General features: G+C 69.4%; 209 protein-coding genes, 1 tRNA gene and 2 riboswitches (2 of these 212 running past the window's edge). Of the genes, 113 read left to right on the forward strand and 97 right to left on the reverse strand.

Annotated elements, in window-relative coordinates; genetic code table 11:
- Nucleotides 1-482, forward strand: the final stretch of a protein-coding gene (gene torT / locus PFX98_RS08150) for a TMAO reductase system periplasmic protein TorT (protein WP_285234694.1). Its footprint begins 589 nt before the window's first position; 482 of the gene's 1071 nt are visible here — the last part of the coding sequence; its start codon lies beyond the left edge, outside the window; the stop codon is at nucleotides 480-482.
- A gap of 25 nt (nucleotides 483-507) precedes the next feature.
- On the opposite strand, the gene PFX98_RS08155 is transcribed toward torT, so the two are convergent.
- Nucleotides 508-582, reverse strand: a tRNA-Arg gene (locus PFX98_RS08155).
- Between the two features lie 158 nt (nucleotides 583-740).
- Between PFX98_RS08155 and PFX98_RS08160 the strand changes: the two genes are divergently transcribed.
- A complete protein-coding gene (locus PFX98_RS08160; protein ID WP_285234695.1) occupies nucleotides 741-1277 on the forward strand; it encodes a c-type cytochrome in 537 nt (178 codons plus the stop codon).
- A 55-nt stretch (nucleotides 1278-1332) separates the two neighbouring features.
- On the opposite strand, the gene PFX98_RS08165 is transcribed toward PFX98_RS08160, so the two are convergent.
- The 5 genes from PFX98_RS08165 to PFX98_RS08185 are packed head-to-tail and all read right to left on the reverse strand — an operon-like array spanning nucleotide 1333 to nucleotide 4543.
- Nucleotides 1333-1860: a DUF2946 family protein gene (locus PFX98_RS08165; RefSeq protein WP_285234696.1), complete on the reverse strand. Its 528-nt coding sequence runs from the start codon at nucleotides 1858-1860 to the stop codon at nucleotides 1333-1335.
- A gap of 13 nt (nucleotides 1861-1873) precedes the next feature.
- A complete protein-coding gene (locus PFX98_RS08170; protein ID WP_285234697.1) occupies nucleotides 1874-2920 on the reverse strand; it encodes a YheT family hydrolase in 1047 nt (348 codons plus the stop codon).
- Between the two features lie 10 nt (nucleotides 2921-2930).
- Complete coding sequence (locus PFX98_RS08175) at nucleotides 2931-3380, reverse strand: YybH family protein (RefSeq protein ID WP_285234698.1); 450 nt, start codon at nucleotides 3378-3380, stop codon at nucleotides 2931-2933.
- Between the two features lie 8 nt (nucleotides 3381-3388).
- Complete coding sequence (locus tag PFX98_RS08180) at nucleotides 3389-3601, reverse strand: zinc-finger domain-containing protein (RefSeq protein WP_285234699.1); 213 nt, start codon at nucleotides 3599-3601, stop codon at nucleotides 3389-3391.
- Nucleotides 3602-3619: 18 nt separating this feature from the next.
- A complete protein-coding gene (locus tag PFX98_RS08185; RefSeq protein WP_285234700.1) occupies nucleotides 3620-4543 on the reverse strand; it encodes a branched-chain amino acid transaminase in 924 nt (307 codons plus the stop codon).
- Between the two features lie 257 nt (nucleotides 4544-4800).
- Between PFX98_RS08185 and PFX98_RS08190 the strand changes: the two genes are divergently transcribed.
- Both PFX98_RS08190 and PFX98_RS08195 read left to right on the forward strand, forming a co-directional pair.
- On the forward strand, nucleotides 4801-5331 hold the full coding sequence (locus PFX98_RS08190; RefSeq protein ID WP_285234701.1) for a PEP-CTERM sorting domain-containing protein: 531 nt from the start codon (nucleotides 4801-4803) through the stop codon (nucleotides 5329-5331).
- A 22-nt stretch (nucleotides 5332-5353) separates the two neighbouring features.
- Complete coding sequence (locus PFX98_RS08195; RefSeq protein ID WP_285234702.1) at nucleotides 5354-5947, forward strand: PEP-CTERM sorting domain-containing protein; 594 nt, start codon at nucleotides 5354-5356, stop codon at nucleotides 5945-5947.
- Here the strand turns inward: PFX98_RS08195 and PFX98_RS08200 are convergent.
- A complete protein-coding gene (locus PFX98_RS08200) occupies nucleotides 5916-6332 on the reverse strand; it encodes a hypothetical protein (protein WP_285234703.1) in 417 nt (138 codons plus the stop codon). The two genes, PFX98_RS08195 and PFX98_RS08200, sit on opposite strands and share 32 nt — an antisense overlap.
- 98 nt (nucleotides 6333-6430) lie before the next feature.
- Between PFX98_RS08200 and PFX98_RS08205 the strand changes: the two genes are divergently transcribed.
- Both PFX98_RS08205 and PFX98_RS08210 read left to right on the forward strand, forming a co-directional pair.
- The gene (locus PFX98_RS08205; RefSeq protein ID WP_425334677.1) at nucleotides 6431-7228 is read left to right on the forward strand and encodes a substrate-binding periplasmic protein; all 798 of its coding nucleotides are present in this window, start codon (nucleotides 6431-6433) and stop codon (nucleotides 7226-7228) included.
- An 8-nt stretch (nucleotides 7229-7236) separates the two neighbouring features.
- Nucleotides 7237-9114 (forward strand): sensor domain-containing diguanylate cyclase, encoded by a 1878-nt coding sequence (locus PFX98_RS08210; protein WP_285234704.1) that lies wholly within the window; start codon nucleotides 7237-7239, stop codon nucleotides 9112-9114.
- Here PFX98_RS08210 and radA read toward each other — a convergent pair.
- The 3 genes from radA to PFX98_RS08225 are packed head-to-tail and all read right to left on the reverse strand — an operon-like array spanning nucleotide 9101 to nucleotide 12483.
- On the reverse strand, nucleotides 9101-10462 hold the full coding sequence (gene radA / locus PFX98_RS08215; RefSeq protein ID WP_285234705.1) for a DNA repair protein RadA: 1362 nt from the start codon (nucleotides 10460-10462) through the stop codon (nucleotides 9101-9103). The genes PFX98_RS08210 and radA overlap by 14 nt on opposite strands.
- Before the next feature lie 31 nt (nucleotides 10463-10493).
- Entirely contained in the window at nucleotides 10494-11003 is a 510-nt protein-coding gene (locus tag PFX98_RS08220; protein ID WP_285234706.1) for a DUF2505 domain-containing protein, read from the reverse strand.
- Between the two features lie 7 nt (nucleotides 11004-11010).
- Complete coding sequence (locus tag PFX98_RS08225) at nucleotides 11011-12483, reverse strand: sodium:solute symporter (RefSeq protein ID WP_285234707.1); 1473 nt, start codon at nucleotides 12481-12483, stop codon at nucleotides 11011-11013.
- 167 nt (nucleotides 12484-12650) lie between these two features.
- Here PFX98_RS08225 and PFX98_RS08230 point away from each other — a divergent pair, with 167 nt between their 5' ends.
- The 3 genes from PFX98_RS08230 to PFX98_RS08240 all read left to right on the forward strand — a co-directional run bounded on the left by PFX98_RS08230 (nucleotide 12651) and on the right by PFX98_RS08240 (nucleotide 15694).
- Complete coding sequence (locus tag PFX98_RS08230) at nucleotides 12651-13280, forward strand: LysE family transporter (protein ID WP_285234708.1); 630 nt, start codon at nucleotides 12651-12653, stop codon at nucleotides 13278-13280.
- 67 nt (nucleotides 13281-13347) lie between these two features.
- Nucleotides 13348-14232, forward strand: a complete 885-nt coding sequence (locus PFX98_RS08235; RefSeq protein ID WP_285234709.1) for a DMT family transporter — start codon at nucleotides 13348-13350, stop codon at nucleotides 14230-14232.
- Nucleotides 14233-14335: 103 nt separating this feature from the next.
- On the forward strand, nucleotides 14336-15694 hold the full coding sequence (locus tag PFX98_RS08240; protein WP_285234710.1) for a hypothetical protein: 1359 nt from the start codon (nucleotides 14336-14338) through the stop codon (nucleotides 15692-15694).
- Nucleotides 15695-15707: 13 nt separating this feature from the next.
- Here PFX98_RS08240 and PFX98_RS08245 read toward each other — a convergent pair whose 3' ends face one another.
- The 3 genes from PFX98_RS08245 to PFX98_RS08255 all read right to left on the reverse strand — a co-directional run bounded on the left by PFX98_RS08245 (nucleotide 15708) and on the right by PFX98_RS08255 (nucleotide 20246).
- Nucleotides 15708-17855, reverse strand: coding sequence for a M3 family metallopeptidase (locus tag PFX98_RS08245; protein ID WP_285234711.1), 2148 nt, complete (start codon nucleotides 17853-17855; stop codon nucleotides 15708-15710).
- Nucleotides 17852-19738: an oligoendopeptidase F gene (pepF, locus tag PFX98_RS08250; protein ID WP_285234712.1), complete on the reverse strand. Its 1887-nt coding sequence runs from the start codon at nucleotides 19736-19738 to the stop codon at nucleotides 17852-17854. Before pepF ends, PFX98_RS08245 begins: the two co-directional genes overlap by 4 nt.
- 151 nt (nucleotides 19739-19889) lie before the next feature.
- The gene (locus PFX98_RS08255; protein WP_285234713.1) at nucleotides 19890-20246 is read right to left on the reverse strand and encodes a hypothetical protein; all 357 of its coding nucleotides are present in this window, start codon (nucleotides 20244-20246) and stop codon (nucleotides 19890-19892) included.
- 244 nt (nucleotides 20247-20490) lie between these two features.
- Between PFX98_RS08255 and PFX98_RS08260 the strand changes: the two genes are divergently transcribed.
- Entirely contained in the window at nucleotides 20491-21207 is a 717-nt protein-coding gene (locus PFX98_RS08260; protein ID WP_285234714.1) for a helix-turn-helix transcriptional regulator, read from the forward strand.
- 198 nt (nucleotides 21208-21405) lie between these two features.
- Here the strand turns inward: PFX98_RS08260 and PFX98_RS08265 are convergent, their stop codons facing one another.
- The 3 genes from PFX98_RS08265 to alr form a co-directional block, all read right to left on the reverse strand.
- Nucleotides 21406-21741 (reverse strand): PspC domain-containing protein, encoded by a 336-nt coding sequence (locus tag PFX98_RS08265; RefSeq protein WP_285234715.1) that lies wholly within the window; start codon nucleotides 21739-21741, stop codon nucleotides 21406-21408.
- A 139-nt stretch (nucleotides 21742-21880) separates the two neighbouring features.
- Entirely contained in the window at nucleotides 21881-22285 is a 405-nt protein-coding gene (gene arfB, locus PFX98_RS08270) for an alternative ribosome rescue aminoacyl-tRNA hydrolase ArfB (protein ID WP_285234716.1), read from the reverse strand.
- Nucleotides 22282-23397, reverse strand: coding sequence for an alanine racemase (gene alr, locus PFX98_RS08275; RefSeq protein WP_285234717.1), 1116 nt, complete (start codon nucleotides 23395-23397; stop codon nucleotides 22282-22284). The genes arfB and alr overlap by 4 nt, the downstream gene beginning before the upstream one ends.
- A 164-nt stretch (nucleotides 23398-23561) precedes the next feature.
- Here alr and lplT point away from each other — a divergent pair, with 164 nt between their 5' ends.
- The gene (gene lplT, locus PFX98_RS08280) at nucleotides 23562-24839 is read left to right on the forward strand and encodes a lysophospholipid transporter LplT (protein WP_285234718.1); all 1278 of its coding nucleotides are present in this window, start codon (nucleotides 23562-23564) and stop codon (nucleotides 24837-24839) included.
- Between the two features lie 37 nt (nucleotides 24840-24876).
- On the opposite strand, the gene PFX98_RS08285 is transcribed toward lplT, so the two are convergent.
- Nucleotides 24877-25770: a hypothetical protein gene (locus PFX98_RS08285; protein WP_285234719.1), complete on the reverse strand. Its 894-nt coding sequence runs from the start codon at nucleotides 25768-25770 to the stop codon at nucleotides 24877-24879.
- Between the two features lie 232 nt (nucleotides 25771-26002).
- Between PFX98_RS08285 and PFX98_RS08290 the strand changes: the two genes are divergently transcribed.
- Both PFX98_RS08290 and PFX98_RS08295 read left to right on the forward strand, forming a co-directional pair.
- On the forward strand, nucleotides 26003-26863 hold the full coding sequence (locus PFX98_RS08290) for a DMT family transporter (protein ID WP_285234720.1): 861 nt from the start codon (nucleotides 26003-26005) through the stop codon (nucleotides 26861-26863).
- A gap of 29 nt (nucleotides 26864-26892) precedes the next feature.
- Nucleotides 26893-27393 (forward strand): glutathione peroxidase, encoded by a 501-nt coding sequence (locus tag PFX98_RS08295; RefSeq protein WP_285234721.1) that lies wholly within the window; start codon nucleotides 26893-26895, stop codon nucleotides 27391-27393.
- Here the strand turns inward: PFX98_RS08295 and PFX98_RS08300 are convergent.
- Nucleotides 27383-27955 (reverse strand): Crp/Fnr family transcriptional regulator, encoded by a 573-nt coding sequence (locus PFX98_RS08300; RefSeq protein WP_285234722.1) that lies wholly within the window; start codon nucleotides 27953-27955, stop codon nucleotides 27383-27385. The two genes, PFX98_RS08295 and PFX98_RS08300, sit on opposite strands and share 11 nt — an antisense overlap.
- Before the next feature lie 49 nt (nucleotides 27956-28004).
- Here PFX98_RS08300 and PFX98_RS08305 point away from each other — a divergent pair, with 49 nt between their 5' ends.
- From PFX98_RS08305 to PFX98_RS08315, 3 genes are all read left to right on the forward strand, one after another.
- Complete coding sequence (locus tag PFX98_RS08305) at nucleotides 28005-28856, forward strand: sterol desaturase family protein (protein ID WP_285234723.1); 852 nt, start codon at nucleotides 28005-28007, stop codon at nucleotides 28854-28856.
- 119 nt (nucleotides 28857-28975) lie between these two features.
- A complete protein-coding gene (locus PFX98_RS08310; RefSeq protein WP_285234724.1) occupies nucleotides 28976-30616 on the forward strand; it encodes a hypothetical protein in 1641 nt (546 codons plus the stop codon).
- A 24-nt stretch (nucleotides 30617-30640) separates the two neighbouring features.
- Nucleotides 30641-32419, forward strand: coding sequence for a di-heme-cytochrome C peroxidase (locus PFX98_RS08315; protein ID WP_285234725.1), 1779 nt, complete (start codon nucleotides 30641-30643; stop codon nucleotides 32417-32419).
- Here the strand turns inward: PFX98_RS08315 and PFX98_RS08320 are convergent.
- Both PFX98_RS08320 and PFX98_RS08325 read right to left on the reverse strand, forming a co-directional pair.
- On the reverse strand, nucleotides 32370-33086 hold the full coding sequence (locus PFX98_RS08320; RefSeq protein ID WP_285234726.1) for a Crp/Fnr family transcriptional regulator: 717 nt from the start codon (nucleotides 33084-33086) through the stop codon (nucleotides 32370-32372). The two genes, PFX98_RS08315 and PFX98_RS08320, sit on opposite strands and share 50 nt — an antisense overlap.
- Nucleotides 33087-33836: a substrate-binding periplasmic protein gene (locus tag PFX98_RS08325; RefSeq protein WP_285234727.1), complete on the reverse strand. Its 750-nt coding sequence runs from the start codon at nucleotides 33834-33836 to the stop codon at nucleotides 33087-33089.
- A gap of 72 nt (nucleotides 33837-33908) precedes the next feature.
- On the opposite strand from PFX98_RS08325, the gene PFX98_RS08330 reads away from it, so the two are divergent.
- Nucleotides 33909-35039: a DUF2332 domain-containing protein gene (locus tag PFX98_RS08330; protein WP_285234728.1), complete on the forward strand. Its 1131-nt coding sequence runs from the start codon at nucleotides 33909-33911 to the stop codon at nucleotides 35037-35039.
- A 6-nt stretch (nucleotides 35040-35045) separates the two neighbouring features.
- On the opposite strand, the gene PFX98_RS08335 is transcribed toward PFX98_RS08330, so the two are convergent.
- Nucleotides 35046-35504 (reverse strand): nuclear transport factor 2 family protein, encoded by a 459-nt coding sequence (locus PFX98_RS08335; RefSeq protein WP_285234729.1) that lies wholly within the window; start codon nucleotides 35502-35504, stop codon nucleotides 35046-35048.
- Nucleotides 35501-36046, reverse strand: a complete 546-nt coding sequence (locus PFX98_RS08340) for a GNAT family N-acetyltransferase (RefSeq protein WP_285234730.1) — start codon at nucleotides 36044-36046, stop codon at nucleotides 35501-35503. Before PFX98_RS08340 ends, PFX98_RS08335 begins: the two co-directional genes overlap by 4 nt.
- Before the next feature lie 113 nt (nucleotides 36047-36159).
- Here PFX98_RS08340 and PFX98_RS08345 point away from each other — a divergent pair, with 113 nt between their 5' ends.
- The 5 genes from PFX98_RS08345 (at nucleotide 36160) to PFX98_RS08365 (ending at nucleotide 41696) form a co-directional block, all read left to right on the forward strand.
- A complete protein-coding gene (locus PFX98_RS08345) occupies nucleotides 36160-37353 on the forward strand; it encodes an amino acid aminotransferase (protein WP_285234731.1) in 1194 nt (397 codons plus the stop codon).
- Nucleotides 37350-38333 carry an alpha/beta hydrolase gene (locus PFX98_RS08350; protein WP_285234732.1) on the forward strand — a complete coding sequence of 328 codons (984 nt, stop codon included), beginning with the start codon at nucleotides 37350-37352 and terminating at the stop codon, nucleotides 38331-38333. The genes PFX98_RS08345 and PFX98_RS08350 overlap by 4 nt, the downstream gene beginning before the upstream one ends.
- 81 nt (nucleotides 38334-38414) lie before the next feature.
- Nucleotides 38415-39689 (forward strand): D-amino acid dehydrogenase, encoded by a 1275-nt coding sequence (locus PFX98_RS08355; protein ID WP_285234733.1) that lies wholly within the window; start codon nucleotides 38415-38417, stop codon nucleotides 39687-39689.
- A 7-nt stretch (nucleotides 39690-39696) separates the two neighbouring features.
- Nucleotides 39697-40791 carry a serine hydrolase gene (locus tag PFX98_RS08360; RefSeq protein WP_285234734.1) on the forward strand — a complete coding sequence of 365 codons (1095 nt, stop codon included), beginning with the start codon at nucleotides 39697-39699 and terminating at the stop codon, nucleotides 40789-40791.
- Nucleotides 40788-41696 carry a S66 peptidase family protein gene (locus PFX98_RS08365; protein ID WP_285234735.1) on the forward strand — a complete coding sequence of 303 codons (909 nt, stop codon included), beginning with the start codon at nucleotides 40788-40790 and terminating at the stop codon, nucleotides 41694-41696. Before PFX98_RS08360 ends, PFX98_RS08365 begins: the two co-directional genes overlap by 4 nt.
- 42 nt (nucleotides 41697-41738) lie before the next feature.
- Here the strand turns inward: PFX98_RS08365 and PFX98_RS08370 are convergent, their stop codons facing one another.
- The 9 genes from PFX98_RS08370 to PFX98_RS08410 form a co-directional block, all read right to left on the reverse strand.
- The gene (locus PFX98_RS08370) at nucleotides 41739-42110 is read right to left on the reverse strand and encodes a hypothetical protein (RefSeq protein WP_285234736.1); all 372 of its coding nucleotides are present in this window, start codon (nucleotides 42108-42110) and stop codon (nucleotides 41739-41741) included.
- Between the two features lie 135 nt (nucleotides 42111-42245).
- A complete protein-coding gene (locus PFX98_RS08375; RefSeq protein ID WP_285234737.1) occupies nucleotides 42246-42650 on the reverse strand; it encodes a hypothetical protein in 405 nt (134 codons plus the stop codon).
- A gap of 104 nt (nucleotides 42651-42754) precedes the next feature.
- Entirely contained in the window at nucleotides 42755-43234 is a 480-nt protein-coding gene (locus PFX98_RS08380; protein WP_285234738.1) for a low molecular weight protein tyrosine phosphatase family protein, read from the reverse strand.
- The gene (locus tag PFX98_RS08385; protein ID WP_285234739.1) at nucleotides 43224-43715 is read right to left on the reverse strand and encodes a P-loop NTPase family protein; all 492 of its coding nucleotides are present in this window, start codon (nucleotides 43713-43715) and stop codon (nucleotides 43224-43226) included. The genes PFX98_RS08380 and PFX98_RS08385 overlap by 11 nt, the downstream gene beginning before the upstream one ends.
- A gap of 514 nt (nucleotides 43716-44229) precedes the next feature.
- Nucleotides 44230-44709, reverse strand: a complete 480-nt coding sequence (locus tag PFX98_RS08390; protein WP_285234740.1) for a hypothetical protein — start codon at nucleotides 44707-44709, stop codon at nucleotides 44230-44232.
- Between the two features lie 91 nt (nucleotides 44710-44800).
- On the reverse strand, nucleotides 44801-45235 hold the full coding sequence (locus PFX98_RS08395; RefSeq protein ID WP_285234741.1) for a hypothetical protein: 435 nt from the start codon (nucleotides 45233-45235) through the stop codon (nucleotides 44801-44803).
- Nucleotides 45236-45400: 165 nt separating this feature from the next.
- A complete protein-coding gene (locus tag PFX98_RS08400; RefSeq protein WP_285234742.1) occupies nucleotides 45401-45643 on the reverse strand; it encodes a hypothetical protein in 243 nt (80 codons plus the stop codon).
- 9 nt (nucleotides 45644-45652) lie between these two features.
- Entirely contained in the window at nucleotides 45653-46243 is a 591-nt protein-coding gene (locus PFX98_RS08405) for an NUDIX domain-containing protein (protein WP_285234743.1), read from the reverse strand.
- 335 nt (nucleotides 46244-46578) lie between these two features.
- Nucleotides 46579-49437 carry a TonB-dependent receptor domain-containing protein gene (locus PFX98_RS08410; RefSeq protein ID WP_285235557.1) on the reverse strand — a complete coding sequence of 953 codons (2859 nt, stop codon included), beginning with the start codon at nucleotides 49435-49437 and terminating at the stop codon, nucleotides 46579-46581.
- A 255-nt stretch (nucleotides 49438-49692) separates the two neighbouring features.
- Between PFX98_RS08410 and dacB the strand changes: the two genes are divergently transcribed.
- Together dacB and PFX98_RS08420 are read left to right on the forward strand one after the other, a co-directional pair.
- On the forward strand, nucleotides 49693-51144 hold the full coding sequence (dacB, locus tag PFX98_RS08415) for a D-alanyl-D-alanine carboxypeptidase/D-alanyl-D-alanine endopeptidase (protein WP_285234744.1): 1452 nt from the start codon (nucleotides 49693-49695) through the stop codon (nucleotides 51142-51144).
- Nucleotides 51145-51498: 354 nt separating this feature from the next.
- Nucleotides 51499-52269 carry a substrate-binding periplasmic protein gene (locus PFX98_RS08420; protein ID WP_285234745.1) on the forward strand — a complete coding sequence of 257 codons (771 nt, stop codon included), beginning with the start codon at nucleotides 51499-51501 and terminating at the stop codon, nucleotides 52267-52269.
- Between the two features lie 33 nt (nucleotides 52270-52302).
- On the opposite strand, the gene PFX98_RS08425 is transcribed toward PFX98_RS08420, so the two are convergent.
- On the reverse strand, nucleotides 52303-52683 hold the full coding sequence (locus tag PFX98_RS08425) for a cupin domain-containing protein (RefSeq protein WP_285234746.1): 381 nt from the start codon (nucleotides 52681-52683) through the stop codon (nucleotides 52303-52305).
- 156 nt (nucleotides 52684-52839) lie between these two features.
- Between PFX98_RS08425 and PFX98_RS08430 the strand changes: the two genes are divergently transcribed.
- Nucleotides 52840-53733, forward strand: a complete 894-nt coding sequence (locus tag PFX98_RS08430) for a LysR family transcriptional regulator (RefSeq protein WP_285234748.1) — start codon at nucleotides 52840-52842, stop codon at nucleotides 53731-53733.
- A 12-nt stretch (nucleotides 53734-53745) separates the two neighbouring features.
- Here PFX98_RS08430 and PFX98_RS08435 read toward each other — a convergent pair whose 3' ends face one another.
- Entirely contained in the window at nucleotides 53746-54792 is a 1047-nt protein-coding gene (locus PFX98_RS08435; protein ID WP_285234749.1) for a S66 peptidase family protein, read from the reverse strand.
- Nucleotides 54793-54796: 4 nt separating this feature from the next.
- Between PFX98_RS08435 and PFX98_RS08440 the strand changes: the two genes are divergently transcribed.
- Nucleotides 54797-55639 (forward strand): hypothetical protein, encoded by an 843-nt coding sequence (locus tag PFX98_RS08440; protein WP_285234750.1) that lies wholly within the window; start codon nucleotides 54797-54799, stop codon nucleotides 55637-55639.
- An 11-nt stretch (nucleotides 55640-55650) separates the two neighbouring features.
- On the opposite strand, the gene PFX98_RS08445 is transcribed toward PFX98_RS08440, so the two are convergent.
- The 6 genes from PFX98_RS08445 to PFX98_RS08470 all read right to left on the reverse strand — a co-directional run bounded on the left by PFX98_RS08445 (nucleotide 55651) and on the right by PFX98_RS08470 (nucleotide 63587).
- Nucleotides 55651-56253 carry a M15 family metallopeptidase gene (locus tag PFX98_RS08445; RefSeq protein ID WP_285234752.1) on the reverse strand — a complete coding sequence of 201 codons (603 nt, stop codon included), beginning with the start codon at nucleotides 56251-56253 and terminating at the stop codon, nucleotides 55651-55653.
- The gene (locus tag PFX98_RS08450) at nucleotides 56253-57158 is read right to left on the reverse strand and encodes a LysR family transcriptional regulator (protein WP_285234753.1); all 906 of its coding nucleotides are present in this window, start codon (nucleotides 57156-57158) and stop codon (nucleotides 56253-56255) included. The genes PFX98_RS08445 and PFX98_RS08450 overlap by 1 nt, the downstream gene beginning before the upstream one ends.
- Nucleotides 57155-58732 (reverse strand): ABC transporter substrate-binding protein, encoded by a 1578-nt coding sequence (locus PFX98_RS08455; protein ID WP_285234754.1) that lies wholly within the window; start codon nucleotides 58730-58732, stop codon nucleotides 57155-57157. The genes PFX98_RS08450 and PFX98_RS08455 overlap by 4 nt, the downstream gene beginning before the upstream one ends.
- 76 nt (nucleotides 58733-58808) lie before the next feature.
- A complete protein-coding gene (speB, locus tag PFX98_RS08460; protein ID WP_285234755.1) occupies nucleotides 58809-59762 on the reverse strand; it encodes an agmatinase in 954 nt (317 codons plus the stop codon).
- Nucleotides 59763-59766: 4 nt separating this feature from the next.
- A complete protein-coding gene (locus PFX98_RS08465; RefSeq protein WP_285234756.1) occupies nucleotides 59767-61062 on the reverse strand; it encodes a serine hydrolase domain-containing protein in 1296 nt (431 codons plus the stop codon).
- Nucleotides 61059-63587, reverse strand: coding sequence for a TonB-dependent receptor (locus PFX98_RS08470; protein ID WP_285234757.1), 2529 nt, complete (start codon nucleotides 63585-63587; stop codon nucleotides 61059-61061). Before PFX98_RS08470 ends, PFX98_RS08465 begins: the two co-directional genes overlap by 4 nt.
- A 181-nt stretch (nucleotides 63588-63768) precedes the next feature.
- Here PFX98_RS08470 and PFX98_RS08475 point away from each other — a divergent pair, with 181 nt between their 5' ends.
- Together PFX98_RS08475 and PFX98_RS08480 are read left to right on the forward strand one after the other, a co-directional pair.
- The gene (locus PFX98_RS08475; protein ID WP_285234758.1) at nucleotides 63769-64683 is read left to right on the forward strand and encodes a LysR family transcriptional regulator; all 915 of its coding nucleotides are present in this window, start codon (nucleotides 63769-63771) and stop codon (nucleotides 64681-64683) included.
- 137 nt (nucleotides 64684-64820) lie between these two features.
- Nucleotides 64821-66191: a tryptophanase gene (locus tag PFX98_RS08480; RefSeq protein ID WP_285234759.1), complete on the forward strand. Its 1371-nt coding sequence runs from the start codon at nucleotides 64821-64823 to the stop codon at nucleotides 66189-66191.
- 10 nt (nucleotides 66192-66201) lie between these two features.
- Here PFX98_RS08480 and PFX98_RS08485 read toward each other — a convergent pair whose 3' ends face one another.
- The 6 genes from PFX98_RS08485 to PFX98_RS08510 are packed head-to-tail and all read right to left on the reverse strand — an operon-like array spanning nucleotide 66202 to nucleotide 71826.
- The gene (locus PFX98_RS08485; protein ID WP_285234760.1) at nucleotides 66202-67164 is read right to left on the reverse strand and encodes a peptide ABC transporter ATP-binding protein; all 963 of its coding nucleotides are present in this window, start codon (nucleotides 67162-67164) and stop codon (nucleotides 66202-66204) included.
- Entirely contained in the window at nucleotides 67157-68116 is a 960-nt protein-coding gene (locus PFX98_RS08490) for an ABC transporter ATP-binding protein (protein ID WP_285234761.1), read from the reverse strand. The genes PFX98_RS08485 and PFX98_RS08490 overlap by 8 nt, the downstream gene beginning before the upstream one ends.
- On the reverse strand, nucleotides 68116-69009 hold the full coding sequence (locus PFX98_RS08495; RefSeq protein ID WP_285234762.1) for an ABC transporter permease subunit: 894 nt from the start codon (nucleotides 69007-69009) through the stop codon (nucleotides 68116-68118). Before PFX98_RS08495 ends, PFX98_RS08490 begins: the two co-directional genes overlap by 1 nt.
- Entirely contained in the window at nucleotides 69006-70016 is a 1011-nt protein-coding gene (locus PFX98_RS08500; protein ID WP_285235558.1) for an ABC transporter permease subunit, read from the reverse strand. The genes PFX98_RS08495 and PFX98_RS08500 overlap by 4 nt, the downstream gene beginning before the upstream one ends.
- Entirely contained in the window at nucleotides 70016-70870 is an 855-nt protein-coding gene (locus PFX98_RS08505) for an N-acetylmuramoyl-L-alanine amidase (RefSeq protein ID WP_285234763.1), read from the reverse strand. Before PFX98_RS08505 ends, PFX98_RS08500 begins: the two co-directional genes overlap by 1 nt.
- Complete coding sequence (locus PFX98_RS08510) at nucleotides 70867-71826, reverse strand: N-acetylglucosamine kinase (RefSeq protein ID WP_285234764.1); 960 nt, start codon at nucleotides 71824-71826, stop codon at nucleotides 70867-70869. The genes PFX98_RS08505 and PFX98_RS08510 overlap by 4 nt, the downstream gene beginning before the upstream one ends.
- 190 nt (nucleotides 71827-72016) lie before the next feature.
- Here PFX98_RS08510 and PFX98_RS08515 point away from each other — a divergent pair, with 190 nt between their 5' ends.
- Genes PFX98_RS08515 through PFX98_RS08525 form a run of 3 tightly spaced genes read left to right on the forward strand, consistent with a single transcriptional unit; the run spans nucleotide 72017 to nucleotide 75100 of the window.
- Entirely contained in the window at nucleotides 72017-73096 is a 1080-nt protein-coding gene (locus tag PFX98_RS08515; RefSeq protein WP_285234765.1) for a PEP-CTERM sorting domain-containing protein, read from the forward strand.
- A gap of 50 nt (nucleotides 73097-73146) precedes the next feature.
- Nucleotides 73147-73791 carry a response regulator transcription factor gene (locus PFX98_RS08520; RefSeq protein WP_285234766.1) on the forward strand — a complete coding sequence of 215 codons (645 nt, stop codon included), beginning with the start codon at nucleotides 73147-73149 and terminating at the stop codon, nucleotides 73789-73791.
- Nucleotides 73781-75100, forward strand: a complete 1320-nt coding sequence (locus PFX98_RS08525) for a sensor histidine kinase (RefSeq protein ID WP_285234767.1) — start codon at nucleotides 73781-73783, stop codon at nucleotides 75098-75100. The genes PFX98_RS08520 and PFX98_RS08525 overlap by 11 nt, the downstream gene beginning before the upstream one ends.
- 55 nt (nucleotides 75101-75155) lie before the next feature.
- Here the strand turns inward: PFX98_RS08525 and PFX98_RS08530 are convergent, their stop codons facing one another.
- Nucleotides 75156-78401, reverse strand: coding sequence for a TonB-dependent receptor (locus PFX98_RS08530; RefSeq protein WP_342399177.1), 3246 nt, complete (start codon nucleotides 78399-78401; stop codon nucleotides 75156-75158).
- A 644-nt stretch (nucleotides 78402-79045) separates the two neighbouring features.
- Here PFX98_RS08530 and PFX98_RS08535 point away from each other — a divergent pair.
- Nucleotides 79046-80101, forward strand: coding sequence for a patatin-like phospholipase family protein (locus PFX98_RS08535; protein ID WP_285234769.1), 1056 nt, complete (start codon nucleotides 79046-79048; stop codon nucleotides 80099-80101).
- A gap of 7 nt (nucleotides 80102-80108) precedes the next feature.
- Here PFX98_RS08535 and PFX98_RS08540 read toward each other — a convergent pair whose 3' ends face one another.
- From PFX98_RS08540 to PFX98_RS08555, 4 genes are read right to left on the reverse strand one after another with little or no spacing between them, the layout of a single operon-like run.
- Nucleotides 80109-81380, reverse strand: coding sequence for a glycoside hydrolase family 10-like protein (locus tag PFX98_RS08540; protein ID WP_285234770.1), 1272 nt, complete (start codon nucleotides 81378-81380; stop codon nucleotides 80109-80111).
- A gap of 6 nt (nucleotides 81381-81386) precedes the next feature.
- Nucleotides 81387-82541 (reverse strand): acyltransferase family protein, encoded by a 1155-nt coding sequence (locus tag PFX98_RS08545; RefSeq protein ID WP_285234771.1) that lies wholly within the window; start codon nucleotides 82539-82541, stop codon nucleotides 81387-81389.
- Entirely contained in the window at nucleotides 82538-83812 is a 1275-nt protein-coding gene (locus tag PFX98_RS08550; protein WP_285234772.1) for an MFS transporter, read from the reverse strand. The genes PFX98_RS08545 and PFX98_RS08550 overlap by 4 nt, the downstream gene beginning before the upstream one ends.
- Nucleotides 83812-84690, reverse strand: a complete 879-nt coding sequence (locus tag PFX98_RS08555) for an N-acetylmuramic acid 6-phosphate etherase (RefSeq protein ID WP_285234773.1) — start codon at nucleotides 84688-84690, stop codon at nucleotides 83812-83814. Before PFX98_RS08555 ends, PFX98_RS08550 begins: the two co-directional genes overlap by 1 nt.
- 218 nt (nucleotides 84691-84908) lie before the next feature.
- Between PFX98_RS08555 and bufA2 the strand changes: the two genes are divergently transcribed.
- From bufA2 to PFX98_RS08575, 4 genes are all read left to right on the forward strand, one after another.
- Nucleotides 84909-85169: a BufA2 family periplasmic bufferin-type metallophore gene (bufA2, locus tag PFX98_RS08560; protein WP_285234774.1), complete on the forward strand. Its 261-nt coding sequence runs from the start codon at nucleotides 84909-84911 to the stop codon at nucleotides 85167-85169.
- Nucleotides 85170-85194: 25 nt separating this feature from the next.
- Complete coding sequence (gene bufB, locus PFX98_RS08565; protein WP_285234775.1) at nucleotides 85195-86064, forward strand: MNIO family bufferin maturase; 870 nt, start codon at nucleotides 85195-85197, stop codon at nucleotides 86062-86064.
- Nucleotides 86061-86855, forward strand: a complete 795-nt coding sequence (locus tag PFX98_RS08570) for an HvfC/BufC N-terminal domain-containing protein (protein ID WP_285234776.1) — start codon at nucleotides 86061-86063, stop codon at nucleotides 86853-86855. The genes bufB and PFX98_RS08570 overlap by 4 nt, the downstream gene beginning before the upstream one ends.
- 64 nt (nucleotides 86856-86919) lie before the next feature.
- Nucleotides 86920-88257: an MATE family efflux transporter gene (locus PFX98_RS08575; protein ID WP_285234777.1), complete on the forward strand. Its 1338-nt coding sequence runs from the start codon at nucleotides 86920-86922 to the stop codon at nucleotides 88255-88257.
- An 84-nt stretch (nucleotides 88258-88341) separates the two neighbouring features.
- On the opposite strand, the gene PFX98_RS08580 is transcribed toward PFX98_RS08575, so the two are convergent.
- On the reverse strand, nucleotides 88342-89127 hold the full coding sequence (locus PFX98_RS08580) for a PEP-CTERM sorting domain-containing protein (protein WP_285234778.1): 786 nt from the start codon (nucleotides 89125-89127) through the stop codon (nucleotides 88342-88344).
- Nucleotides 89128-89373: 246 nt separating this feature from the next.
- On the opposite strand from PFX98_RS08580, the gene PFX98_RS08585 reads away from it, so the two are divergent.
- The 16 genes from PFX98_RS08585 (at nucleotide 89374) to PFX98_RS08655 (ending at nucleotide 101046) form a co-directional block, all read left to right on the forward strand.
- Nucleotides 89374-89922, forward strand: coding sequence for a peroxiredoxin (locus PFX98_RS08585; RefSeq protein WP_285234779.1), 549 nt, complete (start codon nucleotides 89374-89376; stop codon nucleotides 89920-89922).
- 75 nt (nucleotides 89923-89997) lie between these two features.
- Nucleotides 89998-90966 (forward strand): ABC transporter permease, encoded by a 969-nt coding sequence (locus PFX98_RS08590; protein WP_285234780.1) that lies wholly within the window; start codon nucleotides 89998-90000, stop codon nucleotides 90964-90966.
- Nucleotides 90967-91163: 197 nt separating this feature from the next.
- A complete protein-coding gene (locus PFX98_RS08595) occupies nucleotides 91164-92000 on the forward strand; it encodes an ABC transporter permease (RefSeq protein ID WP_285234781.1) in 837 nt (278 codons plus the stop codon).
- A gap of 37 nt (nucleotides 92001-92037) precedes the next feature.
- A complete protein-coding gene (locus PFX98_RS08600) occupies nucleotides 92038-93546 on the forward strand; it encodes an ABC transporter substrate-binding protein (protein WP_285234782.1) in 1509 nt (502 codons plus the stop codon).
- Nucleotides 93543-94985, forward strand: a complete 1443-nt coding sequence (locus tag PFX98_RS08605; protein ID WP_285234783.1) for an amidase — start codon at nucleotides 93543-93545, stop codon at nucleotides 94983-94985. Before PFX98_RS08600 ends, PFX98_RS08605 begins: the two co-directional genes overlap by 4 nt.
- Nucleotides 94986-95486: 501 nt before the next feature.
- Nucleotides 95487-95741 carry a putative quinol monooxygenase gene (locus PFX98_RS24715; RefSeq protein WP_425334694.1) on the forward strand — a complete coding sequence of 85 codons (255 nt, stop codon included), beginning with the start codon at nucleotides 95487-95489 and terminating at the stop codon, nucleotides 95739-95741.
- A 138-nt stretch (nucleotides 95742-95879) separates the two neighbouring features.
- Nucleotides 95880-96302: an MAPEG family protein gene (locus tag PFX98_RS08610; RefSeq protein ID WP_285234784.1), complete on the forward strand. Its 423-nt coding sequence runs from the start codon at nucleotides 95880-95882 to the stop codon at nucleotides 96300-96302.
- A gap of 64 nt (nucleotides 96303-96366) precedes the next feature.
- On the forward strand, nucleotides 96367-96873 hold the full coding sequence (locus PFX98_RS08615) for a cupin domain-containing protein (RefSeq protein WP_285234785.1): 507 nt from the start codon (nucleotides 96367-96369) through the stop codon (nucleotides 96871-96873).
- Between the two features lie 71 nt (nucleotides 96874-96944).
- Nucleotides 96945-97391 carry a hypothetical protein gene (locus PFX98_RS08620; RefSeq protein ID WP_285234786.1) on the forward strand — a complete coding sequence of 149 codons (447 nt, stop codon included), beginning with the start codon at nucleotides 96945-96947 and terminating at the stop codon, nucleotides 97389-97391.
- Nucleotides 97392-97515: 124 nt separating this feature from the next.
- Entirely contained in the window at nucleotides 97516-98013 is a 498-nt protein-coding gene (locus PFX98_RS08625; protein WP_285234787.1) for a nuclear transport factor 2 family protein, read from the forward strand.
- A gap of 34 nt (nucleotides 98014-98047) precedes the next feature.
- A complete protein-coding gene (locus tag PFX98_RS08630; RefSeq protein WP_285234788.1) occupies nucleotides 98048-98389 on the forward strand; it encodes a hypothetical protein in 342 nt (113 codons plus the stop codon).
- Nucleotides 98390-98411: 22 nt separating this feature from the next.
- Nucleotides 98412-98873, forward strand: coding sequence for a hypothetical protein (locus PFX98_RS08635; protein WP_285234789.1), 462 nt, complete (start codon nucleotides 98412-98414; stop codon nucleotides 98871-98873).
- A gap of 30 nt (nucleotides 98874-98903) precedes the next feature.
- Entirely contained in the window at nucleotides 98904-99428 is a 525-nt protein-coding gene (locus PFX98_RS08640) for an O-acetyl-ADP-ribose deacetylase (RefSeq protein WP_285234790.1), read from the forward strand.
- 23 nt (nucleotides 99429-99451) lie between these two features.
- The gene (locus tag PFX98_RS08645) at nucleotides 99452-99847 is read left to right on the forward strand and encodes a GFA family protein (protein WP_285234791.1); all 396 of its coding nucleotides are present in this window, start codon (nucleotides 99452-99454) and stop codon (nucleotides 99845-99847) included.
- A 35-nt stretch (nucleotides 99848-99882) separates the two neighbouring features.
- Complete coding sequence (locus PFX98_RS08650; RefSeq protein WP_285234792.1) at nucleotides 99883-100521, forward strand: hypothetical protein; 639 nt, start codon at nucleotides 99883-99885, stop codon at nucleotides 100519-100521.
- Between the two features lie 114 nt (nucleotides 100522-100635).
- Nucleotides 100636-101046 (forward strand): PaaI family thioesterase, encoded by a 411-nt coding sequence (locus PFX98_RS08655; RefSeq protein ID WP_285234793.1) that lies wholly within the window; start codon nucleotides 100636-100638, stop codon nucleotides 101044-101046.
- A gap of 35 nt (nucleotides 101047-101081) precedes the next feature.
- On the opposite strand, the gene PFX98_RS08660 is transcribed toward PFX98_RS08655, so the two are convergent.
- Nucleotides 101082-101462 (reverse strand): VOC family protein, encoded by a 381-nt coding sequence (locus PFX98_RS08660; protein ID WP_285234794.1) that lies wholly within the window; start codon nucleotides 101460-101462, stop codon nucleotides 101082-101084.
- A 142-nt stretch (nucleotides 101463-101604) separates the two neighbouring features.
- Here PFX98_RS08660 and PFX98_RS08665 point away from each other — a divergent pair, with 142 nt between their 5' ends.
- From PFX98_RS08665 to PFX98_RS08675, 3 genes are read left to right on the forward strand one after another with little or no spacing between them, the layout of a single operon-like run.
- Nucleotides 101605-102033, forward strand: a complete 429-nt coding sequence (locus PFX98_RS08665) for an SRPBCC family protein (RefSeq protein ID WP_285234795.1) — start codon at nucleotides 101605-101607, stop codon at nucleotides 102031-102033.
- A complete protein-coding gene (locus PFX98_RS08670) occupies nucleotides 102030-102548 on the forward strand; it encodes a GNAT family N-acetyltransferase (protein ID WP_285234796.1) in 519 nt (172 codons plus the stop codon). The genes PFX98_RS08665 and PFX98_RS08670 overlap by 4 nt, the downstream gene beginning before the upstream one ends.
- Nucleotides 102549-102559: 11 nt before the next feature.
- Nucleotides 102560-103348, forward strand: a complete 789-nt coding sequence (locus PFX98_RS08675) for a glutaminyl-peptide cyclotransferase (RefSeq protein WP_285234797.1) — start codon at nucleotides 102560-102562, stop codon at nucleotides 103346-103348.
- Here PFX98_RS08675 and PFX98_RS08680 read toward each other — a convergent pair whose 3' ends face one another.
- The gene (locus PFX98_RS08680) at nucleotides 103349-106204 is read right to left on the reverse strand and encodes a peroxidase family protein (RefSeq protein WP_285234798.1); all 2856 of its coding nucleotides are present in this window, start codon (nucleotides 106202-106204) and stop codon (nucleotides 103349-103351) included.
- 179 nt (nucleotides 106205-106383) lie between these two features.
- On the opposite strand from PFX98_RS08680, the gene PFX98_RS08685 reads away from it, so the two are divergent.
- From PFX98_RS08685 to PFX98_RS08730, 10 genes are all read left to right on the forward strand, one after another.
- Entirely contained in the window at nucleotides 106384-106650 is a 267-nt protein-coding gene (locus tag PFX98_RS08685; protein ID WP_425334678.1) for a cupin domain-containing protein, read from the forward strand.
- 8 nt (nucleotides 106651-106658) lie between these two features.
- Nucleotides 106659-107045, forward strand: coding sequence for a DUF488 domain-containing protein (locus PFX98_RS08690; RefSeq protein WP_285234800.1), 387 nt, complete (start codon nucleotides 106659-106661; stop codon nucleotides 107043-107045).
- A 37-nt stretch (nucleotides 107046-107082) separates the two neighbouring features.
- The gene (locus tag PFX98_RS08695) at nucleotides 107083-107580 is read left to right on the forward strand and encodes a DinB family protein (protein WP_285234801.1); all 498 of its coding nucleotides are present in this window, start codon (nucleotides 107083-107085) and stop codon (nucleotides 107578-107580) included.
- Nucleotides 107577-108641: a GNAT family N-acetyltransferase gene (locus tag PFX98_RS08700; RefSeq protein ID WP_285234802.1), complete on the forward strand. Its 1065-nt coding sequence runs from the start codon at nucleotides 107577-107579 to the stop codon at nucleotides 108639-108641. The genes PFX98_RS08695 and PFX98_RS08700 overlap by 4 nt, the downstream gene beginning before the upstream one ends.
- A complete protein-coding gene (locus tag PFX98_RS08705; protein WP_285234803.1) occupies nucleotides 108638-109177 on the forward strand; it encodes a cysteine hydrolase family protein in 540 nt (179 codons plus the stop codon). The genes PFX98_RS08700 and PFX98_RS08705 overlap by 4 nt, the downstream gene beginning before the upstream one ends.
- A 14-nt stretch (nucleotides 109178-109191) precedes the next feature.
- Nucleotides 109192-109794 (forward strand): GNAT family N-acetyltransferase, encoded by a 603-nt coding sequence (locus PFX98_RS08710; RefSeq protein ID WP_285234804.1) that lies wholly within the window; start codon nucleotides 109192-109194, stop codon nucleotides 109792-109794.
- A 92-nt stretch (nucleotides 109795-109886) separates the two neighbouring features.
- On the forward strand, nucleotides 109887-110492 hold the full coding sequence (locus PFX98_RS08715) for a response regulator (RefSeq protein ID WP_285234805.1): 606 nt from the start codon (nucleotides 109887-109889) through the stop codon (nucleotides 110490-110492).
- Nucleotides 110493-110558: 66 nt separating this feature from the next.
- Nucleotides 110559-112961, forward strand: coding sequence for a penicillin acylase family protein (locus tag PFX98_RS08720; RefSeq protein ID WP_285234806.1), 2403 nt, complete (start codon nucleotides 110559-110561; stop codon nucleotides 112959-112961).
- 273 nt (nucleotides 112962-113234) lie between these two features.
- A complete protein-coding gene (locus tag PFX98_RS08725; RefSeq protein WP_285234807.1) occupies nucleotides 113235-114035 on the forward strand; it encodes a cytochrome c family protein in 801 nt (266 codons plus the stop codon).
- An 18-nt stretch (nucleotides 114036-114053) separates the two neighbouring features.
- Nucleotides 114054-115676, forward strand: coding sequence for a serine/threonine protein kinase (locus PFX98_RS08730; protein WP_285234808.1), 1623 nt, complete (start codon nucleotides 114054-114056; stop codon nucleotides 115674-115676).
- A gap of 16 nt (nucleotides 115677-115692) precedes the next feature.
- On the opposite strand, the gene PFX98_RS08735 is transcribed toward PFX98_RS08730, so the two are convergent.
- The 3 genes from PFX98_RS08735 to PFX98_RS08745 are packed head-to-tail and all read right to left on the reverse strand — an operon-like array spanning nucleotide 115693 to nucleotide 118204.
- On the reverse strand, nucleotides 115693-116181 hold the full coding sequence (locus PFX98_RS08735; RefSeq protein ID WP_285234809.1) for a RidA family protein: 489 nt from the start codon (nucleotides 116179-116181) through the stop codon (nucleotides 115693-115695).
- The gene (locus PFX98_RS08740; protein WP_285234810.1) at nucleotides 116178-116606 is read right to left on the reverse strand and encodes a c-type cytochrome; all 429 of its coding nucleotides are present in this window, start codon (nucleotides 116604-116606) and stop codon (nucleotides 116178-116180) included. The genes PFX98_RS08735 and PFX98_RS08740 overlap by 4 nt, the downstream gene beginning before the upstream one ends.
- An 8-nt stretch (nucleotides 116607-116614) precedes the next feature.
- Nucleotides 116615-118204: a flavin monoamine oxidase family protein gene (locus tag PFX98_RS08745; RefSeq protein WP_285234811.1), complete on the reverse strand. Its 1590-nt coding sequence runs from the start codon at nucleotides 118202-118204 to the stop codon at nucleotides 116615-116617.
- A 184-nt stretch (nucleotides 118205-118388) separates the two neighbouring features.
- Between PFX98_RS08745 and PFX98_RS08750 the strand changes: the two genes are divergently transcribed.
- Both PFX98_RS08750 and PFX98_RS08755 read left to right on the forward strand, forming a co-directional pair.
- Entirely contained in the window at nucleotides 118389-119942 is a 1554-nt protein-coding gene (locus tag PFX98_RS08750; RefSeq protein WP_285234812.1) for a methyl-accepting chemotaxis protein, read from the forward strand.
- A 10-nt stretch (nucleotides 119943-119952) separates the two neighbouring features.
- The gene (locus PFX98_RS08755; RefSeq protein ID WP_285234813.1) at nucleotides 119953-120483 is read left to right on the forward strand and encodes a hypothetical protein; all 531 of its coding nucleotides are present in this window, start codon (nucleotides 119953-119955) and stop codon (nucleotides 120481-120483) included.
- Here the strand turns inward: PFX98_RS08755 and PFX98_RS08760 are convergent.
- Nucleotides 120453-121115, reverse strand: coding sequence for a histidine phosphatase family protein (locus tag PFX98_RS08760; RefSeq protein ID WP_285234814.1), 663 nt, complete (start codon nucleotides 121113-121115; stop codon nucleotides 120453-120455). The two genes, PFX98_RS08755 and PFX98_RS08760, sit on opposite strands and share 31 nt — an antisense overlap.
- Before the next feature lie 47 nt (nucleotides 121116-121162).
- Here PFX98_RS08760 and PFX98_RS08765 point away from each other — a divergent pair, with 47 nt between their 5' ends.
- Entirely contained in the window at nucleotides 121163-121594 is a 432-nt protein-coding gene (locus tag PFX98_RS08765) for a GNAT family N-acetyltransferase (protein WP_285234815.1), read from the forward strand.
- 1 nt (nucleotide 121595) lies between these two features.
- Here PFX98_RS08765 and PFX98_RS08770 read toward each other — a convergent pair whose 3' ends face one another.
- Nucleotides 121596-122252, reverse strand: a complete 657-nt coding sequence (locus PFX98_RS08770) for a glutathione S-transferase family protein (RefSeq protein ID WP_285234816.1) — start codon at nucleotides 122250-122252, stop codon at nucleotides 121596-121598.
- A 117-nt stretch (nucleotides 122253-122369) separates the two neighbouring features.
- Between PFX98_RS08770 and PFX98_RS08775 the strand changes: the two genes are divergently transcribed.
- Nucleotides 122370-122777, forward strand: coding sequence for a hypothetical protein (locus PFX98_RS08775; RefSeq protein ID WP_285234817.1), 408 nt, complete (start codon nucleotides 122370-122372; stop codon nucleotides 122775-122777).
- Here the strand turns inward: PFX98_RS08775 and PFX98_RS08780 are convergent.
- Nucleotides 122774-123769, reverse strand: coding sequence for an XdhC family protein (locus PFX98_RS08780; RefSeq protein ID WP_285234818.1), 996 nt, complete (start codon nucleotides 123767-123769; stop codon nucleotides 122774-122776). The genes PFX98_RS08775 and PFX98_RS08780 overlap by 4 nt on opposite strands.
- 161 nt (nucleotides 123770-123930) lie before the next feature.
- On the opposite strand from PFX98_RS08780, the gene PFX98_RS08785 reads away from it, so the two are divergent.
- The 6 genes from PFX98_RS08785 to PFX98_RS08810 are packed head-to-tail and all read left to right on the forward strand — an operon-like array spanning nucleotide 123931 to nucleotide 130190.
- A complete protein-coding gene (locus PFX98_RS08785; protein WP_285234819.1) occupies nucleotides 123931-124401 on the forward strand; it encodes a (2Fe-2S)-binding protein in 471 nt (156 codons plus the stop codon).
- 13 nt (nucleotides 124402-124414) lie between these two features.
- On the forward strand, nucleotides 124415-126769 hold the full coding sequence (locus PFX98_RS08790) for a xanthine dehydrogenase family protein molybdopterin-binding subunit (protein WP_285234820.1): 2355 nt from the start codon (nucleotides 124415-124417) through the stop codon (nucleotides 126767-126769).
- 17 nt (nucleotides 126770-126786) lie between these two features.
- The gene (locus PFX98_RS08795) at nucleotides 126787-127575 is read left to right on the forward strand and encodes an FAD binding domain-containing protein (RefSeq protein ID WP_285234821.1); all 789 of its coding nucleotides are present in this window, start codon (nucleotides 126787-126789) and stop codon (nucleotides 127573-127575) included.
- The gene (locus tag PFX98_RS08800; RefSeq protein WP_425334679.1) at nucleotides 127575-128465 is read left to right on the forward strand and encodes an AAA family ATPase; all 891 of its coding nucleotides are present in this window, start codon (nucleotides 127575-127577) and stop codon (nucleotides 128463-128465) included. Before PFX98_RS08795 ends, PFX98_RS08800 begins: the two co-directional genes overlap by 1 nt.
- Nucleotides 128458-129639 carry a vWA domain-containing protein gene (locus tag PFX98_RS08805; protein ID WP_285234822.1) on the forward strand — a complete coding sequence of 394 codons (1182 nt, stop codon included), beginning with the start codon at nucleotides 128458-128460 and terminating at the stop codon, nucleotides 129637-129639. Before PFX98_RS08800 ends, PFX98_RS08805 begins: the two co-directional genes overlap by 8 nt.
- Nucleotides 129636-130190, forward strand: coding sequence for an SRPBCC family protein (locus tag PFX98_RS08810; RefSeq protein ID WP_285234823.1), 555 nt, complete (start codon nucleotides 129636-129638; stop codon nucleotides 130188-130190). Before PFX98_RS08805 ends, PFX98_RS08810 begins: the two co-directional genes overlap by 4 nt.
- On the opposite strand, the gene PFX98_RS08815 is transcribed toward PFX98_RS08810, so the two are convergent.
- Nucleotides 130079-131128 carry an alpha/beta hydrolase family protein gene (locus tag PFX98_RS08815; protein ID WP_285234824.1) on the reverse strand — a complete coding sequence of 350 codons (1050 nt, stop codon included), beginning with the start codon at nucleotides 131126-131128 and terminating at the stop codon, nucleotides 130079-130081. The genes PFX98_RS08810 and PFX98_RS08815 overlap by 112 nt on opposite strands.
- Before the next feature lie 75 nt (nucleotides 131129-131203).
- On the opposite strand from PFX98_RS08815, the gene PFX98_RS08820 reads away from it, so the two are divergent.
- The 4 genes from PFX98_RS08820 (at nucleotide 131204) to PFX98_RS08835 (ending at nucleotide 133704) form a co-directional block, all read left to right on the forward strand.
- Nucleotides 131204-132139, forward strand: a complete 936-nt coding sequence (locus PFX98_RS08820) for a LysR family transcriptional regulator (RefSeq protein WP_285234825.1) — start codon at nucleotides 131204-131206, stop codon at nucleotides 132137-132139.
- A 141-nt stretch (nucleotides 132140-132280) separates the two neighbouring features.
- Nucleotides 132281-132736, forward strand: a complete 456-nt coding sequence (locus PFX98_RS08825; RefSeq protein ID WP_285234826.1) for an Hsp20/alpha crystallin family protein — start codon at nucleotides 132281-132283, stop codon at nucleotides 132734-132736.
- A gap of 34 nt (nucleotides 132737-132770) precedes the next feature.
- Nucleotides 132771-133157 (forward strand): Hsp20/alpha crystallin family protein, encoded by a 387-nt coding sequence (locus tag PFX98_RS08830; RefSeq protein ID WP_285234827.1) that lies wholly within the window; start codon nucleotides 132771-132773, stop codon nucleotides 133155-133157.
- Between the two features lie 16 nt (nucleotides 133158-133173).
- Entirely contained in the window at nucleotides 133174-133704 is a 531-nt protein-coding gene (locus PFX98_RS08835; RefSeq protein WP_285234828.1) for an Hsp20/alpha crystallin family protein, read from the forward strand.
- Between the two features lie 20 nt (nucleotides 133705-133724).
- On the opposite strand, the gene PFX98_RS08840 is transcribed toward PFX98_RS08835, so the two are convergent.
- A complete protein-coding gene (locus tag PFX98_RS08840) occupies nucleotides 133725-135230 on the reverse strand; it encodes a glycine betaine ABC transporter substrate-binding protein (RefSeq protein WP_285234829.1) in 1506 nt (501 codons plus the stop codon).
- Between the two features lie 67 nt (nucleotides 135231-135297).
- Between PFX98_RS08840 and selD the strand changes: the two genes are divergently transcribed.
- The 6 genes from selD to PFX98_RS08870 all read left to right on the forward strand — a co-directional run bounded on the left by selD (nucleotide 135298) and on the right by PFX98_RS08870 (nucleotide 146002).
- On the forward strand, nucleotides 135298-136380 hold the full coding sequence (selD, locus tag PFX98_RS08845) for a selenide, water dikinase SelD (protein WP_285234830.1): 1083 nt from the start codon (nucleotides 135298-135300) through the stop codon (nucleotides 136378-136380).
- A gap of 81 nt (nucleotides 136381-136461) precedes the next feature.
- Entirely contained in the window at nucleotides 136462-138189 is a 1728-nt protein-coding gene (locus PFX98_RS08850) for a DUF4062 domain-containing protein (RefSeq protein ID WP_285234831.1), read from the forward strand.
- Nucleotides 138186-142178 (forward strand): KGGVGR-motif variant AAA ATPase, encoded by a 3993-nt coding sequence (locus PFX98_RS08855; RefSeq protein WP_285234832.1) that lies wholly within the window; start codon nucleotides 138186-138188, stop codon nucleotides 142176-142178. Before PFX98_RS08850 ends, PFX98_RS08855 begins: the two co-directional genes overlap by 4 nt.
- 99 nt (nucleotides 142179-142277) lie before the next feature.
- Nucleotides 142278-142862: a DUF7010 family protein gene (locus tag PFX98_RS08860; RefSeq protein ID WP_285234833.1), complete on the forward strand. Its 585-nt coding sequence runs from the start codon at nucleotides 142278-142280 to the stop codon at nucleotides 142860-142862.
- 64 nt (nucleotides 142863-142926) lie between these two features.
- Nucleotides 142927-144780 carry a S8 family serine peptidase gene (locus PFX98_RS08865; protein WP_285234834.1) on the forward strand — a complete coding sequence of 618 codons (1854 nt, stop codon included), beginning with the start codon at nucleotides 142927-142929 and terminating at the stop codon, nucleotides 144778-144780.
- 133 nt (nucleotides 144781-144913) lie between these two features.
- The gene (locus tag PFX98_RS08870; protein ID WP_285234835.1) at nucleotides 144914-146002 is read left to right on the forward strand and encodes an acyltransferase family protein; all 1089 of its coding nucleotides are present in this window, start codon (nucleotides 144914-144916) and stop codon (nucleotides 146000-146002) included.
- On the opposite strand, the gene PFX98_RS08875 is transcribed toward PFX98_RS08870, so the two are convergent.
- Nucleotides 145993-146676, reverse strand: coding sequence for a helix-turn-helix transcriptional regulator (locus PFX98_RS08875; RefSeq protein WP_285234836.1), 684 nt, complete (start codon nucleotides 146674-146676; stop codon nucleotides 145993-145995). The two genes, PFX98_RS08870 and PFX98_RS08875, sit on opposite strands and share 10 nt — an antisense overlap.
- Nucleotides 146677-146711: 35 nt before the next feature.
- On the opposite strand from PFX98_RS08875, the gene PFX98_RS08880 reads away from it, so the two are divergent.
- On the forward strand, nucleotides 146712-148013 hold the full coding sequence (locus PFX98_RS08880) for an NAD(P)/FAD-dependent oxidoreductase (protein WP_285234837.1): 1302 nt from the start codon (nucleotides 146712-146714) through the stop codon (nucleotides 148011-148013).
- A gap of 13 nt (nucleotides 148014-148026) precedes the next feature.
- On the opposite strand, the gene PFX98_RS08885 is transcribed toward PFX98_RS08880, so the two are convergent.
- On the reverse strand, nucleotides 148027-148416 hold the full coding sequence (locus PFX98_RS08885; RefSeq protein ID WP_285234838.1) for a VOC family protein: 390 nt from the start codon (nucleotides 148414-148416) through the stop codon (nucleotides 148027-148029).
- A gap of 66 nt (nucleotides 148417-148482) precedes the next feature.
- Between PFX98_RS08885 and PFX98_RS08890 the strand changes: the two genes are divergently transcribed.
- The 6 genes from PFX98_RS08890 to PFX98_RS08915 all read left to right on the forward strand — a co-directional run bounded on the left by PFX98_RS08890 (nucleotide 148483) and on the right by PFX98_RS08915 (nucleotide 158885).
- Complete coding sequence (locus PFX98_RS08890; RefSeq protein WP_285234839.1) at nucleotides 148483-149877, forward strand: M16 family metallopeptidase; 1395 nt, start codon at nucleotides 148483-148485, stop codon at nucleotides 149875-149877.
- 8 nt (nucleotides 149878-149885) lie between these two features.
- Nucleotides 149886-151355, forward strand: a complete 1470-nt coding sequence (locus PFX98_RS08895) for a M16 family metallopeptidase (protein ID WP_285234840.1) — start codon at nucleotides 149886-149888, stop codon at nucleotides 151353-151355.
- Nucleotides 151356-151372: 17 nt separating this feature from the next.
- Nucleotides 151373-151494, forward strand: a riboswitch (yybP-ykoY riboswitch).
- Between the two features lie 98 nt (nucleotides 151495-151592).
- Nucleotides 151593-152174 carry a TMEM165/GDT1 family protein gene (locus PFX98_RS08900; protein WP_285234841.1) on the forward strand — a complete coding sequence of 194 codons (582 nt, stop codon included), beginning with the start codon at nucleotides 151593-151595 and terminating at the stop codon, nucleotides 152172-152174.
- Nucleotides 152175-152408: 234 nt separating this feature from the next.
- Entirely contained in the window at nucleotides 152409-155171 is a 2763-nt protein-coding gene (locus tag PFX98_RS08905; protein WP_285234842.1) for a TonB-dependent receptor, read from the forward strand.
- A 262-nt stretch (nucleotides 155172-155433) separates the two neighbouring features.
- Nucleotides 155434-158118 (forward strand): TonB-dependent receptor, encoded by a 2685-nt coding sequence (locus PFX98_RS08910; protein WP_285234843.1) that lies wholly within the window; start codon nucleotides 155434-155436, stop codon nucleotides 158116-158118.
- 65 nt (nucleotides 158119-158183) lie between these two features.
- Complete coding sequence (locus PFX98_RS08915) at nucleotides 158184-158885, forward strand: 2OG-Fe(II) oxygenase (RefSeq protein ID WP_285234844.1); 702 nt, start codon at nucleotides 158184-158186, stop codon at nucleotides 158883-158885.
- A 9-nt stretch (nucleotides 158886-158894) separates the two neighbouring features.
- On the opposite strand, the gene PFX98_RS08920 is transcribed toward PFX98_RS08915, so the two are convergent.
- Together PFX98_RS08920 and glpK are read right to left on the reverse strand one after the other, a co-directional pair.
- The gene (locus PFX98_RS08920; RefSeq protein WP_285234845.1) at nucleotides 158895-159713 is read right to left on the reverse strand and encodes a DUF5694 domain-containing protein; all 819 of its coding nucleotides are present in this window, start codon (nucleotides 159711-159713) and stop codon (nucleotides 158895-158897) included.
- Nucleotides 159714-159809: 96 nt separating this feature from the next.
- Nucleotides 159810-161303, reverse strand: a complete 1494-nt coding sequence (gene glpK / locus PFX98_RS08925) for a glycerol kinase GlpK (RefSeq protein ID WP_285234846.1) — start codon at nucleotides 161301-161303, stop codon at nucleotides 159810-159812.
- A gap of 22 nt (nucleotides 161304-161325) precedes the next feature.
- Between glpK and glpD the strand changes: the two genes are divergently transcribed.
- Nucleotides 161326-162870 carry a glycerol-3-phosphate dehydrogenase gene (gene glpD / locus PFX98_RS08930; protein WP_285234847.1) on the forward strand — a complete coding sequence of 515 codons (1545 nt, stop codon included), beginning with the start codon at nucleotides 161326-161328 and terminating at the stop codon, nucleotides 162868-162870.
- Here glpD and PFX98_RS08935 read toward each other — a convergent pair.
- Together PFX98_RS08935 and PFX98_RS08940 are read right to left on the reverse strand one after the other, a co-directional pair.
- A complete protein-coding gene (locus tag PFX98_RS08935; RefSeq protein WP_285234848.1) occupies nucleotides 162864-164207 on the reverse strand; it encodes a DUF3422 family protein in 1344 nt (447 codons plus the stop codon). The two genes, glpD and PFX98_RS08935, sit on opposite strands and share 7 nt — an antisense overlap.
- Nucleotides 164208-164223: 16 nt before the next feature.
- Nucleotides 164224-164853, reverse strand: a complete 630-nt coding sequence (locus tag PFX98_RS08940; RefSeq protein WP_285234849.1) for a DUF938 domain-containing protein — start codon at nucleotides 164851-164853, stop codon at nucleotides 164224-164226.
- A 245-nt stretch (nucleotides 164854-165098) separates the two neighbouring features.
- On the opposite strand from PFX98_RS08940, the gene PFX98_RS08945 reads away from it, so the two are divergent.
- The gene (locus PFX98_RS08945) at nucleotides 165099-168248 is read left to right on the forward strand and encodes an NHL domain-containing protein (protein ID WP_285234850.1); all 3150 of its coding nucleotides are present in this window, start codon (nucleotides 165099-165101) and stop codon (nucleotides 168246-168248) included.
- Nucleotides 168249-168328: 80 nt separating this feature from the next.
- Complete coding sequence (locus tag PFX98_RS08950) at nucleotides 168329-168721, forward strand: hypothetical protein (protein WP_285234851.1); 393 nt, start codon at nucleotides 168329-168331, stop codon at nucleotides 168719-168721.
- Here the strand turns inward: PFX98_RS08950 and PFX98_RS08955 are convergent.
- The 4 genes from PFX98_RS08955 to PFX98_RS08970 form a co-directional block, all read right to left on the reverse strand.
- The gene (locus tag PFX98_RS08955; protein ID WP_285234852.1) at nucleotides 168718-169722 is read right to left on the reverse strand and encodes an NAD-dependent epimerase/dehydratase family protein; all 1005 of its coding nucleotides are present in this window, start codon (nucleotides 169720-169722) and stop codon (nucleotides 168718-168720) included. The two genes, PFX98_RS08950 and PFX98_RS08955, sit on opposite strands and share 4 nt — an antisense overlap.
- Before the next feature lie 70 nt (nucleotides 169723-169792).
- Nucleotides 169793-170152 carry a hypothetical protein gene (locus tag PFX98_RS08960; RefSeq protein ID WP_285234853.1) on the reverse strand — a complete coding sequence of 120 codons (360 nt, stop codon included), beginning with the start codon at nucleotides 170150-170152 and terminating at the stop codon, nucleotides 169793-169795.
- A gap of 21 nt (nucleotides 170153-170173) precedes the next feature.
- On the reverse strand, nucleotides 170174-172891 hold the full coding sequence (locus PFX98_RS08965) for a serine/threonine-protein kinase (RefSeq protein WP_285234854.1): 2718 nt from the start codon (nucleotides 172889-172891) through the stop codon (nucleotides 170174-170176).
- Nucleotides 172888-173445 (reverse strand): ECF-type sigma factor, encoded by a 558-nt coding sequence (locus tag PFX98_RS08970; protein ID WP_285234855.1) that lies wholly within the window; start codon nucleotides 173443-173445, stop codon nucleotides 172888-172890. Before PFX98_RS08970 ends, PFX98_RS08965 begins: the two co-directional genes overlap by 4 nt.
- Nucleotides 173446-173664: 219 nt before the next feature.
- On the opposite strand from PFX98_RS08970, the gene PFX98_RS08975 reads away from it, so the two are divergent.
- Both PFX98_RS08975 and PFX98_RS08980 read left to right on the forward strand, forming a co-directional pair.
- Nucleotides 173665-174207 (forward strand): diguanylate cyclase domain-containing protein, encoded by a 543-nt coding sequence (locus PFX98_RS08975; RefSeq protein WP_285234856.1) that lies wholly within the window; start codon nucleotides 173665-173667, stop codon nucleotides 174205-174207.
- A 20-nt stretch (nucleotides 174208-174227) separates the two neighbouring features.
- On the forward strand, nucleotides 174228-175079 hold the full coding sequence (locus PFX98_RS08980; protein WP_285234857.1) for an AraC family transcriptional regulator: 852 nt from the start codon (nucleotides 174228-174230) through the stop codon (nucleotides 175077-175079).
- Here PFX98_RS08980 and PFX98_RS08985 read toward each other — a convergent pair.
- Nucleotides 175018-175920, reverse strand: coding sequence for a LysR family transcriptional regulator ArgP (locus tag PFX98_RS08985; RefSeq protein ID WP_285234858.1), 903 nt, complete (start codon nucleotides 175918-175920; stop codon nucleotides 175018-175020). The genes PFX98_RS08980 and PFX98_RS08985 overlap by 62 nt on opposite strands.
- A gap of 88 nt (nucleotides 175921-176008) precedes the next feature.
- On the opposite strand from PFX98_RS08985, the gene PFX98_RS08990 reads away from it, so the two are divergent.
- Nucleotides 176009-176632: a LysE/ArgO family amino acid transporter gene (locus tag PFX98_RS08990; RefSeq protein WP_285234859.1), complete on the forward strand. Its 624-nt coding sequence runs from the start codon at nucleotides 176009-176011 to the stop codon at nucleotides 176630-176632.
- Between the two features lie 49 nt (nucleotides 176633-176681).
- Nucleotides 176682-177641, forward strand: coding sequence for a DMT family transporter (locus tag PFX98_RS08995; RefSeq protein WP_285234860.1), 960 nt, complete (start codon nucleotides 176682-176684; stop codon nucleotides 177639-177641).
- On the opposite strand, the gene PFX98_RS09000 is transcribed toward PFX98_RS08995, so the two are convergent.
- The 7 genes from PFX98_RS09000 to ypfJ form a co-directional block, all read right to left on the reverse strand.
- On the reverse strand, nucleotides 177628-179163 hold the full coding sequence (locus PFX98_RS09000; protein WP_285234861.1) for a methyl-accepting chemotaxis protein: 1536 nt from the start codon (nucleotides 179161-179163) through the stop codon (nucleotides 177628-177630). The genes PFX98_RS08995 and PFX98_RS09000 overlap by 14 nt on opposite strands.
- Before the next feature lie 116 nt (nucleotides 179164-179279).
- Nucleotides 179280-179900 carry a CDP-diacylglycerol--serine O-phosphatidyltransferase gene (pssA, locus tag PFX98_RS09005; RefSeq protein WP_285234862.1) on the reverse strand — a complete coding sequence of 207 codons (621 nt, stop codon included), beginning with the start codon at nucleotides 179898-179900 and terminating at the stop codon, nucleotides 179280-179282.
- A 44-nt stretch (nucleotides 179901-179944) separates the two neighbouring features.
- On the reverse strand, nucleotides 179945-181060 hold the full coding sequence (locus PFX98_RS09010; protein ID WP_285234863.1) for a nucleotidyltransferase domain-containing protein: 1116 nt from the start codon (nucleotides 181058-181060) through the stop codon (nucleotides 179945-179947).
- Nucleotides 181057-181995, reverse strand: a complete 939-nt coding sequence (locus PFX98_RS09015; RefSeq protein ID WP_285234864.1) for an HprK-related kinase A — start codon at nucleotides 181993-181995, stop codon at nucleotides 181057-181059. Before PFX98_RS09015 ends, PFX98_RS09010 begins: the two co-directional genes overlap by 4 nt.
- Nucleotides 181989-182240 carry a hypothetical protein gene (locus PFX98_RS09020; protein ID WP_285234865.1) on the reverse strand — a complete coding sequence of 84 codons (252 nt, stop codon included), beginning with the start codon at nucleotides 182238-182240 and terminating at the stop codon, nucleotides 181989-181991. Before PFX98_RS09020 ends, PFX98_RS09015 begins: the two co-directional genes overlap by 7 nt.
- Before the next feature lie 55 nt (nucleotides 182241-182295).
- Entirely contained in the window at nucleotides 182296-182880 is a 585-nt protein-coding gene (locus PFX98_RS09025; RefSeq protein ID WP_285234866.1) for a hypothetical protein, read from the reverse strand.
- A gap of 225 nt (nucleotides 182881-183105) precedes the next feature.
- Complete coding sequence (gene ypfJ / locus PFX98_RS09030) at nucleotides 183106-183984, reverse strand: KPN_02809 family neutral zinc metallopeptidase (protein ID WP_285234867.1); 879 nt, start codon at nucleotides 183982-183984, stop codon at nucleotides 183106-183108.
- 141 nt (nucleotides 183985-184125) lie between these two features.
- On the opposite strand from ypfJ, the gene PFX98_RS09035 reads away from it, so the two are divergent.
- A complete protein-coding gene (locus PFX98_RS09035) occupies nucleotides 184126-184929 on the forward strand; it encodes a head GIN domain-containing protein (protein WP_285234868.1) in 804 nt (267 codons plus the stop codon).
- An 18-nt stretch (nucleotides 184930-184947) separates the two neighbouring features.
- Here PFX98_RS09035 and PFX98_RS09040 read toward each other — a convergent pair whose 3' ends face one another.
- The 10 genes from PFX98_RS09040 to PFX98_RS09085 form a co-directional block, all read right to left on the reverse strand.
- A complete protein-coding gene (locus PFX98_RS09040) occupies nucleotides 184948-186777 on the reverse strand; it encodes an ABC transporter ATP-binding protein (protein WP_285235560.1) in 1830 nt (609 codons plus the stop codon).
- Nucleotides 186778-186791: 14 nt separating this feature from the next.
- Entirely contained in the window at nucleotides 186792-188468 is a 1677-nt protein-coding gene (locus tag PFX98_RS09045) for an alkaline phosphatase family protein (protein WP_285234869.1), read from the reverse strand.
- A 274-nt stretch (nucleotides 188469-188742) separates the two neighbouring features.
- A complete protein-coding gene (gene glcF / locus PFX98_RS09050) occupies nucleotides 188743-189993 on the reverse strand; it encodes a glycolate oxidase subunit GlcF (RefSeq protein ID WP_285234870.1) in 1251 nt (416 codons plus the stop codon).
- Entirely contained in the window at nucleotides 189993-191072 is a 1080-nt protein-coding gene (gene glcE, locus PFX98_RS09055; RefSeq protein ID WP_285234871.1) for a glycolate oxidase subunit GlcE, read from the reverse strand. Before glcE ends, glcF begins: the two co-directional genes overlap by 1 nt.
- Entirely contained in the window at nucleotides 191072-192541 is a 1470-nt protein-coding gene (locus tag PFX98_RS09060) for an FAD-linked oxidase C-terminal domain-containing protein (RefSeq protein ID WP_285234872.1), read from the reverse strand. The genes glcE and PFX98_RS09060 overlap by 1 nt, the downstream gene beginning before the upstream one ends.
- Before the next feature lie 21 nt (nucleotides 192542-192562).
- The gene (locus tag PFX98_RS09065; RefSeq protein ID WP_285234873.1) at nucleotides 192563-194221 is read right to left on the reverse strand and encodes an L-lactate permease; all 1659 of its coding nucleotides are present in this window, start codon (nucleotides 194219-194221) and stop codon (nucleotides 192563-192565) included.
- A 170-nt stretch (nucleotides 194222-194391) separates the two neighbouring features.
- Nucleotides 194392-195273 carry a LysR substrate-binding domain-containing protein gene (locus tag PFX98_RS09070; protein WP_285234874.1) on the reverse strand — a complete coding sequence of 294 codons (882 nt, stop codon included), beginning with the start codon at nucleotides 195271-195273 and terminating at the stop codon, nucleotides 194392-194394.
- On the reverse strand, nucleotides 195270-196451 hold the full coding sequence (locus PFX98_RS09075; RefSeq protein ID WP_285234875.1) for an FIST signal transduction protein: 1182 nt from the start codon (nucleotides 196449-196451) through the stop codon (nucleotides 195270-195272). The genes PFX98_RS09070 and PFX98_RS09075 overlap by 4 nt, the downstream gene beginning before the upstream one ends.
- Nucleotides 196452-196467: 16 nt before the next feature.
- Nucleotides 196468-197160 (reverse strand): PhaM family polyhydroxyalkanoate granule multifunctional regulatory protein, encoded by a 693-nt coding sequence (locus PFX98_RS09080; RefSeq protein ID WP_285234876.1) that lies wholly within the window; start codon nucleotides 197158-197160, stop codon nucleotides 196468-196470.
- A gap of 24 nt (nucleotides 197161-197184) precedes the next feature.
- On the reverse strand, nucleotides 197185-198162 hold the full coding sequence (locus PFX98_RS09085) for a TraB/GumN family protein (RefSeq protein WP_285234877.1): 978 nt from the start codon (nucleotides 198160-198162) through the stop codon (nucleotides 197185-197187).
- Between the two features lie 43 nt (nucleotides 198163-198205).
- Here PFX98_RS09085 and PFX98_RS09090 point away from each other — a divergent pair, with 43 nt between their 5' ends.
- The gene (locus PFX98_RS09090; RefSeq protein WP_285234878.1) at nucleotides 198206-198619 is read left to right on the forward strand and encodes a VOC family protein; all 414 of its coding nucleotides are present in this window, start codon (nucleotides 198206-198208) and stop codon (nucleotides 198617-198619) included.
- Here the strand turns inward: PFX98_RS09090 and PFX98_RS09095 are convergent.
- The 3 genes from PFX98_RS09095 to PFX98_RS09105 form a co-directional block, all read right to left on the reverse strand.
- A complete protein-coding gene (locus PFX98_RS09095) occupies nucleotides 198616-200916 on the reverse strand; it encodes an ATP-binding protein (protein ID WP_285234879.1) in 2301 nt (766 codons plus the stop codon). The genes PFX98_RS09090 and PFX98_RS09095 overlap by 4 nt on opposite strands.
- A 127-nt stretch (nucleotides 200917-201043) precedes the next feature.
- Entirely contained in the window at nucleotides 201044-201331 is a 288-nt protein-coding gene (locus tag PFX98_RS09100; protein ID WP_285234880.1) for a BTH_I0359 family protein, read from the reverse strand.
- A gap of 171 nt (nucleotides 201332-201502) precedes the next feature.
- Entirely contained in the window at nucleotides 201503-202501 is a 999-nt protein-coding gene (locus tag PFX98_RS09105; RefSeq protein WP_285234881.1) for a DUF3108 domain-containing protein, read from the reverse strand.
- A gap of 47 nt (nucleotides 202502-202548) precedes the next feature.
- Between PFX98_RS09105 and PFX98_RS09110 the strand changes: the two genes are divergently transcribed.
- From PFX98_RS09110 to PFX98_RS09125, 4 genes are read left to right on the forward strand one after another with little or no spacing between them, the layout of a single operon-like run.
- Nucleotides 202549-203490, forward strand: coding sequence for a fumarylacetoacetate hydrolase family protein (locus PFX98_RS09110; RefSeq protein ID WP_285234882.1), 942 nt, complete (start codon nucleotides 202549-202551; stop codon nucleotides 203488-203490).
- Nucleotides 203487-204422 (forward strand): nucleoside hydrolase, encoded by a 936-nt coding sequence (locus tag PFX98_RS09115; RefSeq protein ID WP_285234883.1) that lies wholly within the window; start codon nucleotides 203487-203489, stop codon nucleotides 204420-204422. The genes PFX98_RS09110 and PFX98_RS09115 overlap by 4 nt, the downstream gene beginning before the upstream one ends.
- 22 nt (nucleotides 204423-204444) lie before the next feature.
- On the forward strand, nucleotides 204445-205110 hold the full coding sequence (locus tag PFX98_RS09120; RefSeq protein ID WP_285234884.1) for a DUF4197 domain-containing protein: 666 nt from the start codon (nucleotides 204445-204447) through the stop codon (nucleotides 205108-205110).
- Nucleotides 205107-205748 (forward strand): pyridoxamine 5'-phosphate oxidase family protein, encoded by a 642-nt coding sequence (locus PFX98_RS09125; RefSeq protein WP_285234885.1) that lies wholly within the window; start codon nucleotides 205107-205109, stop codon nucleotides 205746-205748. Before PFX98_RS09120 ends, PFX98_RS09125 begins: the two co-directional genes overlap by 4 nt.
- Before the next feature lie 10 nt (nucleotides 205749-205758).
- On the opposite strand, the gene PFX98_RS09130 is transcribed toward PFX98_RS09125, so the two are convergent.
- Nucleotides 205759-206331 (reverse strand): general secretion pathway protein GspB, encoded by a 573-nt coding sequence (locus PFX98_RS09130; RefSeq protein WP_285234886.1) that lies wholly within the window; start codon nucleotides 206329-206331, stop codon nucleotides 205759-205761.
- Between the two features lie 10 nt (nucleotides 206332-206341).
- Entirely contained in the window at nucleotides 206342-207976 is a 1635-nt protein-coding gene (locus tag PFX98_RS09135; RefSeq protein ID WP_285234887.1) for an ExeA family protein, read from the reverse strand.
- A 66-nt stretch (nucleotides 207977-208042) separates the two neighbouring features.
- Between PFX98_RS09135 and PFX98_RS09140 the strand changes: the two genes are divergently transcribed.
- Nucleotides 208043-209107 carry a homocysteine S-methyltransferase family protein gene (locus tag PFX98_RS09140; RefSeq protein WP_285234888.1) on the forward strand — a complete coding sequence of 355 codons (1065 nt, stop codon included), beginning with the start codon at nucleotides 208043-208045 and terminating at the stop codon, nucleotides 209105-209107.
- On the opposite strand, the gene PFX98_RS09145 is transcribed toward PFX98_RS09140, so the two are convergent.
- The gene (locus PFX98_RS09145) at nucleotides 209108-209839 is read right to left on the reverse strand and encodes a substrate-binding periplasmic protein (RefSeq protein ID WP_285234889.1); all 732 of its coding nucleotides are present in this window, start codon (nucleotides 209837-209839) and stop codon (nucleotides 209108-209110) included.
- Between the two features lie 51 nt (nucleotides 209840-209890).
- The gene (locus tag PFX98_RS09150; protein WP_285234890.1) at nucleotides 209891-211087 is read right to left on the reverse strand and encodes an HD-GYP domain-containing protein; all 1197 of its coding nucleotides are present in this window, start codon (nucleotides 211085-211087) and stop codon (nucleotides 209891-209893) included.
- Nucleotides 211088-211213: 126 nt separating this feature from the next.
- Nucleotides 211214-211312, forward strand: a riboswitch (S-adenosyl-L-homocysteine riboswitch).
- Between the two features lie 53 nt (nucleotides 211313-211365).
- Here PFX98_RS09150 and metH point away from each other — a divergent pair.
- The 4 genes from metH (at nucleotide 211366) to PFX98_RS09170 (ending at nucleotide 215840) form a co-directional block, all read left to right on the forward strand.
- The gene (metH, locus tag PFX98_RS09155; RefSeq protein ID WP_285234891.1) at nucleotides 211366-214101 is read left to right on the forward strand and encodes a methionine synthase; all 2736 of its coding nucleotides are present in this window, start codon (nucleotides 211366-211368) and stop codon (nucleotides 214099-214101) included.
- A gap of 110 nt (nucleotides 214102-214211) precedes the next feature.
- The gene (locus PFX98_RS09160) at nucleotides 214212-214712 is read left to right on the forward strand and encodes a glycine zipper 2TM domain-containing protein (RefSeq protein WP_285234892.1); all 501 of its coding nucleotides are present in this window, start codon (nucleotides 214212-214214) and stop codon (nucleotides 214710-214712) included.
- Complete coding sequence (locus PFX98_RS09165) at nucleotides 214712-215218, forward strand: phosphoglycerate mutase family protein (RefSeq protein WP_285234893.1); 507 nt, start codon at nucleotides 214712-214714, stop codon at nucleotides 215216-215218. The genes PFX98_RS09160 and PFX98_RS09165 overlap by 1 nt, the downstream gene beginning before the upstream one ends.
- Nucleotides 215219-215306: 88 nt before the next feature.
- Entirely contained in the window at nucleotides 215307-215840 is a 534-nt protein-coding gene (locus PFX98_RS09170) for a PEP-CTERM sorting domain-containing protein (RefSeq protein WP_285234894.1), read from the forward strand.
- 4 nt (nucleotides 215841-215844) lie between these two features.
- On the opposite strand, the gene PFX98_RS09175 is transcribed toward PFX98_RS09170, so the two are convergent.
- Nucleotides 215845-217362, reverse strand: coding sequence for a YifB family Mg chelatase-like AAA ATPase (locus PFX98_RS09175; protein WP_285234895.1), 1518 nt, complete (start codon nucleotides 217360-217362; stop codon nucleotides 215845-215847).
- A 259-nt stretch (nucleotides 217363-217621) separates the two neighbouring features.
- On the opposite strand from PFX98_RS09175, the gene PFX98_RS09180 reads away from it, so the two are divergent.
- The 3 genes in view from PFX98_RS09180 to PFX98_RS09190 are tightly spaced (at most 58 nt apart) and all read left to right on the forward strand, a layout consistent with a single transcriptional unit that may run on beyond the window.
- On the forward strand, nucleotides 217622-218335 hold the full coding sequence (locus tag PFX98_RS09180) for a TorF family putative porin (RefSeq protein WP_285234896.1): 714 nt from the start codon (nucleotides 217622-217624) through the stop codon (nucleotides 218333-218335).
- A 22-nt stretch (nucleotides 218336-218357) separates the two neighbouring features.
- Entirely contained in the window at nucleotides 218358-218696 is a 339-nt protein-coding gene (gene glnK / locus PFX98_RS09185) for a P-II family nitrogen regulator (protein WP_285234897.1), read from the forward strand.
- A 58-nt stretch (nucleotides 218697-218754) separates the two neighbouring features.
- On the forward strand, nucleotides 218755-219708 hold the 5' portion of the coding sequence (locus PFX98_RS09190; protein ID WP_285234898.1) for an ammonium transporter. It continues 582 nt past the right edge of the window; the window shows 954 of its 1536 coding nt (coding positions 1-954); it begins with the start codon at nucleotides 218755-218757; its stop codon lies beyond the right edge, outside the window.

A 219708-nucleotide genomic window follows, 5' to 3' on the forward strand; every position in this document is an offset into this window, starting at 1 on the left:
TTCGCAAGGCCTTTGCGGCGCAGCGCCCGGCCCGGCACGCCCTGGTCGAGGGCGGCTGGGGCGCCACCTCGATGCGGGTGCAGAGTTCGCTGGTCAGGGCCTTGCAGGAGGCGCAGCCGGTGGAGGTGATCCTGGCCAATGCGGTCGCCGCCGAGTTCTCGGCACGCTTCTACAAGGGGCGGCCCCGGGCGCCGCGCTACATCGTCTCGACCTATGCCTCGGACGGCGTGATCAATGCGATGAAGACGGGCGAGATCGCCGCCATGATGGCCAATGCACCGGTGACGGAGGCACGCATCGCGGTCGATCTGGCGGTACGGGCGCTGGAGGAGCGTGCGTTCCCGAGGCTGGTGAGCGTTCCGGCCCGGCTCGTCACGCAGGCCAATCTGGCCAGCTTCCAGTCAGAGGAGGCCGTGGCGCCGGTGGGCCTGCGCATCCCCCTCAAGAGGTTGCCTCCTAGGGCGGGGGCAGTGTCGCCCTGAGCGGGCGGATAGCAGGCGAGGGTGCTGGTGCGACCGGCAAGAATCGAACTTGCGACTAAGCCTTCGGAGGGCCCAATGATATCCACTTCACCACGGTCGCGGTGCAGGGGCGCATTCTAGCCGGCTTCCGCGCCTTGGCCGCACAAGCCGGGCCGGGCGCCGCGCGGCCGACGATATAATCCCGCGGTTTTGCCGCCTGCGTTTTGCAGGCAGCGCATTCCCAGCGCTTTCCATCAAGCCGACGCCAACGAGGATTTCATGAGCGGATCTCACGACCACGACGCCCCGCACGAAGGACCGATCAAGACGCCCAAGCAGCTGATCTGGGCCGTGTTCTTTGCCTTTGTGGTGCCCATCATCGTGATCGTGATGCTGGCCAACTACGTCACCACCGATGTCAAGCCGGCCGCCGGCAGCGTCGGCCTGGAAGAGCAGGCGGTGGCCGCGCGCATCCAGCCGGTGGGCGCGATCGAAATCAAGGACGCCTCCAACCCCGGCGCGATGAAAACCGGCGAGCAGGTGTTCCAGGCCCAGTGCTCGGCCTGCCACGCCACCGGCGCCGCCGGTGCACCCAAGCTGGCCGATGCGGCCGCCTGGGGCCCGCGCGTGAAGAACGGCTTCGAAGCCCTGCTGAACTCGGCCCTCAAGGGCAAGGGCAATATGGGTGCCCAGGGCGGCGGCGATCACAGCGATTTCGAGATCGCCCGCGCCGTGGTCTATATGGCCAACCAGGGTGGTGCCAAGTTCGACGAACCCAAGGCACCTGCCGCGGCCGCATCGGCCGCCGCGAACTGATCAGGCATCGCAAGATCAGCACAAACCGCCCGGGCGTCGAGCCCCGGCGGTTTTTTTATTGCGCCTCGGGTTGGCGCTGGAAGCCGAAGCGCGCGGGCAGCTCGGCGGCGTGGATGTCCTGGGGTGTCCACAGGCCTTGCTCCACCGCATCGGCTGCGGTCTCCATGTCCAGGCTGTGCACCAGGCCCGGGCCGATGTCGCTGTCCAGGTAGAGCCGGCCCAGCTCGTCCAGCCAGGCGCTGCGGAACTGGGCCGGGCGCCCGGTGTGGCTGCGCAGCTGCGGGCCCGCCGGCGTGGCGGCGAGGCGCCAGACCCAGGGCGTGGCCTCGAGTTGCAGGTAGACGCGCTGCGGCCCGTTCTGGAAGAACCAGCAGCCCTGCTCGTCGGCCTCGTAGTTGCGTTCGATGAACTCGCGCAGCTTCTCATGCACGATGCGGCTGCCCTTCACCTGCGGGAAGGGGCCGGCGGCCTGGATGCGCTCGTCGCGCATATACCAGTCGCCGCGCGCGTCCAGCGCCAGCCAGCCATAGCAGTGCGGGACGTTGGGCCACTTCTTCAGCGCGGCCTTGACGATGGGATCCATGGTCTAGTGTCGTTCAGAGCGCCTGGGACAGCCAGTCGCAGACCTGTTGCGGCATGCTCATCACATGGCCGGGCAGCGGGCCGGCGGCAAAGCCCACGTGGCCGCCATGCTCGGGCTGCCACAGCGTCACATAGGGCCCGGTCTCATGCTCGCGCGGCAGGCAGGCGGCCGGCACGAAGGGGTCGTTGCGTGCGTTCAGCACCAGGGCCGGGATGCGGATGCGCGCCAGGTGCGGCTTGCTGGAGGCGCGCTGCCAATAGTCTTCGGTGTTGCGGAAGCCGTGCAGGGGCGCGGTGAAGACATTGTCGAACTCGTACAGATCGCGCGCGCGCAGCAGGCGCTCGGCATCGAACAGGCCGGGGTGCTGCTTCAGCTTGCGCAAGGCCTTGGGCACCATGGTGCGCAGAAACATGCGCGTGTAGACCTGGCGGCTGAAGCCCTGGCCGATGGCGCGGCCCGAGGCGGCCAGGTCCACCGGCGAGCAGATCGAGCAGACCGCGCGCGCGGTGGCGGCGGCGCTCTGGCCATGCTCCTCGGCCCAGCGCAGCAGGGCATTGCCGCCCAGCGAGACGCCGGCGGCCAGCACCGGCCCGTCGTGCAGTTCCTTGAAGCGCGCCAGCATCCAGCCGATCTCTTCGAAGTCGCCCGAGTGGTAGGCGCGCGGTGCCAGGTTCAGTTCGCCCGAGCAGCCGCGGAAATGCGGGATCGCGAAGGCCCAGCCGCGCTGGCGCGCCACCGCGGCAAAGGCCTGGGCGTAATGGCTTTGCGAGCTGCCTTCGAGGCCGTGGAACAGCACCAGCAGCGGCGCCATGCTGCCGCGCCCGCCAATGCCTTCGCCAAACCGGCTTTCCTGGAACTCGGGCTGGCGCTTGGTGAACATGTCGTGCGACATCCACGCCGGCGTCTCCAGCCAATCCACGTCGATGAAGTCGGCGTCGGGCGTGGTCCAGCGCTCGCGCCGGAATTGCAGCGGCAGACCCTGATGGCGGCGCGCAAACAGCGCCGGCCAGATGGTCTGGGCATGGCCGCCGGGCAGCCATGAGGGCGCTTGGTACTGCATGGCGACGCGGTCAGTGTAGGGTAGCCGGCTCTTCAACCACCTCTTGTATGTCATGCGCGGTACCGGGGCTGGCATGGTGCACCACCATGCGCCAACCCATGGCGGTTTTCAGGTAAACATTGGTTGAGATGACCCAGGCGCTTTGCTGCCCCTCGGCGCCCTGCACGAGCACGCGCTCGAGCACCTGGTGGATGGCGGTGTCGCCGCTCACCATGCGGCGAACCCGCTCGGGATGCACGGCGATGGCGCCCTGCTGGAACACCGCTTCGAAGGCCGCGCGGATCGCGCCCAGGCCCACCACGCGCGGGCCGCCGGGATGCACGCAGGAGACCTCGTCCTCATCGGCCCAGACCTCCATCAGGCGGTCCAGATCGGCGCCCTGCAGGGCTTCGTAGAACTGCTGCTCGGTGTCCTCCGGGGAGGACAAGAGCGCGGCGGCCTGGGCTTTGGGTCGGTGCATCACGGCGGTCAGTGCGCGGAATGCAGCTGCTCGCCCGCCTTGAGCTTGTAGACCGTGCCGCAATACGGGCATTTGCCGCCACCCTCGTGGGTGATGTCGACGAACACACGCGGATGGTTGCTCCACAGCGGCATGGCGGGGTTGGGGCAGGCCACCACGCCACCGCCTTGCACATCCTTGGCCGTCACTTCAACGACGCTCTTGTTTTCTTGCGCACTCATTGCTTTACTTTCGCTTTCTCAGACCAGGCTCAGCCAGTGAGCATATTTGGGGTTGCGGCCATTGACGATGTCAAAGAAGGCCGATTGGATCTTCTCGGTGATGGGGCCGCGCGAGCCAGTGCCCAGTTCCACCCGGTCCAGTTCGCGGATCGGCGTGACCTCGGCGGCGGTGCCGGTGAAGAAGGCCTCGTCGCTGATATAGACCTCGTCGCGGGTGATGCGCTTCTCCACCAGCTTCAGGCCCAGGTCCTGGCAGATGTGGAAGATGGTGTTGCGGGTGATGCCGTTGAGCGCCCCGGCCGAGAGGTCGGGGGTGTAGACCACGCCGCCCTTGATGACGAAGAGGTTCTCGCCCGCCCCCTCGGAGACGAAGCCCGAGGCGTCCAGCAGCAGCGCCTCGTCATAGCCGTCTTCGGTGGCTTCCATATTCGCCAGGATGGAGTTGGTGTAGTTGCTCACCGCCTTGGCCTGGGTCATGGTGATGTTCACATGGTGGCGGGTGTAGCTGCTGGTCTTGACGCGGATGCCGCGCTTCATGCCTTCCTCGCCCAGATAGGCGCCCCAGGCCCAGGCCGCCACCATCAGGTGGATCTGGTTGCCCTTGGGGCTGACGCCCAGCTTCTCGGAGCCGATCCAGGTGAGCGGGCGCAGATAGCAGCTTTCCAGCGCGTTCTCGCGCACCACCTGCTTCTGGGCCTCCTCCACCTGTTCGATCGTGAACGGGAGCTTCATGCGCAGGATCTTGGCGCTGTTGAAGAGGCGTTCGGTGTGCTCGCGCAGGCGGAAGATGGCCGTGCCCTTGTCGGTTTTGTAGGCGCGCACGCCCTCGAAGGCGCCGCAGCCGTAGTGCAGGGTATGGCTCAGCACATGGATCTTGGCGTCGCGCCAGTCCACCAACTGGCCGTCCATCCAGATCTTGCCGTCGCGGTCGTCGAGGGACATGGGGCTTCCTTTGCACGCAGATTTGCCGAGTGGCAATTCTATGCGGCACGCCCCCGCGGCGAGAGCCCCGCGATCAGTCGTGACGGGCTTCACACATGCGCCGATTCCGATGCACACAAGCACCCCGAACAGGGGGGATATGCACGCGGCCATAGGGGAGAACCCATAAACAATCGCGTCCAGGCAGGTTCGGTTTGCAAACCTGCAACGTTTCAAGGGAGCACATTTTGTCGAACCGCCTTCAAGCCCGCCTCGGTATGGCCCTCGGTCTTTCGCTGCTGTCCCTCGCCGCCCAGGCGAGCACGGACTGCAGTTTCAATGACCTGTCGGGCATCAGCAGCACCGGCTTTGCCTGCGTAGGCTTCAACAACGGCAACCTGCTGAACACCAGCACGGGCGCCCTCAGCCAGGCCTCCAGCGCGCTGGCCAGCCTGGGTTACACCGGCAGCACGGCCTGGGCCGAAAAGATCGAACTGGGCGGCGGCCAGGCGGTGAACTTCAGCACCGTGCTGAACGGCACCACCTGGGTGGCGATCCACAAGGGCAAGGGCGGCGCAGCGGGCTTCAATGGCACCGCGTTCTACCGTTTCGACGCCGGAACGAATCTGGACAACTTCAACTTCCTGCTGGCCGGCTCGTCGGGCGCGGTGCTGTATGCCACCGGCCTGAACGGCGGTGGCAGCGGTGGTGGTGGTGTGCCGGCCGTGCCCGAACCCCAGAGCTATGCCCTGATGGCAGCCGGCCTGGCCGCCCTGGCCTTTATCGCCCGCCGTCGCGCGCGCCAGTAAACCGTCAACGCAAAGAAGAACAATGAACAACTTCCGTCTCACCATCTCCGCAGTCGCGCTCTGCGCCCTGTCCCTGGTGGCCCAGGCCAAGCCGGTGCAGCAGGTCAGCCCCAGCAGCCTGGATTGCGCAGCCAGTGACCTGGGTCTTGCCAGCGGCAACGGCTTTGCATGCGCCGGCTATGTCGAGGGCAATCTGCTCAATGAGGCTAATAGTGCGGCCGCGGCGGCCCTGCTGGCATCGCTGGGTCTGAGCGACTGGACGGGCCAGATCGCCGAGAAGATCGAGCTCGGTGGCGGCTCGGCGGTGGATTTCTCGACCCCGCTGTTCGGTACCACCTGGGTCGGCATTCACAAGGGCAAGGCCGGCCCGAATGGCGTGGAAGGCACGGCCTTCTACAAGTTCGACGCCGGTACCGATCTGAACAGCTTCAAGTACCTGCTGGCCGGCTCCTCGGGCGCGGTGCTGTATTCGACCGGCAAGCCCACCACGCCGGATGGCGGTTCGGGTGGTGGTGGCTCCGGCAACCAGGTACCCGAGCCCAGCAGCCTGCTGCTGTTGGCGGCCGCCCTGGGCGCCGCTGGCCTTACCGCGAAGCGTCGCCGTTCGGCGCGCTGAGCGCTGCGGCCTCCTCGGGGCGCAGCAGCTGCCACCGGCTGCAGGCCCCCTGCTTGAACTCCACTTCAACGGCCACCCCGCCGGCATCCGTCCAGACATAGGTGTCGGGCCGGCCGGGGACCTTGTGGCCCAGGCTGCGCGTCAGCGGGATCAGCTCCATCAGCTTCATGCCGGGCCTGAGCCTGGCATTCAGCATCACCGCGCTGTCCACATGACCTACCGGTGAGCTGTTGGCGATGCGCATCACCCGCATCAGCCGGGTGAACTGCATCAGCAGCCAGAACATCACCGCACTCAGCGCCAGGATCACGCCCTTCCAGTCAAAGAGCAGGCCGCCCACGATCAGCGCTGCCAAGGCCAGCGCTCCGCCTATCCATTTGTTCATGGCGGGATGCTACTTGTTTGGGCCTATTGCCGCGCTGCCAACAGGCCCAAGTCACGCGCTTAGCGTATTCTCTGGCTCTTCCCGGAACGGTGGCAGAGATGAGCAGGGACGGCATCAAGAACAAGCTGGGGTGGGCGGGCCTGTTGCTGTGTGGCGCGATGGCGGCTCACGCGGGCGACGGCCCCGACTGCGCGCGCGCCCTGACGCTGGCCCTGCACGACCACGGCCTGCTCTATTCGGCCGAGACCTCGACCGGCATCGACAAGGACATCGCGGATGAGTTGGCGCGCCGCAGCGGCTGCCGCCTGCATGTCTCGCTGATGGCGCGCGCGCGCATCTGGCAGCTGATCGAATCGGGCGGTCTGGACTTCAGCCTCTCCGGCATCGGCAGCCCCGAGCGCGACAAGTTCGCCGCCTTCGCCTGGTACTTCAGCAACAAGTACTACCTGCTGGCGCGGCGCGATGCCCAGCTGCAGCGCATCGAGGACTTCGAGCGCAACCCGGCCCTCAAGCTGGGCGTGATACGCGCCTTCCGCTACAGCGAAAGTGCCAACCGCCTGGTGGACCGGCTCGCCGAGCAGCAGCGCGTGATCCAGTCCTCCGGCCTCTCGGCCCTGTTCGCGGCGCTGGGCAGTGGCCAGATCCAGGCCATGATCATCGAACCCTTCGATTACCCGACGCTGGATTCGGCGCGCATCCGCGAGTTCAGCCAGATCCTCGAGTTCGGCGACAAGCCGATCCCGCACGGCCTCATCATGTCGCGCGCCAGCCTCAGCGAGAGCGAGCAGGGCAAGTGGCGGGCCCTGGTGGAGAGCATGTTGCGCGACGGCACGGTGCAGCGCATCTTCGAAAAATACTTCAAGCCCGACCTGGCACGCGCCATGGTCAGCTTCTGATCCCGCTCATGGCTTCCGGATCGCCAAGCTTCCCGACCTGGTTGAGCGGCCGTGCCTTGCCGCTGCTGGTGATGGCCGCCGGGCTGGCCCTGAGCCTGGGCCTGTGGCAGCGCGAGCATGCCGAGGCGCAGGCGCGGCTGCGGCTCGGCTTCGATGCCAGCCTGCGCGAGGCCAGCCTGCGCGTGGAGCAGCGCATGGCCGCGCACGAGTTGCTGCTGCAAGGCGTGCAGGGCTTTCTGCATGCCCATGGCCTGCAGGACCCGCAAGGCCTGCGCCTCTATGTCGACTCGCTGCCGCTGGGCGCCGATTTCGCCGGCCTGCAGGGCCTGGGCCTGGCCGAATGGCGCGCGGCGCCGGGGCGGGCGCCGATGATCCAGCTGGAGCCCGGCGTGCGCCGCAATCTGGCGGCCTTGGGCGTCGATCTGATGGTCGATCCCTTGATACGGCCGGCGCTGGAGCTGGCGCGCGATTCTGGCCGCATGGCTCTCAGCGATCGCTTTGACCTGCAAGGCATCAAGCTGGGCAAACAGGTCGGCTTCCTGGCCCTGCTGCCGGTCTATGCGCCCAAGCTCGCGCCCCAGAGCGTGGAGGAGCGCCGTGCCGCGCTGCGCGCCTGGGTGGTCGCGCCGGTCGCCATGCCCGAGCTGATGGCCAGCCTGTATGGCGAACTGGCGCCCGGCCTGCGGCTGGAGCTGTTCAGCGGCACCGAGCCGCGCGCCGCGCAGCGCCTGTTCGCCTCCGAGCGCCGGTCCGAGGGCGGGGCGCTGATGCAGGGTCAGGAATACCTGGTGCTGGGCGGCCAGACCTGGACCCTGCTGCTGCAGGCGGACGGCGCGTTTGCGCCCGCCCAGGGGCTGCAGGACGCGCGTCAGGTGCTGGCGGCGGGCGTGCTGGCCTCGCTGCTGCTGAGCCTGCTGAGCTGGGCCCTGGGCAGTTCGCGCGAGCGTGCCCATGTGCTGGCGCAAGACATGACGGCGGCCTTGCGCCGCAGCGAGCAGCGCTGGGCCTTTGCGCTGGAGGGCGCCGGCGATGGCATCTGGGATTGGGAGATACCCAGCCAGAAGCTCAGCACCTCGCCGCGCTGGAAGTCCATCATGAATCTGCCGGACGCCTCCGCCGAGCCCAATATGAGCCAGGTGCTGGCCAGCATCCATGGCGACGACCGCATGCGCGTGCAGGCCGAGTTCCAGCATTGCCTGGACGGGCTGGTCCCGGCGGTGGCGCTGGAGTACCGCATCGCCGATGGCCAGGGCGGCTGGCGCTGGGTGCTGGTGCGCGGCACCGTGGTGGAGCGCGATGCCCAGCAGCGCCCGCTGCGCATGCTGGGCACGCTCTCCGACATCCAGGCGCGGCGCGAATCCGAGGAACGCGTGCGCTTCATGGCCAGCCACGATCCACTCACCGAGCTGGCCAACCGTGCGCATTTCCAGGAGCGCATGAACTACAGCCTGGCGAACGCGCGCCGCTACCACGAGACCCTGGGCCTGATCCTGCTGGACCTGGATCGCTTCAAGCCCATCAACGACCAGTTCGGCCATGCGGTGGGCGACCAGCTGCTGCAGACCGTGGCCAAGCGCCTGAAGAACGCGGTGCGCGAGACCGACACCGTGGGCCGCATCGGCGGCGACGAATTCGTGGTGCTGCTCACCGGCCCGGTGACGCGCGACTCCGCCCAGGTGGTGGCCGACAAGATCTTCAACCAGCTCGCCATGCCGATGGAGATCGCCGGCGTGCACCTGGAGCTGACCTGCTCGCTGGGCCTGGCCATCTATCCCGAGGACGGGCAGGACGAGCTCAGCCTCACCAAGGCGGCCGACGACGCCATGTACCGCAACAAGCGCGCCGGCCGCGCCTGGATGGGCAACGGCGAACTCAGAGGCCCCTGATGATGGCGATGGCTTCCTCGATGCGCTCCACCGCATGCACGGTGAGCCCCTCGATGGCCTTCTTGGGCGCATTGGCCTTGGGCACCACGGCGACGCTGAAGCCCAGCTTGGCGGCCTCCTTCAGGCGCTCCTGACCGCGCGGCGCCGGCCGCACCTCGCCCGCCAGGCCCACCTCGCCGAAGGCGATGAAGCCCTTGGGCAAGGGCTTGCCGCGCAGGCTGCTCTGGATCGCCAGCATCACCGCCAGGTCGGCCGCGGGCTCGCTGATGCGCACCCCGCCCACCGCGTTGACGAACACATCCTGGTCGTTGGTCATCACCCCGGCATGGCGGTGCAGCACCGCCAGCAGCATCGCCAGGCGGTCGCGCTCCAGGCCCACCGAGAGCCGCCGCGGGCTCGGGCCGCCGCCGTCCACCAGGGCCTGCAGCTCCACCAGCAGCGGGCGCGTGCCCTCCAGCGTCACCAGCACGCAGCTGCCCGGCACCGGCTCGCCGTGGGTGGAGAGAAAGATCGCGCTCGGGTTGGTCACGCCCTTGAGCCCCTTGTCGGTCATCGCGAACACGCCGATCTCGTTGACCGCGCCGAAGCGGTTCTTGATCGCGCGCACCAGCCGGAAGCTGCTGTGCGTGTCGCCCTCGAAATACAGCACGGTGTCGACGATGTGCTCCAGCACGCGCGGGCCGGCCAGCGCACCCTCCTTGGTCACATGGCCCACCAGCACCATGGCGCAGCCGCCGGCCTTGGCGGTGCGCGTCAGCTGGGCCGCGCATTCGCGCACCTGGGCCACCGAGCCCGGCGCCGAGCTGAGCTGCTCGGAATACATGGTCTGGATCGAGTCGATCACCACAAAGCCGGGCTGCTCGACCTCGATGGTGGCGAGGATCTTCTCCAGGCTGATCTCGGCCAGCACGCGCACCTGGGTGCCGGCCAGGCCGAGGCGGCGCGCGCGCATCGCCACCTGTGCGCCCGACTCCTCGCCGGTGACATACAAGACCTTCAGCTGCTGCGACAAGGCATCCACCGCCTGCAGCAGCAGGGTGGACTTGCCGATGCCCGGATCGCCGCCGATCAGCACCACGCCGCCGGCCACGATGCCGCCGCCCAGCACGCGGTCCAACTCGTCCTGGCCGGTGGGGGTGCGCTCGAAGTCGCTCGCCTCGATCTCGCTCAGCGTCGCCACCGGCTGGCTCTTGGCCAGCGACTGGTAGCGGTTTTTCGCGCCGCCGCTGGGCTCGGCCACCGACTCGACCAGGGTGTTCCACTCACCGCAATGCGGGCACTTGCCCAGCCACTTCGCATTGGTGCCGCCGCATTCGCTGCAGGTGTAAATCGATTTCTCTTTCGCCATGGGCGCGATTGTGGCCCCGCCAGCGCCGGACTCAGCCCGGATGCTGGCGCAGATAGCTCAGGGTGAAGGCATGGTCCTGCGCCAGCGCGCGCTTCAACTGCTCGGCCAGCAGATGCTCCACGCGCCCACCCAGCAGGGGCAGGGCGGAACGCAGCTGCCAGCTCAGCTGCATGCGGCAGCTGCCGCCGGCGATTTCGCTGATCTGGCCATGGCCCTGCGCATGCACGGGCAGGCCCAGGGGTGCGATTTCCAGCTCGGCCTCCACCTGCGCCGGCCCGAGCCGACGCCAGCGGCTGCGCTGCCGCAAGTTCAGGGTGCTGCCGACCAGGCGGCGTGCCCAGGCGGGCATGCGTGCCGGGTCCAGCGGCAGCGCGCGCTCCAGCTCCAGCGCGATGAGCGTGGCGGAGCACTCGAAATGCAGCAGGCGCAGAGCACCCGCGCCCAGCGCCGCGTATTTCTGCTGCACATAGTCGGGCCGCCCGAACACCGCCCACAGCCTGTCCATGCCGGCCGGGAAGTCCTGCGTCAGGCTCAGCTGCATGGCGTTCTCAAGCGGCCGGCGCACGCACGCGCTGCCGCTGCGCCGTGCCGCTGCACAGCCACAGCCCGGCAAAGCACAGCGCCGCGTTCAGCAGCAGCAGTTCCAGCCCGATTTCATAGCTACCGAACCAGCGGCGCTGCTGGCTGTCGATCAGCCAGCACAGCGCCGGTGCGGCCAGGCAGACGAGCGGCACGGCCGGCCCGTGCAGGCTGCGCCGCGTCAGCATGCCGAAGGCGAACAGGCCCAGCAGCGGCCCGTAGGTGTAGCCGGCCAGCTTGAGGATCAGGCCGATCATGCTGGCGCTGTCGATGGCGCGAAACGCCAGCACCAGGGCCAGGAACAGCGCGGCAAAGCCCAGATGCACGCGGTGCCGCACCTGGCGGCGCCGGGCCTCGTCCCAGTCGTCGCGCTGCTGCAGGCCCAGCAGGTCGATGCAGGTGCTGGAGGTCAGCGCGGTGATGGCGCCATCGGCGCTCGGGAACAGGGCCGAGATCAGCGCCAGCACGAACACCAGCTGTACCCAGGCCGGCAGATGCCCCAGCACCACGGCGGCGAAGAGCGCGTCGCCGCGCGCCGTCATGCCGGCCTGGGTCGCATACAGCTGCAGCAGGCCGCCCAGGAACAGGAACAGCGCCACCACGCCCAGCATGATGAGGGCCAGCACGACGACGTTCTTCTGCGCGTCCGCCAGCCGGCGCACCGAGATGTTCTTCTGCATCATTTCCTGGTCCATGCCGGTCATCGCGATGGCGATGGCGGCGCCGGCCAGCAGCTGCTTGGCCGCAAAGAAGCGGCTCTCGGGCTCGGTGTGGAAGACCCGGGCCAGGCCCTCGGCGCGCAGGCTCTGCCAGGCCTGCCAGGCGCTCAGGTCCAGCGCCTGCAGCAGAAAGCCCGTGCAGATCACCAGCCCCGCCAGCATGCCGATGGTCTGCAGGGTGTCGGTCCAGACGATGGTGCGCACCCCGCCCTCGTAGGTGTAGAGCAGGATCATCAGCAGGATCACCAGGGCGCTGAACCAGAAGGGCAGGCCGAGCGCCGCCAGCACGCTGTCCTGCAGCACGCGCACCACCAGGTACAGGCGTGCGGTGGCGCCCAGGGTGCGCGAGACGATGAAGATGCCGGCCCCGGTGCGATGCGCGCTGACGCCGAAGCGCTGGCCCAGATAGCGGTAGATCGAGGTGAGCTCGAGCCGGTAATACAGCGGCAGCAGCACATAGGCGATCACCAGATAGCCGGCGAACTGGCCCAGCGCGATCTGGAAATAGCTGAAGGCGGTGCTGCCCACGGCACCCGGCACGCTGATGAAGGTCACGCCCGAGAGCGAGGTGCCGATCATGCCGAAGGCCACCAGCATCCAGTGGCTGTTGCGGTTGCCGATGAAGAAGCTCTGGTTGTCAGCGGCGCGCGAGCGCCACCAGGCCACCGCCAGCAGCAGGGCGAAATAGCCGAGGATGAAGGCCAGCAGCAGGGCGGGGCGCATGGGGGCCGATTATGAGAACGGGGCGCGCTTGCGCCCATTCCTGACGCGCCGGAGCCCATAACCGGGCGCTGCGCGCCCGCAGCGAATGCCTGACTACGGGCAAACCCGGGGCCGACGTGCTAAAACCTGCCTTCGCGTTTTCGTTGTTCGAGCAGGAGTTGCGCATCATGGAGTTTTCCGTCTGGCTGGCGTTTTTCGCCGCATCGTGGGCGATCAGCCTGTCCCCCGGCGCCGGCGCCATCGCTGCCATGAGCTCCGGGCTCAACCATGGTTTCAAGCGCGGCTACTTCACCACCTTCGGCCTGGTGCTGGGCATCACCACCCAGATCATCTTCGTGGGCGCCGGCCTGGGCGCCCTGATCGCGGCCTCCAGCCTGGGCTTTGCCATCGTCAAATGGCTGGGCGTGGCCTATCTGGTCTATCTGGGCGTGCAGCAATGGCGCGCGCCGGCCAAGCCGATGGTGGCCGAGAGCGACGCTTCCGGCATGGTGACGCGCCGCCAGCTGGTGCTGCGCGGCTGGGCCATCAATGCGGTGAACCCCAAGGGCACGGTGTTCCTGCTGGCCGTGGTGCCGCAGTTCCTGGACCTGCATGCCAGCCTGGCCCACCAGTACCTGGTGATCGGCGCCACCCTGTGCTTCACCGACCTGGTGGTGATGGCCGGCTACACCGTGCTGGCCGCCCGCGTGCTGTCGGCGCTGCGCTCGGAGCGGCATCTGAAGGCGCTGAACCGTACCTTCGGTTCGCTCTTCATCGCCGCCGGCGCGCTGCTCGCCACGTTCAAGCGCGCGGCCTGAGCCACTCTTTTTGATGCAGGCCGCCCGGCTTCGGTCGGGTGGCCTTTTTGTTTTTCTGTGAATCTCCATGTCCCAAGTTTCTGATCGCTGGCTGTTCTGGATCCCCACCCTGATCTGGGCCAGTACCTGGCATGTGATCCTGTATCAGCTGGACAGTGGCGTGCCGGTGCTCAACTCGGTGGCCTGGCGCTTTGCCCTGGCGGCCCTGATGCTGGCGGGCCTGGCGCGTGTGCGTGGTGAGGCCCTGCTCAGCATGCCGCGCTCGGCCCATCTGCTGCTGCTGGCCACCGGCATCGTGCAGTACGGCGGCAATTACGTGTCGGTCTACGAGGCCGAGCGCCATATCCCCACCGGCCTGGTGGCGGTGCTGTTCTGTCTGAGCGTGTTCATCAATGCCCTCAGCGGCCGCTACTTTTTCGGACAAACGGTGACGCGGCGCTTCCTGGTCTGTGCCAGCGGCGGCGTGGCCGGCGTGGTGCTGATCTTCTGGCCCGAGATTGCCGCCACCGGCGCGCGCCCGACGGCGGCCCTGGGGCTGGGTTTGGGCTTGCTGGCCGTGCTGACAGCCTGCACCGGCAATGTGCTGACGCTCACCCTCACGCGCCGCGGCCTCGCCCTGGTGCCGGTGCTGGCCTGGAGCATGGGCTATGGCGCGCTGTTCCTGCTGCTGGCCTCGCTGGCCAGCGGGCAGGGCCTGCACTTCGCCTGGCAGCCCGCCTACTTGCTCAGCCTGGCGTACTTGGCGGTGGCGGGCTCGGTGACGGCCTTTGTGCTGTATTTCAAGCTGGCGCAGCGCCAGGGGCCGGCGCGGGCCGCCCTCACCGGGGTGGTGATTCCGGTGATCGCCCTGGTGATCTCCGCCGCGCTGGAGGGCTGGGTGCCCAGCACGCTGTCGATGGCTGGCATGGCGCTGTGCCTGGGCAGCATCTATGTGGCGACGCGGCCTGCCTAGCGGCTTTCGGGACGCGTCTGCCCGCTTTCGTCGCATGACGCTACCGCGCGGCGCGCGGCCTGCCTAGCATGGCAGCCTTCATTGGCTTTGGGAACCTATGCCCATGCTTGCGCGTCTCCTGTTTGGTTTCTTGATACTTGCCCTGCCGATGGCGCCGGCCATGGCGGCCGATCCGCTGCTCGTCGAGCGCATCGACCTGGGCGACAACGGCCCCGATGTGCAGGCCTACAACCTGCAGGAGAGCGGGGCGCTGCGCGTGTTCGCGCGCTCGGCGGCCGGCTTCAAGCGCTCGCAGATCTTCTGGCAACGCCGCGGCGCGGATGGCGCCTGGCAGGCGCCCGAGCCTCTGCCGTTTGCCGATCCGCGCTGGCGCGATTCCGACCCCCATCTGGCGGGCGACGGCAAGACCCTGAGCTTCATCTCCGATCGCCCCGGCGCGGGCGAACAGGCCAGCGGCCAGCTCGATCTGTTCGAGGCCCGCCTGCTGGACGCCGCCGCGGGGCGCTGGACGGCGCCGCGCCGCCTGCCCGAGCCGCTGCAAAGCCCCGGCTATGAGCTCGGCCCCGAGCGCTATGGCGAACGCCTCTACTTCGCCTCCTACCGCGCCGGCGGGCCGGGCAAGTTGTCGATCTACCAGGCCGACCAGGAGACCGAGCCGCCGCAGGCCCTGCCCGCCCCCATCAACGAGGGCGAGGCCAACAGCGACTTCACGCTCAGCCCGGACGGCCGCCATGCGCTGTGGTGGAGCAGCCGCGCCGGCGCCGAGGGCGGCGGCGACCTCTACCTGGCCGAGCGGGTGGGCGAGCAGTTCGGCCCGGCGTTGCGCCTGCCCGCGCCCATCAACGGCCCGGGCTTCGAGTTCACGCCCTCGGTGAGCGCGGACGGCCGCTGGCTGCTGTTCGCCTCCACCCGTGCGGCGCCCGGTTCGGCCCCTGGGCTGGCGCATATGTACCGCGTCAGCTGGCCGGCGCTGCTGCAGGCCCTGGGCCCGCAGGCGCAGGCCTACAGCCGGGCCAGCCTGGCGGCGCGGGTGAGCGCGCTCTGGCAGGCCCTGGGCCATCAGGCGGGGCAGCCCGCCGACGTGGCGCGCATGGCGGCGCTGCTGCATCCGCAGGCGCGCATCTGGGGCCAGCAGCTGAATGCCGGCGCCAGCCGGCTGGATCTGCGCAGCTGGTCGGCCGAGGCCTTCCTGGCCGCCCTGCGCGAGCCCGCGCCGCGCGCCCTGCATGAATGTGAAATCCATCGCGAGCTGCGCCGCTACGCCGGCCAGGCCGAGGTCTACAGCGTGGTGGAATCGCGCCGCGACCCCGCGCGCGCCGAGGCCGAGTTCGTCGGCGTCAACAGCAGCCAATGGCAGCTGGGCCCGCAGGGCTGGCAGCTGCTGTCGCTGCACTACGCGCTGGAGCTGCCCGGCGAGGCATTGCCCGCCCACGCGGGGCGCAGCGGGCAATGCCTGGGCTAGCGCCCAGCTTTGTTTACGGCTTCATCAGCACCAGGCCGCGCCGCTGCAGCAGCGGCTGCAGCTGGGGGCCATGGCCGGTGAGCTTGCCGAACAGCGTCATCGCGTCCTCGCTGCCGCCGCGCGAGAGCAGGGCGGCGCGGAAGGCATCGCCGTTCTCGCGCTTGAGGCCGCCGTGGGCCTTGAACCATTCCACCGTGTTGGCGTCCAGCACCTCGCTCCACAGATAGGCGTAGTAGCCCACCGCATAGCCGCCCATGATGTGGCTGAAGTAGGGCGTGCGGTAGCGCGGCGGCACCGGCGCGAAGTCCACGCCCTCGTTCTTCAGCACCTGGGCCTCGAAGGCCATCACGTCCCGGGCGGCCGGCACCTCGGCCGGCTTGAGCTGGTGCCAGCGCTGGTCCAGGATGGTGGCGCTGAGGTACTCGGTGGTGGCAAAACCCTGGTTGAAGGCCTTCGCGGCCACCACCTTGTCCAAGAGCGCGCGCGGCATCGGCTCGCCGCTCTGGTGGTGGCGCGCGTAATGGGCCAGCACGCTGGGCCAGTCGGCCCACATCTCGTTCACCTGCGAGGGGTACTCGACGAAGTCGCGCGGCACGGCGGTGCCGGCGAAGCTGGGGTAGCGCACGTTCGAGAACATGCCGTGCAGCGCGTGGCCGAACTCGTGGAACAAGGTGTTGACCTCGTCCCAGCTCAGCAGCGTGGGCTGGCCCGCGGCCGGCGGCGGCACGTTCAGGTGGTTGGCGATCACCGGCAGCGTGCCCAGCAGCCGGCTCTGCGGCACATAGGCATTCGCCCAGGCGCCGCCGCGCTTGGAGGGGCGCGCATACATATCGGCCACGAAGATGGCCAGCTGCGAGCCGTCGGCATTGAAGACGTCGTAGACCGTCACGCTGGGGTGGTAGACCGGCAGGTCGTGGCGCTGCTTGAACGTCAGGCCGTAGAGCTGGCCGGCGGCGTAGAACACGCCGTTCTCCAGCACGTTCTTCAGCTCCAGATAGGGCTTGAGCTGGCTCTCGTCGAAACCATACTTGGCGGCGCGCAGCTTCTCGGCGTAGAAGGCCCAGTCCCAGGCGGCTAGCTTGAACGAAGGCTCATGGCGGGCCGCCTGCTCGGCATCGATGAGGGCCTGCAGCTCGCCGGCCTCGCGCTTCGCCGCGGCCACGGCGGCGGGCGCCAGCTGCCGCAGCAGGCCCATCACGGTGGCCGAAGACTTGGCGGTCTCCTCCTCCAGCACATAGTCGGCATGGGTCGCATAACCCAGCAACTGGGCGCGCTCGGCACGCAGGGCGGCGGTGCGCGCCACGCTGGCGGTGCTGTCCTGCGCATTGCCGCGGCTGCCGCGTGCGGCCGAGGCCTGGTAGAGGCGCTCGCGCAGCGCGCGGTTCTCCAGCTGGGCCAGCGCCGGCTGGCCGGTGGTGTTGAGCAGGGCGATCAGGTACTTGCCATCGCCGAGCCCGCGCGCCTTGGCGGCGGCCGCGGCATCGGCCAGCTGGGCGGGGCTGAGGCCGGCCAGCTCGGCGGCGCTGTCCACCACCAGGGCCGAGTCGTTCACCTCGGCCAGCACCTGCTGGTTGAAGCGTGCCGCCAACGTGGCCAGCTCGGCATTGATGGCCTTGATGCGGGCCTGCTGCGCCTCGCCCAGCTGGGCGCCGGCACGCACGAAATTGCGCTGGTAGCGCTCCAGCAGGCGCAGGCCCTCGGTGTCCAGGCCCAGCTGCTTGCGCTGGGCGTGGAGGGCCTGGATGCGCGCGAACAGCCTGGGGTTGAGCGAGACCGCGTCGCGATGCGCGGCCAGCTTGGCGGCGTACTCGGCCTGCAGCTTCAGGCGCGCCGGGTTGCTGTCGGCCCCCAGCAGGCTGAACAGCACGGTGGCGCTGCGCGCCAGGGTGCGGCCGCTCTGCTCCAGCGCCACGATGGTGTTCTCGAAGCTCGGCGGCGCCGGGTTGTCGGCAATCGCCTGCACCTCGGCCAGCTGCTCGGCCATGCCCTGGTCAAGCGCGGGCGCGAAGTCGCTGTCGCGGATCTGGTCGAAGGGCGGGTATTGCAGCGGCAGCTTGCTGGGGCTCAGCAGCGGGTTGGCCGGGGCCGGCTGGGAGACGGCGCCGGCGACGGCCAGCGCCGCCGCGGCCACGACGACGGTTTTGCGCAGTGCCCCTCTCATGGCTTGCCGCTCGCCAGCAGCGCTTCCAGCTGGTCCATCGCGCGGTTCATGCGGCGCACCAGGGCGCGGTAGGGTTCGGGCGAGGCCAGGTCCAGGCCGGCGGCGCGCGTCAGCGGGTAGGGGTCGGCCGAGCTGCCGGCCTTCAACATGGTGAAGTAGCGCTCGCGCAGCGCCAGGTCGCCCTTGGCCAACCCTTCGGCGAAGAAGGCCGCGGCGCTCACGCAGGTGGCGTACTGGTAGACGTAGAAGTCGCGGTAGAAATGCGGGATGTAGGCCCACTCGACACCGAACAGATCGTCGATCTTCACCACGCCCTGGTCGTGGCCGTGGTAGCGCTTCAGCAGGGTCAGATAGATCTTGCTGAGGCCCTCGCCGGTGATGGGCTCGCCCTTCTCGGCGGCCTCGTGCGCGGCCAGCTCGAACTCGGCAAACATGGCCTGGCGGAAGAAGGTGGTGCGCAGGTTGTCGAGCTGCTGGCTAAGCGCGAACACCTTCTCGTCGCGCGTCTTGGCATGCGCCACCATGTAGTCGGCCAGCAGCAGCTCGTTGGCGGTGGAGGGGATCTCGGCGATGAAGGTGGCGTAGCCCGAGTTCTCGTAGGGCTGCGAGTTGGAATACACCGAATGCATCGCATGGCCCCATTCATGCGCGAGCGTGGAGACGCTGTTGTAGTCCTGGTTGAAGCTCATCAGGAGATAGGGGTGCACGTCGTAGGCCGAGCCGTTCATGTAGGCGCCCGAGCGCTTGCCGCGCTGCGGCACCGAGTGCATCCAGTTCTGCTTGAAGGCATCGCCCAGCTGCTTCACATAGTCGGCGCCCAGCGGTTGCAGGGCGGCCAGCGTGAGCGCCTCGGCCTCGGCCTGGCTGTAGCTGCCCGAGGGCTTGGCCAGGGGCACGTACATGTCCTGGTAGCCGGCCTGCTGCAGCTTCAATACCTTGCTGCGCAGCTTCAGATAGCGGTGCAGGGTGGGCAGGCCGGCATTCGCCTCCTGCACCAGGCTGCGGTAGACCGCCTCGGGGATGTCGTACTCGCCCTGGGCCAGGGCCACGCTGCTCGCGTACTTGCGGGCGCGCGCGGTGAACACCGTGCCCTTCAGATTGGCCGCGTAGGTGGCGCCGATGGTGCGCTCATAGGCCTTGTAGACCGGCCAGAAGGCCTCGAACACCTGCTTGCGGATCTTGGGGTCGGCGTCGCTGCGGTAGGCCACATAGGTTTCCTGATCCAGCACCACCTGCTTGCCGCGGATGGTGATTTTGGGCCAGGGCAGGTCGGCGTTGGTGAGCAGGGAGTAGATCTGGCCGGGCTGCTGCATGGCCTCGGCGGCGCTGGCCAGCAGCGCCTCCTCCTTGGGGCTGAGCGTGTGCTCGGCCATGCGCAACATGGTGGTGAGGTTCTGGCGATGCTTGGCCAGGCCAGGCTCGGCGGCGATGAAGCCCTCGACCTTGGCGCGGCCGATCGCCGCCACCTCGGCGTTGACAAAGGAGATCGCCTCGCCGAACTGGTTGTCGAGCGAATCGGCCAGCTGGCGGCGCGCCTGGTTCTCGGTGATCTGGGTGTTCTCGTCGGCCTTCATGCCGGCATAGGACGAGAGCCGGTTGATGCGTCGGCGCAGTGCGGAGATCTGGTCCAGGCCGGCCAGCATGGCCCGGGCGCTGCCGCCCAGCGTGCCGTCCAGCGCCTTCAGCTTGGGCAGCTCGGCGGCCAGCGCCTGGCGCTCGGTCTCCCAGGCGGCATCGCTGGGGTAGAGCTGGCTCAGGTCCCAAAGCTGATTGCTCTGCTTGCTGGCGGTGGCGGGGCTGGCCGCGGTGGCGGCGGCAGCAGTGAACGGCAGGGACGCGCCCAGGGTAAGGGCGGCCGCCAGGGCGATGGTGGAGAGGCGCATGGGGAAGGGCTCCGGTAGGGGCAACGGGAATTCCTGGACGCGCAAGACTATGCGAGGCACCGCGATCTGCCAAAAGTCGCCGCGGTGCTTGCGCGTAATCCCCTAGGAAAACCGTTGCGGCGACGTCGGTGCGTCGCCACCGGCCCGGCCCTCAGACGTAGGCCTGCAGCGGCGGCGCCGCCACGGCCGCCATCGCGACACGCCGGGCGGCCAGGGCCGCGCGCTGGCTGCCGATGCTGCTGCCGGCACTGCTGCCGCTGCCGCTCCGCTCGAGTTTCAGCACCTCCGCCTGCCAGGGCAGGGCGTTGACGATGTTGTTCAGGTGCAGCAGGGCCTGGTCCGGCGTGAGGCGCAGGCCGTCGGCGCTGACCAGGCGGGCATTGGTGCTGATGCGCATCGGGTCGGCCAGGGCCACCACTTCGCGGCCCATGCGCAGCCAGGTCCAGGCGATGCCCACGCGCTGATGCGCTGTGCCCAAGGTGGCGGCCCAGAGCGTGATGCCCGACACGCATTTGTCGTTTCTGTCGCTGACAGACGATTGCAAATGTTGCAGGTGCGAGCACCATGCCGCACGCGCGTCGCCTTCCAGCTTGAGTGCGCGCCACGAGTTAATATCAAAAAGGCTTTCCGCGTTATTGCTCATCGAGTGGCCCCCTTCACGTCTCTGTCATGGTGGCTGCAGTCTCAAGGCGCAAGCCGCGTCCAACAACCTAGCAACCCTGCCAAGTCGACTTGGCACCAGATCTCTCCGCATGCGGCAACAGGACTACTTTGATGTGAGCCAGTCGGTGGACATTCAGGCGCTGGAAGCGAACCTGGTGGCCTTCGCCAATCACATGGATTTCGGTTTGGTGTCGGCCGTGCTGATGCATGGAGATCTGCAGTCTCCGGATGTGCGGGTGCGCTCGGTGAGCAATACGCCGCAGGCGTTCATGGAGATATCAACCAGCCTTGACGAGGCGCGTGGGGATCCGGTCATGCAGCGCCTGATGTCGCGCAGCATTCCCTTCATCTACGACCAGCGCCTGTATGCGGACAGTGGCGCCGGCGAGTTGTGGGAAGTGCAGGCTCCGTTTGGTTATTGCACGGGCATTGCAGTGGGGCTGCATCTGCCGGACAACCAGCATTTCATGCTGGGCGTGGATCGTCCCAAGCGGTTGCCTCGAAGCGAAAAGCAACTGACGCGCATGTTGGCGGACGTGCAATTGCTGGCCGTGCATGCGCAGGATGCTGCGCGGCGCTTGTTGGGTCCGGCTGTCATCGAAGCACCCAAGCTACCCGCGCTGACGCCGCGGGAGCTGGAATGCCTGAAGTGGACCATGGAGGGCAAGAGCGCCTGGGCCGTGGGGCAGATCCTGGCGATCAGTTCATCCGCGGTGAACTTCCACATCCAGAACGCGATGCGCAAGCTGGAGGTGAGCAGCAAGCACTCGGCGGTGCTGAAGTGCGTTAGCCTGGGAATCCTCTAGAACGCAGCTGTAACCGGCATCAAGCAGGTTTACAAGCTAGTCACCTTGATAGGTTACATGGGTGCGGTTTCCGCGGGACAGTTCATGCATCGCATGAACCAACCCTGAACGGAGCCCACCATGTCCCTCTTCGATCTGCTTCTTGAAGCCCTTGGCCTGCCCCGCAACGGCGGCTGAGCCCAATCCGGCCCGAGCCCCTCACTCCTCGGGCACAAAGATCCACAACAGCAGATAGGCCAGCACGCCGGTTCCGGCGCAGACGGCCATCAGCACAAAGCCCAGGCGCCAGATCCAGGATTCCAGTCCGGTGAGGCGCCCGAGGCCGGCGCAGACGCCACCCAGCCAGCGGTCGCTGCGGCTGCGGCGAAACGAGTTCACGGCCGCGCCTGACACATAGCCAGGTGCGTCGCCGTTGCTGCCACTGTCGCTACCTTCACCCAGCACGCGTGCCTTGGCCTTGGCGTACTCGGCGTCGCTCAGCTGCCCGTTGCGGTGCAGCTCGGCCAGGCGTTCCAGCTCGTTGCTCATGGACATGATGACGCTCCTCTCCACTTTCTAGTTGCTTGCACAGGTGACAGCTTGCCACGCCTGCACCTTAAGGCGCTGATGCCGCGCAAGCCATGCCGGCGCGACCAACTGCAGCCCCGCCCGTACAGGGGGTAGAAACCCGGGGTCATAGCTCGGGTTTGGCGCGCCCGGCCTTGACGCTGCTGCGTAGGCTCTTGCCCTCCAGGCGGCGTTGCTTGGAGCCCCAGGTGGGCTTGGTGGCGCGGCGCGCCTTGGGCGTGTGGGCCACGCTTTGCACCAGCTCGACCAGGCGTGCCACCGCCTCCTGGCGGTTCTGCTCCTGGCTGCGGCTGTCCTGGGCCTTGATGACGATCACGCCCTCGCCGGTGATGCGCTGATCGGAAAGCTTGAGCAGGCGCTCCTTGATCAGCGCCGGCAGGCTGGAACGGGCGATGTCGAAGCGCAGGTGGACGGCGCTGCTGACCTTGTTGACGTTCTGGCCGCCGGGGCCGCTGGCGCGGATGAAGCTGAAATCCAGCTCCCAATCGGCCGGCGTCCAGTCCAGCTTCATTCCAGGTGCTGCACCGTGACGGGCACGCGCCGGGTGATGGCGCACATCAGCTCATAGCCGATGGTGCCGGCGGCGCGGGCCACCTCGTCGATGGGCAGCAGCGAACCCTTGGGGCCCTGGCCCCACAGCGTCACCTCGCTGCCGAGGCCGGCATGGGGCAGCTCGGTGAGGTCCACCGCCAGCATGTCCATCGAGACACGGCCGACGGTGCGGCTGCGCTGCCCCTCCACCAGCACCGGCGTGCCGCTGCTGGCGTGGCGCGGGTAGCCGTCGGCATAGCCGCAGGCCACCGTGCCGATGCGCATCGGCGCCTCGGCCACGAAGCTGCTGCCGTAGCCCACCGAGTCGCCGGGCTGCAACTGCTGGATGCCGATCACCTTGGCGCGCAGCGTCATGGCGGGCCGGAGGTCCCAATGGTTCGCGTCGTGCTCAGGGTAGTCGGGCACGCCGCCGTAGCTCATGATGCCGGCGCGCACCCAGTCGGCCCGCACCTCGGTGAGCTGGTTGTATCGTAGAGTTGCGGCACTGTTTGAAAGCGAGCGCTCACCTGGCAGGTCGGCGGTGGCGGCCTGGAAGGCGGCCACCTGGTGGGCGATGCCGTCCTTGCCGAAGCGCTGCGCGTCGGCATCGGAGAAATGCGTCATGAGCGAAATCTCGTCCACCTGGGGCAGGGCGTTGAGGCGCGTCCAGGCGGCGCGGAAGGCCTGTGGCGTGAAGCCCAGGCGGTTCATGCCGCTGTTCATCTTCAGGAAGACGCGGTGCGGCTCGTGCGTCTTGTGCATCGCCAGCCAGTCGATCTGCTGCTCGCAATGCACCGCGTGCCAGAGCTTGAGGCGCGAGCAGAGCTCCAGGTCGCGCGCCTCGAAGCAACCCTCCAGCAGCAGGATGGGGCCGCGCCAGTCGAGTTCGCGCAGGCGGCGCGCCTCGTCCAGGTCCAGGCAGGCAAAGCCGTCGGCGGCGCGCAGGCCCTCGAAGGCGGCCTCGATGCCATGGCCATAGGCATTCGCCTTGACGACCGCCCAGACCTGGGCGTCGGGGGCACAGGCGCGCGCGCGGGCCAGGTTGTGGGCGAGGGCGGAAACGTGGATCAGGGCTTCAATCGGGCGTGGCATGGGCGGGATTGTGGCATCGGCGGCGGCGTGCTTAACACACGCGCAATGGACGGTGACGTCATGCCCCCCAAAGGTGTGCATGCTATAAACCCGCCGCAGTGCTGCCCGCTTGTGACTGATGCCGGGGGCCGGCTACCGATCTCCGCAGTTCCAAGCTTGGGTACATGAAAAAAGGTTTCTACACCATCATGTCGGCGCAGTTTTTCAGCTCGCTGGCTGATAACGCGTTGCTGGTGGGCGCCATTGAGTTACTCAAGTCCTCCGGCGCGCCGGCCTGGCAGGTGCCGGCCCTGGCGCCGATGTTTGCGCTCTTCTATGTGATCCTGGCGCCCCTGGTGGGCGCTTTTGCCGATGCCGCGCCCAAGGGCAAGGTGATGTTCTATTCAAACAGCATCAAGGTGCTGGGCTGTTTGATGATGCTGTTCGGTGGCCACCCGCTGCTGGCCTATGCCATCGTGGGCCTGGGTGCGGCGGCCTACTCGCCCGCCAAGTACGGCATCCTCACCGAGCTGCTGCCACCCTCGCAGCTGGTGAAGGCGAATGGCTGGATCGAGGGCCTGACGGTGGGCTCCATCATCATGGGCGTGCTGTTGGGCGGCCAGCTGGTGGGCCCGCGCCTCTCGCACCTGCTGCTGGGCTTCGATTTCCCCTTTGTGGACACCGGCGTGGACACCCCGCCCGAGGCGGCCATCGCCTCCATGATCGTGCTCTACATCATCGCGGCGCTGTTCAATCTGCGCATTCCGCGCACCGAGGCGCCGCTGCAGCCCATGAGCGCCAACGCGCTGGAGCTGGTGCGCGACTTCAGCCAGTGCAATGCCAAGCTGTGGAGCGACAAGCTGGGCCAGATCTCGCTGGCCTCCACCACCCTGGTGTGGGGCGTGTCGGGCAATATGCGCGTGATCGTGTTCCCCTGGGCCGCCGCGGCGCTGGGCTACAGCACCACGCAAGCGTCTTCGCTGGCGGGCGTGGTGGTGATCGGCACGGCGGTGAGCGCGGTGGTCGCCTCGCTGATGATGCGGCTGGACCGCGCCACCAACCTGATCCCGCTGGGCATCGTGATGGGCCTCTTGATGCTGGGCCTGAACTTCATCACCAATCTCTACCTGGCGATTCCCTTCCTGGTGCTGCTGGGCGCCACGGTGGGCTATCTGGTGGTGCCGATGAATGCGCTGCTGCAGCACCGCGGCCACAACCTGATGGGCGCGGGCCGCTCGATCGCGGTGCAGAACTTCAACGAGCAGGCCTGCATCCTGGGCCTGGGCGCCTTCTACACCGCGCTCACCAAGTTCGGCATGTCGGCCTTCGGCGCCATCACCATCTTCGGCCTGGTGGTGGCCGGCTGCATGTGGATGATCCGCCGCTGGCACCAGAGCAACTGCATCAAGCACCGCGACGAGGTCGAGCGCCTGCTGGCGATCGCCCGCACCGACCAGCATTGAAAGACGGGGGGGCAGGTCTTGCCCCCTGCGCCTGGCCTTACTTCTGCTTCAGCAACACCGCCTGGATGTGCTCGCTCCAGGCCCGTGCAATCTTGAAGCAGCCGCTGTGGTTGAGGTGGATCTCGTTGTGCCAGTCGCCGCTCACGCCGGTGGCGTCGGGGGCGGCCAGGGCCAGCGGCACGGTGGTGGAGTCGAACACATGCAGGCCCGGGAAGTTCTCCTTGTCGGCCGCCATGCTCTTGAGCAGCTGGGCCAGGTGCGAGACCATCAGCCGGCTTACCGCCAGCCAGTCGGCCGACGGGATGGCATAGGCCTTCAGCGTCGGATAGAGCCAGGGGCCGGAGGATTCGCCGCCGGCCGGGCGCGGCTTGGGCACCGCATAGCAATGCATGAAGACCGGGCGGCCGGCCGACGGGCCCTGGTCGCGCAGCGTCAGCAGATGCTTGACGTTGGTGCGCAGGTACTCGGCATAGGTGGCCCAGCCGGGTTCGGAGAAATAGCGCGCCACGCCCTGCGAGGGCGGGCCCCATTCGGTCTGTCGGCGCAGCAGGCGCAGGTGCAGGGCCACGTCTTGCCCGTCGGGCGTGTGGGCGGGGGTCTGGGCCGCCTCGATCAGGTCGTTGCCGCCCACCGAGAGCAGGATGCCGCTCCAGGCCGGGCGGGTGGCGTCGGTGAGCAGCTGCACGAAGTCGGGCGCCGCCTCCAGGTCCACCATATGGGCGAGCGCGTCGCTCTGGCCGGCGCAGTTCACCGCCACGGTGGGCTCGGCAAACATCAGTTCCTGCAGCAGATTGGCATGCGCGTTCAGTTTCGCCGAGGCGTTGGAGAACCAGGAATCCCCTTGCGCCAGCAAGCGCCAGCGGTACGCGCCGAGATCGGGCGCGGCGGCGGACTTCAGATCCGCGGGGGTATGGCAGGCCAAATGGTCCAAGAGCAGCTCTCCCTAGGTCTTGCAAGACGTCAAGTGCGGCAGGTGAATGGGTCGTGCACGGCGCCCCGATTGGACTGCCTCGCCGCTCGGGAGCGCCATGCTATAAACCCTGGGCATTGTTGGCTGGCTCGCGCAGGATTAGCCAGTCCCTTTTGTGAGTTACCCGGCTGTTTTTTTGCGGGTTGTTGCGGCGAGCCAACCGGGCCGGCGCCCTGATGTGCGAGTTGCGCCGATGCCGTTTCTTGGATTGATCTTCAACGCCCTGGTCTGGGGGCTGTCGTGGTGGCCGTTCCGGCAGTTCCAGGCCGCCGGCATGCACCCGCTGTGGACCACGGTGCTGCTCTACACGCTCAGCTGGCTGGTGATCTGCATCGTCAACCGCGACGCCTGGCGCGAGTTCCTCGCCAGCCCGGCGCTGTGGGTCGTGATGCTGGCCGCGGGCGCCACCAACACCTTCTTCAACTGGGGCGTGGCCACCGGCGATGTGGTGCGGGTGGTGCTGCTGTTCTATCTGATGCCGCTGTGGGCGGTGCTGCTGGCGCGCCTGATCCTGGGCGAGCACCTCACCCGTCTGGCGCTGCTGCGCATGGCCCTGGCGCTGGGCGGCGCGGCCACCATGCTGGCGCCGGCCGGGGGCGGCATGCCCTTGCCGGCCAGCCTGGCCGACTGGCTGGGCGTGGTGGGCGGCATGTGCTTCGCGCTCAACAACGTGATGCTGCGCCGCGAGGCCGCGCGCGGCGCCCATGCCCGCGCGCTGGCCATGTTTACCGGCGGCGTGCTGGTGGCGGGCGCCTCGGCCAGCCTGATGGTGAGCCAGGGCCTGGCGGCCTGGCCCAGCCTGCCCGGGCCGCTCTGGCTGCTGCCGCTGGCCGGCATGGCGGTGCTGTTCTTCCTCTCCAACCTCTCGCTGCAGTACGGCGCGGCGCGCCTGCCGGCCAACGTCACCGCCATCGTGATGCTGATCGAGGTGCCGGCAGCGGCCATCTCGGCGCTGCTCTGGGGCGGCGGCCAGCTGGACGCCAAGACCGCCATCGGCGGCCTGTGCATCGTGGGCGCGGCCCTGCTGTCAGCACTGGAAGGTCGCAAAAGCTAATATCTCCGCTCCCAACAGGAGCAACAGATATGGCCCAAAGCGTCTACGACTTCAGCGCCCTTTCCATCACCGGCCAGCCGGCCGAGCTGGCCAGCCAGCGCGGCAAGGTGCTGCTGATCGTCAACACCGCCAGCGCCTGCGGCTTCACGCCCCAGTTCAAGGGCCTGGAGCAGCTCTGGAAGGACTACGCCGAGCAGGGCCTGGTGGTGGTGGGCTTCCCCAGCAACGAGTTCGGTGCCCAGGACCCCGGCAGCAACGACGAGATCGCCTCCTTCTGCGAGCTCAACTACGGCGTGAGCTTCCCGATGATGGCCAAGGTCGAGGTGAATGGCGCCAAGGCGCATCCGCTGTGGCAATGGCTCAAGGGCGAAAAGCCCGGCATCCTCGGCACCGAGGGCATCAAGTGGAACTTCACCAAGTTCCTGGTGGGCCGCGATGGCCAGGTGCTCAAGCGCTACGCGCCCAACGACGAACCCGAGAAGCTGCGCAAGGACATCGAGCGCGCGCTGGCGGCCAAGCTCAAGGCCTGAGGCTGCCGTCGCGCAGCCGCCGCCGCAGGCGCGACAGCGCCACCTCGGTGATGCCCAGATAGCTCGCCACTTGTTTCTGCGCCAGCCGCTGCGCCAATGCCGGCTCGTCGGCCAGGAAGCGCTGGTAGCGTGCGGTCGCGTCCAGCATCAGCAGCTGCTGCTCGCGCAGGGTCTGGCGCGCCAGGCCGGCGGCCAGGCCCTGCAGGATCAGCTCCAGCGCCTGTGGCCAGGCGCGCTGCAGGGCTTGCAGCGCCGGCCCCGAGAGCTCCACCAGCTCGCTGGGCTCCAGCGCCTCCACCATGCCGGCCGCTGGCGCCGCCGCGCCGGGTAGGCCCAGCCATTGCAGCTCCGGGTAGAAGGCGTGATTGCGCTCGCGCCCCTGGGCATCCAGGAACACGCTGCGCAGCAGGCCCTGCTCGACCCAGGCCAGGCCCTCGCCCGGCCAGCGCTGGCCGCGCGCCAGGCGCCGCCGCGGCAAGGCCTGCCATTGCGCCAGGCGTGCGGCGTCCTGTTGAAGCCAGTCGAGAAAGGCGGGCCCGCACACGGGGCAGGGTGTCGTCATGAACCTGGGTTAATGCAGTGAGGGGCGGGGCGTCCGAGCATCATGCCCCATGAACACCTCCCTCTTCTTCTTCCCGCGCGGCGGCTGGAACTGGCCGCACCTGAGTCTGCTGCTGGCGCTGCCGGCCTATGCCTGGCTCGCCGGCCGGCTCGGCTGGCAGGCCGATCTCATCCTCACCTTCGGCACGCTCGCCGGCCTGGCCTGGCTGATGCTGTGGGAGCGCCTGCGGCCGGCGCGGCCCGACTGGCAGGCCAGCGCCGCCGAGCTGGCCCGCGACCTGGGCGCGCTGGGCGTCAACGCCCTGGTCGACGCCGCCGCCGGCCTGCTCATCGCCGGCGCGGCGCTGCACTGGCAGGCCGCCCGCGCGCAGCCGGGCCTGGCGCAAGACCTGACCCCGGTGCTGGCCCTGCCGCTGGCGGTAGCGCTGGGCGAGCTGGGGCCCTATTGGCTGCACCGCGCCGCGCACCGCCTGCCCTGGCTGTGGCGCTTTCATGCCCTGCACCATTGGCCGGCGGCGCTGAACGCCAGCAACAGCGTGCTGGTGCATCCCGTCAACCTGCTGTGGAACAAGTTCGCGCGCGTCGCGCCCTGGTTGCTGTTGGGCTTTAGCGCCGAGGCGATGCTGTGGGCGGCGCTCTTCATCCAGCTGCAGTCGCTGGCGGTGCACGCCAATCTGCGCGGCAGCCTGGGGCCCTTGAACTGGCTGATCGGCAGCGCCGAGCTGCACCGCTGGCACCACAGCGTGCAGGCCGCCGAGGCGCACAACTACGGCACCGCGCTGCCGCTGTGGGACCAGCTGTTCGGCAGCTTTGTGCATCGGCCGGGCGCGCGGCCGGCGCGGGTGGGCTGGCTGGCCGGCGCCGTGCGCCCGCGACGGGCGCCCTATCTGGGCTGCTGCTGAGCGCGCCGCAACGAAATCCGGGGCGCGCACCTGCCCTGTAAGCTCTGTCAGGTGGACGCCGGCGGGGCCGCCGCCTAAGGTCTCTGGCACGGGCAGCCTGGCCCGGCAGGGAGGGCGATATGAGCAACAAGCAGCTGGTGGCGGGCATCCTGCCCTTGGGTGATGGCATGGCCACCGCCGAGCTACCTGAACAACTGCGCGCCACGGCACGCTCGGTGGGGTTGTGCCTGTCGGGCGGGGGCAGCCGCGCGCTCAGCTGCGCGATGGGCCAGCTGCGCGGCCTGCGCGCGCTGGGCAAGCTCGACCAGCTGTTCGCGATCTCCTCGGTGTCGGGCGGCACCTGGGCCAACAGCCTGTTCACCTACCTGCCCGAGCGCATCAGCGACGACGACTTCCTCGGCCGGCCGGTGCTGAACCCCGGCGCGCTGACCCTGCTGCTGGGTCCCAACCGGCTCGACCACCTGCCGCCCAACAACCTGGGCTGGGTGCCCACGCGGCTGGGCCTGTTCAGCGATCTCGACGCCATCCTGGAGCTGAAGGCGCGCTACGGCTATGCCAACGACGATCTCTGGCAGGGCCTGATCGGCGAGCGCATCCTCAAGCCCTATGGCCTGTGGCAGCCCGACGGCAGCGGCTTCGATCCGCGCTACTTCAGCTGGACCTCGGCCTATCTGCATGCCGGCAACGGCATCCTCGCGCGCAACCCGGGCCTGTCGGCGCGCGACTTCGTCTGCGTGGAGCGCCGCCGCCCCTTCCCGATCTTCAACACCGCGCTGTTCAACAACGATGGCGCGACGGCCGACCTGATCCCCTTCGAGTGCAACTTCCAGCTCGGCGTGCGGCAGTTCTTCCCGGCCGCGCCGGAGCAGCTTGGCGCGATCGGCGGCGGCCTGCTGGACAGCTTTGCGATGGGCAGCGACTACCTGGCCGAGGCCACGCCCGGCCAGGTCGACACCAGCCTGCCGGCGCGCGCCTTTGCGCTCAATGACATCGCCGGCTGCAGCAGCGCGGCCTTTGCCCAGGCGCTGGAGGAACAGTACCCCGAGCTGTCCGGCCTGGTGCCGCGTTATGCCTACTGGCCGGTGGGCGACCGCCGCCGCCAGCCGGCCCACCACTACCGCTTTGCCGATGGTGGCAGCCTGGAGAACCTGGGCGTCAACGCGATGCTGGCGCGCGGCCTGCGGCGCCTGATCGTGTGCGTCAACACCGACGAGCCGCTGGGCCGCGATGCCGGCAGCGGCGAGATCATCGTCTCCAGCGATCTGCCGCCGCTGTTCGGCCTGCAGCCCTACCAGCCCGGCCTGGGCTATGTGCCCTATGGCCCCAGCCAGCCGGGCCAGGGGCCGACGCGGCAGTACCGCCACAGCCAGGTCTTCCCGACGGCCAGCTTCGCCGCCCTCAAGTCCGGCCTGTACGCGGCGCGCCAGGCCGGCGGCGCCATCCTGCTGCGCCAGACCCTGCCGGTGCTGCCGAACCGCTGGTTCGACGTGCCGGGCCAGGACGCGGTGGAGATCCTGTGGGTCTACAACGACTTCGTCGCCAGCTGGTGGAACCAGCTGGCCGAGGACGTGCGCCTGGCCATCGACGTCGAGGGCCTCGGCCAGTTCCCGCGCTACAACACCTTCACCCAGCTCGAGCTCAGCGCCGTGCTGGTGAACGCGCTGGCGCATCTGAGCTGCTGGTGCCTCGCGTCGGATTCCACCCTGGGCAATCCGGGTGGCCTCAGCAATGCACAGATGGTCGGCGCGATGTTCGATTGAGCCAGCGGCCGCAAGGATTCCACCATGACAAGCATCCGTACCCTGCTGCCGCTGGCCCTGCTGCTGAGCGCCTGCGCCGGCCCCCCGACGCCCATCCCCAGCGGCACGCCCGTGCCGGATGCGGCGGGGCCGCTCAAGGTGGTCAACCTGGATCAGGGTTGGGACGAACAGACCCAGCTCGCCTTCTGGTTCTCCACCCAGGGCTCACGCATCGTGCCCTACCGCTGGTTCCTGGCGCTGGAGCAGGCCGACAGCGATGCGCCCTTCCGCAGCGATGCCAATATCGAGCGCTTCGGCTATCTGCCGGCCCGGCCGGGGCCGGGGCGCTGGAACCCGGATGGGCTGCCCATCGGCTTCACCAAGACGGCCGAGCAGGCCGGCCAGGCCTGGATGGGCCTGAGCTGCGCGGCCTGCCACACCACCCAGCTCAACATCAAGGGCGTGGGCCTGCGCATCGACGGCGGCCCCGCCATGGCGGACTTCAATCTCTTCTTCGGCGAGCTGGTGGCGGCACTCGCGGCCACGCGCGACGACCCCGCCAAGTTCGCGCGCTTTGCCCAGCGGGTGCTGGGCGAGGCGGCCAGCGCGGCGCAGCAGCAGGCCCTGCGCGAGGCCCTGGTCAAGCAGCTGGCCGATAGCAGCGCGCGCCTGACGCTCAACAAGCCCGGCCACCCGCCCGGCCATGCGCGCCTGGATGCCTTCGGCAATATCTTCAACGAGGTGCTGGTGGTGGCCCTGAACGAGCCCGCCAATGCGCGCCCGCCGGATGCGCCGGTCTCCTATCCCTTCCTCTGGGACACGCCGCAGCACGACGTGGTGCAGTGGAACGGCTCGGCGCCCAACGGCCCCTTCGGGCTGGGCGAGCTGACGCGCAATGTCGGCGAGGTGCTGGGCGTGTTCGGCGGCTTGCGCGTCAGCGACTGCGGCAAGGACAGCTGCAGCTATCCGAACCATGTGGACATCCGCCAGCTCGGCGAGCTGGAAGGCTGGGTGCGCAGCCTCTGGTCGCCGCAATGGAGTGCGCAGTACCTCGGCCCGCTGGATGCCGCCATGCGGCAGCGCGGCCAGCAGATCTACCAGGCCCAGTGCCTGGGCTGCCATGCCAGCATCGAGCGCACCGACCCCTTCCGCCGCGTCACCGCGCAGCTGCGCGATGTCGGCAGCGACCCGGCCATGGCCACCGCCGCCGCCATGCGCGTGGCCAAGACCGGGCCGCTGCAGGGCACGCTGTCCCTGCCCACCCTGCAGCGCTACGGCGCCGAGGCGGGTGGCGGGCCGCTCACGGTGCAGGGTGCGGTGGGCGTGCTGCTGGGCGACAAGGACGCCACGCTGGCGGCCCTGCTGAGCCAGTTCGACGCCCAGCTGCGCGACGAGTTGCGCGGCGGTGCCAGCGTGGCCAGCATGGCCGCCGATGCGCGCCGCCCCAGCGCGCAGATGCTGGCCCAGGCGCTGGGCGGCGGCTCCAGCGCCCATGCCGCGAATCGCGCCGCGGCACCCGCGCCGGCGCCCAATGCCATCTACAAGGCCAGGCCGCTGAACGGCATCTGGGCCACCGCCCCCTATCTGCACAATGGCTCGGTGCCCACGCTCTGGGAGCTGCTGCAGCCGCCGGCGCAGCGCATGCGCAGCTTCCAGGTGGGCAGCCGCGCGTTCGATGCGCAGCGGGTGGGCTTCGACACCCAGCAAGGCCCGTATCGCTTCGACACCACCCTGCCCGGCAATGGCAATGGCGGGCACGCCTACGGCACCGCGCTCAGCGAGAGCCAGAAGCGGGATCTGCTCGAATATCTGAAGTCGCTCTGAGGGCCAGCCGACCATAGGCCAGGCGCAGGCGGCCGGCCGCGGCGGCCGCGCGCAGCAGCTGGTTGACGGTCTGGCGCGAGACATTGGCCAGCGCCGCCAGCTCGGTCTGGGTGGCGCGAAAGCTCAGCCAGCCCGCGTCGTCGGGCGCCTGGCCGGCGCCGCGCTCGCGCGCCAGCTGGGCCAGCGCCAGCTCGAAACGCTCGGCCGCGCTGCGGTGGCGCGCCGCTTCCAGCAGGCGCAGCGTGCCCTCATAGCGCAGCGCGAATTCGCGCATCAGCGCGCGCGCAAAGCCGGGCAGCTCGTCCATCGCGTAGCGGTAGGCCTCGGGGCCGAACACCAGCACGCGGCTGGCACGCAGCGCCACCGCCTCGTAGTTGGAGGGCTGGCCGGTGACGAAGGCGGCGAGCCCGAACAGGCGCGGCGCGCGCACATGCTCCAGCACCGAGACGCGGCCGTCGGCGGCGCTCAGACGCGCGCCGATCTCGCCCTGCAGCACGGCATAGAAGGCCTGGGTGCGCTGGCCCTGCGCGAACAGGCCCGCGCCCGCGGCGAGGCGCCGCACCGGCAGCAGGCGCTGCAGCGCCTGCAGCTGCGCCGCGTCGGGCGCGAGCTGCGGGAAGTTGCCCTGCAGCACGCGCAGCAGCTCGGCGCCGCCGCTGGCCCGCATTCAGTAGCGCTCCAGGATGCGCTTCCAGCTGCCGTCCTGCTGCATGAGCTGGAAGCTGCGTTCCAGGCGGGCCAGCTCGGCCAGCCAGGGGGAGCGCTTGGACAGCACCACAAAGGGCGTCTCGCCCTTGAGGCAGAAGGGCTGGCGCAGCAACGCCAGCTTCAACTCGGCCAGCAGCGCGCGCGCCTGGCGCTCCGGTATCACCACCACCTCGATGCGCTCGCGCGCCAGCATCTCCAGCGCGGCGCGGTAGTCGTTCACCTCGGTGCGCGACAGGCCGGCGGCGGCATTGTCGAACTCGGCGCCGTAGCGCTTGCCGCGGTGCACCGCCAGCATGCGGCCCTGCAGGTCCTGCAGGCTGTTGATGGGCCGGGCCCCCGGGCGGGTGTAGAAGCATTTGTCCTCGGCCGGCAGCTCGATGCGGCTGTAGTGCAGGAAGCGCTCGCGTTCCAGCGAGCGCAGCGGTCCCATCATCAGATCGGCCTCGCCCTGTTCCATCATCAGAAAGGCGCGCGCCGAGGGCACCTCGCTGAACTGCAGGGCCCAGCCCAGGCGGCGCGCCGCCTCCTTCAGCAGCTCGTAGTACAGGCCGCCGCCGTCCTCGCCCTGGAAGCTGCGGTAGGGCGGGTCGCTGCTGCCGACCACGCGCAGCGGCGCCGTGGTCTGCGCGGCAGCCGGCAGGCACAGCAGCGCCAGGCCGGCCAGGGTGGATCCAAGCCATGCGCGTAGCCGGGCGGGCAGGAATTGCATGCGGCCAGTCTAGCCGCGGAAATGTCGGATAACCGACATTTCCGCGCCGGGCGCCGGCCTAAGCTCTTGCCCATGCCATACCGCTCCGCCGCATCCACCGAAACCGCCGCCGCATCCATCGACTGGGTGCGCCAGTACCGCCACTTCGCCACGCACGAATGCAGCCAGGACCCGCTCTATGTGGCGATCTGCCTGGCGGTGGCCGACAGCCCCGAGTTGCTGGCCCTGATGCAGCAGGTGCCGGCCACGCAGGCGCGCCCCAATCTGCTGCTGGCGGCCCTGCACGAACGCGTGCTGGCCGGCGTGGCCCATGCGCTGGCCGACTACTACCCCAGCGTGGGGGGCACGCGGCCGCCGGATGCGGCGCTGCCGGCGCAGCTGCTGGACTTTGCGCGCCAGCAGCACCCGGCCCTGCTGGCCCATCTGCGCGGCCGCGCCACCCAGACCAACGAGATCGGCCGCTGCGCCGTGCTGTGGCCGGCGCTGCAGCGGCTGGCGGCGCTGAGCGGTCGCCGCGAACTGGCGCTGTTCGATTTCGGCAGCAGCGCCGGCCTGAACCTGGGCGTGGACCGCTACCACTACGACTACGGGCCCTTCCAGCGTGGCGCAAGACCTGACCCCGAGCGACCCCGCATCGCCTGCCGCTGGCTCGGCGAGGCGCCGCCGCCGCCGGTCGAGTTCGAGCTGGTGGCGCGCCTGGGCGTGGACCTGGCGCCGGTCGACCTGCTGGACGAGGATGGCGTGCGCTGGCTGCGCGCCTGCCTGTGGCCGCAGGACCGTGCGCGCGCCCAGCGCCTGGATCAGGCACTGGCGCTGGCGCGCGCGGCCGGCCCCGCCGTCGAGCGCCATGCCGACGGCCTGGACCGGCTGGAGCGCTGGCTGGACGAGCTGCCCGCCGGCGTGCAGCCGGTGCTGTTCAACTCCTGGGTGCTGGCCTATTTCGAGCCGGCGGCGCTGGCGCGCTACCAGGCGCGCGTGGCCGAGCTGGTGCGCGCGCGCGGCCTGGCCTGGATCAGCGCCGAGGCCGCCGAGCTGCGGCCCGCGGGCCTGGCGCAGCCGCCCGCCGTGCAGGCGGTGCAGGGCGGGCCTCAGCAGACCGCCACGCTCTGGAGCCTGCAGTGGCGCGAGGCCCAGGCCTTGCGCCAGCGCGCACTGGCCTGGTCGCATGCGCATGGGCAATGGCTGCAATGGCTGGATGCTTGAGCGGCTTCAGGAGGCTTCCCGCACGCGCGTGATCTGCACGCTGACGATCTGCCAGCGTCCGCCGCGGCGCACATAGACGTCGATGTAGCGGTAATGGCTGGTGAATGGCTTGCCATCGTGGCTGCCCTGCATGCGTGTGCGGCCGCTCAGCAGGGCGGTGTCGCCGTAGAGCCGGATCTCGAAGTCCTCCACCGCGTAGGGTGCGATGCGCAGCTTGGGCGACATCAGCCCCTCGACGAAGCTGCGCTTGTCCTCAATGTCGGCGTCGGCGTCGATCTGGCGGAAGTCCTCCGCCATGTTCGCCTCGATGGCGGCGCGGTCCTGGCGCACGATGGCCTCGTCCCAGGCCTTGGCCTGGCGGCGCAGCTGCGCGATGTCGGCGGCGCGCGGGCGCGCCAGGGCGGGCGCCGCGCCCAGCGCCAGGGTGGCGGCGGCCAACAGCCGGCGACGTGTGTTGCTGCTCATGGGCATTCCTTGAGGGACAGGCTCATCGAGGTATAGCCGAGGCTGTGCCCGTCGATGCGAAACATATCGGGCCGCTCGCCCACCGCGGCGAAGCCGCAGCGCCGGTAGAGCGCCACGGCCGCGGCATTCTGACTCAGCACCTGCAGGTCCAGCCAGGCCAGGCCGGTCTGCCTTGCCCAGTCGGTGGCCAGGGTCAGCAGGCTCGCGCCCAGGCCGCGGCGGCGCTGGTCCTGGCGCACGCCCATGCCCAGCAGGCAGCGGTGCTCGGTGTGCGGCTCGGGGTGGGCACGCAGGTCCACATGCGCGCAGATCCGGCCGGCCGGGTCGCGTGCCACCCAGGCGCGGCGCCAGCCGGGTCCGTCCAGCGGCCGCTGCAGGGCCTGGCGGAAGGCGTCGGCGCGCTCGGGCGCGAACACCGAGTGAGCGCGCGCCAGCGGCTGGAAGTAGCCGCTCGGCGGCAGGCCGTTCTCCTGCAGATGCAGGTTCAGGTAGACGGAAAAGGCGTCAAAGTCCCGAGGATCCAGGGGGGTGATGCTTTTCATGCGGCGTAACAAGGCAGGCAAGGGACCAGGCGCGTCGGGTGGCGGGCGAATGCCTGGCATTCTGCAGCAGCCCGAACGTCGATAATGCGGGCAGCTAAACCCGGAGTCCCGCCATGTTCCAACACGTCGACGCCTACGCAGGCGACCCCATCCTGAGCCTGAACGAAGCCTTCCAGAAGGACACGCGCCCGGGCAAGATCAACCTGTCGATCGGCATCTACTTCGACAACGACGGCAAGATCCCGATGCTGGACTCGGTGCGCAAGGCCGAGCTGGAGGTGGTGGCCGCGGCCGGTCCGCGCCCCTATCTGCCGATGGAAGGCGCGGCGAACTTCCGCAGCGCGGTGCAGGAGCTGCTGTTCGGCAAGGGCCACCCCGCCATCGCGGCCGGCCGCATCGTCACCATCCAGGGCGTGGGCTCGAGCGGCGGCCTCAAGGTCGGCGCCGACTTCATCAAGCGCTACTTCCCCGACAGCGCCATCTATGTGAGCGACCCCACCTGGGACAACCACCGCGCCGTCTTCGAGGGCTCGGGCATCACCGTCAAGACCTACCCCTATTACGACGCGGCCACCGGCGGCCTGCGCTTCGCCGAGCTGCTGGACGCGATGCGCGCCCTGCCGGCCAAGAGCGTGGTGCTGCTGCATGCCTGCTGCCACAACCCCACCGGCGTGGACCTGACGCCGCTGCAATGGGACGAGCTGATCCCGGTGCTGAAGGAGCGCCAGCTGCTGCCCTTCCTGGACCTGGCCTACCAGGGCTATGGCGACGGCATCGAGGAAGACGCCTTCGCGATCCGCGCCATGGCCGATGCCGGCCTGGCCTTCTTCGTCGCCAACAGCTTCTCCAAGAGCATGAGCTTGTATGGCGAGCGCTGCGGTGCGCTCAGCGTGGTGTGCCCCGACGCGGCCCAGGCCGTCAACGTGCTGGGTCAGCTCAAGTTCATGATCCGCCGCAACTACTCCAACCCGCCCATGCATGGCGGCCAGATCGTCGCCAAGGTGCTGAGCACGCCCGAGCTGCGCAGCCTGTGGGAGGGCGAGGTGAGCGAGATGCGCGACCGCATCCACCAGATGCGCAACGCCCTCTACGAGGTGCTGAGCGCCAAGCTGCCGGGCCGCAACTTCGACTACTTCCTGACCCAGCGCGGCATGTTCAGCTACACCGGCCTCACGCCCGCCCAGGTGGACCGCCTGAAGGACGAGTTCGCCGTCTACCTGGTGCGCTCGGGCCGCATGTGCGTGGCGGGCCTGAACACCGGCAACGTCGAGGCCACCGCCAACGCGATGGCCGCGGTGCTGGCGTGAGCTGGCGCAGGCTTGCCAACCGGGCGGCGGTGTCCGCCCTGGGCGTGAGCCTGATGTTCCTGATCGGGCCGCGCAACCCCGAGGCGGCCCTGGAGCCCCCGGCGGCGCAGACCCCGCCGCCCGCCAGCCTGGAGGCGCTCGACGCGCACCTGGCGGCGCGCGAGGCGGCGCTGGGCAACGTCATCCCGGGCACCGAGAAGCGCATCGTCTGGGGCGCCGGCGGCAAGCAGCGCGCGCCCTGGGCGGTGGTATTCCTGCATGGCTTCAGCGCCAGCCGCCAGGAGCTCGCGCCCCTGCCCGAGCTGGTGGCGCAAGGCCTGGGCGGCCATGTCTTCTACACCCGCCTGGCCGGCCATGGCCAGCCCGGCGAGGCCCTCGGCAAGGCCACCGTGGCCGACTGGAAGGCCGACGCGCTGGAGGCGCTGGCGATCGGCCAGCTGCTGGGCGAGCGCGTGCTGGTGATCGGCAACTCCACCGGCGCGACCCTGGCGGCCTGGCTGGCGCAGCAGGAGGCGGCGCGCCAGGTCGCGGCCTATGTGATGGTGTCGCCAAACTTCGGCCCCAAGGATCCCTGGGCCCAGGTCATCAACTGGCCCTGGGGCCGGCAGCTGGCGCGTCTGGTGCAGGGCCCCGAGCGCAGCTACCCGCCGCGCAGCGAGCTGAAGGCGCGCTACTGGACGCACCGCTATCCCACCGAGGCGCTGTTCCCGATGATGGCGCTGGTGGACCATGTGCACCGCAGCCCGCTGGAGTGGATACAGGCACCGCTGCTGATGCTGGTCTCGCCGCGTGATTCGGTGATCTCGGTGGAGGCGGCGCAGGCGGCCTTCCGCCGCTTCGGCAGCCCTGCCAAGAAGCTCATCGAGGTGAACTACAGCGAGTCGCTGGGCCAGCACATCCTCGCCGGCGACATCGAGGCCCCCAAGGCGAGCGCGCCGATGGCGCAGCAGATACTGGACTTCGTGCGCGCGCAGCCCTGAGCCTGCATGCATAGGTAGAAGTTATGGGAGCCGCCCTGGCTTTCATTGGCTGGCCGCAGCCCGAATCCGTAACCTGCCGGCATGTCGATGAAACATGTGGTGGTGATAGGCGGCGGGGTGGTGGGTCTGACGAGCGCCTGGTGCCTGGCCGAGGCCGGCCACCGGGTCAGCCTGGTGGAGCGCGAGCCGGTGCTGGCGAATGGCGCGAGCCGCGCCAACGGGGGGCAGCTCAGCTACCGTTACGTCTCGCCGCTGGCCGATGAGGGCGTGCCGCTGAAGGCCTTGCGCTGGCTGCTCGATCCCGACGGGCCGCTGCGCTTCAAGCCCGAGGCCAGCTGGCAGCAATGGAGCTGGCTGGCCGCCTTCCTGGCCAAATGCCGCGGGCCGGTGAACCGGCGCACCACCGCGCGCCTGCTGGCCCTGGGCGCCTACAGCCGCGATTCGTTTGCGCACTTGCAGCAGCGCGCGCAGCTGCAGGCGATTGCCCTGCGCAGCCCCGGCAAGCTGGTGGTCTACCGCAAGCCGGCCGAGTTCGGCCGCGTGGCGGCGCGCCTGCGCGCCAGCACCGCCACCGACGACGGCGCCGAGCGCGCCCTCAGCCACGACGAATGCGTGGCGCTGGAGCCGGCGCTGGCGCACAGCCCGGCCGAGCTGGCCGGCGGCATCTTCAGCGAGGGCGAGGCGGTGGCCGACTGCCATGCGCTCTCGCTCGCACTGGCCGAGCGCCTGCGCAGCCATCCCAACTTCCGTGGCTGCGTGCATGCCGAGGTGCAGGGCTTCAGCCTCGATCAGGCACATGGGCGGGTGCGGGCCTTGCGCACGAACGTGGGCGAGATCGGTGGCGACGAGTTCGTGCTCGCCGCCGGTCTGCAAAGCCGTGCGTTGGCGGCCGAGCTGGGCATCAAGCTGCCCATCTATCCGCTCAAGGGCTACAGCCTGACCGCGCCGATCGCCGCCGACCATCTGCCGCCGGTGGTGAGCGTGACCGACTTCGAGAAGAAGATCCTCTATGCGCGCATCGGCGAGCAGCTGCGCGTCGCCGCGATGGTGGATCTGGTGGGCGAGGACCTGCGCATCGACCCCGGCCGCATCGCCTCGCTGCAGCGTGCGGTGCGCGCCATGTTCCCGCGCGCCGCCGATTACGATCGCGCCGAGACCTGGGCCGGCCTGCGCCCCGCCACCCCCAGTGGCGCGCCGCTGCTGGGCGCCACCCCGGTGCCCGGGCTGTGGCTCAATGTGGGCCATGGTGCCTTGGGCTTCACCTTCTCGTTCGGTTCGGCGCGCATCGTGGCCGAGCTGGTGTCGGGCCGCACTAGCCCGCTGAGCCTGGACGGCCTGCAACTGCCACGACGATGACAGCAGCATGAATTCAAGCGATCTGGCCGAACTGCTGCGCCGCGCGGCGCTGGCACAGGATTTCGGCGCCACGCCCGACCCTTTTGATGGCGGCCGGGCGCTGCGCCATTTCCCCAGCATCGATCTGGCCGTGGCCTGCTTCCCGGCCGGCGGCGCGCCGGTGTTTGCCAACGTGCTGTTCTCGCGCCAGCATCCGCAGGGCCTGGTGGCGGGCATGGCGGCCGGCGCGGGCGCGGCGCAGGGCATCCGCTTCCTGGCCGATCAACAGGACGCCCAGGGCCGCTCGATCGCCTGGCTGCCCGAGGCCCCCGGGGTCGATTGGCAGCGCCTGGACTGGCTGCCCCTGTATGGCGACAGCGGCCCCACGGTGGTGGCGCCCTATCCGGCCTCGCTGCTCAAGCTGATGGTGCTGGTCGGGCTGGCCTGGCTGATTGACCAGGGCCGCAGCCGCTGGGATGCGCCGCTGTCTTTCGAGGGTCAGTGCCGTGCCGTGCGCGACTGGGCCCTGGACATGACGGCGATCAGCTGCAACACCGCCACCTCGGCCCTGGTGATGCATCTGCACGCGATCGGCGCGATCCGCCGCGACGCGCAGGGCGAATGCCACAACGAAGTGCAGCAGCTGTTCGCCCGCTTGGGCCTGCCGACGCTGCGGCTCGTCAACACGCGGCCCGATGGCGGCTGGGGCAATGCCGCCGGTGCCGGCGTGGGCCAGCTGCAGATGACGGCCTGGGACAGCGTGCGCCTGCTCTGGTGGCTGGACCCCGACGCGCCCGCGGCGCCCTGGCTGCCGGCGCATGCGCCGCGGCTCAGCGCGGAGAGCCGGGGTCAGGTCTTGCGTGCGCTGGAGGCCCAGACCCTGCGCGTGCTGATGCCCGAGCGTCTGGCGGCCGAACTGCACTTCGCCCACAAGACCGGCACGACCGAGAACTACGCCTCCGACGCCGGTATCGTGCGTGCTGTTGCGCCACGCCGGCGTCATTACCTGATCGCCATGCTCAGCAACCTCGGTTCCCGCTACGGCGCGCCGGAAGCGCGTCTGCCGGCGCTGGGCGCGGCCATCGACGCCGCGCTCGAGCCCTGGCTGGAGTCTTGCTCATGAACGATTTCTTCTTGATGCGGCCGCTACCGGCCGGCGCCTGCCTGGGCGTGGTGGCACCCGCCGGCCCGCCCAAGCCGGGCGTGCTGGAACAGGTGGCGCCACTGATCGAGCAGCTGGGCTTTCGCGCCAAGCTGTTTCCCGGTTGCGCCGGCCCCGCGCAGCTGGGTCATTTGGCCGCGGCTGACGCGCAGCGCCTGGCCGATCTGCATGCCGCTTTTGCCGACCCCGAGGTCGACGCCGTGCTGTGCCTGCGCGGCGGCTATGGCTGCATCCGCCTGCTCGACGGCCTGGACCTGGCACTGCTGAAGCGCCACCCCAAACCCCTGATCGGCTACAGCGACATCACCTCCCTGCACGGCGCGCTCGATCGCCTCGGTCTGCCGGCCTGGCATGCGCCGATGCCGGCCTCGGACTGGATCGATAAAGGGCCGAGCGGCCTGGACGATGCGCGCCGCCTCGCCGCCCAGCTGCAGCGCGGCCTGCGCACCGGCGATGTGCTGGCGCCCGAGGATCTGCCGGCTCACCCCTTGAGCCAGGGCGAGCGTGCCCGGGGCCGGCTGATCGGCGGCAATCTCTCGGTGCTGGTGTCCAGCCTGGGCACGCGCTGGATGCCCGATGCGCGCGGCGCCATCCTGTTCCTGGAAGACATTGCCGAAGACCCCTACCGCGTCGATCGCTACCTGGCTCAGCTGCGCCTGGCCGGCGTGCTCGACGCCGCCGCGGGCTTTCTGATCGGCAGCTTCAGCGATGCCGAGGCCCCCGACGCGGTGCTGGCCGACTACCTGCCGCAGCTCGGCAAACCCATCCTGGCCGGCTGGCCCAGCGGGCATTGCTGCCCGAACCTGCCACTGCCGCTGGGCGTGCCGCTGACGCTGGACGTGGCCGGGCGCTGCCTGCGTATGTAACGGGCGGCCGGCCCGGGCTGCACGAGGCGGCTGGCGTGAGGGTCAGACCTCGCGCCGCGGCCGATGGCTGCCCGCCCTCGCTACCTGGGCGCCCCAGCCGGCTTCCGACAAGGTTTGCTGCAGGGCCGCCCCTCGCACCGTGAAATGCAGCTCCGTGCCATGGGCCGCGCTCAGCCTCGGCAGCACCTCACGCAGCACCTGCAGGCCAGCTTCCTGATCATGCAGCTCGATGTCGACCCGGTGAAAGCTGCCCGGGTCGCTCTCGCTGGCGCCTGCCGACGGCACCGAGGTCCCCCAACTCAGCAGCGAGCCCGTCGCGCTCGTCTCGAGTGCACTCTCCAGCGCTTGATGCAGCGCATCCAAGGCCTGCTTGGCCAGACCTCGCAACGGGACTTTGACGTAGACGAAATGCATTCCGGGCAGTGTGAATGCAATGCCTTGGGGCTGCAAGCCAGTTTGTCGGGGAGGGGTGGCCGGCGATGTGGGGGTGTTCGGCGAGGGTTCGCGTTGAAGCTGGGCCGAGCGACGGGCTAGCCAGCATAGACCGCACTAGGCAACCCCGTTGAACAGAAAGTGCTTGAACTTCTTTCCTGCCGCATCCCATGTCGCGCTGAAGTAGCACTCACCTCCATCCAGCACGCGACGGAAATCCTTCCGCAACTCTGCCAGAGAGTGTCCCTCCGCCTCACACGCCCCTCGGAGTTCAATGACGCGATGCCCCGCTGGGCCCACGCCCTTGAACTGAATGGCATAGGTGGAAACATCCTTGGCAGCCTTCTTGCCTCCTTGGGCAGCAGCAGCAGCCGATTGAAGCTGCTTTGCCATTTGAGCAATATCGCTGCGACTGACAGTCCAAGTTCCATTCCGAACTTGAATCCAATTGCCATGGGTGCCCGCGCCAGCTGGCAGGTGCATGGGCACGAGGATTGCGACGATAAATGGCGCTTTTCGCATGTGCTGGCTAGCGTTGAAAATGAGCGGATCAAAGCGCCTCGCCGACGGCAGTCGGCTCGCGCGATTGGATAGACCGTTGACGGGCAATAGGTGCGCTCCGCGTCCTACTGAATTCCAAGAGCTTCTCCCACGGACTGACGAAGTATCTCCACCAGCTCAGCGTCCATGAATTTGTATTCGTCTGGAATGTCGAGCACATGAATTACCTTGTTCTCAAGCATGCGTCTGTACGCCGCCAGTAACCTGGACTTGTGCTTTTCTTCCATGACGAAGATGACTTGCGCCCACTCGATATCAGCAGCCGAGACGGGATGCTTTGCGTTTGGACTGGTTCCCCCCGATCGCACTGCGATGGCAGGGTGTCTGCGCCATACCTGCTCTGCAGTAAGGCTGCGCCACTGATTGCGACTACAAACAAAAAGAACGTTGATCTGATTCGGGCTGCGCAACGACTTCACTTCCTGCACAAGTTGGGCCTCGGGTACGCGTGGATATTCAATTCCGAGCTGCTTTGCTCGGGCCAGCTTCTCCGAGCGGAGGTACAGAAGCTTCCAATTCTTCTCGCGCTTGAACTCAGGCGGCATCCAAGTACTCCAAGACGTCTGATTCCGAGCGTAGCCTAGCGCGAAGCCCTTCGAACGACTCGAACAGATCAAGGTGGGCTGCCCTGCTGCTCGATCCCTGGCGGTTGCAATAACCTTCTGCCCATTCAATCAGTTCTCGAAGACCTTCGTCTGACTGCGCGCGTTCCATATGCAGCTTGCTCTCCGAGCCGCGGGACTCGAGCCTCGCCTTGCAGATCTCCCATGGGAGATCCAACCAGACAATTGCCAGCGCTGACTGCATGAACTGCCTTGCCAGGTTGCCATACACACCTTCGACGATCCATTGATCGGCGATTCTCTGTGCCTCGATGAGAGTAGATATCTCCTGCGGATCTCGCTTCAAATTGAAACCGCCTGGGAGCCAGAAGATCCCATCGAGATGCACTACGGGTGCAGCGCTCTTCTCGTGCAGGCGTCTTGCCAGCCAGGTCTTTCCGCTGCCGCTGTTTCCGAAGATCACTGTTCGCACATGCCGCCTAACGTTTGAATTGAGCTGTTCCGGAAGGCATTGGCTCGAATGAGAGGTTAGCCGTCTGGTGGCGGCGTGACTCAGCTAGCCGAGAACGAAATGAAGGCCAGCCGGGGCATGCCGTTGCGGGCCCGGTTGAGCGCCAGGTCAGAAGTCACTTGCGCCACCATGCGATTGCCCCACAGAGCGTGAACACTGCACCAACGGTCATAAGGACGATGGCAGGGCCCTTCGTGCCCAAGCTTTCGTGCGCCCACGCAATGAGCCACCCCCACTTTCCGCTGAACGGCGACCCCTCCGGCGAACTCCACTTGAGGAAGGCCAACGCCCAAAATACCCCTCCAATTGCCAGCCAAGCCACGCCTCGCTCTCGGGCAGTGAACTCCGTCTGCCAATGATTGTGGTCAGGTTGTCCGCGCCAGATCTTCATGTGACTTCTAATTTGGAGCCAACCGACCCGTAGGCGGCATGCCGGTGCGGGTCCAGTTGAGCGACGTGTTAGGCGTCATAGCCTCCACCAATCCATTCGGCTGGTTGTGTGGCTCCAATACAGATTGATTGGGTCACAGTCTCCGCCGACGAGATAGAGCGAATCGGCCAGCGCGGATGGCTTGCAGCCTGGTAGTGGATCGCCCATGGGTGAGCAAAGAAGCTTCTCCACCTGAAGCTGTGCAGGTGCTTCGCAGATTGCGGCTTGAACTGACGGGCTGATCGCGAACTGAAGAAACTGCGTGGACCGAGGGTTCTTGCTCGAAGTCGCGACGTGGACGGCGAGTAAGACACCTTCTGTGTTGTACCCAACGAACGCTATGTCAGTCTTGCGATCGCCATTGAAGTCGCCCTCTACTAGCGTTGAGAAGTCCCAGCGCACTTTTGGGTGTTGCGCCGAAATCTGCCGGGCAACTTTCAACGATTCAGCCGTCGGCGTCGCTTGCGCCGTGAGACAGATGAGAAGGAAAGCCGGGGCAAGAAATGGGGCTTTCATGGTGCCTAGCGTTATAGCTAAGCGGTCGACGACGGCTGGACGCCAGACCCGGGCTGGTGGCCTGCTGTTGGCGCATCCCTCGAGCGATGGGTTAGGCATCACTGTACTTGCGCAGAAGACCATGACTGAGCATTTCCTCGAGGAATGGCTCCGGTACAGATACGGACGCGACTGTGCAGTCGTCGTGGAAGTTATCGCAAGCGATGAGCAGCAAATCGTCCCCGGCCGCGAGCTGCGTGTGGATGACCGCTCCTTCGCGACCGAGTATGCCGTGCGAGGCGAGGCGCTTCTTCAGTTCTCGGATAGTGTCCGGATTGATCGGGACGGTTATCAAGTCAAGTTCGGGCTCAAGCGTTTGTCGACGCAGTGAACCTGACTCCTGCACCGAGGCTCCGGGAAGTTCTTCAAGTCGAAGACCTGACAGATCGCCCTCGAAGGAAGCCACCGACCGGCCTTCGTATATGCGATAGAAGGCCCACAGAGTTCCCTGGCAATCGCGGACTTCGAGGCGGCGGTACTTGGGCATTGTGTGATGTCTAACGTTTTACATGGGTGGGTAAAAGACGGCGGCACCAGCGTGGGCAAAGTACCCAAAACTGGACTGCCGTTGTTTGTGCCCTCGCTGGAATGGTTAGGCACTGGTCTCGCCGCCGATGAAAAGTGAGACATTCCTTGCCTTGCTACTTCTCGGTCACTGCTGCCGTCCATTGGGGTACATCAGCTTCTCCTTGGCCAGCCTTCTCATGAGCGGCGCGTCGTAGAGTGTGATGCAGAGGGCGACCAAGCCCAAAGGTACCGCAAGACCGAAGGACCATCGCCAGAAGAGCAACAGACCGATCTCGAAAAGCCAGATCACAAGAACCAGTGCGGATCGAATTCGCATGGCGCGGTACTGTGCGGGTGTCACAGGCGGTGGCGGAATTTCAGCGCGCATCTCAGGTGACTAACGTTGAAGCTGAGCCGCGAGCGGAGGCCTGCCGACGCGAGTCGGCTCGAGCGACTGGCTAGGCCTCAGTTTCTGTATGAACCGGTGCATGTGCGGATCGGTACGGCCAAAAGGGACGTCAGAGAAACTGAACCAGGACACGCCATTGAATTCGTCCTCGTCGTACTTAAGCACCTGGCCGCGCTCCGCACGCACGACGTACCAAAGCGAAACGTCCGTGTGCCCCGCGGTAAGACCAACAGTTTCGGCCAATGTGATCATCAATGGCGGGCCGATCTCATGGGAAGCTTTGAACCTGAGCTCTTCAACCAACTCACGGGCGACCGTGTTGCGAGGATGTTCTCCAGGTTCAACGTGCCCGCCGGATGGCAACCAGAGTTGCGCGTTCTTGTGGTCCACAAGAAGAATGCTTTCACCGTCCACGACGGCGAAGTACGACACAAGGTGCTTGGGCGGAGTGGCGGGCTTAGCTAGGCGGCACAGTTCCACTCCGGATTCAACCCATGCCAGCGCGTCCGCACGGTGCTCCACCTCAAGTGCGTCGAGCGGAACGATGGCTTCAATCTCGGAATAAATCTGCTGGCGCATGAGGTCTAACTTGGCTGTATGCAGATCGTTAATGATCTTTGCCTAACATTTGAGCATGCGGCCTCGCCGCCTACAACGGGCGCTTAGCCTGGCCTGCGTTGTCCATCAGCGATCGATGGCGCAAGCTGCACTCGACGCATCGCCTGGAGCGATACGCAACCCGGTTTGGCTCCGGGGCTTGGCACCGCCAATGGGGCCTCGCACCTACCGCCCAGGGCTTTGCCGTCAGCCCCGTCTCGATAGAAGCTTCCCCGCATAAGGGCGACGACGGCATAAAAAAGCCCCGCCGGCTTGCGCGGGCGGGGCTTTGTGCGAGGCGCCGGGCCGGCGCTGGTTTACCAGAACTTGTAGTCCACCGTGAAGGTGTAGCTGCGGCCGCGCGGGTCGGCCACGCGGGGTTCCCAGGAGCTGCCGGCGCCGGTGTTGCCGTCGTAGGCCACCGAGAACGGCGGGTCTTCGTTCAGCAGGTTCTTGATGCCGAAGCTGAGGCCCAGGTTCTTGATGCCGGTGTAGCTGATGCTGGCGTTGTGGGTCAGGTACTTGGCGACGTTGGGGCTCCATTGCGAGGGCGTCACGCTGCCGTTGGCCACGCCGGGCAGCACGGCGTCCTTGTAGCCGTTGCGCCAGAGTTGCTGCAGCATCGCGACCCAGGGGCCTTCGCTGTAGGTGAAGGTCAGGGCATGCTTCCAGCGCAGGCCCAGATCGCCCGAGCGGGTGAACACGCCGATCTCGCTGGCACCCATCGGTGCGCTGGCGATCAGGCGCGAGCGCTTGTCGAGCAGGTAGGTGCCTTCCAGCGAGACGCCCAGCATGCCGTCGCCGACGCGGGCCGCGCCGCGCACCGAGAGATCCACGCCCTTGGTGATCGATTCACCGGCGTTGACCCAGCGATCGTCGATGGCAACCAGATTGCCGGAGGCGTCGCGCAGGAAGTTGGCCGGGAACAGGGCGGCGTTGTTGACGATGTCGGACAGCGCCAGGAACTGGATCGTGCCTTCCTTGCGGATCTGCCACCAGTCGGCGCTGGCGGTGATGTCGCGCGCCGGCGACCAGACGATGCCGGCCGTCCATTGGCGGCTCTTCTCGGGGCCCAGCTCGGGCTTGCCGCCGGTGAAGATGTCGGGCGTGATGGCTTCGCAGCCGGGCTTGGTGGGGTCGACCTTGAGGCCGGCGCACTTGGCCGGATCGACCAGGTCCTTGCCCGAGTAGGTCGAGATGGTGATGCCGTTGAACAGCTGGTTGAAGCTGGGCACGCGGAAGCCGCGGCTGGCCGAGGCGCGCATCACCAGCTGGTCCAGCGGCGCGTAGCGCAGCGAGACCTTGGGGTTGGTGGTACCGCCGAAGCCGGTGTAGTCGTCATGGCGCACCGCCATGGTCAGCTCCAGCTGCTTGGTGATGGGCACCAGCAGCTCGGCGAACTCGGCCTTGATGGTGCGCTTGACCGTGTCCAGCGTGTTGATGCTGTCGAAGGGGGCGTTGAAGATGGCGCCCTGCGTCGCCAGGTCGGTGGCGTTGCCGTTGAACTTGTACTTCTCCTGGCGGGCATCCAGGCCCACCGCGGCCATCACCTCGCCGGCCGGCAGCTTGAAGAGCGGGCCGCTGGCGGTGAAGTCGGCCTGGTTGAGGGTGAACTTGCCGCCGTACAGGGTCACGCCGTTGGCGCGCACCGCGTCCAGCGCGCTCATCGCGGCGGCGCTCTGGGTCAGGCTGAAGGGGTCCAGCGTGCCGTTGTTGATGAGCGCGGCAAAGGGCTTGCCGTAGAAGTAGCCGCTGCCCAGCAGCGAGGTGGTGTCGCTGGTGGCGGAGGAGAGGCCGGTCTTGTAGTCCCAGCCGGCGAACAGCGGGCCGTCGGCGCCGACCAGGAAGCGCTGGGTCTTGGAGGTGGTCTCGATCTCGCGGCTGCCGCAGGGGATGCAGCGCCAGCGCATCGCCATCGGCAGGCCCTTGTTGGCGGCCAGGGTCGGGAAGGTGGCGACCAGGGCGTTGAAGACCTTGTCGTAGCTGGCGCCGGTGCTCGGGTAGGCGAGGTTGAAGAAGGGGCTGCTGGCCGAGGTGCTGCTGGTGATCTGGTTGGCCGAGAAGCTCTTGGCCGAGTCGACCTGGGCGCCGACGAACTCGGCGAACAGCTGGTGCTCGCCCAGGGCCAGCGTGCCATGGGCCACCAGATTGGTCGACTTGACCGGCTGCTGCAGCACGGCCGCACGGCCGGTGTCCCAGGCGCAACCCCACTTGGCGGAGGGGCTGGCCCACAGCTTCTCGTCGTAGGCGTCCATGCCGTCCACTGAGTTGCAGCCGGCCTGGCCGGGCAGGTCCAGGTAGTTGATGCCGTTCATGGCCACGGTGGTGCCGGGCTGGATCGGGCCGGTGCTGCGGCCGGTGGTGTTGAGATTGTCGCGGCTCAGCGCGTTGTAGAGGCTGGAGATCGCGAACACGGTGGCGATCGGCGTGCCACGCGTGTCCACCGAGAGGCCGCGGTTGGGCTGGAAGGTGTTGACGAAGTCGCGCTGGTCGCCGCGCAGCGCCTTGGAGTCGCTGTGCGCCAGCGCCACCAGCAGGTTGAACTTGTCGCGCTCGAGGTCGCCGAAGCCACCCACCAGCTTGACGCGGCCGATGTTGGCGCCGCCCGCCTCGGTGATGTCGGTGAAGGCCTGGGCCTCCAGGCCGTTGTAGTTCTTGCGCAGGATGAAGTTGATGACGCCGCCGATCGCGTCGGTGCCGTAGATGGCCGAGGCGCCATCCTTGAGGATTTCAACGCGCTCGACCGCCGCCATCGGGATCGAGTTCAGGTCGACGACGCCGCCGTTCAGGCCGTGCGCGGCGACGCGCCGGCCGTTCAGCAGCACCAGGGTGCTGGCCGAACCCTGGCCGCGCAGATTGGCGGCGGTGGCGCCGTTGTTGCCACGCGCCTGGCCGGCCACCACGTCGGCATTGCCGGCCAGGTTATCCAGGCCGTTGCCGTTGGCGCTCAGCACCGAGATCAGCTGTTCGGCCGAGACGATGCCCTGGCGCTCGAGCTCCTTGCGCGAGATCACCTGGATCGGCAGGGCGCCTTCGTCCTGGATGCGCTTGATGCTGGAGCCGGTGACCTCGACGCGCTCGACCTTCTGCACCGGGGCGGTGGACTGGGCGCTGGCGAGCAGCGGGGCGGCCAGACCCACGAGGGCGAGGCAATGGGTGAGCTTGGTCAACTTCATCAAGATGCTTCTCCTTAACGACTGAATGCGGGGCGCTGCGGGGCAGGGATGATAGGCAGGGTTGAGGGGCATGATCGAGTAGCCGGCGCCACTGGGCCATAGGGGCCGGCCGCATTTGTTGCTTTGCCCACAATGAATGCTTGTGCGAACCTCATAACCTGTGGGAATGCGGCCCCCGGGAACGCGCCCGCGCGGGCCGCTCGCTCAGGGCTTGAGCCGGCTGTGCCGGGCGGCCGGCGCCGCTAGAGTGGGGCCATGTCTTGCCTCCCCCCCATCCGGCGCCGCGGCGCCGCTGCCTTGCTGCTGGCCGCGCTCTTGCTGAGCGGCTGCGCCGGCCTGGTGCCCGCCAGCCATGAACTCCCCGCCCCGGTGCGCGCGGCCCTGCAGCGCGCCGGCCTGCCCGAGCAGAGCCTGGGGGTGGTGGCCTTCCCGCTCGAGGCGCCCCGCCAGGGCCTGCGTTGGCGCGCCGACGCGGCGATGCAGACCGGCTCCACCATGAAGCTGGTGACGGCCATCGTGGCGCTGGACAAGCTGGGCCCGAACCAGCGCGGCCGCACCGAGCTGCTGGCCGCGGCGGTGCCGCAGGGCGGCGTGCTGCAAGGCCCGCTCTACCTGCGCGGCGGCGCCGATCCCGAGCTGGACTGGGCCGCGCTGTGGGGTCTGCTGCGCGAGTTGCGCGAGCAGGGCCTGCGCGAACTGCGCGGCGGCATCGTGGTGGACCGCACGCGCTTCCAGCCGGCGCGGCCCGAGCTGGGCCAGCCGCCCTTCGACGAGCAGCCCGAGTTCCCCTACAACGTGATCCCGGATGCCCTGCATCTGAACGGCAGCCTGCTGGACCTGGAGCTGCAGTCCGATGGCGAGCGCATGCAGGCGCGCCTGAGCCCGGCCTGGCCGGGGCTGAGCGTCGACGCCACCGGCCTGACGCTGAACGAGCTGGCCTGCAAAGATTGGGAGGAGGGTTGGCAGATTCCCGTGGTCGAGGCCGGCCAGTTGCGCCTGCGCGGCAGCTTCCCGCGCCAATGCCGGCAGCGCCAGGCCCTCAATGTGTTCGATCGCCAGCTGCTGGCCGGCGCCGCGCTGCGCGCGCTGTGGCAGGAGCTGGGCGGCGCGCTGCAGGGCGAGGTCGGCGAGGGCGCTACGCCGGTAGAGGCGCGCGTGCTCGCCAGCCACCAGGGCCGGCCGCTGGGCGAGCTGCTGCGCGGCGTGATGAAGCGCTCGGACAACGCGCTGACGCGTTTGACCTTTCTCAACCTTGGCGCCGCGCACCCGCGCGCCGCCAGCTTTGCCAGGACCCAGGAAGCCGCCGCCGACCAGGTGCGCCAGTGGCTTGCCGAGCATGGTGTGGCCGCGCCCGAGCTGGTGCTGGAGAACGGCTCGGGCCTCTCGCGCGCCGAGCGCATCAGCCCCGCCAGCCTGGCCGCCATGCTGGCCGCGGCCTGGCAGGGCCCTTATGCGCCCGAGCTGCTCAGCAGCCTGCCGTTGGCCGGGGTGGACGGCACCCTGGGCCGGCGCCTCAAGGGCACGCCGGCCGAGGCGCGCGCGCGCCTGAAGACCGGCACGCTGCGCAATGTGGTCGGCCTGGCCGGCTATGTGCACGATGGCCGGGGTCGCCCCTGGGTGATGGTGGCCCTGCTCAACCACGACGAGGCGCCCGCCAAGGGCCGGCCGGTGCTGGATGCGCTGGCAGCCTGGCTTGCGCAATATTGACGGAAGAGCGTGTTTGCGATCCCGTCATGGTGCCCGCAAGTCAGCCCAGGGGCGCAATCTAGGCGCCCGCCGCAGGCCAGGCTCACCGCCTGGCCAAGGTGGGCAACGACGAGTGCGCCCCTGGGCTGACTTGCCCTTCGGGTTGCCTCGCAAAGACAGCGTCTGCGGCGTTGCAAATCCTCGCCGGGTGGCCAACCCGGCTGCGGTTTGCGCCTTGCATCCACTGCCTTTGCGGGGCAACGGGCGCCATGACGGGATCGTAAACACGCTCTAAGCACCACGCCAGCCGCTATGCTGGCGCCATCGCAGGGCTTGAACGGGGGCGGGATGGCTGGAAGCTGGGCAGCAGCGTGCATGACGCTGGCGGTGGCGCTGGGCTTTGGCGCACCGGCGCTGGCCCAGCCGCCCGCCAAGCGCCTTTCCTTTGTCACCGAGCATTTCCCGCCCTACACCTATGCGGAGGCGGGCACGGCCGCCGGCCCGATGGTGGATGTGCTGCAGGCCGCCTGCGCGCGGCTGCGCTGGCAATGCACGGTGGAGGTGCTGCCCTGGCGGCGCGCGCTGGGCCTGGCCCAGAACGGCCTGGTGGATGGCATCTTCACGGTGGTGGACACGCCCGAGCGGCGCAGCTATTTCCACGTCAGCGTGCCGGTGCTGGGGGCGCGCTACACCTTGTTCACGCGTGCCGGCGACGACTTCGTGCTGCAAGGCGACCGCCAGGCCCTGGTGGGCCGCACCATCGGCGCCTATGGCCCCTCGGCCACGGTGCTGGCGCTGGACGAGCTGGTGGAGGGCCTGAAGGTCGAGACCGTCATCGAGCCCGACAACCGCACCGTGCTGCGCAAGCTCGCGGCCGGGCGCTACGGCCCGCGTGGCCTGGCGCTGGTGAACGAATACGTGGCCCTGCACCTGATGCGCGAAGACCAGCTCGGCGGCCTGCAGAGCGCCGGCGCGGTGAAGGAGTTCGACTACGCCTTCGGGCTGGTGCGCCAGCGCATCGGCGCGCGCGATTTCAAGGCCTTCAACGAGGCCCTCGTCGCGCTGTGCCACAGCGGCCGCAGCGCCGAGCTGGTGCGCCCCTATGCGCTGCCGGCCTCGGCCTGCGCGAAGGCCGCGCGCCGCTGATCCCGTGGGCCGGGCCCGCTGCCGCCCGGCGGCCTAGCTGCGCCAGGGCAGGTCCAGCGCCTCGCCCTCGGGCAGGTGGGTCGCCACCGGCGTGGCCGCGAAGATGCCCAGCGTCTCCAGCGCCACCTCGCCCACATTGAAGAACTGGTGCAGCTCGCCCTTGGGCAGCACCAGCGTGCAGTTGGCGCCGAAGCGCTGCACGCGGCCGTTGCTGTGCAGCTCGCCGCTGCCGGCCAGGCACAGCACGACCTCGTCGCAATCGTGGCTGTGCGGCGGCGTGCCTGCGCCCGGCGCCATCGACTGGCGCCACACCGACAACTGGCTCAGGCCTTCGGCCTCGCCGGCCCAGGTGGCGTGGGCGATGCCGGCCAGCGGGCTGGCCTCGGGTTGGATCTGTTGAATGACTTGCTGCATGTGGATGGCTCCAAAGATGCCCGGGCCTTGGCGCGGTGCCTGGGCGTTGACCGCTCTGAGGCCTGCAGTCTCGGCCTCGCGCAGCGATTCGAGAAGACCGCGAAGCGTCTTAACATTGCCGACATTTCGTCGGCAAAGGCCGGGCGGGGGAAGACCATGCAGGGGCTGCAGCAGTTCATCGCATTCGCGCAGACGGCGCGCTACGGCGGCTTCGCGGCGGCCGCGCGCGCGCAGGGCGTGGCGCCCTCCACGCTGGCCAAGGCGGTGGCGCGCCTGGAGGCGGTGCTGGGCGTCAAGCTGTTCCACCGCACCACCCGCCAGGTCACGCTGACGCCTGATGGCGAGCGCCTCTTCGAGCGCTGCCAGCGCGTGCTGGACGAGGTGGAAAGCCTGCAGGCCGAAGCCTCCGGCACGCGCGGCACGCCCACCGGGGTGCTGCGCATCGACCTGCCGGTGTTCTACGGCAAGCGCTTCGTGATGCCGTTGCTGGCGCAGCTGCTGCAGCAGCACCCGGCCCTGCAGCTGGACCTGCGCCTCACCGATCTGCAGGTGGACCTGGTGCGCGAGGGCGTGGACCTGGCGGTGCGCATCGGCCAGCTGCGCGACAGCACGCTGGTGGCGCGCCGCGTCGATCAGCAGGGCCTGGTGCTGTGCGCCAGCGCGGCCTACCTGGCGCGGCGCGGCACGCCGCGGCGGGTGGACGATCTGCATGCCCACGATGCGGTGGTGTTCCGCGTGCCCTCGACGGGGCGCGACCGGCCCTGGCATTTCCGCCAGCGCGGCGTGGCGCTGGAACACCTGCCGCGGGCGCATGTGCGTGTCAACGAGACCGAGGGCCTGCTGGAGGCGCTCAAGCTCGGCCTGGGCCTGTGCCAGGTGCCCGACCTGCTGGTGCAGGACGAGCTGGCGCGCGGCGAGCTGGTGGAGCTGCTGCCGGCCTGCCGCCCGCCCAGCATGCCCATCCACATCGTCTACCCGTCGAACCGGCTGCTACCCTCGCGCGTGAAGGCGGCGATCGAGGCGCTGGAGGCCTTGCGCGGGCGCGGCTGAGGCTGGCGCCGCTCAGCGCACCGCCGGCGCCAGCAGGCCGATGCTGCCGACATCGGCGTCGATCTCCACCGGTGCGCCCACCGGCAGGGTGAACTTGCGCTTGATGTGGCCGATCATGGCGCCGCGGTAGACGGGCACATTGAGCGGCAGGAAGTAGTCGTCGAAGACCTCGTCCAGCGTCAGCGTGCCATAGCCGTCGCCGGGCTCGCACTTGGTGAACTTGCCCAGCACCACGCCGGCCAACTGGTCCAGCGCGCCGGCCAGGCGCAGCGTGGAGAGCATGCGGTCGATGCGGTAGATGTATTCGTTGATGTCCTCGAGGAAGAGCACGGCGCCGCGCCAGTCGTGCCAGAAGCGCGAGCCCGCCAGCGAGCTCAGCACCGCCAGATTGCCGCCCAGCAGGCGCCCGCGCGCCTTGCCGCCGCGCAGGGTCTGGATGCGGTCCTGGGTCTGTACCAGGTTGTCGCCGCGCTCGCCCTGCGGGTTCCTCAGCAGCGGCAGCTCGCCGGTCTGCATCACCATGGCCTTGAAATGCGCGACGCTGAACTCGTTCCATTCCGAGCCCGCCACCGGGCAGTGGAAGGTCACGAGGCCGGTCTGCTGGTGGATGGCGTTGACCAGGCAGGTGAGGTCGGAGAAGCCGCCGAAGAACTTGGGCTGGCGCCGGATCAGGCCGTAGTCGAGCTTGTCGACGATGCGGTTGCAGCCCGAGCCGCCGGTGAGCGCGATGATGCCGGCCACGCCCTCGTCGGCGAACATGGCGTTGATGTCGGCGGCGCGCTCGGCATCGCTGCCGCCGAACTGCCCGTAGCGGCCGCGCACATGCTGGCCCAACTTGACCTTGAAGCCCAGCGCCTGCAGCGCCTCGACGGCCAGCTGCAGCGGCTCGCGCTCATAGGTGGCGTTGGCGGGGCTCACCAGGCCCAGGGTGTCGCCGGCGCTGAGGCGGCGCGCCAGCAGCGGCGTGGGCGTCGGTTTCGCCTCGGCCTTGGCGCCGGCGAGCAGGGCGCCGCCGAGCGCCAGCGATTGGGTGAAGCTACGTCGGGCGATTGTCGGCATACTCATGTCCATCTGGGCGTACCTGGAAGGGGCGGGCGTGCAGCTGCTGCGAATGGTGCTGTTGTCGGGCTTGATGCTGTTCGGCATGGCCGCTACCGCGGCCTGCCCGGAGCGCATCCGCGTCGTCTTCACCGACTCCAGTTATGAACCGCTGATCGCCGGCCGGGACAGCCATTTCGCCGAGCCGCCCGGCTTGTTGGTGAGCTGGACCAGGCAGGCATTGCAGCGCATGGGCTGCCTTGAGCGGGCCGAACTGCTGCGCCAGCCGCAGGTGCGCACGCGCCGGTTGATCACCGAGAAACCGGCGCGCGTCGATCTGGTCGTTGGCGTGTTCGAGGGCTCGCCGTTCTCGCCCTTGGTCGAGTTCCCGCCCATCGATCACCGGCCCGAGCGCGATCTGAGTGTCGGCGAGCTCGATATCGCGCTCTACGCGCGCCGCGACAGCGACCCCGTATGGGACGGACGGACGCTGCGGCTGGCGCCCGGGCAGACCGTGGGTGCCTTGCGCGATACGGTGTTCGGCGCCATCGCGGAGGCGCACGGCTGGCCCACCACGGATGCGCTGACGACCGAAAACGCGCTGCAGATGCTGCTGGCGCGGCGCACCAGCTACCTGCTGACCTATGCCGGCTTTGCGGACGCACGCATGCGGGCGGATGGACAACTGGCCGCGCAGCTGGTGAAGCTGGCGCCACCGGTGGACCGGCGGCGTCTTTATGCGGTGGCCTCGCACGATTTCCTGCGCGCTGAGCCCGCCTTCGTGAAACGCTTCTGGGTCGAGATGTGTCTGCAGGGCAATGCGCTGCGCGATGCGCCGTTCAAGTGCCTGCCCCCGCCCGCAACTTGAAGAGCGCTGCATCACAGCACGCGCGGCAGCTCGCGCCGCACCAGCACGCGATCGCCGAAGTCGAAATGCCACCACTCGGTGGCAATGCCTTGGAAGCCGGCCTGGCGCATCGCCGCGCGCAGCCAGCCGCGTTCGCTCAGCTGGGCGGCGCTGAGCAGGCCGCGCGCCAGGTGCTCGGCCTCGTACTCGGGATGCGAGATCGGCGCCATCTCGTCGAAGCCCGAGCCCATGTCGACCTCGCGGCCCTGCGGGTCCAGCAGCGTGACGTCCACCGCCATGCCGAAGGAGTGGATCGAGCCGCGCTCGGGGTGGGCCAGGTAGAGGGCCAGCGGCGTGCCGGCCAGCTCGGCATAGAGCGCCTCCTGCACGCGCTGCGGGCGCAGCGCGTCCAGCACGCGCAGGCGGTAGCCGGGGCGCTGCCGGGCCAGCCATTGCGCGGCACTGGCGAGCGCCGCGGCCGCTTCACGCCGCAGATAGGCGCAGTCCAGGCCGCCGTAGACGTCGCGGCCGACGAAGTTGTCGGGGCTGGCGTAGCGCAGGTCCACGTCCACGCCCTCCAGGCTCAGCAGGGCGCGGAAGTCGGGGTGGCCGGCAATGTCTTCGCAGGCAATCATCAGGCTTCGCCCACCGAGCCCAGGTGCTCGCGCGCCGCCTGGCCCAGGAAGCCGACCAGCTTGCGCGCCGGCTGCGCCAGCGGCGCATTGGCGGCGGTGAGCAGGTAGAGCTGCACGGGGATGCGCGGCAGCAGCGGCCGCACGCGCACGCGGGCGCGGTCGGCCGAGGCGGCGGTGAAGGGGTCCACCACCGTCATGCCCACGCCAGCCTCCACCAGGGCGCGCGCCAGCTGGTAGGTCTGCACGGTGATGCGGCTGGCGATCTCCAGGCCCTGGGCCTCGAAGGCGCTCATCACCACGCTGCCCAGCGGATCGTCCTCGGCCATCGCGATCAGCTCGCTGCGGATCTGCTCGATCGGCAACGGCCCTTCGCCGGCGGCCTCGGGGCTGCCCAGCGGGCACAGCGCCATCATCGGCCCGGCGGCCAGCACCTCGGCCTTGATGCCGGGGTGGCGCGGGTCCTGCAGCGAGAGCGCCAGGTCGGCCTCGCCCAGCAGCAGGGCGTTGACGATCTCGCGCGTGTGGTTGGTGGCGAGGATGCAGCGGCTGGCCGGAAAGGCCTTGGCCCAATGCGTCATCGCCGCCGGGATCACCGAGGCACCCAGGGTCGGGGTGGCGACCAGCTTGACCTGCTCGGAGATGCCCGAGCGCAGATTGGCCGCCAGGCGCCTGATCGTCACCAGATCGCGGTTCAGCTTGTCGATCTCGACGAACAGGCGCTGCGCCTCGGGGGTGGGGTAGAGCTTGCCCTTGAGGCGGTCGAACAGCGGCATGCCCAGCTGCAGTTCGGCATGCTGCAGCACCTTGGTCACCGCCGGCTGCGAGATGTGCAGCAGCTGGGCCGCACCGCTGATGGTGCCGGCCTGCATGATGGCGTGGAAGACCTCGATGTGCCGGAGTCTCATTTCCTGTAGACGTTCTCGAAATCGACGCTGCCGTTGGGCGCCATGATGAAGCCCTGCACATCCTTGCGCACCGGGATGTAGACGGTGGAATGCGCCATCGTGATCCAGGGCCGCTCGCGCTTGAAGATCTCCTGCGCCTGCTCGTACATGGCGATGCGCTTCTTGGGGTCAGGTGTTGCGCGCGCGTCGTTGATGAGCTTCTCGAACTCGGGGTTGCAGAACTTCACGCCGCTCTGGTTGGCGGCGCAGCTCAGGTTGGGGGTGAGGAAGTCGTCGGCATCGCCGTTGTCGCCCGACCAGCCGCTCATATAGACATGGTGCTCGCCCTGGTTGGCGCGCTTCAGGTACTCGCCCCACTCATAGGTCTTGATGTGGGCCCTGACGCCGATCTTGGCCCAGTCCTGCTGGATCAGCTGCGCCATCAGCTGGCCGTTGGGGTTGGTGGGGCGCGTCACCGGCAGGGCCCAGAGGTCGATCTCGAAGCCGTTCGGAAAACCCGCCTTGGCCAGCAACTGCTTGGCGCGCTCGGGGCTGTATTCGTTCTTGAGCTTCTTGTTGTAGCCGGGAATGGCGGGCGGGAAGGCGCTCACCGCCTGCATCGCGTCGCCGCGCGGGAACAGGGCCTTGAAGATGGCGTCGCGGTCCACCGCGATGTCCAGCGCCTCGCGCACCTCGCGCTTGTCGACCGGCGGCTTCTTCAGATTGAAGCTCAGGTAGGAGATGTTGAGTGCCTGGATCTTCAGCAGCTGCACATCGGGCTTGCCGTCCAGCGAGCTCACGTCCACATCGCGCAGCGGCGCGGTGACCTGGCATTCGCCCGCCAGCAGCTTCTGCACCCGCACATTGGGCTCGCGGCTGATGCTGAACACCAGGGCGGTGGTCTTCTGCTTCTCGCCCCAGTAGTCGGGGTTGGGCTCCATGCGCACCACATCGTCCTTGGCATAGGACTTGAACTTGTAGGGCCCGGTGCCCACCGGCTGGTTGTTGATCTGGTTGGCGCGCCCGTCCTTCAGGAGCTGGGCGCCGTACTCGGCCGAGTGCATGCCGGCAAACGCCATCGCCAGATAGGTCTGGAAGATCACATTGGGCTGCTTCAGGCGGAAGCGCACCGTGTAATCGTCGACGCGGTCGATGCCCTCGATGAGCTTGGCCAGGCCAAGGTTCTGCGGATAGACGAAGTTGGCCGGGAAGGCCTGGTTGAAGGGGTGCTTGGGGTCGATGAAGCGCCCGAAGGTGAACAGCACGTCGTCGGCATTGAACTGCCGCGTGGGCGTGAAGTACGGCGTCTTGTGGAAGTTCACGCCGCGCCGCAGCGTGAAGGTGAAGGTCTTGGCGTCCGGCGCGATCGTCCAGGCGGTGGCCAGCTGCGGCTCCAGCTCGGTGCCGCCGCGCTTGAAGCCCAGCAGGCCCTGGAACATCTGGCTGTTGACGTTGTTGGTGCTGGCCGAGTCCCACAGCCCGGGGTCGAAGCCCTCGGGGCTGGCATCGGCGCAGTAGACCAGGGGCTTGGCGGCCACACCGAAGCTGAGGAGCAGGCCAAGGGCCAGGGCGAGCGGGCTGGAAGTGGGCGTCATGAGGGGAGCGGCAACAAGGTGGTGGCCATTGTTGGGAGCCCCCACCCGGAACAACAAGTGACAAGTCCGGCGCTGACTATAACCTTGGCTTATGGCGCGCCTTGGCGAGCTGCCCGCACAGATAGGTCCAGACGCACTGAGCCGCCGCATAGCTGGTGAGCTCGGCATGGTCGTAGGGCGGTGCCACTTCCACGCAGTCCATGCCCACGAAGTTCAGCGGCGCCAGCTCCTCGAGGATGCTGAAGACCTGGTTCGTCGTCATGCCGCCGGGCTCGGGCGTGCCGGTGCCGGGCGCGAAGGCGGGGTCCAGGCAGTCGATGTCCAGGCTCAGGTAGAGGGGCGGGTGGTCCAGCGCGGCCATGCGCTCTTCCACCTGCTGCAGCACCGGGCTGAGCTGGATCGGGCTTTCCAGGCCGCGCAGGGTGCGGGCGTCGAAGATCAGCCCGCCCTGTTCCTTCACATACTCGCGCGCCTCGCGCAGGCCGGCCGAGCGTATGCCGATCTGCACAAAGCCCTCCTTCAGCACCAGACCCTCCTGGATCGCCTCGTAGACCCAGGTGCCATGGCCGCTGGGCTCGCCGAAATGGTCTTCCCAGGTGTCGCAATGGGCATCGAAATGGATCACCGCCAGCGGCCGGCCGTAATGGGCCTTGTAGGCGCGCAGCAGCGGCAGGGTGATGGAATGGTCGCCGCCCAGCCAGGCCATGTGCTGCCTGGCGATCATCGGGGCGATCAGCGGCAGCATCGCCGCGCGCATGGCCTCCAGGCTGGTGTTGGGCAGGGGCAGATCGCCCAGGTCGCTGCAGTGACCCTCGGGGCTGGTGTCGAACAGCGGGTGCGTGCCGTCGCACAGCATGTGGCTGGCTTCGCGGATGGCGCGCGGGCCGAAGCGCGCGCCGGGGCGGTTGGTCACGCAGCCGTCCCAGGCGATGCCGGCGATGGCGTAGGGCGTGGGGGAGGGCTGCCGGGCATCGCCCTGGGGCAGCTTCATGAAGGCGGTGTTGCTGAGGAAGGCGAAGCTGTTGCTCATCAAACTATCCTTTGGGCATGGGCAGTGCCGCCGACAGGGCCTGCAGCAGGGGCTCCTCCCACCTGTCGAAGGCCGAGTAGCGGCCGGGGTGTGTGTCGGGATCATCGGGCAGACCGTTGATCACGTACATCATGCCCCAGCGCTGGGCTGGGTTGAAGAAGAAGCCGGCCCGCAGGCCGTACGCGTCGCCCACGTGACCCCAGGCCTGCAGGCCGCCCGAACGGCGCAGCCGATCCCCGTAGCCCGGGCCGCTGCGGTCAATGAAGTGCTGCAGTCCCAGGCCCCAGGCCTGGAACAGGCCGCCGAAGTCGTCGCCGTTGGCCAAGCTGGGCGCATGGCGCCAATGCTCGTTGAGCATGGTGGCCACCGTGGCGGGCTGCAGCAAGACCTGGCCCTCGAAGCGGCCCTGGTCAAGCAGGAGTTGCAGCATGCGCGCCAGGCCTGGCAGGCTGATGCGCAGCCCGCCCTGCGGGGCAAACAGCGTGCCGTTGCTGCCGGGCTGATACTGGCCCAGCTCTGCGGGCGGCGCAGCTGGGCCCGCGGCCGCGTCGTCGGCCTGCGGCAACCATTGCGCGCCACGCCGCCGACACAGGCTGGCGAGCCGGCGCTGCGCCTCGGCGGGCAGGCTGGCGGCGTTGAAGCCACCGACGATGCCCAGCGGCGCCAGCAGCAATTCGTCCATCAGGAGATCGAAGCGCTGGCCGCTCACGGCCTCCATCACCGTGGCGATGAGGCCGAAGGCCAGATTGCAGTACGAGAAGAAGCGGCCGGGCGCCTGCGGTAACCAGGCCGCCGGGTCGCGCAAGCTGCGGCGCAGCGCCTGGCCATCGGCAAAGCGGGTGCCGAGGGCGTCGCTGAGCCCGCTGCGGTGGCTGAGCAGCAGGCGCAGGGTGATGGGCTGCCCCGGGTGGGCAGGGTGGCGTGGCCGAAAGTCCAGGTACTGGCCCACATCGGTGTCCAGCGCCAGCTGGCCGCGCTCCACCATGCGCATCACCGCCACGGCCACCACCAGCTTGGAGACGGATGCAACTCGGTAGAGCGTGTGCTCGCTGACCGCCTGCGCCGGCGCCAGGCGGGCCCAGCCGGCCTGGGCCTGCTGCACGATCTCGCCGTCCCGCATGAGCAGCCCCGCGGCGCTGAGCAGGGGCTGCCTGGGGTCTTGCACCAAGGCCCGCACCGTGTCGCCCAGCGATGCCGTGTCGGCCGCGCGGGCGCCGTGGCCGCGCAGGGGTGCCGCCAGCATGCCGCCCAGCAGGATGCGCCGCCGCGTCAGATCTGCCGCAGCCAGCTGCCGGCTCATTTGAAGCTGTAGCTCAGGTTCAAGCCCACCGTGCGCGGCTGGGTGGTGATGAGGCGCCGGCCCAGCTGCGTGTCGCCCACGGCCTGGTAGGAGGTGATCGCGCGCACATCACGCAGGTTTTGCACCCACAGGCTCAAGTCCCAGTGATCCCAGCTCAGACCGAGATTGGCATTGAGCAGGGTGTAGGCCGCATAGGCATGCGGGGCCGCTTGCTTGGGGTCGTCCTGGCGCGAGGAGAGCACGGCGCCCACCCGGCGCGCGTTCAGCCCGGCGCTGAACTCCATGCCGTTTTCCAGCTCCCGGCTGTAGCGCAGGCCCGCGGTGTGCTTCCAGGCGGGCGCGCCGCCCAGCGCACCGCCGGCCGACCAGGTGGTGCAGCCGCTGCCGTCCACGTAGGCGCACAGGGTCTTGGTCTGGTCCCACTCGGCCTTGGTGTAGGCGCTGTTCAGGCTGAACTGCCAGTGTTCGTTGAGCAGGTAGCGCGCGGCGAACTCGATGCCCTGCGTGTGCGCATCCGGGCCGTTGGCCGTGCCGTTGATCGGGAAGCCGATGCCGAAGTTGGGGCTGTCGGGATTGTGGTCTTCCAGGCTTTGCGAGAAGTCGGTCTGCGTGTTCTTCCACTTGATGCGGTAGACATCGGCCTGCAGCTGCAGGCGGCGCTCCAGCGCAAAGCCCTTCACGCCGAGCTCGAAGTTGGTGGTGGTGTCGGGCAGGTAGTTCTGGACCTGCGGGTTCACGGCCTTGACGGTGCCGGCAAAGCTGTCCACATCGTCGCGGAAGCCGTTGCTGCCGCCGCGGCGGAATCCTTGCGAGAGCGTGGCGTAGCCCAGCATGTCGTCGCTGAGCTGGTAGGCGCTGTTGAGCTTGAAATAGGCCTTGCCCTTGCCGCTGTCGGTGAATTCGCCGCCGCGGCTGGTGGAGCCGATGTAGTCGCGCACCAGGGGCGTGGCGCGGTCCTCGTAGTTGAAGACGCGAGCCCCTGCGGTGAGGGTCCAGCGCTCGGTGGGCTTGAAGCTCAACTCGCCATAGGCGGCGGTTTCGCGGTAGCGGCTCTGCATGTCTTCGGCATAGCCCTCGTCCACACGGCCGCCCACGGCGGCGCGCGTCCAGGTGAGCGCGGGGTACCAGCTCTGCAGCACCGGGAAGCCCACGGCATCCAGGCCCGGCAGCCATTCGGAGAAGCGCAGGTTCTTGTCCTGGCCGTTGCGGTACAGGCCCAGCAACCAGTTCCAGGGGCCACTGCCGTTGGACACCAGGCGCAGCTCATGGCTGTGGCCGCGGTAGCGGTTGTCGAAGCTCATGAAGGCGCTGCGCTTGCTGTCGCCCAGGCCCAGGCCGGTGATCCAGCCGTAGTAGCTGTTGCCATTGGCCGCGTAATCACCCTGGCCGACGCGCGCATCGCTGAAGCGCGAGCTGCTGGCGTGCAGGCGCGCGAAGCCGAGGTTCCAGTCCAGGTCCAGGCTGTCGAGCTTGAAGTCGCGGTCGGCGTACTCCGGGTAGCGCGAGATCAGGGTGTGGTCGTTCACCACGAAAGGGGTGTCCCAAGTGGAGTCGTAGTTCGCGCCCGGGTTCTGTGCCTGCGCCACCTTCACCGGCAGGGTGTTGGCGCCATTGCTGCCATGCGCCAGCATCGATTGCTCCGCATGGGCCAGCAGCAGCTCCAGGTCGGCGGTGGGCTTGAACAGCAGGGAGACCCGGCCACCCTTGACACGCTGCCAGTCGTCGCGTGGGTACAGCAGGGTGCCGGCGTCCGGGCGGCCGTCCCAGGCCAGCTTGGGGTCGGTGATCCAGGGTCGGTTGGCCAGGCGGTCGGTGTAGCCCTTCTCATCCAGCTTGGCCAGCGAGACGCGCAGGGCCAGCTGCTCGCTCAACGGCGCGTTCAGCATCAGGTCGGTGTCGTTGCTCAAGGCCCCGTGGCGCGTCCGGTAGAAGGAGGTGTTGAGCCTGGCGTCGAAGCCGCGCGTGTCGGGCTTGTTGGTGATGTAGCGGATGGTGCCGCCCAGGCTGCCGGCGCCGTAGAGTGTGCCCTGCGGGCCCAGCAGGGTTTCGACGCGAGACACGTCCTTGATGCGGTAGCCCATATGCGGCAGCGGCGTGTCGTCCAGGTAGTAGGCCACCGTGGTGCGGATGAACTGTTCCAGGTTGTTGGCGTTGACGTTGGAGACGTTCAGGCCCCGCACCGAGACCGAATCGGCAAAGCGTGCGCTGTTGCCGGGGGCGTTGATGGAGACGTTCTCGGCGATCAGCTTCTTGGCGTCGCTGATGTTCGCCTCGCGCAGCTGCTCCTGCGTGAGCGCGCTGACGTTGTAGGGCACCTTGTGCGCAGCCTGGTTGCGCTTGCTCGAGGTGATCACCACGGTCTCGAGCTTGTCGGTGGGCTTCTTGCTGCCCGGGCTCAGGATCGGCAAGGCTTCGTCATTCGCCTCGGCTGCTTGAAGCTGCGCGTGGGCCGGCGCCAGCAGGCCCAGCGTCAGCAATGCCACTGCATGCGCCACCGGGGTGGCGGAGATCTTTGTTGCGCTCATCGTCAAGTACTCCTCGCTTGGGGATGGCGCGACTTTCACGGCTGTGCAGTGCCGCGGCGATTGAGATTTCTGCGCGCCCCCATGCCACGCGGTTATGCCGTTGCCGCGCTCTCCTGGGAGAACAGCATGCCCAAGGCTGATGTCCTATTTGGAAACCTGTGGTTTCCAAGTAGGATTTGCCATGGCGAATGCACTGAATCCCCTGGAAGTCCTGCTGGAGTTGCATATGAGCGGCAGCCTGGCACTCACGGCCAGCCGCATGGGCAAGACGCCCTCGGCGGTGTCCAAGCTGATACGTGCCCTGGAAGTGCAGGCCGGTCATGCGCTGGTGGAACACGCCGCGCGACCGCTCAAGCTCACCGAAGCGGGGCGCGCCTACGCTGAGGCGGCGCGGCTGGTGCGCAACCAGCTGCGGGAGACCGAGGACCGAATCGCCAGCCTGAGCAAGCAACCGGGCGGCAGCCTGCGCATCACCAGCTCCATGCTGTTTGGCCACACGGTGCTGGCCGACTACGTGGTGGAGTTCAGGCGTGCCCATCCCCAGCTGCGTGTGGAGGTGGTGTTGAGCGACGCCTATGTGGATCTGGCGCGGGACGACCTGGACCTTGCCATCCGCCACGGCCAGCGTGCCAGCGGGGACATGATTGCGCGCGCCATCGGCCGCAACAGCGTGCGCCTGTGTGGCACGCCGGGCTATTTCAAGCGCCACGGGCGACCGCAGCGACCGGAGGATCTGTTCACGCATGAATGCCTGAACTTTCGCGCCGACACGCTGGACTCGCGCTGGCGCTTTCACAGCGCCGGCGGCGAAAGCGTGTTCGCCACGCCGATGGCGCGGCTGAGCTCCAACAGCGACGACTTTCTGCTCGCCAGCATGCGCGCCGGTGATGGGCTGCTGCCCTGCTTTGAGTGGGCCGTTGGCAAGGAGCTGCGCGCGGGACGCCTGCAGTCCTGTCTGGACGACTGGCGCTTCGAAAGCGATGCCTTTGGCGAACCCGAGCTGTGGGCCGTCTATCCGCGCGGCCAGCGCGGCAAGGCCAAGGTCAGGCAGTTCGTCGACGGATTGATCGAATGGCTGGCTGCGTTGCAGGGATAGGGCGGCGCCGCGGCAGGCCGCGTTGACACTGGCTTGACCTTGCGCAAACCGTCTTGAGCCGTTGGAATAGACCGACACCACGCCGGCCGCCCCGGTGCTAACTTGCGCGCACTTTGCAATCCTGCTGGAGGTGCCCCGTGCCCAAGACCCTGATCGAACCCTTCCGCATCAAGAGCGTCGAGCCCATCCGCATGACCACGCGCAGCGAGCGCGAGGCGCTGCTGGCTCAAGCCAAGCTGAATGTCTTCAAGCTGCCCGCCGAGGACGTGCTGATCGACTGGCTCACCGACTCGGGCACCGGCGCGATGTCCTCGCGCCAATGGGGCGCCATCATGGAGGGCGACGAGAGCTACGCCGGCGCACGCAGCTTCTACCGCCTGCAGGCGGTGATCCAGCAGATCACCGGCATGCAGCATTTCGTGCCCACCCACCAGGGCCGCGCCGCCGAGAAGGTGCTGTTCACCGCGGTGTGCAAGCGCGGCGAGCTGGTGCCCAACAACTGCCACTTCGACACCACCCGCGCCAACCTCGAATACCTGGGCGTGGAGGCGCGCGATCTGGTGATTGCCGAGGGCCTGCAGCCGGCCCTGATCCATCCCTTCAAGGGCAATATCGACCTGGCGCGCGTCGAGGCGCTGCTCCGGGCCGAGGGCGATCGCATCCCCTTCGGCATGATCACGGTGACCAACAACACCGGCGGCGGCCAGCCCGTCTCGATGGCGAATATCCGCGCCTATGCCCAGCTGCTCAAGGCGCATGGCAAGCCCTTCATCATGGACGTGTGCCGCTTTGCCGAGAACGCCATGTTCATCAAGATGCGCGAGCCGGGCTATGCCGAGACCTCGATCCGCGACATCGTCAAGGAGATGTTTTCCTACGCCGATGGCTGCACCATGAGCGCGAAGAAGGACGGCATGGTGAATATCGGCGGCTTCATCGTGCTGCGCGACGAGGCCTGGATGGACGCGGTGCGCAACGGCCTGATCATGAGCGAGGGCTTCCCCACCTATGGCGGCCTGGCGGGCCGGGATCTGGAGGCGCTGGCCGTGGGCCTGGAGGAGGGCATGCAGGAGGACTATCTGCGCTACCGCCTGCGTACCGCCGAATACCTGGGCGAGCGCCTGGAGGCGGCCGGCGTGGGCTTCGTCCGGCCGACCGGCGGCCATGCGGTCTATATCGATGCGCGCACCGTGCTGCCCGACATGCCGGTCGAGCATTACCCGGCCTGGGCGCTGTGCAATGCGCTCTATCTGGAGGGCGGCATCCGCGGCGTGGAGATCGGTTCGGTGATGTTCGGCAAGCGCCTGGACGACGGCAGCGAGACCTATCACAGCATGGAGCTGCTGCGCCTGGCCTTCCCGCGCCGCATGTACACGCAATCGCATTTTGACTATGCGGCCGAGGTGATTGCCGAGGTCAAGCAGAAGGCCGCCAGCATCCGCGGCGTGCGCATCGTCAAGCAGCCCAAGTTCCTGCGCCACTTCACCTGCGAGTGCGAATGGATCTGACCAGCCGTCGCTAGACCAGATGGCAGGCCACCTGCCGGCCATCCACCTCGCGCAGCTCGGGTTCCTCCACCGCGCAGCGCGCCTGCGCGAGCGGGCAGCGCTTGTGGAAGGCGCAGCCGCTGGGCGGGTTCAGCGGGCTCGGCAGTTCACCCTGGATCTTGATGCGCAGCCGGCGGTCCTGCGCGCGCAGCGCCGGCGTGGCGCTCATCAGCGCCTGCGTGTAGGGGTGCAGCGGGCGCGCGAAGATGCGCGCCTTGTCGCCGTACTCGACGGCGCGGCCCAGGTACATCACCAGCAGGTCCTTGGCCACATGCTCGACCACGCTGAGGTTGTGGGAGATGAACACATAGCCGGTGCCGAACTCGTCCTGCAGATCCATGAAGAGATTGAGGATCTGCGCCTGGATCGAGACGTCCAGCGCCGAGACCGGCTCGTCGGCCACCACCACCCGCGGGTTCAGCATCATGGCGCGCGCGATCGCGATGCGCTGGCGCTGGCCGCCCGAGAACATATGCGGGTAGCGGCGCAGGTGCTCGGGCCGCAGCCCGACCTTGTGCACCAGCGCCTCGACGCGTTCGAGCCGCTCGGCCTGGCTCAGGCGGGTGTTGATGACGAGGGGCTCGGCCAGCGTGGCGGCGATGCTCTTGCGCGGGTTCAGCGAGGCAAATGGGTTCTGGAACACCATCTGCACGCGCTGGCGCAGGCGTTTAAGCGTGGCCGCGTCGGCGCGCGCCGCGTCCTGGCCCTCGATCAGCAGGGAGCCGCTGGTGGGCGGCTCGATCAGGGTGAGCTGGCGCGCCAGCGTGGACTTGCCACAGCCCGACTCGCCCACCACCGCCAGGGTCTCGCCGGCCTTCAGGCCGAAGCTCAAGCCGTTGAGCGCCTTCACCGTGGCCTTGGGCGCGAACCAGCCGCGGCTGACGCGGTAATGGCGCGCCAGGCCCTGGGCTTGCAGCAGCAGCGGCTCAGACATGGGCGTGCTCCCTGGCGGCGCCGACCGGATGGATGCAGCGCACGCCGTCGACCAGGGCGGGCCTGGCGGCCTCGCAGGCGGGCGTGACATAGCGGCAGCGCGGCGCCAGCAGGCAGCCGCGCGGGCGGTCGTGCGCGCCCGGCACGATGCCGGGCAGGGCGCTGAGGCGGCGCTGGCCCGCGCTGTGCTCGGGGATCGCGGCCAGCAGGGCCTCGGTATAGGGGTGGCGCGGCGCGTCGAAGAGGGCGGGCACCGGCCCGGTCTCGACCACCTGGCCGGCGTACATCACCGCCACGCGCTGCGCCATCTCGGCCACCACCGCGAGGTCGTGCGTGATCATCACCAGCGCCATGCCCTGCTCGCGCTGCAGCTTCAGCAGCAGATCCATGATCTGGGCCTGAATGGTGACGTCCAGCGCGGTGGTGGGTTCGTCGGCGATCAACAGCTTGGGGCCGCAGGCGATCGCCATCGCGATCATGACGCGCTGGTTCATGCCGCCCGAGAGTTCGTGCGGATAGGCCTTCAATCGGCTGCGCGCGGCCGGGATCTCCACCTGCTCCAGCAGCTCGAGCGCACGCGCGCGCGCCGCGCCGCCGCGCAGGCCGAGGTGCGCCTTCAGCACCTCCTCGATCTGGTAACCCACCGTGTAGCTGGGATTCAGGCTGCTGAGGGCGTCCTGGAAGATCATCGCCATGTCGCGGCCGACGATGGCGCGGCGCTGGGCCGCGCTGATGCCCTGCAGCGAGCGGCCCTGGAACTCCAGCGCGCCGGCGCTGACGCGGCCCGGTGCGCCGATCAGGCCCATCAGCGCCATCATGCTGACCGATTTGCCCGAGCCCGATTCGCCCACGATGCCCAGCACCTCGCCGGGCGCGAGCGTGAAGTCCACGCCATCCACCGCGGCAAAGCTGCCGAACTCGACCCGCAGGTCTTCTATGCGTAACAGCGACATCAGCCGGCTCGTTTCAGTTTGGGGTCCAGCGCATCGCGCAGGCCGTCGCCCATCAGGTTGATGGCCAGCACCGAGACCAGGATGGTCAGGCCCGGCAGGGTCACGACCCAGGGGGCGCGCTCGATGTAGTCGCGCGCGGCCGAGAGCATGCTGCCCCATTCGGGCGTGGGCGCCTGCACGCCCAGGCCCAGAAAGCCCAGGCCGGCGGTCTCCAGGATGGCGGCCGAGAAGCTCAGCGTGGCGTTGACGATCAGCGGCGCCATGCAGTTGGGCAGCACCGCCGAGAACATCAGGCGCAGCGTGCCGGCGCCGGCCACGCGGCTGGCGGTGACGTACTCCTTGCCGATCTCGGCCAGCGCGGCTGCGCGCGTCAGGCGCGTGTAGCCGGGCAGCGCGCCGATCGCGATCGCGATCACCGTGTTGACAAGACCTGGCCCCAGCACGGTGATGACGCAGATCGCCAGCAGCAGCCCCGGCAGGGCCAGCATGATGTCCATCACCCGCATGATGGCCGGCGACACGGCGCGCTGGTAGAACGCCGCCGTGAGGCCCAGCAGCACGCCGGGCAGCATGGACATCAGCACCGAGGCCAGGCCGATCCCTAGCGAGACGCGGCCGCCATGCAGCAGGCGCGAGAGCAGGTCGCGGCCCAGCTCGTCGGTGCCGAGCAGGAAGCGCCAGCTGCCGCCCTCTGCCCATACCGGCGGCGTGAGCATGTGCTCGCGGTATTGCTCGATCGGGCTGTGCGGCGCGATCCAGGGCGAGAGCAGGGCGCTGGCGGCGATCAGCAGGAACACGGCCAGCGCCAGCAGCGCACCGCGGTTGGCGGCAAAGCCGCCCCAGAACTCGGCCAGCGGCGAAGGGTAGGCCGGCGCTTCGATCACTTGGCTCATGACTTGGAACGGATGCGCGGGTTCACCACGCCGTAGAGAACATCCACCAGCAGGTTGACGGCGATGAAGGTGCAGGCCGAGATCAGGATGCCGGCCTGCACCACCGGGTAGTCGCGCCGGCCGATCGAGTCGATCAGCCATTTGCCGATGCCCGGCCAGGAGAAGATGGTTTCGGTCAGCACCGCGCCGGCCAGCAGGCTGCCGGTCTGCATGCCCACCACGGTGAGCACCGGGATCAGCGCATTGCGCAGCGCGTGCACCAGCACGATGCGGGCGGGCTTCAGCCCCTTGGCCTGGGCGGTGCGGATGTAGTCCTCGCGCAGCACCTCCAGCATGCTGGAGCGCGTCATGCGCGCCACCACCGCCATGGTGGAGGTGCCCAGCACCAGGGCCGGCAGCAGCAGGTGCAGGCAGGCCGATTTGAAGGCGCCGGCCTCGCCGCTGAGCCAGGCGTCCACCAGCATGAAGCCGCTCACGCGGGCGACGTCGTACTCGATGCTGATGCGGCCCGAGACCGGCGTCCAGCCCAGGCCCACCGAGAAATACATGATGAGGATCAGCCCCCACCAGAACACCGGCATCGAATAGCCCACCGTGGCCACGCCCATCACGCCCTGGTCCAGCAGCGAGCCGCGCCGCAGGCTGGCCGCCATGCCCAGCAGCAGGCCCAGGCTGAGCGCCAGCAGCAGGGCGGTCAGCGCCAGCTCCACGGTGGCGGGGAACAGCGCCGCGAACTCGGCAGAGACCGGCGCACGGCTCACCAGCGACTGGCCCAGATCGCCGTGCAGCAGCTTGCCCACATAGTCGAGGTATTGCACGTGCAGGGGCTGGTCCAGCCCCATGCGGCGCACCAGCTCGGCATGCGCCTCGGGGTCGAGCCGGCGCTCGCCCATCATCACCTCGATCGGGTCGCCCGGCACCAGCCGTATCAGGCCGAAGGCGACGATGGTGATGCCCAGCAGGGTGGGCAGCAGGGTGGCGAGCTTGTGCAGCAGGAACTTGAACATCACCAGCGTGAGGTGTAGGGCTTCTGGGCGGCGGGGCCGCGGGGGTCAGTGCTTGATAACTTCATGCCTTCCGGCAGGTTCACCACCTCCAGCAGGGCCGCGGTTTCGGCGTCGGGCTCGCCATCGTACTTGGCGGGGCGGTATTTCATCTGGAAGGCGGCGATCACATTGCGCGTCATGGCGTCGAGCTCGCCATGGCGCGGCACGCCGAAGCCGTGGCGCGCCAGCTGGTCCTGGAACCAGGCCACGTCCGGCAGCGCGGCCTGGTAGCCGGGCAGCCTGGCGGCCACCAGCTCGGCATCGGGCCAGGCGATCAGGCCGGCGTCGGCGAACTGCTTCCAGGGAAACATCGGGCCGGGGTCCTGCTTGGTCTGGGGCTGGATATCGCTGTGGCCAAGGATGCGCTCGGGGCGGATCTGGTGGCGCAGCACGATGTCCTTGCTGAGCGCCAGCACCGCGTCGATCTGCTTCTGCGAGAAGGGCACATAGCTGACCGTGCCGTCCGCCGCCACCTGGCGGCCCGGGTTGACGATCTCGATGCCGATCGAGCTGGGGTTGAGATTGGCATGGCCGCGCCAGTAGCTGGGGCCGGCATGCCAGGCGCGCTGGCTTTCCTCCACCAGGCGGTAGGTGACGACCGGATCGTCGCGCACCAGGTAATGGCTGGAGACCTTGCCGCCGGTGGTGAGGGTCTTGAGCGCGCTCTCGAAATTGCCCACCGTGTAGTGCAGCACCAGGAAGAGCACGCGGCTGTCCTGGTTCTCCGAGCGGTAGCTGGTATCGATGCGTGGGCCGCTGGCGCAGGCACTCAGCAGCAGGGCGGTGAGGGCGCAGGTGGTGAGTCGCAGGTTCATGGGGTCAGGTCTTGAGCGTCAAGCAGCGCGAGGCGGGCGGCGGTGTGATGGGCTTGCAGCTGCTGCACGCGCAACTCTAGGTCAGCCGGCAGGGCCTCGCGCAGGCCGGCGGCAATCGATTCGTGCAGCAGCAGGGCGCGGCCGGCGGCCACCACCGGGCGCGGGCCATGGCGGCGCAGCAGGGCCAGGGCCAGGCGCGCCAGTTCGTGGCCGGCGCGGCGCAGCAGCGCGCGCGCCCGTGCGTCGTGCTCAGCGGCGGCGGCCACGGCCAGCGCCAGGCGGCCCACCGCACCGCGGTCGGCGCCGTAGACGAAGGCGCGCGTGCTGGCCCAGTCGCTGCCACCGATGGCGGCATACAGCGCCTGCGCCAGCGGCCAGCCCTGGGTGCTGCCGGGCTGCTCGTCCTCCTGGCGCCAGATCGCGGCCAGGGCCTCGCGGGCGATCCAGTAGCCGCCGCCCTCGTCGCCGAGGATGGGGCCGCGGCCGCCGGCGCGCTCGAAGCGGCCTTGCTGGTCGATGAAGGCGGCGATGGCGCCGGTGCCGGCATAGACCAGATAGCCCTCGCCGGGGGCGGCAAAGGCGCTGCGATAGGCGATCTCCATATCGCTGCCGCAGTGCATCTGGCGCGGCGCCAGGCCCAGCGCCTGCGCGAGCAGGTCCTTGAGCTGCTGGGCCACCGGCCCCTGCGGTTCGGCCAGGCCGGTGATGCCGGCCACCAGGCGTCTGGGGCGGCCATGCAGCAGCACCGCGGCGGCCAGCTGGTGCAGGGTCTGGGTCAGCGTCATGCGGCCGGCGGCCTGCGCCAGCTGGGTGGCGCTGATGCCGGCCACCTGGCCCTCGGCCAGCAGCGCACCGTCGGGCCCGGCCAGGGCCCAGCGCGTGTGCGTGCCACCGGCGTCCAGGCCGAGGCCAAGGTCGCTGGGGGCGGGCGGTGAGCTGGGGGCGGCGCTGAGCATGGGCAGGCCGAGCTTACGTGGCCGCGCGCCCGGGTGACCAATGTCAATGGCGCTGCCGGGCATAACCTCGGCGCATGTTCGGGATCTCCCGGGATGTCCCGCACGCAGGGGGCAGGCGGCGCGCGGTTCAGTTTCGGTTCATCTTGCGCGCCCATGCTGGCGCCGCTGTTGCCTACAGGAGTGCCGCACCATGATGAAGCCATGTCCGTCCCTGCGTCCCCTGGTCCTGAGCCTGGGTTTGTTGAGCCCCTTGTGGGCGGCTGCCAGCGTGTTCGGCACGCTGGGTAATTTCGACGTCGTGAACGACACCGGTCAGACCGCCCATGGCTTCGAGATCGAGCTCGAAGGCCTGCATCTGGGTGACATCACCGACACCTTTGGCGGCGCCGGGCGCGGCTTCCCCACCACGGTGGAGCGCTATGGGGCCCCCGAAGTCACCGAGTACAACGTCGGCGGCGTGTTCGGCGTGCGCGTCACCTACAAGGCCAGCTTTGCCGCCGGCGTGTGGAACGTGGGCACGCCCAGCGGCGTGTTCAGCACCCCGGGCGAGAGCTGCTGGACCGGTGGCGGCATCGGCTATGGCCCCAGCACGCCCTGCGACCACTTCGGCGTCGGCACGGTGGGCAACGCCAGCCAGACGCGCTACAGCTGGCTGGTGGAAAGCAGCCCCGGCTCGGGCGCGCTGAGCCCGGTGACGGCGGCGCTGCCGGCGCCCGCCTGGCAGGTCATTCCCTCGCCCGTGCCGGCCCAGCCGCCGGTGGTGGTGGCGCGCATCCAGGCGCCGGCGCCGCCGGAAACGCCCGAGCCGCAGTTCGGCGAGCCGGTCTGGGTCAAGGTCTACACCACCGAGTTCGAGGACAAGATCAGCCTCGAGGAGCTGATGGGCGGCGACCCCAAGATCAAGCTGGCCAAGAGCGAGACCGAGATCGAATGGCAGTTGCTGCAGACCGACCCCGGCAACCCGAACGCGGGCCAGCTGGAGAACGGCGGCCTGGCGGCGGTGGGCGATAAGTCCGAGTCGGTGGTGCGGCGCTACGAGTTCTACCACTACATCGGCGCCTTCGACTCCGAGAACCACGAGGCCAAGCCGCTGCTGGGCGACTCCAATGCCGACCCCAGCGAGGTGGGTGAATTCATCGGCGCGCAGAACGTCGCCATCAATCTGAACGGCAATATCGCCGCGGTGCCCGAGCCCTCCACCTGGCTGATGCTGGGTCTGGGCATGGCAGGCCTGGTCTGGCGCCGCCGCGACTTGATTCAACGCAACTGAGCGCGCACGCTGCCTGCTGCGCGCCGGCTGCCCGGCGCGATGATGAGCGCATGCAAGTGCTGCTCGTCGAGGATGACATCGATCTGGGCCAGGCGGTTTGCGAGCATCTCGAGGCGGCCGGCCTGCGGGTGCATTGGTGCAAGCTGCTGGCGCAGGCGGCCGCGCTGCCGCCGCCCGAACTGGCCCTGCTGGACCTGCAGCTGCCGGACGGCGACGGGCTCACCCTGCTGCGCCGCTGGCGCGCCCAGGGCCTGCGCCTGCCCGTGCTGGTGCTGACGGCGCGCGAGCGCATCTCGGAGCGCGTGCAGGGTCTGCGCGCCGGCGCCGACGACTACCTCACCAAGCCCTTCGACCTGGACGAGCTGCTGGCCCGCATCGAGGCCTTGTGGCGGCGCGCCCAGCCGCCCGGCCTGGCGGCGCTGGGCGATCTGGAACTCGATCTGCGCCAGCATTGCGCGCGCCGTGGCGGGCGCGCGCTGGAGCTCACCGCGATGGAATGGGCCCTGCTGAAATGCCTGGCCGCCGCGCCCGGCCGCATCGTCGAGCGCGACCGGCTGGAGACGGCGCTGGCGCCGCTCAGCCATGCCGACAGCAGCAGCAACTCGCTGGAGGTGATCGTCAGCCGCTTGCGCAAGAAGCTGGGGCCGACGCGCATCAGCACCCACCGCGGCCTGGGCTATCGCTTTGAGGCCTGACAACGCCACCGCCGGCTGGAGCCTGGAGCGGCGCCTGCGTCGGCGCATGCTGTTGGCCCTGCTGCTGGCCTGGCTGCTCGGCAGCGGCGTGGCCCTGCTGGCGGTGCAGGAGGAAACCGACGAGGTGCTGGACAGCGCCCTGGTCGAGACCGGCCAGCATCTGCTGGGCCTGGGCGATGCGGTGCTGGGCAGCGTGGCCCTGCAGGGCGCGCCGGCGGGCTTTGCCGCGCACGAGGAATTCGTCGTCTACCAGGTGCTGGATGCGCAGGGCCGCCTGCGCTGGCGCTCGCACCGCGCGCCCGAGGCGCAGCTGGCGCCGGCGGTGCGGCCGGGCCTGCTGAACCATGGCGCCTGGCGCGTGGCGGTGCTGGACTCGCGCGCCAGCGCCTACCGCGTGCTGGTGGCCGAGCCGCTGGCGCACCGTGCCGAGGTGCTGTGGGAGGCCGCGCTGGCGATGCTGCTGCCGCTGCTGGCCCTGCTGCCGCTGAGCTGGCTGATCCTGCACCTGCTGCTGCGCGCCAGCTTCCGCAGCCTGGCGCCGGTGCAGCAGGCGCTGCGCGGCGATGCCCAGGCCGCCCTGCCGCTGCAGGGCATGCCGCAGGAGTGGCTGCCGCTGCTGCAGGAGGTGAATGCGATGCGGGCGCGCCAGCAGATGATGGTGGAGGCCGAGCGCGCCTTCGCCGGCCAGATGGCGCATGAGTTGCGCACCCCGCTGGCGGCGGCGCGCGCCCAGGTGCAGCGCCTGCTGCAGGTGCTGGGCCCGGCGGCGCCGCCGGCGCAGGCCGAGCGCGCCGGCGCGGTGCTCAAGCAGCTGGACCGCGTCAGCGCGCTGGCCGCGCGCCTGCTGGAGCTGGCGCGGGTGGACGCCGGCCTGGCGCTGCGCCGCGAGCCGGTGGACCTCAAGCTGCTGGCGCGCCTGGTGCTGGACGAGTTCGAGCATGGCGGCCAGCGCCCGCCGCAGCTGCATCTGTGCGAGGCCCCGGCCCTGGTGCTGGGCGACATGGACGCGCTGGGCATCGCGCTGCGCAACCTGGTGCACAACGCGCGCCTGCATGGCGGCGCGGAGGCGAACGTCGAGCTGCTGGTGGAGCCGGCGCGCCTGTGCGTGCGCGACGACGGGCCTGGCCTGGACGCCGGCCGGCTGGCGCAACTCAGGCAAGACCTGACCCTGGGTCAGGGGCCGCAGGCGCGGCTGGGGCTGGCCCTGGTGCACAAGATTGCCGAGCAGTCGGGGGCGCTGCTGCGGCTGCGCTCGCCCTGCGCGGGCGGGCGCGGCTTCGAGGCCAGCATCGAGTGGGCACGGCCATGAATGAAAAAGGGCTCCCGAAGGAGCCCTGTGTGCCACGCAAGCGCGCGGGTTCTGGTTAGAACTCGTACTTCGCGGTGACCTGCACGGCCCACTGCGATTCGCCCTTGTTCTGGCGCGTCTCGTAGTCGTCCAGGCCGGTCACGCCGTAGACGTACTTGCCGCCCTGCATGCCGGCGAAGTTGACGAAGCCGCGGCGGTTGCCGCCGTTGCCGCCACCCAGGGTGAAGGGGATCTCGTCGATGCGGCCCCAGCTCTTGTTGAGCATGTTGCCGATGTTGAGGAAGTCCATCGTGATCACGCCCTTGTGGCCGGCGAACAGGCCCGGCACTTCCTGGCTCAGGCGCAGGTCGAAGGTGTTGGCGAACTTGGACTTGGCGCTGTTGCGTCCGATCACGCTGCCGCGTGCGGCATCGAGGTCGGGGTTGGCAGCCACGATTTCCCAGAAGCGTGCTTCGGCGGCGGCGGCGTTGTTCAGGCCGCTGTTGGGCGCGCCGCGGAAGATCACCTCACCCGAGCCCGGTGCCTTCGGGATGTACATCAGGTCGTTGCCGTTGATGCCGTCGCCGTTCATGTCGTTCTTGAAGGTCCAGCTGTAGGGCTTGCCCGAACGGCCTTCGTACACCAGGCCGACCGTGGTCTTGTACTGGCTGATGAAGGCCTTGGACCAGTTCACGGCACCGCTGAAGCGGTTCTGGATCAGGTAGGACGACTTGGAGGCCACGTCCTCGTTCGGGTTGAACACGGCGCGGTTGGCGTAGTTCGAGAACGAGGTGGAGGAGGTCAGCGGGCTGACTTCCTTGGCGGTGGTGTAGGTGTAGGCCGTCGACCAGTTCCAGCCGGTGTTGTTCTGGCCCAGCGACAGGGTCAATGCCTGGCCGCCACCCTTGCTGGTGCGCTCGGCCACGATCACATTGCCCCAGGCGGTGTCGCGGTTGGCGCGGTTGGAACCACCGCAGCCGCTGATGAAGGCCGGGCCGCCATTCCAGCACTTCGTGCCGTCCAGACCGGCGGCGTTGTAGTACAGCTCGCGGCCATCCGGGCCCGTACCCGTGGGCGTGCCCAGGTTCAGGTTGCGGTAGTTGATGCCGTCCTTGGTCTTGGTCAGCACCACTTCGGCACCGGCCACCAGGCTGTAGGGCAGCTCGGCGTCGAAGGCCAGGTTCATCTTCCAGACCGAGGGCTGGCGCAGACCGGGGTCCAGGAAGTCGATGTTGGCGGCCGGGGGCACGCCGGTGATCGAGGTCGGGTTGTTGGCGTCAGCGTTGAACAGCAGGCTGGCCGGGCACAGCGGGTTGGTGGTGTTGCAGTTCAGGTTGGCCGTGGCCATGCCGGTGTTGGAGAAGGGGTTGGACAGCCAGACATTGGCGGCTGCGCCCTGGAACAGACCGAAGCCACCGCGCAGCTGCTGCTTTTCCTTGGCCTTGGCGTTCAGCGTGTAGTTGAAGCCGAAGCGCGGCTGGAACAGGCTGGCGCCGTCCATGGTCTTGCTGTTGTCGTAGCCAAACTTGGTCTTGGCAGCCTGGTTGAACAGCGGTGCATCGGGGATGTCGACCTGGTCGACGCGCGCGCCCACGGTCAGGTTCAGCTTGTCGTTGACGGTCCAGGTGTCCTGCACGAATAGGCCGATGTTGTTCAGCTTCCACAGCGCCACGCCGTCTTCCAGCGTCTTGCCGGTCAGCGGCAGCTGCACCACATAGGTGGAGGGCTTGCCGGCCTGGAACAGGGCCACCGGGTCCGCACCGCGGAAGGTGTAGGTGCCCTTGGTGTTCTGCAGGAAGGCGTTGTAGGTGTCGTTGCTGCTGTAGTCGGCGCCGAACTTGATCTCGTGGTCGTCCTTCACCCAGTTGCCGGCGAAATAGGCGTCCTTGGTGTCGGTGCGCAGGATGTTGAAGTGGCGGCTGTTCTCGGTGCCGAAGAACAGCGAGCGGTCGCCGCTGGCGGTGCCCGCGGGCGCGGCGCCGGTCCAGGTCAGCTGGATCTGCGGCAGGTTGGCAGCGTTTTCAGGCACGCTGTCGTACTTGCGGCTGGAGACCTTGACTTCGGTGGAGAAGTTGTCGGTCCAGTCGGAGAACCACTGGCCCACCACCGTCTCGATGCTCTTCTTCTGGCTCCACCAGTAGGAGTTCAGCGACAGCGAGGTCGAGCTGAAGCCGGCGAAGGTCGGGTCGCCCTGCTCGGTCTTCGCATAGCGCAGGTTGGCGCGCTGCTTGTCGGTGATGTTCCAGTCCAGCTTGAGCAGGTAGTCCTTGACCTTCAGCTCGACGCCGGCGGGGATCTCCGTGCTGCCCACGTCGATGCCCCATTTGTCCTTGGCGACCTTGATGGCGGCGTCGATCTGGGCGGGCGTGATGCCCACATTGGTCAGAGCGCTGCCCACCGGGCCGAAGCTGGGGGTCGCGCGGGTGCTCTTGAGCTCTTCGTAGTTAGCGAAGAAGAACAGCTTGTCCTTGATGATCGGGCCACCCAGGGTGAAGCCCTTGGTGTCTTCCTTGAAAGTCGCGGGCTGGAAGTAGCCCTGGGTGCCGCGGTTGTAGCGCTGGCCGGCCATGCTGTCGTCGCGGTAGACGTAATAGACGCTGCCCTTGTACTCATTGGTACCGGACTTGGTCACCGCGTTGATGTTGGCGCCCGTGTAGCCCTTCTGGGTCACGTCGTAGTTGGAGAGGTTGACCTGCACCGCCTGGATCGCGTCGATCGAGATCGGCTGCTTGGCGGTGGGCAGGTTGTTGGCCTCCAGGCCGAAGGTGTCGTTGGTGGAGACGCCGTCGATGGTGATCGAGTTGAAGCGGGTGTTCTGGCCCATGGCCGAGATCTCGCCGCGCTCCTTGTCGGTCTGCGCCAGACGGGGGTCCAGGCGCGCATAGTCCTGCAGATTGCGCTGGATCGAAGCGTAGGCGTCGAGCTCCTTGCGGCCCAGGCTGGTGCCGGCGCCTTGCGAAGCGCTGTCGAACTTGCTCGCCACGGCGCTGCCGGTCACCACCACCTGGCTCAGCACATTGCCGCCCAGGGTGAGGTCGAGGTTCAGGGATTCGGCCAGGGCGAGGTAGATGCCATCGCGGCTTTCCTTCTCGCTGCCCTTGCTGGCGGTCACCGTGTAGGGGCCGCCCACGCGCAGGCCGCGCACGCTGTAGCGGCCCTCGCCGTCCGTGGTGATGTTGTTCACCGAGCCCGACTCACGGTGCACGATGCTCACCGTGGCGCCCGCCACCGGCTTGCCATCGGCGCCGATGATGCGGCCAGCCACGGCCGAGGTGGTGTTCTGCGCGAACGCGGGGGCTGCCGCGACGATGGCAACGGCCACGCTGAGTGCCGTCCTCGAAAATCCAGACCAATCTTTGCTGCTCATCCTGCATGCTCCATGTTGAGAATTCAGTGACCGAATCCTGGCGCGCCGAAACACCTTGAAGCCGGTCCGCAAACGTTTGACGTTGCAGTTTTCCGGCAAAAAAATGGCCCCAGGGGGTCTTCAAAGGGTTTTCGGCAGGCCGGACAAGCGCGCCAACTCGCACTCATCCCACTTCTATCCAAGTGAAAAGCCTACCAGCGGGGCCTTTCCACTTCAATCCGCGCGTTCCCAGGATTGCCAGGTCCCGGGCCTGCCTCGCGCCATGCCTGGTGGCGCAAAAGCGGTGCGGATTCGATCGTCCACGGGGTGCAGTCTGGGGCCTGGATATTGAGCTTTTGTGACCTTGTCACAGAGTGTGTCCTGTGGCCCACATCGGCCGGGCGGCGGCGGCTGCGCCGGCCACGAGCCGGCCCCAGGCTGGTGCACGCATGGGCAGCAGCCCCGGGTTTTGGCACCCTGCGAGGGCGAATTGCGGCGTGCATGTTTTTTGCCAGCCGTTGCTCAAAGTCCACAAGCTGGGTGCGAATTCCCCGGCGACGCTGCGGCATGATGCTGTGAGACCTGCCTGCCCAGGCGGGGCGGTTCCGACCGGGGGACGCATGGCGCGCGCATCCAAGAAACCAGCGGGCGAGGAAAGAAAAGCCATCAATCTGGCGCTGCAGGGCGGTGGCTCGCATGGCGCGTTCACCTGGGGCGTGCTGGATGCGCTGCTGGCCGACGGCCGCCTGCGCATCGAGGCCATCAGCGCTACCAGCGCCGGCAGCCTGAACGCGGTGGCCCTGGCCGACGGCCTGCGGCGCGGCGGGCCCGAGGGCGCGCGGCAGGCGCTCGCCGGGCTCTGGCAGGCGGTGGCCGCGGCCGGCCGGCTGACGCCTTGGCAAGCACCCTGGCTGGAAGCCTTCATGCAGGGCTGGCAACGGGCGCTGCCGCCCGAGTTCTCGCCGCAGCACTGGTGGGCCGGCAGCCTGCTGCAGGCCTTCTCGCCCTACCAGCTCAACCCGCTCAATATCAACCCGCTGCGGCAGTTGCTGCAGCAATGCGTGGATCTCGACGCGCTGCGCCGGGCGCTGCCGCTGAAACTGTTCCTCAGCGCCACCAATGTCGAGACCGGCAAGATCCGCGTCTTCAGCGGCAGCGAGATCACGGCCGATGCGGTGCTGGCCAGCGCCTGCCTGCCCAGCCTGTTCCAGGCGGTGGAAATCGACGGCGAGTATTTCTGGGACGGCGGCTTCATGGGCAACCCGGCGATCTTCCCGCTCATCTATGAGGACGTCAGCGCCGACGTGCTGATCGTGCATGTGAACCCGCTGGTGCGCCGGGGCGTGCCGCGCACGGCGGCCGAGATCGCCAACCGCGTCAACGAGATCAGCTTCAACTCCTCGCTGATGCGCGAGATGCGCGCCATCGCCTTTGTCACCAGCCTGATCGACCGCGGCAAACTGGCGCCCGCGGACGCGCGCCGCATGCGCATCCACTCGATACGCTGCGACGAGCTGCTGGCGGCCCAGGCGGCCAGCAGCAAGCTGGATATTGGCTGGGCCTATTTGTGCGAGTTGCGCGATGCCGGCCGCGCCCAGGCCGAGGCCTGGCTGGCGGCGCATGTCGAGCAGGTCGGCCAGGCCTCCACGGTCGACATCCGCGCCGAGTTCCTCTAGAGGGTCCTTAAGGCCTGGGAGCCAGCCAGGGCATCACCGGTGGCAGGGCCGGCTCGGCATAGGGCCCGGCCAGCAGGGCATCGGCCAGGCCGCGCCGGTTCTGCGCCAGCGCCACTATGCTGAAATGGGCATGGCCCGAGCCGGGCGCGCGTGCGCGCGTGAGCGCGATCTGCCCCAGGATCTCGTCCACCGGCCAGCTGTCGGCCTTGTCGCTGATGCGGCTGGTGAACAGGCCCGGGTAGATATGCCGGCCCAGCGGGTTCTGACCATGCCAGTAGTCCAGCAGCACCTCGAACGCCTGCGCGGTCTGCGCGCGCGGCCAGTAGAGCTGCGGCGCCAGATAGTCCAGCCAGCCCTCGCGCAGCCAGCGCTCCACGTCGGCGTAGAGCTTGTCGTACTGCGAGAAGCCGGCAATGCCGGCCGGGCGCAGATCGGGGCGCGGCAGGCCGAAGGGGCTGATGCCCAGCTTGACCCATGGTTTTCCGGCTTCGCGCACCAACTGGTAGAGCTGCTGCACCAGGCGGTCGACGTTGTCGCGGCGCCAGTCGGCGCGGCTCAGGCCGCTGGCCCGGCCGTGGCGCTGCCAGCTCGGCTCGTCGGGGAAATCGAGCTCCTGCTTGTTGCCGTCCTGCACCGGGTAGGGATAGAAGTAATCGTCGATGTGGATGCCATCGACGTCGTAGCGCTGCAGCACATCGCGCACCACCGCCAGCGTGTGCGCGGCGGCCGCGGGCTCGCCGGGGTCGATCCAGAGCTGGTCGCCATAGCGCTTGACCCAGTCCGGCCGGGTCTGGCTCAGATGGCCGGCCGCGGCCGCCGAGCGCGCCTGGCTCTGGCGCGCGCGATAGGGATTGAACCAGGCATGCAGTTCGAGCCCGCGCGCATGGGCCTCGCTCACCCAGGTGGCGAGGGGGTCGTAGAAGGGTTCGGGGGCCTGGCCCTGCGTGCCGCTCAGGTATTCGCTCCAGGGCTCCAGCGCCGAGGGGTAGAGCGCGTCGGCGCTGGTGCGCACCTGCAGGATGATGGTGTTGAGCCCGAGCGCCGCGGCGCGGTCCAGCAGGGCGTGAATCTCGACAATTTGCTCGGCGCTGCTCAAGGCCTTGCGGCTGGGCCAGTCGATATTCGCCACCGTGGCCACCCAGGCGGCGCGGAACTCGCGCGCCGGCGGTTTGGCCGGCGGGGCCGGTGGGGCGGGCGGCTCGGCCGGCGGGATGGGCAGGGGCGCGCAGCCGGCCAAGCCCATCATCGCCACGGCCGTCAGGGCCTTACGTCGTTGCATGCAATCTCAAACCTTCACAAACCACCGCCTGCGCCACATGACCCAGGCCACCAGGTACATGCTGGCACAGAAAGCCAGGGCAAACAGCAGCGAGGCATTGCGCGGTGCCAGCTCCAAGGCCTGGATGGGGGCATACAGCAGGGCCTTGAGCGTGCGCTGGCTGCCGTCCGGCTGCGCCAGCTTGACGAAGCCCAGCAGCTTGGCCACCAGGCCCGAGAGCGCGAAGATGAACAGCGCGTTCATGCCGAACACCTGCAACGGCCTGGCCCAGCGCGCCAGGCGCGCGCGCAGCAACGGCAGGGGCATGGCGTCCAGCAGCCAGTAGAAGCTGCCGAACAGCAGGCAGGCCCAGCCCGTCATCGCCACCGTGTACGCGGGCGTCCAGAGATTCTTGTTGATGGGCATCAGCCAGGCGTCGAGCAGCTGGCCCAGCCACAGGCAGGCAAGACCTGACACCATGAACCACATGGCCTTCTCGACCGGCGCGCGCCGCGCCATCAGCCAGTGGCCGGTCAGCAGGCCGGCGATCTGGCTGGCCAGGGCCGGCAGGGTGGAGAGCAGGCCTTCCGGGTCCCAGTGCTTGCTCTTCGCCCACAGATGACCATCCATCAGCGCGCGGTCCAGCCAGGCGCCGGTGTCTTCGCCGGGCTGCAGCGAGCCGACATGCCACACGCCCTGGGCGTCCGGCACCGGCACGCACAGCATCAGCAGGCTGTAGAGCCCCAGCAGGGCCAGGGCCGCGGCCAGCTGCTGGCGCCAGCTCAGCAACAGCGCCAGCGGCGCGGCCAGCAGGGTGCACAGGCCCAGGCGCTGCAGCACACCGGGCCAGCGCAGGGTCTCGGGATGGAAGGCCGGGATGAGGTTGAGCGCCAGCCCGATCGCGATGATGACGAGGCCACGCCGCCAGGTCTGCAGCAGCAGGGCCTGCCGGGCGGCGCCCGCCGCGGCACGGCGGCCCAGGCTGATGTGCATGGCCACGCCGCTGATGAAGACGAAGAAGGGAAAGATCCAGTCGGTGAAGGTCCAGCCATGCCACTCGGCATGCGCCAGCGGGCCGTACAGATGCGCCCAGTCGCCCGGGTTGTTAACCAGCAGCATGGCGGCGATGGTGAAGCCGCGGAAGGCGTCCAGGCTGGCCAGGCGCTGCTCGTCGTGCCTCACGCGCCGGCCTCCTTCTTGCCGAAGCCTTCGGGCACCTTGAGCAGGGCCGTCATCGCGAACGAGGGCAGGGTGGCCAGCAGCACCCAGGCAAAGAACCAGGGGTAGCCGATCTGCGCCTGCAGCCAGCCGCTCCACATGCCCGGCAGCATCATGCCCAGGGCCATGAAGCCGGTGCAGATAGCGTAATGCGCGGTCTTGTGCGGCCCCTCGGCCACCAGAATCATCACCATCAGATAGGCGGTGAAGCCCAGGCCGTAGCCGAACTGCTCCAGCGCCAGCGCTGCGCTCACCAGCCACAGGCTGCCGGGATGCATGAGCGCCATCAGCAGGAACACCAGGTTGGGCACATGCATGCTGAGGATGAGCGGCCAGAGTGCGCGCTTCAGGCCCACGCGCGAGATGATCCAGCCGCCCAGCAGGCCGCCCAGGGTCAGCGCCGTCAGGCCCACCGTGCCATAGGCGATGCCGACCTCCTTGGTACTGAGGCCCAGCCCGCCCTGCGCCGGTGCGTCCAGCAGAAAGGGCGTGGCCAGCTTCAGCAGCTGCGCCTCCGGGAAGCGGTAGAGCAGCAGATAGCCCAGGATCACCCCGATGGCGGGCTTGCGGAAATAGGCCTTGAAGACGGCGAAGAACTCCTGTATCGGCCGGCCGGTGCGCGCGGCCGGGCGATCCGCCGCCGGGCGCGGCAGCAGCGCGAGATGGTAGAGCGCCAGCAGCACGAAGGCCGCGGCCAGCAGCATGAAGACCTGGCTCCAGGCCGTGGCCATGCTGCCGCTGCGCTCCTGCAGCACGCCCGCCAGATAGACCAGGCCGCCCTGGCCGGCGATATTGGCGATGCGGTAGAAGGTCGAGCGCACGCCCACGAAGGCAGCCTGCTGGTGTTGTTGCAGCGCCAGCAGGTAGAAGCCGTCGGCGGCGATGTCGTGCGAGGCCGAGGCAAAAGCCATCAGCCAGAACACCGCCAGGCTGAGCTGGAACCAGGCCGGCAGCGGCAGTACCAGGGCCACGCCGGCCAGCGCCGCACCGACCAGGAACTGCAGCGCCCAGATCCAGCGCCGCTTGCTGCCCAGCAACTCGATCAGGGGCGACCACAGCGGCTTGATCACCCAGGGCAGGTAGAGCCAACTGGTGGTGAGCGCAATCTCGGTGTTGCTTAGCCCCAGGTTCTTGTACATCACCACCGAGAGCGTCATCACCACCACATAGGGGATGCCTTGCAGCAGGTAGAGGCTGGGGATCCAGACCCAGGGGCTGCGTGGCGCCGCCATCATCAGCGCAGCGCCCGGCGCACGCTGCCGTCGGCGGCCTGCAGCGCGGCGCGCGCCTGCGCCGGCGTGCAGCCACGCCGCAGCGCCACGATGGCCAGCTTCACCGAATGCTCGCAGGCCCGCAGCATGTCCTCGGCGCGGGTCTCGTCGGCGCCGCTGGCGCGCATGGTCAGGTCCAGGGCGCGGCGCAGCAGCTTGGCATTGGTGGCCTTCAGGTCCACCATCAGATTGCCGTAGACCTTGCCCAGCTGCACCATCAGCGCGCTGGAGAAGGTGTTGAGCGCGATTTTCTGCGCGCTGCCCGCCTTCAGCCGTGTGCTGCCCGAGATCACCTCGGGCCCGGTGTCCAGCACGATGCCGATCTCGGCAAGACCTGACACCGGCGCGCCCGGGTTGTTGGCAAAGCCCAGGGTCAGCGCCCCGGCGGCGCGCGCCGCCTGCAGGGCGCCCAGCACATAGGGCGTGGCGCCGGAGGCGGCGAGCAGCAGCACGACGTCGTTCGGCGTGAGCTGCAAAGACAGCACGTCGACGCCGCCCTGGGCGGCGTCGTCCTCGGCCCCCTCCACCGCCTCGAACATGGCGCCGGGCCCGCCCGCCAGCAGGGCCAGCGCGCGCTCATGCGGCCAGGAGAAGGTGGGGTAGAGCTCCACGCTGTCCAGCACGCCCAGCCGGCCGGAGGTGCCGGCGCCCACATAGATGAGCCGGCCGCCGGCGCGGATGCGGGGCAGGGCGGCCTGCACCGCCGCCGCCAGCTGCGGCGCGGCGGCGCGCACCGCCTGTACCGCCTCGCCCTGGTCGTCCACAAAGGCGGCGATCAGGGCCGGCGTCTCGTATTCATCCAGGTTCTGGTGGGCGGTGCTGGGCGTCTCGGTCTTGAGCATGGGCCCGACTCTACGGGGCCTGGCCGGCCCTGGCCAATGAATGGCGGGCCCGCGGGCATAACCGAGGGTAATCCGCATCCAAAAAAAACTTCGGCGCGTATGTAAGGCCAGGCCGGGCAGGCGCGACACAAGCTCACAAGTCGTGGGCAAGGCAACGCCGCCACGGCCTGTTGTTCAAGCAACCTCAACGATTCCTTCATTCATCTCAGGAGCTTCACATGCAACAAACCCTCAAGACCGGCCTGTCCATCGCCGCCGCCGCTGCCGCCCTGTTTGCCACCGCCGGCTTCAGCACCGCCGTGCAGGCCGCCGACGACGGCATGGTCAAGTGCTCCGGCATCAACAGCTGCAAGGGCAGCTCCGAGTGCAAGACCGCCAAGAGCGAATGCAAGGGCCACAACAGCTGCAAGGGCCAGGGCTGGGTCAGCAAGGCCAGTGCGGCCGAATGCACCAAGGCCGGTGGCAAGGTGGAAAAGTAAGCGGCCGAACTCGCCAGGAGCGCCCATGTCCAGCATCCAACCCGATAGCTTCGGCCTGGGCCTCCGGACCGAGCATTACCAGGCCCTCGCAGAGCCCCTGCCGGCCGGCCTGCGGCCGGACTGGCTCGAGATCATTTCCGAGAACTACCTGGTGCCCGGCGGCAAGCCGCTCTGGCATCTGGAACGCCTGCGGCGCGACTATCCCGTCGTCATGCATGGCGTGTCGCTGTCCATCGGCAGCGCCGACCCGCTCAGCCTGGACTATCTGCGCGAGCTGAAGGCGCTGGCCGATCGCATTCAGCCCGCCTGGCTGTCGGACCATCTGTGCTGGACCGGCGTGGACCATCGCAATCTGCACGACCTGCTGCCCATGCCCTACACCGAGGCCTCGCTGCACCATCTGTGCGGCCGCATCGCGCAGGTGCAGGAGCTCCTGCAGCGCCCGCTGGTGCTGGAGAACGTCTCCAGCTATGTGGCGTTTGCGGCCGACGAGATGGACGAGGCCTGCTTCGTGGCCGAGTTGCTCAGGCGCAGCGGCTGCCGCTTGCTGCTGGATGTCAACAACGTCTACGTGTCGGCCCGCAACCATGGCTTCGACCCGCGGGCCTATATCGACCGCATGCCTGCCGCGCAGGTGGTGCAGATCCATCTGGCCGGCCATGAGGACCTGGGCGAGCTCGTGGTCGACACCCACGACCACGCGGTCTGCCCCGCGGTCTGGGAGCTCTATGCCTATACGCTGGGCCGGCTGGGCCCCAAGCCCACCATGATCGAGCGCGACGACCAGATCCCGCCGCTGGCCGATCTGCTGGCCGAACTGGCCACCGCGCGCGATGTGGCACGGCGCGTCGCGCAAGACCTGACCCCGGCCGCCGCGGTGGGAGCGTTCGCATGAGCCTGCTGGCGCAGCAGCGCGGGCTGCAGGCGGCCGTGCTGGAGGGGCGTGCCGCCGATCAGACGCTTGCCGGCCTGCTGACCGAGCGCAGCCTGGCGCGGCTGGCCGTCTATGCCCATGCCTACCGCGCCCGCTTGCTGGGCGCGCTGCGCGACAACTACGAGGTGCTGGCCCTGGCCATGGGCGACGCGGCCTTCGATGCGCTGGGCCATGCCTATATCGATGCCCGGCCCTCGCAGCAGGCCTCGATACGCTGGTATGGCGATGCGCTGGCCGACTTCATGGACGGGCCTTACGCCGCGCGGTTGCCGCATGCGGCGCTGTGCGATCTGGCACGCATGGACTGGGCCCTGCGCGGCGCCTTCGACGCCGCTGCGGCCACCCCGATGACGCTTGCGCATCTGCAGGCGCTGGCGCCCGAGGCATGGGCCGGCCTGCCGCTGCGGCTGCAGCCCAGCGTGCGGCTGCTGGCGCTGGACTGGGCGGTGGAGCCGGTCTGGCGCGCGCTGCGCCAGCATCGCAGCGGCGCGGCCGAACCCGAGCTGCCCGAGCCACTGGCGCAGGCCCATGGCTTGCTGGTCTGGCGCCAGGGCCTGGAGACGCGCTGGCGCTCGCTCACTGCCGAGGAAGCTGCGCTGCTGCAAAGCCTGCTGAGCGCGGCCGGCACGTTTGCGCATCTGTGCGAGGCGGCAGCGCTGGCGCAAGGACCCGAACAGGCCGCCGCCGTGGCGCTGGGCGCGCTGCAGCAATGGCTGGCCGACGAGCTGCTGCAGGCGCCCCCGGTTACCTAGCGGGTACAGCGCCGGCGCGGCCGCTGCACTAGGATGCCGCGGCGTCCTTCCCGCTGCCCCGCCCATGCAACAACCCCGCCTGTTCTCGCTCGCCTGGCCGCTGTTCCTCGAGCTTTGCCTGGGCATTGCGGTGGGCCTGATCGGCACCCTGCTGGCGGCACGCATCTCGGACAGCGCGGGTGCCGGCTTCGCGCTCGCCAACCATGTGGCGGGCACCTTGTTCATCCTGTTTCGCATCGTCGGTGCCGGCATCAGCGTGGTGATCACGCAGAGCCTGGGCGGCGGGCGGCGCGAGCTCGCCGATGCCAGCGCGCGCGCCGCCCTGGGTGCCAGCAGCTGGATCGGCGGGCTCACCGCCTTGGCCGCGGCGCTGGCCGCCGCGCCGCTGCTGCGCCTGCTGAATGCGCCGCCCGAGGTGCTGCCGCTGGCCGCGCCCCTGCTGCAGGCACTCGCGCCCGCGATGCTGCTGGATGCCTGGAACGCCTCCATGGCCAGCGTGATGCGGGCCCATCTGCGCACGCGCGACACCCTGGCGGTGCTGGTGGCGATGCAGATCGTGCAGCTGGGCCTGGCGATGCCCTTCATGCAATGGCTGGGCCTGCCGGGCTTTGCCCTCGCCCTGCTGTGCAGCCGCAGCCTCGGCCTGCTGCTGCATCTGTGGCTGTGGCGTAGCCGCCTGGGCCTGCGCCCGCAGTGGGCCGACTGGTGGCGGCTGCCGCGCCGCGAGCTGGCCGGGCTGCTGCACATCGGCCTGCCCGGGGCGGCCGAGAACATCGCCTACCGCCTGGCCTTCATGGTCAGCATCGCGGTGGCCGGCCAGCTGGGCGCCGGCGCCCTGGCCACGCATTCCTATGCCTCGCAGCTGATGTACTTCGTGCTGCTGTTCGGCCTGGCCACCGGCTTCGCGGCCGAGATCGTGGTCGGGCATCTGATTGGCGCCGGCCAGCTGCATGCCGCGCACCGGCTGGTGCGGCGCGCGCTGGGGCGCGGCCTGCTGGTGAGCGTGGCGGTGGCCACCGCGGCGGCGCTGGCCTCGCCCTGGCTGCTGCGCCTGTTCACGCACGACCAGGCCATCGTCGCCCAGGCCGTCACCCTGATGTGGCTGACGGTGATCCTGGAGCCCGGCCGTACCTTCAATCTGGTGGTGATCAACGCGCTGCGCGCCACCGGCGACGCGCGCTATCCGGTGCTGGCCGGTGCGGCCTCGATGCTGGTGGTGCTGGCCGGCGGCAGCTGGCTGCTGGGCCAGGTGCTGGGCCTGGGCCTGGTGGGCATCTGGATCGCCTACGCCGCCGACGAATGGCTGCGCGGCCTGCTGATGTGGCGGCGCTGGGCGCGCCATGGCTGGGTGCCGCATGCACGCGCGGCGCATCGGCGCCTGCGCCGGCAGGCCTCGCATTGAAGGCCCGGGCGTGAAAAAACCCGCAGCCTGCGGGAGGCTGCGGGTTGCGTTGCGGGCTGGCGGCGCGTGGCCGCGCTTGCCCGATCAGGCGGCCTTGCGGCGACGCGCCACGGCGGCTGCCGCGGCGGCCAGACCCACCAGGGCCAGCACGCCGGGTTCCGGCACGCGGTTCGGCGGCTCCACCTGGTCGCCCACATAACCAATCAGGTTCTTGGTCAGCTGCTGCGAGTTCGGCAGGTCGTACTGGTTCATCATGAAGTTGACGTCCAGGATGGTGGTCAGGGCACCCTTGCTGGCGCCGGACAGGCTGCCCACGCCGAATGCAATGCCGGCGCCCAGCGAGCCGTCGTTGCGCGAGGTGATCCAGTTGCCGGTGCCATGGCCGGTGAAGCAGCCGGAGGCCGCGTAGTTCACATTGCTCACCGCGTTCGGGCCGTCGAAGGGGGCGTACACCTTCTCGAAGCCGTCGTAGCAGCTGTTGAAGCCGATGCTGCCGCCGCCCAGGCCGCTGATCAGCGACAGGATGGAGTTGTTGCGGCTCATGAAGCTGGCGTTCTCGCCCATCAGGAACAGGCCACCGCCCGCCGACAGGAAGGCGCTGTATTCGTTCGCCGCGCCGGCGTCGAGGCCGGTGTTGAAGCGCACGTCCCAGACCTGCGAATAGCCGGCCAGCGAGAGCGGCAGGCTGTCGGCCACGGTAACGGTATTGCCAACGGCCAGGTGCAGGGCCTGCAGGTTGTTGGTCACGGCGGTGGTGGTGCCCACCTCGGACGTGGTGGACATGCCATTCACGATCAGGATCGGGCCGGCTTGCGCGGCGGTCAGGCCACCCAGTACCAGGGCGGCGCAGAGGCTCTTCAGTTTGTTCATTTGTAACTTTTTTGCGTTGATGAAAAGGACCCGGCCCCTGGGATGCAAATAGCGGGCCAAAGGGAAAATCCTTATGAATCAAGACTTGAATATCGAGATCTCTTGCATGTGTAAGAAATGTCGACAAGTGTTTTCGGCTGCTTGTTACATCTATGCCCGGCCGCGGCCACATGGTTTCTCCGCTGGCCGGCGCAGCCGGCGCGGCGGCCGGGCATGATGCGGGCTTCCGAAAGAAGGATGTCTGCCATGCGTCTCAAGACCACCTGCGCCACGGTCATCGCCACCGCCACCCTGCTGCTGAGCAGCGCCGCCTTTGCCGCCCTGCCGGTGGGGGCGCCGGCGCCCGACTTCGCAGCCGATGCCGCGCTGGCGGGCGCGCCCTACAAGTTCAGCCTGGCCGCCAGCCTCAAGCAGGGGCCGGTGCTGCTGTACTTCTATCCCAAGGCCTTCACCAGCGGCTGCACCGTCGAGGCGCACCTGTTCTCCGAGGCCACCGAGCAGTTCAAGGCGCTGGATGTGACGGTGCTGGGCATGTCCAACGACGACATCGAGACGCTCAAGAAGTTCAGCACAGAGGCTTGCCGCGGCAAGTTCGCGGTGGCGGCCGATGCCGGCGCCAAGGTCATGAAGGACTACGACGCCGCGCTGAAGATCGTGCCCGGCATGGCTGACCGCATCTCCTACCTGATCTCGCGCGACGGCAAGATCGCCGCCGTGCATGCCAGCATGAACCCCGACGGCCATGTCAGCGCGATGCTGAAGGCGGCGCAGGCGCTCAAGGCGGCGGGCAAGTAAGCGGCGCGGGCGCGGGGAGGGCGGCGCGCCCGCGGTGACAATGTGCCGCCAGCCTCTGCCGCCCCACCCACCGCCATGCCACGAGCCCTGTTGCCGCGAATTGCCAGCCTGCTGATCAGCCTGCTGGCGGCCACGGCGCTGATCTTCGGGCTGCTGGATGTGCTGCCCGGCAACGTGGCGCAGCTGATGCTGGGCAGTGAGGCCACGCCCGAGGCGGTGGCCGCGCTGGCCGAGCAACTGGGCCTGCAGCGGCCCGCCGCGCTGCGCTACCTGGATTGGCTGGCCGGCCTGGCGCGCGGCGAGATGGGGCTTTCGCATGCCTATGGCGCGCCGGTGGCCGAGCTGATCGCCGAGCGTCTGGTGGTGACCCTGCCGCTGGCCCTGCTGGCGATGGCGCTGGCGGCGCTGATCGCGCTGGTGGCGGGCGGCTATGCGGCGGCGCGGCGCGGCCGCCCGGGCGATCTGCTGGTGATGCTGCTGAGCCAGCTGGGCCTGGCCACGCCCAGCTTCTGGTTTGCCATCCTGCTGATGCTGCTGTTCGCGGTGAAGCTGCAATGGGTCGCGGCCGGGGGCTTCCCGGGCTGGCGCGCGGCCGAGGGCGGCGGCCTGGGCCCGGCGCTGCAGGCCCTGGCCCTGCCGGCGCTGGCGCTGGCGCTCACCCAGGCCGCCATCCTGGCGCGCATCACCCGCTCGGCCCTGCTGGAGGTGCTGGGTGAGGACTATGTGCGCAGCGCACGCGCCGCCGGCGCCCGCGAGCCGCGCATCCTGCTGCACCATGCCTTGCGCAATGCGCTGATCCCCATCGTCACCGTGATGGGCCTGCAGTTCGCCAATCTGCTGGCCGGCACCATCGTGGTGGAGAACATCTTCCAGCTGCCCGGGCTGGGCCGGCTGCTGTTCCAGGCGGTGGCCAACCGCGACCTGATGGTGCTGCGCAATGGCGTGCTGCTGCTGGTGGCGCTGGTGCTGCTGCTGAACTTCGTGGTGGACCTGCTCTACCTGGCGCTGGACCCGCGCCTGCGCAGGGAGCGCGAGCATGGCTGAAGTAAAACAGCCCCTCGCCCAATCTCGCCCCGCTGAACGTGGGCGAGCCCGGTCGGTCCCCCGCGGGGACGGCGATGCTTGCCGGATTGACCGGCAAGCACATCGCCAGCGCGGGCCGGCTTGGGGCGGCCCGGCGCTCGGCCCGAGCACCGGGTTCATGCGTCGCGGGTGCCGCGAACGCGGAGCGGATAACTGACATGCAAGCAAACGGCTTCTGGCCCCGCGCGCGGCGCCATCGCGGCTTCTGCGCCGGCGCCGCCATCGTGCTGGCGGTGGCGCTGACGGGCCTGCTCTCGCTGCTGTGGACGCCCTGGCCGCCCGCCGAGATCGAGCTTTTAGCCAAGCTGCAGCCGCCCAGCGCCGCCCATTGGCTGGGCACCGACGGCCTGGGCCGCGACCTGGCGAGCCAGCTGATGGCGGGCGCGCGCAATGCCCTGCTGGTGGGCGCCTGTGCGGCCGGCCTGGGCCTGCTGCTGGGGGCTGGCCTGGGCCTGCTGGCAGCGGCGCGGCGCGGCTGGTGCGAGGAGCTCATCATGCGCGCCGCCGATCTCGGCTATGCCTTCCCGGCCCTGCTGCTGGCCATCCTGCTCGCCGCCACGCTGGGGCCAGGTCTTGCCGTCGCGGTGCTGGCGATCGCCCTGCACAGCGTGCCCGTGTATGCGCGCCTGACGCGCGGCGCGGCGCTGGTGCAGTGGCAGCACGACTATGTGCGCGCCGCGCGCGCCTTCGGGCGCGGCCCGCTGGCGATTGCCTGGGTGCATGTGCTGCCCAATCTGCTGCCGCTGCTGATCGTGCAGGCCACCATCCAGTTCGGCCTGGCCATCCTGGCGGAGGCGGCGCTGGCCTTTCTGGGCCTGGGCAGCCAGCCGCCCGAGCCCTCCTGGGGCCGCATGCTGGCCGAGGCCCAGACCTGGCTGTTCCAGGCGCCGCTGCTGGCGGTCTGGCCGGGCCTGGCGATTGCCCTCACCGTGCTGGGGCTGAATCTGCTGGGCGACGGCTTGCGCGATCTGCTGGACCCGCGGCTGCGCGAGTGAGCGCGTGGCAAGATGCGTCGGTCGTGAGGAGTTCCGGATGATTCGACGCCGCAAGGTCTTGCTGAGCAGTGCCGCCGCCATGCTGGCGCTGCCGGCCGCGCACGCCCAGGGGCGTGACAGCCTGGTGCTGGGCATGACCCTGGAGCCGCCGGGCCTGGACCCGACGCTGGGCGCGGCCTCGGCGATTGCCGAGATCGTGCACTACAACGTCTTCGAGACCCTCACCAAGATCGGCGCGGATGGGCGCGTGAGCCCGCTGCTGGCCAGCAGCTGGGAGGTCTCGCCCGACCTCAAGACCTACACCTTCCGCCTGCGCCCGGGGCTGCGCTTCCACAACGGCGAGCCCTGCGACGCCGCGGCGGTGAAGTTTTCCTTCGAGCGCGCCGCTGGCGAGAAGAGCGCCAACAAGGACAAGCGCGTGTTCGCCAATATCGCGCTGCTGGCCACGCCCGCGCCCGACACCCTGGTGATTGGCCTGAAGAGCATCGAGCCCGATTTTCTGTTCCTGCTGGGCCAGGCCACCGCCATCATCGTCGAGCCCAAGAGCGCCGCCGGCAATGCCACGCAGCCGGTCGGCACCGGGCCCTACCAGCTGGCGCAGTGGGCGCGCGGCGCCAGCCTGACGCTGAAGGCCTGGCCGGGCTACCGAAACAACAACAACGCGGGCGCGGTGGCGCTCAAGCGCGTGCAGTTCCGCTTCATCTCCGAGCCCGCGGCCCAGGTGGCGGCGCTGCTGAGCGGCGATGTCGACGTGTTTCCGCGCGTGGCCGCGGCGCGCAGCCTGGCGCAGTTCAAGGCGCAGCCGCAGCGCTACCAGGTGCTGGTGGGCGCCTCGCGCGCCAAGACCATCCTGGCCATCAACCACCGCAAGAGGCCGCTCGACGATGTGCGCGTGCGCCGCGCCATCGCGCTGGCGATCGACCGCCAGGCCGTCATCGAGGCCGCCGCCGATGGCTATGGCGTGCCGATCGGCAGCCACTATGTACCGGGCGCGCTGGGCTATGTGGACACCACCGCCATCAACCCCTACGACCCGGAGCGCGCACGCGCGCTGCTGAAGGAGGCCGGCGTGGCATTGCCGCTGGAGCTGAGCCTCAAGCTGCCGCCCACGCCCTACGCGCGCCAGGGCGGCGAGGTGGTGGCGGCGCAGCTGGCCAAGGTGGGCATCCGGGCGCGCATCGAGAACATCGAATGGGCGCAATGGCTCTCCGGCGTGTATGCCAACAAGGCCTTCGACCTCACCCTGATCGCCCATGTGGAGCCCTACGACCTCGGCAACTTCGCCAAGCCCGGCTACTACTGGGGTTATGAGAGCGCCGCGTTCAACGCGCTCTACCAGCGCATCCTGAACGCGCCGCGCGAGGCCGAGCGTGCCAAGCTGCTGGGCGAGGCCCAGCGCCTGATTGCCCAGGACGCCGTGGCCGCCTACCTCTACCAGCCGCAGTGGATCACGGTGGCCAAGCGCGGCCTCAAGGGCCTGTGGACCGACATGCCCATCTTTGCCAACGACCTGGCCGCGCTCAGCTGGGAAGGAACCGCACGATGACGAGCCCCGACATGCCCTCACGCCCCCTGCACGACTGGAGCGCCACCGAGCTGGTGGCCGCCTACGCCGCTCGCCAGCTCAGCCCGGTGGAGGTGACGCAGGCGGTGCTGGCCCACATCGAGCGCTGGGAGGGCAAGCTGCACGCGCTCTATGCGCTCGACGCCGAGGCCGCGCTGGCGCAGGCGCGCGCCTCCGAGGCGCGCTGGCTGGAGGGCGAGCCGCTGGTGGGCCCGCAAGGCGCCTGCCTGGACGGCGTGCCCGCCACGCTGAAAGAGAACATCGCCACCCGCGGCACCCCCATGCCGCTGGGCACCGCCGCCACCGAGCTGGTGCCCGCGGCCGAGGACGCCCCGCCGGCCGCACGCCTGCGCGAGGCCGGCGCGGTGCTGCTGGCCAAGACCACCATGCCCGACTACGGCATGCTCAGCTCCGGCCTCTCCAGCTTCCATGCGCTCACCCGCAACCCCTGGGACCTTGGCAAGAACCCCGGCGGCTCCAGCGCCGGCGCGGCGGCCGCCGCGGCCGCGGGCTACGGCCCCCTGCATGTGGGCACCGACATCGGCGGCTCGGTGCGCCTGCCGGCCGGATGGTGCGGCATCTTCACCCTCAAGCCCAGCCTGGGCCGCATCCCCATCAAGCCGCCCTTCGCCGGCCGCGTGGCCGGCCCGATGACGCGCACCGTGGCCGACGCCGCCCAGCTGATGGCCCACCTCAGCCGCCCCGACTGGCGCGACGGCATGAGCCTGCCCTGGCAGGACAACATCCCCTGGCTGGCCCTGGGCGAGCAGGACATGCCGCCGCTGCGCGGCCTCAAGCTCGGCCTGATGATGGATGCCGGGTGGGGCCTCACCGTCGAACCCGAGACCGCCGCCGCCGTGCAGGCCGCGGCGCGCGCCTTCGAGGCGGCCGGCGCCAGCGTCGAGCCGCTACGCGGCTTTTCCACCCGCACCATGATCGACGGGCTCGACGCCTTCTGGCGCATGCGCTCCTGGCTCGACATCTCGGCCCTGCCCGAGGCGCGCCGCAACAAGGTGCTGCCCTATATCCGCGCCTGGGTGGACCGCGGCGCCAGCCTGACCGCGGCCGAGCTCTACCATGGCTACAGCCAGATGGCGGCGCTGCGCGACGCCGCCATCGCCGCCTGTGAACCCTTCGACTACGTGCTCTCGCCGGTGAGCCCGGGCCCCGCCTTCCCGGCCGAATGGGCCAGCCCGATCAACGACCCCCAGCGCCCCTTCGAGCACATCGCCTTCACCCTGCCTTACAACATGAGTGAGCAGCCGGCGGCGTCCATCAACTGCGGCTACACGGCCGCCGGCCTGCCCATCGGCCTGCAGATCATCGGCAAACGCTTCGACGACCTCGGCGTGCTGCGCATGGCGAGCGCCTGGGAACGCATGCGCGGGGCGCAGCGGCCGTGGCCGGAGGTGCCGGGCTGACTTGATGGATGCGCGGGATCGACGAGGGTGCGACAACATTGCAATGCAAACCTTGTGCACTGAGGTGGCGCCAGATGACGAAACCGCAGGGTCCGCAAGACCTGACCCCGGCTTTTGAGCCCGCGCAGCGCATTGTCCAGCGATGCCAGGTCACCGCCGATGCTGCCCACAGTCCGGATCGCGCCATCACGCGGCGCGTCCGCCACGGCGATGTCAATGCTGTCCCTGTGCAACTCAAGACCGACGTACAAGGTGCTAGATTCACGTTGCATGGCCCGACGCCTCGCAAACTCGCAACGCCCCGGCAGCCCGTCCGCCGGGCGCCTGGGTGTAGCTCTGTAGGCCCAGTGCCCGCAAGCTACGGCATCGCAGGAGTCGGCCCACCCGAGTCCGCGACGCCATCCTGTCTAGGCGTCGCTGCGCCATGCGTTCTGGGATCCTGACTCAAGAGGTGCCTTCATGATCGTGGTTCTTGGAAGCGTACTGGTTCGGGACGGTTGCATGGCAGAAGCTCGGAAGCTGAGCGTCGAGCATGTACATCGTTCCCGAATGGAGCCGGGTTGCGTCTCGCACGCGGTTCACGTGGACTGTGAGAACCCGCAGCGCCTGGTCTTCGTGGAGGAGTGGGCGGATCACGCGTCGCTTCAAGAACACTTCAAGGTCCCGGCGTCGGGGCACTTCGTGGCTGCGCTATCAGCGCTTGCGGGGGAGAAACCGAGGATGGTCGTCTACCAGGCAGAGCATGTCGGGGCATGACCACGCGGCGCCCTGCAAGCCGTTTCAGGGAACGCTGATTCTTGGCGAGCGATGGGTACGGCCGCAGCCTTTGCGCAGTCCATGGCCCGGCTCGTCTTGGGCACCGAACATTCAACCCCGAGCAAAGGCTGCCGTTCAATGAGCAACAACAACTCCGCACTGGCCCTCGCCCTGTTCATATCCTGGGCGCTCGCACTGCTCCTGCTCATGGAGGTGCTTCGTTCACTGCTGGTGCTGAGCGGCAGGGTTCCATCGAACGGGTTCACGCCCGACAACGCCAACCTCTCGCCCTTCATGCAGCGACTGGCTCGGGCCCATGCCAACTGCGTCGAGAGCCTTCCCGTCTTTGGTGGCTTGTTGCTGCTGGCGTTGGCTACCGGCCAGACTGCCGTCACCGATCCCCTGGCACTGTGGTTCGTGCTGGCGCGGGTCGTTCAATCGTGCATTCACCTGGCATCACTGAGCGTGGCTGCGGTCAATCTACGCTTCGCGGCGTTTGCCGTGCAGACGGCCATCGGGGTCCACTGGGCCGCGGCGCTGACCTTGCGCCATTTGACCTAGCCGGCGCTTTCGAGCCCGCGCAAGCGCCTCGTCCGTCGCATCCAGCCGATCGCATGGAGTTCCTATGACAAAACCCTTCGTGAACCTCGACGAAGTTGAGTTCAACGACATCGAGGAGAACGGCTTCTACACCTCGAAGCGTGCCCTGTTCAGCGCGAGCATTGGTGCTCGGAAGTTGGGCTACAACCTCACCGAACTTCCACCCGGCAAGACACAGTGCCCGTTTCACTCCCACCGGGAGGAAGAGGAGATGTTCCTCATCCTTGAGGGCGAAGGTGAGCTTCGCTTCGGGGATAGGCGCTTCAAGCTCCGAAGACACGACGTCATCGCTTGTCCCACCGGGGACGCCAGCGTTGCGCACCAGATCATCAACACGGGAACCGCGCCACTGCGCTACCTCTCGCTTTCGAATCTGGCAGAGACAGAGGTTTGCGAGTACCCCGACTCCAACAAGGTCGGCATCTTCTCGTCTGCATCAGGCGCGCCGGCCCTTCGGAAGATGGTCCGTGCGGAGGTCACCGTTGACTACTACGATCGTGAGTCCCTGGAGCCCCCCAAAGGCGACGCCTAACCCATCGGTCGAGGCGAGGCCCAACGGAATAGCACCGGGACCGCCTCACCTCGAACGTTAGGGCACACAGCATGGCAACGTCAGAGTTCAGCGCGCTGTTCGAAATGCTCAATGATCGCGAGCTAGCTGACCGTGTCGCCTCCGGGGGCCTCACGGTGGAGGCGGAGGCTGCGGCAGTGTCGGAACTTGTCAGGCGCGGGCTGCCCGTTCCCTCGCGTGCCGAAGCGCCTGTCGCGGACGAGGGTGACTACCAGGGGGACATGACAATCGTCGCAAGGTACTTGACGCCAACAGAGGCTCACATGCTTTGCTCTTGCCTCAACGCGGGTGGCGTGCCGGCCGAAGCTGGCGACACAAATCTTGTGCAGGCGCACTCTTTGCTGGCAGGAGCGGTTGGCGGCGCCAGCATCCGTGTGCCTGCCAACTATGTCGCGGAGGCACGTGAGCTCATTGCGGCCTTCAAGCGCGGAGACTTTGCGCTCGATGAAGACTTCAATTCCGACGAGTCCTCGCCCTGATCCTTCTCTCCCGCCAGCGGCCTGCGGGCGCGGCTGAGCTCTAAGATCGAGTGTCACCAAGTCGTCCACGCAAGCAATTCGGTGGCCCCACGTCGCCGAATTCGCACACCACGGGAGAGCCTTCATGCCGCTGACCCACTTCTCGCCTGAATCGTCCGCCCGTTGGTCACGCCGAATCGCTCTTGGCCTCCTGGCCATTGCCGTCTCGATGCCGACAGCAGCGGCTCAAGTCGATGACGTCAGGGCTGTCGAAGCCCTCGACATTGAGTACCAGGCAGCCGTTGAAAGGGGCGACGCAAGTTCAATGGCGCAAATCCTCTCGGACGACTTCGTGCTCACTACGGGCACTGGAAAGACGTACTCAAAGTCTGAGTTGCTTGCTTCAGCGCGAGATGGTGTCACCGTCTACGAACACCAAGTGGCGAGTTCGAGGACCGTTCGCGTCTGGGGTGACACAGCAGTTGTCACCGCGCTTCTCTGGCTCAAGGGCAGCAGCGCCGGCAAGCCGTTTGACTATCGTCTTTGGTATAGCGACACCTACGTCCGCTTTGCGTCAGGCTGGCGCTACGTCTTCGGTCAGGCCTCTTTGCCTCTGCCGGGCGGCGCGCTGCAGTCCAAGTGACGCCAAAGCCCTTGCATCGAACCTTGGGCAGCAGATGACGACGCCGAGCAGGGGATGGATCTTTCTGGCAATGCTGATCGCCTCGGCGGGCTCTGCCATCCACGTCGCCGCAATTTTGGGTGGCCCGTCTTGGTACGCGTTTTTTGATGCGCCGCCGTTCATCGTGGCGTCCGCTCAAGCGGGCACTTGGCTGGCCCCGGTCAGTGCAACAGTCATTGCAGGGCTTATGTCGCTGTGTGCTGTTTATGCGGCCTCGGCGCTTGGTCTCATCCGTCAGCTCCCTCTGTTGCGTCTGGGCCTGGCTGGCATTGCGGCATCAACGGGGGCTGTTGTCGAACCCCTCCGCATAGCAGGCTTGCCTGCGGCTGGTCCCTGATGTCGAAGCTTGGACAACTGAAATGCCGTCCCAGACAGCGGCTTGGGGCCAGGCCCAGACCACCGAGGAGCGTCGCCCGATGATGATCACCGCCGATGTTTTGCTGCGCGTGCTGTCGCTGTGTGTCGTGCTCGCTGGCGCGGAGACGCTGCATGGCATTGCGCGCACCCTGCTGCTGGTGCCGCGCATCGGCAAGGAGCGCGCCATCAAGCTGAGTGCCCTGACGGGTTCGATGCTGGCCTTGCTGATCTGCCTGGTGCTGGTGCCGACTATCGGCCTGGCCGGCGCGCGGCAGCATCTGTTGCTGGGGCTGGTGCTGGCCCTGTTCATGGCGGGCTTCGACCTCGCCATCGGTAAGCTGCTGATGCGCAAGTCCTGGCAGAAGCTGTGGCCCGACTTCGACCCGCGCACCGGCAACTACCTGAGCTTCGGCCTGGCTTTCCTGGTGTTGGTGCCGCTGCTGGTCAGCTGGCTGCGTGCCTGAGTGGATTTTCTTTTTGATCAAGGAGCCCCCATGCCAGCCAGCGTTCGTGCCCTTCGAGCCGACATCACGACGCTGTCGGTCGATGCCATCGTCAACGCGGCCAATTCTTCGCTGCTGGGCGGTGGCGGGGTCGATGGCGCCATCCACCGCGCCGCCGGGCCCGAGTTGCTGCACGCCTGCCGCTTGCTCGGCGGCTGCAAGACCGGCGAGGCCAAGCTGACCAAGGGCTATCTGCTTCGGGCGAAGTACATCATCCACACCGTTGGCCCGGTCTGGCGCGGTGGCGGCGAGGGTGAGCCGGCGCTGCTGGCCTCCTGCTACCAGCGCGCCCTCGAGCTGGCGCGCGCGGCCGGCGCGGTGTCGATCGCCTTCCCGAGCATCAGCACGGGCATCTACGGCTACCCCATAGAACGGGCGGCGCGCGTGGCGGTCGCAACCGTCCTGGCGGCATTGCCGCAAGCGCCCGAGCTGCAGGAGGTGGCATTCTGCTGTTTCTCCGCCAGCGACCTGGCGGTGTATGAAGAGGTGCTCGCCGAAGCCGGCGGTCAGCCCTGAACTCAGCCGCCAAGGAGACCCCCATGCCCACGCGTCTTGCTTCATGCAGCTGTGGTCAGCTCAGCGCCCAGGTGGTGGGCGATCCGCTGCGCGTTTCCATCTGCCATTGCCTGGCTTGCCAGCGCCGCACCGGCAGCGTGTTTGGCGAACAGGCCAGGTTCCCGCGCGAGCAGGTGTCGGTGGCCGGTGCCTCCACCGCCTACGTCCGCGTTGGCGACGAGGGCTCGCGGGTCACGTTCCACTTCTGCCCTCACTGCGGTGCCACGGTCTATTACGAGCCCGAGGGCCTGGAGGACTTTGTGGCCATCCCGGTGGGCGCCTTCGCCGACCCTGGCTTCCCGACGCCGCGCGTGTCGGTGTATGAATCGCGCAAACACGCCTGGGTGCTGCCGCCGCCCGAGGCCGAGCATTTCGACTGACGCCCCACTTCCCTGATCCATGACGGAGGCTCCCCATGGCCAAGCCCAGCGAGTTCTATGTCGGCGTGATCGACCTGTTCGCCATCCTGCTGCCGGGCGCCATTGCCACGGCGATCCTGGCGCCCAGGGTCGGCCATCTGGTGCTGGGGCCGCTGGTGGCGGTGCCAACCACCGAGGCGGGCAACTGGGCGGCCTTCCTCACCTGCTCCTACTTCCTGGGGCATCTGATCTTCCTGGCCGGCTCCTATCTGGACCGCTTCTACGACCTGCTCAGAAGGCGGCTGAATCCCTATGGCAACGAGAGCGCCTACCAATGCGCGACCCGCATCCGCAACAGCCTCGTCGACGCGTCCGAGACCAAGGCGCTGAATACCTTTCAATGGGCCAGGGCGGTGCTGATCGCGAAGTGCCCGGCGGCGGCGGAAGATGTCCATCGGCTGGAGGCGGACTCGAAGTTCTTCCGCAGCCTGCTGGTCGTCTGCTTGCTGAGTTCGATCGCGTTCTTTCTCGGCGCCAGGGCGGTAGAGGGCCTGGTGGCCCTGGCCTTGGTGCCACCGTCCTTCGCCAGATACTATGAAAGGCGGCTGAAGAGCACGACTCAGGCCTATATCCACCTCATCGCCATGCACAGGCTGGGCGGCCTGGCGCCGCAGGCAAAGCCAGACGATGAATGAATGAATAAAAGCAGGAAAGACGCGCTTCGCGCGCCACCGCAACCGGACCCGGACTTGCCCGCGCGCAGAATCTCTCCATCTTGGCCACGCCAGCTGCAGGAAGAGGCTACCGATATGAGCAATGCAAGCGAACTCGCGGCGCTGCTGGCCACTCAGCCCAAGCCGGTCTGCGCCGAGCTCACGCCTTTCGAGATTGTCGGGGCCGATTTCGATGCCGGCTTCGTGGCGCTGCGCTTTGCCGAGCAGGCCGCATTCTCCAACCACTGGGGCCATATCCAGGGCGGCTTTGGCGTGGCGTTGATCGATGTGCTGGTTTCCATTGCTGCCTTTGCCAAGCTGCGGCAGTGGTGCCCCACCGTGGAGATCAAGAGCAGCTTCATCGCGCCGGCCAAGCTGGGGGTATGCCGAGGCGAGGCGCGCATCATCAGGGCGGGCAAGTCGCTGGCCTTTGTGGAGGCCTGGCTATGGGGAGCCGATGACCAGCTGGCCATACACGCGACCGCCACTCTCAGCGTCAAGGGCTAACGCACGATGTGTTGCCCTTGCCAGGGAGTGGCCACTCAGGCCAGGTCCTCGTGGATGCAGAGGAAGTTGCCCTCGGTGTCCTTGAACCAGGCCGCCTTTTCGGAGCCCAGCACGCAGACATGGTCCACGGTCTTGAAGTCCGGCAGGTCGTAGTCTTCGAAGACCACGCCGCTGGTCTTCAACTCGACGATGCTGGCGGCAATGTCCGGCACCCGGAAGCTGATGGCCGTGTGCTCGGCCTTGGTGCCTTCCGGCTTCGGGAACAGCGCCAGCGTGCTGCCGCCAACGGCGTACTCGAATTTGCCATCGGGGCGGAAGTTGCCGGGCTTGAGCCCCAGGCAACGCTCGTAGAAGGCGCGCGCCCGCGCCATGTCCTTGACGGGAAGCATCGTGGTCACGGAAGAGTTGCCCAGCATATGAATGACTCCGGTTGCCCAATGAGCTTAGACCCGCATCCCGCCGTTCGCCAGTCCGGCATGTCTGAGGCCATGGCGGCTAGACTTCGCCGGCAGATGCAGTCGTCCCTGGTTTTTCTCTCCATCACCGTCGAGTGCGACCATGAGCATTTTTGAGACATCACGCGAGCTGGCTGCCAGCCCCGCCGAGGTATTCGCGGCCTTCGAGGCGCCGGCGCGGCTGGCCCGGTGGTGGGGTCCGGCGGGCTTTCGCAACAGCTTCGATGTTTGCGAGTTCAGGCCCGGCGGCGCCTGGCAATTCACCATGCATGGGCCGGATGGCGCCAAGTACTGGAATGAATCCACCTTTCTGGAGATCGAGCGCGATCGCAAGGTGGTGATCCAGCATCTCTCGGCGCCCCGATTCAGGCTCACCGTCACGCTCGTGCCCAAGGGCGCGGCCACCTGGCTCGCCTGGGAGCAGGCGTTTGAAGACCCCGCCGTGGCCGAAGCCGTGCGTCACATCGTCGTGCCCGCCAACGAGCAGAACCTCGACCGGCTGGCCGCGGAGCTGGCGCGCGACGCCGCATGAGAACGCTGCTGACCGAGCGCCTGCGCATCCGGCGCATGGACGTCAGCGACGCGGGCTTCATGCTGGCGCTGCTGAACCAGCCCTCCTGGCTGCAGTTCATCGGCGACCGCGGCGTGCGCACGCTGGACGACGCGCGCAACTACATCCTGCAGGGGCCGGTGGCGATGGTGGAGCGGCTGGGCTATGGCTTTGGCGTGGTCGAGGCGATCGCCTCGGGCGAGCCGCTGGGCATCTGCGGCCTGGCCAAGCGCGACTACCTGGACGAGGCCGACATCGGCTTTGCCTTCATGCCCCAGCATTGCGGCCAGGGCTATGCGCATGAGGCCGCCTCGGCGGTGCTGGCGTTTGCCCATGCAGAGCTGGGCATGGCGCGCGTGCTGGCCACCACGCGGACCACCAACAGCCAGTCGCAGAAGCTGCTGGAAAAACTGGGCCTGCGCTTCGAGCGCATGATCGCCCATCCGGATGGCGATCGCGAGCTCATGTTGTATGCAAGCACGCCGCATCGGCGATAGTTGCGCTCATCATGCATTGCCTGAATTTCAAAACCCGATTCCTTGCCCTGCTCGCCACCTGCCTGCTGCTGGCCACCGCCGCTGCGACGGCGCAGCGCCTGCGCCTGCCGGTCTACGACGCGGTGGTGGTCAACAGCTATCCGCATGACCCGGAGGCCTTCACCCAGGGCCTGCTGTGGCGCGACGGGGTGCTGTACGAAAGCACCGGCCTGAACGGCCACAGCTCGATCCGCAAGGTGCAGCTGGAGAGCGGCCGCGTGCTGCAGAAGCAGGACATCCCGCAGCAGTATTTCGGCGAGGGCATGACGGCCTGGAAGGACGAGCTCTACAGCATCACCTGGCAGTCGCAGGTCGGCTTCGTGTGGGATCTGCGCAGCTTCAAGCTCAAGCGCCAGTTCAGCTACCCCGGCGAGGGCTGGGGCCTGACGCACGACGAGCATCACCTCATCCTCAGCGACGGCACGCCTACGCTGCGCTTCTTCGACCCCGCCAGCATGAAGGAGGTGCGCCGCGTGCAGGTCACCGCGCTGGGCCGGCCGGTGGAGCAGCTCAACGAGCTGGAATGGGTGGAGGGCCAGATCTACGCCAATATCTGGCACAGCAATGTGATCGTGCGCATCGACCCCGCCTCGGGCCAGGTGCAGAGCCTGATCGACCTCACCGGCCTGCTCAAGCCCGAGCTGGCCGGCCAGGCGGATGTGCTCAACGGCATTGCCTACGACCCGGCCAAGAAGCGCCTGTTCGTCACCGGCAAGCTCTGGCCCCGGCTGTTCGAGATCCGCCTGGTCCCTAGGGCCTGACTAGGGTTTAAACGCTGGGTCCGACTCCGCGCCCGGGCGCGGCTTCCAGTCCAGCGTGTAGTAGGCGCCGCGCGCGCGCGCCCAGGGGTCGAAGGCGTTCACCACCTGGGCCAGCTCGGGCGCCAGCTCGGGCAGGGTGCGCAGCAGCACGCGCTTGAGCGGCGAGACCTCCATCGCATGGCCGTTGGGCTTGCCGGCCTCCATCTGCTTGCCGTCGGGGCCGTTGTCGTTCACCCAGGCCACGCCCAGCGAGGTGTAGAACTCGGGGCGGAAGCTGGAGGTGAAGAAGCGGTCGCTGAAGAGGCGGCGCGAGGCGTTCAGGATGAAGACCTGGAACTGCGTCTCCGAGATCGCGAAGCCATGCGGATGGGTGAACTCGGAGAGCCAGCCCACCACCGTGTCCACGTCCTCGACGTTGTCCACCAGGCTGCCATCGGGATGGCCCAGGCAGTCGTTGATGGCCGAGCCGTCGGCATTGCGCTGGGCCCGCGTGATGATCTTGCTGGCGTCGCAGCGGTGCTGGCCGTAGACCTCGCGCAGCAGCCCGGTCAGGCGCTCCTGCTCGGCGCGCGCCGGCGCACCGGCGGGCAGACGCTGGTCGACGAAGTCCTCAAAACGCGTCAGCTGGCGCAGGCCGTATTGGCGGCGGAATTCGTTGAAGCGCGGCACGCCGCGTTCGCGATCGCGTATCAGGTCCAGCGCCGCCACATCGATCTTGCCGATGCCGGCCGGGCCGCGCGCCAGTTCGAGATGCTGCAGGAACTGCGGCGAGTTCTGCAGCGTCAGCAGGCCCAGGCGCTGGCGCCCCATCGAGAGCGCCCAGCTGGCCAGGCCCCGCTCATGCATGGCCTGCGTGGCCTTGGCGCGGAAGGTGCTGAGCACCGGCACCTTGGCGCGCACCGCGTTGGGGTCCTGGCGCCAGTCGCGCCATTCGATCAGGTCCGGCACCAGCGCGTGCAGGCGGTAGACGCTGACGAACTCCTCGGGGAAGTTGAAGGGCGAGCCGAAATGGTTGACGCCGCCGTTCACATGCTCGGGATTGGCCAGGCTCCACTGGTCCTGCTTGCCGGGGTCGAAGGCCGAGAGCAGGCTCTTGCCCGGGTAGACATGGCTGCCCAGGCCGAAGATGCCGGGGCCGGAGGCAAAGGCCGAATAGAGCTGGGTGGCCTTCTTGGCCTCGGGGCTCTTGCCGAAGGTCTTCAGCACGATGTTCTCGATCGCGTCGGCCACCAGCGGATGCTTGGCGAACAGCCCGCCCCAGTTGGCGTTCATGCCCAGGTAGAGCGGCTCGCCGTAGAGCAGCTGGGTGGTCCATTCGGTGGTGTGGATCTTGGCGATCTCAGCCGCCACCACCAGGCGTGCGGCCTCGAACAACTCGTCCGCCGTGACCTCGCGATAGCGGATCGCGGCCTCCGGCCGCAGCGGGTCGCGCAGGCCCGAGTCGGCCTCGGGCGTGGCGGCGGCCTGGCGGCGGAAGGCGGCCACGAAGGCGTTGTGCTCGCGCGCAAACACGTTGTGATAGAAGCTCATGCCGATGCTCCAGTTGTCCGGGAAGGCGGCGGCCTCCTGCCCGGCGTACTGGGGAGCGATCGGGTCGCCGGGCGCGAACACCGGCAGATAGCCCTGGGCCTCGCCGGCGCCGGCGCCGCGGCCGGGCTGCAGCAAGAGCCTGGCGGGGTCGGCCGGGTCGCGCTTGACGCGCTGGCGCGAGGCCGCGTCATAGCCGTAGATCTGCGAGGCATCCCACCAGGCCGTGACCTTGTTGCGCGTGGTCTTGTAGGCGCGCGCGGGCTGCGCGCGACCCGCGGCGTCGACGAAGGTCGCCGGTGGGGTGGTCTCGGCCATCAGGGCCGCGTCGATGCGGTCCTCGGGCCGGCAGCCCGTGGCCTGCGCGGCGCCGGCGCTGCAGCCCACCGGCATCAGCGTGGCGGCGTTGTGGCCATCCTCCAGGTGCGAGAACCAGTCATGCGTCATGAACTGGATCCAGAACGCCGCCAGCACATTGAAGAAGGGCGCCTTCTTGTAGTCGCACTGCGCGTCAGGGCTGTCGCCGGGCAAGCCCTGACCCTCGCGGCAGCGGCCCGGGTCGGTCTGGGCGCGGGTGAAGAGCTTGCGGCTGATCAGCTGCGGGTCGGGCTTGAGCAGGGCCAGGCGCTCGCCATGGCGGTTGCGCGCCAGCTCGTTCATGCCCAGGTCGGGAAAGGTGGACTCGAACTCGACATTGCGTGCAAACAGGGTGCCGGTGGCGCCCATCAGCGGGTTGCGCAGGTCGTTGCACGTGCCGTCGAGATTGCGCGCACGTATCAGCGCGCCGCCGCAGAGCTGCGGGCCGTCGCCACCCACGGCGGCGTAGGCGGGCGCGCTGCTGGGCAGGCGCAGCGCGTCCCAGACCTTCAGCGCGCCGCCCTCGACGCCGTCGCGCCCCAGGGTGTAGTCGCGGAAGGTGCCCATGTTGTCGAACAGATTGAACTTGATCAGCTCCATGCGCTGGTATTCGAGGTCCAGCAGGGCGCCGTCGATGCCGCGGCCGTTGCGCGAGAGGTGCAGGCCCACGCCCGTGGTGCCGGGCGAGAGGCTGCTGGCGTCGCCGGTGGCCCAGTAGTTGGCCCAGTCCACATAGGGCGTGCTGCGGAAGGCGGCCGCCTTGTCGCCGCCGCGGCAGCGCGCCACGTCCTCCGAGACCTTGCCCAGAAAGCGCTCGCCGCGTTCGGCGGGCAGCGGGCGCAGGCCGCCGGCCATCATCTTCACGCAATCGTCCAGCGCGCTGCTCTGGCCGTCGGGCGGGCTGGCGCAGGCGGCGAGCAGCAGGCTCAGCGGGAGTGCAACAAAGAGGTGGTGCAGGCGTGCTCTCAGCATGGTGGGCGCTCCCTGGTCTTGGCGGTGCCGGCGATTGGAGTCCGCGCCGCGCAGCGCAGCCATCCCTAAGGTCGGGACCCTGGCGGCCGCTGCGCGACCGGCGCATACTTGCCCTCATGGCACTTCTACATGCAAGCTCGGCCGAGCCTATTGATATCCGACCGTTGGGCGCACGGCTGATGAGCGAAAAAACGGTCGCGTTGTTCAAGTCCAGCGAGCTCGAGGTGATGCGCCTGGTGCTGGCCGCGGGCAAGGCCTTTCCGCCGCACAAGGTGGCGGGTGAGATCACCATCCAGTGCATCGAAGGGCGGCTGGACGTGACCATCGACGGCGCCAGCCATGTGCTGGAGGCCGGCCAGCTGCTGTTCCTGGCGGGTGGCGTGGTGCATGGGGTGGCGGCGCTGCAGGACAGCTCGGCCCTGGTGACCATCTCCCTGCCGCGCTAGGGGCTGCGATGGTGGTGCGTGTGTTGCGGCTGGGGACGCCCCGGCTGGCGGAAGAAGGCCTGCGCATCGGCACGGTGCGGCGCCCGCCGCGCGGGGTGCCCAAGGAGGAGTTCGCGCGCCAGAACTGGTACGACAGCTGGTTCCCGACGCTGGCGCCCAGCGCCGAGACCATGAAGCTGGGCCAGGCCGCGCAGACCCCGGCCGAATGGGCCGCCTTCATCAAGAAGTACCGCGCCGAGATGGCCGCGCCCGAGGCCGCGCATGCGCTCAGGCTGCTGGCGGCGCTCTCGCACCAGAGCAATTTCTCGGTGGGCTGCTACTGCGAGCACGAGGCGCATTGCCACCGCTCGGTGTTGCGCGCGCTGCTGGCCGAGCAGGGTGCCGCGCTGGGCTAAGCTTGCGCCTTCGCAAAAATCAGTAGCGAGGATCACGGTGCAAGCACTCCACCTGATGCGCAGCCTGTTCGCCTACAAGGCCTGGGCCAACGAAGACCTCTACGACAGCGTGGCCCGGCTGCCCGCCGAGACGCGCGCGGCCGAGTTGCATGCGGCGCTGCGCGTGCTGAACCACATCCATGTGGTGGACAGCATCTTCGCCGCCCATCTGCAGGGGCAGGCGCATGGCTATGCGGGGCTCAACACCCCCGAGACGCCCGGCCTGGCCGAGTTGCGCGCGCGCGTGCAGGCCAGCGACCGCTGGTACCTCGGCTATCTGGACACGCTCAGCGACATGGCGCTGGGCGAGGTGCTCGATTTCACCTTTGTGGATGGCAAGCCCGGCCGCATGTCGCGCGCCGAGATGCTGCTGCACGTGGCCACGCATGGCAACTACCACCGCGGCGCGGTGGGCCGCATCCTGGTGCAGGCCGAGGTGGCGCCGCCGCCCGATGCGCTGACGGTGTTCCTGCACCGCCCCGCGACGCCGGCGTGACGACGCTGCTCGCCCTGTGCGGCAGCCTGCGCGCGGCCTCGCTGCACCGCGAACTGCTCGGCGCCGCGCAAGACCTGGCCCCGGCCGGGGTGAGCCTGCGGATCGCCAGCGATCTGGGCGCGCTGCCGCTCTTCAACCCCGATCTGGAAGCCGAGCTGCCGGCCGCCGTGCGCCGCCTGCATGCCGAGGTGGCCGCGGCCGAGGCGCTGGTGATCGCCAGCCCCGAGTACGCGCATGGCGTCACCGGCACGATCAAAAACGCGCTCGACTGGCTGGTGGGCTTCGAGCCCTTCGTGGGGCGACGCGTGGCGATCTGGAAGGCCTCGCCGCGTGCCCGCCACGCCGATGCCGCGTTGCGCGAAACGCTCAGGACCATGGCGGCCGAGATCGTCGAGCCGGCCTGCCTGAGCCTGCCGCTGCTGGGCGCCCGGCTGGACGCGGCGGGCATCCGCGCGGCGCCCGCCATGGCAGACCCGATCCGCGCGGCCTTGCGTGCGCTGGCGCAGGGGCCCGCGCCGGCCGCCGCGCCGGGCTGGCTGCTGCGCCCGGCCCAGGCCGGCGACGCGACGCGCCTGGCCGCCTTGGCGCTGCAGGTCTGGCTCAGCACCTATGCCTGGGAGGGCGTGTCCGAGGACATCGCCGCCTATGTGCTGGCGCGCTTCACGCCGGCCGCCTTTGCCGAACTGTTGGCCGATGCGCAGCGCCTCCTGCTGGTGGGCGAGGGGCCGGGCGGTCTGCTCGGCTATGCCCAGCTGAGGCGCGGGGCGCCGCAAGGTGGCCTGGAGGTGGAGCTGGAGACGCTCTATGTGCAGGCGCCCGCCCAGGGCACGGGCCTGGCCCAGGCGCTGCTGGCGCAGGCCCGGCTGGCGGCGTACCGGCAGCTGGGGGCGCCCGCCATCTGGTTGAGCGTGAACGCCCGCAACGAGCGCGCCCTGAACTTCTACCGCCGCGCCGGCTGCATCGAATGCGGCGAGACCTGGTTCGAGCTCGGCGGCGGCCGGCATCTCAATCTGCTGCTGCGCAGCCCAAACATGTCCCGCACTGAAGGCGAGGAACGATGACGACAACAAGCGCTGTCCTGGTGATCGATGTCCAGCGAGGCCTGTTCGAGCCCGCGCCCCAACCCTTCGAGGCGCAGCAGACGGTGCAGCGCATCAACGCGCTGACCGCGCGTGCGCGTGCCGCCGGCGTGCCGGTGGGCGTGATCCTGCATGAGCGCGAGGGCAGCGCGCTGGCCCACCAGAGCGAGGGCTGGCAGCCGGTGGCGCAGCTCGACGTCGACCCGGGTGACCGCCTGATACGCAAGACCACGCCGGACTCTTTCCTGCGCACCGAGCTGGGCGCCTGGCTGGCGGGCCTGGGCGTGCAGCGCCTGGTGATCTGCGGTTATGCCAGCGAGTTCTGCGTCGATACCACCACGCGACGCGCCGCGGCCCTGGGTTTCGAGGTGGAGCTGGCGGCCGATGCCCACACCACCCACGACAAGCCCCATGCCACGGCGGCGCAGATCCGCGCCCACCACAACGCCACCCTGCCGGGCATCACCAGCTTCGGGCCGCGCATCCGCGCCCTGCCCAGCGCCGAGATCACGCTCTGAGGGCGCAGGCAGCGATGCGGCCCTTGTTCAGCGTCGACGGGGTGGAGGCGCGCAGCGTCGATGCCGGCGCCGCGCCCCAGGTGCAGGCCCTGTTCGAGGCCAACCCGGACTACTTCCTGCTCACCGGCGGCGAGCCGCCCGGGCCGGGCCTGGGCCTGGAGGAACTGGAGAGCCGCCCGCCCGAGGGCTGGTCCTACACCGCGCATTGGAGCCTGGGCTTTGTGCGGCCGGGGCAGGGCGGGGCTGCGGACGCCTGGCTGGGCCTGGCGCTGATCGACACCGACCTGCTCGCCAGCGGGGTCTGGCATATCGGCCTGTTCCTGCTCGCCACGCCGGTGCATGGCAGCGGCCTGGCGCCGCGCCTGTATGCGGCGCTGGAGCAATGGGCGGCGGCGCAGGGCGCCGGCTGGCTGCGCCTGGGCGTGATGCTGGGCAATGCGCGCGCCGAGCGCTTCTGGGAGCGCCAGGGCTTTGTCGAGCTCAAGCGCCGGCCCGATATCGCGATGGGCCGGCTGCGCCAGACCGTGCGCGTGATGCTCAAGCCGCTGGGGGCGCACAGCGTGGCCGAGCACCTGGAACGCGTGCCGCGCGATCGCGCCGGCGCGGGCAACTGCTAGGCCGGGCCGCGCCGCCGAGGTGGTAGATTGCGGCCATCGCAGAGGGCTGCCCTCTGGCCGCCCTGGGCACTCGCCCACAGGAGTCCTTACCCATGCCGTTTGACCTGCCCGAGCTGCTCGGTCCCTTTCTGCTGCCCCTGCTGATCGCGATCCCGCTGGCCATCGTGGTCATCATCATCAGCACGCGCCGCGGCGACGATGTGGACGAGCCGCGCCGCCGCGAGCCCCCGCCGCCGCGCCCGCCCGCGCGCGCGCCGGTGGCCATGCCCGAGCCCGTACCCGCGCCGCCGCCAGCCGCCGCGCCGGCCGGTCCGGTGCGCGTGCTGCTGGTGGACGACTCGGCGGTGGTGCGCGCCAAGCTCGGCAAGCTGCTGCAGGGCGCCGGCTACGAGGTGCTGGCGGCGCGTGATGGCGTCGAGGCCCTGGAGCTGCTGGGCCAACAGCATGTGCATGTGCTCATCACCGACCTCGAGATGCCCAACAAGGATGGCTTCGAGCTGATCGCCGATGTGCAGGGCAGCCTGGAGACCGAGGACCTGCCCATCATCGCCATCACCGGCCATGAGGAGCTGCAGGGCCGCGTGACCCAGGTGCAGGGTCTGTACGGCATCTTCAAGAAGCCCTGGCACGACCGCGAGCTGCTCAAGCGCGTCGAGACCCTGACGCATTTGCGCAAGCCGCCGGCCTTGCCGGCCTGAAGCAGCCCCGGGGGCCACGGGGGTCCCCCCGATGGCGGCGCGCGGCGCCTGTGCTGCAATCGGCGCATGCGATCAAGACTCCTCAAGATAGCGGCCATCCTGCTGGCCCTGGTGGCGGCGCTCGCCGGTGTGCTGGGCTGGCATCTGGGCGGCAAGCAGCCGCAGCGCAGCGGCACGCTCGAACTCAGCGGCCTGCAGGCGCCGGTGCAGGTGCGCTGGGATGAGGTCGGCGTGCCGCATATCAGCGCCGCCAACGAGCCCGACCTCTACCGCAGCCTGGGCTATCTGCATGCGCAGGACCGACTGTTCCAGATGGAGATGGTGCGGCGCCTGGCGCGCGGCGAGCTGGCCGAGATCCTGGGCCCCAAGCTGGTCGAGACCGACCGGCTGTTCCGCACCCTGGGCATACGCGCCCATGCCGATGCCTATGCGGCGCGCGTGCAGGCCGCCCCGCCGACCCCGGCCATGCGCGCGCTGCAGGCCTATCTGGAGGGCGTCAACCAGTACCAGGCGACGCGCCCGGCACCGCTGGAGTTCGAGATCCTGGGCATCCCCAAGCGGCCCTTCACGATGGCCGACACCGTCAGCGTGGCCGGCTATCTGGCCTACAGCTTTGCCGCGGCATTCCGAACGGAGCCTGCGCTCACTTATGTGCGCGACCAGCTGGGCCCCGACTACCTCAAGGTGTTCGAGCTGGACTGGCGGCCTGAGGGGGCGGTGCGCACGGCCCTGGGGCTGAAGGGCGGCGACTGGCAAGACCTGACCCGCCTGGCACTCAACAGCCAGCGGGCGCTGGAACTGGCGGGCGTGCCGCAGTTCGAGGGCAGCAATGCCTGGGCCCTCAGCGGCAGCCGCACGCGCAGCGGCAAGCCCTTGCTGGCGGGTGACCCCCACATCGCCTTCTCGGTGCCCGCGGTGTGGTGGGAGGCGCATCTGCAGGCGCCCGGCTTCGAGCTCTATGGCCACCACCAGGCGCTCAACCCGATGGCGCTGCTGGGCCACAACCGCCAGTTCGGCTGGAGCCTGACGATGTTCCAGAACGATGATCTGGACCTGATCGTCGAGAAGCCCAACCCGGACAAGCCCGGGGAGGTCTGGTTCCAGGGCCGCTGGGTGGCGCTGCAGGAGCGCGAGGAGATCATCACGGTGAAGGGCGCGGCGCCGGTCACGCTCAAGCTGCGCCGCTCGCCGCATGGCCCGATCGTCAACGACGCCGTGCCCGGAGCCACGGGCAGCCGCCCGGTGGCGATGTGGTGGGCCTTTCTGGAAACCGAGAACCCGGTGCTGGAGGCCTTCTACGCGCTCAACCGCGCCAACAGCCTGGGCCGCGCGCGCGCCGCCGCCAGCCAGATCCATGCGCCGGGGCTGAACGTGGTGTGGGCGAATGCCGACGGCGACATCGGCTGGTGGGCCGCGGCCCGCCTGCCCAAGCGGCCGGCCGGCGTGAACCCCAGCTTCATGCTGGACGGCGCCAGCGCCGAGTCCGACAAGCTCGGCTTCGAGGACTTCAGCGCCAATCCGCAGGAGGAGAACCCGGCGCGCGGCTATGTGGTCTCGGCCAATCACCAGCCGGCCGGCGCTCTGCAGGTGCCCGGCTATTACAACCTCTGGGACCGCGCCCAGCGCCTGGACGAGCAGCTGCGCCCGGAGGGCCAGAGCTGGGACATGGCGCGCGCCCAGGCCCTGCAGCTGGACGTGCAGAGCGGCTTTGCGCAGCGCCTGCTGCAGCCGCTGCTGCCGGCGTTGCGCGCGGCCGCCGCCGGCAACGAGCAGGAGCGTGCGCTGGTGGAGCGCCTGGCGGCCTGGCCCGGCCGCCATGAACTGGGGCTCAACGAGCCGGTGCTGTTCCACCAGTTCCTCTACGAGCTGACGCGCGAGGCCATGGCCGACGAGATGGGCGAGGCCATGTTCGACAACCTGCGCCGCACGCGCGCGCTCGACCATGCCTTGCCGCGCCTGGCCGCCGATGCCGCCTCGCCCTGGTGGGACAAGCGCGGCACGCCGGCGGTCGAGACGCGCGAGCAGATCGTGGCGCTGGCCTGGAAGGCGGCCATCGCGCATCTGCGCCAGACCCTGGGCGCCGACCCCGCCAGCTGGACCTGGGGGCGTGCCCATACCCTCACCCATGGCCATCCGCTCGGCCTGCAGAAGCCGCTGGACCGCATCTTCAACGTCGGCCCGCTGCCGGCCCCCGGCGGCCACGAGCTGCCCAACAATATGGCGCAGCGCCTCGGCCCGGCCCCCTGGGCGGTGGTGTATGGGCCCTCGACGCGGCGCGTCATCGACTTCGCGCGTGCCGGCGAGGCGGTCGGCAGCAACCCGGTGGGGCAGAGCGGCGTGTGGGGCGATCGCCATTACGAGGACCAGGCGCGCTCGCATGTGCAGGGCGGCTACCGGCTGCAAGTGCTCAACGAACCCGATGTGCTGGCCCATACTCGCAGTACCTTGACGCTCAAGCCGGTGGACTAGGGCCTGTTAACACTACGTTTACCCGATGCGTTGCCACCAGAAAATCCGTGAACTAGGCGCAAACCGAAGCCGGGGTGACTCCCCCGGCGAGGCTTTGCAACGACGTGCACGGCTTTTCTGGTGGCAACCCGAAGGGAACGGGGCTGGCAGGGCCCATCTCGTCGTTGAACTCCTCGCCCAGGCAGCCAGCCTGGGCTTCGTCGTCCGCCTAGACCTGGGCCCTGCCGGCCCCGTTCGCACGGGCAAACGTAGTGTTAACAGGCCCTAATGGACATGTCGTTGCGGATCGGTATCGCCCTGCTGCTGAGCTTGCTGCTGCCCGTCAGCCAGGCCCTGGAGCTGCCCGAGCCCGGCGCGCTGCAGGCCAGGCTGGGCCGGGACGTGCAGGCGGTGCAGGTGATCGAGCCGCATCTGAGCGTGGCCGGCCAGCAGCTCAGGGTGCGCTACCTGGGGTACCCGGCGCCGCTGGTGTTCGAGCGCCTGCTGGGCGCCGACTGGCAGCGGCCGGGGCGCGAGATCGAGCTGCGCGCGCTGGACGGCTTTGTCTCGCGCGTGCCGGTGGAGCGCTTTGCCAAGTACCAGGCCTGGCTGGTGCAGGCGCGCGCCGATGGCGCCGCCTTCATGGTCGACAACCATGCCCAGCATGAGAAGCAGGTGCCGCTGGGACCCTACTACCTGGTGTGGGACAACATCGCCGCGCCCGAGCTGGTGGCCGAGGGCGGCGCGGTCTGGCCCTATCAGGTGGCCAGCATTGCGCTCAAGCCCGGCAGCCGCGAGGCCCTGCTGCCGGCGGGGCTGGGCTCGGGGTTTGCCGAGCATGCGGATCTGGCGCAGAAATACTGCCTCAGCTGCCACCAGGTGAACGGTTATGGCGGCGAGAAGATGCCGCTGAACCTGGCGGTACGCGCCAAGCTGCTGGACTTGCGTACCTGGCGTACCTGGCTGCTGAATCCCCAGACGCTCAAGCCCGGCACCGCCATGCCGCCCCTGCCCGACACCCTGCCCGCGGCCGAGCGCGAGGCCATCGTGGCCAAGCTGCACCGCTATCTGCGCGCCGTGCCGGTGCTGCCGTAAGAGGCCGAGACAAGCGCCATGGACCAGCCCGCCGACGACGAGCCGATCGACCGCGTGCTGCTGCCGCCGCAGCTGGACGAGTCGAACGCGCTGCCGGCCGGCACGCGCTTTGCGGAGCTGGAGATCATCAGCACGCTGGGCGTGGGCGGCTTCGGCATCGTCTACCTGGCGCAGGACCATGCGCTGCAGCGCCGCGTGGCGATCAAGGAATACATGCCGGCGCAGCTGGTGCGGCGCGCCAGCGGCAGCCTGGTGACGGTGCGCGCCGGCGTGCTGCGCGAGACCTTCGAGCTGGGGCGGCGCAGCTTCGTCAACGAGGCGCGGCTGCTGGCGCGCTTCGACCACCCGGCCCTGCTGAAGGTCTACCGCTTCTGGGAAGCGAACGGCACGGCCTATATGGTGATGCCCTATCTGCAGGGCCAGACGCTCAAGCAGGCGCGGCTGGCGATGGCGCAGCGCCCCGACGAGGACTGGCTGCGCCGCGTGCTGCTCACCCTGCTGGATGGCCTGGCGTTGCTGCATGCCGAGGCCATCGTGCACCGCGACATCTCGCCCGACAACATCCTGCTGCCCGAGGGTGGCGGCGATCCCATCCTGTTGGACTTCGGCGCGGCGCGCCAGGCCATCGAGGATCGCAGCCAGCACATGACGGCCATCCTCAAGCCCAGCTTCGCGCCGATCGAGCAATACGCCGAGGCCACCGGCCTGCGCCAGGGCCCCTGGACCGATCTCTACGCGCTCGGCGCGGTGATGCATTACCTGCTGCTGGGCCATACCCCGCCGCCCGCCACCGCGCGCGCCATGGTGGACGAATACCTGCCGCTCTCCGGCGCCGGCCTGCTGGGCTATTCAATGCCCTTGCTGCTGTGCCTGGACTGGATGTTGCGCGTCCATCCGCAGGAGCGCCCGCAGTCGGTGGCCGAGCTGCGCGCCGCGCTGGCGGGCGAACGCGCCGCACCGCTGCCGCCACAGCCCACCGCGCCGGCGGTGCACCAGGGCCTGTCGGCGCGTGGCACTGGCTACGAGCCTACCCAACAGCTGCCGGCACCGCCGCCGTCGCCCCCGCCCGATCTGCTGCTGGAGGCCGAGCCCGCGCCCGTACCGCCACCCGCGGCGCCATCGCCCGCCTTGCCGCCAGCGCCGCTGCCCGAACCACGCCAGGCCGAGCCCGTGCCCGTGCCCGAGCCCGCGCCGGCCGGCATGGCCAGGCGCTTGGGTCTGACGCTGCTGCTGGCGGGCCTGGCTGCGACGGCCGGCTGGATGTGGCTGCCTAGGGGGGCAACGCCACCACCGGCTGCGGTGCCGGCATCCGCGGCAGGCGCCAGCGCCGTGCCCGCCGTGATCACCGAGGCGCGCGACGAGGCCGGCGTGCCGGTGCGCACCGGCACGCCGTTGGCGGCCAGCCAGGCCAGGCCGCGTCCGCCGGCGCGTGCCAACGCGGCCTCGGCGGTCGCACCGCCACCCCAAGCGGCCAGCCGCACCGAATCGGCTGCCGGTCCGCGCGAGGCCTGCGGCAGCCGTAGCTTCCTGGCGCTGGCCTATTGCATCGACCGCGAATGCGAGAAGCCGGTATTCCAGCAGCACCCGGAATGCCTGCGCCTGCGCGAGCTGCGCGAAAACCGGCAGCGCAACCGCCAGTAAGGTGGGGGGGAAGGGCTCAGGGCCGCACGGCCGTGACCTCGATCTCCACCAGCCAGCCCGGCAGCACCAGCCCGGCCACCTGCATCACCGAGCGCGCCGGCAGGCGCGGCTGTGCGGCGCTGCCGAAATGCTCGCGGTAGGCGCTCATGAAGCCGTCGAAATCCATCTTGCCGCCCTTGGCCGGGTCGCCCACCAGAAACACCTGCATCTTCACCACGTCGCCCATGGTGAGCCCCAGGCTCTTGAGGCTGCGCTCGATGCCGGCCAGCGTGCCGGCGGTCTGGGTGCGGGTGTCGCCATAGGCGGCCAGGCTGCCGCGCTCGGCCTTCTCGTCCACCACCGGCGGCACCGCGCCGCTCAGATAGACCAGGGTCTTGCCGGCCGGCACCTCCACCGCACTGGCGATCGGGAAGCTGGAGCCGGGCGGGCGGTGGCGCAGCACCTCGTCAGCGTGGCCGAGGCTGCAGCAGCCCAGTAGCAGGGCCAGGGTGGCGATGGTCTTCATGGGGCTTGGCTCCTCTGCTCTTGCTGGATGGCGGCGCGCATGGTGGCCACCTCGTCGTTGGTGATGGCGACGGCGGACTGGCCGGGCGGGCCGAAGCGCCGCAGCACCTCGTTGGCCACCGCGCCGACCTGGCCATCGTCGAGCACGCTGCCAAAAGCCGGCATGGCCTTGCCGCCCTTCAGGATCATGCGCAGCAGATAGGGCGTGGCGGCCAGGCGTGCATTGCCCGCCAGCGCCGGGTAGGCGGCCGCGCCACGGGCGCCGCGGCCGTCGGGCATGTGGCAGCCGGCGCAGATCGCGGCATAGAGGGCCGGGCCGGTGCGCTGGTCGAAGCCCCAGCCGGCCGAGAAGCGTGGCTCATCCAGCGCCAGCGCGGGCAGGGCGGGCAGGGCGACGAGGCCGAGCAGCAGCAGCGCCCATCTCATGTGCCGGCTCATGCGCTGGCCTTCGCATGCAAAGCCGTCACCGCATGCTGGGCCGAGAGCACCGCGCCCTCCTGCCAGGCCGGCAGCAGCGAGGCATGCTCGCCGGCCAGGATCAGGCGCCCGTCCATCCGCAGCAGCTGCGCGTAATGGCGCTCGCGCGCCGCCTGCGTCCACCAGGCAAAGCAGCCCAGCGTGGCCGGGTGGCGATGCCAGGCCACCGCCATGCCATGCTCGAACTCGGCCGGGTATTGCGGATGGATCTGAGCGCCCAGGCGCAGCGCCTCGCGCACGCGCTCGGCCGGGGTCAGCGCGCTGAACTCGTAGGCATTGGCGCCAAAGGCATAGGCGCCCAGCAGCACGCCCTTGCGGGCGTGGAAATGGTGGCTGGGGTAGCCGATCGTGCGTATCGCCAGATCGGTGCTGCTGATGCCGCCGTAGATGCCCTCGTCCTCTTCCCAGAAGCGGCGCCCGAACTGCAGGCCCACCTTGACCGCGGCGAAATAGCTCACCGCATCGATGGCGGCGCGCAGCGCCGGGCTGATGCGCATCTCCACTTGCGAGAGCACCGACAGCGGCAGGGTGCAGATGCACCAGTCGGCGCTCACGCTCAGCGGCGTGCCGGGGCGGGCGAGGTCTTGGTATTGCGCCGTCACGCCGCGTTCGTCCTGCTGGATCTCGGTGACGCGCGCCCGGTAGCGGATGCGCGGGCCCACTGCCTTGGCCAGGGCCCGCGCGATCGCGTCCATGCCGCCCACCGGCTGGAACAGCGGCATCTGGTATTCGAAGCCGCTGCCCAGATCGAGCCGGCCGGCCAGGCCGCTGGCCAGCACATCATGCAGGCCCAGCGGCTGATCATGTGGCGGCGCGGCAGACACGCCGCCACCCGGCTGCGGGCCGAAGCCGCGCCGCTCGGCGGCGATCTCGCCGGCGCGGTAGCGCCCCTGGGCATCCAGGGCGCCATGGCTGCGCAAGGCCTCCAGCAGGCGTGCCTGGTCCTCGCTGCTGAGGGTCTCGTCGAGCTGATGCTGCTGCACCACCTTGGCCAGCAGCTCGCTCACCTGGCCCTGGAAATCGGCCTGCAGCTCGCGCCAGCGCTGCGGCTTGCCGCCGAAGGCCTGCTGGCCATGCACATAGGCGTTGTGGTTGACCTGGATGAAGGGCTGCAGCGCCACGCCCAGGCGCTTGCAATAGCCCAGCACGCCATGGTGGTGGTAGGGGATGCGCCAGGGGCCGGGGTTGAAATACTCGCCCGGCGCGAACTCGCAATGCTGGCTGGCGCCGCCCAACTCGGTGTAGCGGTCGCCGCCGCGCAGGGTCCAGCAGCGGCCGCCGGGGCGTGCCTGGTATTCCAGCAGCTGCACCTGGTAGCCGGCGCGCTGCAGCTCATAGGCCGACACCAGGCCGGCAAGACCTGCCCCCAGCACCAGCACGCGGGCCCCCTTGGGCGCGCGGCCCAGGCCGAAATCGGCGCGCGCCGGCGAGGCCTGCGCCAGGCCCAGCTGGGTCAGCGCCGCATAGACCGCGCCGCTGCCGGCCGCGCGGCCCAGCTGCTGCAGCCAGGCGCGGCGGCTCGTGGATGGGCGGGTTTGCCTGCTCATGCGGCCCACCATAGCAAGCCGCCCGGCTTCCGACCAGAGGGCGATTGCCGAGGCAGGGGGCGCGACGCAGAATCGCCGCATAACAACATGATGGCGGGGGCGCGCTGGGGCGGGTGTGGACGGTCGCCCGCGTCCCTGCGCATGCGCCGGGCCGAACTCGCCGTTGCCTCAGGGAGTTCAGCATATGCAAGCATTGAGAAACCGTTCCATCGCGACACGGCTGCGGCTGGGGTTTGCGCTCCTGATACTCGTCAGCATGGCGGTGGCCCTGTTCGGGCGCCTGGCGCTCAGCCAGGTGGGGCTGCGGATGCAGGCGCTGACCGAACAGCATCTGGTGGTCGTCGGCCTGCTTGGCCAGATCAAGGACAACGTCAACGTCACCGCCCGTGCCGCGCGCAATATCGCCCTGCTCAGCGACGCCGCCGCCAAGCAGGCCGAGAAGGCGGTGATCGACGCCAACCGCAACGACACCCGGGGCCTGCTCAAGCAACTGGAGGATCGCCTTGCGGCAGAGGCCGGCGGGGCCTTGCTGAAGCAGGTCACGGCGACGCGCCAGGCCTATGTGAAGGTGATGGACCAGGCCATCAGCGAGGGCCTGGCCGGGCACAACGAGGCCGCGCGCGACCTGCTGGTGGGCGAGGTCTCGCAGACGCAGACGGCCTACTTCGGCAGCCTCAACGAGCTGGTCAAGTTGCAGCGCCAGCGCATGGATGAGGCCAAGCAGGAGGCCGACGCCACCATCGCGCGCGCCGGCCTGGCGATGCTGGGCCTGCTGGGCTTGGCGGCCATGTGCGGGCTGGTGATCGCCAACTGGCTGGCGCGCAGCGTCACCCGGCCCTTGCTGGCGGCGGTGCAGGTGACCCAGCGCATCGCGCGCGGCGACCTCAGCTCGCGCATCGTGGCCGAGTCGGACGACGAGGTGGGCCAGCTGAGCCGTTCCCTGCATGCCATGCAGGAGGCCTTGCGCAGCCTGGTGGGCGTGGTGCGTGCCAGCAGCGACTCGGTGGCCACCGGCGCCGGCCAGATCGCGGTGGGCAACGGCGATCTCTCGCAACGCACCGAACGCCAGGCCAGCAGCCTGCAGCAGACCGCCGCCTCGATGGAGCAGCTCTCCGGCACGGTACTAGGCAGCGCCGAGACGGCGCGCCAGGCGAATGCCTTTGCCGCCGTCGCGAGCGGCGCGGCCGAGCGCGGCGCGGCGGTGGTGGGGCAGGTCATCACCACCATGGACGGCATCAACGCGGCCTCGCGCCGCATCGGCGACATCGTCGGCGTGATCGACGGCATCGCCTTCCAGACCAATATCCTGGCCCTGAACGCCGCCGTGGAGGCGGCCCGTGCCGGCGAGCAGGGGCGCGGCTTTGCGGTGGTGGCCGCGGAGGTGCGCAATCTGGCGCAGCGCTCGGCCAGCGCGGCGCGCGAGATCAAGTCGCTGATCGCCACCAACGAAAGCACGGTGGAGGCCGGCTCGCGCCTGGTGGGCGAGGCCGGCCACAGCATGCGCGACATCCATGCGCAGGTGGCGCGCGTGGTGGGCCTGATCGGCGAGCTGGGCGCGGCGGCCGAGGCACAGAGCCGCGACATTGTGCAGATCAACCAGGCGGTGGCGCAGCTGGACGAGTCGACCCAGCAGAACGCGGCGCTGGTGGAGCAATCCGCCGCCGCGGCCGACAGCCTGAGCCAGCAGGCGCGCGTGCTGGTGGATGCGGTGAGCGCCTTCAGGCTGGAGCTGGCTTAGACTGCCGGCGATGTTGCGCCACGGTCTGATCGCTACCCTGTTGCTGGCCGGCTGCGCCGCGATGGCGCAGACCCCGCCCTGCCTGATCGTCTACGGCCATGGCCGCAACCTCGGCAGCGAGGCGGAGAACCTGGCCTGGGACCGCCTCAATCTGCGCTTCAACCAGCAGGTGGCGGCCAGCCTGGATGCGGCCGGCCGGCGCGTCGTGCCGATGCTGCTGCGCGTCGGCAGCAGCGATCTCGCCGCCACCCTGGAGGCGGTGCTGGGCGAGGCGCAGCGCCAGGGCTGCGAGTTGGTGGTGGACACCGCCGTGTTTGCCGACGATGCGAACGCCGCCCTGGTATTGCGCCTGCGCGTGCACCCGCTGCTGCCGGCCCTGGGGCCGCGCGCCGGCGCACGCCTGCCGCGCGTGGGCGAGGCCATCTACACCAGCCAGCGCGATTTCGATTTCAGCCCGCGCGTGCTGGAGCGGCTGAAGCTGGATCAGCTGGCGCAGGAAATGACGGCCGGCTACCTGGCCGACACGGCCGCCAAGCCCTGATCCGCCAGGCCCTCCAGATGGGCCGCGTCGGCCCAGCCGAGGATCTCAAAGCGCGCGGCGCCGGCATCGTCCAGGCGCACGCGCACGCGGTTGATGCCGGTATTCGGAATGGCGCATTCGCGCGGGCCGTGCAGGGGCAGGGCCTGGGCGTGGCGCCACACCATGTCGAGCACGCCGCCATGGGTGACCACGGCCAGGGTCTGGCGCGGGTGCGCCACCGCCAGCTGGCCCAGCGCGGCGATGACGCGCTGGAAGAAATGCTGGCGGCTTTCGGCGCCACCCGGCAGCGCGTAATCGGGCTCATGGCGGGCCCATTGCGCGAACTCCTCGGGATGGGCGCGGCGGATGTCGTCGAAGCTCATGCCTTCCAGAATGCCGAAGCCCTGCTCGCGCAGCGCCGCCTGCCGCTCGGTCTGCAGGCCCAGGGCATGCGCCAGCGGCGCGGCGGTCTGCAGCGCGCGGCTCAGATCGCTGGCCACCAGGGCCTGGATGGGCTCGGCGCGCAGGCGCGCCGCCAGGCGCTCGGCCTGGGCCAGGCCATGGGCGTTCAGCGGCACGTCGATCTGGCCCTGGAAACATTGGCGGCGGTTCCAGTCGGTCTCGCCATGGCGTATCAGCAGCAGCTCGGTCATATGACTTCGATTGTGCGGCATTGGTTCTTTCTGCTGAAATGCGGCCCATGCAGACACTCACCATCAGCGACGACAAGGCAGCCCTGGACCTGGACCTGCTGCACCGCTTTCTGAGCCAGGAATCCAGCTGGGCGCGGGGCCTGCCGCGCGCCACCATGGAGCGATCGATCGCCAACTCGCTGTGCTTTGGCGCCTATCTAGAGGGCGAGCAGATCGGCTTTGCCCGCGTCGTCACCGATGGCGCCAGCTTCGCCTATCTGTGCGATGTGTTCGTGCTGGCCGAGCATCGCGGCCGTGGCCACAGCAAGGCGCTGATGCGGGCGGTGCTGGCGCACCCGCAGCTGCAAGGCCTGCGCCGCTTCATGCTTGCCACCAGCACCGCGCCCTGGCTCTATGCGCAGTTCGGTTTCACGCCGGTGGCCAAGCCGGAGGCGCTGATGGAGCGGCTGGACCGGGACGTCTACAGCCGGCCGGCCTGAGCTAAATCCAGGGCTGCGGCAGCTGTTCGGTGGCGATGGCGCGCTGCACCGCGGGCCGCGCCAGCATGCGCTGCAGAAAGGCGCCCAGCGCCGGCCAGCTGCGCGCCGGGCGCGCGAAGCCGCGCGTCCAGCGGCACAGCATGAAGCTGAAGGGGTCCAGTGCGCTGTAGCTTGCGCCCAGCGTCCAGGGACCCTGGTGGCGCTGGAACTCGGCTTCCAGGAGGTCCAGCAGGCCGCCGGGCGCGCTGATCTGCGCCTCGGCATGGGCCTTCACCTGGGCCACGCCGGCGGCGTTGCCCTCGTCCACCCAGCGCTCCGGGTAGTAGTAGGCCATCAGCAGCGGCTGCAGGGTGTTGGTGAGCCACATCAGCCATTTGTAGGCCTGCGCGCGTTCGGCCGTGCCCAATGCCGGCAGCAGCCCGGCCGCCGGGTGGGTGTCGGCCAGGTGCAGCAGGATGGCGGCGGTTTCCGACAGCACCAGCTCGCCATCCACCAGGGTCGGGATCAGGCCCATGGGGTTGAGCTTCAGGTACGCGGGCGACTTGTGTGCGCCCTGGTCGCGGTCCACCAGCTTGAGTTCGAAGGGCAGGCCCAGTTCTTCCAGCAGCACATGCGGCGCGAAGCTGGCATTGCTGGGGTAGTAGTGCAAATGGATCATGGTGGCGCCATCCTAGCCTGGACGCGCCGGCATTGCGGCGCCTCAATATGGTGACCATGGCCCGACCTATATTGAATCTGGACCCGCGTCCGGGTCCATGCCCGAAAGGTGGCGACCATGAGAACGCAGATCGCAATTGCCGCATTGATGCTGGTACCCGCATTGGCCATGGCGCAGGCCGCACCGGCCCAGCTGGAGCCCGTGAAGGTCAGTGGCACGGTGGCCAAGATCGTGTTGCCGGGCAAGGCCTACAAGCTGCAGGCGAGCGAATTCAAGAGCCTGGCCGGCCAGTACGAGCTGGCCGACGGCAAGACCCTGACCATGTCCGGCACGGCCAAGCATATGTTTGCGCAGATCGACGGCATGCCGCGCGCCGAGCTGGTGGCGGCCTCGCCCGAGACCCTGGTGGCCAAGAACAAGCAGATGCGCATCGAGTTCGGCACCACCGCCAACGGCATCGTCAGCGAGGTGGTGGTGACCTATATCGCCCCCACCGAAACCAAGGGCAGGCGCAAGGCTTCCTAGAGGCTGCAGCCCGCCTCCGCGCCCGAGCCGGCCGACGAACTGCTGAGCGTGACGCCGTAGCGTTCGGCGGTCATGTGCGCCAGGATGGACAGCGCGATCTCGGGTGGCGTGCGTGCGCCGATGTGCAGGCCCACCGGGCCGTGCAGGCGCGCCAGCTCGGCCTCGCTGAGGCCGAAATGCTCGGCCAGGCGGGCGCGGCGCTTGGCTTGGTTGAGGCGTGAGCCGATCGCGCCGACATAGAAGGCCGGGCTCTTGAGCGCTTCCATCAGCGCCAGGTCGTCGAGCTTGGGGTCGTGGGTCAGGGCCACGATGGCGCTGTGGCCATCCGGGGCAAAGGCCAGCACGCAGTCGTCGGGCATCTCGCGGGTGATGCGGGCGCCGGGGATCTCGGGCTGGTATTCGTCGCGCGGGTCGCACACCAGCACCTGGTAGTCGAGCGCCAGCGCGAAGTTGGCGAGGTACTGGGTGAGCTGGCCGGCGCCGATGACGAGCAGGCGCCATTGCGGGCCGTGGTGGGTGATGAGGGTGGTGGCGCTGAGTTGCACCACATCGGCACCGGCCTCGGGCGCATGCAGGCTGACGGCGCCGCTGTGCATGTCCAGCACGCGCCGCACGCGAGCGCCGGCGGCCAGCTTGGCGAGCAGGGCCTGCACCTGCGAGGCCGGCCCCAGCGGCTCCAGCACCAGTTCCAGCGTGCCGCCGCAGGGCAGGCCGAAGCGCGTGGCCTCCTCGGCGCCCACGCCATAGCGGATCAGCTCGGGCTTGCTGAGCCGCAGCGCGCCCTCGCGCAGCTTGGCAACCAGGTCGTCCTCGATGCAGCCGCCCGAGACCGAGCCGGCGATCTGGCCATCGTCGCGCACCGCCACCAGCGAACCCACCGGCCGCGGTGCCGAGCCCCAGGTGCGCGTGATGGTGCCCAGCACCACGCCGCGCTTTTCATCATCCAGCCATTGCGCCACCTGACGCAGCACCTGCAGATCCACGTTGTCCATTGCAGCCAACCCCTTGCTATCGCAGCAGTGTGCCAGCTTGACGCACAACCCAGGGGTGGCGGGCTCTATGGATGGGCATACAGGAGGGATAACGGTAGCTGTTCGGGCAGTGAATCCCCGCGAGCATGGGGCTTGTCCGCTGACCCCTACAAGGAGACATCATGAGCCAGAAAACGACGCTCAAGGTCAACGGCAAGACGGTGACGCGCGAGATCGCGCCCGACCGCTTGCTGGTGCAATTCCTGCGCGAGGATCTCGCGCTCACCGGCACCCATGTGGGTTGCGACACCAGCCAGTGCGGCGCCTGCACGGTGCATGTGAACGGCCGCGCGGTGAAGTCCTGCAATGTGCTGGCGGTGCAGCTGAACGGCGCCGAGATCACCACCATCGAGGGGCTCGCGGCCGCGAATGGCGAACTGCATCCCATGCAAGCCGCCTTCAAGGAATGCCATGGCCTGCAATGCGGCTTCTGCACCCCCGGCATGGTGATGAGCGCGGTGGACCTGGTGCAGCACCATGGCTGCAGCAGCGAGGCGCAGATCCGTGAGGGCCTGGAGGGCAATTTCTGCCGCTGCACCGGCTACCAGAACATCGTGCGCGCCGTGCAGCTCGGCGCCCAGGGAATGAAGTGAGGAGCCAGCCACCATGAACGCACCCCAGCAAGGCCTGATCGGCCAAAGCGTGCGCCGTCGTGAAGACGCGCGTTTCCTCACCGGCCGTGGCCAGTACACCGACGACATCGTGCTGCCGCGCCAGACCTTCGCCTACTTCCTGCGCAGCCCCTATGCGCATGCGCGCATCAAGAGCATCAACGCCGCCGCGGCCAAGGCGGCCAGCGGCGTGCTGGATGTCTACACCGGCGAGCATTTCCGCAATATCGGCGGCCTGCCCTGCGGCTGGCTCATCAACAGCCTCGATGGCTCGCCGATGAAGGAGCCCAAGCATCCCATCCTGGCCGATGGCAAGGTGCGCTATGTGGGCGACCAGCTGGCGCTGGTGGTGGCCGAGAGCTATGCCGAGGCCAAGGCCGCGGCCCAGCTGATCGAGGTCGACTATGAAGACCTGACCCCGGTGGTGGATGCGGCGGCCGCCAAGGGCGCGCCGGCCAGCGTGCACGACGAGGCGCCGGACAACGTCTGCTACACCTGGGGCTGCGGCGACAAGGCCGCCACCGATGCGGTGTTTGCCAGCGCGCCGCACATCACCAAGCTGGAGTTTCGCAACAACCGGCTGATCCCCAACGCGATCGAGCCGCGCGCCGCCAATGCCAGCTACAACCCGGGCGACGAGAGCTGGACGCTTTATGTGGCGAACCAGAACCCGCATGTGGAGCGCCTGCTGATGTGCGCCTTCGTGCTGGGCATCCCCGAGCACAAGGTGCGCGTGGTGGCGCCCGATGTGGGCGGCGGCTTCGGCTCCAAGATCTTTCTCTATGCCGAGGAGACCGCACTCACCTGGGCCAGCAAGCAGCTGGGCCGGCCCATCAAGTGGACGGCCGAGCGCAGCGAGAGCTTTCTGAGCGACGCCCATGGCCGCGACCATGCCACCGTGGCCGAGCTCGCCACCGACAAGGACGGCCATTTCCTGGCCATGCGCGTGCACACCACCGCCAATCTGGGGGCCTACCTCTCCACCTTTGCGTCCAGTGTGCCGACGATTCTGTACGCGACCCTGCTGGCCGGCCAGTACACCACGCCCAAGATCTATGCCGAGGTGACGGGGGTGTTCACCAACACCGCGCCGGTGGACGCCTACCGCGGCGCCGGCCGCCCCGAGGCTACCTATGTGGTGGAGCGGCTGGTGGAAACCGCGGCCCATGAGCTGGGCCTGGACCCGGCCGAGATCCGCCGCCGCAACTTCATCCACAGCTTCCCCTACGCCACCCCGGTGGGCCTGACCTACGACACCGGCGACTACGACGCCACGCTGAACGGCGTGATCGAACTCGCCGACGTGGCTGGCTTTGCGGCGCGCAAGGCGGTCAGCGAGGCCAAGGGCCTGAAGCGAGGCATCGGCTACTCCACCTATATCGAGGCCTGCGGCCTGGCGCCATCGAACATCGCCGGTGCCCTGGGCGCGCGCGCCGGCCTGTTCGAGGCCGGCGAGGTGCGGGTCCATCCGACCGGCAAGGTCACCATCTTCACCGGCTCGCATTCGCATGGCCAGGGCCATGAGACGACCTTCGCGCAGGTGGTGGCCGACAAGCTGGGCATCCCGATCGACGATGTCGACATCCAGCATGGCGACACCGGCAAGGTGCTGTTCGGCATGGGCACCTACGGCAGCCGCTCGCTCTCGGTGGGTGGCACCGCCATCGTCAAGGCGGTGGACAAGGTGATCGCCAAGGGCAAGAAGATCGCCGCGCATCTGCTGGAGGCGGCCGACACCGACATCGAGTTCGAGAACGGCGTGTTCAAGGTGGCCGGCACCGACAAGAGCGTGCCCTTCGCCTCGGTATCGCTCACCGCCTACGTACCGCACAACTACCCGCTCGACAAGCTCGAGCCCGGGCTGAACGAGAACGCCTTCTACGACCCCACCAACTTCACCTACCCGGCCGGCAGCTATGTCTGCGAGGTCGAGGTGGACCCGGCCACCGGCCAGGTGCGGGTGGACCGCTTCAGCGCGGTGGACGACTTCGGCAATATCGTCAACCCGATGATCGTCGAGGGCCAGGTGCAGGGCGGCATCGCGCAGGGCATCGGCCAGGCGCTGCTGGAGCATGGCATCTACGACGTGGAGAGCGGCCAGCTGCTCACCGGCAGCTATATGGACTACGCCATGCCGCGCGCCGACGACCTGCCCAGCTTCCAGATCAGGACCGCCAAGGGCACGCCCTGCACCCACAACCCGCTGGGGGTGAAGGGCTGCGGCGAGGCCGGCGCGATCGGCTCGCCTCCGGCGGTGATCAACGCCATCTGCAACGCCATCGGCGTCAAGGATGTGCCCATGCCCGCCACGCCGCATGCCGTCTGGCAAGCCATCCAAGCATCGCGTTGAAGGAAAGGGGATCACACATGAGCTTCAACTACACCCAAGCCGCCACCCTGGCCGATGCGGCGCGCGCCGCCGCCGCCCTGGATGCCAAGATCATTGCCGGGGGTCAGTCCTTGCTGGGCGCCATCAAGCTCGGCCTGGCCGCACCGGCCTCGCTGGTGGACCTGAGTGCGCTGGCCGATCTCAAGGGCATACGCGTGGACAACGGCCGCGTCGTGATCGGTGCGATGAGCACCCATGCCACCGTGGCCGCGTCCAAGGAGGTGCAGCAGGCTATTCCCGCGCTGGCCGATCTGGCCGGCCATATCGGCGATCGCCAGGTGCGCAACCGCGGCACCCTGGGCGGCAGCCTGGCCAACAACGATCCGGCGGCCTGCTACCCCGCGGCCGTGCTGGCCCTGGGCGCCACCATCCATACCGACAGGCGCAGCATCGCCGCGGACGATTTCTTCAAGGGCCTGTACGAGACCGCGCTGCAGGAGGGCGAGATCATCAGCTCGGTGAGCTTCCCGGTGCCGCTCAAGGCGGCCTGGCAGAAGTTCAAGCAGCCGGCCTCGCGCTTTTCCATCGTCGGCGTGTTCGTGGCCAAGACGGCAGCGGGCGTGCGGGTGGCTGTCACCGGGGCCGGGCCCTGCGTGTTCCGCGCCAGCACCATCGAGGCGGCGCTCGCCAGCAGCTGGAGCGAGACCTCGGCCAAGCTGGTGTCCATCAAGCCCGACGGCCTCAACAGCGATCTGCATGGCTCGGCCGCCTACCGCGCCGCGCTGATCCCGGTGCTGGCCGGTCGCGCCGTGGCAGCCGCAGGCTGATGGCGGCGCTGCCCTCCAGCATCGACGACTGCGCGGCCGGCCTGCTCGCCCACGACTATGTGGCCGAGCGCGAGCTGGCCTGCGCGGTCTTCCTGGCCTTGCGCCTGCAGCGCCCGCTGTTCCTGGAGGGCGAGCCCGGCACCGGCAAGACCGAGATCGCCAAGACCCTGGCGGCGCTGCTGGACCGGCCCCTCATCCGCCTGCAGTGCTATGAGGGCCTGGACATGGCCAGCGCCGCCTACGAGTGGAACTACGCGCGCCAGATGCTGGAGATCCAGGCGGCCAAGGAGGGGCAGAGGCTGAGTTCCGACGAGCTCTTCACCCGCCGCTTCCTGATCCCGCGCGCGCTGCTGCAGGCGCTGGAGATGCCGGGCCCGCCGGTGCTGCTGATCGACGAGCTGGACCGCGCCGACGAGCCCTTCGAGGCCTTTCTGCTGGAGCTGCTGAGCGATTTCCAGCTCACCATTCCCGAGCTCGGCACGGTCAGCGCGGCCGCGCCGCCCATCGTCGTCATCACCTCCAACCGCACGCGCGAGATCCACGACGCGGTGAAGCGGCGCTGCCTCTACCACTGGGTGGGCTTTCCGGATGCGGCGCGTGAGCTGGCGATTCTGCAGCGCCGCGTGCCCGGTGCGGGCGAGGCGCTGGCGCGCCAGATCGTCGGCTTCATCCAGGGTCTGCGCGGCATCGATCTCTACAAGCTGCCCGGCATCGCCGAGACCATCGAATGGTCGCGCGCGCTGCTGGAACTCAACGCCCTGGTGCTGGACCCCGAGACCGTGCACATGACCCTGGGCGTGCTGCTCAAGTACCAGGACGACATCGCCAAGGTGCAGGGCTCGGAGGCGGCGCGCCTGCTGGAGCAGGTGCGCGTGGCGACGCATGGCTGACCATCTGGCAACAAACGTCGTGCACTTCTCGCGCGTGCTGCGCGATGCGGGCCTGCGCGTGGGCACCGATCGCATCGAGCTCTGCCTGCAGGCCCTGCAGCTCGGCGGCATCGCCTCGCGGCGCGACTTCAAGGCCACGCTGGCGGCCTGCCTGCTGGACCGCCAGGAGCACCGCGCCCTGTTCGAGCAGGCCTTTCACATCTTCTGGCGCGACCCCGACCTGATGGGCCGGGTGATGGCGATGCTCTTGCCGCGTGCCCAGGCCAAGCCGGGCACACCGCCACCGCCCGAGAACCGCCGCCTCGCCGACGCGTTGTTCCCGCAGGCGGCGAAACTGCCGCAGCCACCGGCGGAGGAACAAGCACGCATCGAGCTCGACGCCACGCTCACCTGGAGCCAGCGCGAGCTGCTGCGCCAGCGCGACTTCGAGACCATGACGGTTGCCGAATGGGCCCAGGCCAAGCGGCTGCTGGCGCAGCTGCAGACCTTGTTTCCGCGCCGCCCGACGCGCCGCTGGGCGCCGGCCGCGCAGGGCCGGGTGGCCTGGCGCGCCAGCCTGCGCGCTTCGGCCCGGGGGCCGGGTCTTGCCCTGCGGCGCGAGCGGCCGCGCCTGCGCGTGGCGCCGCTGCTGATCCTGGCCGATATCTCGGGCTCGATGAGCCGCTATTCGCGCATGCTGCTGCACCTGGCCCATGGCCTGGCCAACCCGCAGCAGCAGCGCCATGCGCCGCGCGTCGCGAGCTTTGTGTTCGGCACCCGGCTCACGCCCATCACCCGTCTGTTGCGCCAGCGCGACCCTGATCTGGCGGTGGCCGCGGTGTCGCGCCGCGTGGCGGACTGGTCGGGCGGCACGCGCATCAGCGCCTGCCTGCATGAGTTCAACCAGCATTGGGCGCGGCGCGTGCTGCCCGCCGACGCCACCGTGCTCTTGATCACCGACGGGCTGGAGCAGGGCGCTGACGACGACCCGCGCTGCGAGGCCCTGGCCCGGGAGGCAGCGCGCCTGCGCCTGCGCTGCCGCCAGCTGATCTGGTTGAATCCGCTGCTGCGCTATGAGGGTTTCGAGCCCAAGGCCGCCGGCATCCGCGCGCTGCTGCCGCAGGTGAGCCAGCACCTGCCCGCCCACAACCTCGCCAGCCTTGAGCAGCTGGCGGCTATGCTGAGAACACCATGAATCTCATCGGCCAGGAAACCCTTCCCGTCACCCAGGCCCAGGCCTGGGAGGCGCTCAACAACACCGAGATGCTGAAGGCCGCCATCAGCGGCTGCGAAGCGCTCACACCGATCGGTGAGCATGAGTACGAGGCCCTGGTGGCGGTGTCCATCGGCCCGGTGAAGGCCAAGTTCAAGGGCAAGTTGAGGCTCTCCGATCTGCAGCCGCCCAACAGCTACCAGCTCGCCTTCGAGGGCTCGGGCGGCGCCGCCGGCCATGGCAAGGGCCAGGCCCAGGTGCGCCTGGAGGCCCAGGGCCCGGCGCAAACGCTGCTGCACTACGAGGTGCAGGCCAGCGTGGGCGGCAAGATCGCGCAGATCGGCTCGCGCCTGGTGGACATGGCGGCGCAAAAGATGGCGGGCGACTTCTTTGCCGCCTTCAACGCCGCGCTGCAGGCGCGCTACGGTGTCGCGGTGGCTGTTGAAGCGGCAGCGCCGCCCAGAAGCCGCTTCCAGCGCCTGCTGGACTGGTACCTGGGCTGGCTGGGCCGCATCTTCACCGGCAAGCTCTGAGAAAGGCTCAGGACAGCCGCTCGCGCAGCACTGGCGTGGCCTGCTCGATCGGTGCCAGCAGCAGCGGCCAGATGCGTTCGCCCAGCTCGCGCCTGAACATGCCGAAGTGGCCGATCGCGCGCAGGCCCAGGCTGCGCGGGTCCAGGGTGTGGCGTTGCACCGCGGCGCTGCGGAACTGGCGCGCCAGATGGTCCACCGCGGGGGGCGGGGCCGAACAGGCTGTCGTCGCTGACGTTCCACAAATGCACCGGCCCGGTGTAGCGGTGGTGGCCCAGCTGGCCCTGCAGGCTCGGGTCGCTGAACATATAGCCGCGGCGCCGGCCCCAGCGCGCCCAGTCCAGCGCCGCCGCCTTCGGCAATGCCTGGGCGCGCGCGCCCAGCAGCCAGGCCGGGCCATGGCCCAGCAGATGACTCAGGCCGGGCAGCAGGGCGTGGAAGAACAGCATGGCCTTGGCGCGCTGCAGGCCCGACCAGAAGCGCCAGTCGGCCGCCTGCGCCGCCACACCCAGCAAGGCATCGGCGCACTCGAAGCCGGGCGCCATGCCCACCGCGTTGCCGCCGAAGGAATGGCCGATCGCCAGCAGCCCCAGCGCCTGGCCCTGGCTCTGCTGCGCCTGCTGGCGGCGCTTGTCGGCGGCGCGCAGCGCGGCGGCCATGTCTAGGCCGGCCCAGTCGCGCAGGCCGGCAGCCTCGTCCCTGACGCGGCCCTGCAGATTCGTGCCGATGCCGCGGTAGTCATAGCTCAGCACCGCATAGCCGCGCCGGGCCAGCCATTCGGCAAAGCCGCGGTAATAGGGGCTGGCCACCGCCATCGCCGGGCTCACCACCGCCACCGCGCGCAGCGGGCCGGCCGGTTCATGCCAGGTGGCTTGCAGCAGGCGGCCGTCGCTGCAGCGCAGCTGGGTGGGGGTGGTGCTGATTTCCGTTTCATTGCGCATGCAGACAGTCTAGGTTGGTGACAATCCAAGGAATAGACTCGCATCCGACGACACATTGATTCCGGATTGTTGACAGTGGCCACCCAACTCTCGCCCCATCGCCGCCGCAGCGCCGCCGACCAGGCCCTGGACGCCAACGCTCTGGAACTGTTTGCCCGCATCGCCCAGGCCGGCAGCTTTGCGCGCGCCGCGCGCGAGCTGGGCCTGACGCGCGCCGCGGTGAGCCGGCGCGTCGCCGCCATCGAGGCGGCCGTGGGCATGGCGCTGTTCGCGCGCAGCACCCGCAGCCTGAGCCTCACCGAGCCCGGCCGGCGCCTGCTGGCGCGCGCCCGCACCGTGCACGAGGCGGCCGAGGGCGCACGCCTGGCGCTGCGCAGCGAGCGCGACCAGCTCGGCGGCACCCTGCGCATCAGCGCCGCGCCAGTGTTCGGCGTGCATGTGCTGGCGCCGCTGCTGGCGCGCTTCCAGACCCTGCATCCCGACCTGCGCTACGAGCTGATCTTCAACTACCGGCGCGTGGACCTGCTGCGCGAGGGCGTGGACCTGGCCTTTCGCGCCACCGCGCGCCCGCCCGAGGACTGGGTGGCCCAGCCGGTGCTGCGCTATGCGGTGCGCCTGTATGGCCGCGCCGGGCGCGCGCCGCTGGAGGGGCCGCAGGCCCTGGCGGCGCTGCCCTGCCTGCTGGTGGGCCAGCACGAGGATCCCACCGAGGCCTGCTGGCTGCACGAGAGCAGCGGCGCGCGCCATGAGATGGCCCTGCGGTCTGCCGCCTGGGGCAACGATCTCGACGCCCTGCTGCAGATGGCGCGCCATGGCGATGGCCTGGTGCTGAGCCCGGATTTCTGCGTCGGCCCCGAGGATGGGCTGGTGGATCTGTTGCCCGGCTGGCGCCTGCAGCTCAGCGAGGGCGAGGCCATCCAGGCGCTCACCCTGCCGATGCCGGCCGGCTCGGAGACCGCGCGCGCCCTGGTGCGCTTTGTGCGCGAGGCGCTGGGCAGCGCCGCGCCCTAGCAGGCGGGGTCAGGTCTTGCGTCGCGCCTCCCTCCCTAATGCTGGGGATCCGGGCGGCTCTTGAAAGGGCCAGGGACGCTCCTATTTCAGGCATCGACCAGCCGGTCATTCATCTCAAACATCCTGAACGGAGCTCAAGCCATGTACCAATCATTGCTGAACTATCCGAGCAGCCTGTTCGGTCAATTCGAAAGGCTGCGCCGCGACCTTGATGACGCCTTCGGCATCTCGACCCTGCCCAGCAGCATTCGCTCGGTGGCCGCAGGTAGCTTGCCGATGATCAACGTCGGCCGCACCCGCAACAGCGTGGAGGTCTATGCCTTTGCGCCGGGCCTGGACCCGGCCAAGATCGAGGTCACCGTCGATCGCGGCGTGCTGCACATCGCGGGCGAGCGCGCCAGCGCGATTCCCGGCGACGGGGCCGTTCGCCTGAATGTCTACACGCGTGAACGTGTCTGCGGCCGCTTTGACCGCGCGGTGGCGCTGCCCGAGGACATCGATCCCGAGCATGTGCGTGCCAATTACCGCGACGGCGTGCTGCAGGTCAGCATCGCGCGCCGCGAGTCCGCGCAGGCCAAGCGCATCGCGGTGCAGTAAGGCCATCCAACTGCCAGACATAGGAGTAGCGATCATGAGCCAATCCCCCATGAATCAGACGCAGCAGCGGGATGATGCGCAGCGCGACGAGCGTGCCGTGCAGCCGCAGGTCGACGTGTTTGAGGACGAAGGCGGCATCACCTTGCTGGCCGATATGCCCGGCGTGCCCAAGGAGTTGCTGGAGGTGCGCGTCGAAGGCGACGCCCTGACGATAGAGGGCCGTGTGCAGCCGCAGACGCCGAAGGATCTGGAGGCCGTCTATGCAGAGCTGCGCGTGCCCTGCTACCGCCGCAGCTTCACCCTCAGCGGCGAACTCGACAGCGCGGGCATCGATGCCAAGCTGAAGGACGGCGTGCTGACCCTGCGCATTCCCAAGCAGGCCTATGCCCAACCGCGTCGCATCGCGGTGACGGCGGGCTGAGTCGGAGGCCGAAACCATGAGCAAACTCGCAGAGCAGTTGAAGCATGGTGCCGGCCAGGCCTGGGAATCGCTGTCCGAGGGCTGGCGTGAGCTGGGCGCGCGCGCCAGCGGCGCGCTGACCCGGTTCTGGTCCGTCGCGGAGTCACCGGCCGAAGGCGCCGCCGCCGCGCAGCCCAAGCCGGCGGCCGCCTTCGACGCACGCTGGCCGCCACCGGCGCGCTGGACCTTCATGGCGGTGGACATCTATGCCGACGAGCAGCAGCTCAGCGTGCGCATCGAGGCACCTGGCATGAGCCGTGAGGACTTCCGCATCGAGATGAGTTCGCCGCAGGTGCTCAGCGTGTCGGGGCACAAGCGCTGCGACGCGGAGTTCGATCGTGGCCACTACCGCCTGGTGCAATGCGCCTACGGCAGCTTCCGTCGCGACATCCATCTGCCCGCTGCCGTGGACGTGAACCAGGCACAGGCCCGCTACGAGAACGGGGTCCTGCGCATCGCCCTGCCGCGCCAGCAGGGCTACAGGCGCCAGGTCGAGGTGCGCGGCTGAACGCCAATGGCCGCGCCGCTTCAGCGATTCAACCCCGGCCGCGCCCAGCGCTCCAGCGCATCGAACAGCCATTGCACCAGCAGGGCCAGCGCGGCCGCGGGCAGGGCGCCGGCCAGCATCAGATCGCTGTCGTTCACCGCCAGGCCGGCGACGATGCGCTCGCCCAGGCCGCCGGCGCCGACAAAGGCCGCCACCGTGGCGGTGCCCACGTTCAGCACCGCGGCGGTCTTGATGCCGGCCAGCAGCACCGGCAGGGCCAGCGGCAGCTCGATGCTGCGCAGCAGCTGGGCGCGCCGCAGGCCCAGCGCCCGGCCGGCCTCGCGCAGCCCCGCCGGCACGCCCTGCAGGCCGGCATGCGTCATGCGCACGATGGGCAGCAGGGCGTAGAGGAACAGGGCCAGCAGCGCCGGCACGAAGCCGATGCGGCCCAGCAGGGCGATCAGAAAGGCCAGCAGGGCCAGCGAGGGCAGGGTCTGCAGCAGCCCCACCGCCGCCATCAGCAGGCCGGCCAGGCGCGGGTTGAGCCAGGCCCAGATGCCCAGCGGCACGCCCAGGGCCACGCCCAGCGCCAGCGAGCCCAGCACCAGGGTCAGGTGTTGCCCGAGCAGGCGCCACAGATCGGGCGCCAGCAGGCGCTGCCACAGGCCGGCGCGGCCCTCGGTAGTTGCCGCCGCTGCTGCCTGGCCCTCGGCCAGGAAGCCCGCTGCCACCGCGGCGAAGCTGCGCCCGTCCAACTCCACCTGGGCGTTCAGCTCCATCATGCGGTGCGCGTCGATGCGGCCGGCCAGCGCAGCGGCCAAGGGGCGCTCATCGAGCGAGGCTCGCATCAGCAGCAGGGCGTCGTAGCGCGGGAAGAAGTGGCGGTCGTCGCGCAGCACGCGCAGCGGCAGGCGCGCCAGCTTGGCATCGGTGGTGTAGACGTCGATCAGGTCCACCTGGCTGCCCGCCAGGGCCTCATAGGCCAGGCCATGGTCGATGCCCGCCGGCGCCGCCAGCCGCAGGCCGTAGGCGCGCGCCAGGCCGGGCCAGCCGTCGGCGCGTTGCAGGAACTCGTGCGAGAGCCCCAGGCGCAGGCGCGCCGCCTCGGCCGGCGCCAGCCGCGCCAGCGCCGAGATCGAGTCCACGCCCAGGCGCGCCGCATCGGCCTCGCGCATCGCCAGCGCATAGCTGTTGTTGAAGCCCAGCGGCACCGCCGCCTTCAGGCCGCGCGCCGCCAGCGCCTGGTTGAGCGCGGGCAGGTCCGGCGGGCTGCCCTCGAGCTTCAGCAGCTCGCGCGCGATCGTGCCCGTGTATTCCGGATAGACGTCGATGCTGCCGGCCTGCAGCGCCTGCGCCAGGATGGCGGTGTTGCCCAGGCCCTGCCGGTGCTCGGCGGCGACGCCGGCGCGCTGCAGGCTCAGCCGCACCAGCTCGCCCAGCACATAGCTTTCGGTGAAGCGCTTGGAGCCCACCTGCACGGCGGGTTGGGCACCGGCAGAGCCGATCAGAAGGCAGGCCAGCAGGCAGCAGAGCAGGGGGCGGCGCATGCGGCGATTCTGCGCCAAGGCAGGTGGGCAGCTATGCTTGCCGCCATCCCTGACGCACCGCTGCACCATGACAAACGCCGCCACCACGCCCCCCAGCACCCCGCTCGACGAACCCCGCCTGACCTCGCTCTCGCATGGCGGCGGCTGCGGCTGCAAGATCGCGCCGGGCCTGCTGTCGGAGATCCTCAGGGGCACGTCCAGCATGCCGATCCCGCAGGAGCTGCTGGTGGGCATCGAGACCGCCGACGACGCCGCGGTCTACCAGCTCAACGACGAGCAGGCCCTCGTCGCCACCACCGATTTCTTCATGCCCATCGTCGACGATCCGTTCGACTTCGGGCGCATCGCCGCCACCAACGCGATCAGCGATGTCTACGCGATGGGCGGCCGCCCCATCATGGCGCTGGCCCTGGTGGGCATGCCGATCAACCGGCTCTCCACCGCCACCATCGGCCGGGTGCTGGAGGGCGGCGCCGCGGTGTGCCGCCAGGCGGGCATCCCGATCGCCGGCGGCCACACCATCGATTCGGTGGAGGCCATCTACGGCCTGGTGGCGCTGGGCCTGGTGCACCCCAAGCGCGTCAAGCGCAATGCCGATGCGCGCAGCGGCGACCTGCTGGTGCTGGGCAAGCCGGTGGGCGTGGGCGTGATGAGCGCGGCGCTCAAGAAGGGGCAGCTGGGCGAGGCCGGCTATGCGCAGATGATCGCTAACACCACCCGGCTCAACACCCCCGGCCCCGACCTGGCCGAGTTGCCGGGCGTGCATGCGATCACCGACGTCACCGGCTTCGGCCTGGCCGGCCATGCGCTAGAGATGGCGCGTGGCGCCGGCTGCGCGCTCGAGCTCGACTGGGCGCGCGTGCCCCTGCTGGACGGCGTGCGCGCGCTCGCCGGCCAGGGCTACGTCACCGGCGCCTCGGGCCGCAACTGGGCCGGCTACGGTGCCGAGGTGGAGTTGCCCGCCGGCTTCGCGCCCGAGGACCAGGCCCTGCTGAGCGACCCGCAGACCAGCGGCGGCCTGCTGGTGGCCTGCGCGCCGGACGCGCTGGACGCCGTGCTGGCGGTGTTCGCGCGCCATGGTTTCGCGCAGGCGGCGCTGGTCGGGCGCATGGGCGAGGCCATGGAGCGGCCCCACCTGAGGGTGCGCTAGGCTGCGTTGATGCAGCCGCGATCCTCGGGATAGGCAGGGCGGCGGGCCGCCCGCAGAATCCGGCCCAGGGAGTCACCGCCAATGAAGATTTACCTGTCTTCGACCCTGGACGATCTGCGCGACTACCGGGCCGGCGTGATGGACGCGCTGCGCAAGGATGGCCATGTGGTGGTGGACAGCTACCTCGCCACCCCGCAGCCGACGCTGCAGCAATGCGTGGACGATGTGCGCGGCTGCGACATCTATGTGGGTGTGTTTGCATGGCGTTATGGCTGGCTGCCGCCCGGCCAGAGCCAGTCCATCACCGAGCTGGAATACCGCGCCGCGCTCGACGCCGGCAAGCCGCGGCTGATCTTTCTGCGCCCGCGCAAGGGCTGGCCGGGCGAGTATTTCGAGGAAGACAGCGAGGCCCATGCGCACATCGTCAAGCTGCGCCAGGAGCTGGGCGACGGCACGGCCCAGACCAGCAACCAGTTCAGCGACCCGAGCGACCTGGCCCTCAAGGTCAGCCAGGCCCTGCACGAGCAGGAGCGCCGGCAGGCCGGTGCGGGCGAGGCGGTGCGGCGCGAGCAGGCGGCCGGGCGCGGCAACTCGCTGATGGAGCCCTCGGCGCCGCCGCATCCGCAGCGCCTGGCCTGTGGCCTGCTGCTGCTGGGCGTGCGCGGCAGCGACGACGCCGCCCTGCAGCGCCTGCGCGACGCCATGCCGCCGGCCTGGCATTGCCAGGCGCGCGCCTGGACACCCGAGTCCGACGCCGAGCTGGCGACGCTCGATGCGCTGGCGGCGCGCGCGCGCTCGGTGGCGCTGCTGCTGAGCCCGGCCTCGCTGGCGCGCCTGCAGGCCTCGGCCGCCGGCGCGGAGCTGATGCGCTGGCTGGGCGAGCGCCTGGGCGGCGCCTTCGTGCTGAACGCCGGCGTGGATGCCGCCGCGCTGCCGCCGGCCTGGCCGGTGCGGCGCGTGCTGCCGGTGGCGCAATGGCTGGCCAGCCCGGCCGGCAGCCTGGGCGGCGAGCTCGCCGATCTGCAGGCCGCCCTGCCGGCCGATGAACTGGATCTCGACGACGAGGCCCTGGTGGGCCTGGCCTGCACCACCATCGCGATGACCGCCGCCGAGGCGCGCGCCCTGGCCGACGCGCCCGAGCAGGTGCGCGATCGCCTGGGCGCCGACGCCTATGCCTATTTCCAGGATGTCACGGCCCGGCTCGCCGGCGCCGGCAGCGACTGGACCGCGCGCTACGGCGCGCAGCGCGGCCAGTGGCGGCCCTTCGGCGCGCGCAGCGCCGACGAGCTGCTGGCCGATGCCGTCACGCGCCTCAACAGCCAGCCCTTTCTGGCGCGCCAGGAGCATGCGGCGCTGGCCGGCAACCGCGTGCGCCTGCGGCCCTATCCCTTCGACCCGCTGCGCCTGCAGGAGGGCATGCCCGCCGCCAGCGCCTACGAGGCGGCGCGTGCGCGCGGCTGCCTGGTGCTGATCGACGAGCTCTCGATGCTGCATCCCGATCTGCGGCCCTATGCCTCGATGTTCGTCAGCGATGCCAATGTCAGCGTGGCCACGCTCTCGCCGCTGGACCCGGCCGCCACCGCGCTCGACAAGCTCGTCAGCGTGGCCGGCCCCTTCAATGTCGGCGCGCTGGTGGACCGCTTCGGCAGCAAGCTCGACCCGCGCTGCGAGCTGTCCATCAACAGCAGCGCAAGGCTGCGGCGCTGGCTGCGCCTGGCCATCCCCGAGACCCTGGCCGTCACCGACGCCCAGGCCGCCGACCCTGAGCGCCGCGCCGCCTTCAAGCGCCTGGCCTTCGGCGCCCCATGATCTACACCTTCTATTCCTTCAAGGGCGGGGTGGGCCGCTCGATGGCGCTGGCCAATGTGGCGGACCGCCTGGCGCGCCGCGGCATGCGCGTGCTGGCGATCGATTTCGACCTCGAAGCGCCGGGCCTGGAGCGCTACTACCCGATCGACAAGGACGCCGCGCTCGCCAACCCCGGCCTGATCGACCTGCTGCGCGCCTTCAAGGACAGCCTGGCGGGCCGCGGCGAGTCGCTCGAGGCGGGCGCCTTCCGCAATCTGGCGCGCTTCGTGTTCCCGATCTACGAGCGCGTCGGCGAGGGCGGGCGGCTGGACCTGCTGACCGCCGGCTGCCGCAGCCCGGGCGAGGGCCTGCGGCGTTATGCGCTGGAGGTTCGCACCTTCGACTGGCAGGACTTCTACTACAACTGGGAGGGCGAGGCCTTCTTCGAATGGTTGCGCCGCGAGCTCACCGGCCCGCAGGGGCGCTACGACGCGGTGCTGGTGGACTCGCGCACCGGCGTCACCGAGATGGGCGGGGTGTGCGCCTACCAGCTCGCCGACGTGGTGGTGATGATGAGCGCCGCAAACCACCAGAACCTGCAGGGCACGCTGGACGTGGCGCGCGACTTCTGCTCGGCGCCGGTGATGGCGCTGCGCCATGGCCGGCCGCTCGAGCTGCTGGTGGTGCCGGCGCGCATCGAGCAGCGCGACCCGGCCCTGCTGAAGGCCTTCTACCAGCGCTTCCAGGAAACCTTCGAGGGCCAGATCCCGGCCGTGCTGGCGGGCGTGTCGGCCGAGTCGCTGGCGATTCCCTACGAGCCCGAGTACGCCTTCGAGGAAGTGGTGGTGACCGACCCGGCGCGGCGCGAGCGCCTAGCCAGCATCGGCGCCGCCTACGAATGCCTGGCCGACGCGCTGGTGATGCTGGGCGATGGCGCGATGCTGCGCCTGCAGCCGGCGGCGCGCGCGGCGCTGTGGCCGGCGCGGCCCGAGCCGGGCGATGACGCGGCCGCCGCCGCCGCGCCGCCGGCGCCCGGCACCGAGACCACGCTGCGCTACGACCCGACGCGCCGCTTCGCCGACTACGACGCCTTCATCTCGCGCGGCAGCGCCGCGCCGCTGGCCGAGGCGCTGGAGCAGGCGCTGCGGCGCTGCGGCGTGCGCGTCTATCTCGACAATTCGGCCCTGGTGCCGGGCGAGAGCTGGTCGCAGGCCACCGCCCAGGCCCTGCACCACAGCCGCCATCTGCTGCTGTGCCTGGACGCCGGCGGGCTCTCGCCCTGGCAGAAGCGCGAGGTCGAGCAGGCGCGCACCGCCGCCCAGGCCGTGCATGTGCTGCCGGTGCTGCTGCCCGGCGCCGAGCCCGAGCTGCTGGCGCTGGCGCTGCGCGGCATGGCCGATCTGCAGCCGGTGGACCTGCGCGGCTGGCCCGAGCGACAGGTGGAATTCGACCTGCTGGTGCAGCAGCTGAACCAGCGCGTGGGCGCCGAGGCCGCCGCGGCCGCGCCCACCGCCAGCTTCAATCCCTATGCCGGCCTGGCGCCTGGCGGCGAGGCCCATGCCGGCCTGCTCGACCTGCCCGAGGCGGCGCTGCAGGCCCTGCTGCAGGGCCTGGGCGAGCTGCACGGCATGCAGCTGCTGGGCCCCTCGGGCGTGGGCAAGACCACCCTGGTGGCCAGCGGCCTGCTGCCGGCGTTGCGGCGCGGCGCGCTGGGCCTGCCGGCTCCCGAGCTGCTGTGGATCGATGCGCGCCTGCAGCCCGACTGGTTGGCGCAGTGGCAGGCTCCTGAAGTCGAGGCGTCGCCGCGCATCACCATCGTCGATCACGCCGACGAGCTGCCGGCCGGCCTGAGCATGGACGATGGGCGTGCCGATCTGCCGCGTGCCGCCTGGCTGGCCGAGCTGCAGCGCGTGATGGCCGGTGCCGGGCCGGCCGCGCGCCTGCTGCTGATCGGCCGCCATGGCCTGCCGGCCTGGCCCGGCCGCAGCGTCGAGCTGCATGCCGTCGCCGCGCCGCCCGAACGCCCGCGCCTGGACGTGCCGGCGCTGCGCACCGGCATGGCCTTCGAACCCGGCCTGCTGGAGCGCCTGGAGGCCGACCTGCAGCTGGGCTGCGAGCCGCTCAGCCTGGGCCAGCTGCTGCTGCCGGGCCTGTGGGACAGCGCGCGCCATGGCTTTCTGGCCAACGAAAGCTATGCCGCGCGCGGCGGCGTGCCCGCCGCCTATGCCGCCCATGTGGACGCGGCGCTGGCGCGCAACCCGGCGCCGCTGCGCGCGCGCGCCGAGGGCCTGCTGCTGTGGCTGCTGCAGCTGGGCGGCGAGGCCGCCTGGGCCTGGCGCAGCAGCAGCTGGCAGCGTGTCAGCCAGCTGCGCGGGCACGATGCGAACGCCGCGCCGGCGCTGTTCTGGTTGGTGCGCGAGCGGGTGCTGCATCTCGAGCAGCGCGACGGCGAACTGCAGCTGCAGCTGCTGTGGCCGCTGCCGCCGGCCTCCTGCCCGGCCCTGCAGCGCCTGCTGGACGAGCATGGCCCGCAGCTGCGCCTGCGCGGTGCGCTCGCCTTCGCGCAGGAGCGCTGGCAGCGCGCCGAGCGCGACCCGGCCTCGCTGCTCACCGGCCAGGCGCTGCGCGATGCCCAGGGCCTGGTGGACGGCTGGGATGCCCATCTGACCCAGGACATGGTCGACTATGTGCAGGCCAGCCAGCAAAGCCTGCTGGAGGCCGGCCGGCAGGCGGCCGCGCAGGCGGTGGCCCAGGTGCGGCAGCGCCGCCATGTGCTGGTGGGCGTGCTGGTGGCCGCGCTGGGCGTGGGCGGCTTTGTCTGGACGCGCGGCCGCAGCCACGACGCGGAGCTCGCCCAGACCACCATGCAGGCGGCCGAACGCGTGCAGGAAAGCAAGACCGAGGGCGCGCGCGCCGCGGTGGCGATCGCCCAGGTCACCAGCGATGGCTCGGCGCGCCAGGCCGCCGAGTCGCTGCGCGGGCGGCGCGTGGCGATCCAGTACAGCGGTGCCTGCGAGCTGGGCCTGATGAACACGCTGGCGACGGCGCTCACCGCGCTGGGCGCGAATGTCGATGCGCCGCAGTATGTCGAGGCGCCGCTGCCCGGCGAGCTGCGCTACACCAGCGGCCACCAGGTGGCGCGCGATCTGCAGACCGTGCTGGGCGATCTGCTCGGCTCGATGGGGCTGAGCTTCCGCCCGGCGCTGAAGGAGCTGCCGGGCGAGCGGGGTGCGCCGCTGCTGCTGGCCCTGCCCGAACTCAGCCGCCTGCCCAATCCGCGCAGCGGCGAGGCGCGTGAGGGCCGCGATGGCAACACCCTGCTGCTGGTGCCGGCCGGCTGCGCCACGCTGGGCTCGGAGCGCGCGGCGCGCGAGTTGCTGATGCGCAGCCTGGGGGTGCGCTACATCAGCCTGTTCGACAACGACAAGCCGCTCGCGCACCGCTGGCTGGACGCCTACTATGTGCAGCGCACCGAGGTCACGAACGCGCAGTTCGGCCGCTATGTCGCGCAGGCCTGCGCCGAGCAGCCGGCCAGCTCGGCCAGCTCGGCCTGCCCTGCGGCCTGGAACGCGCGCGGCAAGCCCGATGAACCGGCGCGTTACCTCAGCTGGCAGGCCGCCGACGCCTATTGCCGCTGGATCGGCGGCCGCCTGCCCAGCGAGGAGGAATGGGAGAAGGCGGCGCGCGGCGTCGACGGCCGCCAATGGCCCTGGGGCAACGAGCCCGACGCCAAGCGCTTCCATGGCGAGCGCAATGCGCGCCGCCTGCTCGCCGCGGTGGGCAGCTACCCGGCCGGCAACAGCCCCTATGGCGCGGCCGACATGGCCGGCAATCTCTGGGAGCTCACCGCCTCGCCCTGGGGCGAAGGCTCGCATGTGATGAAGGGCGGCTCCTACCTGAACGACCTGGCCGAGGCGCGCGCCTCGCTGCGCTGGTCCAGCAGCGACGAGGCGCGCGGCGCCGACTACCTGGGCTTCCGCTGCGTGGTCGACTACCGCAGCCTGCGCTGAGCTGTTGATTCGTCGCGACGGTTGTCTATCCGTCGCCCGGTGGCGGCGGCCGGGCGACTCGTTTCCTATCGTGCTCCCATGTTCAACAAGGAGCACGACATGAGCAGCCACCTCAGCTTGGAGGCGCAGCGCGCCGAATTTGCGCAGCGCCGCTTTCTCGCCATGCCCCTGGCCGGCACCCTGGCCTGGGCGCTGATCGGCGTGGTGGGCGCCACCTGCAGCGTGCGCACCGCGGTGCTGACCCTCTACCTCGCCACCGGGGCCATCTTCTACCTGGGCCTGCTGATCGCGCGCTTCACCGGCGAGGACCTGCTGGGCCGGCGGCGGCCCCGCAACAGCTTCGACCGCCTATTCATGCTCGGCATGCTGCAGGCGCTGCTGGTGTTCGCGATTGCGCTGCCCTTCGGCATGCAGGACGCCAGCTCCCTGCCGCTCAGCATCGGCATCCTGGCCGGGCTGATGTGGCTGCCCTTCTCTTGGATCATCCAGCACTGGATCGGCGTGGCCCACGCGCTGGCGCGCACCGCGCTGATCCTGCTCGCCTGGCTGTGCTGCCCCGGCCAGCGCTTCGTGCTGATCCCGGCCCTGGTGGTGCTGGTCTACCTCGCCACCATGCTGGTGCTGGAAGCACGCTGGCGGCGCCGGCTGCCATCCATCCCGCCGCAGCCACAGTTCGCCGCATGACCAAGGCCACCGGGGTGGTGCGCCGCTATCGTGCGCCCACCTTGTTCATTGCATTGCTGCGACCATGAAAAAACCTCTGATGACCACCCTGTCCGCCGGCCTGGTGCTGGCCTCTCTTGCCGCGGGCGCACAGACGCCGGGCCCGGCCGCCACCCAGCTCGCGCCGCAGGCCGAGCGCCAGGTGGTGACACGCGCCGACCAGCTGCCGCGCCGCAGCCGCACGCTGGAGCAGCTGCCCAGCGACTACCTGGCGGCGCCGCTGAGCGCCCTGCAGGCACTGGGCGCCAAGCTCGAGGCCGATGTGCAGGCCGACCTGGCCGGCTACGACATCCGCGATGCCGCGACGCTGCGCGAGTACTACGGCGCCATGGCCACGCTGGCGCAGCTGCGCGGTGACTGGGCCGCCGTGCCGGCCTGGACGGCCAAGGCGCGTGCGTTGCAGGAAAAGGCCGGCGCCCGCCTCAGCAGCGGCGTGCTGACCGAGCTGCTGGCCCAGCAGAAGCTGCAGCGGCAGGACAGCGCCTGGCTGCGCGCCGAGGTGCAGCGCCGCTTCGCGGCCATGCCCTGGGCCGATGTGCAGGACAACCTGAAGAGCACCAAGGGCGGCATCGAGACCTACAACCCGGAGCTGGTGCGCGGCGCCTTCAAGAGCCAGCTGGATGCGATGGCCAAGAACGGCAATCTGGTGCTACCCGACCAGATGGTGCTGGCCATCATCGGCGCGCGGCTGCAGCTGGAACTGCTGCCGCCCAACCAGGCGGCCATCGTGGCCGGCCTGCAGGCGGTGCTGGACGCCAACAGCCAGGCCCAGGCCAAGGCCGATCTCTGGACGCCGCGCACCTTTGCGATCCCCGCCGATGCCAAGGCCCAGCCGGTGGTGCTGGCGGTGTGGGACTCGGGCGTGGACCTGAACCTCTTCAAGCCCGCCGCCGCGCGCGGCATGGCCTTCGATGCCGAGGGGCAGCCGGCCAAGGATCTGCTGCGCCCGCTGGGCGAGGCGGCGCCGCGCTGGCCGCAGCTGCGCAGCCTCATCAAGGGCTCGATGGACCAGCGCGCGGCGCTCGACACCCCCGATTCGCGCCAGTTCCGCGGCACCATGGCCGGCCTCAAGGCCGATCAGGTGAAGGGCTTCAGCGAGGACATGGCGCTCGCCGGCCTGTATGTGCACGGCACCCATGTGGCCGGCATCGCGGTGGAGGGCAACCCCTTCGCCCAGGTCTATGCCGGCACCATGTTGTGGAGCGCCGAGAGCGTGCCGCCCAAGCTCAGCGAGCCGCGCGCGCAGGCCGTGGCCGCCTCCTACCGGGCGATGGTGGCGGGCTTCAAGCAGGCCGGCGTGCGCGTCGTCAACATGAGCTGGCGCTACGGCCCGACCGCCTATGAGGCCGCGCTGGCCTATCACAACCTGGGCGGCGCGCCCGAGGCGCGCAAGCAGGAGGCGCTGCGCCTGTTCAAGATCGAGCGCGATGCGCTGCGCGAGGCCATCGCCGGGGCGCCCGAGATCTTCTTCGTGGCCGGCGCCGGCAACGAGGACAACAGCGCCGACTTCCAGGAATACATCCCGGCCGGCCTGGAACTGCCCAATCTGATCACCGCAGGCGCGGTCGATCACAGCGGCAGCGAGACCAGCTTCTCCACCTTCGGCAAGACGGTGGTGGTGCATGCCAATGGCTTCGAGGTGGACAGCCCGGTGCCCGGCGGCGAGCGCCTCAAGCTCAGCGGCACCAGCATGGCCAGCCCGCAGGTGGCCAATCTGGCCGCCAAGCTGCTCGCGCTCAAGCCCGCGCTGACGCCGGTGCAGCTGAAGGCGCTGATCCTGCAGGGCGCCGAGCGCCTGCCCGATGCCGAGGGCAAGCCCGGTCGGGTCAACCTGATCAACCCGCGCAAGAGCGCGGCGCTGGCCGGCATCCAGCTCTGAGCGGGCGGCTTACAAGTGGATGCAGGGCTCGGGAGGCGGGGCGGCTAGAATCGCGGGTTCGCCTGTGCTGCCGGCGCTCCCCCTCCCGTAGCAATCCGGCCCGTCGCCGCTCCCCGGCCCGGGCCCTGGGTCCATGTCAGTCTCGTCCAATCGTCTGTTCCACGTCGATGCCCTCAAGGCGCTCGCCGCCCAGGTCATCGTCCTGCACCACCTGTCCGTCTACGGTCCGGTGGCGCAAGCCATGCAGGCCCTGCTGCCCGATCTGACCGCGCTGCTGTTCCATTACGGCCGCATGGCGGTGCAGGTGTTCCTGGTGGTGGGCGGCTATTTGTCGGCGCGCGGCCTATCGGCGCGCGGCGGCCTGGTGAGCGGCCATCCGCTCGAGCTGATCTGGCGCCGCTATCTGCGCCTGGCGCTGCCCTTCATGGCGGCCGTGCTGCTGACCCTGCTGTGTTCCGAGCTGGTGGAGGACGCCCTGCCCGAGCTGGTGCCGCAAAGCCTGAGCCTGGCGCAGCTGCTCTCGCATGCCCTGCTGCTGCACGGCGTGCTCGGCCACGAGGCGCTCACCGTGGGCGCCTGGTATGTGGCGATCGACTTCCAGCTCTTCGGCCTGCTCCTGGGCCTGCTGTGGCTGGCGCGCTCGGCCGTGGGCCTGCCGCGTGCCTGGCGCATGGTGCTGGGCCCTTGCCTGGTGCTGCTGCTGTGCGCGGCCTCGCTGTACGCCTTCAATCTGATGCCGGAGCTGGACCATCTGGCGCTCTATTTCTTCGGCGCCTATGGCCTGGGCGCGATGGTGCACTGGCTGAGCCTGTCGCGCGCGCCGCGCTTGGCGCTGGCCGTGCTCGGTCTGCTGGCCCTGGGCGCGCTGGCCCTGGCCTTCCGCGAACGCCTGCTGCTGGCGCTGCTGACCGCCGCGGCGCTGGCGGTCTGGACGCAGCGCCCCAGCCAGGGGCTGCGCCTGCCCGACTGGCTGAGCCGGCTGCTGGCCCACCATGGCCAGCATTCCTATGCGCTGTTCCTGGTGCACTTTCCGGTCGTGTTGCTGCTGAACGCCTGGGTCGAGCCGCAGGCCGAGCCGCTGGGCGCCTGGGCCGCCGTCTACCTGCTGGCGGCCTGGCTGCTCAGCAATGTGGCGGCGCTGCCCTTCTACCGCTGGATCGAGGCACCGGCCGCGCGCCTGCGTCTGAAGGCGGCACCGGCCATCACCGCGCTTCAGCGCTGATCGGATTCGGTGCGCTGCAGATCGGCCAGGGTCTTGCCCGCCTCGTCGCGGAAGCGTTCGTCCAGCACCTCCAGCTGCTGGATGCGGTCGACGCGGAAGTTGCGAAAACCTTCGCGCAGCTCGCACCAGGCGGCAATCGTCCAGACCGGGCCCCAGAACAAGCAGGCCAGGGGCCGCAGCACGCGCTCGCTGCTGACGCCGCTGAGGTCCAGGTACTGCACGCGCAGCTTGTGGCGCGTCTCGGTGGCCTGGCGCAGCTGACCCAGGCGCGCGCGCGTGGCGTCGTCCAGACCGCGCAGCGGCGCGTAGACCGCCAGCCGTTCGGCCGCGGCCCGCGCGGCGGGGGGGAGCACGGCCAGGATCTTGGAGAGGGCGTCCTCGGCCTGGCGGGCCAGCGCCTCATCGAGCTGTCCCTGCGCCAGCCGCACCACCGCCACCAGGGCCTGTGCCTCCTCGGCGCTGAACATCAGCGGCGGCAGGTCGAAGCCCGCGCGCATGCGATAGCCCACCCCGGCCTCGCCCTCGATCGGCACGCCCTGCTGCTGCAGGGCGGCGATGTCGCGGTAAATCGTGCGTGCCGAGACCTCCAGCCGGGTGGCCAGGAAGTCGGCCTTGGTGAGGCGGCGTCCACGGATGTGCTGGACGATCTGGAACAGGCGGTCGGCGCGGCGCATGGGCGGCATTCTCCACTGCCGCTACAGTGCAGCGCATGCAAAGCAAGGAACTGCCTCACGTCATCATCATCGGTTGCGGTTTCGGTGGCCTGGAAGCCGCCCGCAGCCTGGCCGGTGCGCCGGTGCGCATCACCCTGCTGGACCGCAGCAACCACCATCTGTTCCAGCCCCTGCTCTACCAGGTGGCCACGGCGGGCCTGTCGGCGCCCTCGATTGCCGCGCCGATCCGCCACATGCTCAGGCGCCAGCGCAACTGCACCGTGCTGATGGCCGAGGTCACGGGCATCGCCAAGGCCGCGCGCCGCGTCAGCCTGGCGGATGGCCAGCAACTGACTTACGACGCGCTGATCGTGGCCAGCGGCGCCACCCACAGCTACTTCGGGCGCGACGAATGGGCCGAGCATGCGCCGGGCCTGAAGACCCTGGCCGATGCCTTCAAGCTGCGCGCCAGGCTGCTCAGCGCCTTCGAGCGCGCCGAGACCCTGGCCAGCCCGGCCGAGCGCGAGCCCTGGCTCAACTTCGTCGTCATCGGCGCCGGCCCCACCGGCGTGGAAATGGCCGGCACGCTGGCCGAGATCGCCCGCCACACCTTGCGCGACGAGTTCCGCCGCATCGATCCGGCGGCCGCCAGGGTGCTGCTGCTGGAGGGCTCGGAGCGCGTGCTGCAGGCCTTCCAGCCGGCGCTGTCGGCCAAGGCGCAGCAGCAGCTCGAAGGCCTGGGCGTGCAGGTGCGCACGCGCTGCAAGGTGGTGGCCATCGACGCCAGCGGCGTCGAGTTGGAGGAGCAGGGCGGCGAGCGCCAGCGCATTCCCACCCACACGGTGGTGTGGGCGGCCGGCGTGGCGGCCTCCCCGCTGGGCCGCGCCCTGGAGGTGCCGCTGGACCGCGCCGGCCGCGTCATCGTCGACGGCAGCCTCAACATCCCTGGCCACCCCGAGGTCTATGTGATCGGCGATCTGGCGGCGGCGCAAAGCCATGAAAAGGATGGCAGCAGCAGGCCGGTGCCGGGTGTCAGCCCGGGCGCCAAGCAGATGGGCCGGCATGCGGCGCGCCAGATCATGGCGCGCCTGATCCTGAACCGGCCCGGGGGTCAGACCTTGCCCCCCTTCCGCTACCGCGACTACGGCTCGCTCGCCACCATCGGCCGCAAGGCCGCGGTGGCGGATGTGGGCCGGCTGCAGTTCTCGGGCTATTTCGCCTGGCTGTTCTGGCTCTTCATCCACATCTACTTCCTGATCGGCTTCCGCAACCGCCTGGTGGTGCTGATGGACTGGGCCTGGGCCTACTGGAGCTTCCAGCGCTACGCGCGCATCGTGGTGGACGACAGCAAGGCCTGAGCCCGCGAAGCCCTCAGCCCATCGGCGTGCACAGCTCCACCAGCGTGCCGTCCGGGCAGCGCAGATAGGCCACGGTCTGGCCCCAGGGCTTGGTGGCCGGGGCGGCCAGGCTGGTGGCGCCGGCGGCCACGGCGCGCGCATGGGCGGCGGGCACGTCGACGCAGGCCAGGCCGATCTCCATGCCCAGCGGCGCGGCGGCGGCATCGGCGGCCAGGTAGTCGTGGCCCAGGTTGCCGCGTGCCACCGCGTGTTGCGCAAAGGCCAGCGCGGTGGCCCCGGTCTCCAACTCGCCGTAGGCACCGGACTCGTGCAGAAAACGGCGTTCCAGGCCGAAGGCGCGCTCGAAGAACTGCAGCGAGGCCGCGACATCGGCGACATAGACGATGGTGTAGGCGAATTTCATGGGTGACACTCCTTCTGAAGGGCACATCATCATGCGCCCCGGGTACTGACACGAGATGGCAGCAGCATGAACAGCAGCATGGGGGCAATCGGCAGGCGGCGGTTCTGCGCCAGCCTGCTCGCGGTGCCAGGTCTTGCCTGGTCGCAGCCGGAGCCGGCCGCCTTCCCCATATTCCCGCCGCTGCAATGGCAGCGCCGCCGCCTGGCCAACGGGCTGGAGCTGCTGGCCCTGGCCCAGCCGGGCGCTTCGGTGAGCGTGCAGCTCTGGTACCGGGTGGGTGGCCGCGACGACCCGCCAGGCCGCTCCGGCTTTGCCCATCTGTTCGAACACCTGATGTTCAAGCGCACGCGCTACCTGGCGAGCGAGCAGTTCGACCGCATGACCGAGGACGTGGGCGGCAGCAACAATGCCAGCACCGCCGAGGACTACACCGCCTACCAGAGCGTGGTGCCGGCCGAGCACCTGGAGCCGATGCTGTGGGCCGAGGCCGAGCGCATGTCCAATCTGCAGCTGGACCAGGCCAGTTTCGAGAGCGAGCGCGAGGTGGTGAAGGAGGAGTACCGCCAGCGCGTGCTGGCCGAGCCCTATGGCGCGCTGTTCGATGCCGTGCCGCGCTATGGCTTTTCGCAGCATGCCTACCGGCGCGGCGTGATCGGCAGCATTGCCGATCTGGACGCCGCCACCCTGGCCGATGTGCGCGCCTTCCACGCCAGCTACTACCGCCCCGACAACGCCCTGCTGATCGTCTGCGGCGAGTTCGATGCCGCCCAGCTCGACCGCTGGGTGGACTATTACTTCGGCAGCATCCGTGCGCCCGCCACGCCGGTGCCGCGCCAGCCCAGTGCCGAGCCCAGGCGCCAGCTGGGCGCGGTGCACGAGCTCAGCGCGCCGCAGGCGCCGCTGCCGGCCGCCGCGCTGATCTGGCCCGGGCCGCCCGCCGCCAGCCGCGATGCCGCCGCCCTGCAGGTCGCGCTGGGCCTGCTGGCGCTGGGCAACTCGGCGCGGCTGGACGAGGCGCTGGTGTACCGCGACGGCGTGGCCAGCAGCATCGGCTTCGAGGCCCAGCTGCATGCCGAGGCCGGCCTGCTGGTGGCGCATGCGATTGCCGCCCAGGGCGAGTCGGCCGCCGGCCTGGCCGCGCGGCTGCGGCGCGAGGTGCACAAGCTGGCCGAGGAGCCGATCAGCCCGCCCGAGCTCGACAAGGTCAAGACCCTGCTGCTGACCGCCGCGCTGGTGCAGCGCCAGACCCCGCTGGGCCTGGGTGAGCTGCTGGGCCGCGCCTGCCTGCTCCAGGGCGGGCCCGAGCTGCTGGGGCGCGAGCTGCAGGCGCTGCGCGCCGTCAGCGTGGCGGACGTGCAGCGGCTCTGGCGCCGCGACATCGTGCAGGCCCCGCATGTGACCCTGCTGTATGGCCGCGATGGCATGCGCCAGCCGGGCCGCGGCAAGCGGGGCCTGGCATGAGTCCTGGAATGAAGCGCCGGCAATGCCTGCAGCTTGGCGCGCTGGCCAGCCTGCCGGCCTGGGCGCAGCGCGGCTTCGACACGCCACCACCGCCCGGGCCCGCGCGCGCGCTGCGCTGGCCGGCGCTGGAGCGCGCCAGCCTGCCCAACGGGCTGGAAATATGGGTGGCACGCAAGCCCGGTGGCCTGCCCCTGGTGACGGTGCTGCTGCAGGTTGGCGCCGGCAGCCTGCACGATCCGGCCGGCAAAGCCGGCCTCGCCGAGCTGACGCTGGCGGTGATGGCCAAGGGCGCGCGCCGCGGCGACGAGACCATGGACGCTGCCGATCTGGCCTATGCGGCCGAATCGCTGGGCTCCGCGCTGGACATCGAGGTGTTGCCCGATTGCGCCCGCCTGGCGCTGACGGTGGGCACGGCCCGGCTGGAGGAGGCCGTCAACCTGCTGGCCGATGTGGCCTGCCGGCCCACCCTGCTGGCGGCCGAGCTGGAGCGCAGCCGCGCCCAGGCCCTGGATGCCCTGACCCTGAGCCTGGCCGATGCGCCGCTGCTGGCCGGCGAGCTGGCGCAGCGCCTGTTCTGGGGCGAGACGCCGCGCGGCCGCCTGGCCACGCGCGCCAGCCTGGCGCGGCTGCGGCGCGACGATCTGCTGGCCTGCCATCGCCAGCTGCTGCGGCCCGACAGCAGCCGCTTGATCCTGGCGGGCGATGTCGAGCTCGCTGAGGCGGTCGAGCTGGCCGAAGCCTTCTTCGCCGACTGGCCGGCAGCCCGGCAGCCGCTGCCGGCCCTGCCGCTGCTGAGCCCGCAGCCGCTCGCGCCGGCGCTGCTGCTGGACCTGCCTGGCGTCGACCATGGTGCCGGCCATTGCGCCGTGCTGCTGGCCGCGCCCGGCCCGGCCCTGGGCGTGGATGCGGCGCCCGCCCAGGTGGCACAGGCGGTGCTGGGCCAGGGCTATTCCTCGCGCCTGAACCAGGAGCTGCGCATCAAGCGCGGCCTCAGCTATGGCAGCAGCAGCCAGGCCGAGGCCCTGCCGGGTGCCGGCTGCTGGCGCCTGGGCGCGCAGACGCGCCCTGAGCGCGCCGCCGAGGTGGCTCAGCTGATGCGCGCCGAGCTGCTGCGGCTGGCGCGCGAGCCGGTGCCCGAGGCCGAACTGGCGGCGCGCCAGGCGGCGCTGCTGGGCGAGCTGGGCCGCGCCCCCGACACCAGCGCCGGCCTGGCCCTGCTGGTGGCGGAGCAGGCGCGCCAGGGCCGCGGCCAGCAGGCCCTGGCCGATTGGCCGGCCGCGCTGCGCGCCGTGCGGCCGGCCCAACTCCAGGCCCTGGCGGGCGCGCTGTGGCGGCCCGAGGCGCTGCGCTGTGTGGTGGTGGGCGATCTGAAGGGCGCGCGCGTGGAGGAGGAACTGCGCCGCCAATGGCCGGGCGCCTGGCTGCTGCGCGCCCAGGAGCTGGACCTGGGCAGCCGCACGCTGCGCAAGGGCGCTTGAGCGGGGCGGTTAGAATCCGCTCCGTCATTGGGGAGTAGCCGCCGTGCCGCACTGGTTTGCGAGCACGGGCCCGCGTCAACACACTTGGTCTCGCAGCGGACCATGGCGCGCGCAGCCCCCGGGAAGCGCCATCGCGGGTCCCGGATGCCTGGCAAGACCTTTGACCATGCAGCGCTCGGATCGGCCGGGAGCCTGTGTGGTCAATGGTTTCTTGCACCGGCCGTGGAGTCATTCTCAATGGAAGCCTTTCTCGTCTCCACCGGTCTGGTGGCCCTCGCCGAAATCGGCGACAAGACCCAGTTGCTGGCCTTTTTGCTGGCCGCGCGCTTTCGCAAGCCGCTGCCGATCTGCCTGGGCATCCTGATCGCCACGCTCGTCAACCATGCCGGTGCCGGCGCCCTGGGCAGCTGGATCACCGCCCTGCTGAGCCCCGGCACGCTGCGCTGGGTGCTGGGCCTGGGCTTTGTGGCGATGGCGATCTGGACCCTCATCCCGGATCAGATCGACGACGAGGTGGAGGGCGGCAAGGGGCTCAAGCTGGGCGTGCTGGGCACCACCATCGTGGCCTTCTTCCTGGCCGAGATGGGCGACAAGACGCAGGTCGCCACGGTCGCGCTGGCGGCCCGTTTCGACGCCCTGGTGGCGGTGGTGGCGGGCACCACGCTGGGCATGATGATCGCCAACGTGCCGGCGGTGCTGCTGGGCGATCGCATCGCCCACAAGATCCCGCTGCGCCTGGTGCACGGGCTGGCGGCCATGATCTTCGGCATCCTCGGTGTGGCCACCCTGCTGGGTGCGGGCGCGAGCCTGGGTTTCTGAAACAAAAAAGTCTGATGCCTGCTGGCATGCCGGCATGACCAGCGGCATCTGCGCATCGGCGTCTTGTTTTCGGGCCTGTCCCTCACAAGGCCGATGCCTACTGCTCAAACCCGCGATCGAGGAGTGTCAAAAGATTGCGGTGCGGGCGCAACTTCGGGGGATTTCCCAGGCTTTCTGCGCCTTGTGGGCGATCGAAGAATGGTGCTTCACCTTCCCTCGCAAGGAGTCGTCCACATGAACATCAGCAAGTCCACCCGGCTGTGCAGCGCGCTGGCGCTGGCTTATTCGGGTCTCGCCGGCCTGTGGGCCCTGCCGGCCCAGGCCCAGCAAACCACCATGGAGCGCGTCACCGTCACCGGCTCCTCGATCAAGCGCCTGGAGGCCGAGACCGCGCTGCCGGTCTCGGTGATCACGCGCGACCAGATCGAGAAGAGCGGCGCCACCAGCGTCGAAGACATCCTGCGCCGCGTCTCGGCCAGCACCGCGATGTTCTCGGATGGCACGCAGGGCGCGGGTTATGCCACCAGCAATGCCAATCTGCGCGGCCTGGGCGCCAACTCCACCCTGGTGCTGCTGAACGGCCGGCGCCTGGCCAACCATCCCTTCGGTTCGATCGGCGGCGCCGCGGCGGTGGACCTCAACAGCATTCCCTTCGCCGCCATCGAGCGCATCGAGGTGCTGCGCGATGGCGCCTCGGCCATCTATGGCACCGACGCGGTGGGCGGGGTGATCAACTTCATCACCCGCAAGGACTACAACAAGGGCGAGCTGACGCTGCGCTATGGCGATACCGAGAAGGGCGTAGGCGGGCGCGAGACGGGCGCCAGCCTGGCCTTCGGCATGGGCAATCTGGGCGCCGATGGCTACAACCTGCTGGTCACCGGCAATGTGAAGAAGCAGACCAAGCTGAGCGCCATCGACCAGAAGCTCTATCTGCGCAATGCCGACGAGGTGCCGGGCTCCGACCCGCCGACCTCGGGCCGCGCCTTCCCCGGCCGGCTGGTGGACTTCGACATCTCGCCCGGCGCCTATGCCAACGCCGGCGCCAACTTCAGCGCCTGCGATCCGGACTACACCATCGTGCAGGTGCGCAGCACCACCACCCCCAATGGCACGGCGAAGAAGCGCTGCCGCTTCATCTACCCGGCCATGCAGGAGAACGTGCCCGACTCCGACAAGGCCGATCTGTTCGGCCGCCTGACCTTCGCGCTCAACGCCGACCACCAGCTCTTCGTCGAGGCCTCGTTCGCGCGCAACCACAGCATCGGCCGCACCGCCGCGGTGCCGATCGACTCCACCGCCGGCCATGTGAAGGCCGACGGCACCTACCCCTCGTTCGCGCTGCCGGTGAACAGCAAGTACTTCCCGCGCGATCTGCTGCTGAGCCTGGGCTACACGCCGGCGCAGTTCGACACCCTGGGCAACGGCATGACCGAGATCGCGATGCGCTCGGTGAACGTGGGCCCGCGCATCAACGACAACACCAACGAGCAGATGCGCCTGGTGGTGGGGGCGAGCGGCCTGTGGGCCGGCTGGGACTACGACACCGCCATCAATCTCTCGCAGGCCAAGGGCTCGTTGGACTACTTCAACTACCTGCACGAGGGCCGCTTCATCACCGCCCTGGCCAGCGGCAAGGTCAACCCCTTCGGCCCCACCGATGCCGACGGCACGGCCCTGCTCGACGCGGCGCGCATGGAAGGGCGCATGCGCGAATCCAAGGGCACGACGATCGCCTGGGACGGCAAGATCAGCAAGGAGCTGATGCCCATGGCCGGCGGCAATATGGCGGTGGCCCTGGGCGCCGATCTGCGCAAGGAAAAGGCCAACGACAACCCGGTCAACCCGGACTACGAGCAGGGCCTGCACATCGGCGGCGAGGGCTCGGTGCCGCGCACCGTGGCCTCGCGCAATATCTACGCGGTGTTTGGCGAACTCTCGATGCCTTTTGCCAAGGGCTGGGAGGGCACGGTGGCGCTGCGCTATGACAAGTACAGCGACTTCGGCAAGACCTTCAACCCGCGCGCCGCGCTGCGCTTCCAGCCGATGAAGGAACTGCTGCTGCGCACCAGCGTGGGCACCGGCTTCCGCGCGCCCACGCTGTGGGACGTGCACAGCCCCACCGCCTTCACCAACACCGCCAACTCGCTGGTCGACCCCGACTGCCCGGCCGGCTTTGCGGGCGACCCGCGCTGCGAGACCCAGTTCAATGTGCGCCTGTTCTCCGACCCGAACCTGAAGCCCGAGAAGTCGCGCCAGTACGCCTTCGGCATGGTGCTGGAGCCGATGCGCAATCTCACCGTGGCGCTGGACTACTGGCATATCCAGAAGCGCGATCAGATCGGCACCATCGGCGGCGACGCCATCATGGCCAGCACCGATCTCTACAACAAGTACAAGAGCCGCATCCACCGCCTCGCCAACGGCTTCATCAGCTATATCGAGACCCCGGTGGAGAACCTCGGCGAGCTCAAGACCTCGGGCCTGGACCTGGATGTGCGCAGCAGCTGGGCGCTGGGCGAGATGGGCAAGCTCTCGGCCAGCTTCAACGGCACCTATATCGCCGAGTGGAAGCAGCAGAACGGCAAGGGCACGCCCTTCGTCAGCTACGAGGGCACGGCGGGCGATGGCGCCGGCGTGCAACCGGTGCCGCGCTGGCAGCACACCCTGGCCTTCGACTATGCGCTGGGCAACTGGGGCGTGACGCTGGAGAACAACTTCGTGAAGGGCTGGACCGAATCGGCCGGCCTGGTGGAGGCCAACGTGGGCGTGGCCAGCGAGCACAAGGTCAAGGACAGCAGCCGCTGGAACCTGGCCGTGAGCTGGAAACCGATGGCCAACCTGAACCTGCGCCTGGGCGCGCGCAACATCTTCGACCAGGCGGCGCCGTTTACCGCGGTGTCCAGCTACGGCTCGCACGCCACCGGCTTTGCCGGCTCCTTCACCGACCCGCGCGGCCGCTTCTGGTACGCCACCGCGAACTACCAGTTCAAGTAGCGTCCGGCGCGCCGCATCCGGGCGGCAACCCATGCCGTTCGACACCCCCTAGCACCCCAGGTGTTAGGGGGTTTTTTCATGGGGCGGCACCGTCCGGCGGCGGACTGCGGCATTGGCGCAACTTTGAAGGGTTTTCCTAGGGGCTTGCTGCACTGCAGCGGGCCAAAAATCCGGGCTCCCTCGCCGCGGGAGCTTTCCCTAATGGCCGCGTCAGAACGGCGTCCCGCAGCGAACCCCAATCTCATTCGCAGGAGTGAAGTACATGTTGAAATCAACCCGCCTTTGCAGCGCATTGGCCCTGGCCTATGCGGGCATGCTGGCCCTGCCGGCACATGCCCAGGACAGCTCGCTTGAGCGCGTCACCATCACCGGTTCGTCCATCAAGCGCATCGATGCCGAGACCTCGGTGCCCGTCACGGTCATCAACCGCGAGACCATCGACAAGTCCGGCGCCTCCAATGTGCAGGAGCTGGTGGATCGCCTGAGCTCCAACAACGGCGGCGGCCGCTCGATGGGCGAGTCGATCGGCGACTCGAACGCCACCGGCCAGACCGGCGCCTCGATGCGCGGCCTGGGCCGCGAGCGCACGCTGGTGCTGCTGAACGGCCGTCGTCTGACGCCTTACCCGTTTGCCGGCCAGGGCGTGGACCTGAACGCCATCCCGCTGGCAGCGATCGAGCGCATCGAAGTGCTGCGCGACGGCGCCTCGGCGACCTATGGCTCCGACGCCATCGGCGGCGTGATCAACTTCATCACGCGCAAGGACTACCAGGGCGGCGACATCACCGCTTCCTATGAGTCCCCGCAACACACCGGCGGCAAGGTCTCGGGCTTCCAGGGCGGTTTCGGCTTTGGCGACATGGCCAAGGACAAGTTCAACATTCTGGGCACCTTCAGCTACCAGAAGTACGACGTCATCCGAGCCAGCGACCGCGAGTTCTCCAAGACCGGCAATCGCCCCGACATCGGTGTGGTGAAGTCCTCGGGCAACACCTTCCCGGCCAATGCCTACACCGCGGACGAAGGCAACTTCGTGCCGGGCGCCCCGGGCTTCCCGAACTGCGCACCGCCCGACAGCTTCAAGGGCGGCTCCAACTGCCGTTACGACTACAGCGCCAAGATCGACATCTCGCCGGCCTCCGAGCGTACCGGCGCGCTGGCACGTGCCACGCTGGCACTGAACAACGACCACATGTTGTTCACCGAGTTTGCCTACTCGAAGAACGAGATCACCTTCGGTTCGTCGCAAACGCCGTCCAGCACCACCGGTCGTCCCGACTACCTGTACCCCGCCGGCGGCAAGTACTACCCCACCGCGGCGGTGGAAGCTGCCCAGCCCGGCTATCGCGGTGACCTGATCATCGCCTGGCGTATGGTGGACGGCGGTCAGCGCCTGACCAAGACCACCAACGACATGACCCGCTTCCTGGTCGGTGCCGAGGGTACCGTGGCGGGCTTCGACTACAAGCTGGGTCTGATGAAGGCCAAGTCGAAGGCGGTCGAGACCTTCCTGACCGGCAACTTCTCCGACACCAAGCTGGTGGAAGTGCTGAAGACCGGCAATGTGAACCCGTTCGGCCCCAACGACGAAGCCGGCCTCAAGCTGCTGAAGTCGGCCGAGCTCTCGGGTGAGAACCGCCGTTCGCACACCGACACCGATGGCTTTGACTTCTCGGTGACGCGCGAGCTGTTCGCCCTGGCCGGCGGCAACGCCGCCGTCGCGGTGGGCCTGGATCTGCGCAAGGAAAAGTACCTCGACGGCTACTCCGAGATTGCCGGCTCCGGCGACATCGTCGGTGGCTCGGGCAATGCCGGCAAGGTGCAGGGTCAGCGCAAGACGCAGGGCTTCTACGGCGAGCTGAACATGCCCGTGCTGAAGGACGTGGAGCTGAACCTGGCGGTGCGTACCGACCGCTACAGCGGTGCCTCGGGCGAGTCGCGTGACGGCAAGTTCTCGTCGCCCGACATGTCGGCCACCAGCCCCAAGGTGAGCCTGCGCTGGACCCCCAGCAAGACGCTGCTGCTGCGCGCCTCGGTGGGCAAGGGCTTCCGCGCTCCGGCGCTGGACAATATGTACGCCCCGGCGGCCGGCACCAACCTGGCCGGCAACTTCAACGACCCGTACTACAACACGCTGGTCGGTTGCGCCAACAAGCCCAACCCCAACTATTGCGATACGCAGCTGACGGCCATCAACCACAGCAACCCCAACCTGAAGCCCGAGAAGTCGCGCACCACCGCCCTGGGCATGGTGTTCGAGCCGATGAAGGATCTGTCCCTGGAAGTGGACTACTTCGACATCAAGCTGACGGATGGCATCGATTCGCTGACGGGCGACGACATCATGAAGGACTGGTACAAGAACCAGACCGGCCCGACCACCAGCTCCTCGGTCTACGCGAACCGCCTGATCCTGAATGCCCAGGGCTATCTGGACTACGTGAACGCGTCGCTGGAGAACCTCAGCAAGCAGCAGGCATCCGGTTTCGACCTGAGCGCCAAGTACCGCTTCCGTTCCTCCATGGGCACCTTCACGCCGGGTTGGGAAGGTACTTACCTGACCAAGAGCACGAAGACCAATGTCGTGACCGGCGCGCTGGAAGACAACCTGGGCAAGTATGACCAGGGCGGTCCGGTGGTGCGTCTGAAGCAGGTCTACACCCTGGACTGGGATTCCGGTGCCTGGGCGGCCGGCGTGCGCTACTTCCGCCAGAGCGGCTACGAGGACTACGACAAGGTCAAGCAGGTCGATCATTACGACCTGTGGGATCTGCAAGGCCAGTACAAGGGCATCAAGAACCTGGCCATCACCGTGGGCGTGCGCAACCTGTTCGACAAGAAGCCGCCGGTCACCGTCCAGGAAGACTACTTCCAGGTCGGCTTCGACCCGACCTATGCCGATGTCAAGGGCCGTACCTACTACCTGCGCGCGAACTACAAGTTCTGAGCAGGCTGATGTGAGAGCACAGGGCAGGCCTTCGGGCCTGCCCTTTTTTACAGGCGAGCAAGGCAATGCAGTACATCAACCCCCAACTCGATATCGAGCAACTCGGGCGCGCCTTCCAGCGCGACGGGCGCTTGCTGATTCGCGACTTCTTCGAACCCGCGGTGGTTGAGGCGCTCAGCCGGGCCGTCGACGAGATCGACTGGGCGCTGACCTATCGCGACGTGAATGGCGACCGCGTGCTGAGCGGCGAGCAGCTGCGCTCGTTGAGCGCCGAACAGCGCGCCATGCTGGTGGACGGCATCAACCTGGTGGCCAGCCAGGAATTCCAGTTCTCCTTCTGCACCGACTCGCTGGTGGCCGCCGCCAAGCGCGGCGAGAGCCATCTGCTGGCGCGCTTCATGCGATGGATGGCCGACGAAGAGTTCCTGGCGTCAATACGCCGGATCACCGGCGTCACCGACATCAACCGGGTCTATGCGCAGGCCACCATGTACACGCGCGGCAACTTCCTGGTGGTGCATGACGACCATGTGGACGCCGAGAACCGGCGCCTGGCCTATGTGATCAATCTGACGCGCAACTGGCGCGCCGACTGGGGCGGCCTGCTGCACTTCACGGGGCCGCAGGGCGATGTGCTGGAGAGCTACTTCCCGCACTTCAATTCGCTCTCGCTGTTCCGCGTGCCGCAGCAGCACTTCGTTTCCTACGTGCCGCCGTTTGCGCAAGGCGAACGCACCGCCATCACCGGCTGGCTGATCGCGGCCTGAGCGCGCCGCTCAGCGCCGGCCTTGCAGATAGGGCAGCGCCTCCACCAGCCTCCAGCCGGGTTGTTCCTGCACGCATTGGCGCAGCCAGTAGCTGTGGCCGGCGCCGAAGAGCACGAGCAGGCGATCGCCCGGCTGGCTTAGCTGCACGATGCGGGCACAGATGCGCGCATTGCGCAGCGCCCATTGGCCATAGAGCTCGGCGCCGGGCTGCTCGGCCGCGCGCCCATAGCGCAGCGCGACGCTGTTGAACTGGTGGTCCGCCAGGATCGCCTGCGGGCGGTTGAACGCGGCCAGCAACTGGCTGATGCTGGCATGGGCCAGGCTTTGCTCGACGGCCTTGTTGCGCCGTTGCAGCGCGTCCAGCTGGGCCTGCAGCTGCGCCTCCTGCCCATGCTGCTTGGCAAAGTTCTGCACCGCCTCGAAGGGGAAGTCGCCGTCGGCATCCACGCCGTAGACGGCCTCGTGCCCCAGTTGCTCGGCCAGCCGGTAGCCGACTTGCTCGACCTCGTTGCGCACCTCGCGGCGCTGGCCGGCGCGCCAGGCGGCATAGGCGGGCAGTTGCTGGCCCGGAAACTGATCGGCCTCGCGCTCCACCATCAGCTTGGTGGGCCGGAAGCGCGCGAGCTGGCGCGTCAGCGCCTGCAGCTCGGCCTGGCGGCGTGGGCTCAGCACGTCGTCGACCTGGGTGTTGACGATGTCCTGGCCGGGGTTGCCGAAGTGGTAACTGCCCAGCACCATCACTTCAACTTCGGCCTTGGCGGCGGCCTGGCTGCAGAGGGGCAGGCAGGCCAGTGCCAGCGTGCCGAGGGCAAACACGATCTTGTTCATGGGCGGCTCCTGTCGATGCGGTGCCGCATTCTTGGTGTATCGGCCACGCCGCGCAGCCCGCCTGCGATCAGGCGTCGAATCGGCGGGATGAAGCGTTCAAGCCGCGGTGGCCTGGCGCACCGCGCGCTCCCAGGCGGCCATGCGTTCGGCGGCGCGCTCGCGTGCCAGCGTGGGATGGAAGACGCGCTCGGTCTGCCAATGGCCGGCCAGTTCCTCCAGACCCTGGTAGACGCCCGTGCCCAGGCCGGCCAGATAGGCGGCACCCAGCGCGGTGGTCTCGATCACCTTGGGCCGCAGCACCGGGATGCCCAGCAGATCGGCCTGGAACTGCATCAGCAGATCGTTCACGCAGGCGCCGCCATCCACGCGCAGCTCGGACACCGGCGCGCCGCCCGCGGCCACCGCATCGGCGCTCATGGCCTGCAGCAGGGCGGCACTCTGGAAGGCGATGCTTTCCAGCGCGGCGCGCGCGATATGCGCCATGCTGCTGCCGCGCGTCAGGCCGACGATGGCGCCGCGCGCCTCGGCGTTCCAGTAGGGCGCGCCCAGGCCGGTGAAGGCGGGCACGAACATCACGCCGCCGGCGTCGGGCACGCTCTCGGCCAGGGCCTGGACATCGCCGCTGGCGGGGAAGGCATGCAGGCCGTCGCGCAGCCACTGCACCACCGCGCCGCCGATGAAAACGCTGCCCTCCAGCGCGTAGGCGGGCTGCGCGTCCACCTGGGCGGCGGCGGTGCTGATGAGGCCGTTGCGCGAGTGCTGCAGCTGGCCGCCGGTGTGCATCAGCATGAAGCAGCCGGTGCCATAGGTGTTCTTGGCCATGCCGGCCTTGAAGCAGGCCTGGCCGAACAGGGCGGCCTGCTGGTCGCCGGCGATGCCGCCGATCGCGATCGCGGCGCCGAGGTGCTCGGCGGCGACCTGGCCGTATGGGTGCGCGGAGGGGAACACGTCGGGCAACAAGGCAAGAGGAACTTCCAGGGCCTCGCAGAGGCCCTGGTCCCATTGGTTGCTGCGCACGTCGAACAGCATGGTGCGCGCGGCATTGCTGACGTCGGTGGCGTGCACGCGGCCCTGCGTGAGCTTCCAGACCAGCCAGCTGTCCACGGTGCCGAAGGCCAGCTCGCCGCGCTCGGCGCGCGCCCGCGCGCCCGGCACATGGTCCAGCAGCCAGCGCAGCTTGGTGCCCGAGAAATAGGGGTCGATCACCAGGCCGGTGTGCGCGCTCACCAGCGGGGTCAGGCCTTGCGCGCGCAGCTCGGCGCACAGGGGCTCGGTGCGGCGGTCCTGCCAGACGATCGCATGGTGCAGGGGCGCGCCGGTGCGGCGGTCCCACAAGAGGGTGGTCTCGCGCTGGTTGGTGATGCCCAGGGCCAGCACCTCGCCGGCGGCGATGCCGGCTTTGGCCAGGGCCTCGCGCGCGGTGGCCAGCTGGCTGGCCCAGATCTCCTCGGCGTCGTGCTCCACCCAACCCGGCTGCGGGTAGATCTGGCGGAACTCGCGCTGTGCCATTGCCACCACATGACCGCGTGTATCGAACACGATGCTGCGCGAACTGGAGGTGCCTTGGTCAAGGGCAAGCAAATAGCTCATGGCAATGACTTAGAGTTAGGCGATGGACCATTTTGACGCACTGGTGGTGGGCGGTGGCATCAATGGCGCGGGCATTGCACGCGATCTCGCCGGGCGCGGCTGGAAGGTACTGCTGGCCGAGGCGCAGGACCTGGCCGCGCACACCTCCTCATCCAGCACCAAGCTGATCCACGGCGGGCTGCGCTACCTCGAGTACTACGAGTTTTCGCTGGTGCGCAAGGCGCTGCAGGAACGCGAGGTGCTGCTGCGGAGCGCGCCCCACATCATCTGGCCGCTGCGCTTCGTGATGCCGCACGACCCGGCGATGCGGCCGGCCTGGATGATTCGCATCGGCCTGTTCCTCTACGACCACCTGGCGCGCCGGCGCGTGCTGCCCGGCTCCAAGGGCGTGAAGCTGCGCAAGTCCAAGCTGGGCGAGCCGCTCAAGCCCGAGTTCACGCGCGGCTTCGTCTATTCGGATGGCTGGGTGGACGATGCCCGCCTGGTGCTGCTGAATGCGCTGGACGCGCGCGACAAGGGCGCCGAGGTGCTGACGCGCAGCCCCGTCACCGCGGTGCAGCGCAGCGCCGAGGGCTGGAGCGCCCGTATCGCCACGCCGCAGGGCGAGCGCGTGGTGCATGCGCGCGCGCTGGTGAACGCCGCCGGCCCCTGGGCCGAGAGCTTTCTGCGCGAGGTGGCGCGGCCGGCCCAGGGCGAGCAGCTCGCCACCAAGAGCCTGCGCCTGGTGAAGGGCAGCCATATCGTGGTGCGGCGCCGTTTCCCGCACGACCACGCCTACATCTTCCAGAACCCCGACAAGCGCATCATCTTCGCCATTCCCTACGAGCACGAGTTCACCCTCATCGGCACCACCGACGTGGAGTTGCCGGACGAGGCGCTGGCCAGCCAGGCCAAGGCGCAGATCAGCCATGCCGAGATCGACTACCTCTGCGCCCAGGCCAGCCGCTATCTGGCCGAGCCGGTGCGGCCGGCCGACGTGGTGTGGAGTTATGCGGGCGTGCGGCCGCTGCTGGACGACGCCTCGGGCGACCCCTCGGCGGTGACGCGCGACTATCTGCTGGAAACCCATACCGAGGGCGGCGCGCCGCTGCTGAGTGTGTGGGGCGGCAAGATCACCACCTTCCGCAAGCTCGCCGAGGATGCCGCGGATCTGATCGGGCAGATGCTGGGCGAGCGCCGCAAGCCCTGGACCGCCAAGGCCAGCCTGCCCGGCGGCGACCTCAGCGCCTGGATCGGCACGCCGCGCCGCCCGGATCGGGACTTCGAGCAATTGCAGCAGGCCGTGTTTGCGCGCCACCCCTATTTGTCGATGCCCCTGCTGCACCGCCTCTGCCGCGCCTATGGCTCGCGCATCGCGCGCGTGCTGGGCGCCTCGGTGCGGCCGGACGATCTGGGGCAAGAGGTGGCCCCCGGCCTCTACGAGATCGAGCTGCGCTACCTGATGCGCGAGGAATGGGCCTGCAGCGCCGAGGATGTGCTGTGGCGCCGCAGCAAGCTGGGCCTGCATTACAGCGAGGCCGAGCGCGCGGCCGTTGCCGCGTGGATCGCGGCCCATCCTTGTCAGTGATGCAGCTTGGCGTGCAGCTTCCGGGTGGCGCGCCACACCGCCCATAGCACCAGCGGGATCAGAGCGCCCGCCAGCAGCTCGGGGTTGAGCGGCAGGCCCAGCGACTTGAGCGCCTTGCCGCCGTACAGCAGCAGGCTGATCACGTAGTAGGAGATCGCCGCGATCGAGAGCCCCTCCACGGTGGTCTGCAGTTTGAGCTGCAGTTCCTGGCCGCGCGTCAGCTTGGCCAGCAGCTGCTGGTTCTGGGTCTCGCGCGCGATGTCCACGCGCGTGCGCAGCAGGGCGCTGGCGCGCTCGGTGCGCGCCGACAGCGAGGCCAGGCGCTGCGCGGTGGCGGCCACGGTGGCGATCGCCGGCGAGAGCCGGCGCTGCATGAATTCGCCCAGCGTCTGCGTGCCCGGGATCGGGCGCTCGCGCAGCTCGGCAATGCGCTGCTGCACCAGGCCGTGATAGGCCTGGGTGGCCGAGAAGCGGTAGGCGTTCTGCGCGGTGGCGCGTTCCACCTTGGCGGCGATGGCGATCAGCGCATCCAGCAGATCCTGCTCCGAGCTCTGCTTCACCACCAACTGGTCGGTCACCTGCACCAGTGCGGCCTCGGCCTCGCCCAGCACCGGCGCCAGCGCCTTGGCGGCGGGCAGGCCGCGCAGCGCCATCAGGCGGTAGGTCTCCAGCTCGAGCAGGCGCTGCGAGATGCGGCCGGCGCGCGTCTCGGTGGTGCCGGGGGCGAACACCACCAGCATGCGTTCGAAGCCGCAGGGGCGCAGCTGCAGATCGGTCACCACCATCGAATGGCCCATGCCGCCGCGGCCCGCTCCCGTCCTTCCACCCATTTGCGAAGCCAGCACATCGCCGCCGCCCAGCCAGCGCTGCGCGCGCGCCAGCACCTCGGCGGGCGCGTCGATCTCATGCTCCAGCATCGCCAGCTTCACCGCCGCCACCGTGCGGCCCGGAATGCCGGCCAGCCAGGCGGGCTCCACCTGCAGGGCCGGCGCCAGGTGCGGGCGCTCGGCGTCCAGGCCGGCCTCGGCGGGCAGGGGCTGGACGATCGAGTAGCGCGTGAATTCGCTGTGGCGCTCCCACTTCACCGTGAAGCCACCCTCCATGTGCAGGCGCAGGAAGTTGCCCTGCAGTGCCTCCAGGGCCAGGTCTTGCTGGCCCGGCAGCAGGCGCAGCTGCGCGAGCTCCTGCTCGCGGCTCACGTCCTCGTTGAGCACCGCCACATAGACCACCAGGGCCGGCAGGCGGATATGGGCCTGCGGGCGCGCGTGCACCTCGTTGTGCAGCTGATGGCGCAGGGCGTCGTCGGTGGGCAGTACGGGCGCCAGGGTGGGTGTCATAGCGGGCAAGTATCGGTCAGGCCACCGGAAGCCCTTGCCAGGCCAGCAGCAGGTTGTTGGCGGGCATGGCGATGCGCTGCTGCAAACGCAGGCCCGCGGCTGCGGCCTCGCCACGCACCGCGTCCAGGCTGCGCAGGCCCCAGGTCGCATCGCGTGCGCGGAGGTCGGCATCGAAGGCCAGGTTGCTGGCCGCGGTCGGCACGTCGGTCTCCAGATAGGGCCCGTAGGTCACCAACAGCCCCGCCGGCGCGAGGTGGCGGGCCGCGCCCCGCATCAGGGCGGCGCAGCAGGGCCAGGGCGCGATGTGCAGCATATTGGCGCAGAAGATCAGCTCGTAGCGCTGCCCGTCCAGGGGCCAGGGCTCGGCCAGCACGTCCAGCCGCAGCGGCGCCGGCAGCCGCGCGCGCACCTCGGCGGGCGCCAGCTCGGCCCAGGCGGCGATGGCCTCCAGGCGGCTCGGCTCCAGGTCCGTGGCCTGCCAGGTCCAGGCCGGCAAGCCGGCCATGAAGTGAGGGCCATGCTGGCCGGTGCCGGCGGCGATCTCCAGCGCCCGGCCCTGGGCGGGCAGCAGGCCCTGCAGGGCATCCAGGATCGGCTGCTTGTTGCGCTCGGCGGCGGGGGAATGCAGGGGCGGGGTGACGGGCATGCGGCCAGTCTAAGCGCTGGCTTCAGGGCTGATACCGATGAGGGCGATGGAGCGGCCCGCCTAAACTGCCCGCACAAGAAGTAAAGCGAGCATCCCGCGCGCCAGCCCTTCGAGGGCGCGGCGTTTGAACGGGGTCAGGGAGGGTCAGTGGTGCATGCATGTTTGCGTCTCGCGGCGCGCCGTGCGGGTGCGCCCGTGGCCGTTCATGGCCCCGGGATGTCCCCAGCCCAGCGCCCCTGTCAGCCATGCCCATCCTGCGCCGCCTACCGTCCCTGCCCGCCCTTGTCCTGGCCCTGGGCCAACTCACCGCCTGTGGGGGTGGGGGCGGCTCGGAAGCGCCGCCGGTGCCGCCCGCGCCGCCGCCGGCACCGGCGGTAGCGCCCAGCATCGGTACGCAGCCGCAGGATGCACGGGTCATCGATGGCGGCACGGCCAGCTTCACCGTTACGGCCAACGGTACGGCGCCGCTGAGCTACCAATGGCAGCGCAACGGCGGCAATATCGTCGGCGCCAACCAGGCCAGCTACACCACGCCGGCGCTGAGCCTGACCGACAGCGGCGCCAAGTACCAGGTGCAGGTGAGCGGCCCGGGCGGCAGTGCCAGCAGCAACATGGCTGCGCTGACGGTGACGCCGATCGCGCTGAGCATCAGCAGCCAGCCCAAGGCCACCAGCGTGGCCGATGGCGGCACGCTGAGCCTCGCGGTGGTGGCCAGTGGCAGCGGCCCGATCAGCTACCAATGGCTGCGCGACGGCAGCGTCATTGCCGGCGCCACCGAGGCCAGCTACACGACGCCGCAGCTGAACCTGAAGGACGACCAGGCGCGCTACCAGGTCATGCTCAGCAACCCGGCCGGCACGCTCGGCAGCGAGGTGTTGACACTGCAGGTCACGCCGGTGCCGGTGACCATCACCAGCGCGCCCGCCTCCACCAGCGTCAGCGACCTGGCAGCGGTGACGCTGCGGGTGACGGCGAGCGGGAGTGCGCCCTACAGCTACCAGTGGAAGCGCAACGGCCAGCCGATCGCCAACGCCAACGGCGCCAGCTACAGCCTGCAAGCCAGCTACGCGGCCAGCGGCGATCGTTACAGCGTGGTGGTGGGCAACCAGCTGGGCGCGGTGGAAAGCCAGGCCGCGGTGCTGACCGTCGATCCGCTGCTGGCCAGCATCGCGGCGCAGCCGCAGGCGGCCAGCATCAGCAACGGCTCACCCGCCAGCTTTGCTGTTACCGCGGCCGGTACCCCACCGCTGTCCTACCAATGGCAGCGCAGTATTGACGGCGGGCAGCGATGGCAGGACATGGCAGGCGCGAACGCCAGCAGCTATCGATTGGCCGGCACCACCTTGGCGGACGCGGATGCGCGCTATCGCGTGCAGGTCAGCAACTTGGCGGGCAGCGTGCTCAGCGAGGCGGCCGAGTTGAAGATCCGGCCCAATGTGCGCCTGATTGCTGGCGCAGTCGGCGGACAGGGCAATGCCGATGGCAAGGGCGCAGAGGCGCGACCGGGCTCACCCTGGGGAATTGCCGCCGACCGCAAAGGCTACATCTACGTGGCCGATACCAACAACAATGTGATCCGTCGGATCAGCCCGGACGGACAAACCTCGGTCTACGCCGGCAAGTTGAGGGCAACTGGGCTGGTGGAGGGCGGCTTGAGCGAGGCGCGCTTCTGGAACATCCGAGAGATGAACTCCGACGTCTCGGACAATCTCTATGTATCGGACGGCTGCAGCATTCGCAAGATCTCCTCAGCGGGGCAGGTCAGTACCTTGGCGGGCAATGCCTACCAATGCAATCCCAAGGACGGACTGGGGGCGGACGCGGGCTTTTCTTACATCCTGGGGATGGTTGCCGATGCCGCGGGCAATCTCTTCGTGAGCGATGGCAATATCGCCCAGGCCGTGCGCAAGGTGACGCCCGATGGCCGAGTCACGACGCTGGCTGGCAGCTTGGGCCAGACCGGCAAGGCCGATGGCTTGGGCGCTGCGGCGCGCTTCTCCAGCATTCGAGGGTTGACCATCGATGCATCTGGCAATCTGATGGTGATTGACGGGCCGACGATCCGCCAAGTGACGCCGGTCGGCATGGTGAGCCTGTACGCGGGTCAGCCCGATTTGGGCGGGACGACCGAAGGCGACCGCCTGGGCAGTGCGCGCTTCAACTATCCGAGCGGGCTGGCCTACGACAAGAACGGCAATCTGCTGGTGCTTGAATTCAACCGCCTGGCGCGCATCAATCGCAGTGGTTCGGTGGTGACGGCCGCAGGGGTGCAATCCTACGAGTTGAATCCCTTCAATCTGAGCAGCGATGGCATTGGAACCGACGCACGCATCTGTCTGGCCCTGTCCATTGTGGGCTTGCCGAACGGCGAGATGGCTTTCACCGAGTTGGGCTATGGCACGGTGCGACTGTTCTCGCCGGGAGGTAGTGTCAGCACCCTGGCGGGTCGCGCGCCTCAATACGGCAATGCGGATGGGCCGGGTGCCAAGGCCCGCTTCAACTTCTACCAGACGGCCCTGTTGAGCGATGCGAGCGGCGCGATGCTGCTGGCGGACAGCAGCAACGGGCGCATCCGTCGCATCGGCAGCGACGGCGTGGTCAGTACCTATAGCGGCGATGGCTACGGCTACCGTGATGGCGATGCGGCCAGCGCGCGTTACAGCTCGCCCGGCGCGGTGGCGCGAGATCTGGCCGGCAATATCTACGTGGCCGATACCAGCAACCAGCTGATCCGCAAGATCAGTCCCTCGGGTATGGTCAGCACCTTGGCCGGCGCCCAAGGCCAGATGGGAAGTGCGGACGGGCTGGGTAGCGCCGCGCGCTTCTATCAACCGGGTGGCGTTGCCGTGGATGCCAATGGCACGGTGTATGTGGCCGACACCTTCAACCAGACGATTCGCAAGATCACCCCGGATGGCCGGGTCAGCACCCTGGCCGGCAAAGCCAGCAACCAGGGTAGCGCCGCAGATGGCCAAGGTGAGCAGGCGCGCTTCAGCTATCCGCTCGGCTTGGCCCTGGACGCCAAGGGCAATCTCTATGTGGCCGACCAGTACAACCATGCGATTCGGATGGTCACGCCGGATGGCAAGGTCAGCACCTTCGCGGGCGCCTTGAACTCGCCCGCCTACGCCGACGATCAGATCCCCTATGCGCGCTTCAACACGCCCGTGGCGCTGGCCTTTGATGGGCTTGGCAACCTTTATGTGGCCGACCAGGGCAACCACCTGATACGGCGCATCAATACGGCCGGCATCGTGAGCACGGTGGTTGGCCTGCCCGGTGTGGCGGCGCTGCGTCCTGGCGTTGGCGGGGCCATCAACGCGCCCAGTGCCGTGACGGTATTGCCCAATGGCCGCCTGGTGTTCACCTCTGAACAAGCGGTGGTGAGCGACTGACGCACGCGGCCCGGCGCGGGGCTCAAGTAGGCGCAGTTGGGGCCGATAAGCACGTATGCCGCAACTTCATGGGCGCTGCCATGTCAGACCCGGTCGATGGCCCGTTGGAGGCACAGCCCGCTGAACCAGCGGCCGCGCTGGATGCGTTGAGCTGGCTGGATCCGGCCACGCGCGTGCCGCCGGCGCTGGCCCTGCAGCACATCAAGACCCTGTGCGGCCTCTACCCCGATTTGTTCTCCGCCATGTTCGTCGTCTCGGCGACGCATATGGCGGTGTCGCGCGAGATGCTGGCGATGGCGCTGAAGCAGTTCCGGCCCGATGCCGCGGCGCTCAGCCAGGAGGATGTGCAGAGCCTGCTGGTCAGCATCGTGAATGGCGCCAACCAGGCCTTCGAGGCGGTGCTGCGCACGCGCAAGAACCAGGAGCGCAAGGGCGGCGGCGCGGCGCTGCCCTGGGGGCGGGACACGGATTAGTCCAGGCCCAGCAGCGCCCGTTCGCGCTCGCGCGCCAGACCCTGCGGCGCCTGCGCCGGTTCACCGCGCAGCCAGGCGGCGGTGTCGTGCAGCGTCTCGGCCAGCGGCCGGAAATGCAGGCCGGCGGCCAGGGCGGCGGTGTCGCGGATTTCCATCATCGCGTTGTCGGCCTCGGGCAGCCAATAGGGCAGGTCGGCAAAGGGCTGCACGCCGGCGGCCAGCAGCTCGGCGTCGCTGCGCCAGTGCAGCTGCGCTCTGGCGCCGCAGGCGATGTTGGCGGCCTGCAGCAGCTGGCCCATGCTGAGGCCGTCGGCGCCGGCGGTGTTGAACACCCCGGGGCGGCGCTGGGCGGCCTGCCGCAGCGCGAAGTCGGCGATGTCGCGCGCGTCGATCATGCGCACGGCGCGCTCGGGCCGGCCCGGTGCCAGCACCGCGCCGCCCTCGGCCAGGCGCGTGAGCCAGTAGCGCAGGCGCGGGCTGAAGTCGTAGGGGCCGACGATGAAGCCGGGGCGCAGCACCAGGGTGCGGCCGGGCAGCAGGGCCTGCACGGTCTGCTCGCACAAGGCCTTGAGGCCACCGTAGGCCGCGCCGTAGCCGCCGCCGTTTTGCGAGCCGCCAGTAGTGGCCAAGGCCTCCGCGCCTTCCAGCTGCGCGGCGCTGAGCGCGGCCAGCGGCGAGCTCTCCACCGTCCGGCCATCGATGTGCGGATAGACCGAGATGCTGCTGATCAGGCAGTAATGCTCCACCGCATCGCGCAGCGTCTCGGCGGCGCGACGCGCGGCGCTGGGCAGGTAGCAGCCGGCGTCGAACACGGCATCCCAGCGGCGGCCGTGCAAGGCGCTCAGGTCCTGCAGGCGGTCGCCATGCAGCTGCTCGACCTCGGGGAAGAGGCCGGCGCGGCTGCCGCGGTTGAAGAGCGTGAGCTCGTGGCCGGCCGCCAGCGCGGCGTCAACGAAGTGGCGGCCCAGGAATTGGGTGCCGCCAAGGATCAGGAGTTTCATGGGCAAGGGCGGAAGTGGTAGCGACGGCGCATTGTCCGGCGCGGCCTTGCCTGCCCAGGCGCCCGGCAGCTCAATCCGGATCGTTGTTGATGCCAGGGTCGTAGATTTCTTCCTTTCCCGAGACTGGATCGGTGACGTAAACCGTGTACTTGAAGTAGGCCTTCTTGGTGTTGTTGTCCAGCACCGATGCCTGGCTGTCGCTGTTGCGGATGACGGGGCCGAATTCGGTGCTGGCGCCGTCGCCGCTGATGACGATGGGCTTGGTGGTCGACAGCACCCAGGGCGCCGGTGCAAGCAGATTGAACAGCAAGGTCACCCCCTTGTGCTTGACGGTGAGCGGATCCGGATTGGCGCTCCACGGCTGCGGGCTGCCGGGCGAATAGTTCACCGTGATCGACTGGGTCTTCTTGGCTTCGCTGTCGGCTGTCATGGACATCTCGCTGGTTGGGGGCTAAGGGGGTGCCGCCGCCAGCTGCAGGCGCTCTCTCAGCCATAGACTCATGGGATGCAGGTAGCTGGCGGATAAGGCGTTTTCGGCGAACGGGCGCGCTTCTTGAGGGCGGCCCAGCCGCAGCAGCGCATGTGCCGTTAGGCAATTGACGCGGGGCTCGGCGTTGCCGTCAGGATCGACCATTTGCCGGCTGATCTTGTAGGCACGCTCCCAATGCAGCGCGGCGTCGCCAGGCGCCGCGCCTCGCGCGAAGGCATCGCCCAGGGCCAGTTCGGCGCTCGCAAACGCCCATAGCTGCTTGCTGTCGGCCGCCAGGGGGCTGCGCTCTTGCAGGAATTGACTCAATGCATTGCGCTGGGCGGCAAGCTCGGCGTCGTTGCTGAGCTGCACTCTGAGCGTTAGCCAGCGTGCTGCCAGGGTGGTGCGGCGGGCGGGCATTGGGCCGGATGCCTGGCGCAGCTGCAGAACGCTGGCGGAAAGTTCCTGCGCAAGCGCGCGGGCCGGCCCGCCATGGCCGGTGGCGAGCCAGACTTCGGCCAACTGCAGGCCGGCCAAGGCCAGGTTTTCCGAGGCCTCGACATTGCTCGAGTCCAGCGCCGCCAGGCTCCGATAACCATCCCAGGCCTGCTTGGCAGCGTCCACCGCTTCATCGGGGCGTCCCACGCTGAGATAGAGCCGGCTCATCGCGACCTGTGTGGCATGCAGCAGTTGCTGCGACTCGCGGTGGCGATCCAGCTCGGGCAGGCCGCGAATGGCAGCCAGTTTTTCTTGGTTCGTCTGCAAGGCGTTGGTGAACTGGCCCAGCACCTCCTGGGCTTCCGCGAGCCAGCCCAGGGTCCGGATCAGGTCGTTCGCGACGGATGCGTCCTGGCGCATGAGTGCGACCCAGTCCGCCTTGGCCTCCAGCAGCGCGTCCAAACCCTGCCGCGGCTGGCCGCCCCGCACCAGCAGTACGCCGATATTCCAGCGCGCAAATGCCTGTTCCTGCCGCCACTTGGGATTGGCGGGGTCAATGCCGTGCAGACGGTTGGCCAGGTTCAGGTAGGCATCGAACTGGGTGCGCGCGGCGTCCATGTGGCGGCGCTGCCAGGCGATGTCGCCCAGCCAGTAAAGGCTTTGCGCGTGGTCGAAGATGCGCTGCGGATTGTCTGGGTCGCGGCCCAGCAGCTCGCCGGTGCTATCGGCGGCCTGCGCGAACAGCTGCGCCGCGGGCTCGAACTTGCGCTGCTTCAGTGCCACTTCACCCATCAGATGGAGAGCCCTTGACCTGCGCCCCAGCGAGTCGGCGTCCGTGCGACCCAGGTCCTGCTGCGCGTAATAGTCCAGCGCCTTTTCGCCCACCGCGTCGAGCACGTCCAGCCGCCCCACCGGCTCGAGCTTCTTGCGCAGATCGCCGAGCATGAACTCGATCAGGCTCTCGGCCTGCACGCGCTGCTGATGCGCTTCGCGGGCCTTCCATAGCGCCACGCCGGCGCCGGTCGCAACCGCCAGGCCGGCCAAAGTGCCCGCGGCCACGCCGATGCGGTGCCGCCGCACGAACTTGGCGATCCGGTAGCCCGCGCTGTCCGGCCGCGCCTGGATGGGCTCGTGCGCCAGCCAATGTTTCAAATCCGCGGCCATGGCCTCGGCGTTGGCATAGCGCTCGGCCGGGGCCTTCTTGAGCGCGCGCGCGACGATGGTGTCGAGGTCGCCGCGCAGCTCGCGCGCGCGCCTGGCGTCCAGCGTGCTACGCGCCTGCTCGGACAGGCGCCGCGGCTCCACTTCCAGCACCGCCTTCATGCGTGCCAGCGGGCTGTCGTCATTGGCAATCGCGCCCGCGGTGGGGTGCTGGCCGCTCAGCAGCAGGTAGAGCAGCACGCCCAGCGCATAGACATCGGTGGCGGTGGTGACATCGCCGCCCTGCACCTGCTCGGGCGCGGCGTACTGCGGCGTGAAGGCGCGCCCGGCCTGCTGGGTCAGCTCGGTGGCCGCGGCGGGCTGGGTGGCGTCGCCCAGCAGCTTGGCGATGCCGAAGTCCAGCAGCTTCACCTCGCCGGCCTGGTTCACCAGGATGTTGGAAGGCTTCAGGTCGCGGTGCAGGATCAGGCGGTTGTGCGCGTGCGCGACGGCGGCCAGCACGTCCAGGAACAGCGTCACGCGCGCCCGCACATCGAGGGCCTGCTGCTCGCAGAAGCGGTCGATGGGCTGGCCGTCGATGTATTCCAGCACCAGATAGGGCGGGCCGGCGTCCTGCGCCACACCGGCGTCGAGCAGGCGGGCGATATGCGGATGGGCCAGGCGGCCGAGGATCTGGCCCTCGCGCGCGAAGCGGCCGCTGTCGCCGCGGCCCAGCAGGCCGGAGGTGAGGAATTTCACCGCCACCTGGCCCTCGTAGCGGCCATCGGTGCGGCGCGCCAGCCAGACCGTGCCCATGCCGCCCTGGCCGATCTCGCGCTCCAGGGCATAGGGGCCCAGTTGCTGGCCGGGCTTGAGGGTGGGCAGCTGGGCCAGCTGCGCGAGCACCGGGCTGTCCAGCACGGGGGCGCGGGCCATCGCGGCGTCGCGCGCCAGCAGCTCTTCCAGGTCCTCGGCCAGGGCCAGGTCTTGCGCGCGCAGCTGGGCCAGGCGGGCGGCGCGCGCGGCCGGCTCCTCCAGGTCCAGCAGCTCGTCCAGCAGCGGGCTCAGCTCGGGCCAGCGGGACTTGTCGATTTCGCGCCGGGGCGCAGGCGTCGCGCTCATTGCAGTGAGAGGGAGAGGAACAGGCGCGCCTTTTGCCAGTCGCGCTGCACGGTGCGTTCGGTGATGCCCAGGGCCGCGGCGATCTCGGCCTCCAGCAGGCCGCCAAAGTAGCGCAGCTCCACCACCTGGGCCAGGCGCGGCTCCAGGCGCGCCAGCTCTTCCAGCGCCTCGTGCACGCGCAGGATCTCGTCGTCGCGCTGCGGCGGCAGCTCGGCGATGGCGGTGTTGAGCGTCACATGCTCGGCGCCACCGCCGCGGCGCTCGGCCTCGCGGGCGCGCACCAGGTCCACCACCACGCTGTGCATCACGCGCGCGGCGTAGGCGAGGAAATGGTTCCGATCGGCGAAGTCCAGCTTGCCCTGTTGCTGCTGCAGGCGCAGATAGGACTCGTGCACCAGGCCGGTGGCATCCAGCATGGTCAGCTCGCCGCTCTGGCGCAGGCGGCTGCGCGCCAGGCGCTGCAGGTCGGCGTAGAGCAGGGCGATGGCCTGGTCGGCGGCCCGGGCGTCGCCGGACTGGGCGGCGCGCAGCAGGGTGGTGATCTCGGAAGGCATGGGCAAGCGTGGAAGCTGAGCGCACTCTAGCCGCCCCCGCCGCTCGGCCCGACCGGCGCCCGAAAAAAAGTTGGCTGCGCCTGTCGGGTTTGGGCGCGGCGCTGCGTTTTATCAAGAGAGAGCGGAGTGGTGGGCCGGACAGGGAGGTCCCGGGCACGGCTCAGGGAATGCTGGTCGGCCGTTTCGTTCTCACCCGTCTTGATCCAACAAGGATTGCCCGTGAGCGCCAGCCCTTCCTCCAGCCCCGTCATGCCGGTCGCCTCGCCGCCGGAGGCCCGCCAGGCCCAGGCGGTGGCCTGTGAGCCGATCGTCCTGCCCGATGGCGAGCATTTCGCCGCGCTGGTGAGCCGCGAGCTGGCGCAGAGCCGGCGCTTCGGCAAGGGCATGGGCGTGCTGCTGATCGACGCCTGGCCGCATCCGCCGCAGGGCGATGCGCTGGCCGGCGCGGCCCTGCTCAAGCTGCGCCAGGCGGTGGCGGCGCGCCTGCGTGCACGCGTGCGCGGCAGCGATGTGGTGGCCACGCTGGGCGAGCAGCGCTTTGGCGTGATCCTGATGAATGCCGGCCGCAAGGAGGCCGAGCTTGTGCAGGCGCGCCTGCACAAGGCGCTGGGCGGGCCCTATGGCGTCGACGAGCACCACCTCTACGTCCGCCTGGTGATGGGGGCGGCCGCGTTCCCGGAGATGGGTGCCAGCGGGACCGAGCTGGTGCGCGGCGCCGAGGCCGCCCTGCTGCGCAATACCGGGCTGCCGCTGCGCGCCTGACGTATCTGCCATGATGCGGCATGGCCGCGCCGCATCCACCGTTTGAAGAGGCCACCGACCGGGCCCAGTACCGCCGCCCCGCGCACCGCGCCGGGGTGGAGCTGTACCACGCCAGCATCCTGCACCATCGCTTCGAACCCCATGTGCACGAGGCCTATGGGCTGGGCGCGATCACCGCCGGGGTGGGGCGCTTCCTGTGGCGCGGCGGCCAGCATCTGGCGCCGCGTGCCACCCTGATGCTGATGAATCCCGAAGACCTGCACACCGGCCAGGCCGAAACCGAGGCTGGCTGGGGCTACCGCATGCTGTACCTGGACGAGCCGGTGCTGCGCGAGCTGAGCGGCGGCGAGGCCTGGTGGTTTGACGCCGCGGTGGCGCACGACGCCGGCAGCGCGGCCGAGGTGGCGGGGCTGATTGCCGGGCTCTGGCATGCCGAGGAACCGCTCGCCTTCGACAGCCAGCTGCTGCAGCTGGTGCAGGCCTTGCACCGTCATGCGCGGGTGGGCGGCCGCAGCGAGGGCAGCGCGGCGGCGCTGCGCTACGGCCCGGTGTTCGACTACATGCGTGCCCATCTGCATGAGCGGCTGAGCCTGGAGCAGCTGGCCGCGGTGGCGGGGCTGAGCCCCTTCCACTTCCTGCGCAGCTTCAAGGCGCAGCGCCATGCCACGCCGCAGCAGGCGCTGATGGCCTTGCGCCTGTTCGAGGCCAAGCGGCTGTTGAGCCAGGGCGAGGCGCCCGCTGCGGTGGCCGCGGCCGTGGGCCTGACCGACCAGGCGCACCTGAATCGCACCTTCCTGCGGCGCTACGGCGTCACGCCGGGGCGCTACCAGGCTCAAGTGTGGCCCGGGCGGCGGCCAGCACCTGGGCCGTGATGCGTTCCAGCATCGGCAGGGCCAGGCGGCTGGCCTGCCAGTAGAGCGGCACCCACAGCGGCGCGCCCAGCGCCACCAGCCGGCCATCGGCCAGTGCCTCGCGCACCAGGCTGGCCGGGTTCATGCCCCAGCCCAGGCCGGCGCAGGCGGCGTCCACAAAGGCCTGGCTGGCGGGCAACCAATGCGTGGGCAGGGTCAGGCCTTGCCCAAGCTCCTGTTGCACCCATTGCGCCTGCAGGCGGTCCTGCCGGTTGAAGCTGAGGCAGGGCGCGGCGGCCAGGGTCTGGGCCGTCAGGCCGGCGGCGAAATGCTGGCGCGCGAAGGCGGGGCTGGCGGTGGCGATATAGCGCATCGCGCCCAGCGCATGGCTGCGGCAGCCCTGCACCGGCGCGGCCAGGGCGGTGACGGCGGCCAGCACCTCGGCGCTGCGCAGCCGTTCGGCGGTATGTTCCTGGTCCTCCAGGCTGAGGTCCAGCAGCACCGGCTCGCTGGCGGCGATCTCGGCCGCGGCGGCGATGAACCAGGTGGCCAGGCTATCGGCATTGATGGCCAGGCGCAGGGTGATGCGGCCCTGCGCGTCGGGGGCCAGCGCGGGCAGCTCGGCCAGCAGGTCCTGCTCCAGCATGCCCACGCGCTCGGCGTGGCGCGCCAGGCGCAGGCCGGCCTCGGTGCCCGTGCAGGGCGGGCCGCGCTGCACCAGCACCTGGCCCACGCGCTCTTCCAGCAACCTGATGCGCTGCGAAACCGCCGAGGCGCTCAGATGCAGGCTGCGCGCGGCGCGCTCGAAGCTGCCCTCGCGCAGCACGGCGGCCAGGGCGGCGAGCAGGGAGTAGTCGAGCATGCCAGGGCCTGGATTCGTTAGCGTTGCTGCAGCGGGTGAAGCAAGTCTAACTGGCGCCCCGCTGCCGCCGCGGGCATGCTGCGTGCCCATGCATCCCCCTTCCGAACTCGCTTCCAGTGCCCTGAGCGGCCTGGCCCTGAGCCTGAGCCTGATCGTCGCGATCGGTGCGCAGAACGCCTTTGTGCTGCGCCAGGGCCTGCGGCGCGAACATGTGTTTCCTATCGTGCTGGCCTGCGGCCTGAGTGACGCGTTGCTGATGGCCGCTGGCGTGCTCGGCCTGGCGGCGATGATCAGCCAGCAGGCGGCGCTGGCACGCTGGCTGACGCTGGGCGGTGCGGCCTTTCTGACCGTCTACGGCCTGCGCGCACTTTGGCGGGCGCGGCGGCCGGAGAGCCTGCAGGCCGGTGCCGGCCCCTCGGTGACGCTGCGCCAGGCCCTCATGCAGCTGGCCGGCTTCACCTTTCTGAACCCGCATGTCTACCTGGACACGGTGCTGCTGGTGGGCTCGGTGGGCGCCCAGCAGCCTGGCGCGGTGCGCGCGCTGTTCCTCACCGGCGCGGCCAGCGGCAGCCTGCTGTGGTTTGCCGCGCTGGGCTTTGGTGCGCGCTGGCTGGCGCCCTGGTTCGCCAGGCCGCGCGCCTGGCAATGGCTGGACGCGCTGGTGGGCCTGACCATGCTGGTGCTGGCGGCGCAGCTGCTGCGTCAGGCCTGAGCGCAATCCCGTACAAGACGGCGCCGGCCCGGGCGGGCAAGATCGGCGCATGTTTGCTGGTGTCCTGTTTGCCCTTGCGGCCGGCCTTCTGTGGGGTCTGGTCTTTGTCGCGCCCCTGATGTTGCCCGAGTACCCGGCGGCCATGCTGGCAGCCGGCCGCTATCTTGCCTTCGGCCTGATCGCGCTGCCGCTGGCGCTGATGGACCGGCGCGAGCTGCGCGCGCTCGGCCGCGCCGACTGGCTGGAGGCCTTCAAGCTCAGCGCCATCGGCAACTTCATCTACTACCTCTGCCTGGCGGCCGCCATCCAGCGCGCCGGCGGGCCCCTGCCCACCGTCGTCATCGGCACCCTGCCGGTGGTGATCGCGATCAGCTCCAACATCCGCGACCATGCGCGCGACGGCCGCCTGCCCTGGCTGCGCCTGCTGCCCTCGCTGGCCCTGATCGCCGCCGGCATCGCCTGCGTCAACCAGGTGGAGCTGGCGGCGCTGGCGGGCAGCAGCGCCGGCGATATGCGGCGCTATGCGCAGGGCGCCGGCCTGGCGGTGGTGGCGGTGGCCTGCTGGACCTGGTATCCGATCCGCAATGCCGACTGGCTGCGCGCCCATGCCGAGCGCAGCCCGCGTGCCTGGGCCACGGCCCAGGGCCTGGTGACGCTGCCGATGGCCCTGCTGGCCTTCGCGCTGATCGCGCTGCTGCAGGCCATGGGCCTGCCCCTGCTGGAGAGCGATTTCACCCTGCCCCTGGGGCCGCGCCCCTGGGCCTATATGGGGCTGATGCTGGCGGTGGGCCTGTTCGCCTCCTGGATCGGCACGCTGTGCTGGAACGAGGCCAGCCAGCGCCTGCCCACCACCCTGGTGGGCCAGCTGATCGTGTTCGAGACGCTCTCGGCCCTGGCTTATGCCTTTGTGCTGCGCGGCCAAGCGCCGCAAGCCCTGACCCTGGCCGGCATCGTGCTGCTGGTGGCGGGCGTGATCTGGGCGCTCAGGATCAGGCCTAGCCGAGCTTGAAGGAGCCGACGATGTCGGCCAGCGCGCGCGCCTGCTGCTTCAGGCTCTCGGAAGCGGCGGCCGATTCCTCCACCAGGGCGGCGTTCTGCTGGGTGTTGTGATCGAGCTGCGAGACGGCGGTGTTGACCTGGGCAATGCCGGCACTCTGCTCGCGCGTGGCGGTGGAGATCTCGCCCAGCATGGTGGTCACATGCCGCACCTGACCCACCAGTTCTTCCATGGTGCGGCCGGCCTCGGCCGCCACCTGCGAGCCGCTCTCGACCTTGCTGACGCTGTCGCCGATCAGGGCCTTGATCTCGCGCGCGGCCTGCGCGCTGCGCTGGGCCAGCGTGCGCACCTCGCCGGCCACCACCGCGAAGCCGCGCCCCTGCTCGCCGGCACGCGCGGCCTCCACCGCGGCATTCAAGGCGAGGATGTTGGTCTGGAAGGCGATGCCGTCGATCACGCCGATGATGTCGGCGATCTTCTTCGAGCTGCCATTGATCTCGTCCATGGTGGTGACCACGCGGCCCACCGCCTCGCCGCTGCGCTCGGCGGTGCGCGAGGCCTGGTGCGCCAGCTCGTTGGCCTTGCCGGCGGTCTCGGCATTGTTCTTCACCGCGGCGGCCATCTGGTCCATCGAGGCTGCGGTTTCCTCCAGCGAGGCGGCCTGCTGCTCGGTGCGCGCGCTCAGGTCATTGCTGCCCAGCGAGATTTCGCCCGAGGCGCCCGACACCGCGACGGCGCTGTCGCGGATCTGGTTCACCGTCTGCGCCAGCTGCTGCTGCATGCTCTGCATGGCGGCCAGCAGCTGGCCCATCTCGTCGTCGTTGCTGATTTGGATGCGGGCGCTGAGATCCTTGTTGCTGATCATGCCGGCCACCTGCAGGGCCTCGCGCAGCGGCCGCGTGATGGAGGCGATGATGCGCCAGGCCAGCAGCACGCCCGCCGCCAGCGCCACCGCGAAGGTGATCAGCACCACCCAGATCGAGAGCTTGTAGGTCTTCTCGCCTTCGGCGAATTCCTGCTCGGCGACCTTGAGCTGCTCGTCCACCAGATCCGAGACGGCGCCGGTGAAGGGGTCGATGGCGGGGTAGAGCTCCTTGCTGGCGAAGGCCTCCAGCGCTTCCGCGTTCTGCGCCTGCAGGATCTCCTTGAGTTTGGCGGTGGCGGCCTGGGCGGCGGCCTTGAGCGACTGCGCCTTGGCCAGCAGCAGCGCCTCATTGCCCTCGATCTTGGTGGCCGTATAGGCGGCCCATTGCTTGGCCACCAGTTGCTCGGCCTCGTTCACCAGCTTCAGCCCGCTGGCCGCATCCAGGCTCTTGGCGCGGACCTTGTGCGTGGTGTCCACCACGTTCACCGCGTAGGCGTCCGAGACCTGCTTGAGCTGCTTGAGCGGCACCACGCGGTCGCTGTAGACGGTGTCCAGCGCGGCCTCCATCTGGCCTAGCGCCCGTATGCCCCAGCCGCCCACCAGGGCCAGCAGGATCAGCAACAGGAGTGCAAGCATCACCAGACGTGTCTTGATGCTATTCATCCGCATGGCGAACTCCTCAAGATGGCGTGTTCCGACTCTAGCGCCATCGGGCTCACCCAAAAGGGGGATATGCGCGGACTGTGTCAATTCGGCTGCAGCGCAGCCAGGCCCTGGCGCTCGGCCTAGAGCTTGGGGATGCGCAGCCGGCTCACCATCAGCGAGCCCGAGACGGCGAACATGAGCACCAGCGGGTGCAGGGTGAAGCCGCCGATGAGCAGCTTGCCGCCCCAGAGTTCGCTGCTGCCCACCGCACCCTGTGCGGCCGCGAACCACAGCGCCAGCACCAGCAGCAGCGAGGTGGGGATGGGCGTGCCCTCGAAGTACTTGACCTTGTCGCCCCCCTCGGACAGCGCCTCGGCGGTGACGTTGAAGCGTGCCAGGCGTGAGACGCCGCAGGCGACGAAGAACACCAGGATGATGCGGTCCCACAGGCCCTGCATGCCGAAGCCGTAGGCGATGGCGGCGGGCGCGACGCCGAAGGAGATCACGTCCGCCAGCGAATCGAGTTCGCGCCCCAGCACCGAACTCTGCTGGCGCCAGCGCGCGATGCGGCCATCGAGGATGTCGAACACCAGCGCGGCCGGGATCAGTGCGCAGGCGTAGTGCAGGTGCAGCAGCTGCTGCGTCTGCAGATAGGTCATCACCGAGAACAATGCGCCCATGCCGCAGAAGGCATTCGCGAGGGTGAACCAATCGGCGAGGTGGAACTCGCGGATCATCGAGAAGGGCTTGGGTCGGTTCATGTGAGCAGAATAACTGACCGTGGCCCCGCCGGCCCACTGCCCTGCTAGGGCGCAGCGGTGGCGGGGGCCGGCTTGTCCGGGGTGAGCCGCTTCCAGGCCTTGACGCTCAGATGCCGGGCCAGCATCAGCGGCGGCATGCGCAGCCAGTGTGCGCGCATGTACAGCGCCAGCTGGGCCGGCCCGGTGCCGGGCAGGGCGGCGCTGGCGTGCGGCGTGCGCAGGCCGCGGCGCCAGAGCATGGGCATCCAGGTGGAGACCGGCCAGGACGGGCCCATGCCGCGGCAATGCGCCGCGAAATCGGCGGGCATGGGCGTGTCGAAAAAGGTCTGGGTGGCCCAGGCGCCGTAGTGCAGCGAGCGCTGCAAGCCGAGCGCAGCGGCGCGTGCCAGCAATTGCTCCCAGAAGCCGGGCAGGGCGGAGAAGTGGCGCAGCAGCGCATCCAGATCCGAGAGGTCGCGCAGGCCGTGGCTCAGGTCGTCGTTGTGGAACAGATGGGTCATGCTGTGCAGCACCATGTCGGGCGGCGCGAGCACGCTGGCACCCGGGCATGACTCGACGCGGCGGGCGTCGCGCAGCAGCAGCGCGGCATCCGGTGGATGGCGCGTCGTCAAGGGCAGGATGTTGTGATGCACGTCCAGCACGGTGTGCCGCTGCACATGCTCCATCGGCGGCAGCTCGTGCATCCAGACGCGGTAGTAGTGCTGGTCGTAGTCGTCATGGTGGCCGCCCATCCAGCCGTGCATCATCAAATGCCCTTCGACCGCCTGGATGGACTGCCTGGGCACGAGGATGTCGGTGTCCGAGAACAGCCGGCCTTCGGCGGCGGGCAGGCCGGCCAGCACATAGGCCGCGCCCTTGAGGAAAATCAGCGGGATGTCGAGCTGGCTGAGCGCGGCGCAGATGAGCATGGCCTCGCGCCGGACTTCACCGGCCTGGGCCCGGGCCAGGGTCAGCGCCGTCTGCAGATGGCTGCGGGGTGCCGCCGGTACGGCCTCGAGCAGGCCGTGCGCTTGCAGGCGTGCCGCCACGCGCGCCAGCACATCGGCGCGGCGTGCCTGGCGGATCAGCAGTTCCCAGCGGGGCACGTCGAGCGTGGGCAGGCGCTCTGGGTGCTTGAGTGCCCACAGGGCCAGGTCCGCGCGTGGTGCCAGCCCGCTCATGCCAGCGCCTCCGTGACAGGCGCGCCGCTGGCGAGCCTGTCAAACAGCGCGACGGCCTCGTCCAGCGAGCCATAGCTGAACTCGTGGCAGTCGCTGGCGGCGACGAATTCCGCCAGGCGTTCGAAGCCGGCGCGCTGCTGCACGTTGTAGTTGAAGGCGTTGTCGAGCAGGCGCATCAGGCAGCGCCCCTTGGACACGGGCGTCAACAGTGCCGGCGCCTCTGGCACGTAGCGCGGGAACACCACCCAGCCGGGGCGGGCCAGCTCCTCGGCGCGGCGCAAGGCATCGGCGGGGGCGCTGAAATGGCCGACCACGCCCTTGCTGGTGTCGCGCACGATGGAGCCGAACTGCAGGCCGGGGCCGGCGAAGCGCTGGATGACATCGATGGAGGCGTTCTTCAGGCTCACCGCGCGCGGCAGGGGCACCAACTGGCCGTGGCCCATGTCGATCAGGGCCAGCTCGTCCGAGAGCAGGCGCCAGCCATGGAACAGCAGGGCCGCGCACAGCGTGCTCTTGCCCGAGCCGGAGGGGGCGGGCATCACCAGCGCGCGGCCGTTGCGCTCCAGTACCGCGGCATGGAGGATCAGGTATTGATGGCAGGAACCTGAGATGCACCAGTTCATGCCCCACTCGAGCATGGGCATGCCCTGATCGCCGGCCAGGGGCGCGAAGGTATCGTCGCCATCGATCAGGAAGGACAGCTGCGGGCGCAGCCAGCGCCGCAGGCCGGCGCGGTGTCGCACGGTGACGTGGAAGTCGGCAAAGGTGTCGGCATCGACCACCTCGTAATACCCGTACAGCTTGGTGAGGCCTTGCAAGACTTCGGGTACTTTTGAGCGGATGCAGAACACCAGGGGGCCGGTGCGCAGACGCAGCCCGTCGCCGCACAGGCGCTGGCGCAGCTCGCCTTCTGGCAACTGGGCCAGTGTCAGCATGGCGTCTCGGTCAGTACGTTCAGGCGCAGCAGTTCCTGCAGCAGGGTCTCGAGCGCGGCGATTTCGTCCGGGGCTGCCGCCTCATCCGGCGCGTCGCTGCCGAGCAAGACCTGTCGAAGCGTGTCGAAATTGCGCGGCTGGTCGAGGCAGTCGAGCACCTCGCCGGCAGCCCAGTTCAGCAAATGGGTTTCGAAGCGGGATTCGACGTAGACGACGGTATCGTCGTCCAGCTTGCGCCAACTCACGCCTGGCGCGATCAGATAACAGCCCGCCATCGCGGTGAGATCGCTCCAGGCAATATCAGGCCGACATCAGGCTTTGCAGCCAGATCAGGGTCATGGCCTGGTCCCAGCCCAGCGAGGCCGTGGGATATGCGGTCAGGCCCGAGGGCAAGGGCACGCCCATGATCGTGCCCCATACGGCACGTGCCTGGTTGGCAGTGATCGGGAAGCCTGCGGCACCCGACCAGGCGTTGAGGTATGCCGCGACGCAGTAGCGATCGAATTCGCTGCCGCTCGCCAGCACGTCGTATAGCTTGGCGTTGCTGGTGCCCCCGAACACATTGCGGAACATGTCCTTGTACGGGCTGAGGGACTTGTTCGCCGACGCGACGCCATTCCAGTAGGTTGGGCCCTGGGAGGTGCAAACCAGCGCGCCAGGGTGGCGGCTGTTGAAGGTCGGGACGGAAATGAAGCCGGAGGGATTGACGCAGGTGCCGGTCACCGCATGCACAGGACGGCTGACGGCGGTCAGCACTACAGGTGACACGGCCCCCAGCTTGATCAGCCGACGCCGACGCGCAGAAGCCAAGGTATGAGCCTCTGCGCCCTCGGCCGCAGCCGCACCGGGCTGTTGCGGCTTGTGGTTATCGCTAGGAATGTTCATGACTCTGCTTTCGACAGCTGTTGGACGGCGCACCTGGGCTACGCGATGGCGACGATGCTAAACCGAGTGGACCGACTCTTGATGGCAGTGTTTCACACAAAGCCGCACCGAGATAGACGGACTCACCCCTCGAACGGGTGGTGAACTTTGCGCTGTGCCAAGGCGTGCACAGTTACTCAAAACGATACCTAGGGTTTACCCTCGATTTCGTTTGGCGCTGATCAGTCAGAGCTGCTTCGCCCTGAACGTGTCGCAGGCCGCGAGTTCGCCCTGCGCGAGCCCGCGCTTGAACCAGCTCACACGTTGCGCGCTGCTGCCATGGGTGAAGCTCTCGGGGACCACCCGGCCCTGGGCCCGCTTTTGCAGCGTGTCGTCGCCAATCTGAGCGGCGGCGTTCAGGGCTTCGGCGATGTCGCCCTGTTCCAGCCAGTCCTTGCCACGCTGCGAATGGAAGGCCCAGACCCCGGCATAGCAGTCTGCCTGTAGCTCCAGCCGCACGCTCAGGCCGTTGTAGACCGTCGGTGAGACCCGTCCGCGTGCCTCTTCCAGCTTGGCGCTGGTGCCCATCAGTTGTTGCAGGTGGTGGCCGACCTCATGGGCAATCACATAGGCCTGGGCAAAGTCGCCAGGCGCGCCTAGTCGGTCGCGCAGCGTGGCATAGAAGGCCAGATCGATATAGACCTTCTGGTCCGCTGGACAGTAGAAGGGGCCCATGGCCGCCTCGCCCTGGCCGCAGCCGGTGGGCCAATGGTCCCTGAACAGCACCAACTTGGGCGCCGCATAGTGCTGCTGCCTGCCCTCGAAATAGCTGCCCCAGACGTCCTCTGTATCGGCCAGCACGGCGGCCACGAAGCGCGCAGCTGGATCCTGCGGCTTGGGCCCGGGACGGGTTTGTTGCGGCGCCGGGCTGTTCACCGGCAGGCTGCCGCCATCCAGCAGCCCCAACACCGTCATCGGGTTGATGCCGAAGGCCCAGGAGGCCAGCAGGGCGATGACGATGCCGCCCAGGCTCAGCCCGCGACCGCCCAGCATCGGGCTGCCGGCGCTCTGCTGCTCGCGCATGTCCTCGACGTTGTCGCTCTCGCGCTGGCCTTCCCACTTCATCGCTGCTCCCCGCATGAATGGCGTGATCGTATGTCAAGCCTGCAGCCTGTGGCGGCCAAGATGCAGATCGTCGCAAGCGAGGTGGCCGGCGCTGGGTGCTCGGGCACAGTGCGGAGCGTGGCAAGCAGCTGGAGCACGGCAATGCAAATCAACAAGTCATGGATGATGGGGCTGGGCCTGCTGGCCTGTTCGCTGGCCGCCAGTGCCGGCGAGGCCGACTGGACCCTGCGCATCAAGCAGGAGGCCAAGCACCTGGCCATCACCCTGGGTTCCACCCATCAGTACGGCCCGAACGCCGGCCGCATCAAGGGTTCGGGCAATCTGGTGGAGAAGAAGCGCGAGATCGGCAGCTTCAGCAAGCTGCGCATCGAGGGGCCGCTGGACGTGCAGCTGAACCAGGGCGCGACCGAGACGCTGAGCATCAGCGCCGAGGACAATGTCGAGCCGCTGATCGAGACCCGCCTGGACGGTGATGCGCTGGTGATCGCGCTGAAGGGCGGCGCCGGCTTCACCACCCGCAAACCGCCGCGGCTGATGCTGGGATTCCGCAAGCTGAACGCGGTGCAGATCAAGGGTTCGGGCGATGTGTCCATCGACCAGCTCAAGGCCGAGCAGTTCGCCGTCAACATCAGTGGCTCGGGCGATCTGGACATCGGCCTGCTGGAGGCGCGCGAACTCAGCGCCAGCATCAGCGGTTCGGGTGATGTGCACATCGCCGGCCGTGCCGAGCAGCAGAACTGGAGCCTCAGCGGCAGCGGCGACGTCAGCGCCGCCAGCCTGAGCGGCCGTGCGGCCAAGGCCCAGCTGTCCGGCAGTGGCGACCTGAGCCTGGGCGTGCTGGAGCAGCTCGATGCCAACCTCAGCGGCAGCGGCGACCTGAGCTATGCCGGCCGCCCCAAGCTGACGCAGAAGATCAGCGGTTCGGGCGAGATCAGCGGCCGCTGATCCCGGCCGGCCACGAGCTCAAGCCTCCTCGCCCAGGAAGCCGCCGCTCTGGTGTGTCCAGAGCCGCGCGTACAGGCCGCCCTGGGCCAGCAGCTCGGCGTGGCTGCCCTGCTCGACGATCTCGCCCTGGTCCATCACCACCAGCCGGTCCATCGCCGCGATGGTGGAGAGGCGGTGCGCGATCGCCACCACGGTCTTGCCCTCCATCAGGCGGTAGAGGCTGCGCTGGATGGCGGCCTCGACCTCCGAGTCGAGCGCGCTGGTGGCCTCGTCGAGCAGGAGGATGGGGGCGTCCTTGAGCATCACGCGCGCGATCGCCACGCGCTGGCGCTGGCCGCCGCTGAGCTTGACGCCGCGCTCGCCCACATGCGCGTCGTAGCCGCTGCGGCCCTTGGGGTCGCTGAGCGCGAGGATGAATTCATGCGCCTCGGCGCGCTCGGCGGCCGCCATCATCTGCGCATCGCTGGCGTCGGGGCGGCCGTAGAGCAGGTTGTCGCGCACCGAGCGGTGCAAGAGCGAGGTGTCCTGCGTCACCATGCCCACCTGGGCGCGCAGGCTGTCCTGCGTCACCTTGGCGATGTCCTGGCCGTCGATCAGCACGCGGCCCTGCTCGATGTCGTAGAAGCGCAGCAGCAGGTTCACCAGCGTCGACTTGCCGGCCCCCGAGCGCCCCACCAGGCCAATCTTCTCGCCCGGCTTGATGAGCAGCTGCAGATCCTTCAGCACCTGCTTCTTGCCGCCATAGGCGAAGCCCACATGCTCGAAGCGGATCTCGCCCTGGCTCACCTGCAGCGCCGCGGCGCCCGGCGCATCCTGGATGGCGACGCTGCGCGAGAGCGTGGTGATGCCGTCCTGCACCGTGCCGATGTTCTCGAACAGGCTGGCCATCTCCCACATGATCCAGTGCGAGATGCCGTTCAGGCGCAGCGCCATCGCGGTGGCGGCCGCCACCGCGCCCACGCCCACCTCGCCGCGCGACCACAGCCACAGCGTGGCGCCGGCGGTGCTGGCGATCAGGCCCATCGAGAGCGCATGGTTGATGACCTCGAAGCCGCTGATCAGCCGCATCTGGCGATAGGCCGTGGCGAGGAACTCCTGCATCGCGCCGCGCGCGAACAGCGCCTCGCGCTGGCTGTGCGAGAACAGCTTGACGGTGGAGATATTGGTATAGGCGTCGGTGATGCGGCCGGTCATCAGGCTGCGCGCATCGGCCTGGGCCGCGGCCGCCTTGCCCAGGCGTGGCACGAAGAACCACAGCGCCAGCACATAGCAGAGCAGCCAGGCCAGGAAGGGCAGCAGCAGGCGTGCATCGAAGCCGCCCACCACGCCCAGCATGGTGAGGAAGTAGATGGTGATGAAGACCAGGATGTCGGTGACGATGAGCACGCATTCGCGCACCGCCAGCGCGGTCTGCATCAGCTTGGCCGAGACCCGCCCCGCGAACTCGTCGGCGAAGAAGCTCATGCTCTGGCCGAGCAGGTGGCGGTGGAACAGCCAGCGCAGCCGCATCGGGAAATTGCTGGACAGGCCCTGGTACTTGCACATCGCCTGCAGGGCGATCAGCAAGGGGCTGGCGAGCAGGATGGCGGCCAGCAGGGCGAGCCTGTCCTTGTGTTCGGCCCACAGCCGCTCGGCCGGCACCTGGCTGAGGAAGTCCACCACCGAACCCAGCATCGCGAACAGCAGCGCCTCGAAGGCGCCGATGCCGGCGGTGAGCAGGGTCACGCCCAGGATCACCGCCCGCATGCCCTGCGTGCCGGCCCAGACGAAGCGGAAGAAGCCGGCCGGCGGCTGCGCGGGCGCGGCCTCGGGGAAGGGATGGACGAGGCGTTCGAACCAGCTGAACAGCAAGGGTGTTCCGATCAGGGTTGGCGCTGGAGCGGCAGGGGCAGGGGCTTGCCCTGCGCCTGGGCCGGCACGCGCAGGCCCAGGATGCCCGCCAGCGTGGGGGCGATGTCGGCCACCTCGACGCGCTGCGCCACCTCACCGCGGCCCACCCAGGCGGGGCCCCAGGCCAGGATGGGCACATGGGTGTCGTAGGCATAGGGCGTGCCATGCGAGCTGCCCACCGGGCGCGAGCCGAACAGCCGGCCCTCCTTCATGATCACCTGCACCGGTGCGGCGCGCTCGGGGTGCCAGGACTTGCGCATCTGCTCCAGCAGCGGCGCGCCGGGCTCCTGGCCGGCCAGCTCGTCGGGCGTGTAGGCGGCGGCCACGTCGGGCATTTGCAGCATCACGCGCTTGGCCTCGGCGTAGACGTCGGCCGGGCGCAGGCCGCGCGCGGCGATCAGCGCCTCGTCGAACAGCAGGCCCATGGCCGAGAGCTGGGTCACCCAGGGGCCATCGCCGAAGGTCTTGCCGAGGCCGGCGTTGGCAAAGGCCAGCAGCTGCGCGCCGGGCAGGCGGGCGGTGTCGCGGCCCTGTGTCCTGGCCCATTCGGGCGTGTCGGCAAAGCCATGGTCGGCCGTCAGCATGGCCATGTAGTTGCCCTTGCCTAGCTTCGCGTCCAGGTACTGGAAGAAGGCCTGCAGATGGCGGTCCAGCTGCAGCACATGGTCGTGCGAGAGCCGCGACTCGGGGCCGAAGGCATGGTTCACATAGTCGTGGCTGGAGAGGCTGACGCTGAGGATGTCGGGGCTGGCGTCGGCGCCCAGGGCCTCGCCCTCGATGGCGGCGCGCGCGAAGGCCAGGGTCAGCTCGTCGCCATAGGGCGAGGGCAGGATGTTGCCGTAAAAGCGCGGGCCCGGGCCGTCCATGCCGGCGCCCAGCACGGCGGGCAGCCGGTTGCCATTGCCGGCATTGCTTTGCCAGGGCTGGCCATCGGGCACCGAGCGCGCGTAGGCCGCTTCGGGCAGTACGGGCGACCAGCTCTTGCCGAAGAAGGCATCGGCCGGCTTGGCGGCGTTGAAGCGCTGCACCCAGGCCGGGTGGCTCTGCATGTAATAGGTGCTGGAGGCGAACTGGCCACTCTCGCCCATATACATATAGGCCGTGCCCTTGTGGCCGGCCGGCAGGATGGCGCCACGGTCCTTGCCCGAGATGCCGATCACCTTGGCGGCCGGGTCGGCGCTGCGCAGCACATCGCCCACCGTCTCGGCCAGCAGCATGCGCGGGCTGGTGCCGGCCAGCGGCGCGGTCGGGTTGCCGATGTACTGGTAGTCGGCGTCCATGGTGTTGTAGACCTGGCCGCGGGTCTTGGGGTCCACCCATTCATTGCTGATGATGCCGCTGCGCTGCGGGTAGGCGCCGGTCAGCATGGTGGCGTGCCCGGCGGCCGTCACCGTGTGGGCATGGCCGTAATGCGCGTTGGCGAACCAGGCGCCCTGGTCCAGGAAGCGCCGGAAGCCGTCGGGCTGGAGCTGGTCGCGGTAGCCCAGCACCTGGCGCATCGGCAGGCCGTCCACCACCATGAAGACCAGCAGCTTGGGCTTGGCAGGGGTGGCGGGCGGGCTGGCGCAGGCGCTCAGCAGGCCCAGGGTCAGCAGCAGGGCGGCGGAGGCGCCGTGTGGGAGGGGCGAGCGAAGCGGTACTTGGGCCATGGGACGGTGTGACAGGGAAGGGCGCGCGCAGTATCGCGCAGCATGGCCGCCAGAAATAAGTAGGCCGGACATCCTTGCGTTGGCAAGAAGGCCCGGCCTGTTTCTTGATGCGGTGAACCTGTTCTTGTTTCACCCAGCTGGCCTTGCTGGCTGGCCGCTTCCCCTCCTCAAGGTTGGCGCCATTGTGTAAAGAACCATTTCTATGCAGGCACGGGTTTCCACCCGGTTTGGCGCTATGCGCACAAGAGGCGCAGCGTTGGTGCGCGGGCGGCGCTCAAGAACGCAGATCGGCGTCCAAGACCTCGATCCAATGCCGCACCGGTGTGCGGCTGGCGGACTGCAGCTGCTGGATGCAGCCGATATTGGCCGAGACGATGGCCTCCGCCTGCAGCGGTGCCAGGGCCTCGAGCTTGCGATCGCGCAGCTGCTTGGAGAGCTCGGGCTGCAGGACCGAATAGGTGCCGGCCGAGCCGCAGCAGAGGTGGCTGTCGCAGGGCGCCAGGTTGATGGTGTAGCCCAGCGCGCGCATCAGACCCTCGACGCCACCGCGCAATTGCTGGCCGTGCTGCAGCGTGCAGGGCGGGTGGTAGGCGAGCTTGGCGCGGGCCTTGGCCTTGCCGAGCCGGGACTGCAGGGCCGGCAGCAGGCCGGGCAGGAATTCGCTCAGGTCCACGCACAGCTCGCTGATGCGCCTGGCCTTCTCGGCATAGGCGGGGTCGCGGGCCAGCGCATGGCCATATTCCTTCACCGTCACGCCGCAGCCCGAGGCGTTCATGATCAGGGCCTCGACCTTGCCGGCGGCGGTGAGCCCCTGCACCAGCGGCCACCAGGCGTCGATATTGCGGCGCATGTCGGCCAGGCCGCCCTCGTGGTCGCCCAGATGGCTGCGGATCGCGCCGCAGCAACCGGCGCCGTCGGCCACCACGGTCTGCACGCCGGCAGCGTCCAGCACGCGCGCGGTGGCGCTGTTGATATTGGGCATCATGGCCGGCTGCACGCAGCCCAGCAGCATCAGCACCTTGCGTGCATGCGTGCGCGTGGGCCAGTCATGCGCATGCGCGGGTTGCGGGCCGGGCACCTTGTCTTGCAAGGCCTTGGGCACGAGTGGGCGGAACCATTGGCCCAGCTTCATCGCCGGACCGAAGGCGGCCGAGGTCAGGCCCTCCTTGAGGGCCCAGCGCGTCGCGCGTTCGGCGGTGGGGCGCTCTACCTTGGCCTCCACCACGGCGCGGCCGATCTCCAGCAACTGGCCGTACTGCACGCCCGAGGGGCAGGTGCTCTCGCAGTTGCGGCAGGTCAGGCAACGGTCCAGGTGCAGCTGCGTGCTGCGCGTCGGCGTGGCGCCCTCCAGCACCTGCTTGATCAGGTAGATGCGGCCGCGCGGGCCGTCCAGCTCGTCGCCCAGCAATTGGTAGGTCGGGCAGGTGGCGGTGCAGAAGCCGCAATGCACGCAGCGGCGCAGGATGGCCTCGGCATCCTCGCCGGCGGGCGTGCCTTGGAATTCGGGGGCGAGTTGGGTTTGCATCAAAGATCCGGATAGAGACGCCCAGGATTGAAGATGCCCTGCGGGTCGAAGGACTTCTTCAGCTCGCGATGGATGCGCAGCAGCGGGGCCGATAGTGGCGTGAACACCCCCGCCGACTTGTCCAGCGAGCGGAACAGCGTGGCATGGCCGCCCGCCGCCGCCACTGCTTCGCGCAGCTGCGCGGCCGGCAGGGGCGTGGTGACCCAGCGCTGCGCGCCGCCCCATTCAATCAGCTGTTCGCCTGGCAGCTTCAGTTCCGGCGCGGTGCTGGGCAGGGAAAGCCGCCAGAGCTTGGCGCCGCCCTGCACGGCGCGCTCGGCGCCCTGGAAGAATTCGTCGCTGTGGTCGCGCAGGCCCTGCCAGAAGGCGGCCGCCATGGCCTCGGGAATCACCTCGCCGCCGAGCTGCGCATGCGCCGCGCGCACCGCCGCCTCGGCGCCGGCCAGGCGCAGCACCAGCGCACCATCCCACCAGGCGCTGGCATGGATGGGCAGGGGCAGGCCGCCCCAGCGATTCAGCTGCTGCAGGGCCAGGTCTTGCCTGAGATCGAAGCGCAGCGTCGCCATCGCCACCGGGCGCGGCAGCACCTTCAGCGAGACCTCCAGGATCAGCCCCAGCACGCCCATCGAGCCGGCCAGCACGCGCGAGACGTCGTAGCCGGCCACGTTCTTCATCACCGTGCCGCCGAAGTTGAGCGCCTCGGCGCGGCCGTTCAGCATCGCCACGCCCAGCAGATGGTCGCGCAGGCTGCCCATGCTGACGCGCGCTGGGCCCGAGAGGCCCGCGGCCACCATGCCGCCCACCGTGCCGCCACCGCCAAAGCGCGGCGGCTCGAAGCCGAGGTGCTGGTTCTGCGTGGCGAGCAAGGCCTCCAGCTCGGCGATCGGGGTGCCGGCCTTGACGCTGACCACCAGCTCGCTGGGCTCGTAGCTGCTGATGCCCGTGAAGCCGCGCATGTCCAGCAGCTCACCGCCGGCTTGCTGGCCGTAGAAGGCCTTGCTGCCCTGGCCCCGCACCTGCAGCGGGGTCTGGCTGGCCGCCGCCGCGCGCACGCGTTCCCGCAGATCGGACAATTGCATCAGAAGCGCTCCAACTCGGGGAAGGCCAGCAGGCCGCGTTTCACATGCATGCGGCCGTATTCGGCGCAGCGGTGCAGGGTGGGGATGACCTTGCCCGGGTTGAGCAGCTCGGCCGGGTCGAAGGCGCGCTTGAGTGCCGCCATCTGCGCGCATTCCTCGGGCGAGAACTGCACGCACATGGAGTTCAGCTTCTCGATGCCCACGCCATGCTCGCCGGTGACGGTGCCGCCCATCGCGACGCTGGTCTCCAGGATCTCGGCGCCGAATTGCTCGCAGCGGTGCAACTGGTCGGGGTCATTGGCATCGAACAGGATGAGCGGATGCAGGTTGCCGTCGCCGGCATGGAAGACGTTGGCGCAGCGCAGGCCGTACTTCTTTTCCATCTGCTGGATTGCCAGCAGGATGTCGGCCAGGCGCTTGCGCGGGATGGTCGAATCCATGCACATGTAGTCGGGGCTGATGCGACCCGAGGCCGGGAAGGCGTTCTTGCGCCCGCTCCAGAAGCGCAGGCGTTGCGCCTCGTCGGCGCTCACCGCCACCTGGGTGGCGCCGCTTTCCAGCAGCACGGCCTGCATGCGGCCGATTTCCTCGGCCACCTCCTCGGGCGTGCCATCGCTCTCGCACAGCAGGATGGCCTCGGCCGTGAGGTCGTAGCCGGCGTGCACGAAGTCTTCCACCGCCGCGGTCATGGGCTTGTCCATCATCTCCAGCCCGGCCGGGATGATGCCGGCGGCGATGATGTTGGCCACCGCATCGCCGGCCTTGCGCAGGTCGTCGAAGCTGGCCATGATGCAGCGCGCCAGCTGCGGCTTGGGGGTGAGCTTGACCGTCACCTCGGTGATCACGGCCAGCATGCCCTCGCTGCCCACCACCAGGGGCAGCAGGTCCAGGCCGGGCGCGTCCAGCGCCTCGGAGCCGAACTCCACCGCCTCGCCCTCCACCGTGAAGCCGCGCACGCGCAGCACGTTGTGCAAGGTCAGGCCGTACTTGAGGCAGTGCACGCCGCCCGAGTTCTCGGCCACATTGCCGCCGATGGTGCAGGCGATCTGGCTGCTGGGGTCGGGCGCGTAATAGAGGCCATGCGGCGCCGCCGCCTCGGAGATGGCCAGGTTGCGCACCCCGCACTGCACCCGCGCCGTGCGCGCCAGCACATCAATGCCGACGATGCGATTGAACTTGGCCAGCGCGAGGGTCAGGCCTTGCCCGTGCGGCAGCGCGCCGCCCGACAGCCCGGTGCCGGCGCCGCGCGCCACCACCGGCACCTTGAGCCGGTGGCAGGCCTGCAGCAGCGCGGCCACCTGGGCCTCGGTCTCGGGCAGGGCCACCGCCAGCGGGCGCTGGCGGTAGGCGCTCAGGCCATCGCACTCGTAGGGCGTGGTGTCCTCGGGCGTCCACAGCAGGGCATGGGCGGGCAGCAGCGGCTGCAGCGCTGCCACCAGCTCGGCTTGGGTGGTGGGGTGAGGCGACATGGGCTCCGACTGTAGCGCCGCTCAGTGCACCAGCAGCGTAAAGGGCGGGACATAGGCTTGCAGCGTCACCAGCAGACCGACCAGGCAGGCCAGCGCGATCGAGTGGAAGAACACATAGCGCAGGATGTCGCCCTCATGGTTGAACCAGCGCGTGGCGGTGGAGGCCACCACGATGGACTGGGCGTCGATCATCTTGCCCATCACGCCGCCCGAGCTGTTGGCCGCGCCCATCAGATTGGGGTTGAGCCCGAGCTGCTCGGCCGCCACCTTCTGCATGCCGCCGAACAGTACGTTGGAGGCGGTGTCCGAGCCGGTCAGCGCCACGCCCATCCAGCCCATCAGGGTGCCGAAGAAGGGGTAGAACACGCCGGTGGTGGCGAAGGCCAGGCCCAGCGTGGTATCGAGGCCGGAGTAGCGCGTCAGCGTGCCCAGGGCCAGCATCAGCACGATGGTGAGCAGCGAGTAGCGCACCAGCCAGATCGTCTTGCCGAACTGGCGCACGAGCGCCGGCAGGCCATAGCCCATCACCAGCCCGCCGATGATGGCGGCCAGCAGGATGCCGCTGCCGGTGGCGGAGAGCAGGTTGAAGGTGTACTCGGCGGCCTCGGTGGCGGGCGTGGCCACCACCGGTGCGACCTTCTGCACCAGCTTGTGCAGGCCCTCGATGGCGAACTTGGGCGCGTAGATGCCGTTCAGCGCCGTCTTGGTGACCGGCAGACCCCAGGCGAACACGAAGGCGGTGAGGATGACCCAGGGGGTCCAGGCCTTCACCACGGCAGCGCGCGGATGCACGGCCGGGGCCTGCGGCGCCTTGGCCTCGCCGCCGTCGGCCTCATGGCCGCGCAGCGACACCGAGGTCCAGATGCGCTTGGGCTGCCAGATGCGCAGGAAGCCCACCAGCGCCGCCATCGAGCACATCGCGGCGATCACGTCCACCAGCTCGGGGCCGATGAAGTTGGAGACCAGGTATTGCGGGATCGCGAACGACAGGCCGGTCACCAGGATGGCGGGCCAGATCTCCCACATCGCCTTGCGGCCGGCGAAGGCCCAGATCAGCCAGAAGGGCACCAGCAGCGAGAAGAAGGGCAGCTGGCGGCCGATCATGCCGGACACCGCCATCAGGTCGTAGCCATGCACCTTGGCCAGGGTGATCACCGGCGTGCCGAGCGCACCGTAGGCCACCGGCGCGGTGTTGGCGATGAGCGAAAGCCCCGAGGCCGCCAGCGGCGAGAAGCCCAGGCCGATCAGGATCGCCGCGGTCACCGCCACCGGCGTGCCGAAACCGGCCGCACCCTCGAAGAAGGCACCGAAGGCAAAGGCGATCAGCAGCAGCTGCAGGCGCCGGTCCTGGGTGATGCCGGCGATCGAATCCTGCAGCACCTTGAAGCTGCCGTTCTGCTCGGTAAGTTGGTGCAGGAAGATGATGTTGAGCACGATCCAGCCGATCGGCAGCAGGCCGGTCAGCCCGCCCAGGATGGCGGCGCGCCCGGCCATGCCGACGGGCATGCCGAAGGCGAACACCGCGATCGCCAGCGCGCTGGCCAGGCCGGCCGCGGCGGCGATATGCGCCTTGAGGTGGAACACGCCCAGACCCAGCAGCATCACCACCACCGGAACGGCGGCCATCAGCGTGCTGAGCAGCATGTTGTCGAAAGGGTTGTATACCTGTTGCCAGATCATGGGCGTCTCCATCTTTTTCGCCGTCGGTTTGACGATTGGACGGATGGTGGGGCGCAGGCCGCCCGCCGTGCGTGAAAGCTAGCATGGCCGCGTTTGAGCAAATTTCAAACGGCGGGCCGACACAGGGTCAACCATGAGGGCCGCTGTCAGGCCTGGTTCAGCCGCTTTGTTTATGCGAGCGCGCGCCTGAGCCAGTCGGCAAAGGCGGCGCATTCCCAGCGCTCCATCGCGCCGGGCTTCCAGCACAGGAAGTGGTGGAAGGGCGAGGCCACGGTATGGCTGGACAGGCGTATCAGCCGGCCGCTGTCCAGCCACATGGTGCCCAGCTTCATGCGCATCAGGGCCACGCCAAAGCCGGCCGCGGCGGCGTCCAGTACCAGGCCGACGTCGTTGAACTGCGCGCCCGCGCGCGGCTCGTCGAGCTGGATGTCGTGCGCGGCGAACCAGGTGCTCCAGGGATCCAGGGGGCTGCGTATCAGGCGCGCGCGGCCGATCTCGGCGCTGGTCTCGAAGCCTTCGAAGGGCCCGAACTCGTGCAGGTACTCGGGGCTGCACACGGGGGTGAGCTCGTCGCTCAGCACGCGCACGGCTTCCAGCCCCGGGTAGGGGCCCATGCCGTAGCGGATCTCCAGGTCAGCGTCCTCGCCCTTCACGTCCAGCAGCGGGATCGAGACCTGCATGCTCAGCTCCACCTCGGGGTAGGCGTGGCGGAACAACGCCAGCTTGGGCAGCAGGATCTGGCGCGAGAAGGTGGGCGTGACGGCCAGGCGCAGGCGCACGCCGCTGGGCTTGTGGGCCGCGTGCCCAGGCACCTGCTGCAGCGACTTCAAGCCCTGGCGCACCGGCGTGAGATAGGCCTTGCCGTCCTCGGTGAGGGTGAAGTCGCGGGCGAACAGCTTCAGGTCGAGCTGCGATTCCAGCTGGCGGATGCGGTGGCTGATGGCGCTGGGCGTGACGCTCAGCTCCTCGGCCGCCAGGCTCACGCTGCGCAGGCGCGCCAGCGCCTCAAAGGCCTGCAGGCATTGGATCGGTGGGATGCGCGGTGGGCTCATGACGGCTGCAGGAACACCGTCAGCACGCCGGTATAACCGTAGAGCTTGTCATGGGCGATCTCGCCGCCGGCGAAGAAGCCCACCAGGGGCACCTCGCCCAGGGCATGGCGCAGCCATTGCAGCTCGGCCGAGGGCGCGCCGAAATGCGGGCCGCCGCGGCCGGCGCAGCTGATGTAGACGGCGCCCGCGATGCGGCCGCTGCCCGCCTGCTCGGCTTCCAGGGTTTCGCAGGCGTCGCGGATCTCGGTGCAGATGCGCATCAGGTCGCGCCGGGCGGCCTCGGCGTTGCGTTCGCAGAAGCTCAGCAGCTGGCCCGGCCGCGGCTGCTCGGCCACCGCCACGCCGCGCTGCGCGGGGTCGATGCCGATCAGATGCCGCACCAGCACCTCCGGCCCGTAGGCGCGGCCGTGCGGGGCCGTGCTGCCGGCGTCGCGCAGCCCCACCAGGGTGCGGCGCAGCCGCGGCAAGGCCTCGCGCAACTCGGCCGGTGCGGTCAGGGCCGGCAGGCCCAGGTCCTGCAGGAGGGCGGCCAGGGCCGGCTGCTCGTCCAGGCCGGTGATCAGATTGCCGTCGCAGCTGCTGATGCGGCGTTCGGGCCCGAGCGCCTGGCAACCCTGGCTGACGCGCGAGATCAGCCGCACGCCCGCACCGAACGCCACGCCGGACAGCCCGCCCTGCCAGACACCATCGGCGATCTGCAGCGCCTGGCGGCGCCCCGAGGCCAGGCCACCGAACAGATAGCCGGCCTGCGTCAGGCCGGCCAGTTCGGCCAGCAATTCCTGCAGCTCGGCGCTGCCGCCATCGGCATGCACCTGCGCGCATTCGGCCGGCCAGGCGCCCAGCGGCCTGGTGCCGGAGAAGACGCGGAACTGCTCGCGCGGCAGCTCGGCCAGCATCAGGGCCAGCGCCGGCTCGTCAAAGTACTCGACCCCGGCCGCGCACACGCCCACGCCGCTGGCGCCCACCCAGGCCACGCCGGGCCAGCGCAGCTGCAGCTCGGCCAGCAGGGCCGCGGCCTGGGGCGCATAGGCTTCGGTCAGGTAGATCCAGCCCAGCGTGGGGCGCAGGCCGCTGCTGCTACCGTGGGGGCTGCGCTGAGCCTCCAGCTGCGCTGCGGCCAGTGCCAGCGCCATATGGGCGTCGGGGTGGGTCGCATGGGCATGCGCGAAGGCTGGCATGGTGCTCGCGCGAGGGTCAGGTCTTGCGCTTGCGCGCTGGCGCCGCGCGCGCGCCGCTGCTCTTGGCCGCGGGCTTGGTGGCCAGCGTCTTGCCTACGGTCTCGGCCATGCTGCCGACCACCGCACCGGGCATGGAGGCGGCCTTCTTGAGGGTCTCGCCGGCGGCGTCGAAGCTCTGCTTGACGATGGCGCCGGCCAGGTTCTTGGCGGCGTCGGTGGCGCTGTCCTTCATGGCATTGGCGGCCAGCTGGGTGAACTGCTGGCTCAGCGCGCCCCACCATTGCATCGGGTCGACCACCGGCGCGGCCGGCTTGGCGGCCTCCTCGGCTTCGGCCTTGGGGGCCGCCTTGGCGGTGGCCTTCTTGGGCTTGGCCACGCCGGGCGGCACGCCGGGCCAGCTGCTCAGATCGGGCGTGGGCACCTTGAGCGCGGCGCTCAGCTCGTTGATGGGCACGTTCATGGACTTGAGGGTGGACAGCGTCATGCGCTGCACCTCCAGGGCCTGGATCGTGGCGCCCAGCATGCGGGCGTTCTGCTCCAGCCAGAACTGCACCGTGCGCAGCTCCTCGATGCGCTTGCTCAGCTCCTCGGGATTGATGGTGGGGGCCACCCATTGCCCGATGCCGGGCAGCGCCGCGCCGGCGTTCTTCACCAGCCCTTGCAGGAACTCGAAACCGGGAACGAATTTGGTGAAGCTGTTGTCGGCCATGTTGTCTCCGTGTTGGGTAGAGCGCTATCTCGGCGATGGTAGTCCTTGGCCGGCGCCAGCGGGCGCGGGATGCAGTGCCTGCACCACAAATCCCTGCTGTTCGAGCAGGCGCGGCAGGGCCTGCGGGCCCGTCATGTGCAGGGCACCGACGGCCGCCAGCAAGGTCTGACCCCGGGCGTGCAGGGCGGCGATGCGCGCGGCCAGCATGGGGTTGCGATCGTCGTTGAGGCGCTTGAGTTCGGCGCGGTCGGCGGCATCGGCCACGCATTCGCACCAGCGGGCGTAGTCGGCGAGCTCGGCCAGGTCGCCGCGCTCCCAGGCCGCGGCGAGGCGGCGCAGCACCGGGCGCAGGCTGCCGTCCTCGAGTTGCGCCAGGCCCTGGCGCAGCGCGCGCAGCGCCGGCGCGGCACGGCGCGGCACCAGGGCGCGCAGCTGCTCATCGGCGTTTTCCAGCGCCGCGATGGGGCGGCCCTGCTCGGCGGCCCAGCGGCCCATCATCAGCTCCTGGCCATAGGCGGCGTCCAGCCCCTCCCAGCGCCCGGCCAGCAGGCTGAGAGTGGCCAGCTGCAGCAGCGGGTGCAGGGCGGCCAGCGCCTGCTCGGGCAGGCAGGCGGCGCGCGCCTGCGCCTGCAGGCGCGCCTGGGTGCCGGCATCCAGCCTGAGCGCATCGGCATGGCGCGGGCCGCGCGCCAGCAGGCGCTGCGTCTCGGCGTCAGCGAGATCGAGCTCCAGCGCGATCAGCTCGCTGTGCGCCAGCGCCTCGCGCAGCCGCGGCCCGGGATAGGCCCATTCCGGCCTGCCCACATGCAGGCTGGCAAACAGATAGGCGCTGCGGCCGTCGCGCGTGAGGCGCCACAGCATGCCGCGGTCGGGCGCGGCGGCGGCCAGCTGCTCGGGCGTGGCAGCGGCCTGCGGCATGGGCGGGCATTGCGCCCAGGCCGGCGAGACGAGCAGCACGGCCAGGCCGGCCGTGAGGAAGTGGCGCAGGGAATTCAGCAGCATGCCGCTACCATGCCACAGCCGCCGACCCCTGGACCCCGACACCATGCAGAGCATCTTTCACCTGGCCTTCCATGTGCGCGACCTCGACCAGGCGCGCGCCTTCTACGGCGGCCTGCTGGGCTGCCGCGAGGGCCGCAGCACCGCCAGCTGGGTCGACTTCGACTTCTTCGGCCACCAGATCTCGCTGCATCTGGGCGAGCCTTTTGCCATCAGCAACACCGGCCAGGTCGGCGACCATCGGGTGCCGATGCCGCATCTGGGCGTGATCCTGGCGCTGCCCGACTGGCAGGCGCTGGCGGCGCGGCTGGAGGCCGCGGGTCAGGCCTTCGTGATGGCGCCGCAATGCCGCTTTGCCGGCCAGCCCGGCGAGCAATGGACCATGTTCTTCCTCGACCCCTCGGGCAACCCGATCGAGGTGAAGGGGTTCAAGTCGCTGGATACCGTGTTTTCGAGCTAGTGCAGCTTGAAGCCGATGCCGCGGCGCGAGCGCACCTCGGGCTTGAGCTTGTGCTCGGCCTCCAGCTGGCAGAGGAAGTCGTCGGGCGCCAGCGCCTCGCCCAGGATCGCGATCTGCTGGCGCACCGCCGCAAAGTCGCCCGGCGTGAGTGAATCCAGCGCGGCGAGGCGTTCGCGCTGCTCGTCACCGGCCGCCTGGGCCGCGGGCAGGGCCTCGCGCTCGAACATGCGCAGGCGCTGTTCCAGCGTGAGCGGCTTGAAGCGGATCTTGAAGGCGAAGCGGCGCAGTGCCGCGTCGTCGAGATCCTCGAACAGATTGGTGGTGCAGATGAAGATGCCGGCAAAGCGCTCCATGCCGGCCAGCATCTCGTTGACCTCGCTGACCTCGTAATTGCGCTCGGCCATGCGGCGGCTGCGCAGGAAGCTGTCGGCCTCGTCAAGCAGCAGCACCGCGCCCTCCTGGCCGGCGCTCTCGAACATGCGGGCCATGTTCTGCTCGGTCTCGCCGACGAACTTGCTGGCCAGGTCGCTGGCCAGGCGCACCATCAGCGGCCGCTGCAGGCGCTGGGCGATGTGCTCGGCCAGGGCGGTCTTGCCGGTGCCGGGCGGGCCGTAGAAACAGAGGTTGCCGGCGCCGCGCTTGGCCAGGGCCTCGACGATGCGCGGCACCTCGTAGCGAGACTCGCAGTTCAGCAGGTCCAGCGCGTACTGCGTCACCACCGGGCGCAGGCCATGGTCCTGCGGCTTGCTGCCCAGGGCCTTGTCGGCGCCCTGCAGCTGGCGTTCGATCAGGGCCTCGGCCTCATGCGCCTCGCCCGCCAGTTCGGCAAAGCGCACCGCGGTGCGTATCTGCGCCGGCGTGAGGCCGCGGCGCTCGGCCAGGCGGGCGGCGAATTCGGCGCTCACTTGCACCGGCCCCAAGGCCTTCTGCACCAGGCCCAGGCGCGCGCCGGGCGGCGGCGACTTGAGCTCCAGGTGGTACTGGAAGCGGCGCCGGAACGCCGGGTCGATCTGCTCGATGCGATTGGTGACCCAGATCACCGGCACCGGGTTGGTCTCGAGGATCTGGTTGACCCAGGCCTTGCCGCTCACCGAGCCCGAGCTGGGCGCATCCAGCGTGGCATCGAGGCGCGCGATCAGATGGGTGGTGTCGCTGGACAGCGGCGGGAACACATCCTCCACCTCGTCGAACAGCAGGGCGACATTGGCGCTTGCCTTCAGGAACACCTGGCTGATCTGCAGCGAGCGGTAGCGGTCGCGGCCGGACAGTGAGTTGCCATCGCGATCGGCATATTCGACCTCATAGAGATTCAGGCCGGCGGCCTCGGCCGCTACCTTGGCGAGTTCGGTCTTGCCGGTGCCGGGCGGGCCGTAGAGCAGCACATTGACGCCCGGCTGGTGGCGCGCCACCGCGTTGCGCAGCAGGCTGCCCAGCAGGCGCAGTTCCTCGGCGATGAAATCGAAATCGGGCGGCTGCAGCTCGGTGAGCGTGGCGGGGCGGGTGAACACCGCCATCAGGTCCTGCGGCCCCTGGTATTCGCGCATCAGCACCGGCGGCAATTGGTCGCTGACCTTCATCAGGTCGGCCAGGTCGGTGATGTTGTGCTCGGAGATCAGGTTCTCCACCATGCCGATGCGCTCCAGGCGCGAGCCGGCGCGCAGGGCCTCGGCCACCTCCTGCTCGTTTACGCCCGCCACCGCGGCAATCGCCGCAAACGCCTCCTGCGCGGTGTTGACCTTGAACTCGACCAGCGCGCCGCGCAGCTCGCGCTGGTAGCGTGCCAGCGTGCCGTAGAGCAGGATGGCGCGCTCGGCCGGGTTCAGCTGCAGCAGATTGCCCAGCGCGGCGATGTTCTTCTCCACCAGGGTGGATTCGCGCTTGAGCTGGCGGTCCAGCACCTCGCAGGTGGTGGCCAGCAGGGCCAGCATGTCCTTGGGCGCGTCCTTGATGTACTCGTCGAGATAGAAGAACAGCGTGGCCTCGGCGAAGGGGCCGTTCCAGACGCCATGGCGCTCGAGGAACTGCTCGTCGCCGAGCGCCTCGTGGCCGTTCCAGAGTTCGTTGTTGCGGCAGCGCTGGGCCAGGTATTCGCGCAAGCGCGTCAGCACGCGCAGCGGCCACACCAGGTGGCGGCCGGTGAAGGAAAGCAGGCCGTTGAAGTCGCGGCGCAGGTTGAAGCGGCCGGCATGCTTGACGGTGAGCGTCAGCACGAAGTGCGAGCACATGCGATCCAGCACCGGGGCCTCTTTGAGCCCGGGCGATGCCAGTACATGCGTGTCCGCCAGACGCTTGACCATGGGCAGCTCCTCGCAAGGGTGCGGCCAACCCGGCTTATTCCGGGCGGCCGCCCCATCTTGGCGCAGCGGGGGCTTCAGTACAAGTGGCTATGCGCGGCTTTCGCGGGCCTTTTCCTGGCAGGACTGCTCAATGCATCACAACCGGTTGATGGCCGAAATTGGCGTAGCGCTCGATGAAGTCATCGAGATCCTCTTCGCTGGGGTCCTGCTCGATCAGCGCTTCCACACCTTCCTGGAACTGCTGGGCCAGCGCGCCCTCGATGAAGATTTCCTTGCGGGTGAACTTGTCGACGATCTCGTAGCCGCCGCGCAGCAGCGGCGGGTGCTCGGTGCCTGCGCCATCGGTGCGCAGGGCTTCCACCGGGACCTCGAACTGGACCACGATGAAACTGGGGGAGTTGTAGAGCATGTGCATGAGGTACTCCTGTGTCCCGCAACTGTGGCCAGTCGCAGCGGTTTCAAGAGATCCCGCTGCCCCGATGGCGTCGGCCACGCACAAATAGTGTCAGAAAGCCGGGCTTCTTGAGGCTTAGCCGCGGGAGATTTGTGGTGGGAGCGTCACAAGATCACGCTCACGCCCCCGTGCTCAGGGATTCGGGCTATCGTCCGACGCTGCGGGCTCGGCGAGCCGCTCATCCAGCCGCCCCTCGAGTCGCATCTCCCAGCGCTCCTCCTCGCCCACGCTCTGGCGCACCCGCACCGGCAGGTAGCGGCGCTGCGGGTCCAGCCAGATGTCGAGCCTGGCGTCGTAAGGCCCCAGTGCCTGGCGGCTCAGGTGCCAGAGCCCGTCCTCCTCCCGACCCTCGACGTGGAACACCCAGTCCACCGCCATGCCGCGCAGCGCGGCCACCGGCAGCACCAGCTCCTGGCCGGCCACCAGGCGTGCGGGCTGCGCCGCCAGCAGGGCCGGCAGCTGCAACCACCAGGAGAGACGGTCCTGCACGCCCTCGGGCAGGGCCTGCAGCTCGGCGCTGGCCGAGAAGCTGATCAGGCCCTGCTCGCGGCGGAAGTTGATGGCCTGGCGGTCGCGCCCGCCGCGCTGCACGGCGAAGCGCGCCGGCGCCAGACCCTGCTGTGCGTCCAGCCGGCCCTCGCTGCGCCAGGCCGGCAGGGCCCGGCCCGCCAGCTCGCGCTCCAGCCGCAGCTGGTAGGCGTGCTCGCCCAGCTGCCAGCTCAGCAAGGCCTGGCCCTCGGCCTGCCCCTGCGTGTAGCGATAGCTGAGGCGGCCCTCACCCCGCAGCGGCAGCGCCAGCGGCGGCGGCAAGGGCTCGGCCGCCGCGGACGGTGCTGCGGGTGGCGCTGCGGATGGTGCGGGCTTGGCGCTGGTGCTCGGCGCGGGCCGGGGCGCGGTGACGGCTTCGGGCGGCGCTGCTGCGGGTGGCGCCGCAGCCGGTAGCGCCGTCGGTATCGTGGCCGGTGTGGCGGCCGGCAGGGTGCGTGTCTGCATGGCCATGCGCGCGCCGCCGGCATGCCAGACGGGCGGCGCCGGCTGCAGCAGCCGCCACAGGCCGGCATGCAGGGCCAGCGCGCACAGCAGGGCCACGGCGATCGAGCGCCGGGCGGACTTCTTGACTTCCCTGAGCATGTTCTGGCTTGGACTGACAATGCGGCGAATCGGATTCGGGACAGCCCATGAAACTCGCCACCTATCGAGACGGATCGCGCGACGGCCAACTGGTCGTGGTGTCGCGCGATCTCGCCCAGGCGCACTATGCCACCGGCATCGCCACCCGGCTCCAGCAGGTGCTGGACGACTGGAACTTCATCGCCCCGCAGCTGCAGGAACTCTCGCAGACGCTCAACCATGGCAAGGCGCGCCATGCCTTCAGCTTCGACCCCAAGCAGTGCATGGCGCCGCTGCCGCGCGCCCATGCCTATCTGCTGGGGGCGGCCTATGCCCGCGAGGGCGGCGCCGCGACGCTCGGCCAGGCGGCCAGCGATGGGCTGCTGGGCCCCTGCGAGGCGGCGCGCTTTGCCTCCGAGTCGCTGGGCATCGATTTCGGCGCCGGCCTGGCGGTGCTCACCGGCGACGTGGCGATGGGCAGCACGGCCGAGGCCGCGCTGGAGTCGGTGCGCCTGCTGCTGCTCAGCAACGACTGGGCCCTGCGCAGCCTGCCGCCGGGCCATGTGCAGCCCTGCGCCGCCTTCGCGCCGGTGGCGGTGACGCTGGACGAGGCGGGCGAGGCCTGGCAGCGCGGCCGCCTGCACCTGGGCCTGCAGACGATGTGGAACGGCCGCAAGGTCGGGCTGTGCGAGGCCGGGCCGGAGATGGGCGTCCACTTCGGTGAGTTGATCGCCCAGGCGGCCAAGACCCGCAAGGTGCAGGCCGGCAGCATCATCGGCTCGGGCACGGTGTGCAACCAGGACGGCAGCAAGGGCTATGGCAGCATCGCCGACAAGCGTGCCCTTGAGGCCTTGGAGTCGGGTGAACCCAAGACCGAGTTTATGCAGTTCGGCGACAGCCTGCGCGTCGAGGTCAAGGGCCGCGATGGCCTGAGCCTGTTCGGCGCGATCGACCAGGATGTGGCGTCCTGGCACGAGGCGGCCGCGGCGCGCGAGGAGGCTCAGCCATGACGCAGCAAATCATCATCGACACCGACCCGGGCCAGGACGACGCCGTCGCCATCCTGCTCGCGCTGGCCAGCCCCGAGCTCGAGCTGCTGGGCATCACCACCGTGGCCGGCAACGTGCCGCTGGCCTTCACCAGCCGCAATGCCCGCATCGTCTGCGAGCTGGCGGGGCGCCGCGAGCTGAAGGTCTTTGCCGGCGCCGACAAGCCGCTGGCGCGCCCGCTGGTGACGGCCGAGCATGTGCATGGCAAGACCGGGCTGGACGGCCCGGTGCTGCCGGCGCCGAGCATGGCGCTGCAGCCCGGCCATGCGGTGGACTTCATCATCGAGACCCTGCTGAGCCGGCCCGCCGGCACGGTGACGCTGTGCCCGCTGGGCCCGCTCACCAATATAGCCCTGGCCCTGCAGCGCGAGCCGCGCATCGCCGCGCGCATCCGCCGCATCGTCATGATGGGCGGCGGCTTCTTCGAGGGCGGCAACATCACGCCCACGGCCGAGTTCAATTTCTATGTGGACCCCGAGGCCGCGGCCCTGGTGTTCGGCGCCGGCGTGCCCATCACCATGCTGCCGCTGGACTGCACGCACCGCGCCCTCACCACGCGCGCGCGGGTGGCTGCGATCCGCGGCATCGGCAGCCATCTGGCCGAGGTCACGGCGCAGTGGCTGGAGTTTGCCGAGCGCTTCGACGAGCAGAAATACGGCACCGAGGGCGGCCCGCTGCACGACCCCTGCGTGATCGCCTGGCTGCTGCGGCCGGCGCTGTTCCAGGGGCGCGAATGCAATGTCGAGATCGAGACGCAGAGCCCGCTGACCCTGGGCATGAGCGTGGTCGATTGGTGGGGCGTGACGCAGCGGCGCAAGAATGCGCTGGTGATCAAGGATGTGGACGCCGATGGTTTCTATGCGCTGATCGCCGAGCGGTTGGCGCGCCTCTGACTTTTAGCTGGGAGTGATGGCAATGCAAAGACGAACGCTGCTGCTGGCCGCCGGCCTGCTGCCCCTGGGCAGCGCCCGGGCCTTGGGTGAGAGCGATGCCGCCAGCGGCGTGCGCGCGGCGCTGGAGCGCGGCGCGGTGGCGGCGATCGGCACGCTGGGGCGCACCGACGGCTTTCTCGGCAATCCGGCGGTGCGCATCGAGCTGCCCGGCTATCTGAAAGACGCCGCCAAGCTGCTCAAGGCCACCGGCCAGGGCAGGAAACTGGACGAGCTGGTGACGGCCATGAACCGCGCCGCGGAAGCGGCCATGCCCGAGGCACGCCAGCTGCTGGTGGGGGCGGTCAAGTCCATGAGCGTGGAAGACGCCGTCAGGATCGTGCGCGGCGGCGAGGACTCGGTGACGCAGTTCTTCGCCGGCAAGACGCGCGCGCCGCTGACGCAGAAGTTCCTGCCCATCGTCACCCGCGCCACCGAGAAGCAGGGGCTGGCCGACAAGTACAACGCGGTGGCCGGCAAGGCCGCGGGCTTCGGCCTGCTGCGCCAGGAAGACGCCAACATCCAGCAATACGTGACCGCGCGCGCGCTGGACGGCCTCTACTTCATGATCGGCGAAGAGGAAAAGAAGATCCGCCAGGACCCGGTGGGCACCGGCAGCGCCATCCTCAAGAAGGTGTTCGGCGGCCTATGAGCGACAGCACGGCTCCCTGGCAGGACCGCAGCCACGATGTGCGCGATGTGGATGCCTTGCGCGGCCTCTACGGCTGGCCGGGCGAAACCTCCACCAGCAAGGAGAGCGATCACATCCACCCGCTCTACCGGCCCTATATCGAGGCCGCGCCCTTTGCGGTGCTGGCCACGCGCGGCCCGCATGGGCTGGACACCTCGCCGCGCGGCGACCGGCCCGGCTTTGTGCAGGTGGCGGACGCGCACACCCTGCTGCTGCCCGACCGTCGCGGCAACAACCGCATCGACAGCCTGCGCAATGTGCTGCACGACCCCGCGGTGGCACTGCTGTTCCTGATACCCGGTGTGGGCGAGGCCTTGCGCGTGAACGGCCTGGCCCGCATCAGCAGCGCGCCGACGCTGCTGCAACGCTTCGAGGTGGATGGCAAGCTGCCGCGTTCGGTGTTGGTGATCGAGGTGAAGCTGGTGTTTTTTCAATGCGCGCGCGCCATCAAGCGTTCGGGGCTCTGGGACGCGACCGTGCAGATTGATCGCAGTCGCCTGCCTTCGCCCGGCCTGATCCTGCAGACGTTGAGTGGCAGCATCGATGGCCAAGCCTATGACGCGGCGCTGCAGGAGCGCCAGCAGCAGACGCTGTACTGAGGCCTTCGCCTTAGTAGCTGATGCTGAAGCGCTGGCCCTGGAAGGCCAGCACCGCGCTGTTGAGCTTGATCTGTTCCAGCACCAGACCCGGCGCCACCGTGGCACCTTCCTGGTAGAGCTGGCCATTGATGATGAGCATGCGCTTGGCCGGCGTGTCCGAGTACATCGCGCCGCCGGTTTGCAGCGGCGGCAGCTGACGGCGCAGGGCCTCGGGCAGGGCACTCAGCGCGAGCGGCTGCGCGGGGCGTGACGCCGGCGCTGCGGCCACGGCCGGCAGGCTGGGCGGCGGCAGCCTCACCAGCTCGGGCGCGGGCAGCGGCGGCGCGGGGCGCGCAAGCGCCACCGGTGGTGCGAGCGGTGCCGGCATGGGAGCAGGCGCGGGCGCGGGCGCCAGCCAGCGAGCGGCCAGGGCCCCCAGCAGCAGCAAGGCCAGGGCGGCGGCCGCGGCCAGCAGCCAGACCCGCTGGCGCTGGCCGGCACCGGCCTGCGCATCACCGGGTGCCGGCTGGGTGTGCACCCCGGGCACCTGGCCGCGCTCGCGCTCGGATTCGGCGCGGCGCAGGGCATCAAGAATGTAAGACATGGTCCGGGCCTTATGGCGCTGCCGCCTGGAGGCTGTCCAGGCGTGGTTCCTGGACACCCGCCGCGCGGTTGAGCTGCATCAGCGTGATGGGGCCGATCAGGCCATCCACCTTCAGGCCCTGGGCGCGCTGGAAGGCGGCAATGCGGGCCTGCAGGGCGGCGTCGTAGCGGCTCGGGCCACGCTGTGCGGGCTCGTCCGCCGCCTTGGCCAGGGCGGCGGCCAGCCAGCTGGCATCCTGCCCGGCGCCGAGCTTGCCGGCATAGGCCTCGGGCCAGCGCCACAGCGTGGCGAACTCGCCCTGCCATTGCCGCGCCAGCGTGCTCAGGCTCACGGTTTCGCTGCTGCCGCCGGCGCGCACCGTGGCGCTCTGCGCACCCAGCTGCACCAGGGTCACATAGGAGGGCTGGCCGGCGCCGTCGCGCAAGGTCAGGATGGCGGGACGGTCCAGCAGGCGCAGCACGGCCAGGCCGCCCTCGCTGCGGAAACAGGCCAGCCGGGCGGACCTGAAGGCGCGGCAGGCGTCGGGCTCGTCGGGCGGCAGCGTGGTCTTCCAGGCCGGGGCCAGGTCTTGCCAGGCGGCATGCTCGCCGCGCCAGGCCAGGCTGATGCGGCCGGCCAGCGCGGGCGCCGCCGGCGCCGCTGCGGCCAGCGTTGCGGCACTGGCGGCGCTGGCGGTCGGCGCGGGCCTTGGCATGGCCGGTTGTGGTTCGGGCGGCTGTGGTTGCGATGGTTGGGTGCGCAGCAGCAGCGCGCTCGCGCCGGCGGCGGCCAGGGCCAGGCCCAGCACCCAGACCCAGCGCATGGGGCGCTGGCTCGGCTGGCTGGCCTGATCGAAGACTTCGGCCGCGGCCTTGTTCAGGGTGGCGCGTTTCACCTGCCGCTGGCCCTGCGCATAGGCGCCGAGCAGGGCGCGGTCGCACAGCAGGTTGATGCGCCGTGGCACGCCGCGCGCGAGCTGATGGACGCGCCGCAGCGCGGCGGCGTCAAAGGGCGCGGGGCCGGCGAGCCCCGAGACCTCGAGCCGGTGCCGCACATACTGCGCCGTCTCGGCGGCACTCAGCGCCTGCAGATGGAAGCGTGCGATCACGCGCTGCGCCAGCTGCTCCAGCGCCGGCTGCGCCACCATGCTGCGCAACTCGGGCTGGCCGATCAGGATGATCTGCAGCAGCTTGCGCTCGCTGGTCTCGAGGTTGGTGAGCAGGCGCAGCTGCTCCAGCACCTCGGCCGAGAGGTTCTGTGCCTCGTCGATGATGAGCACATTGTTCTGGCCCACCGCATGCGTCCTGAGCAGGAACTCGTTGAGCGGGTCGAGGTATTGCTTGACCGTCTCGACGTCGCCCGTCGGCGCCACATGCGGGATGTGGAACTCCTCGCACACCGTCTTCAGCAGCTCGATCACGCTGAGCTTGGGGTTGAAGATGTAGGCGACGTTGCAGCGCGGCGGGATCTGCTCCAGGAAGCAGCGGCACACGGTGGTCTTGCCGGCGCCGATCTCGCCGGTCAGCAGCACGAAGCCGCCGCCGCCGCGCAGGCCGTAGAGCAGATGCGCCAGCGCCTCGCGGTGACGCTCGCTCATGAACAGGTAGCGAGGGTCGGGCGCGATCGAGAAGGGCTCCTGGCCGAGGCCGAAGAATTTCGCGTACATGGCGGCGGCATGGTAACGGTTGGCCGGCGCTGCATGAGGTCTTGCCGGGTTTTCTACAATGCCGCCATGAACGCATCCACCTCCCAAGGCTACACGCGCGGCGCCCAGCTGCCCGAGCTTCTGCAGCAACGCATCCTCATCCTCGACGGTGCGATGGGCACGATGATCCAGCGCTACAAGCTGGGCGAGGCGGATTTCCGCGGCACGCAGTTCACCGATCACCCCAAGGACCTGAAGGGCAACAACGATCTGCTGCCGCTCACCAAGCCCGAGGTGGTGCGCGAGATCCACGAGCAATACCTGGCGGCCGGCGCCGACATCATCGAGACCAACACCTTTGGCTCGACCTCGGTGGCGCAGGAGGACTATGGCCTGCAGGACCATGCCTACGAGATGAATGTGGCGGCGGCCCGCATCGCGCGCGAGGCCTGCGCCAAGTACAGCACGCCCGAGAAACCGCGCTTCGCCGCCGGCGCCCTGGGCCCGACGCCGCGCACCGCCAGCATCAGCCCGGACGTGAACGACCCGGGCGCCCGCAATGTCGATTTCGACACCCTGCGCGCCGCCTACTACGAGCAGGCCAAGGGCTTGCTCGATGGCGGCGTGGACCTGTTCCTGGTCGAAACCATCTTCGACACGCTGAACGCCAAGGCCGCCATCTTCGCGCTCGACGAGCTGATGGAGGACACCGGCGAGCGCCTGCCGGTGATCGTCTCCGGCACCGTCACAGATGCCTCCGGCCGCATCCTCTCGGGCCAGACCGTCACCGCCTTCTGGCATTCGGTGCGCCATGCCAAGCCGCTGGCGATCGGCCTGAACTGCGCGCTCGGCGCGACCCTGATGCGGCCCTATATCGAGGAGCTGGCCAAGGCCGCGGGCAGCACCGCGATCAGCTGCTACCCGAACGCCGGCCTGCCCAACCCGATGAGCGACACCGGCTTCGACGAGACCCCCGAGGTCACCGGCAGCCTGATGGCCGACTTCGCCAAGAGCGGCTTCCTGAACATCGCCGGCGGCTGCTGCGGCACCACGCCGGCGCATATCGCGGCAATTGCCAAGAACGTCTCGGCCTACAAGCCGCGGCCCTGCGGCGCCAAGCTGTTCAGCGGCCTGGTGCAGCAGGCGGCCTGATCAGGCCCCGCCGAAACGCTGCAGCAGGGCCTTGACGCGGCCCTCGGCGCGCAGCCGTTCGAGCGCCTGTTGCAGCCGGGCGGCCAGGGCGGGCGCGGCCCCGGCGTTGAGGGCGTAGTAGTAGGCCCCGCCGTCGCTGAGCATCAGCAGCTTGTGCGCCGCCGCGGCCTGGCCTGCCTGGCGCAGCTGCCAGGCGGCCGAGAGTTCGGTGTCATAGAAATAGTCCACACGGCCGGCCAGGAACTTCTGCACCGCGTGGCCGATGTCGGTGCTGGGATCCAGCAGCCTGGGTGGCACGCCCGAGCTGAGCAGCTCGTCGATGGCGGCATCGCCGCGCACGGTGGCAATGCGGCCTTGGATCAGCTCAAGCTGCGGCGGGCGGCTGCCCGGCCGGCCGTAGAGCCAGAGCTGGCGTGGCGCCAGCGGGCCGATCCAGTGGAAGCGTGGCTCGCGCTCCGGATTGCGCGCGGTGGGAAAGATCAGCGCGTCGCGCTCCTGCTCTGCATAGCGCAGGGCGCGCTTCCAGGGCAGCAGCTCGATACTCAGCCCCAGCTCGGCCAGGCCGGCCATCTCGCGCAGCAACTCGACCGCATAGCCGGTGCTGCGCTCGCCCTCCTGGTAGCAATAGGGCGGCCAGACCTCGGCATAGGCCCGCAAACTGCTCTCGGCATGGGCAGCGAAGCTGGCCGCGCTGCCCGCGGCCAGCCGAGCCAGCAATTGGCGACGGTTCACCGAGCCTCCCACTTGTTGCAAGCGCTGTGGAAGACCGATTGTGCCGCCCGTTCAGCTCACCTTCAGCAGCTTGTCCATGTTCACGAACAGCTTGAGTTCGTGCGGGGCCAGGCTGGCGGCGATGGCCTGGCTGGCCAGGCGGGTGTCGCGCGGCACCGGGTCGCTCAGGGGCGCGCCGCTCTTGCCCAGCAGCGCCGCGACGATGGGTTCGTTGGCGCTGTGGCCGCGTTTCACGACGATGCCCAGCTCGCCGTTGGCCAGCCGCACCAGCGAGCCGGGCGGGTAGAGGCCCACGGCCTTGATCAGCGCGGCACCGGCCGGGTCGGGCTGCTGCAGCTCGTCCAGGAACACCGCACGGGCAGCGGCCGCGCCCGCCATGGCCTTGCGCGAGCGGCGCGGGCTCAGGCGCGCACCGAAGATGTCGACGCGGCGCAGCAGGCGCGCCAGTTGCTCGGCCGGCGCGCGCCCCTGCAGCGGGCCGGGGCCGGCGTCGTGGTGCAGGCGCACCGCGCCCAGCCAGAGCTCGTCGCTCACGCCCAGCTTGCGCAGCAGTTCGGCGCTGCGGTCGCCATGGCCCATCAGCTCGTCGCGCTGGCGGGCGCTGAGCTTGTCTTCCTGGCCGGCCAGGCGGTCCTGTGCCACGCTCATGCTGAGGTTCATGCTCAGCGCCGCCTGCGTCAGGGCGCTCTGCTCGGCCGCGCCCAGCGCCAGCTGGCGCCCCAGCAGATCGGCCAGCACCAGGCTCAGCAGGGCATGGCGCGAGCTGTAGTCCTGAAAGCCCTGGCTGGCGTCGAAGATCAACAGCGTCAGCACCGCATCGGGATGCTGCTGCAGCCGCGCCAGCGCCGCGTCATGCAGGATCTGCAGGCGCTGCAGAAAGTCCTCGCGCTGCGGGTCGCGCAGCAGGCTGCGGGCATGCAGCTGCAGATCGGCCCAGGCGGCGGATTCGCTCAGCTCGGCGGCGCGCGTGCCGCGGTCGGGGCGGAACTGGGTCTCGGCCTTGACGATGTCGGCCAGCACCGCGCCCTGGTGCATCATGGTGTCCATCTTGTGGGCCAGGGCGCGCTGGTATTCCTTGGTCTCATGCGCATAGGCATAGGCGCCGCGCTCGATCAACGCATGCACCAGGCCCGTGTTGGGCAGCACCTGGCCGGCCGCGAACAGCAGCTTGCCCTCCGCATCGCGCACGGCAAAGGTCAGCACCTGGCCGACGCGCAGGGCTTTGGGTGGGAGATGTATCAGGTCCAAGGGGTGGCGCTCGAAAGCCCTGGCGATGGCCAAGGGCACGCATGGTTTTCGGTTGTTGCGAGCATAAGCTTGAGTTGACCCGGCCGGCGTGGGTAGCTTCCCCGGGCTTCAGCGTAAAATCCCCGACGGTTCGAGGAGCGTTGCGACGGCTTGCCCACCCAGGCGCCGCCAGGCTCGGACCGGAGCCCGGCGCACCCGCCCGCTCAGCAACGACGCTCACCGAACCATGATTTCTTGTGGCCGCGGTGAGTTCGCGGCCCTGTCCACCGAGGCCGACAATGACCGATACCAGCACCGCCACCACCCCTCCGCCGATGAAGCTCTCGGGCCTGGAGCCGGTGCAGATCGGCGCCGGCACCCTGTTCGTCAACATCGGCGAGCGCACCAATGTCACCGGCTCCAAGGCCTTTGCGCGCCTGATCCTGAACGGCCAGTTCGAGGAGGCGCTGGCGGTGGCGCGCCAGCAGGTGGAGAACGGCGCCCAGGTGATCGACATCAATATGGACGAGGCCATGCTGGACAGCAAGGCCGCGATGGTGCGCTTCCTCAACCTGATCGCCTCCGAGCCCGAGATCGCACGCGTGCCCATCATGATCGACAGCTCCAAGTGGGAGGTGATCGAGGCCGGGCTCAAGTGCATCCAGGGCAAGGGCATCGTCAACTCGATCTCGCTCAAGGAGGGCGAGGCCGAGTTCAAGCGCCAGGCCAAGCTGGTGCGCCGCTATGGCGCCGCCGCGGTGGTGATGGCCTTTGACGAGAAGGGCCAGGCCGACACCTTCGCGCGCAAGACCGAGATCTGCGCGCGTGCCTACCGCATCCTGGTGGACGAGGTGGGCTTCGACCCCGAGGACATCATCTTCGACCCCAATATCTTCGCCATCGCCACCGGCATCGAGGAGCACGACAACTACGCGGTGGACTTCATCAATGCCACGCGCTGGATCAAGCAGAACCTGCCGGGCGCCAAGGTCAGCGGCGGGGTCTCGAACGTGAGCTTCAGCTTCCGCGGCAACGAGCCGGTGCGCGAGGCCATCCACACCGTGTTCCTCTATCACGCCATCCAGGCGGGCATGGACATGGGCATCGTCAACGCCGGCATGGTGGGCGTCTATGACGACCTGGAGCCGGTGCTGCGCGAGCGCGTTGAGGATGTGGTGCTGAACCGCCGGCCCGACTCTGGCGAGCGCCTCATCGAGGTGGCCGAGAGCGCCAAGGGCGCCGCCAAGGACGACTCCGCACGCCTGGCCTGGCGCGCCGGCACGGTGGAGGAGCGGCTCTCGCATGCCCTCGTGCATGGCATCACCGACTTCATCAACGAAGACACCGAGGAGGCCTACCAGGCCATCCTGGCCAAGGGCGGCCGGCCCCTGCATGTGATCGAGGGCCCGCTGATGGCGGGTATGAACATCGTCGGCGACCGCTTTGGCGCCGGCAAGATGTTCCTGCCCCAGGTGGTGAAGAGCGCGCGCGTGATGAAGAGCGCGGTGGCGCATCTGGTGCCCTATATCGAGGAGGAGAAGCGTCAGCTGGCGGCGGCCGGCGGCGATGTGAAGCCCAAGGGCAAGATCGTCATCGCCACCGTGAAGGGCGACGTGCACGACATCGGCAAGAACATCGTCACCGTGGTCCTGCAGTGCAACAACTTCGAGGTCGTGAACATGGGCGTGATGGTGCCCTGCCAGGACATCCTGGCCAAGGCCAAGGTCGAGGGCGCCGACATCATCGGCCTCTCCGGCCTGATCACGCCCAGCCTGGAAGAGATGCAGCATGTGGCGGCCGAGATGCAGCGCGACGATTACTTCCGCGTCAAGAAGATCCCGCTGCTGATCGGCGGCGCCACCTGCAGCCGCGTGCACACGGCGGTGAAGATCTCGCCGCATTACGAGGGTCCGGTGGTCTATGTGCCCGATGCCTCGCGCTCGGTGGGCGTGTGCTCGGACCTGCTCTCGGACGAGCGCGCCACGCGCTTCATCGATGAGCTGAAGAGCGACTACGAGAAGGTGCGCGAGCTGCACGCGAACAAGAAGCAGACCCCGCTGGTGACGCTGGCGCAGGCGCGCGCCAACAAGACCAAGCTGGACTGGGCCAGCTACCAGCCGCCCAAGCCCAAGTTCATCGGCCGCCGCGTCTTCAAGAACTACGACCTGGCCGAGCTGGCCGCCTGCATCGACTGGGCGCCGTTCTTCCAGACCTGGGACCTGGCGGGTTCATTTCCGGCCATCCTGAAGGACGAGATCGTCGGCAGCGAGGCGCAGCGCGTCTTCAGCGACGGCAAGCGCATGCTGCAGCGCCTCATCGAGGGGCGCTGGCTGCAGGCCAGCGGCGTGATGGGCATCTACCCAGCGGCCCAGGTGAACGACGACGACATCGAGATCTACAAGGACGAGAGCCGCAGCGAGGTCTTGATGACCTGGCGCGGCCTGCGCATGCAGAGCGAACGCCCGGTGGTGGATGGCGAGCTGCGGCCGAATCGCTGCCTGGCCGACTACATCGCCGCCAAGGGCAGCGTGCCGGACTACATCGGCCTGTTCGCCGTCACCGCCGGCCTGGGGGTGGAGAAGAAGGAGGCCCAGTTCATGGCCGACCACGACGACTACTCGGCCATCATGCTGAAGGCCCTGGCCGATCGGCTGGCCGAGGCCTTTGCCGAGCGCCTGCACCAGCGCGTGCGCATGGAGCTGTGGGGCTATGCGGCCGACGAGACGCTCAGCAACGAGGCCCTGATCGCCGAGCAGTACCGCGGCATCCGCCCGGCGCCGGGTTATCCGGCCTGCCCGGATCACCTGGTCAAGCGCGATCTGTTCCGCGTGCTGGTGCCCGAGGAGATCGGCATGGGCCTCACCGATGCGATGGCCATGACGCCGGCGGCCAGCGTCTCGGGCTTCTATTTCTCGCACCCCGAGGCGAGCTATTTCAATGTGGGGCGCATCGGCGCCGATCAGCTGAAGGATTGGGCGCAGCGCTGCGCCCTGGATGAGGTGGCGGCGCAGCGTGCCCTGGCGCCGCTGCTCTGAGCACAAGCGTTTGTTGTTACAACTTCGGCCGCCGGCTTTGCCGCGGCACCCGCGTCGGCTGGCATGCTGATGCCCCCGGCCCTTGTGGGCCTTGAATGAGGAACAAGTCCATGTCCATCAAGTCCAGTCAGATCGTTGCCGGCGTGGCCGTGGCCGCGCTGATGTTGGGCGGTGCCTATGCCGTCGGCCGTTCGCAGTCGCAAGCGGCGCCCGATCCGGTGCTGGCGCAGGCGGCGCCCGCGGCCAAACCCGCGGCCAAGCCGGCCGCCGCCAAGACCTGCCCTGATTGCGCCACCGTCAGCGAGGTGCGCACCGAGGAACGCCAGGGCAAGGCCAGCGGCCTGGGCGTGATCGGCGGCGCGGTGGTGGGCGGCCTGCTGGGCAACCAGGTGGGCGGCGGCAGTGGCAAGAAGCTCGCCACCGTGGGTGGTGCGGTGGCCGGCGGCTATGCCGGCAACGAGATCGAGAAGCGCAGCAAGTCGCACAAGGTCTGGATCGTGCGCCTCAGCTACAAGGACGGCAGCACGCGCACTTTCGAGCGCAGCCAGGATCCGCAGCTGCGCGTGGGCGATCTGGTGCTGGAGCGCGATGGCCAGCTGACACGCCAGTGATGATGTGGCGTCGCCGCCTGCTGGCGCTCGGTCTCGCGGCACTGCTCGGGGCCACGGCAATGCCGGCGGCGGCCCAGCCGCTCGTCTACCTGGTGCGTCATGGTGAGCGGCTGGACCTTCCCACCGACCCCGGGCTCTCGCCGGTCGGCGAGGCGAGGGCACAGCGCCTGGCGGCGATGCTGGCCGACGCCGGCCTGCGGGCCATTTACACCACTCCGTACCGGCGCACCATGGCGCATGCCGCGCCCACGGCGCAGCGCCTGGGGCTCACGCCCGTGGTGCTGCCGGCACGCGACACCGAGGCCTTGCTGGCCAGGCTGCGCGCCCATGGCAGCGGCGAGGCCGTGCTGGTGGTCGGCCACAGCAACACCCTGCCGGCGATCCTGCGTGGCCTGGGCTACCAGGCCGAGGTCACGATAGACGAAGACGAGTTCGACTGGCTTTTCGCGCTGACGCCTGGTGCGCCGGGCGGCGCCGCGCCGGCGCTGGTGCGCTTGCGCTACTGACATCTGCCCTTCCTAGGGGTGGCAGGCCACCCTGCGCGAGCCTAGTATCCGCGGACGGGGCTGCAGCCGCCCCGATAAGGGGCAAGCCGTGAAGCCACAGTTTCGCAACGCCGTTCTCGCAGCGTCCCTGGCAGGCCTGATGGGCCTGGCGCCCGCACATGCGGCCAGCACCGTCACCTCCTTCGTCGATACGCTCACCGATCTGAGCCTGGGCTGGAACTGGAACGCGGCCGGCGGCACCGCCACCTACAACGGCGTGTTTTGGGATGCCGAGCTGACGGCGACCTTTGCCAACAACCAGTGGACCGTGAGCGGTTGGTACCAGCACCTGTCGGGCCCGCATGGCGAGACCATCGAGGCACCGCATCTGCTGGCGGGCGTGTTCGCACCCTTTGGCTCGTTCTCGCAAGCCGGTGTCGATGACCACCTGGGCCTGCCGGGCGCGGCGCCCCAGCATCTGCAGGCGCACAACTGGCAGTTCGGCGCCTTCGGGTCGGCCTTCACCGGGCTCTCCGTGCTGCAAGTGGCCCACCCCGTGCCCGAGCCCAGCCCGGCCGCGATGCTGATCGCGGGCCTGCTGGGCGTCGGCTTCTATCTGCGCCGGCGCGGCCTGGAGCGCTGAGCGCTCAGGCCTCGCGGCCGAGGCCGCGCCGCCACTGGATCGCCTCACTCAGGTGGCCGATGGCGATGTCGGCGCTGCCCTCCAGATCCGCGACGGTGCGCGCCACTCTCAGCACGCGGTGGTAGCTGCGCGCCGACCAAGCGAGGCGATTCGCCGCCTTGTGCATGAATGCGGTGGTGGCCTGGTCGATGCGCGCCACCTCATCGAGTTGCTTGACGCTCAGCCTGGCATTGCTGCAACCCTGGCGCGCCAGCGCCAGTTCGCGCGCCCGCGCCACCCGGGCGGCCACCAGGCTGCTGGCTTCGCCCCCGCTGGCGTCCGCCAGCACCTGGGCCGGCAGCACCGGCACCTCCACCAGCAGATCCAGGCGGTCGAGAAAGGGGCCGCTGAGCCGCCCCTGGTAGCGTGAGATCTGCTCGGGCGTGCAGCGGCAGCTTTGCACCAGGCTGCCGGCATGGCCGCAGGGGCAGGGGTTCATGGCCGCGATCAGCTGGAAGTCGGCAGGGAACTCCGATTGCCGCGCGGCGCGCGAGATCTGGATGTGGCCGGTCTCCATTGGTTCGCGCAAGGCCTCCAGGGCGCTGCGACTGAATTCGGGCAACTCGTCGAGGAACAGCACGCCGTGCAAGGCCAGCGATACCTCGCCGGGGCGCGGCGGCGAGCCACCGCCCACCAGGGCGGCGCTGGACGCGCTGTGGTGGGGGCTGCGAAAGCTGCGCTGTCCCCAGCGCTCGGGCGTGAACATGCCGGCCAGGCTCAGCATCGCCGCCGATTCCAAGGCCTCGTGCTCCTGCATCGCCGGCAGCAGGCCCGGCAGGCGCTGCGCCAGCATGGACTTGCCGGTGCCTGGCGGCCCGATCAGCAGCAGGCTCAGGCCTCCGGCCGCGGCAATCTCCAAGGCCCGCTTGGGGCCGGCCTGGCCCTTGATTTCGTTGAGGTCGGGCCCGGGCATCGCTGCCCTGGGCTGCGCGGCCGGCATCGGCAAGGGCAGCTGCCCGCCGCCGCCCGGGCCGAGGGCCGCCACCACCTCGAGCAGATGGCCGGCGCCGTGGACCGCCGCGCCGCGCACCAAGGCCGCCTCCTGGGCACTCGTGACCGGCAGCAGGAGCCGGCGACCCTGGCCCTCGCGCCGCAGCGCCAGGGCCATCGCCATGGCGCCGCGCACCGGGCGCAGCTCGCCGGCCAGCGAGAGTTCGCCCGCGCATTCGAGGTCGGCCAGCAGCTTGTCGTCGATCTGGCCGCTGGCCGCCAGCAGGCCCAGCGCGATCGGCAGATCGAAGCGCCCGCCCTCCTTGGGCAGGTCGGCCGGCGCCAGGTTCACGGTGATGCGCTGGCTGTGTGGAAAGCTCAAACCGCTGTTGAGCAGGGCGGCGCGCACGCGCTCGCGAGCCTCTTTGACCTCGGTTTCCGCCAGCCCCACCAGGGTGAAGCTGGGCAGGCCGTTGGCCAGATGCACCTCCACCGTGACCGGTGCGGCACTCACGCCGTCCAGGGCACGGCTGTGGATGATGGCCAGAGACATGTGGCTGTCCTCCCCTGGCGCCGATTGTGCCGTTGCCGCTGCCCGCGTGCGCGTTGCGCACGGTTTCGGGGCGCGCACCAGAACGGCGCCAGGCGCTTTCTGACCCAGCTTGGTGCGGTTTGAGCCCATGCCGGGCCTGTTGGGGCCCCGATGCCCCAGGGAAAGCCGCGCATGAGGTCCGAAATGGGGCTGGCACGGAAGCTGCAAACAGGGGGGGTGAAACCGTTTCTGCCCGTCTTCCACCCTTAGGAGTTCCGCGATGAAGTCGATCTACGCCGCAATTGCCATCAGCCTGCTCGCTCCGGCCATGCCGGTGCTGGCTGATGAGCCGGCCAGCCCCCTGTCGTTCAACGCCAGCGTGACCACGGACTATCGCTACCGCGGCATTTCGCAGACCCGCCTCAAGCCCGCCCTGCAGGGCGGCGCCGACTATGCCTCCGCCAGCGGCTTCTACATCGGCACCTGGGCCTCCACCATCAAGTGGATCAAGGACGCCGGCGGCGACAGCAATGTCGAGCTGGACGTCTACGGCGGCTACAAGACCGAGATCAGTGCCGGCCTGACCCTGGATGTCGGCGCCCTGCAATACGTCTACTCGGGCAACAAGCTCAGCCCCAGCGCCAACACCACCGAGCTCTATGCCGCGCTGACGTTCGGCCCGGTGACCGCCAAGTACTCGCACAGCACCAGCAATCTGTTCGGCTTTCCCGACTCCAAGGGCAGCGGCTATCTGGACCTGAGCGGCACCTTCGACCTGGGCGAGGGCTTCACCCTGACCCCGCATGTGGGCCACCAAAAGGTGCGCCATCTGGGCTCGGCCTCCTACACCGACTACTCGCTCACCGTGAACAAGGACTACGCCGGCTTCACCTTCGGCCTGGCCGCGGTGGGCACCGACAACGACAGCTACATCGGCGCCGGCAAGAACCTGGGCAAGAACGGCCTGGTGCTGTCGGTCAAGAAGACCTTCTGATTGAACCTGAGGAGACCTCACCATGAAACTCATCACCGCAGTCATCAAGCCCTTCAAGCTTGATGAGGTCCGCGAGGCGCTCAGCGCCATCGGCGTGCAGGGCCTGACCGTCACGGAAGTGAAGGGCTTCGGCCGCCAGAAGGGCCATACCGAGCTCTACCGTGGCGCCGAATACGTGGTCGACTTCCTGCCCAAGGTCAAGGTCGAGGCCGCCGTGGCCGATGCGGTGGTGGAGCAGGTGATCGAGGCGATCGAGAAGTCCGCCCGCACCGGCAAGATCGGCGACGGCAAGATCTTCGTCTCGCCGCTCGACCAGGTGGTGCGCATCCGCACCGGTGAGACCGGCCAGGACGCGCTCTAAGCGCCCACTGCCCGCTCTGCTCGCACACAGCACTTCCCCCTTCCGGAGACCCCCGATCATGAAGAAACTGCTTGCCTGTCTGGCCCTGGCCGCCGCGGCGCTAGCGCCCAGCGCCTGGGCACAAGACGCTGCCGGCGCCGCTTCGGCGCCCGCCGCTACCGCCGCCGTTGCCGCGGCACCCGAGGCGGCCTCGGCCGCGGCGCCCGCACCTGCTGCTTCTGCCCCCGCGGAGGCCGCCTCGGCCCCGGCCGCGGCACCCGTGCCCAACAAGGGCGATACCACCTGGATGATGGTCTCGACCCTGCTGGTCATCATGATGACGGTGCCAGGTCTTGCGCTGTTCTACGGCGGCCTGGTGCGCAGCAAGAACATGCTGTCGGTGCTGATGCAGGTGATGGTCACCTTCTCGATGATCGTGGTGCTGTGGGTGCTGTATGGCTACAGCATCGCCTTCACCGAGGGCAACGCCTTCTTCGGCGGGCTGGACCGGCTCTTCATGAAGGGCATCTGGGACAACGCGGCCGGCACCTTCGCCAACGCCGCCACCTTCAGCAAGGGCGTCGTCATCCCCGAGATCGTGTTCGCGGCCTTCCAGGCGACCTTCGCTGGCATCACCGCCTGCCTGATCGTCGGCGCCTTCGCCGAGCGTGCCAAGTTCTCCGCCGTGCTGCTCTTCATGGCCCTGTGGTTCACCTTCAGCTACCTGCCGATCGCCCACATGGTCTGGTTCTGGATGGGCCCGGATGCCTACAGCGCCGCCAGCGTCGTTGACGAGATGAATGGCAAGGCCGGCCTGCTGTGGCAATGGGGCGCGCTGGACTTCGCCGGCGGCACCGTGGTGCACATCAACGCAGCCGTCGCCGGCCTGGTGGGCGCCTACTTCGTGGGCAAGCGCATCGGCTACGGCAAGGAAAGCTTCACCCCGCACAGCCTGACGCTGACCATGGTGGGTGCCTCGCTGCTGTGGGTGGGCTGGTTCGGCTTCAACGCCGGCTCGGCACTCGAAGCCAAC

It is taken from the genome of Paucibacter sediminis, from assembly GCF_030254645.1.
Taxonomy (GTDB): Bacteria; Pseudomonadota; Gammaproteobacteria; order Burkholderiales; family Burkholderiaceae_C; genus Paucibacter_B; species Paucibacter_B sediminis.

What these genes read in the sequence shown, in the direction of transcription:
- PFX98_RS08160 (WP_285234695.1), top strand. Translation starts at nt 741, where the DNA reads ATGAGCGGATCTCACGACCACGACGCCCCGCACGAAGGACCGATCAAG.
- PFX98_RS08165 (WP_285234696.1), bottom strand. Translation starts at nt 1,860, where the DNA reads ATGGATCCCATCGTCAAGGCCGCGCTGAAGAAGTGGCCCAACGTCCCG.
- PFX98_RS08170 (WP_285234697.1), bottom strand. Translation starts at nt 2,920, where the DNA reads ATGCAGTACCAAGCGCCCTCATGGCTGCCCGGCGGCCATGCCCAGACC.
- PFX98_RS08175 (WP_285234698.1), bottom strand. Translation starts at nt 3,380, where the DNA reads ATGCACCGACCCAAAGCCCAGGCCGCCGCGCTCTTGTCCTCCCCGGAG.
- PFX98_RS08180 (WP_285234699.1), bottom strand. Translation starts at nt 3,601, where the DNA reads ATGAGTGCGCAAGAAAACAAGAGCGTCGTTGAAGTGACGGCCAAGGAT.
- PFX98_RS08185 (WP_285234700.1), bottom strand. Translation starts at nt 4,543, where the DNA reads ATGTCCCTCGACGACCGCGACGGCAAGATCTGGATGGACGGCCAGTTG.
- PFX98_RS08190 (WP_285234701.1), top strand. Translation starts at nt 4,801, where the DNA reads ATGGCCCTCGGTCTTTCGCTGCTGTCCCTCGCCGCCCAGGCGAGCACG.
- PFX98_RS08195 (WP_285234702.1), top strand. Translation starts at nt 5,354, where the DNA reads ATGAACAACTTCCGTCTCACCATCTCCGCAGTCGCGCTCTGCGCCCTG.
- PFX98_RS08200 (WP_285234703.1), bottom strand. Translation starts at nt 6,332, where the DNA reads ATGAACAAATGGATAGGCGGAGCGCTGGCCTTGGCAGCGCTGATCGTG.
- PFX98_RS08205 (WP_425334677.1), top strand. Translation starts at nt 6,431, where the DNA reads ATGAGCAGGGACGGCATCAAGAACAAGCTGGGGTGGGCGGGCCTGTTG.
- PFX98_RS08210 (WP_285234704.1), top strand. Translation starts at nt 7,237, where the DNA reads ATGGCTTCCGGATCGCCAAGCTTCCCGACCTGGTTGAGCGGCCGTGCC.
- radA (WP_285234705.1), bottom strand. Translation starts at nt 10,462, where the DNA reads ATGGCGAAAGAGAAATCGATTTACACCTGCAGCGAATGCGGCGGCACC.
- PFX98_RS08220 (WP_285234706.1), bottom strand. Translation starts at nt 11,003, where the DNA reads ATGCAGCTGAGCCTGACGCAGGACTTCCCGGCCGGCATGGACAGGCTG.
- PFX98_RS08225 (WP_285234707.1), bottom strand. Translation starts at nt 12,483, where the DNA reads ATGCGCCCCGCCCTGCTGCTGGCCTTCATCCTCGGCTATTTCGCCCTG.
- PFX98_RS08230 (WP_285234708.1), top strand. Translation starts at nt 12,651, where the DNA reads ATGGAGTTTTCCGTCTGGCTGGCGTTTTTCGCCGCATCGTGGGCGATC.
- PFX98_RS08235 (WP_285234709.1), top strand. Translation starts at nt 13,348, where the DNA reads ATGTCCCAAGTTTCTGATCGCTGGCTGTTCTGGATCCCCACCCTGATC.
- PFX98_RS08240 (WP_285234710.1), top strand. Translation starts at nt 14,336, where the DNA reads ATGCTTGCGCGTCTCCTGTTTGGTTTCTTGATACTTGCCCTGCCGATG.
- PFX98_RS08245 (WP_285234711.1), bottom strand. Translation starts at nt 17,855, where the DNA reads ATGAGAGGGGCACTGCGCAAAACCGTCGTCGTGGCCGCGGCGGCGCTG.
- pepF (WP_285234712.1), bottom strand. Translation starts at nt 19,738, where the DNA reads ATGCGCCTCTCCACCATCGCCCTGGCGGCCGCCCTTACCCTGGGCGCG.
- PFX98_RS08260 (WP_285234714.1), top strand. Translation starts at nt 20,491, where the DNA reads ATGCGGCAACAGGACTACTTTGATGTGAGCCAGTCGGTGGACATTCAG.
- PFX98_RS08265 (WP_285234715.1), bottom strand. Translation starts at nt 21,741, where the DNA reads ATGTCCATGAGCAACGAGCTGGAACGCCTGGCCGAGCTGCACCGCAAC.
- arfB (WP_285234716.1), bottom strand. Translation starts at nt 22,285, where the DNA reads ATGAAGCTGGACTGGACGCCGGCCGATTGGGAGCTGGATTTCAGCTTC.
- alr (WP_285234717.1), bottom strand. Translation starts at nt 23,397, where the DNA reads ATGCCACGCCCGATTGAAGCCCTGATCCACGTTTCCGCCCTCGCCCAC.
- lplT (WP_285234718.1), top strand. Translation starts at nt 23,562, where the DNA reads ATGAAAAAAGGTTTCTACACCATCATGTCGGCGCAGTTTTTCAGCTCG.
- PFX98_RS08290 (WP_285234720.1), top strand. Translation starts at nt 26,003, where the DNA reads ATGCCGTTTCTTGGATTGATCTTCAACGCCCTGGTCTGGGGGCTGTCG.
- PFX98_RS08295 (WP_285234721.1), top strand. Translation starts at nt 26,893, where the DNA reads ATGGCCCAAAGCGTCTACGACTTCAGCGCCCTTTCCATCACCGGCCAG.
- PFX98_RS08300 (WP_285234722.1), bottom strand. Translation starts at nt 27,955, where the DNA reads ATGACGACACCCTGCCCCGTGTGCGGGCCCGCCTTTCTCGACTGGCTT.
- PFX98_RS08305 (WP_285234723.1), top strand. Translation starts at nt 28,005, where the DNA reads ATGAACACCTCCCTCTTCTTCTTCCCGCGCGGCGGCTGGAACTGGCCG.
- PFX98_RS08310 (WP_285234724.1), top strand. Translation starts at nt 28,976, where the DNA reads ATGAGCAACAAGCAGCTGGTGGCGGGCATCCTGCCCTTGGGTGATGGC.
- PFX98_RS08315 (WP_285234725.1), top strand. Translation starts at nt 30,641, where the DNA reads ATGACAAGCATCCGTACCCTGCTGCCGCTGGCCCTGCTGCTGAGCGCC.
- PFX98_RS08320 (WP_285234726.1), bottom strand. Translation starts at nt 33,086, where the DNA reads ATGCGGGCCAGCGGCGGCGCCGAGCTGCTGCGCGTGCTGCAGGGCAAC.
- PFX98_RS08325 (WP_285234727.1), bottom strand. Translation starts at nt 33,836, where the DNA reads ATGCAATTCCTGCCCGCCCGGCTACGCGCATGGCTTGGATCCACCCTG.
- PFX98_RS08330 (WP_285234728.1), top strand. Translation starts at nt 33,909, where the DNA reads ATGCCATACCGCTCCGCCGCATCCACCGAAACCGCCGCCGCATCCATC.
- PFX98_RS08335 (WP_285234729.1), bottom strand. Translation starts at nt 35,504, where the DNA reads ATGAGCAGCAACACACGTCGCCGGCTGTTGGCCGCCGCCACCCTGGCG.
- PFX98_RS08340 (WP_285234730.1), bottom strand. Translation starts at nt 36,046, where the DNA reads ATGAAAAGCATCACCCCCCTGGATCCTCGGGACTTTGACGCCTTTTCC.
- PFX98_RS08345 (WP_285234731.1), top strand. Translation starts at nt 36,160, where the DNA reads ATGTTCCAACACGTCGACGCCTACGCAGGCGACCCCATCCTGAGCCTG.
- PFX98_RS08355 (WP_285234733.1), top strand. Translation starts at nt 38,415, where the DNA reads ATGTCGATGAAACATGTGGTGGTGATAGGCGGCGGGGTGGTGGGTCTG.
- PFX98_RS08360 (WP_285234734.1), top strand. Translation starts at nt 39,697, where the DNA reads ATGAATTCAAGCGATCTGGCCGAACTGCTGCGCCGCGCGGCGCTGGCA.
- PFX98_RS08365 (WP_285234735.1), top strand. Translation starts at nt 40,788, where the DNA reads ATGAACGATTTCTTCTTGATGCGGCCGCTACCGGCCGGCGCCTGCCTG.
- PFX98_RS08370 (WP_285234736.1), bottom strand. Translation starts at nt 42,110, where the DNA reads ATGCATTTCGTCTACGTCAAAGTCCCGTTGCGAGGTCTGGCCAAGCAG.
- PFX98_RS08375 (WP_285234737.1), bottom strand. Translation starts at nt 42,650, where the DNA reads ATGCGAAAAGCGCCATTTATCGTCGCAATCCTCGTGCCCATGCACCTG.
- PFX98_RS08380 (WP_285234738.1), bottom strand. Translation starts at nt 43,234, where the DNA reads ATGCCGCCTGAGTTCAAGCGCGAGAAGAATTGGAAGCTTCTGTACCTC.
- PFX98_RS08390 (WP_285234740.1), bottom strand. Translation starts at nt 44,709, where the DNA reads ATGAAAGCCCCATTTCTTGCCCCGGCTTTCCTTCTCATCTGTCTCACG.
- PFX98_RS08395 (WP_285234741.1), bottom strand. Translation starts at nt 45,235, where the DNA reads ATGCCCAAGTACCGCCGCCTCGAAGTCCGCGATTGCCAGGGAACTCTG.
- PFX98_RS08400 (WP_285234742.1), bottom strand. Translation starts at nt 45,643, where the DNA reads ATGCGCGCTGAAATTCCGCCACCGCCTGTGACACCCGCACAGTACCGC.
- PFX98_RS08405 (WP_285234743.1), bottom strand. Translation starts at nt 46,243, where the DNA reads ATGCGCCAGCAGATTTATTCCGAGATTGAAGCCATCGTTCCGCTCGAC.
- PFX98_RS08410 (WP_285235557.1), bottom strand. Translation starts at nt 49,437, where the DNA reads ATGAAGTTGACCAAGCTCACCCATTGCCTCGCCCTCGTGGGTCTGGCC.
- dacB (WP_285234744.1), top strand. Translation starts at nt 49,693, where the DNA reads ATGTCTTGCCTCCCCCCCATCCGGCGCCGCGGCGCCGCTGCCTTGCTG.
- PFX98_RS08420 (WP_285234745.1), top strand. Translation starts at nt 51,499, where the DNA reads ATGACGCTGGCGGTGGCGCTGGGCTTTGGCGCACCGGCGCTGGCCCAG.
- PFX98_RS08425 (WP_285234746.1), bottom strand. Translation starts at nt 52,683, where the DNA reads ATGCAGCAAGTCATTCAACAGATCCAACCCGAGGCCAGCCCGCTGGCC.
- PFX98_RS08430 (WP_285234748.1), top strand. Translation starts at nt 52,840, where the DNA reads ATGCAGGGGCTGCAGCAGTTCATCGCATTCGCGCAGACGGCGCGCTAC.
- PFX98_RS08435 (WP_285234749.1), bottom strand. Translation starts at nt 54,792, where the DNA reads ATGCCGACAATCGCCCGACGTAGCTTCACCCAATCGCTGGCGCTCGGC.
- PFX98_RS08440 (WP_285234750.1), top strand. Translation starts at nt 54,797, where the DNA reads ATGTCCATCTGGGCGTACCTGGAAGGGGCGGGCGTGCAGCTGCTGCGA.
- PFX98_RS08445 (WP_285234752.1), bottom strand. Translation starts at nt 56,253, where the DNA reads ATGATTGCCTGCGAAGACATTGCCGGCCACCCCGACTTCCGCGCCCTG.
- PFX98_RS08450 (WP_285234753.1), bottom strand. Translation starts at nt 57,158, where the DNA reads ATGAGACTCCGGCACATCGAGGTCTTCCACGCCATCATGCAGGCCGGC.
- PFX98_RS08455 (WP_285234754.1), bottom strand. Translation starts at nt 58,732, where the DNA reads ATGACGCCCACTTCCAGCCCGCTCGCCCTGGCCCTTGGCCTGCTCCTC.
- speB (WP_285234755.1), bottom strand. Translation starts at nt 59,762, where the DNA reads ATGAGCAACAGCTTCGCCTTCCTCAGCAACACCGCCTTCATGAAGCTG.
- PFX98_RS08465 (WP_285234756.1), bottom strand. Translation starts at nt 61,062, where the DNA reads ATGAGCCGGCAGCTGGCTGCGGCAGATCTGACGCGGCGGCGCATCCTG.
- PFX98_RS08470 (WP_285234757.1), bottom strand. Translation starts at nt 63,587, where the DNA reads ATGAGCGCAACAAAGATCTCCGCCACCCCGGTGGCGCATGCAGTGGCA.
- PFX98_RS08475 (WP_285234758.1), top strand. Translation starts at nt 63,769, where the DNA reads ATGGCGAATGCACTGAATCCCCTGGAAGTCCTGCTGGAGTTGCATATG.
- PFX98_RS08485 (WP_285234760.1), bottom strand. Translation starts at nt 67,164, where the DNA reads ATGTCTGAGCCGCTGCTGCTGCAAGCCCAGGGCCTGGCGCGCCATTAC.
- PFX98_RS08490 (WP_285234761.1), bottom strand. Translation starts at nt 68,116, where the DNA reads ATGTCGCTGTTACGCATAGAAGACCTGCGGGTCGAGTTCGGCAGCTTT.
- PFX98_RS08495 (WP_285234762.1), bottom strand. Translation starts at nt 69,009, where the DNA reads ATGAGCCAAGTGATCGAAGCGCCGGCCTACCCTTCGCCGCTGGCCGAG.
- PFX98_RS08500 (WP_285235558.1), bottom strand. Translation starts at nt 70,016, where the DNA reads ATGTTCAAGTTCCTGCTGCACAAGCTCGCCACCCTGCTGCCCACCCTG.
- PFX98_RS08505 (WP_285234763.1), bottom strand. Translation starts at nt 70,870, where the DNA reads ATGAACCTGCGACTCACCACCTGCGCCCTCACCGCCCTGCTGCTGAGT.
- PFX98_RS08510 (WP_285234764.1), bottom strand. Translation starts at nt 71,826, where the DNA reads ATGCTCAGCGCCGCCCCCAGCTCACCGCCCGCCCCCAGCGACCTTGGC.
- PFX98_RS08515 (WP_285234765.1), top strand. Translation starts at nt 72,017, where the DNA reads ATGATGAAGCCATGTCCGTCCCTGCGTCCCCTGGTCCTGAGCCTGGGT.
- PFX98_RS08520 (WP_285234766.1), top strand. Translation starts at nt 73,147, where the DNA reads ATGCAAGTGCTGCTCGTCGAGGATGACATCGATCTGGGCCAGGCGGTT.
- PFX98_RS08535 (WP_285234769.1), top strand. Translation starts at nt 79,046, where the DNA reads ATGGCGCGCGCATCCAAGAAACCAGCGGGCGAGGAAAGAAAAGCCATC.
- PFX98_RS08540 (WP_285234770.1), bottom strand. Translation starts at nt 81,380, where the DNA reads ATGCAACGACGTAAGGCCCTGACGGCCGTGGCGATGATGGGCTTGGCC.
- PFX98_RS08550 (WP_285234772.1), bottom strand. Translation starts at nt 83,812, where the DNA reads ATGATGGCGGCGCCACGCAGCCCCTGGGTCTGGATCCCCAGCCTCTAC.
- PFX98_RS08555 (WP_285234773.1), bottom strand. Translation starts at nt 84,690, where the DNA reads ATGCTCAAGACCGAGACGCCCAGCACCGCCCACCAGAACCTGGATGAA.
- bufA2 (WP_285234774.1), top strand. Translation starts at nt 84,909, where the DNA reads ATGCAACAAACCCTCAAGACCGGCCTGTCCATCGCCGCCGCCGCTGCC.
- bufB (WP_285234775.1), top strand. Translation starts at nt 85,195, where the DNA reads ATGTCCAGCATCCAACCCGATAGCTTCGGCCTGGGCCTCCGGACCGAG.
- PFX98_RS08570 (WP_285234776.1), top strand. Translation starts at nt 86,061, where the DNA reads ATGAGCCTGCTGGCGCAGCAGCGCGGGCTGCAGGCGGCCGTGCTGGAG.
- PFX98_RS08575 (WP_285234777.1), top strand. Translation starts at nt 86,920, where the DNA reads ATGCAACAACCCCGCCTGTTCTCGCTCGCCTGGCCGCTGTTCCTCGAG.
- PFX98_RS08580 (WP_285234778.1), bottom strand. Translation starts at nt 89,127, where the DNA reads ATGAACAAACTGAAGAGCCTCTGCGCCGCCCTGGTACTGGGTGGCCTG.
- PFX98_RS08585 (WP_285234779.1), top strand. Translation starts at nt 89,374, where the DNA reads ATGCGTCTCAAGACCACCTGCGCCACGGTCATCGCCACCGCCACCCTG.
- PFX98_RS08590 (WP_285234780.1), top strand. Translation starts at nt 89,998, where the DNA reads ATGCCACGAGCCCTGTTGCCGCGAATTGCCAGCCTGCTGATCAGCCTG.
- PFX98_RS08595 (WP_285234781.1), top strand. Translation starts at nt 91,164, where the DNA reads ATGCAAGCAAACGGCTTCTGGCCCCGCGCGCGGCGCCATCGCGGCTTC.
- PFX98_RS08600 (WP_285234782.1), top strand. Translation starts at nt 92,038, where the DNA reads ATGATTCGACGCCGCAAGGTCTTGCTGAGCAGTGCCGCCGCCATGCTG.
- PFX98_RS08605 (WP_285234783.1), top strand. Translation starts at nt 93,543, where the DNA reads ATGACGAGCCCCGACATGCCCTCACGCCCCCTGCACGACTGGAGCGCC.
- PFX98_RS24715 (WP_425334694.1), top strand. Translation starts at nt 95,487, where the DNA reads ATGGCAGAAGCTCGGAAGCTGAGCGTCGAGCATGTACATCGTTCCCGA.
- PFX98_RS08610 (WP_285234784.1), top strand. Translation starts at nt 95,880, where the DNA reads ATGAGCAACAACAACTCCGCACTGGCCCTCGCCCTGTTCATATCCTGG.
- PFX98_RS08615 (WP_285234785.1), top strand. Translation starts at nt 96,367, where the DNA reads ATGACAAAACCCTTCGTGAACCTCGACGAAGTTGAGTTCAACGACATC.
- PFX98_RS08620 (WP_285234786.1), top strand. Translation starts at nt 96,945, where the DNA reads ATGGCAACGTCAGAGTTCAGCGCGCTGTTCGAAATGCTCAATGATCGC.
- PFX98_RS08625 (WP_285234787.1), top strand. Translation starts at nt 97,516, where the DNA reads ATGCCGCTGACCCACTTCTCGCCTGAATCGTCCGCCCGTTGGTCACGC.
- PFX98_RS08630 (WP_285234788.1), top strand. Translation starts at nt 98,048, where the DNA reads ATGACGACGCCGAGCAGGGGATGGATCTTTCTGGCAATGCTGATCGCC.
- PFX98_RS08635 (WP_285234789.1), top strand. Translation starts at nt 98,412, where the DNA reads ATGCCGTCCCAGACAGCGGCTTGGGGCCAGGCCCAGACCACCGAGGAG.
- PFX98_RS08640 (WP_285234790.1), top strand. Translation starts at nt 98,904, where the DNA reads ATGCCAGCCAGCGTTCGTGCCCTTCGAGCCGACATCACGACGCTGTCG.
- PFX98_RS08645 (WP_285234791.1), top strand. Translation starts at nt 99,452, where the DNA reads ATGCCCACGCGTCTTGCTTCATGCAGCTGTGGTCAGCTCAGCGCCCAG.
- PFX98_RS08650 (WP_285234792.1), top strand. Translation starts at nt 99,883, where the DNA reads ATGGCCAAGCCCAGCGAGTTCTATGTCGGCGTGATCGACCTGTTCGCC.
- PFX98_RS08655 (WP_285234793.1), top strand. Translation starts at nt 100,636, where the DNA reads ATGAGCAATGCAAGCGAACTCGCGGCGCTGCTGGCCACTCAGCCCAAG.
- PFX98_RS08660 (WP_285234794.1), bottom strand. Translation starts at nt 101,462, where the DNA reads ATGCTGGGCAACTCTTCCGTGACCACGATGCTTCCCGTCAAGGACATG.
- PFX98_RS08665 (WP_285234795.1), top strand. Translation starts at nt 101,605, where the DNA reads ATGAGCATTTTTGAGACATCACGCGAGCTGGCTGCCAGCCCCGCCGAG.
- PFX98_RS08670 (WP_285234796.1), top strand. Translation starts at nt 102,030, where the DNA reads ATGAGAACGCTGCTGACCGAGCGCCTGCGCATCCGGCGCATGGACGTC.
- PFX98_RS08675 (WP_285234797.1), top strand. Translation starts at nt 102,560, where the DNA reads ATGCATTGCCTGAATTTCAAAACCCGATTCCTTGCCCTGCTCGCCACC.
- PFX98_RS08680 (WP_285234798.1), bottom strand. Translation starts at nt 106,204, where the DNA reads ATGCTGAGAGCACGCCTGCACCACCTCTTTGTTGCACTCCCGCTGAGC.
- PFX98_RS08685 (WP_425334678.1), top strand. Translation starts at nt 106,384, where the DNA reads ATGAGCGAAAAAACGGTCGCGTTGTTCAAGTCCAGCGAGCTCGAGGTG.
- PFX98_RS08690 (WP_285234800.1), top strand. Translation starts at nt 106,659, where the DNA reads ATGGTGGTGCGTGTGTTGCGGCTGGGGACGCCCCGGCTGGCGGAAGAA.
- PFX98_RS08705 (WP_285234803.1), top strand. Translation starts at nt 108,638, where the DNA reads ATGACGACAACAAGCGCTGTCCTGGTGATCGATGTCCAGCGAGGCCTG.
- PFX98_RS08710 (WP_285234804.1), top strand. Translation starts at nt 109,192, where the DNA reads ATGCGGCCCTTGTTCAGCGTCGACGGGGTGGAGGCGCGCAGCGTCGAT.
- PFX98_RS08715 (WP_285234805.1), top strand. Translation starts at nt 109,887, where the DNA reads ATGCCGTTTGACCTGCCCGAGCTGCTCGGTCCCTTTCTGCTGCCCCTG.
- PFX98_RS08720 (WP_285234806.1), top strand. Translation starts at nt 110,559, where the DNA reads ATGCGATCAAGACTCCTCAAGATAGCGGCCATCCTGCTGGCCCTGGTG.
- PFX98_RS08725 (WP_285234807.1), top strand. Translation starts at nt 113,235, where the DNA reads ATGTCGTTGCGGATCGGTATCGCCCTGCTGCTGAGCTTGCTGCTGCCC.
- PFX98_RS08730 (WP_285234808.1), top strand. Translation starts at nt 114,054, where the DNA reads ATGGACCAGCCCGCCGACGACGAGCCGATCGACCGCGTGCTGCTGCCG.
- PFX98_RS08735 (WP_285234809.1), bottom strand. Translation starts at nt 116,181, where the DNA reads ATGAAGACCATCGCCACCCTGGCCCTGCTACTGGGCTGCTGCAGCCTC.
- PFX98_RS08740 (WP_285234810.1), bottom strand. Translation starts at nt 116,606, where the DNA reads ATGAGATGGGCGCTGCTGCTGCTCGGCCTCGTCGCCCTGCCCGCCCTG.
- PFX98_RS08745 (WP_285234811.1), bottom strand. Translation starts at nt 118,204, where the DNA reads ATGAGCAGGCAAACCCGCCCATCCACGAGCCGCCGCGCCTGGCTGCAG.
- PFX98_RS08750 (WP_285234812.1), top strand. Translation starts at nt 118,389, where the DNA reads ATGCAAGCATTGAGAAACCGTTCCATCGCGACACGGCTGCGGCTGGGG.
- PFX98_RS08755 (WP_285234813.1), top strand. Translation starts at nt 119,953, where the DNA reads ATGTTGCGCCACGGTCTGATCGCTACCCTGTTGCTGGCCGGCTGCGCC.
- PFX98_RS08760 (WP_285234814.1), bottom strand. Translation starts at nt 121,115, where the DNA reads ATGACCGAGCTGCTGCTGATACGCCATGGCGAGACCGACTGGAACCGC.
- PFX98_RS08765 (WP_285234815.1), top strand. Translation starts at nt 121,163, where the DNA reads ATGCAGACACTCACCATCAGCGACGACAAGGCAGCCCTGGACCTGGAC.
- PFX98_RS08770 (WP_285234816.1), bottom strand. Translation starts at nt 122,252, where the DNA reads ATGATCCATTTGCACTACTACCCCAGCAATGCCAGCTTCGCGCCGCAT.
- PFX98_RS08775 (WP_285234817.1), top strand. Translation starts at nt 122,370, where the DNA reads ATGAGAACGCAGATCGCAATTGCCGCATTGATGCTGGTACCCGCATTG.
- PFX98_RS08780 (WP_285234818.1), bottom strand. Translation starts at nt 123,769, where the DNA reads ATGGACAACGTGGATCTGCAGGTGCTGCGTCAGGTGGCGCAATGGCTG.
- PFX98_RS08785 (WP_285234819.1), top strand. Translation starts at nt 123,931, where the DNA reads ATGAGCCAGAAAACGACGCTCAAGGTCAACGGCAAGACGGTGACGCGC.
- PFX98_RS08790 (WP_285234820.1), top strand. Translation starts at nt 124,415, where the DNA reads ATGAACGCACCCCAGCAAGGCCTGATCGGCCAAAGCGTGCGCCGTCGT.
- PFX98_RS08795 (WP_285234821.1), top strand. Translation starts at nt 126,787, where the DNA reads ATGAGCTTCAACTACACCCAAGCCGCCACCCTGGCCGATGCGGCGCGC.
- PFX98_RS08800 (WP_425334679.1), top strand. Translation starts at nt 127,575, where the DNA reads ATGGCGGCGCTGCCCTCCAGCATCGACGACTGCGCGGCCGGCCTGCTC.
- PFX98_RS08805 (WP_285234822.1), top strand. Translation starts at nt 128,458, where the DNA reads ATGGCTGACCATCTGGCAACAAACGTCGTGCACTTCTCGCGCGTGCTG.
- PFX98_RS08810 (WP_285234823.1), top strand. Translation starts at nt 129,636, where the DNA reads ATGAATCTCATCGGCCAGGAAACCCTTCCCGTCACCCAGGCCCAGGCC.
- PFX98_RS08815 (WP_285234824.1), bottom strand. Translation starts at nt 131,128, where the DNA reads ATGCGCAATGAAACGGAAATCAGCACCACCCCCACCCAGCTGCGCTGC.
- PFX98_RS08825 (WP_285234826.1), top strand. Translation starts at nt 132,281, where the DNA reads ATGTACCAATCATTGCTGAACTATCCGAGCAGCCTGTTCGGTCAATTC.
- PFX98_RS08830 (WP_285234827.1), top strand. Translation starts at nt 132,771, where the DNA reads ATGAGCCAATCCCCCATGAATCAGACGCAGCAGCGGGATGATGCGCAG.
- PFX98_RS08835 (WP_285234828.1), top strand. Translation starts at nt 133,174, where the DNA reads ATGAGCAAACTCGCAGAGCAGTTGAAGCATGGTGCCGGCCAGGCCTGG.
- PFX98_RS08840 (WP_285234829.1), bottom strand. Translation starts at nt 135,230, where the DNA reads ATGCGCCGCCCCCTGCTCTGCTGCCTGCTGGCCTGCCTTCTGATCGGC.
- selD (WP_285234830.1), top strand. Translation starts at nt 135,298, where the DNA reads ATGACAAACGCCGCCACCACGCCCCCCAGCACCCCGCTCGACGAACCC.
- PFX98_RS08850 (WP_285234831.1), top strand. Translation starts at nt 136,462, where the DNA reads ATGAAGATTTACCTGTCTTCGACCCTGGACGATCTGCGCGACTACCGG.
- PFX98_RS08855 (WP_285234832.1), top strand. Translation starts at nt 138,186, where the DNA reads ATGATCTACACCTTCTATTCCTTCAAGGGCGGGGTGGGCCGCTCGATG.
- PFX98_RS08860 (WP_285234833.1), top strand. Translation starts at nt 142,278, where the DNA reads ATGAGCAGCCACCTCAGCTTGGAGGCGCAGCGCGCCGAATTTGCGCAG.
- PFX98_RS08865 (WP_285234834.1), top strand. Translation starts at nt 142,927, where the DNA reads ATGAAAAAACCTCTGATGACCACCCTGTCCGCCGGCCTGGTGCTGGCC.
- PFX98_RS08870 (WP_285234835.1), top strand. Translation starts at nt 144,914, where the DNA reads ATGTCAGTCTCGTCCAATCGTCTGTTCCACGTCGATGCCCTCAAGGCG.
- PFX98_RS08875 (WP_285234836.1), bottom strand. Translation starts at nt 146,676, where the DNA reads ATGCGCCGCGCCGACCGCCTGTTCCAGATCGTCCAGCACATCCGTGGA.
- PFX98_RS08880 (WP_285234837.1), top strand. Translation starts at nt 146,712, where the DNA reads ATGCAAAGCAAGGAACTGCCTCACGTCATCATCATCGGTTGCGGTTTC.
- PFX98_RS08885 (WP_285234838.1), bottom strand. Translation starts at nt 148,416, where the DNA reads ATGAAATTCGCCTACACCATCGTCTATGTCGCCGATGTCGCGGCCTCG.
- PFX98_RS08890 (WP_285234839.1), top strand. Translation starts at nt 148,483, where the DNA reads ATGAACAGCAGCATGGGGGCAATCGGCAGGCGGCGGTTCTGCGCCAGC.
- PFX98_RS08895 (WP_285234840.1), top strand. Translation starts at nt 149,886, where the DNA reads ATGAAGCGCCGGCAATGCCTGCAGCTTGGCGCGCTGGCCAGCCTGCCG.
- PFX98_RS08900 (WP_285234841.1), top strand. Translation starts at nt 151,593, where the DNA reads ATGGAAGCCTTTCTCGTCTCCACCGGTCTGGTGGCCCTCGCCGAAATC.
- PFX98_RS08905 (WP_285234842.1), top strand. Translation starts at nt 152,409, where the DNA reads ATGAACATCAGCAAGTCCACCCGGCTGTGCAGCGCGCTGGCGCTGGCT.
- PFX98_RS08910 (WP_285234843.1), top strand. Translation starts at nt 155,434, where the DNA reads ATGTTGAAATCAACCCGCCTTTGCAGCGCATTGGCCCTGGCCTATGCG.
- PFX98_RS08915 (WP_285234844.1), top strand. Translation starts at nt 158,184, where the DNA reads ATGCAGTACATCAACCCCCAACTCGATATCGAGCAACTCGGGCGCGCC.
- PFX98_RS08920 (WP_285234845.1), bottom strand. Translation starts at nt 159,713, where the DNA reads ATGAACAAGATCGTGTTTGCCCTCGGCACGCTGGCACTGGCCTGCCTG.
- glpK (WP_285234846.1), bottom strand. Translation starts at nt 161,303, where the DNA reads ATGAGCTATTTGCTTGCCCTTGACCAAGGCACCTCCAGTTCGCGCAGC.
- glpD (WP_285234847.1), top strand. Translation starts at nt 161,326, where the DNA reads ATGGACCATTTTGACGCACTGGTGGTGGGCGGTGGCATCAATGGCGCG.
- PFX98_RS08935 (WP_285234848.1), bottom strand. Translation starts at nt 164,207, where the DNA reads ATGACACCCACCCTGGCGCCCGTACTGCCCACCGACGACGCCCTGCGC.
- PFX98_RS08940 (WP_285234849.1), bottom strand. Translation starts at nt 164,853, where the DNA reads ATGCCCGTCACCCCGCCCCTGCATTCCCCCGCCGCCGAGCGCAACAAG.
- PFX98_RS08945 (WP_285234850.1), top strand. Translation starts at nt 165,099, where the DNA reads ATGCCCATCCTGCGCCGCCTACCGTCCCTGCCCGCCCTTGTCCTGGCC.
- PFX98_RS08950 (WP_285234851.1), top strand. Translation starts at nt 168,329, where the DNA reads ATGTCAGACCCGGTCGATGGCCCGTTGGAGGCACAGCCCGCTGAACCA.
- PFX98_RS08955 (WP_285234852.1), bottom strand. Translation starts at nt 169,722, where the DNA reads ATGAAACTCCTGATCCTTGGCGGCACCCAATTCCTGGGCCGCCACTTC.
- PFX98_RS08960 (WP_285234853.1), bottom strand. Translation starts at nt 170,152, where the DNA reads ATGACAGCCGACAGCGAAGCCAAGAAGACCCAGTCGATCACGGTGAAC.
- PFX98_RS08965 (WP_285234854.1), bottom strand. Translation starts at nt 172,891, where the DNA reads ATGAGCGCGACGCCTGCGCCCCGGCGCGAAATCGACAAGTCCCGCTGG.
- PFX98_RS08970 (WP_285234855.1), bottom strand. Translation starts at nt 173,445, where the DNA reads ATGCCTTCCGAGATCACCACCCTGCTGCGCGCCGCCCAGTCCGGCGAC.
- PFX98_RS08980 (WP_285234857.1), top strand. Translation starts at nt 174,228, where the DNA reads ATGGCCGCGCCGCATCCACCGTTTGAAGAGGCCACCGACCGGGCCCAG.
- PFX98_RS08985 (WP_285234858.1), bottom strand. Translation starts at nt 175,920, where the DNA reads ATGCTCGACTACTCCCTGCTCGCCGCCCTGGCCGCCGTGCTGCGCGAG.
- PFX98_RS08990 (WP_285234859.1), top strand. Translation starts at nt 176,009, where the DNA reads ATGCATCCCCCTTCCGAACTCGCTTCCAGTGCCCTGAGCGGCCTGGCC.
- PFX98_RS08995 (WP_285234860.1), top strand. Translation starts at nt 176,682, where the DNA reads ATGTTTGCTGGTGTCCTGTTTGCCCTTGCGGCCGGCCTTCTGTGGGGT.
- PFX98_RS09000 (WP_285234861.1), bottom strand. Translation starts at nt 179,163, where the DNA reads ATGCGGATGAATAGCATCAAGACACGTCTGGTGATGCTTGCACTCCTG.
- pssA (WP_285234862.1), bottom strand. Translation starts at nt 179,900, where the DNA reads ATGAACCGACCCAAGCCCTTCTCGATGATCCGCGAGTTCCACCTCGCC.
- PFX98_RS09010 (WP_285234863.1), bottom strand. Translation starts at nt 181,060, where the DNA reads ATGAGCGGGCTGGCACCACGCGCGGACCTGGCCCTGTGGGCACTCAAG.
- PFX98_RS09015 (WP_285234864.1), bottom strand. Translation starts at nt 181,995, where the DNA reads ATGCTGACACTGGCCCAGTTGCCAGAAGGCGAGCTGCGCCAGCGCCTG.
- PFX98_RS09025 (WP_285234866.1), bottom strand. Translation starts at nt 182,880, where the DNA reads ATGAACATTCCTAGCGATAACCACAAGCCGCAACAGCCCGGTGCGGCT.
- ypfJ (WP_285234867.1), bottom strand. Translation starts at nt 183,984, where the DNA reads ATGAAGTGGGAAGGCCAGCGCGAGAGCGACAACGTCGAGGACATGCGC.
- PFX98_RS09035 (WP_285234868.1), top strand. Translation starts at nt 184,126, where the DNA reads ATGCAAATCAACAAGTCATGGATGATGGGGCTGGGCCTGCTGGCCTGT.
- PFX98_RS09045 (WP_285234869.1), bottom strand. Translation starts at nt 188,468, where the DNA reads ATGGCCCAAGTACCGCTTCGCTCGCCCCTCCCACACGGCGCCTCCGCC.
- glcF (WP_285234870.1), bottom strand. Translation starts at nt 189,993, where the DNA reads ATGCAAACCCAACTCGCCCCCGAATTCCAAGGCACGCCCGCCGGCGAG.
- glcE (WP_285234871.1), bottom strand. Translation starts at nt 191,072, where the DNA reads ATGCAATTGTCCGATCTGCGGGAACGCGTGCGCGCGGCGGCGGCCAGC.
- PFX98_RS09060 (WP_285234872.1), bottom strand. Translation starts at nt 192,541, where the DNA reads ATGTCGCCTCACCCCACCACCCAAGCCGAGCTGGTGGCAGCGCTGCAG.
- PFX98_RS09065 (WP_285234873.1), bottom strand. Translation starts at nt 194,221, where the DNA reads ATGATCTGGCAACAGGTATACAACCCTTTCGACAACATGCTGCTCAGC.
- PFX98_RS09070 (WP_285234874.1), bottom strand. Translation starts at nt 195,273, where the DNA reads ATGAGCCCACCGCGCATCCCACCGATCCAATGCCTGCAGGCCTTTGAG.
- PFX98_RS09075 (WP_285234875.1), bottom strand. Translation starts at nt 196,451, where the DNA reads ATGCCAGCCTTCGCGCATGCCCATGCGACCCACCCCGACGCCCATATG.
- PFX98_RS09080 (WP_285234876.1), bottom strand. Translation starts at nt 197,160, where the DNA reads ATGGCCGACAACAGCTTCACCAAATTCGTTCCCGGTTTCGAGTTCCTG.
- PFX98_RS09085 (WP_285234877.1), bottom strand. Translation starts at nt 198,162, where the DNA reads ATGCTGCTGAATTCCCTGCGCCACTTCCTCACGGCCGGCCTGGCCGTG.
- PFX98_RS09090 (WP_285234878.1), top strand. Translation starts at nt 198,206, where the DNA reads ATGCAGAGCATCTTTCACCTGGCCTTCCATGTGCGCGACCTCGACCAG.
- PFX98_RS09095 (WP_285234879.1), bottom strand. Translation starts at nt 200,916, where the DNA reads ATGGTCAAGCGTCTGGCGGACACGCATGTACTGGCATCGCCCGGGCTC.
- PFX98_RS09100 (WP_285234880.1), bottom strand. Translation starts at nt 201,331, where the DNA reads ATGCACATGCTCTACAACTCCCCCAGTTTCATCGTGGTCCAGTTCGAG.
- PFX98_RS09105 (WP_285234881.1), bottom strand. Translation starts at nt 202,501, where the DNA reads ATGCTCAGGGAAGTCAAGAAGTCCGCCCGGCGCTCGATCGCCGTGGCC.
- PFX98_RS09110 (WP_285234882.1), top strand. Translation starts at nt 202,549, where the DNA reads ATGAAACTCGCCACCTATCGAGACGGATCGCGCGACGGCCAACTGGTC.
- PFX98_RS09115 (WP_285234883.1), top strand. Translation starts at nt 203,487, where the DNA reads ATGACGCAGCAAATCATCATCGACACCGACCCGGGCCAGGACGACGCC.
- PFX98_RS09120 (WP_285234884.1), top strand. Translation starts at nt 204,445, where the DNA reads ATGCAAAGACGAACGCTGCTGCTGGCCGCCGGCCTGCTGCCCCTGGGC.
- PFX98_RS09125 (WP_285234885.1), top strand. Translation starts at nt 205,107, where the DNA reads ATGAGCGACAGCACGGCTCCCTGGCAGGACCGCAGCCACGATGTGCGC.
- PFX98_RS09130 (WP_285234886.1), bottom strand. Translation starts at nt 206,331, where the DNA reads ATGTCTTACATTCTTGATGCCCTGCGCCGCGCCGAATCCGAGCGCGAG.
- PFX98_RS09135 (WP_285234887.1), bottom strand. Translation starts at nt 207,976, where the DNA reads ATGTACGCGAAATTCTTCGGCCTCGGCCAGGAGCCCTTCTCGATCGCG.
- PFX98_RS09140 (WP_285234888.1), top strand. Translation starts at nt 208,043, where the DNA reads ATGAACGCATCCACCTCCCAAGGCTACACGCGCGGCGCCCAGCTGCCC.
- metH (WP_285234891.1), top strand. Translation starts at nt 211,366, where the DNA reads ATGACCGATACCAGCACCGCCACCACCCCTCCGCCGATGAAGCTCTCG.
- PFX98_RS09160 (WP_285234892.1), top strand. Translation starts at nt 214,212, where the DNA reads ATGTCCATCAAGTCCAGTCAGATCGTTGCCGGCGTGGCCGTGGCCGCG.
- PFX98_RS09165 (WP_285234893.1), top strand. Translation starts at nt 214,712, where the DNA reads ATGATGTGGCGTCGCCGCCTGCTGGCGCTCGGTCTCGCGGCACTGCTC.
- PFX98_RS09175 (WP_285234895.1), bottom strand. Translation starts at nt 217,362, where the DNA reads ATGTCTCTGGCCATCATCCACAGCCGTGCCCTGGACGGCGTGAGTGCC.
- PFX98_RS09180 (WP_285234896.1), top strand. Translation starts at nt 217,622, where the DNA reads ATGAAGTCGATCTACGCCGCAATTGCCATCAGCCTGCTCGCTCCGGCC.
- glnK (WP_285234897.1), top strand. Translation starts at nt 218,358, where the DNA reads ATGAAACTCATCACCGCAGTCATCAAGCCCTTCAAGCTTGATGAGGTC.